Genomic DNA, 230,686 nt, shown 5'->3' with positions numbered 1-230,686 from the left:
CGCGCGGGTCTTGACGAAGTTGAACTCCCCCGGCGCGAACTGCAGGTTCGTGCCGTAGGCGTGGAAGATGTAGCTGGCGACTTCCTCGCCCTGGTAGGCCTGGCTCTGCTCGACGAGCCGGAAGGCCTCCTTGGCGATCACCACGCCGTCGGCCGGCATCTTGGCGGTCTTCTGCGCCCAGTAGCGCGCGCGCGCCGCCACCTTCTCCGGCGCGCAGGTCTCGGTGAAGATGCCCAGCTGTTCGATCTCGCCGGCCTCGATGATGTCGCCGGTCAACAACAGGCGCCGGGCCAGCACCGGCCCCAACCGGTGGAAGAACATGTGCAGGCTGCCCAGCGCCGGGCCCAGGAACCGGGTGGCGGGCATACCGATTCGGGTGTCGCGCCCGATCACCGAGATGTCCATCATCAGGGCCATCTCGAAGCCGCCGCCCAGGGCGAAGCCGTTGATCTCCCCGACCGTCACCTTCGGGAAGCCCATCAGATTGTGGTAGAAGCCAAAAGACTTGCGGTCCACGGTGAGTCGACGACGCTGGCTGGGCCGTGACTTGGCCGGCGGGGCGTCGTTCTTGCCTTTCTCCCCGTACCAGCCGTACGCGTTGTTCATGTCGGCGCCGGTGCTGAAGACGTTCTCGGCGCCGCGCAGCAGCACCACGGTCAGGTCGTCGTCCTCGGCGACCACGTCGAGGTGGCGCGCCAGGGCGTCCCGCATGCCGGCGTCATACGAGTTGCGCTGCGCCGGATTGTTCAGCGTGATGGTGGCAATGCGCTGGTCGCGATCAACCTCGAAGAGCACGCGGTCATCTGCGGTCGTCATGTCGGAGCGTCCTTTCGCGCCGTCGCCACCCGCATGTTCCGTCGGCGACGCATCCTTGCTAGCTTGTACGAAGAGTAATCGTAGCGCCTACTGTAGGGGTATCTATATGGTCCGCACACAGCGGGTGTACCGATGACGGATCGCGACGAGTCCACCGCCGCCGAGGGTGCCGTCACCGCCACCCGCGACGGTGGCATCCTGCGGCTCACCATCGACCGCCCGGATCGGCGTAACTCCCTGAGCCACACGATGATCCGCGACATGGTGACCATCCTCACCGACGCCGCGACCGACGATTCGCTACGCGCCGTGGGCATCACCGGGGCCGGCGGCAACTTCTGCACCGGTGCCGACTGGGTGGCCACCAACACCTCCGGGCAGCGGCCGCGGACCGGCGACCTGGTGCGGCGCATCCCGCACGGTGCGCACCGGCTCATCGAACTGGTCACCACGCTGCACCTGCCGGTGGTGTGTACGGTCCGCGGCTGGGCCGTCGGCCTGGGCTGCAACCTGGCACTGGCCGCCGACTTCACCGTGGCCTCCGCCGAGGCGACGTTCTGGGAACCGTTCATCGCCCGCGGCTTCACCCCCGACTCCGGGGCCAGCTGGCTGCTGCCGCGCCTGGCCGGGGTGGCCCGCGCCAAGCGGATGGTGCTGTTGGGCGAGCAGGTCAGCGGGACCGACGCGGCGGCATGGGGATTGATCGACAGCGCGGTGGCCGAGGTCGATCTGGACAGCGCCGCCGACGCCCTGTTGCACCGGTTGGCCGCCGGCCCCACCATCGCGATCGGCCTGGCCAAGCAGTCCCTCGCCCGCGCGGCGAACCAGACGCTGACCGAAGCCATGGACGCGGAGTTGGCCAGCCTCGAACTCGCCTGCCGCACCGCCGATTTCAAGGAAGGTCTGGCAGCATTCCGGGAACGGCGCACACCGGACTTCCAGGGCCGTTGAGCCGCCCCGCCATCACCGAAGGGATCCCCATGTCGGCAACCGCCGAGTTCGACACCATCAAGTACGAGGTCGACGGCCACAAGGCCACCATCACGCTGAATCGGCCCGAGGCGCTCAACGCGCTCTCGCCGCACATGATCACCGAGTTGCGGGCGGCCTACGACGAGGCCGAGAACGACGACAACATCTGGCTGACGATCGTCACCGGGACCGGCCGGGCGTTCTGCACCGGTGCCGACGTCAAGGAGATTCCCGACGACGGCAAGGTCATCTACGAGCGTCCCTACCTGTCCACCTACGACCAGTGGGAGGCCCCGCAGGAGGGCACCCCGCCGTTCCGCCAGATGGCCAAGCCCGTGCTGGCCGCCATCAACGGCATCTGCTGCGGGGCCGGACTCGACTGGGTTACCACCGGCGACATCGTGATCGCCTCGGACAGGGCCAGCTTCTTCGACCCGCACGTCAGCATCGGCCTGGTCGCCGCCCGCGAGATGGTCCGGCTGGCGCGGGTGCTGCCCCGCTCGGCGGCACTGCGGATGGCGCTGATGGGCAAGCACGAGCGGATGACGCCCGAACGAGCCTATGAGCTCGGCATGATCACCGAGATCGTCGAGCACGACCGGTTACTGGAACGCGCCCACGAGATCGCCGACATCGTGAACTCGAATGCCCCGCTGGCCGTGCGCGGCACCCGGTTGGCCATTCACAAGACCCTGGACCTGCCGCTGCACGAGGGCGAGATCTTGGCCGAGACCTTCCGGGAACGGGTGGTCCGCACCGAAGACGCCCAGGAAGGTCCGCTGGCCTTCGTCGAAAAGCGCGCCCCGAAATGGACCTGCCGATGAGCGAGCAACATTTTTCCGCGAGCGAACGAGGCAGTGAGGACAAAAGCCGATGAGCACCCAGCCTTTCGAGACCATCCTGCTGGAGTTCGACCGCGACGCCAAGGTCGCGACCATCACGTTGAACCGGCCGGACCAGTTGAACACGTTCAACCGCACCATGTGCGAGGAGATGCAGGCGGTGTGGCGCATCGTCAAGAACGACGAGTCCACCAACGCCGTCGTGCTGCGCGCCGCCGGCACCCGCGCCTTCAGCGCCGGTCTGGACATCAAGTCCGACTACGGCCAACCGGACAACGTCTGGAACCACGAGGATCCCGGCGAACTGCTCAGCCCGAAGTGGCAGAAGATGTGGAAGCCCGTGGTGTGCGCCGTGCAGGGCATGTGCACCGCGGGGGCGCTGTACTTCGTCAACGAGGCCGACGTGGTCATCTGCTCGCAGGAGGCGACCTTCTTCGACTCCCACGTGACGGCCGGGCTGGTCTCCGCGCTCGAACCCGTCGGCCTCATGCGCCGGGTCGGGCTCGGCGACACGCTGCGAATGGCGTTGATGGGCAACGATGAACGCGTCGGCTCCGAGACCGCGCTGCGCATCGGACTGGTCACCGAGGTGGTCAGCGCCGACGAACTCTGGAGCCGCGCCCACGAGATCGCGGCCACCATCGCGGCCAAACCCCCGTCGGCCACCCAGGGCACGGTGAAGGCCATCTGGGAGTCGCTGGACAAGCCCTACCGCGCCGCACTCGATCACGGCCTGATCTACACCCGGCTCGGAAACCCCTTGGGCAAGGCCGAACTCGCCGCCCAGCAGCGCTCCGATGCACCCAAGGCCGCACCGCGGATCCGGTGATGACTCATCCACTGAGCCGACGCATCGACGACGTCCTGTCCCTGGACCCCGGCGCCGGGGCCATCGAGTACGACGGCCGCTGGTCGACGTGGGGGCAACTCGCCGCCCTGACCCGGCGGATCGCCGCGCTGACCGGGGGCCCGTCCCGGGTCGGGATCATGCTGCGCAACCAGCCCGCCCACGTCGCGGCGCTGCTCGGGGTGCTCAGCGCCGGCGGCACCGTCGTCGTCATCAACCCGGCGCGCGGTGACGAACGGATCCGGGCCGATCTCGCGACGCTGAACCTGCCCATGCTGATCGGGACCGCCGAGGATCTCGCGGCCCACAGCGTCGACTCGCCGGGCACCGCGGTGGTGACCATCGCCGGTCTCGACGACGAGCCCGCCGTCGTGCCGGCCCGGACGCCGGCCGCCGATACCGGTCGCCCGGGTGTCGCGGTGTGGATGTTGACCAGCGGGACCACCGGGCCGCCCAAGCGGGTCGATCTCACCTATGACATGTTGGCGCACAGCGTCATCGGCAAGGATCCGGCACACGCCCCGGCACCGACCGAACTGCGCCGCGGGGTCGCGATCGTCAACTCGCCGCTGGTCCACGTCGGCGGGGTGTTCCGGGTCCTGCTGTGCATCGCCGAGGCGCGCTCGTTCGTCCTGCTGCCCAAGTTCGACCTGCAGCGCTGGGCGGCGGCGGTACGCGAACACCGCCCGCGGGCCGCCTCCCTGGTGCCCGCGGCGCTGCGGATGGTGCTGCACTCGGACCTGACCCGCGAGGACCTGTCGAGCCTGCGCGTCGTCACCTCCGGCACCGCGCCGCTGTCGGCCGACGACGCCGACGCCTTCACCGAGAAGTTCGGCATCCCGGTGCTGACGTCCTATGCCGCCACCGAATTCGGCGGGGGCGTGGCCGGCTGGACGCTCGCCGATCATCAGCGGTACTGGAAGACCAAGCGCGGCAGCGTCGGCCGCATCAATCCCGGCGCCCAACTCCGAGTCATCGACGACACCGGCAACCCGCTGCCCGCCGGCCAAGAGGGCATCCTCGAGGTCAAGCCCGCCCAGCTGGGTCCGGCGGCGGACTGGATGCGCACCACGGATCTGGCCCGAATCGACACCGACGGCTTCGTGTGGATCCTGGGCCGCGCCGATCAGGCCATCATCCGCGGCGGGTTCAAGATCATGCCCGACGATGTCCGCGCCGCCCTGGAAACTCATCCGGCGGTGCGCGGGGCCGCGGTGGTGGGGCGCCCCGACCACCGGCTCGGCGAGGTGCCGGTGGCGTTGGTCGAGCTGCGGGCCGATGCCGAGCCCGCGCAGCTGCTCGAGTTCCTCACCGCGCGGCTGGCCCGCTACGAGCTGCCCGCCGACATCGCGGTGGTCGCCGAGATCCCGCGCACCCCTTCGGGTAAACCGGATCTGGGGGCCGTCCGCGAACACTTCATCCAGGCGACGCATGGGCGCTGAGCAGTGGACCGTCGCGGCCCGGCTCGACCGTAACCGGGGCCGCGGCACTGCACCGCTGCTGGTCTGCGACGACGACCGGCTCACCTACGCCGAGGCCGACGAACGGTCGGCCGCGGTGGCGCGCGGCCTGCTCGCGCTGGGTGTCGCGAAGGGCACCCACGTCGGTGTGCTGTATCCCAACGGCTCGCAGTTCGTGATCGCGACGCTGGCCGCGGCCCGCATCGGCGCGGTGGTGGTGCCGTTCTCCACCTTCATGACGGCCGCCGAGCTGCGTGATCAGTTGCTGCGCAGCGACGTCGGGGTCCTGCTGGCGGCGGACGGTTACCGCAATCACGACTATCGGCAGCGGCTGACCGAGGTTCTCGGCGTTGCCACCGAGGGCTTCGACTCGGAAGATCCCCTGTACCTGCCGGCGGCACCGGCGTTGCGGCACATCATCTTCGACACGGCCACCCTGGCGCAGCGGGGCACCGCGGTCGCTCCGGCGCGGCTAAGTGGCATGGAGACCGATGTGGTGCCCGCCGACGTGCTCGCGATCGTCTACACCTCCGGGTCGACCGGCCTACCCAAGGGTGCGGTGCACACCCAGGGCGCGCTGCTGGAGCATCAGGCGAACCTCAACGCGATCCGAGGACTGACCGCCACGGACAAGCTGTTCTCCAATTCGCCGTTCTGCTGGATCGGCGGATTCGCCTTCAGCCTATTGGCCACCGTCGTGGCGGGCTCCACGCTGGTGTGCTCGAATGCCACCGACGCGGCGGTCACGCTGGACCTGTTGGAAGCCGAACGCCCCACCCTCACCAACGGTTTCGCGGCCGGCGTCGCTCATCTGGCGCGTCATCCGAGCTTCGCGCAGCGCGACCTGTCGTTCCTGCGGCGCGGCAACCTGTACCCGCTGATGCCCGCCGACGCACGCCCCGCCGATCCTGAGTTGCGGCACAACATGCTGGGCATGACCGAGACCGGCAGCGTGGTCCTGATCGACGCCGACGACACCGATCAACCCGAGTCGCGGCGCGGTTCGTTCGGCCGGTTGGCACCGGGCTTCGAGGCGAAGATCGTCGACGCCGAAACCCGTGAGCCGGTCCCCGACGGCGCGGCGGGCGTGCTGTGCTTGCGCGGCAAGTACCTCATGCAGCACTACTACGGCCTGGCCAGGGAGGACTGCTTCGACGCCGACGGCTGGTTCCACACCGGCGACGTGGTGCGCAGGGACGTCGACGGCTACTTCTACTTCATCGGCCGCGCGACGTCGATGATCAAGACCGCCGGCGCCAACGTCGCCCCCGCGGAGGTGGAAGCGGCCGTGCTGGAATCTCTTCCCGGACTCGGCGTCGACGCGACGGCGGCGTACGTCGTCGGCCTGCCGGATTCCGAACGGGGCCAGGTGGTCGCCGCGGTGATCGTCGCCGAGGATCCGACCGTCTGGGATGCGGGCGCCCTGGCCGAACTTGCCGCCGCCCTGCGCGCGCGGCTGTCCGCCTACAAGGTTCCCAAGCGGTTCGTGGTCCGTCGCCCCGCCGAGATTCCGGTGCTCTCCAGCGGCAAGGTCGACCTCCCCGCTCTGGCAGGGCTTTTCGATGACTGAGTCGCCGCGCACCATCGACGCCGTGCTGCGTCGGCACAGCGCCGCCACGCCGGACCAGACCGCCGTCGTCGACCCCGAGACCCGGTTGAGCTACCGCGATCTCGACTCCACCAGCGCACGCCTGGCCGCGCGCCTGGTCGCCGCGGGGATCCGCAAGGGCACCCGGGTCGGTGTGTTGCTGCCGAACAGCGCCACCTGGGTCCAGCTGGCCTGCGCCCTGACCCGGATCGGGGCGGTCCTGGTCCCGCTGAGCACCCTGCTGCGCGGAGGCGAACTCAGTGCGCAGTTGCGCGTCGCGGCGGTGCAGCACGTGCTCACCACCGCCGAGTTCCGCGGGCGACGCTTCCTCGACGAGTTCGCCGCTCTGGACCGCGCCGAACTACCTGCGCTGCAGCAGGTTTGGGAGGATGGTGCGATCCTGAGCGCTGGTGCCGAGGAGGTGCCCGGCGGCTTCGTCGCGGCGCTGGCGGACACGGTGCGCCCGGCCGACCCGTTGGCCGTGATCTTCACCTCGGGCAGCAGCGGGGCGCCGAAGGGGGTGCGGCACAGCCACGGCAACGCGCTCGCGGCGGTGCGGTCCGGGCTGGCGGCGCGCTGCGTCACCGCCGACAGCACGCTCTACCTGCCCATGCCGTTCTTCTGGGTGGGCGGCTTCAGCGGCGGGATCATGACCGCGCTGGCGGCTGGGGCCACCCTGGTCACCGAAGCGATCCCGGCGCCGGAGACCACCCTGCCGCTGCTGGCCCGCGAGCGCGTCACCCTGTTTCGGGGCTGGCCCGATCAAGCCGAGGCGTTGGCCCGCCACCCCGACGCGGCCGGCACGGATCTGTCCAGCCTGCGGCCCGGAAGCCTGGAAGCGCTGCTCCCGCCGCAACTCCGCGGTGCCCCGGGCGCGCGGGCGAAGTTGTTCGGCATGACCGAATCGTTCGGGCCGTACTGCGGCTACCCCGCCGACACCGACATGCCGACTGCGGCCTGGGGTAGCTGCGGAAAGCCGTTCCCCGGCATGGACGTTCGCATCGTCGACCCGGAGACCGGGGTTCCCGTCGCGACCGGCACGGTCGGCGTGATCCAGATCCGCGGGCCGCACGTCATGCGCGGCCTGTGTCGACGCGGGCACCACGAGGTGTTCACCGCGGACGGCTACTACCCCACCGGCGACCTGGGCCACCTGGACGCGCAGGGGTTCCTGTTTTATCACGGCCGCGCCGATGACATGTTCAAGGTCAGCGGCGCCACGGTGTATCCCAGCGAGGTGGAGGCCGTCCTGCGGCGGCTACCGGGGGTCCGCGCCACATTCGTCACGAATACCCCGGGACCACAGGGGGACACGGTGGCCGCGCTGGTGGTCGGCGACGTCGGCGTGCTGTCGGAAGACGCGCTGACCTCCGCGGCCCGCGCCGAACTGAGTGCATTCAAGGTCCCCACCCGGTGGCTGCTGACCGACGACGAGGACCTGGTGCCGCGCGGCGCCACCGGAAAACTCGACGCCCGCCGGCTGCGCGCCCAGTTCAGCGAGTCCGAACCACGCGCCGAGGGCTGACTTGTTGTACGCATCGCACGAGTGGCCGCGCGAACAACCCAACTCTCGGCGTCAGACCCGTCAGACGATCTCCCGTGCGCGCAGCTCCTCGATCTCGCCGCGCCCGTAGCCGATCTCGGCCAACACCTCGTCGGTGTGCTCGCCCAGTAGCGGTGCGCGGGTGCGGATCTCGCCGGGTGTCGCCGACATCCGGAACGGGGTCTCGATGAGCGGCACATCCTTGGCCGTACCCGGGAAGGGCACCCGCTGCAGGAAACCCATGGCCTCGACGTGCGGATCCTCGAGCACATCCTGAGTGGTGAGCATCGGCGCCGCGGGCAGTTTCGCGGCCTCGAGCGCCGCCATGATCTCGGCCTTGGTCTTGTCGGCGCACCACTGCCCCATGATGCCGTTGAGTTCCTCGCTGCGCTGCCAGCGCAGGTCGTCGTCTGCGTAGCGGGGATCGTCGAAGAGGTCCTCGCGGCCCACCAACCGGCACCAGCGTTTGAACATGGGCTGGCCGGCGATCTGCAGCAATACCCAGCCGTCGTCCTTGGTCCGGTACAGGTCGCACGGCGCCACCGAGCCGCCCTGGTTCGTCATCCGCGGCTTGTCGATGCCGAGCAGATCCCGCTCGATCAGGAACGCGTTCGACAACATCAGCGCGGTGGGCAGCAGCGCGCCCTCGACGTGCTGCCCCTCCCCGGTGCGGTCGCGGTGGTACAGCGCCATCATCACCCCGATGGTCAGGGTCAGCGCGGTGCCGAAGTCCGCGTAGGGCACCACGGTGCGGATGGGTTGTTCGGGCAAGCCTTGGCGCGCAACCGCTCCCGACATCACCTGGCCGGCGCCGTCGAATCCGATGCGGTCGCTGTAGGGACCACCCTCCCCGTAGGCCGTGGCGCTGGCCAGGATGATGTCCGGCTTGACCGCGCGCAGGGTGTCGTAGTCCAGGCCGCTGGCCCGCATGCCGGCCGCGGGCATGTTCGCGATCACGATGTCCGCGCCGGCCACCAGCCGACGGGTGATCTCGGCACCCTCGGGGGTGGTGGAGTCCAGCGTCAGCGACCGCTTGTTGCGGTTGCACTGCAGGAAGGTGCCGCCCTCGCCGGTTTCGGTGACCGACTGCACCCAGCGGTCCTCACCGCCGGTGCGCTTCTCCACCCGCAGCACGTCGGCGCCCATGTCGGCCAGCACGGCGCTGCACCAGGGGGCCGCGATGAACCGGCCGTAGTCGAGTACGCGGATGCCGTCAAGAACGCCCATTGTCTCCCCTATCTCGCGGCCGGGTTCTCACTCCGCGATGACTCCGCGGTCGATCAGATGCTCGATCAGCGGTTCGGCGCCCTCACACAGATGCTCCGACATCGCTTTTCGGGCCTGTTTCTCGTCTCCCTTGGCCAATGCGGCCAGCACCCGGCGATGGTCCCGGATGGACTTGGCCGGCCAGCCCGCCACCGTCGGGAACACCGCCTCGGGGGCGTAGCGGGTGATCTGGGACATCAACTGCGCCAGCTTCGGCGAATCCGCGGCGACGTTGATGGCCCGGTGGAAGTCGTGATTCAGGCGCACCACCAGATCGTCGTCGTCGCCGTCGTAGGCGGCCTCCAGCCGGGTCTGGATGGCCTTGACCTCGGCGAGTTGCTCCGCGGTGATGCTCGCCGCGGCCCGCGCGGCCAGTTCACCGCCGATGTGCGCCTGCACATCCGAGACGTCGGCGATGTCGCGGCGGGTCACCGGCAGCACCACGAACCCGCGCCGCGGCTGCTGGGCGAGTAGCCCCTCGGCGCGCAGGTCGAACAGCGCCTCGCGCACCGGGGTGACGCTGATGCCCAACTCCGCGGCCAACTGCTCGAGCCGGATGTAACCGCCCGCGGCGTAGCTGCCGTCGAAGATGCGACGGCGCACCAGCCGCGCGACGTCCTCCGACAGCTGCGGCCGGGTGGCGAAATCTCCGACGGTCACGGCCTTTTCAGATCTGGTACTCGGAGAGCAACCGCTTGGAGATGATCTGCTTCTGGATCTCGCTGGTGCCCTCGCCGATCAGCAGGAACGGCGCGTCGCGCATCAGCCGCTCGATCTCGTACTCCTTGGAGTAGCCGTAGCCGCCGTGGATCCGGAAGCTCTGCTGGGTGACCTCCGAGCAGAACTCGCTGGCCAGGTACTTCGCCATGCCCGCGGCGACGTCGTTGCGTTCGCCGGAGTCCTTGAGCCGAGCCGCGTTGACCATCATCAGGTGTGCGGCTTCGACCTTGGTGGCCATCTCGGCGAGCTGGAAGGCAATCGCCTGGTGCTCGGCGATCGGCTTGCCGAAGGTGGAGCGCTGCTGCGCGTAGCGCACCGCGAGTTCGAAGGCCCGGATGCCGACGCCGCAGGCGCGCGCGGACACGTTGACCCGCCCCACCTCCACGCCGTCCATCATCTGGACGAAGCCGTGGCCGGGCTTGGCGCCCAACACGTCGTCGGCGCTCGCGCGGTAGCCGTCGAAGACCAGTTCGGTGGTGTCGATGCCCTTGTATCCGAGCTTGTCGATCTTGCCCGGGATCGTCAGGCCCGGAACGACTTCGCCGAACCCGGACGGCTTCTCGATGAGGAACGCCGTCAGGTTCCGGTGCGGCTTCTCGGCGCCCTCGTCGGTGCGCACCAGGGCGGCCACCAGTGTGGAACTGCCGCCGTTGGTCAGCCACATCTTCTGGCCGTCGATGATGTAGTCGCCGTCGGCCACGCGCCGCGCGCGGGTGCGGATGGCCGCCACATCGGAGCCCAGTTCCGGCTCGGACATGCTGAACGCGCCGCGGGATTCACCGGTGGCCATCTTGGTCAGGTGATACTGCTTCTGCGCATCGGTGCCGTGCTGGCGGATCATGTAGGCGACGATGAAGTGGGTGTTGATCACCCCGGAGATGCTCATCCAGCCGCGGGCGAGTTCCTCGACGCACAGCGCGTAGGTCAGCAGCGACTCACCGAGACCGCCGTACTCCTCGGGGATCATCAGTCCGAACAGGCCCATCTCCCGCATCTGGTCGACGATCGCCTGCGGGTAGGTGTCGGAGTGCTCCAGATCCTGGGCGACCGGGATGATCTCCTTGTCGACGAATTGCCGCACCGTGGAGACGATCTCGGTTTGGAACTCGGTCAGTCCCAGCGTCTGCGCCAATCGCGTCACGCCGCCACCCTTTCGAACACCGCGGCCAGGCCCTGCCCGCCGCCGATACACATGGTTTCCAGGCCGTAGCGCGCACCCCGCCGGTTGAGCTCGCGAGCCAACGTCGCCAACATCCGGCCGCCGGTGGCGCCCACCGGGTGCCCCAGCGAGATGCCCGACCCGTGCACGTTGGTGCGCTCGAGGTCGGCGGGGGTGAACTTCCACTCCCGCATCACCGCCAGCGCCTGGGCGGCGAAGGCCTCGTTGAGTTCGATCAGATCGATGTCGGCCAGCTTCAGCCCCGCGTTGGCCAGCGCGGCCTCGGTGGCCGGCACCGGCCCGATGCCCATCACGTTGGGCGCGACCCCGGCCACCGCCCAGGACACCAGCCGCACCAGCGGCGTCAGCCCCAACTCGGCGGCGCGCTCCGGAGTGGTGACCACACACATCGAGGCCGCGTCGTTCTGCCCGCTGGAGTTGCCGGCGGTGACGGTCGCGTCCGGATCCTGCTTCAGCAGAATGGGTTTGAGCTTCGACAGGCTCTCCATCGAGGTGTCGGGCCGGGGGTGCTCGTCGGTGTCGATCACCTGATCGCCGTCGCGGGTGGACACCGTCACGCCGATGATCTCCTCGGCGAGGATCCCGTTGGCCTGGGCGGCCACCGCCCGCTGATGCGAGGCCACGGCCAGCTCGTCCTGCTCGGCGCGCGGGATCGAATACTGCCGGCGCAGGTTCTCCGCGGTCTCCAACATGCCGCCGGGCACCGGGTAGTTCTTGCCGCCGGCCGTCGTGCGACCGCGCGCCAGCGCGTCGTGCACCTTGACGCCGCCGCGGGCCCCGCCCCAGCGCATGTCGGTGGAGTGGAACACGACGTTGCTCATCGAGTCGGCGCCACCGGCGATCACCAGATCGTTGTTGCCGCTGCCCACCTGCAGGGCGGCCTGGACGACGGCCTGCAGCCCGGACCCGCAGCGGCGGTCGAGTTGCATGCCGGGGACGGTGACGGGCAATCCGGCGTCGAGTGCCACGACCCGACCGATCGCCGGGGCTTCCATGCTCGGATAGCAGTGCCCGAGGATCACGTCCTGCACCGCCGCGGGATCGATGCCGGTGCGCTCCAGCAGCCCGCGCAGCGCGGCCACGCCGAGGTCGACGGCGGTCAGCGACTTGAACATCCCGTTGTAGCGGCCGATCGGCGTGCGGATCGGCTCACAGATGACGACCTCGCGCATCACAGGTGCCGACCGCCGGTGACCTCCAGGACCGTGCCGGTCATGTACGACGACAGGTCCGAGGCCAGGAACAGGGCCACCTTGGCGACCTCGTCGGGCTCCCCGGCACGGCCCAGCGGGACCTCGGCGACCTTGGAGTCCCAAATGCGTTGCGGCATGGCCTCGGTCATGGCGGAACGGATGAGGCCGGGCTGAATCGCGTTGACCCGCACCCCGAGGTAGGCGAGTTCCTTGGAGGCGGCCTTGGTCATGCCGACGATGCCGGCCTTGGCCGCCGAGTAGTTGGTCTGGCCGACCATGCCGACCTTGCCGGAGATCGACGACATGTTGACGATGGCGCCGCGCTTGTTCTCCCGCATGACCGCGGCCGCGGCGCGCAGCCCGTTCCAGGTGCCCTTCAGGTGCACGGCGATGACCTGATCGAACTGATCCTCGGTCATCTTGCGCATGGTGGCGTCGCGGGTGATCCCGGCGTTGTTGATCATGACGTCTAGGCCGCCGCCCCATTCGACGGCCGCGGCGATCAGCGCGTCGACCTCTTCGGAGCTGGTCACGTCGCAGCGCACCGCCGTGGCCACATCGGGCCCACCGAGTTCGCGGGCCGCGGCCTCGGTGGCCTCGAGGTTGATGTCGGCGAGCACCACCTTGGCGCCCTCGGCCACGAACCGTTTCGCGATGGCCAGGCCGAGCCCCTGCGCACCGCCCGTCACGACCGCCGTTTGATCCGCCAGCAGGCTCACCCGTACTCCTTCGCGTCCAGCCCTCACCGCGGGCGAGGGTCCCCGTTTTCCAACATCATATTTCATATATGATTCGGCGGAAGTGTGCGAGCCCGGTCCGATTCTTCTCGAGGAGCCCCGCCGATGAGCGACGTCAGCGACGACGATTTCCAGCAGATCCTCGCCCAGACGCGTCAGTTCGTACACACCGCCGTGGTGCCCCGCGAGCAGGAGATCCTGGCCGAGGACAAGGTGCCCGACGACATCCGCGACCAGGCCAAGCAGATGGGCCTGTTCGGCTACGCCATCCCGCAGGAGTGGGGCGGCCTCGGATTGAACCTGGCTCAAGATGTCGAGCTGGCAATGGAATTCGGCTACACCTCGCTGGCGCTGCGGTCGATGTTCGGCACCAACAACGGCATCGCCGGGCAGGTGCTCGTCGGCTTCGGCACCGACGAACAGAAGGCACGCTGGCTCGAGGGCATCGCCTCGGGCGAGGTCGTCGCGTCGTTCGCGCTGACCGAGCCCGGCGCCGGTTCCAACCCGTCGGGACTGCGCACCAAGGCGGTCCGCGACGGCGAGCACTGGGTGATCTCCGGGCAGAAGCAGTTCATCACCAACGCCCCCACCGCCACCCTGTTCGTGGTGTTTGCCCGCACCCGCCCGGCCGACGAGCAGGGCGCCGGCATCGCCGTTTTCCTGGTGCCGGCCGATGCCGCCGGGGTCGAGATCGGCGCCAAGGACGCCAAGATGGGCCAGGAGGGCGCGTGGACCTCCGACGTGACCTTCAACGACGTGCGCGTGCCCGACTCGGCGCTGGTCGGCGGTGCCGAGGACATCGGTTACCGGGCGGCCATGACGTCGCTGGCCCGCGGTCGGGTGCACATCGCGGCGCTGGCCGTCGGTGCGGCCCAACGCGCGCTCGACGAGTCGGTGTCGTACGCCGCCACCGCGACCCAGGGCGGCACACCGATCGGCAATTTCCAACTGGTGCAGGCGATGATCGCCGACCAGCAGACCCAGGTGATGGCCGGCCGGGCCCTGGTGCGCGACGCCGCACGCAAGTGGGTCGAGGGCGAGGACCGCCGGATCGCGCCGTCGGTGGCGAAGTTGTTCTGCACCGAAATGGCCGGCACCGTGGCGGATCTGGCGGTGCAGGTGCACGGCGGCTCCGGCTATATGCGCGGGGTGACGGTCGAGCGCATCTACCGCGACGTGCGGCTGCTGCGCCTGTACGAGGGCACCAGCGAGATTCAACGCCTGATCATCGGCGGCGGCCTGGTCAAGGCCGCGCAGCGCCGGCACTGACGTCAAACCAGAGGAGCAACGCATGAGCCCACGGCTCACGGACAAGGTCGTCTTCATCACCGGGGCGGCGCGCGGCCAGGGCCGCGCCCACGCCGTCCGGATGGCGAAGGAGGGCGCGAACATCATCGCCGTCGACCTCGCCGCGCCGCTGCCGCCGAGCGTCCCGTACGACTCGGCCACCCCCGACGATCTGGCCGAGACCGTGCGCCTGGTCGAGGAGACCGGCCGCGGCATCGTGTACGCCGCGGCGGACACCCGCGACCTGGACGCGATGCGCGACATCGTCGGCAAGGGCGTCGCGGAGTTCGGCCGGCTCGACGTGATCGTCGCCAACGCCGGGATCACGGTGCCGCAGCCGTGGAACGAGATCACCCCGGAGTCCTTCAAGGACGTGATGGACACCAACGTCACGGGCACCTGGAACGCCGTGATGGCCGGGGCGCAGACCATCATCGACGGCGGCCGCGGCGGCTCGATCATCCTGGTGAGCTCGGCGGCCGGGATCAAGATGCAGCCGTTCATGGTGCACTACACCGCCAGCAAGCACGCCGTCACCGGCATGGCCCGCGCGTTCGCCGCCGAACTCGGCAAGCATTCCATCCGGGTCAACAGCCTGCACCCGGGTGCGGTGAACACCCCGATGGGCACCGGCGACATGATGGCCGCGCTGAACCGGGCCAACGAGACCAACCCCGGCCTGATGCAGATGGTGACGCCGTTCCTGCCGGATTGGATCGCCGAACCGGAGGACATCTCCGACGCGGTGTGCTGGCTGGCCAGCGACGAATCCCGGCTGGTCACCGCCGCACAGATCGCCGTGGACCTCGGTTCGACGGTGTTCTGAGCCGCGTTCTCGGGTCGAGTCAGACACCAGGCAGGCAAATTGCGAGTAACCGCCTGCGTCAGGTCTGACTCGGCTACAGCGCTCGCTGCAGGAACGCGATCTGGTCGTCGGCCGCGCGCTCGAACCAGGCGTGGCCCGGCCACACGTCGAAGTGGTCGCACGGATAGTGGTGGACCTGCGCGCGGCCGGCCACCGCGATCTTTTGCGCCGCATCGGCGGGCACGTAGCTGTCGAAGTCGGCGATCTGCACCAGCAGCGGAATCCGTAACTGCTTGGCGTGGCGGCGGACTCGGATCTTGGCCAGTTCCATACCCACCGCGGAATCGATCTCGTTGCGCCAGGACGGCCCGGCCAGCGCCAGATAGTTCTCGTAGGCGCCCTCCAGGGTGAGCGCGCCGGGCTGTCCCGGTCGCGCCACCAGCGGCATCATCAGCGTGTCGCGGCCCAGCGCGCCGGCCGCGCGGCTGAGCACCCCGGAGGCCGCCGAGCGCGCCAACACCGCGGGGCGATACTGCTTTCCGACGGAGACCGCGGTGGCCACCGGATCGGCCATCGGGGTCAGCGAGATCACCGCCGCCACATCGTCACCGCCGGCGCCCACCCGGATGACGTGGCCGCCCGACAGCGAGGCGCCCCACAACACCACCTGTCCCGGATCGATCTGCGGCAGGGTCTTGGCCAGCGCGATCGCCGCCCGGTAGTCGTCGACCTGGGCGTCGATGGACACCGTCTGTCGCGGTTCTCCGCCCGAGTGCCCGAAGCCGCGGTAGTCGAAGGTCAGCACGTCCAAGCCGGCGGCGGCGAAGCGCTCGGCGAACGGTGCCAGTCCGGAGTCCATGGTGCCGCCGATGCCGTGCCCCATCACCACCACCGGCCGCCCGTCGCCGCCGTCGGCTGCGAAATGACGTGCGCTGCAGGTGGTTCCGCCAGACATGAAGGACAGTTCCCGATACGTCATCTCCAGATCCGACATCGGTCCCTATCCCACCGTCTGGTGCACCCGCGCGCGGCGCAGGCCGGCGGGCAACTCCCGGGCGCGGATGTCGTGTTCGTAGTAGAAGTAGTCGACCTGCTGGGTGTGCCGCGGGCGGTCCGTGCAGTGTCCGGCGTGCAACTGTTGGTCGGTGTCGATCACGCGCTCCATCTCGCCGACCGACGGCAGCGCGTAGCGACCCACCGCGTAGGCCGCCAGCAACCGCGACTGGCACTCGACGAACGGGAACAGCGTGGGGATGGACTGCGCGAATCCGATGAACACCAGGTTGTCGATGCCCGGCTTGAACATCCGCTTGTAGAGCCGGATCTGGTTATCCGGTGCGCTGATGAACTCCGGATCGAAGAACGGGAAGGTGATGTTGTAGCCGGTGGCGTAGACGATCACGTCGAACTCGTCGCGGGTGCCGTCCTCGAAGTGCACAGTCCGACCGTCCAGCAGGGTCACGTTGGGTTTCGGGGTCACATCTCCGGAGCCCAGCCGCAGCGGCAGTTCCACCGACTGGGTGGGGTGTGCTTCGAAGAGTTTGTGGTTGGCCGGCGGCAGCCCGTACTTGGTCGGGTCGGCGCCGACGACGGGGGCGAACCACTGCGCGGCCTTGCGCTGCCAGGACAGCGGCAGGTAAGGCGTGGTGCGGAAGAACTTGTCGCCCGGTTGTCCGGCAAGGTATTTCGGCACGATCCAGGCGCTGGAACGGGTGGACAGGGTCACCGAGTTCTGCAGCGCCTTCGACGAGAGTTCGACGGTGATGTCCGCGGCGCTGTTGCCGATCCCCACCACCAGGATCCGCTTGCCGGTCAGCGGCAGCGGGGTGTCCGGGTCGATGTAATGGTGGGAGTGGATCGACTCGCCGGTGAACTCGCCGGGGAAGTCCGGGAACCGCGCGTCCCAGTGGTGGCCGTTGCCGACCACGAGCAGGTCGAACTCGCGAACCGCGCCGGCTTGGTCCTCGATCTCCCAGCGGTCATCGGCCAGTCGCGCGTGCACCACGCCGTTGCCGAATTCGATGTTGTCGAGTAGACCGAACGCGTCGGCGTAGTCGTCGAGATAGCGCTTGATGTCCGAGTGGTGCGGGAAGGACGGGTAGTGCTCGGGGATCGGAAAGTCCTTGAACGACAGGCGATGTTTCGAGGTGTCGATGTGCAGCGATCGGTAGGCGCTGCTGCGTCCATTGGGATTGCCGAACGCCCAGTTCCCGCCGATCCGGTCGGAGGTCTCGAACGTGGTGTACGGGACCCCGTAGTCCTTCAGCATCTTGCCCGCGGTCAGACCGCTGATGCCCGCACCGATGATGGCGGTGCGGGGTGACGAGTTCTGCACGGCGACTCCTTTGTCCCTGTCCCCCGGTGGTGGGTGCTCAGAGCCCGGCGGTCTGCTTGATCAGCGCGATGGTGTCCAACTCGCGGATCGCCGCGCAGCCGCGCCGCAGCATGGTGGCCACCATGTCGTCGCCGCGGTCGGTGCCGACGGCGAAGGCGAAACCCAGCGCCGAGATCAGCAACACCTGCAGAGCCCCGTAACGGTAGTCCTGCCAGCAGGTCTCGAGGTCGTAGCCGACGACCCCCTCCTCCACCAGCGCCGCATGGTAGGCACCGACCAGGTCGCGTTCGATCTCGGCGCGCGTGGCCGGCTCCAGGCTGGTGCCGGTGAAGTAGGCCAGGTCGCGGGACGGCAGCCCGACCCCGAGCGTCTGCCAGTCGACCACCCACACCGCGCTCCCGTCGGGATGGAACAGCAGGTTGTCCAGCCGGTAGTCGCCGTGGATGAGGGTGAAGCGGCCGAAGTCGTTCTGCAGCCAGGGCGTCACCAGGCCCATCGCCTCGAGGAAGGTAGCCCGGTCCTGCTCGCTGAGCTTGTCACCCAGCTTCTCGACCGTGATGTCGGCGCTCATCACCGCGATGTCGCCCAGGCCCTTCTTGGACGCGTCGTCGTTCAGGGTCATGGCCAGACCGGGGAAGGTCAGCCACTCCTGCTCGGCCCACGTCGGCGCGTGTAACCCGGCGATGGCGGTCGCGGCCAGCCGGGCCTCCTCGACGGAACATCCGGCGATCTGATCGCCCTGCACGGCGGGGGCCTGATCGGTGAGCAGCAACGCGTAATCGGCGGCATCCTCGGAGATCTCGCAGTGGAAGCACTGCGGGATCGGGACGCTGACCCGGTCGGCCACCGACTGATAGAACGCGCATTCGCTGCGGTAGCCCAGCGCCACCCGGTCCCGGACGGTGTCGTCGGTGGTGGGCAGTTTGATGACGAACGTCTCCGGCAGCCCGGCCGGGTTGGCGGTGTAGTTCACCTCCACCCGGTAGGTGGCCCCGGTCTGCCCGGTCCCGATGGCGCTGACCTGCGCGCCACCGACCTGCGTGCCGGCCGCCGACGACAGCACCCCGGTCAGCCATTGCGGCGTGACCTCGTCGGGAAAGCGGGGAATCGCCACTGGCACGGTCATTGTCGTCACCCTTCTGCACTGATGGACGTGGCCTGCGCCGCACGTTGGCGGGCCACAAAGCGAATCGACATGCGCTGCATGACCCCCGGCGCGAGGCGGGCCAACAACCAGCCCGCATACGCCTTGCGGGGAGCGACCAGCACGGCGCGGTTGCGTTCGATGGCGCGCAGCGTGTCGCGGGCCAGCCGGTCGGGATCGTAGAAGTCCTTGCTGCGCTGACCCATTCGGTAGAACTCGCGGCCGTTGATGCCGGTGATCAAGCCCTTGTCCAGGATCGGTGTCTCCACCGCGGCCGGGCAGATCGCCAACACCCCGATGTGGTGCGCGGCCGCCTCCGAGCGCAACGCCAGGGACAGCCCGACCACCGCGTGTTTGCTCATCACGTAGCTGGTGATCTGACCGGCGGCCGCCAGGCCCGCCATCGAGGCGGTGTTGACAATGAATCCGCTGCCTTGTCGGACCATCTGCGGGTAGGCCGCCGCGACCCCGTGCACGACGCCGCGGATGTTGACGTCGATGATCGAGTCCCAGTGCTCGAGGGTGAGCAGTTCGGTGTCGGCCGCCCAGGTGATGCCGGCGTTGTTGAACATCAGATCCAGTCGACCCGCCCGCGCCACGACGTCGTCGACAGCGGCCTGTACCGCGGCCGCATCGGTGACATCGACCTGCGCCGAGCGCGCCTGCGATCCCAGCGCGGTCGCGGTGCGCTCGGCGGCCGCGCCGTCCACGTCAGTGCACAGGACGTGCGCCCCGCGCGCGACCAGGGCCCGGCACAGCGCGGCACCGATCCCCGAACCGGCGCCGGTGACGATCGCGTGCTTACCGGCAAACCGCGCGGCGGTGGTTGCAGCCACGTTGACTCCCTACGGTGGCGCCGATCACACATCAATGGATGGCTCAACTGTAAGCCATACCGCACCGCGGACATCAGTGGGTCGAGTGATTCGGTGCGCTGGGTTGCGCCGACCGCAACCTAGCGCACCGAAATCGCTCGTCAGACCGAGATTTCGCCCCGCTCGGCGCGCAGGCCGATGTCGGAACGAAAGTGACTGCCCGGCAACCGGACCGCCCCGGCGGTGGCGTAGGCCGATGCGCGCGCCGCCGTCAGATCGGGGCCGGTGCCGACAACGGCGAGCACCCGGCCCCCGGAGGACACCACCGCGCCGTCGTCGCGGCGTGCGGTACCGGCGTGCAGGACCCCGTCGGCGTCGGCGCCGGTGATGACGTCACCCACCCGGGGCCGCCCCGGGTAGTTCTCGGCGGCGACGACGACGGTCACCGCCGAACCGGGACGCCACCGCAGCGGCTCGACCCGGTCGAGAGTGCCGGTGGCCGCGGCGTGCAGCAGCTCGCCGAGCGGGGATTCGAGCAGTGCGAGCACCGACTGGGTCTCCGGGTCGCCGAACCGGCAGTTGAACTCCACCACCGCCGGGCCCGCCGAGGTGATCGCCAATCCCGCGTACAGCAGGCCGGAGAACGGGCAGCCGCGCCGGACCATCTCGGCGGCAACGGGTTTGACCACGTCGTCGACGATCTGCCGGGTGATTTCGTCGGGCAGCCAGGGCAGCGGGGCGTAGGCGCCCATCCCGCCGGTGTTGGGGCCGGTATCGCCGTCGCCGACGCGCTTGAAGTCCTGGGCGGGGAGCAGGGGAATCACGGTCTCGCCGTCGACCACGCAGAACAGCGACACCTCCGGACCGTCGAGGAACGACTCGAGCAGCACCGGGTGGCCGTCGTCGAGCAGACCCGCGGCGTGCGCGCGCGCCGCGGCCCGGTCGTCGGTGACCACGACGCCCTTGCCGGCGGCCAGCCCGTCGTCCTTGACCACCCAGGCGCGCTGGCCGACGGCCGGCCCGAACCGGCCCAGGGCCGCGTCCAGGTGGCCCGGGTTGTCGACGATCTCGCTGGTCGCGGTCCGCACGCCCGCCGCCGTCATGACGTCCTTGGCGAAGGCCTTGGAGCCCTCGATGCGGGCCGCGTCCTTGCCGGGGCCGAAGCAGGCGATGCCCGCGGCGCGCACGGCGTCGGCGACCCCGAGCACCAGCGGCACCTCGGGCCCGATGACCACCAGATCGGCGCCGACCTTGCGGGCCAGCGCGACGACGGCGTCGGCGGAACTGACGTCCACATCGTGCTGATCGGCGATGCGCGCCGTGCCGGCGTTGCCGGGGGCTACCGAAAGGCCGCTGACCTGGGGATCACGCTTGAGCGCCAGCAGCAGCGCGTGTTCGCGGGCACCGGAACCAATGACGAGGACGTGCACAGGGCATCACCCTATCTGCCCGCTCGCCCGCTCACCGCACCGCGCGGGTCACTGCTCGTCGAGGGTGCGTCCGCTGCTCATCTTGACCGCGGCGTTGACGTTGGCCCGCTTGTCCTCGCCCTCGCCGCGCTCGGCGGCCTTGCGCCGATTGTTGGCCACCTTGTCCACGGTGCCGTTGAGGCCCGAGCCCAGCGGGAAGCCGAGGTACTGGGTCAGGAAGACCGCGATCTCCTTGAGTTCGGTGTGGTCGAGTTCGCCGTTGAGCATCGCGGCGTTGACCTGGATCTCGGCGAGGTCCTGGCGGCCGACGGCCGTGACGGCGGTCAGCGTCATGATGCGCTTCTCGCGCATCGTCAGGCCGGGGCGGTTCCAGATGTCGCCGAACAGGTGGTCGACGGTCAGGTCGAAGTAGGGGTCGCCCTCGATGTCGGGCATCTCCCAGCCGTAGACCTCGTTCATCTTCGCCAGCCCGCGGCTGCGGATGTCGTCGGTGCTCATCAGTCCTTCACTCCTTCGCTTGCGCGTCGTGTGGGACGCCGAGTCCGGCGGCCAGGTTCTTGTACGCCACCTCGGCCAGCGGCAGGTCGACGTCGAGCGTCTCACCGAGCCCCAGCGCCAGGCTCAGGTCCTTCTCCCCCAGCCCGCGGGTGTGGGTGAACGCTTCGTAGAGCCAGTGATCCGGGCCCAGGTCGGACATGTTCTCGCGCACCATGATCGCCCCCGGTCCGCCGGTGAGCGCATCGGTGTGGCGGACCACCCGGCCCAGCGCCTGGACGTCCAGCCCGGCCTGTTCGGCGAGCTTCATCGCCTCGCAGGCCGCCGCGTACGAGGTGAAGGTCAACATGTTGCGCGCCAGCTTCATTCGGGTGCCCGCCCCCGGCGTGCCGGCATGGATGACCATCGAGGCCCACTGCTTGAAGGCCGGCTTGATCCGCTCGTACACCGAGCGTTCGGCACCCACCATGGTCGCCATCTCGCCCTTCTCCGCCGCCCCCGCGCCGCCGCTGACCGGGGCATCGATGACGTGGATCTCGGTGTATTGCTCGGCGAGTTCGGCGGCGGTGGTGTCGCTGATCGTGGAGTGGATCGCGATCACGGTGCCCGGCTTGGCCCGGTCGGCCAACTGCCCCACCACGTCCCGGACCTGCTCGTCGTTGAGGACCACGACGCTGATCAGATCGGCGTCGGCGACGTCGGTCACGGCCGCGGCCGCGGTGGCGCCGGCCTCGACGAACGGCTCCATGGCCTCGGCGCGCAGGTCGAACACGGTCAGGCCGCCCGGCCAGTCCAGCAACCGCTTGGCGATCGGCGCCCCCATGTTGCCGAGGCCGATGAACCCCAGTTTCAGTTCGCTGCTCATGACCGGATGATCTGTCCGCCGTCGACGTTGAAGATCTGCCCGGTGATCCACGACGCCTCCTCGGAGAGCAGGAACAGGCACATGCCGACCAGGTCCTCCGGAGTGCCCATGCGCGACAACGGGAGTCCCTTGACGATGTCGGCGACGATCTCCTGCGGCGTGGTGGTCCGGTTGGCCTCGGTGTCGATGGGCCCGGGCGCAATCGCGTTGATCCGGATGTTCTGACCGCCCAGTTCCCGCGACAGCTGCTGGGTCAGCCCGTTGATGCCGGTCTTGGCCAGGCCGTAGAAGTTGGAGTACAACCAGGCCGCCGTGGAGGACTGGTTGACGATCGCGCCGCCGCCGCGCTTGGCCATCTTCTTGTAGACCGCCCGCGTGCACCACAGCGCCCCGTCGAGGTTGACGCTCATGAACTTGCGGTAGTACTCCGGGTCGACGGTGACCAGGAAGTCCAGTTTCATGCCGCCGAAGATCGCGGCGTTGTTGACCAGGTAGTCGATGCCGCCGAACTCGGCCAGTGTGCGGTCGGCCATCTCCTTGGCCGAGGCGGGGTCGGAGACGTCGACGGGCAGGGCCAGCGCCGTGCCGCCCTCCCCCTTGATCCCGTCGGCCACCTTCTGGGCGCCCTCGAGATTGATGTCGGCGACCACCACCGCCGCACCCTCGCGGGCCAGCGCCTCGGCGTAGGCCTGCCCGATGCCGCCGCCGGCGCCGGTGACGATGCCGACCTTGTTGTCGAATCTGCTCACGGTTCTCCTCGAATATGAATGTCTGGTAAGGCTTCTGACGTCTAAGCCATCGTGGCGATCACCTTGATCTCGGTGTATTCCTCGAATCCGGCCACACCCATCTCGCGGCCGACCCCGGACTGCTTGTACCCGCCGAACGGGGCGTCCGCTGCGTACCAGACCCCGCCGTTGACGTTGACGGTGCCCACCCGCAGCCGGGCGGCCACCGCGGCAGCGCGCTCCGGATCGCCCGAGAACACCGTGCCGGACAGGCCGTAGGGCGAGTCGTTGGCAATCCGCACGGCGTCGTCGTCGCCGTCGTGGGCGATCACGGTCAGGACCGGGCCGAAGATCTCCTCGCGCGCCACCCGGGCGTCGTTGTCCAGGCCGGCGATGACGGTCGGTTCGATGAAGAAGCCCTTGGGCTGATCGGCGGGACGTCCACCGCCGCAGGCGAACCGGCCGCCCTCCTCGATCGCGAGGTCCAGGTAGGACTGCACCCGGTCGCGCTGCCGCGCGGAGATCACCGGCCCGCAGATGGTGCGTTTGCTGGTGGGATCGCCGGGCTTGAGCCCCGCCATGGTCGCCGCCGCGGCCTCGACGGCCTCGTCGTAGCTCGCCCGCGGCACCACCAGCCGGGTGGTGATGGCGCAGCCCTGCCCGGCATGCATCGCGGCGGTGAACGCCGCCATCGAGCACGCGCCGGCCAGGTCGGCGTCGTCGAGCACCAGGAAGGCCGATTTGCCGCCGAGTTCGAGGAAGACCTTCTTGATGGTGGCAGCGGCGTCGGTCATCACCGACCGGCCCGTTGCCGTCGACCCGGTGAACGAAACCATGTCCACCCGAGGGTCTTTCGACAGCAGCGCGCCCACCGCGTGGTCGCTGGAGGTCACGATGTTGATCACCCCGGCCGGGAAGTCGGTGTGTTCGGTGATCAGCTCGCCGAGCACCGCCGCGCACCAGGGGGTGTCGGGTGCGGGCTTGAGCACCAGGGTGTTGCCCGCGGCCAGCGCCGGACCGATCTTGGCGAGGTTGATCTGATGCGGGAAGTTCCACGGCGTGATGGCCCCGACCACCCCGACGGCTTCGCGTGCGATCGTGCGGTTGGTCGGAATGCCCTGCGGCGTCGCGTGTCCGAGATCGGTGTTCCAGGCGTAGGACTCGGCGGTGTCGGCGCAGAAACTCAGGTCGTCGACCGGCCCTTCGAGCTGGCCGCCGGAGGTCAGCATCTTCGGCGCGCCGACCTCGGCGATGGTCAGCTCGCGCAGGTCCTCGATGTGTTCTTGCATGGCCTGACGCAACTGTCGCAGGCAGCGCACCCGCAGCTCGGTGTTGCGGGACCAGTCGGTGTCGTCGAAGGCGCGCCTGGCGGCCTCGATGGCGGCGCCCATGTCCGCCGCGTCGGCGTCGGCCGCGGTGCCGAGCACCTCCTCGGTGGCCGGGTTGACGGTGGTGAACGTCCCGGCGCTGCCGGCGACCAGCTTGCCGTCGACGAGTAGCTGGCTGTTGCGGTCGGCGAGTAACGCCATCACACCTCCGAGATCGTTTCCGCGCGGACCGGCCCACATCTGGACAAGTGTCCGACGACTGTCCGTCCGAACATAGCCCTCGGACGTCGAAACAGGCAAGGGTCAGATCCTGCGGCCGCCGTGAATCCCAGCTGAGGTGGCCCTAACTAGCGGAAACAACATCCGGCCCTTGCCACCGACCGCCCCGTCATCTAACTTGGACATGTGTCCAGCGAGTCCGTGTTAGACGCATCCGCGCGGTCGGGTGAGAACACCCGCAACCGTCGGCAGGAGGAGACCTTCCGCAAGGTCCTCGCCGCGGGCCGGGAGATGCTGCAGGAGACCTCGTACGCGGACCTGACCGTGCGCGCCGTCGCCAAGCGCGCCAAGGTCGCGCCGGCCACCGCCTACACCTACTTCTCCTCCAAGAACCACCTGATCGCCGAGGTCTACCTGGACCTGGTCCAGCAGGTGCCCTACTTCACCGACGTCAACGACACCCTGTTCACCCGGGTCGACAAGGCCCTGCGCGCCCTGGCACTGGTGGTCGCCGACGACCCGGCGGTCGCCGCGGCGTGCACCACGGCCCTGATGTCCGGGGGCGACCCGGCCGTGCTGACCGTGCGCGATCGCATCGGCGCCGAGATCCACCGCCGGATCGTCTCGGCCATGGGGCCGGGCGCCGACCCGCGCGCGGTCTCCGCGCTGCAGATGACGTTCTTCGGGGCGCTCGTCCAGGCCGGCAGCGGGGCCTTCACCTACCAGCAGACCGCCGATCGGCTCACCTACGTCGTGCGCCTGATCCTGCCAGCCCAAGGAGACCGATGACCGTCCAGATCGACAAGCCGATCCTCGACCCGTACGACTACGACTTCCACGAGGATCCGTACCCGTACTACAAGCGGTTGCGGGACGAGGCACCGCTGTACCGCAACGAGGAACTCGGCTTCTGGGCGCTGTCCCGTCACCAGGACGTGGTCCAGGGCTTCCGCAACAGCACCGCGCTGTCGAATGCGTTCGGCGTCTCGCTGGACCCGGCCTCGCGCGGGCCGCACGCGTCGAAGACCATGTCGTTTCTGGCCATGGACGACCCCGACCATCTGCGGCTGCGGACCCTGGTGTCGAAGGGGTTCACCCCCAGGCGAATCCGCGAGCTCGAACCGCGGGTCACCGAGCTGACGGTCGGACACCTGGAGACCATGCTGGAGCGCGCCGACTCCGGCACCGTGGACTACGTCGCCGAGTTCGCCGGCAAGCTGCCGATGGACGTCATCTCCGAACTGATGGGCGTGCCGCAGCCGGACCGGGATCAGGTCCGCGCGTGGGCCGACGCGGTGATGCACCGCGACGACGGCGTCACCGATGTGCCCCCCGCCGCCATCGAGGCCTCGCTCAACCTGATCGTCTACTACCAGGAGATGGTCGCGCAGCGGCGCAAGAAGCCGACCGAGGATCTGACCTCCGCGTTGCTGGGCGCCGAGATCGACGGGGACAAGCTCACCGACGACGAGGTGCTGGGCTTCATGTTCCTGATGGTGATCGCCGGCAACGAGACCACCACCAAACTGCTTGCCAACGCGGCATTCTGGGGCCACCGCAACCCGGACCAGCTGACGCCGGTCTACGCGGACCTGGAACGCGTCCCGCTGTGGGTCGAGGAGACGCTGCGCTACGACACGTCGAGCCAGATCCTGGCCCGCACCGTCGCCGTCGAGTTCACCATCTATGACACCACGATCCCAGACGGCGAGATCGTGCTGCTGCTGCCCGGCTCCGCGCACCGCGACGAGCGGGTCTTCGAGAACCCCGACGACTTCGTCATCGGCCGCGAAATCGGCTCCAAACTCCTGAGTTTCGGGAGTGGCGCACACTTCTGCCTCGGCGCGCACCTGGCCCGGATGGAGGCCCGGGTGGCGCTGACCGAATTGTTCCGACGAATCCGCGGCTACGAGGTCGACGAGGCCAACGCCGTCCGCGTCCACTCCAGCAACGTTCGCGGATTCGCCCACCTTCCGATCACAGTGGAGACACGCTAAATGGCCCGTTTCGAACCCCACCCCGACCGCAGACCCGCCCTGGTCGCCGGCGCGTCCTCCGGCATCGGCGCTGCCACCGCGACCCAGCTTGCCGCGCACGGGTTTCCGGTCGCGTTGGGTGCTCGCCGAGTGGAAAAGTGCCAGGAACTGGTCGACGAGATCAGAGCGGGCGGCGGCGAGGCCATCGCGTTGCCGCTCGACGTCACCGACGCCGATTCGGTGAAGTCCTTCGTGCACGGCGCCACCGAGGCCCTCGGCGAGATCGAACTCCTCGTCGCCGGCGCCGGCGACACCGACTTCGGTCGGATCCACGAGACCAGCACCACCGAGTTCGAACAACAGATCCAGATCCACCTGATCGGCGCCAACCGACTGGCCACGGCGGTGCTGCCCGGGATGGTCGAGCGCCGTCGCGGCGACGTGATCTTCGTCGGCTCCGACGTCGCGTTGCGCCAGCGACCGCACATGGGCGCCTACGGGGCGGCCAAGTCCGCTCTGGTCGCCATGGTGACCAACCTGCAGATGGAACTGGAGGGCACCGGGGTGCGGGCCTCGATCGTGCATCCCGGACCGACGAAGACCTCGATGGGCTGGAGCCTGTCGGCCGAGAAGATCGGTCCGGCGCTGGAGGATTGGGCCAAGTGGGGCCAGGCCCGGCACGACTACTTCCTACGCGCGGCCGACCTGGCCCGCGCCATCACCTTCGTCGCCGAGACACCGCGCGGCGGCTTCATCGCCAATTTGGAGATCCAGCCCGAGGCCCCGCTGGCCGACGTCAAGGACCGGCAGAAACTCGCACTCGGTGAAGAAGGGATGCCAGGACAATGACCGCTCTGACAGACGTGCCGCGGGTTTCCGGCGGCGAGGAGGAACACGGCCACCTCGAGGAGTTCCGCACCGATCCGATCGCCCTGATGCAGCGCATTCGGGATGAGTGCGGTGACGTCGGCTGGTTCCAGCTCGCCGACAAGCAGGTGGTGTTGCTCTCCGGCGCCGAGGCCAACGAGTTCTTCTTCCGTTCCAGCGACAGCGAACTCAACCAGGCCGAGGCCTACCCGTTCATGACGCCGATCTTCGGCGAGGGGGTGGTGTTCGACGCCGATCCCGAGCGGCGCGCGGAGATGCTGCACAACACCGCGCTGCGCGGCGAACAGATGAAGGGCCACGCCACGACCATCGAGAACGAGGTCAAGAAGATCATCGCCGACTGGGGCGACGAAGGCGAGATCGAGCTGCTGGACTTCTTCTCCGAGCTGACCATCTACACCTCGACGGCGTGCCTGATCGGGCTGAAGTTCCGCGAGCAACTCGACAGCCGGTTCGCCCACTACTACCACCAACTGGAGCGCGGGACCGACCCGCTCTGCTACGTCGACCCCTACCTCGACATCGAGAGCTTCCGTATCCGTGACGAGTCGCGCGTCAAACTCGTTGCGCTGGTGCAGGAGATCATGAACGGCCGCATCGCCAATCCACCTAAGGGCAAGGAGGATCGCGACCTGCTGGACGTGCTGGTCTCGATCAAGGACGAGGACGGCAATCCCCGGTTCTCGGCCAACGAGGTCACCGGCATGTTCATCTCGCTGATGTTCGCCGGCCACCACACCAGTTCAGGCACGTCCTCGTGGACAATGATCGAGTTGCTGCGCCACCCTGACTTCTACGCCAAGGTGCAGCAGGAACTCGACGACCTGTACGCCGACGGCCAGGAGGTCAGTTTCCATGCGCTGCGCCAGATCCCGAATCTGGACAACGCGCTCAAGGAGACGCTGCGGCTGCACCCGCCGCTGATCATCTTGATGCGGGTCGCCCAGGACGAGTTCGAGGTGGTCGGACACCCGATCCACAAGGGCCAGATGGTGGCGGCCTCCCCGGCGATCTCCAATCGGATCCCCGAGGACTTCCCGGACCCGGACGCGTTCGACCCGGACCGCTACGAGAAGCCACGGCAGGAGGACCTGATCAACCGGTGGACCTGGATCCCGTTCGGGGCCGGCAAGCACCGCTGCGTCGGGGCCGCGTTCGCGCAGATGCAGATCAAGGCGATCTTCTCGGTGCTGTTGCGCGAGTATGAGTTCGAGATGGCGCAGCCACCCGAGAGCTATCGCAACGACCACTCCAAGATGGTCGTCCAGCTGCAGCAGCCGGCCAAGGTTCGCTACCGCAAGCGAGTCAAGAGCTAGTCGGTATGGGTTGCTACCGCATCGAACTCGACGACGATCTGTGCCAGGGCCACGCCATGTGCGAACTGGAGGCCCCGGACGTGTTCCGGGTGCCCAAGCGCGGCGTCGTCGAGATCCTCGACCACGAGCCCCCTGACGAACTCCGCGATGCCGTGGAGATGGCCGTCGAGATGTGTCCTACCCGAGCACTGTCAATCACAGAGAAGGATTAACAATGGCGTCACGTGAACAGCTGGAAGATTGGGTCGAGCGCTGGCTGAAGGCCAACCAGGACGCCGAGGCGGCCGGCGACTGGAAACCGTTGGCGGAGTTCTTCACCGAGGACGCCACCTACGGCTGGAACATCGGCCCCAAGGAAGACGTCATGTGCGTGGGTCGCGACGAGATCCGCGACGTCGCCTTGGGTTTGGAGATGGAAGGCCTGGAGAACTGGGTCTACGAGTACCAGAAGACGCTGATCGACGAGAAGCAGAACGAGATCGTCGGGTTCTGGAAGCAGATCGCCAACAAGAGCGACGGCAGCCGCGACGAGATCTACGGCATCGGCGGCAGCTGGTTCCGGCTCACCGACAAGGACGGGGACCTGCTGATCGAGTGGCAGCGCGACTTCTTCGACTTCGGCCACGTGCAGAAGGCGTTCATGAAGTTGATCGAATCCGGCGACCTGACGCCCACCATGCAGAAGCGCATCGAGCGGTCGCTGTCCGGCGAGAAACTGCCCGGCTACTACCCGCTCGGGCAGGCGCCGGCCAAGCTATTCTGACACCTGTCCAGGACGACCGACCAAGCAGTTGCTTTGTGAGGCTGGCTCGCTATGCTGGCCCCACGGGAGTGGCCCTGGTCACTCGTGAAACCGCTGTCGGCCGATCCGGGTCCGGGCAGTTCTGAGCATGAGAGATCGAAGCGAGGTCAGGGAGCGATGAAGACTAAAGGCGCCATCATCCGGGAGTTCAATCAGCCCTGGTCAATCGAGGAGATCGAGATCGGCGACCCCGTCAAAGACGAGGTCAAGATCCAGATGGAAGCCTCGGGCATGTGCCACTCCGATCACCACCTGGTGACCGGGGACATCCCGATGTTCGGCTTCCCCGTCCTCGGCGGCCACGAGGGCGCCGGCGTCGTCACCGAGGTGGGCCCGGGCGTCGAGCACATCGCCCCCGGCGACCACGTCGTGCTGTCGTTCATCCCGTCCTGCGGCGAATGCCCGTCGTGTCAGGCCGGCCTGCGCAACCTGTGCGATCTGGGCGCGGGCCTGCTCGCCGGCGTCGCGGTCTCCGACGGCACGCACCGCATCCACACCGCCGCGGGCGACCCGGTGTTCCCCATGACACTGCTGGGCACCTTCAGCCCGTACATGGTGGTGCACAAGAGTTCTGTGGTGAAGATCGATCCGTCCATCCCGTTCGAGGTCGCCTGCCTCGTCGGTTGCGGCGTGACGACCGGATACGGCTCGGCGGTGCGCAGCGGCGACATCCGCCCCGGCGACGACGTAGCGATCATCGGCGTCGGCGGGGTCGGCATGGGCGCCCTGCAGGGTGCCGTCAACGCCGGTGCGCGCCACATCTTCGCGATCGACCCGGTCGAGTGGAAGCGCGATCAGGCGCTGAAGTTCGGTGCCACGCACGCCTATCCGGATGTCGACAGCGCCATGGCGGGTATCGCCGAGGTCACCGCCGGGGCGATGGCCAAGAAGACGATCATCACCGTCGGCGAGCTCAAGGGTCAGGACATCGACAGCTACCTGAACCTGACGTCGAAGGGCGGCACCTGCGTGGTGACCGCCGTCGGCAGCATGCTCGACACCAACGTGACGCTGAACCTGTCGATGCTGACCCTGCTGCAGAAGAACCTGCAGGGCACCATCTTCGGCGGCGGCAACCCGCACCACGACATCCCGCTGCTGCTGTCGATGTACAAGTCGGGCCGGCTCAACCTGGACGACATGGTCACCCGCCAGTACAAGCTCGAGCAGATCAACGACGGCTACAAGGACATGCTGGAGGGCCGCAACATCCGCGGCGTCATCCGCTACACCGACGCCGACCGCTAGACCGCGCGCACCGCAAGAATCGCCCCATTCCCGGCGGGAACGGGGCGATTCTGCTTCTGCTCACCGGTTCGGCGGCGGGCCTATGCTGGGGAGCCATGGCCACTGTCTTCACCAAGATCATCAACCGCGAACTGCCGGGTCGATTCGTCTACGAGGACGACGACGTCGTCGCCTTCCTGACCATCGAGCCCATGACCCAGGGCCACACCCTGGTGGTGCCGCGGGCCGAGATCGACCAATGGCAGGACATCGACACCGATACCTACGCCCGGATCATGGCGGTGTCCCAGCGCATCGGCCAGGCCGTGGTGCGGGCCTTCGATGCGCCGCGGGCGGGGCTGATCATCGCCGGCCTCGAGGTGCCGCACCTGCACGTCCACGTCTTCCCCGCGCGCGAGCTCACCGATTTCGGCTTCGCCCATGTCGACCGCAATCCCTCCGCGGAATCGCTGGACGAGGCTCAGGCCAAGATCAAGGCGGCGCTGGCCGAGTTGGGCTGACCGCCGGCGCCCGCGGCGCGCGAAATAGCGCTTCGCGGTCTTTGGTGCCGGATCGGCGAGGCATACTTGCTCCGGATGACGTTTCGCACTTTGCCGAGGAAGCACATGACGATCGACTCACCCATCTCTGGCCCGCCCCTGGGTCAGATTGCTTCCTACGACCAGCTGCCGCCGATCTCGAATCGGCCAGGCACAATGGCCGACCAGGTGCAGGCGGTGCTGCTCGAAGCAATCCTCGACGGGACCCTGCCGCCCGGAACCCACCTCAAGGCAGAGGGCCTGACCCGGCGCTACGGGATCAGCATCATCCCCGTCCGGGAAGCGTTGCGCACTCTGCAAGCCGGTGGGTGGGTGGATATCCGGCCGCACCACGGCGCCTTCGTACGCTCCTTGGGGGCCGAGGAGCTCGAAGAGATCAACGAGTTTCGTGGCATCGTCGAAGTTGCTGCCGCGAGATTGGCTGCGCAACGACGTTCCGCCGTGGCGCTCGCCGAGCTCGAGGCACTGTGCGACGAGGGGTTTGCGCTGATCGAATCCGATGAGTTCGGTCGGTTTGCCGAACTCAACAGCCGGTTCCACGACGCCGTCGCCGCGGCCGCCGGGAACCAAGTCATGCGAGAGAGCCAACGAATACTGAATCAGCGGATTCGCTTGTACACCTCGAGTCTCGACACCCAACGAATCATCGAGTCGACCCACGAGCATGCCGCCATCGTGGCAGCGATCGGAGAACAGGACGCCGCAGCCGCCGGAGCATTGGCGGCCAAACATCTGAACCTGTCGCTACGCCGGGTCCGAGGCATCCAGGGCTGACGGGAGCTCAATCCTCGGCGGCGGCGGCCGTCGGCAACTGGACCGAGACCTCGGCCTTGGACTTTCCGATGTGCTCCAACGCAATCGCCTCGGCGGCCACGGCATCCTGGCGTTTGATCGCCTCGACGAGCGCCGCATGTTCTTCCACCGATCGCTGGACCCGGTCCATCGGCAGCACCGACGAATAGAAGCGCAATCGCTGGCTCAGCCTCCGCTGCACGTCCATGAGCGTGCCGTTGTGCGTGGCTTCGGCGATGAGCTCGTGGAACTCGCTGTTGAGCTTGGCGAACCTCGACGGGGTTTCCAGCCGCACCAGTTCGTTCCCCTGCTCGACCGCGGCCTCGAGCTTGCTGAGATCGTCAGCACTGCGGCGCTGGGCGGCGAGCCTGCTGGCCGCGGTCTCCAATACCGTGCGCGCTTCGTAAAGGTCACCGAGTTCGTCGACGGTACCTCGCACCACATAGGACCCGTGGTGCGGCTTGGCCACCGCCCAGCCGTTGGCCTGCAAGGTGCGGATGGCTTCGCGGACCGGAATCATGCTGACGCCATACCGGCGGCACAGCGTTTCGGCCTTGAGGTGGGTGCCCGGCGCAAGACGACGATCGATGATCGCCTCTTCCAAAATGGTGTACAGCCGGTCAGCGATGGTGCCGGCCCCACCCGGGATATCCGGCAGTGACAGGGGGTCCTGCTGCTGGATCGAGAAGGCCGCAGGCTTCGCCGTCGACGTCATTGTTGACCCCTGGAAGTAATGTCGCGTGGCCCGGGTCGGTGCCCGGACCACGCGAACCGTGGATTACTGCGCCAGATACTGATTGGTCCAGGCCACGCCCTCGCTGACATCGCGGTCAGCAGCCACCACCCCGGCCGCCGCACCGGCGGCCCGCAGGTTGTCCCAACCCTTCTGAGTCATCCGGCCGCTCTCCGGAATGGCCGGGAAGATCGATTCCATTCCGGCCCGAACCACCTCGGGGCTCAACTCCGGGTACGCCTCGCCGACGATGGTGATGGTCTCTTCGTGGTTGTCCCGCATGAAGTTGGCCGCCTTCGAAAGTGCCCGCCCCACCGCCTCGACGACCTTGGGATTGCGTTCGGCGTACTCCCTGGTCACGTGCACGCCGGAATACGGTATTCCGTCCAGGGCCTCGATCTCCTCCGCGATCGGCGTCAGCATCCGCTGGCCCACACCGCGGTCCTGCGCCAACTCGGCCGCAGGGATCGATGACATGTAGGCCGCGATCTCGCCGGCCTGCATCGCGGTGATCCGGTCCGGCGTACCACCGATGTAGGCGAACGTCACGTCCTCATCCGAGTCCAGCCCCGCCTCACTGAGGAAGTACCGGAAGAACACCTCGTCATCGCCCAGCGGAGCGGTCAGGCCGATCGTCTGCCCCCGCAGCGCCTCCATCCGCTCATCGAGCGGTGTCTCCGGGGTGAGGCCGAACTCCTCCACGATGCGATTGGAGAACGCGGCGTTCATGCCCAGACCCTCCATGGTGGCGAAGATCGTGATCACGTCGATGCCGCTGTCGACGGCTTGAAGCACAGCGAGGGTGCCCCCGATCGCGAACTCTGCACTATTGGACGCGAGTGCCTGCATCTCGTTCTCGGTGTGGATGACGGTCGGCTCGATGCCTTCCTCGGCGAAGTAGCCCTCTTCGGTGGCCACGGTCACCACTTCATAGGGGAAGACGTCCAGTCCCTCGACGAACGACACCGCCACCGGGTTGTCGACCGTTGGATCGGCCGAATCCGTCACTCCCCCGCATGCGCTGAGAACCAGCCCCATTGCCGCCACCGCGGCTGTCAATCCGGCGCGACGACGCGCCTTGTCAACGAACGACATCTCAGTTGCCTTCCTTTTGTGGACGCCACACCAACACCCGACGCTCGATGACGGCGAGGACGGAGTTGGCGGCGAGGACCAGGAGCATCAGGACCAGGGCCCCGACTATCAGTGTTGGGGTGTCGAACACTCCGGCTGCCCGCCGGATCATGTAGCCGAGACCTTCCGAGGCGGCGATGAACTCGCCCACCGTTGCCGCAATCACCGACTGCGGCAACGCGATGGACAAGCCGGCGAAGATTGCCGGGGTGACCGTGGGCAGCACCACCTTGAGGATCACCGTCCGTCGATCGGCCCCCATCAGACGGGCCAGATCGATGAACTGACGGTCCATGTTCTTCAGGCCCGAGTAGGTGTTGAAGAACGTGAGGAAGAAGACCAACAGGGCCACGATGCCGACCTTCGAGGCATAGCCGATGCCCAACCACACCACGATCAAGGGCGCCAACGCGATGATCGGGATCCCGAACAGAGCGGTCACGATCGGTTGAAATGCGCGCGCCAACAAGGGCGACGAACCCAGCAGGAATCCGGTCGCGATACCGACGATTGCTCCGATGGGATAACCGACGGCGATCTCGCCGAGCGTCACCATGGTGTTGTGGAGCAAGTCGCCGTCGGTCAGGCCCGTGACGAAAGCTCGCGCCACCTCGCCGGGACTGCTGATCAAATAGGATTCCATCAGCCGGCCCGAGGCCAACTCCCACAAGACCAGTACGAGCGCGATGGCGCCGTAGCGCAGCAACCAGGTGTACAGCGTATTGCGGGTCTTGAGTGAAATGCCGGTTGTTTCAGCAGGTTTGGACTGCGCTACCGTATCGACCGGCTTCTCGAGGGTTTTACTCATAGCGCATCTCCTTCTTCACCAGACGCAACAAGTGGTCGTAGATCTCGTCGAAACCGGCCTGCTCGTAGATCGCGTAGACATCGCGGGGTCGGGACAGCGGAATATCGACGATCTCGGCTATCCGACTCGGTCGGCGCGTCATCACCACGACGCGGTCGGCCAGGGTGATGGCTTCGACCAGATCGTGAGTGATGAACAGCGTTGTGCACTTCTCCTGCTCCCAGAGCTGCAGGAGCTCCTCGTGCATCACCATTTTCGTCTGGGAGTCCAGCGCACTGAAGGGTTCGTCCATCAACAGAAGGGAGGGCCGGTAGACCAGGGTGCGGGCCAGCGAGGTCCGCTTCTGCATGCCGCCCGACAGTTGGTGCGGGTAGGCGTTCTCGAAGCCCTTCAGTCCGACCTTGGCCAGGTAGGCGCTGACGAGCTGCTTGCGTTCGGTGCCGGGGACATTGCGGGCACGCAGCGGGAACTCGATGTTCTTCTCGGCCGTGAGCCACGGAAACAGCTTGCTTTCCTGTGGCATGTAACCGACCTTGGTGTTGACGCCTTTGACCTCGGCGCCCTCGAACAGGACGCGTCCCTTCGACGGCGCATCCAGTCCGGCAACCATGTTCAGCAGTGTCGACTTTCCGCAGCCGCTGGGGCCGAGGACGCACACGAACTCGCCGGGGGCGATCTTCAGATCGGCGTGGTCGACGGCGACGACCTCGCCGAGTCCGGTCCGGCCACCGCCGTATGTCCTTCCGACGCCTTGGAAGTCGACTGCCGGGACTGCGTGCCGGGGTTCTCTCATCGTGGGGGCACTCATCGCGTCAGCCGGGCAATCGCGTCGATCTCGACCGAGGCGCCGCGGGGCAGCGCCGCCACACCGATCATGGTGCGGGCCGGGCGCGGCTCCTCCCAGGTGCGGACGTACTGGTCGTTGGCCGCTGGACGGTCGGCAATGTCGGTGACGAAGTAGGTCAGCTTCACCACGTCCGGCAGGCCCAGCCCGACGCTGCCCAGCCGGCGCTCGACCATACCCAAGGCGGCGTCGAGTGCGTCAGGCCCCTTGATCAGGTTCTCGTCCTCGTCCACGGGCAGACACCCGGACACAAAGACCAGATCACCCACTGCTACGGCATCGGAGTAGGGATGGTCGAAATCGGGGTTGGTCATCAGTGATCTCTCCTTCGTTGGTGGTGCGGGTGCAGCATTCGGTCAAACGGCGGCTACGCCACCGACGCAGCGAATATCGGTAACGACATGGCACACTCCGGCGCCGTCGGGCGTCTGGACCATTTGGATCCCAGACTCCATGCTGAGCGCCGGTAGCGCAACGACTCCGTCGTCAGCGACTGGGGAACCTTCTGTTTCACAACGTAATTCGCCATCCGAGGGGGACAGGGACCACAGCGGTCCGAGCACCGCGCCGGCGGGATCACTGTCGGCGAGGAAGCGCTCGACCACCTGGACGTTCCACGGCATCTGATGGACACCGCCGGACGTCGCCCCCGCGGTGAACGGGGCGTCCCCGTGGGCTCCGAGCGCCCAGGCGTGCAGCGTGGTGATCGGCCGCCGGCCCGCCGCGGGTGCGTTCGGGTGGCCCGGGTCGACGGTGAAACCGCGGCCGGCGCGGTTGCTCAGGACGATGTCGAGTTCGGGTACCACCAGTCCACTGCCGAAGGTCGGGTGGGACAACGAGTGCACGAGCACCACCGCGTTCCCGTCGGCGTCGGCCGCTGTCACGATGGAGGTGCCGCCGTCGACCGGCTGATCGCCGAGACTGTCCCGCTGCCGTTGTCGAGCCTTGCTGACTCGTTCGATTTGACTACTGCGACAACCAAGTTCGGCCTCGAACGCAGTCAGCGCCTCGAGTAGCGCCGGCCCATGGGTGGGGGTCGGGGTGACCCACAGGTCGCGGCCGCGCAGTTCGGTGTGCACCGCCGGCGCCCATTGCGCCCGCGCTGCGGTGAGGTCGGCCGCCGTGACGACGCCCCCGCGGGCGGCCACCGTGTCGACCAGCACCGCGCCCAGGTCCCCGTGGAACAGCGCGCCCCCGACTTCCGCGAACGCCCGCAACACCCCGGCGTGACCCGGAAGCGTGACCCACGTCCCCGGAGAAATGGGTTGGTCGTCGGGCAGGAACACGACCCCACCGGGGTTCTCGGCCCGGAGCGCGGCCAGGGACCGAACCGTGTAGTCGTAGTTGATGGGTGACCACGACATGCCCGTCGTCGCAATGTCGATTGCCGGGGACACCAGATCGGCCAACGGAAGCTGTCCCAGACCGGCCAACTCGGCGTAGCCCAGTGGTGCTGCCGGGACGCCGACTGCCAGGCCGCCGGTCAGTGGGAGACCGCGCGCCGCGACGGCGCCGGCCAGCTGAGCCGGGGCGGGGCCAATGGCGGTGAGGGCACGGACCGTGCCGTCCGCGTGCCGAACGAGTGCGACCAGATCGCCGGCCAGACCGCACTTGGAGGGCAGCAGCACTGTTTCGGCCAGCGCCGCGGCCACCGCCGCGTCGAACGCGTTACCGCCCGCGCGCAGGATGTCTCGGCCGACCCAGGCGGCCTCCGGCGCACTGGTGCCGACGACACCGCGCCGTCCCGATGCACGGCACCGGAAGCCGATGAGGTTCCCGCCACGGTGGGGGCCGATCACGACGGCGCCAATCCGACGTATTTGGTCTGCGAGAAGGCTTCCAGGGCATACGGAATGCCTTCGCGTCCCAAGCCGCTGGTGCCGGTGCCGCCGAACGGGTAGATGTCGAGGCGGAACCGGGTCGCCTCGTTGATCCACACGGTGCCCGCCCATAGCTCCCGGGCCGCCGTCATCGCCTGGTTCAGATCGGCGGTGAAGCACGACGCCTGCAGCAGGCCGGGTACCGCATTGGCCAACTCGACCGCTTCGGACAAATCGGTGACCGAGGTGATGGCAGCGACAGGACCGAACGCCTCCTCGCAGAGCACGGCCGCCTCTTTCGGCGGATCTACGATCACCGTGGGTCCGATCAGACGTTCGTTGTCGGCGCTGTGCTGACGACCGTCGAGTTGCACCCGTGCGCCACGGCGCTCGGCGTCGGCGATCATCGCCGCGATGCGGTGCGCGCTACGGCTGTGCACGACCGGGCCGACGTCGGTCTTCTCGTCGGCGGGATCACCGACCACCATGGCCTCGGCCGCGGCGGTGAACGCCGTACTGAACTGGCCCATCACTTCCTCGGCGACGAGGATCCGCTGCGCCGAGATGCACTGCTGTCCACCGGCCTCGAACGCGGCGCGGGCAATCTGACGGGCCGCGGACTCGACATCGGCATCCGCCAGCACGATGTTCGGTGAGTTGGAGCCCAGCTCGAGGTGCACAGGTTTGATGCCCGCGGCCTGCAGTACCGCCGCCCCCGCGGCGGTTCCGCCGGTGAGGCTGACCACCCGCACATGTTCTTCGGCGACCAGCGCCAGGACCTGTTCTGGCCCTCCATGCACGAGTTGCACGGCGTCGTCCGCGAAATACGGCGCGATGGTCGCCAGCAGCAGTTCGGTGACCGCGGCGCCTTCCACCGAGGGCTTGACCACAACGGTGTTCCCGCACGCCAGCGCCGGACCCAACTTCTGGGCGAGCAGGTTCAGCGGCGCGTTGAACGGAGTGATCAGCGCCGCGACCCCGTACGGCTCCCGAAACGTCAAGCCCCACTTGTGGTGTCCGCCCGCCACGGCGTCCAACGGAAGCGTTTCGCCGCCCGCGCGGGCGATCTCCTCTGCGCTGAGTTGCAGCACCTCGACGGTGCGGTTCACCTCCACCCGCGCCGCGCGCCGGGGCTTTCCGATCGTGCGCACCAGCAGGTCGCTCAGCTCGTCGCGGGCGTCAGCGACCGCGGTCGCGGCGTCACGCAACCGGCGGGCACGGACCAAACCGGGCTCGGCGCGACCGGACCGGAACGCTGCGTGGGCCCGCGCGACGACGACGGCGATGTCCGCCGGTGCAGTCGGGACCCGGGACCACACCTGGTCCCCGCTCCACGGATCGATACATACATCAGGGGTCATCGCCGTGCTCCATCGCTCGCGACCGCAGCGTTTCGTGCCGATTCGCGGCGGGCCAGATCCACATTCAGCCGTGCCAAGAAACCCAGGAGCGGATGCACACCCGCGTCGCGGATAGCCTCCTCGTCCAGCGCCATGAAGGCTTCCCGCCACCCGTCTTCCAGGTCGTATCGGTCGGCTACCGACGCCGGGTCGGCCAGCCATGCACGACACGCCTCCGGATCGCTGCGCAGCTCGTAAAGCGCTTCGTAGAACGGCAACTGGTCGGCCCGGGGCACGGGGTAGTGCAGGGGCTCCTGTTCCGGTTGCGGCTTCGAGGAATCCCAGCACACCATCGCGTAGTTGTGGTGCCAGGACGGTTCCATCGCCACCTCGGTCGGCACCCGTTCACCGAGCGCGCCGGCCAGCATCAGCCAGGACCGCGCCTCCACGTTTCCGGTTTGATCGAGAGCGCGCTCATCGAAGCTCAGCAAGGAGCGCAGGTTGCCCTGCTCCATGCGAGCCAGGATGGCGCGGTCGGTTTCGAGGTCGGGGTCGCTGTACCGATCCGTTCCCGGGTAGTGCGACAGTCCGCCGCTGGCGACCACCACCAGCCGCAGGCCCAACGCCGCCGCGCTGCGGTGCAGCGCCTTACCGAATTCGTAGCAACGGTCCGGCGAAGGCTGGGGCGGTACGTAGCTGTTGACGAAGATGGGGATCACGGGGGTGTCGGCGGGCAACCCGAGAAACGTCAACGGGATACCGAATTCGTAGCCGATCGGCGCGTTGAGGGACACCGCGGGGTCAAAGCCCGCACCTTGCAGTTCCATGACCAGCCGTGTCGCCGCATCACTGTGGACGGGCCAGGCGAATTCCCGTCCGGCGAAACTGCCCTTGGCGACTGGGCCCCGAAGCACGGTGAACGACGGCACGACCTGCAGCACGAAGTTTTCCAGGTGGTCGTTGGCGATCACGACCACCGCATCCGGCCGCAACTCGAGCAGTCGTCGCCCCATCGCCCGCATCGTCTGCTCGATCCGGGCCACCTGATCGGCGTCCTCGGTTTCCGGCAGCGTGAAGAACTGCGGCGCGTGCGGAACTGCGGCACCGCCGACAACTCCCACTTCAGGGTGAGTCACCTAACAACCTCCTCGAGTTCGTGATGGTGACCATATCTTATAATATAAGTTAGTGGAAGCGGCTACGCGAGATTTCCCTAAGGCCGCACGAGAAAGGACCTGACCAGGTGGATGCAGGCACTGGAGCACCAGCGTGACCGCCATGGAGGTGCTGCTGCTGGCACTGGCCGGCCTCGGGGCCGGCGCGGCGAACATGGTCGCCGGCGGTGGGACGTTCGTCTCGTACCCGACGTTGCTGGCCCTGGGATATCCGCCGATCACGGCCAATGTGACCTCGGCTGTGGGCCTTCTGGCCGGTTACCTCGGCGGCTCGGTCTCCTATCGCAGAGAACTTGCGGGACAAGGCACCCGGCTGCGCCAGCTGATTCCCGCCATCGTGGTCGGTGCGGTCACCGGCGCCACGCTGCTGTTGCTCACCCCCGGCGAGACATTCAGCACGATCGTGCCGTATCTGGTCTTGAGCGCTTGCTTCCTGCTGATAGTGCAGCCCTGGATGAAGGGCTACGTGCAGCGGCACCGGGAGCGCAACGGTCGCCCCGAGTCCGACCGCCTCAGTCCCGCCGTTCATATCGGGGTGGCCGCTGCAGCGGTGTACGGCACCTACTTCGGGGCCGGGCTGGGCGTGCTGCTGCTCGCTGTCTTCGGCGTTCTGGTCGCTGACCACCTGCAGCGTTTGAATGGCCTGCGATCACTGATCTCACTGTTGATCAAGGTGATCGGAGTGGCGGTTTTCGCATTTTCCAGCCAGGTGGCCTGGCTTCCGGTGCTGGTCTTGGCCCCCACCGCCTACCTGGGCGGTGCCCTGGGCGCCGTTGTCTCGCGCCGGTTGTCGGAGAAGGTTCTGCGTTACACGGTGATCGCCTGCGGGCTGGTCGTCGCGGCCCTATTGTTCATGCAGTAGTCCCAGGTACCCCAAACATACGGGGCCAATCGGGAGTCAGCCGTGGGCTAGCCCGGTCGGATTCCGCGATGGGCCTTGCAGTTCCACGCCCGCCAACCGCGGCAACCGGACCTCGAACCGGCAGCCCTGACCGGGGGCCGTCGTGACGTTCACCGAACCCCCGTGGGCGAACACCAGGGAGTCGACGATGGACAGCCCCAGTCCGGTGCCGCCGCTGGCTCGGGTGCGGGACGCGTCGGTGCGATAGAACCGCTCGAACACCTGCCGTGCGTCGTCAGCCGTCATTCCGGGGCCCTCGTCGACAACCTCGACGACGGCATCATCGGCGCGGGTTCCGACGCGGACCGTGATCCGGGCGGACTCCGGGGTGTGCTGCAGTGCGTTGGCGACGAGGTTGCCGAGCACCTGCCGCAACCGCGACTCGTCGCCGATGACCTCGGGGGTGCCCGGGCCGTCGAAGACCTCCATGGTGATCGCGCGCTGCGGGGCGATCGACTGGGCGTCGTGCACGGCATCAGTGGCCAGTGCCAGCAGGTCGACCCGATGCTGCTCGAAGGGGCGCTCGGCATCCAGACGCGCCAGCAGCAGCAGGTCCTCCACCAGCACACCCATCCGGGCCGATTCGCTCTCGATGCGCGACATCAGCATCTCGACGTCGGTGGCCGCGCCCTGCCGGTACAGCTCGGCGAACCCGCGAATGGTGGTCAGCGGCGTGCGCAGTTCGTGGCTGGCGTCGGTGATGAAGCGGCGCATCTTCTCCTCGGAGTTGCGCGCCTTCGCCGCGGAGGCCTCGGTGGCCGCGACCGCGCGCTGGATCTGCGCCAGCATGCCGTTGAGCGCCAGCGTCAGCCGGCCCACCTCGGTACGCGGGTCTCGCTGCGGGACACGGCGATCCAACTTTCCGGACGCGATGGCCGCGGCGGTCTCCTCGACCTCGGCCAGCGGCCGCAGGCTGCGGTGCACCACGGCGTACCCGGCGATGCCGAGGATCACCAGCACCGCCACGCCGATCCCCACCTGCGCATAGGCCAGCGAACGCACGGTGGACCGCACATCGGCGAGTTCGATTGCCACGGTGGTCAACTCGCCGCGCTCGCCGCGCACCGACACCGCGCGCCAGTTCCCGCCCGAGGGATCCAGTGATCCGACGGTGGTGGGTATCGGGCCGACGTCGTTGTCGGGCGGCAGGGCGGGTTCGGAGTCGCGGTCGGCCGCCCCGATCCACACCTCACCGTCCGTGCCGACCCCGCGCACGTAGAAGTTCGTCGGCGGCCGACCGGGATTCGGGCCCTCGTTGACCCGCGGCGCGCCGCGGGGCGCCAGCGCCCACCCGGTCGACGCATCGATCAGGGTGCGGTCCACCCGTTGCACCAGGCTGTGGCGCAGGATCGTGGTCACGGCGATGCCCGAGGCCAGCAGGCCGCCGGCCACCAGCAGCAGGGTCGCCGCCACCAGGGCGACCCGCAGCGGGATCCCGCGGTGCAGCATCGCCATCTCTACTCAGCGCGGCTCGCGCAGCACGTACCCCACGCCACGCAGCGTGTGCAGCAGCCGCTTCTCCCCGGTGTCGATCTTGCGACGCAGGTAGGACACGTAGGACTCGACGACGTTGACGTCCCCGCCGAAGTCGTAGCGCCACACGTGGTCGAGGATCTTGGGCTTGCTCAGCACGGTGCCCGCGTTGATGACGAAGTAGCGCAACAGGGTGAACTCGGTGGGCGACAGCGACACCGGTTCGCCGGCCTTCCACACCTCGTGGGTTTCCTCGTCGAGTTCGATGTCGGCGAACCGCAGCCGGGGCGCCGGCGCCACCTCGACGTCGCGCTGGGTACGACGCAGGATGACGCGCAGCCGCGCCACCACCTCCTCGAGGCTGAACGGCTTGGTGACGTAGTCGTCGCCCCCGAGGGTCAGGCCGGTGATCTTGTCCTGCAGGGTGTCGCGGGCCGTCAGGAACAACGCCGGAGCGTCGATGCCGTCGGCGCGCAACCGGCGCAGCACACCGAACCCGTCCATGCCCGGCATCATCACGTCGAGGATCACCGCGTCCGGCTTGACCTCGCGGGCCTTGTCGAGGGCGGACGGGCCGTTGGCCGCGGTGTGCACCTCGAAGCCCTGGTACTTCAGGCTCACCGAGAGCAATTCGACAATGTTGACCTCGTCATCGACCACCAGCACCCGGGCCTCGGGCTTGGTGTCGGCATCCACTGGAGCTGCCATGGTTCCAATGTCCTCGGAAATGCCGAACATGGGGTCGACGGGTGGCTGTGCAGTTGCTGTGAATTCACTGTCAGCGCAGAGCGCCGATGGCCGCGGCCCGGCGCCCATACACTGGCGGTCATGAACCTCGGCAAAGCGCTCGTCGACCTCGCCACGGCGCCGGTCCGGGTGGGCCTGGTGGCCACCGAGGCCGGCCTCGAGGTCGCCGGCGGCGCCCTGAGCCTGGCCAAGCGCTCGCTGGGCGACGGCGGGGATCCGGACGCCCCCTCGACCCGGGCCTACATGATGGGCTTCAACGACACCGTGGCCCGGGCAAACCGGATGGCCCGGGTCGCCGACGACCTGCTGGCCGACGACGCGCCACTGACCAGGGCGTTGGCCCCGGGCGGCGCCCTCGACCGGCTGCTGCGTCCCGGCGGTCTGGTGGACCGGCTCACCGCGCCGGACGGGCTGCTGGACAAGCTGACCGCCGAGGGCGGCGGGCTCGAGCGAGCCCTGGCCCCGGGCGGTCTGGTCGACCAGTTGCTCGACGAGGACGGCCTGGTGGAGCGGTTGCTGGCCGAGGACGGCGTGGTGGAACGCCTGCTGGCCGACGACGGGGTGGCCGACCGGCTGCTAGCCGAGGGCGGGGTGATCGACAAGCTGACCGCGCGCAACGGGCCGCTGGAGCAGTTGGCCGACGTCGCCGACACGCTGAACCGGCTGGCCCCGGGCCTCGAGGCGCTGGCCCCGACGATCGAGACGCTGCGCGAGGCCGTCATCACGCTCAGTCAGGTGGTCAACCCGCTGAGCAACATCGCCGACCGGATCCCGCTGCCGGGTCGCCCGCGCGGGCGGCGTCCCTCGGCGCGGCCGGTGAGCTCGCAGCGGATCATCGAGCACGAGGACTAGCAGCCTGGTTCGCGCGAGATTGCGTCCACGGTCGTTCGCGCCTCGTCGGCCGCGACCCTGGCGGCATTTTCGTCAGCGGACGCCGACCGGATAGTCTGGTCCGCGGTTTCGACCCGCCTCCGTAGCTCAGTGGTAGAGCACTCGCCTTGTAAGCGAAAGGTCGTCAGTTCAATCCTGACCGGGGGCTCCACTGTCGGGCAGGTCCATGGTGGCCAGCCGAGCCGGATCGAGCAACGCGACGACGTCGACGATCTTGCCGTCGCGCACCGTGCATGACATGAGGCCGAGCGGCTTTCCGCTGCGACTCCAGCTCAGGATCCCCGGATTGCCGTTGACCAGAACCCGCCGCGCGATGCCGGCCGCTCGCACGCCCCGTTCGGCGGCCGCGACCACTTCGGTCGCACCGAGTTTCACCACCACGCCCCGCGGCGTGTAGGTACGCCAGGTGATCTGCGGGTCGAGCACCTGCAGCAGCGCCTCGAAGTCACCGCTGCGGGCCGCTGCGAGGAAGGCGTCGACCACCTCGCGCTGCTGACTTCGATCCACGTTCGATTCGGGGATGCCGCGAACCTTGCGGCGAGCCCGGCTGGCGAGCATCTTCGTCGCGTCGGTGGACTTGCCGAGGATCTGGGCGATCTCGGCGAACGGGACACCGAACGTGTCGTGCAGCACGAAGGCCAATCGTTCGTCCGGCGCCAACGACTCGAGCACCACCAGCAGCGCCAGGCCCACGGAATCCGCCAGTGCGGCACGCTCTTCGGGCCCGTCCTCGTCCTCGGTGACGACCGCGTCGGGCAGGTGCTCGCCGTAGTGGGTCTCCGGCCGGGAACGACGGGTGCGGAGCACGTCGATACACACCCGGCCGACGACGGTGGTCAGCCACCCGGGGAGGCTGTCGATCGTCCCGGGTTTCTGTCGGGCCAGGCGCAGCCACGCCTCCTGGACCGCGTCTTCGGCGTCGGTGGGCGATCCGAGCATTCGGTGGGCGAGCGCGACCAGGCGGTGGCGCTGCGCATCGAACGCCGCGGCCAGATCGGTTTCGGTGGTCATGCTGGTTACCTTTCCGGGCTCGTTGCCGTCATAGGTATGACGAGCCCGTTGGGGCAGACGTAACCGCGGAAGGAGTTTCTCGTGAACACCGCATTGTGGATCCTCACCGTCTTCCTGGCTGTCGCCTTCCTGATCGGCGGAGCGGCCCAGGCGTTCATGCCGAAGGAGAAGTACCGATCGCTCGCGTCCAGTCAGCACTGGGTCGACGACTTCAGCGCCGGGCACCTCAAGGCTATCGGCGGGATCAAGATGACCGGTGCCCTCGGACTGGTGCTCCCCGCGTGGACCGGCGTCGCGCCCGTGCTGGTCCCGCTGGCCGCCTGCGGGATGGCGCTGTTCATGGCCGGCGCGGCGACGACCCGGTTCCGGCGCAGCGAATGGGGGTCGATGGTCGGCGATGTCGTGTTCATCGGCCTGTTCGCCTTCGTGGCCTGGGGCCGTTTCACGCTCGAGCCGTTCTGGTGAGGGACCGCGTCCTGGAACAATGGCCCGCATGGTCGAACAAAGCATCTGGATGCAGAAGGTCGCGGCCGATCCCGGGCATTCGCAGTGGTACATCGAACGGTTCCGATCCATGGCGCGCGCCGGCGAGGACCTGGTCGGCGAGGCCCGCATGGTCGACGCGATGGTGCCGCGGGGTTCTCGCATCCTCGACGCGGGGTGCGGGCCCGGCCGGCTCAGCGGATATCTGTCGGGCGTGGGCCACGACGTCGTCGGCGTCGACGTGGACCCGGCGCTGATCGCGGCGGCCGAGGAAGACCACCCCGGACCCCGCTACGTCGTCGCCGACCTGGCCGAACTCGACCTGCCCGCGCACGGCGTCGCCGATCCGTTCGACGTCATCGTGATGGCCGGCAACGTCATGGCCTTCCTGGCGCCGAGCACGCGCGCCACGGTATTGGCCCGGCTGCGCGCGCACCTGGCCCCCGACGGTCGCGCCGTCATCGGCTTCGGCGCCGGCCGCGAGTACGACTTCGGTCAGTTCCTCGACGACGCGGCCGCCAGCGGGCTGGCTCAGGACCTGCTGCTGTCCACCTGGGATCTGCGGCCGTTCGCCGAGGAATCGGAGTTTCTGGTCGCCCTCCTGCGGCCGGCCTGATGGGAACCGATCACGGGCGGTCTCCGGGCGGCCCCTCGATCAAATGCCGTCACCTCCGGGTGACGGTCATCCACAGGGTGACCGGCGAGCACGCCCCAGGCTGTGCGTAACTGTCACCCGGAGGTGACGAGTTTCAATCGAAGAGCCGCGTGGACAGCGGCGACCTCAACCGCGCGGCATGAGGTCTAACTCTCCAGCGCCTTGGCGCAACCCGCCAGTACCGCGCGGAAGTTCCACGGCAGCAAGCGGGAACTGACGGCTTCCATCGCCGCGCCACCGCCGCGCAGCGGATGGGTGTAGCTGCTCGACCAGTCGACGTGCGTGCCGGTTCCCGACGGCGTGAACGTCAGGGTGCCGCCGTCGTGGTCGAACGTCGGGAAGGACCGCACGATCAGATAGGTGTAGCTGTGCGGCGGGTCGTAGGCGGTGATCTCCTCCTGGAACCACATGCCCGTGCCCAACACTGTGCGCAGCGCACCGACCCCCGGCCGGACGTCCCCGGTAGCCCACCCCGCGCGCAGCACCAGCGGGGCAGCGGTCAGGGCGGCCGGATCGGCCAACCAGTCGAACACTCGCTGCGGTGCGGCGCCGATCGTCCGTTGCACGTGTACGTCCACCATGAGAACCTCCCGCAAGAATGCTAGACCTCGAGCGCCCCATAAACTCGACACCTGTCAAATGAGACCGCCCCTGGGGAGCATCGCCGCGCCGGTAATTGACACCACCGAAGCCAGGTCAGGCTAACCTCATAAGCCACGGCAGGGTTCAGCAGCAAAGAAATGGGGGAGCATGCAACCCGACCTACGGTCACCGGAGGGGGCGCGGGGATCCCGCCCGCCGGTGATCGCGGACTCCGGGTTCCAGCCGTGGCGGTGACCACCGGACCGCGGCCCGCCGCACCAAGCCCCTGGGACCGCACCCGCGGCACCGCGCTGCGCGGCGTGTCCCGTGCCAGCAAAATTCCGGGCCGCAGCGTCCGGACGATCGGCCGCGGCGTGCTGCTCGCGCTGGCCGTCCTCAAGTACGCCATCCGGGACATCGTGACGCTGCGCCTGCCTGTCGGGGAGCTGCTGGTGCAGGCCTGGACGTTGTTGCGGGTGACCGCAACCCCGGCACTGCTGATGGCCATCCCGATCGGCGCGCTGGTCTCGGTGCAGGTGGGCGGCCTGGTCAACCAGCTCGGCGCGACGTCGATGGTCGGCGCGGCCAGCGGCTTCGGGGTGATCCGACAGGGTGCGCCGATGGCCGCCGGATTCCTGATGGGCGGGGTGGCCGCCGCGGCCATCGCCTCCGACCTGGGGGCCCGCCAGATCCGCGAGGAACTCGACGCGCTGCGCGCCATGGGCATCGACCCCGTGCAGCGACTCGTGGTCCCGCGGTTTCTGGCCCTGGTCCTCATCGCCCCGCTGCTGTGCTTCGTGATCATCGCCTCCGCGGTCTCGGCGGCCTACCTGATCGCCGTCGGGATCAACGGGATCACCCCGGGCAGCTTCTGGATGTCCTTCGGTTCCTTCGCCCGCGTCCTCGACGTCTGGAGCGCGCTGACCAAGACGGTCGTGTTCGCCGCGATCGTGGGCATCATCTCGTCGCTGCGCGGCATCGAGGCCCGCCGCGGGCCGCGCGGCGTCGCCGACGCGGTGAGTTCGGCCGTCGTGCTCAATGTCGTGTGCATCGTGATCGCCAACGTCTCGATCACCCAGCTGCTCACCATGTTCTTCCCCATGGAGGTCTCGTAGTGACCTCGACGCTGCCCCGGCCGCTGACCGCGCCGGCCCGCCTGCTGCGCTCGGTCGGGCAGTGGGGGCTGTTCATCGGCCAGACGCTCTGGTACCTGCCGCTGACCGTGCTGCGCTACCGTCGCCAGACCTGGCAGGCGATGAACGGCCTGGTGTGGGGGCGCGGTTCGGTCATCGTCGACGGCGGTGTGCTGTCCGTGCTGCTGATCATGGGCGCGGCCATGGGCGCCTCGGTCGCCATCGAGGCGTTCTCCGTCCTGAACATGATGGGCTTCGGCGCGCTGTCGGGCATCGTCGGCGGCGTGGCCAACGTGCGCGAGATGGCCCCGCTGGTCACCGGGATCGCGTTCGCCATCCAGGCCGGCTGCCGGATGACCGCCGAGATCGGCTCCATGCGGATCTCCGGCGAGATCGACACCACCGAGGCGATGGGGCTGCGGCCCATCCCGTTCGTGGTGGGGACCCGCCTGGCCGGCGGCATGCTCTGCATGATCCCCGGCTACTTCGTGGTGCTGATCACCAGTTTCGTCGCCGCCAACACCGTCATCGAGGTCTTCCGCGACCAACCCGGCGGCACCTACCACCACTACTTCACCCAGTTCCTGTCCCCCGTCGACATCGGCTACTCGCTGACCAAGGCCGTCATCTTCTGCGTGATCGTGACGCTGATCCATTGCTACTACGGCTATTTCGCCACCGGCGGACCGGTGGGAGTGGGCGAGGCCTCCGGCCGCGCGGTCCGCGCCAGCCTGGTGACCATCGTCGTCGTGAACTTCTGCCTGACGGTCGCCATGTGGGGACTGCAACCCGAATTCGTGTTCAAGGGTTAGGGCGCATGCTGATTCGAACCTCCCCCGAACACGAAGCCCGGATTCTGCTCCGGTTGGGCCTGGCGATCGTCGCCGTGATCGCCCTGATCGGCACGCTGATCGTGGTCGACCCGTTCGGCCGCCAGGCCGACGAGCGCAGTTCGCTGATCGTCACCACCCCCTACGTCGGGCAGGGCGTCGCCGGCGGCACCCCGGTCCTGCTGCACGGCGCGCGGGTCGGCGAGGTCACCGCGGTGGCCAGCCGACCCGAGGGCGGCGTTCGGCTGCAACTGCGGCTACAGCCCACGCCCACCCGGGGATTGACCGACACCGTGGCCATCGACTTCCGCCCCGCCAACTACTTCGGGATCACCGGGATCAACCTGATGCCGGGCCCGGCCGGCGGAGCGCCGCTGCGGGACGGGGCACACCTGGACGTCGTACCGCGCGGCAACTTCACCATGCAGGCCTTCCTGTCCCGGGTCGGGGAACTGACCAACGGCGTGATCACCCCGGAGTTGGTCTCGGTGATCGACCGGGCCACCCGCTACGTCGACGGCCTCAACCCGATGCTGGAGACGCTGCTCCTGGTCACCGGCACAGTCACCAAAGTGCAGACCGTCAGCGCCGCACAGATGGTGCGCAACCTGGCCGGGATCGGCGTCGCCGCACCGTCGTTCGTGGATGCGGCGACCAACCTGGCCGATCGGCTCAACAACACCGGCCTCGACGTCGACGAGCAGTTCTTCCAGGACCGCTTCCTGGCGACCATCCAGTTGGCCTCCACCGGGCTGTTCGGCACGGTCGGCAAGCTGCTGTCGTCGAACATGCGCAACATGCTGCCGGCCACCGAGGTGGTGCAGACCCTGACTCGCCCGGTACCCGGCATCGCCCAGGCGGACAACATCTCGGAGACGTTGGTGGAGTTGCGGACTCGCTTCGAGCGGATGTACGAGGGCTCCGGTGATCAGCGCGCCCTGCAGGTCCACATCGTCCTCGACAATCTGCCCGGGGTCGCCGGACCGCTGCAGGCCATGGGGGCCGCACCATGACCACCCACGGCGGGACCAACCGACCGAAGATCATCTCGCCGCGCGCGGCACTGTGGCGGCTGGCGCTCAGCGCCGTCCTGGCCATCGCGCTGGGCATCGTCGTCATCAACGTCCTGCGCCAACCGGTGGACGGTGAAACTCGCTCCTACGCTGCCGAATTCACCGACGCGTCCGGCGTCCAGCCCGACACCGACGTGCGGGTGCGCGGGGTGCGGGTCGGCAAGGTCGACGGGGTGACGCTGGTCCGACGGGCCGGCCAGAGCCTGGCCGAGGTCGCGTTCACCATGGAGGACCGGTTCGCCGTCGTGCCCGCCTCCCGGCTGGCGATCAAGTTCCAGGCCCTGACCGGGCTGCGCTATCTCGAGGTCATCGACCCCGCCGAGATCCCCGCCGGCGACAGCCATCCCGAGATCGTGACGTCCATCCCGACCACCATGACCCGGCCGTCGCTGGACATCACCACGCTGTTCAACGGGCTGCAACCGGTGCTGGCCACGTTGAGCCCCGAGCAAATCAACACCTTCACCGACAACGTCACCGCATTCCTGGCCGGCGACGGCCAGGGGGTGGGTCCCATGCTCGGCAGCATCCGGCAGCTCACCGAGTTCGTCACCGACCGGCAGTCGGTGATCTCCACCCTGCTGCACAACCTCAGCGCCCTGTCGGACTCGGTGGGCGGGCACTCGAAAGAGCTGATTCAGCTGCTGGATTGGGCCAACCGGCCGGTCACCGCGGCGCTGGACGTGCTCGACGAGTTCCGCAAGTCCGACCTCTACGGGCCGCAGTTCACCAGCGCGGTGTCCCGTCTCCTACACAACATGGGCTTCCAGCGCGGGGAGGACGTCAGCGACGCGCTCGACCGCGCGCTGACCAATTTCAACGACGCGATCGACGGCTTCAAGATGGTGCCGGTGGTGTGGGAGAACATCGGCCCGCCCAGCCAGACCGGCGAGATCGTGCCGTGTTCGCGCGGGCCCGCCCAGTTGCCGGCCACCATGGACGTGCTGCTCAACGGACAGCGGGTGGTGCTGTGCAACCCCTGAGGAGAAGACTGGGCAGCCCGCTGCTGCTGGGGATCGTCGCGCTGATCATGGTGGCCGTGGTGGCGGTGGGCGCCGTCGTCATGTACGTCAACCCGCCCGGCCGGCAGACGGTGGTGTTCCACACCGACGACGCCGCGGCCGTGCGCCCCGGGGACGCCGTCCGGATCGCCGGGGTCAACGTCGGCAAGATCAAGGACCTGACGATCGAGCCCGAACGGGTCCGAGTGCGCGCCACCGTCGACAAGGACGCCTTCGTCGGCGACCAGTCCCAGATCCAGGTCCGGATGCGCACCGTGGTCGGCGGCTACTACACCGCGATCGTCTCCCTCGGCGATGAACCGCTGGGCGACAACGTGATTCCGCTGGAACGCGTCTCCATGCCCTACAACCTGGTCCGCACCGTCACCGACGCCACCCGGGTCGCCGACGACGTCGCGGCCGGCACCGTGCGCGATGCGCTGGACAACGTGCAGCGCGGCCTGTCCGGCGAGGGCAACGTGGAGACGCTGGCGGCCATCATGGATGCCGGCAACAGCCTGACCGCCGCCATCGACCAGCAGCGCGGCCAGATCTCGTCGATCCTGAACCTGTCCGACGAATACATCCACTCGTTGAGCAACTACACCGACGAACTGAAGGAACTGATCCGCAAGGTCTCGATCATCGAGCAGACGCTGGTGCTGTACTCCGACGGCTTCGGTCAGGCGCTCGCGGGCATGGGCGACGTGCTCGACGCCCTCAACCCGATCGGGCAGTTCTTCGCCGAGCACCGCGACAAGTTCATCGAGAAGGTCCGCAACTGGCAGGAGATCGTGCAGACCTGGGCCGACCGCAGCGGACTGGTGGTGCGCGGGCTGCGCCGGGTCCGCGACAAGCTGGACCGGGTGCTGGACGCGCAGAACGCCCGACCGGACCTGCTGGCCACCGATCTGTGCATCCCGATCCCGGGGAAGGCCTGCTGATGGGCGCCGCGGTGCAACGTGTCCTGGCCGGCGCCGTGGCGCTGATCGCGGTCGCCGCGCTGACCTCCTGCGGTTCGCGCACGGCGACCGCCGAGAGCTACTGCGCGATCATGGCCGACGGGATCGGCCTCTACGCCGGTAATCCGGTCACCCAGATGGGTTACCGGATCGGTACCGTGACCGCCGTGGAGCCCGACTTCGAGGACGTCCGGGTCAGCTTCACCCTCAGCGCGCCGCGGCCGATCCCCGCCGACGTCAAGGCCGTCATCCGGTCGATGTCGATCCTGGCCGACCGGTCCCTGGAGTTGGTGGGCAACTACCGCGACGGACCCGAACTGGTGGCCGGGCAATGCATCCCGCCCGACCGCACCGCCACCCCGAAGAGCCTGTCCGAACTCGTCGGCTCGATCGCCACCTTCGCCGAGGCGATCAGCCCCGACGGGTCCACCAACGTCGCCGACACCGTGCGCGGCCTCGAGCAGGCGCTGCACCAGCAGGGCACGCGCACCGGCGAGTTCCTGGCGCGGCTCTCGAGCCTGCTCGACAGCCCCGACCGGGCGATCAGCGACACCGGCTCCATCGTCACGAACCTGGCCCACCTGACCGGCGAACTGAGCTCGGTGCGCGGCACGCTGAAGCAGGTGCTGCTGGACGCCGAGGCGACCACCGGCGACCTGGTGGTCGCCACCGACGGGGTGATGCGGATGACGCAGACCCTGCCGCTGATGGTCACCATGCTCGCCGAGTTGGAACGCGAACTCGGCGAGCAGACCCAGCGGGTGCTCGACACCGTCTCGGTGCCGCTGCGCAAGGCCAGTCCGCACGCCACGGCGCTGTCAGATCTCCTCAACCCCGTCCCGGGCTGGATCACCACGGTCTCGGATCGCTTCAACGACCAAGGCCTGCAACTCAAGTGGCGCCCGCCGATGTTCCGGATCCGAACCCAGGACGGGCTACTGCTGTGCGGCATCATGAACTCGCGGGTGCCGGGCAGTTGCGCCGACATCGCGGGGACCCCGTACGCGGTGGACGTGGCGCTGCTGCAGTACGCCCTGACGGAGGCGAGCCGATGATGCGGAAGATACTGCGGCGCCGCGGCGTCCTCGCTGGCGTGGTAACCACGGCGGCGATCCTGTCGTCGTGCGCGTCGCTGTCCCCGGACTCGCTGCCCCAAGACAACGGCGACCGCCACGGCTACGACGTGGTGCTGGAGTTCGACAGCGTGCTCAACCTGCCCGACCGCGCCCGCGTGGTGATGGACGGCGTCAGCGTCGGCGTGGTCACCGACGTCGACCTGGTCGACGGCCGGGTCGACGTGACCTCGCGGATCGATTCCGGGGTGGTCATCCCGTCGGACATCCACGGGATCCTGCAGCAACCGACCGTGCTCGGCGACATCTTCGTCGCCCTGCAACGCGACCCCGAGGCCGATCCGGCCGCACCCCCGCTACGGCCCGGCGACACCGTTCCGCTTGCGCGCACCACCTCGCCCCCGCAGATCGAGGACACCATCGCCAGCCTGGCCAACTTCGTGGCCAGCGGTTCGATCCAGCGCGCCCAGAACACCATGATCGGGCTGAACCGGGTCGCCGACACCAGCGACGTCGAACTGAGCCGGATCGCCGCGCAGGTCAGCACCAACCTGGGTGAGTTGGCCGCCAACCTCGACTCCGCCGAGCTGGTGTTGGCCGGATTGTCCGACACCGCGGCGATATTGAGCAGCAAGCGCGGCGCGTTCGAGCACTGGTTCTCCCCGGCGGGCATGCTCGGCTTCGACCGGGCCACCCAGGTGACCTCCCGGCTCAGCGTGATGATCCCGTCGATCGGCAGCGTCTACAGCGGCGGCTTCTGGCTGGTCCCGATGCTCACCACCGTCGGCGACGCGATGGGCGCGGTGCAGGGCACCAAATGGGCGGTGGAAGAAGAGATCCCGCGGTGGCGCAAGCTGTTCACCGGATACTTCCTGCCGCAGGACAAGTACCCGGCGATCAACATCACCTCGATCCGCGGCCCGGACGGCCGGGAGTTGTCCGGCGATGTGCACGACGTGCTCAGGATCCTGGGGGCCACCCCATGAAACTGCGCAACCTGCTGACCCTGACCGCGTTGGCCGCCATCGTGGTGTTCGCGCTGGGCTATCTCGGCGCGTTGGGCGTGCGCCTGTCTCCACCCGAGCAGCGCACCACGCTGGCGATGGACATCGACAACATCAACGGCCTGGTGGTCGGTTCCAACGTGCTGCTGCGCGGCATCCCGGTGGGCAAGGTGACCGCGATCGAACCGACGGTCGAGGCCGCCACGATCCGCTTCTACATCGACGGCGCGCATCAGGTGCCGGTGGACAGCGGGGTGCGCGTCGACAACCTGTCCGCCCTCGGCGAGACCTACATCGGCCTGTTCCCGCGCAGCGGCGCCGGCCCCATGCTCGCCGACGGGGACCGGATCGCCGCCGAGGCCATCAGCACGCCGCCGACGATCTCCGATCTGGCCGTGAGCATGGGGCACCTGCTGCAGCAGTCCGATCCGGAGCAACTCCAACGCATCGTCGCCGAGGCCGATACCGCCCTGGGTGATCCGGAGACCGTGCTGCCCAACCTGGCCCGCGCCGCCACCCTGCTGCGCAACGAGGCACGCAGCATGGACGGCCGCGGCCAGGAACTGCTGATCAACGCGCAGACGCTGCTGCGCAACGCCGGCTTCGTCGGCCCCGCCCTGGCCAATCTGGCCCCCAGCCTCGACCAACTGGGACCGAACGTGCAGGGCATCTTCGCCGGCGCGATGAACCTCGTGCTGGCCGGCTCCCCGGAGGCCCTGGAAAGATTCCAGGCGTATCTGACCCGGATCCAGTCCTTCCTGGACACCCGTTCCCCGGACATCAAGGTGCTGGCCGAGACGCTGCTGCCCAACGTCCGGTCCATCGGTTCGGCGCTGACCAACTTCGACACCGGGCGGCTACTCGACAACATGCTGCGCGGGGTCCCCGAGGACGGCGCGATAGACCTGCACGTCACGCTGCTCCCGCCCGAGTAGCCCAGCATGATGAGAAACGTTCGACGAGAAAGGCACCCAGATGGCCGACGAGAACACTGACGACGCCGACGCGACCGAGGACGCGACCGAGACAGAGACCGCCGGGGACACCCCCAAGGATCCCGCGGGGCCCCGGCAGGTCTCGCTGTCGGTGCGCACCCTGCTGGTCGGCGCGCTGGTGGCCGTGCTCGCGGTCGCCGTGGGCGTGCTGGCCTGGCTGTACATCGACGCGCGCGGCGAACTCGACGCCCAGGCCCGCCAGGCCGCCAACAATGAGCGCGCCCAACAGGTCGCGCTGGACTACGCCGTCGCCGCGGCCGAGATGGACTACCGCGACCTGCCCGCCTGGAAGGGCCGGCTGGTGGCCGGCACGTCACCGGAGTTGAGCGCCAAGCTCGGCGACGCGGCCGACTCGATGGAGCAGATCCTCGCCCCGCTGCAGTGGCAGTCGACGGCCAAACCGGTCGCCGCCATCGTCCGGTCCAACGCCGGTGACGTGTACGTGGTGGATTCGTTCGTCAGCGTGCTGACCAAGACCACCCAGGCCCCGCAGGGTCTGCAGTCCACCGCGACCTACAGCATCACCATCGACGGCAACAACGACTGGCAGATCACCGATGTCGGCGGCATCGACGCCGTCCTGGGCCGACGGTAGGAGTCGACCGTGTCAACAGATCCGAGGTGGCGGCACCCCGTCGCGGCGCTGCTGGCGGGCGTCGGGATCGCGGTGGGCGCCGCGCTGGGCACCGCGGTGCCCGCCCTCGGCGATCCCGCCCCCGACCCCGTCGGTCACGAGCCACCGCCGCCGCGACTGCCGGTGATCGTGCCGACCGCCTCGGACTGGCAGCCCAAGTTCCCGTTCCCGTACGACGAATCGCGCCGGCACGTCACCGAGGCCGACATCACCGCGCAGCGCGAGATGTGCCAGTGGTTCACCGCCCAGTACGACGAGTTGCTGCAGCAGATCGACCGGTTCAACATCAAACTGATCAGCCGGCACGGGAACTGGGCCGCCGACGACGTCGTGGCGCACGCCGAGGCCGTCACCGCCAACATCGACCAGTCGGTGGCGTTCCTGACGCCGCGCGCCCGGGCGCTGACGCAGACCCGAACGTTCGCCGGTGACAACTACTTCCCGCTGTATCAGGGCGAGAGCTTCTACCTGATGTGGCAGCACCTGTCGGACGTGAGCGGCGGGATCAGGGCGCACCAGCCGGCCTGGTTCACCGGTCCCTCGGTGCAGCGGTTCAAGTACTGGGGCAGCAGGATCAACAGGTCCCATGTCTGTCAATGAAGCGGGGACACCCAGGCGTGTGGGCGTCGTGCTGGCCGGCTTGCTCGGCGCCGGATCATTTTGGGCCACACCGGCGGCCGCCGAGGCGCGGGCCCAGTTCGACGCCGGCATTGCCGCGGTGCGCGCCGCGAGCACCTGCCCCGCGTTGGCCCACGACCCGCTGGCGCAGCGCGCCGCCGAGCTGTCCAACCGCTCCACCGAGGACTACCTGAACCACACCGCCGAGCACGTCCCGGTCGCCGACCCGCTGTTCGTGCTGCACGACCTCGGCAGCGACGCGCAGCGCGCGGTTCAGCTGCAGGGCCAGGGGCCCACCCTCGCCGAGGCCCTCAAAGGAGCGTTGCTGCAGGGCAATTCGACCATCCCGGACTGCGCGTACACCGGGTTCGGCACCAGCGTCATCGAGCACGCCGCCAGCGGCCACACGCTCGTCGTGGCCGTGCTGACCGGCTGATCAGCGCCGGCTCAGGTCCATCCACGGCGGGGTGAGCCACGTTCCGGCGGCGCCGATGAGGAACTTCAACGGCCCACGCTCGCAATAGGTCTGCGCGTCGTCGGTCACCGCGCAGGTGGTGCCCTGATGTTCGACGAGGGTCCGCGGCGGCAGCGGGGCGTGCGCCCGGGTCGGGGGCATCCGGAACGGCACCGTCCAGTCGTAGTGCATCGCCCGGTCGCCGGTGACCCAGCCAACCGCCTGCGTGCCGGGCGGGGCCCCGGGGATGTGGCCGCTGCAGGCGAAGCTGCCGCGGCCCCAGATGCCGCAGTTCTGCCCGGTCGGCGCCAGGAACCACACCCCGTCGACGCCCGGGAACGTCAACGGCGCGACGTCGGCCGGATCGAAGAACCGGATCGTCGGCCAGGGTTCGGGATCCGGTTGGGCCAAGGCGGCCGGGGCGCAGGCCAGCGCGGCGACCACCGCGGCGGCTCCCGCGAACAACCGGCGCGCACGCTGTGACATCACGACCCCTGTGTGTGTTGCGGAGTCGTCAGCCTACCGCTGCGCGGGCACCGTTTCCTCGGGTACGTCGATGATTTCCTGCGCGAAGCGCCGACTGGCCCACAGGTAGCAGACGATGGCCAACCCCTGGACGGCCGGAACCACGAACAGCGCGCGCTCGAGGGCCAGGTTGCCGAGGCTGTCCAGCAGCGCATCGCTGATGATCCCGGTCAGGAACGGCCCGGCCGAGCCGACGATGGCGCTGAAGAACAGGAAGATCGCCGAGGCGGTGGCCCGTTGCTCGGGGCGCACCAGGCGTTGGATCGCCGCGATCGAGGGCGCCATGTAGGCGGTGCCGATCACGTAGGCCAGCGCGATGAACCACACCGTGGTCGCGGCGCCGTCGACCAGCAACGCGGCCACCGAGAACGGCACCATGGCGGCGGTCATGGCGGCCACCAGCCACAGCAGCCAGCGCGGGTCGCGTCCGGAGAGCCGGTCGGCCAACCGGCCCACGAACAGCAGGCCCAGGATCCCGGTCAGCCCGCTGGCCACCCCGTACTGCCAGGCCACCTCGCCCAGTGACATGCCGCGGCTGCGCATCAGGAACGCCGGCGCGAACGTCGTCAGGGAGTAGCCGGCGAACGAGATGCACGCGGCCCCAGCCACAATCGCGCGGTAGCTCGGCTTGGCCAGCAGATCCCACCACCGTGTCGCGTCGCCGTCGCCGTCGGCGACGGGCACCGGGTCGGCGGGCAGCGACTGCCGCGGCCCCAGGAGCACCAGCACCAGCGGGGCCACCAGGATGCTGATCGCGCCCATCACGATGAAAGCGCTTCGCCAGCCCAGCGATTCGGCCAGCAGTCCGCCGCCGATCAGGCTGGCGGCGCTGGCCAATGGGATCGACAGGGTGATGACGGCCAGCGGCGCCGCGCGTCGGTGCGGGGCGAAGTTGCGGGCGACGTAGGCGTGGGCGGCCGGGGTGCTGCCGGCCTCGCCGACCGCGACGCCGACCCGGGTGAGGACCAGTTGGAAGCCGGACTGCACCCAGCCGCCCAGCACCGTCATGGCGCCCCACAACGTCAGGCACGCGGAAACCACCAAGCCGAAGGCGCCGCGGTCGGCGATCCGGGCGATGAAGATGCCCAGCACCGCGTAGACCACCAGGAACCCGAAGCCGTTGATGATGCCGATCTCGGTGTCCGACAGGTCCAGATCGGCCTTGATGGGCTCGGCCAGCACGGCCGGCAGGAAGCGATCGGCGTAGTTCAGCGTCCCGACCACGGCCAGCAGGACGACGGCGGCCCAGGCGCGCCGCGGCGGGTGGGCGCCGGCCGGTGCCGGAGGCGTCATCGGCGGTTAGACGACGCCGCGCAGCCCGTCGGCGCCGAACGCCGGCTCCAGCAGGCCCGAGATGTCCGGGCCGCGGCGCAGGCCATGCCCGCCGTCGACGTTGATCACCTGCCCGGTGACGTACTCGGCGGCGTCCGACAGCAGGAACATCGCGACGTTCGCGATGTCGTCGACCTCGCCGACCCGCGGCAGCGGGGTGCACTGGCGGTAGTCCTCCAGCGTGGCGGGCAACTCCATGATGGGCCCCACCATGTCGGTGCGGGTCAGGCCCGGGCGAATTCCGTTGACCCGCACCCAGGACGGTCCCAGCTCGTCGGCGGCCAGCTTCAGCAGGGCGTCCAGCGCAGACTTCGCGGGGCCGTACGCGCCGAACCAACGGTGGGTGTTGCTCGCCGCGATCGAGGAGATACCGACGAACGATCCGCCGCCGGCGCGGACCATCTCGCGCGCCGCGTGCTTGAGCACGTACATGGTGCCGTTGACGTTGAGGTCGACGGTGCTGCGCCACAGCTCGGAGTCGATCTGGGTGATGGGGCCGATGGTGTGGCTGCCACCGGCGCTGTGCACGACCCCGTGCAGCCGGCCGTGCCACGCGGTGGCCGCCGCGACCGCGCGGGCAACCTCGTCCTCGTTGGTGACGTCGGCGGGCTCGTAGGCGATGTCGCCCGGACCGGCGGCGCCCTTGATCTCGTCGGTGGCGGCGGCGAGCCGATCCGCGTTGCGGCCGAGGATCATCACGTTGGCGCCCGCGGCGACCAACGCCGCGGCCACGCCCTTGCCGATCCCGCTACCACCACCGGTGACCAGGTAGGTCCGGTCCTCGAACGACAGCTGCACGCCAGACCCCTTCAGCCGAATTGGAACAGGTTCTAGTAAAGCTATACGGCGCGCGCCGTCGGCGTCAGGGAATGTCCTTGCGGGCCGGTTGGGTGGGCTTGGCGGTCCGCCAATCCTCGACGTCGGGCGCCTGCGCCACCGGGAAGCGGTTCTCGTTGTGGGCGGCCCAGTGGGCGTGGCCGAGTTCGTGGATGTGGAACGCATGCCGCAGCGCCTCGCTGAACCCCATCGCGTCGGAGGCCGCGTTCACCGAATCCTTGACCAGCAGCGCCGCCATCGTCGGCCGCTCGGCGATGCGCCGGGCGAACTCCAGCGTCTTGTCCTCGAGCTCGTCGACCGGGAACACCTTCGAGACCATGCCCAGGCGGTAGCCCTCCTCGGCGTCGATCGAGTCGCCGGTGAGCAGCAGCTCCTTGGCCTTGCGCGGGCCGAACTCCCACGGGTGGCCGAAGTACTCGACGCCGGGCATGCCCAGCCGGGTGGCCACGACGTCGCTGAACTTGGCGTTGTCGGCGGCGACGATCAAATCGCAGGCCCACATCAGCATCAGGCCCGCGGAGATCGCGTTGCCCTGCACCGAGGCGATGGTGATCTTGCGCAGGTCCCGCCAGCGGCAGGTGTTCTCGAAGTAGTAGTGCCATTCCTGCAGGTAGAGCTTCTCCACCATGCCCGGCCGGGTGGCACCGTCGGACGCGTAGCTCGGATGCATGCCGGGCCCGGGGGTGCGTTCGGCCAGGGCCGCCTCGGAGCCCAGGTCGTGCCCGGCGGAGAAGTTCTTGCCGCGCGCGGCCAGGATGATCACCCGGACCTCGTCGTCGGCCTCGGCCCGGCGGAAGGCCTCGTCGAGCTGGACCAACAGGGTCCGGTTCTGGGCGTTGTGCTCGGCCGGGCGGTTGAGCCAGACCCGCGCGATCCGGCCGGAATCGAGGGTCTCGTAGGTTACGAACTCCGGGGTACCGCCGGCCGGAGGAGTGCTGTCGGTCTGCTGGGGCGTCGCCATGAATGCACTTTACGACTTCCACCCAGACCGTAAACCGCCGGGCGGCTCGAAACGGGCGTCGGCGATGTTCAGCTTTAGGACGCGGGGGCGTGTCGTCGCTAGAGTTATGTCATGGCAGCGAAAACAGACCCCGCAGAGATCGTCGACGTCGAACCGTTGGCCGACGACACGGCCAGCCAGGCGCGACGTGTGGTGGCGGCCTACGCCACCGACGCCGACGAGTGCCGGGTGTTCCTTTCCATGCTCGGCATTGGACCGTCGAAGCTCGAGGCCTAGGTGACTCCCGGGGAGGGACAGCCCGCCCCCTCCGGGGACTCCGACTTCGTGGTGGTCGCCAATCGGTTGCCGATCGACATGGAACGGCATCCCGACGGCAGCGTCACGTGGAAGCGCAGCCCCGGCGGGTTGGTCACCGCACTGGAACCGCTGCTGCGTAAGCGCCGCGGCGCCTGGATCGGCTGGGCCGGCCTGGCCGAGGACGACGTCGACACCATCGACGAGCCGATCGTCGAGGAGGACCTGCGCCTGCAGCGGGTCCGGCTCAGCGCCGAGGACATCGCCCAGTACTACGAGGGCTTCTCCAACGCCACCCTGTGGCCGCTGTACCACGACGTCATCGTCAAGCCCGAATACCGCCGCGAATGGTGGGACCGCTACGTGGTGGTCAACCGCCGCTTCGCCGAGGCCACCGCGCGCACGGCCGCGCCCGGGGCCACCGTGTGGATCCAGGACTACCAGTTGCAGCTGGTGCCCAAGATGCTGCGCATGCTGCGGCCCGATCTGGTCATCGGCTTCTTCCTGCACATCCCCTTCCCGCCGGTCGAACTGTTCATGCAGATGCCGTGGCGCACGGAGATCACCGAGGGCCTCCTCGGCGCCGACCTGGTGGGCTTCCATCTGGCCGGCGGGGCGCAGAACTTCCTGGTGCTGGCCCGCCGGTTGATCGGGGCCAACACCTCCCGCGCGTCGATCGGCGTGCGGTCCCGGTTCGGCGAGGTGCATTACGGCTTTCGCACCGTCAAGGTCGGCGCCTTCCCCATCTCGATCGATTCGGCCGCGCTGGATCAGCGCGCCAAGAACCGCGACATCCGCCGCCGGGCCCGCGAGATCCGGGCCGAGCTCGGCAATCCGCGCAAGATCCTGCTCGGCGTCGACCGGTTGGACTACACCAAGGGCATCGACGTCCGCCTCGAGGCGTTCACCGAGCTGCTCGAGGAGGGCCGCGCCGACCGCAACGACACCGTGCTGGTGCAGCTGGCCACGCCCAGCCGCGAGCGGGTGGAGAGCTACCGCATGCTGCGCGATGACATCGAACGCCAGGTGGGCCACATCAACGGCGAGTTCGGCGAGGTCGGTCAGCCGGTGGTGCAGTACCTGCATCGACCGGTGCCGCGCGACGAGCTGATCGCGTTCTTCGTCGCGGCCGACGTGATGCTGGTGACGCCGCTGCGCGACGGGATGAACCTGGTGGCCAAGGAGTACGTGGCCTGCCGCAGCGACCTCGGCGGCGCGCTGGTGCTGTCCGAATTCACCGGCGCCGCAGCCGAACTCCGGCGCGCCTACCTCGTCAACCCGCACGACCTGGACGGCGTCAAGGATGCGATCGAGGCCGCCCTGAACCAGACCGCCGAGGAGGGGCGGCAGCGGATGCGCACGCTACGGCGCCAGGTGCTGACCCACGACGTGGATCAGTGGGCGCGCTCGTTCCTCGACGCGCTGGCCGGCACCCGCGACAACTCCTGAAACCCGTTGTGCCTCAGATGGGTGTGATGTAGTTGATCAGCCACTTGCCGTCGACCTTCTGGTAGTCGACGCGCAGGCGGCTGCCGTCGTAGACGGGCTGCTTGGACTCGTCGGTGACGGTGCGGTTCATGAACACCAGCACCGAACCGGACGTCCGCCCGGCCTCGAGCACCCCGGCGCCCACGACGTTGGCCTGGCTGACCACCTGACGCTCGCGGGCCTGCGGGATGATGTCGTTGGCGGAGCGGTCCCGGAATTCGCGGCGATACTCCGGCGTGAGCAGGTCATAGGCCTCGGTGAGGCTGCGTTCCACAGTCTGGTAGTCGTAGCCGAAGATCTGCGGAACCTGTTCGGCGGCAAGGCGAGCCAGCTCGGCACGGGCGCTCTGCGCCGCGTTGGTCTCGACCCGGTCCCAGTACAGTCCGCCGAACCAGCCACCCAGCGCGATGATCGCCGCGGTGACGATCACCGACAGCGCGGTCAGCAGTCCGCGGGTTGCCCGCCCCATCAGTTGCCTCCGTCGGGATAGCGCAGATCCCAGCCGGTCATCCGGCCGGCGTCGTCCTCGTGCACGATGACGCGCAGCCGGTAGGCCTGCGACGGTTTGTTGACCCCGTCGATGTCGGTCACCGTGACCCGCACCGCGACCAACACCGACGCGTTGTCGCGATCCTCGTCGATGTCCTCGAGCGCGGCGCCGTTCACCACGGCCTCGGAGGTGGCGTTGGTGTCGCGGAAGAGCGCCTTCAGGTTCTCGACGTTGCCGGGCTGGCTCATCATGTCGCGCAGCGGCCCGCTGGTGCCGTCGACGAAGCGGTTCACGCTGTCGTCGATGGTGTCCGGGGTGTAGGAGAACATGTTCACCACGGTCTGCTCACCGGTGGCGACGAAGCGCTGCTCGCGCTCCGCCGTGGCGTCCGCGGCGTTCTTCTGCGTCAACAGCACTCCGGTCGCGGTCCCCAACACCGCCAGCAGGACCACGCCGACGGCCGCAGCGATCCCGGCGACCGCGCGGCGGTGGGGTTGCCGCCGGGCGGGCGGACCGGCACCGATGGCCGGCGATGATGCCTTGCCGCTGCCGGGGGCCTCGATGCGGCTCGTCACGGTGGTGGCCGCGGCCGGTTCGGAGGTGGGCCCCGCGGCCCGGGACGCACGCCGTCGAACCGGCTTCGGCGCCGGGTCGGGCGTCGAAGTCGGTTGTTCCGTCATTACACCTGCCTCGGATCCAGCATCAGTTCGACCCAGTTCTCGGCGGGCCGATGGTTCACATCGGCCGCGGCCAGCACCCCGGTGCCCCCGTCGGTCGGGTCGACGAATTTTCCGTTCTGATCATACGTAGCGTAGGCGGGTCCGGCGGCCTGCGGCGTCGGGACCTCGGCGGGCAGCGGTGCCTCTCCCGGCGGCGGCGGGGACTGCCCCGGCGGCGGCACGGGCTGGCGCGCATACGGCGGCACCTGGTGATCCGGCGGCGCGAAGAACGGCCACGGCGCGGGTTGCACGCCGGGGTCGCTGGGCGGCACCGGCAGCGGGAACGGTGCGTGCGGGGCCGGGCCCGGGCCGGGGGGCACACCGGGGGGCAACTGCACCGAGGGCGGCCCCGGATCGTAGTCCGCCTGCGGCGGGATGTTCGGGAACTTGTTGGGCGGCAGGATATTCCGGCCGTCCCCGATCGGGGTGTCGTACGGGATCGGCGGACCGCGCCACGGGTTGCTGCCGATCGGCACGTAGCCCTGCGGGTCGCGGCACAGCTGCACGGTGGGCGCGCGCTTGCCGGGGAACTCCATGCACGGGTAGTTGCGGGCGCCGCGGACCACCATCGGGTCGTTCTGGGCGACCTTGCAGTACATGTCTTTCGGCAGGTCGCGCACGGTCTCGTCGGCCGGGGACCGGATGGTGGTGGCCGGCAGGAAGCCCACGGAGCACGGCGGCGGGTCACCGAGGTCGATCTTGAAGTCCAGCTTGCCGCCCTCGTCCATCGGGACGCCGCCGGCGACGGTGATCAGCGCCGCGATCAGCGCCGGGAAGATGACCAGCGCCTGCTCGATCGACTTGTTGTAGATCACCCCGACCCGGCCGAAGTTGGCCAGGTTGGCGGCCAGCATCGGGAAGTTGGGCCGGATGCCGGAGAACGCGGTGTTGACCGTATCGGCCGCGCCCGGCGCGGTCGCGAGCACCTCGCGCAGTTGCGGGTCGGCATTGTTGAGTTCGGTGGTGAACCGGGCCAAGCCGTCGGCGATCGACTTGATGTCGTCGCCGCTGCGGATCTGCGCGTCCAGGAACGGTCCGACCTCGTCGATGAGCGCGGCCGTCTGGCCGTAGTTGGCGTTGGCCTCGTCGACCAGGCCGCGCGCCGACTCTATCACCCGGGCCAGCTCAGGCCCGGATCCGTTGAACGCCTTGAAGGTTTCGGCCAGCACGTCCTGCAGCCGACTGTTGCTGATGCTGCTGACCAGGGCGTCGGCCTCGGTGAGCAGGCCGGCGATGTCCTGGCCGATGGCGGTGCGGTCCTGGCCGATGCTCGACCCGTTGCGCAGCATCTCCGCCGAGGCATCCTCGGGCGGCACCAGGTCGATGTACTGCTCACCGACCGCCGAGACGCTCTTGACCGTGGCCGTGACGTTCTCGGGCACCGGGGTGTTGCTGTTGAGCCGCATGTGGGCCACCACGCCGTTGTCGGTCAGCCCGACGGAGTCGACCCGACCCACGGTCACCCCGCGGTAGGTCACGTTGGCGTTGCCGTAGATGCCGCCGCCCGCAACGAAGTTCGCGTCCACCTTGTAGGAGCCGATGCCGACCTTGGCGGGCAACTGCAGATAGAAGATGACGATGGCGCCGACGGTGAGCACGGTGATGACCGAGAAGATCATCAGCTGGATTCGGGATAGCCGGTCGAGCATCAGCGCGGCGCCTCCTCGTCCTCGTCCGGGACGCCCGGCGGGATCTCGAACGGGTCGGCGGCCTGCCCGGACAGGTTGGCCAGCTGACCGGTCAGGAACTCCGGCGGATTGATCACCTCGGACATGTGCTTCATATTCGGGTCCAGTCCGGACGTCGTGAAGACCGACTCACCGAACCGGCGCAGCGTCAGATCGAAGGTGACGTACACGTTCAGGTAGTCACCGCGCACCGCGTTGCGCAGGTACTTGCTGTGGAACGGGAACGTCGTGATGAACGGCATCGCCGAGACCAGGTTGTCGGCGTTCTCCGCGAAGGCCTTGACCACGGGGTACAACTCCTTGAACGACGCCGCGAAATCCACCTTGGTCCGGGCGAGTACGTCCGCGGCCACCGTGCCGACGCGCCCCAGCGCGGTGAACGCCTCGACGATGTTGGCGCGGTTGCGGTTGAGCACCTCCAACGCCACCGGCAGGGTGTCCAGCGTGCGGCCCAGGCTGTCCTTGCTGTTGGCCAGGGTCGCGGCGAATCGGTTCAGTCCGTCGACGGCGGCCAGGATGTCGTCGGTCTGATCCCGCAGCGACGCGGTGAGCTCGGCCAGCCGCGGCACCAGGCCGGCGAAGGTGCCGGTGCGACCGGCCACGGCGGCGTACACCTCGTCGGTGATGTCCTGCAGGGCACCGAGATTGCCCTTGTTGACGACCACACCGAGGGAGGACAGCACCTCCTCGGTGGTCGGGTACCGACCGGTCCGGCTCTGCGGGATGTGACCGCCCTCGGTGAGCCGGGCGTCGGCGGGGTCGGTGAGCGGCGGGGCCAGTTCGATGTGTTGCGAACCGAGCAGCGAGGTCTGGGCCACCCGCGCGGTGGCGTTGGCCGGCAGGTCGACCTCCGGTTCCAGCGACAGCTGCACGGCCGCATAGAAGGTTCCGTCCGGGCGCTGCACGGCGTCGATCCCGGAGACGCTGCCCACGGTCACGTCGTCGACCATGACCGGGGAGTTCTGCGGCAACGTCGCGACATCCGGTAGTTCGACGGTGATCGTGTACGCCCCCGAACCGTGCCCCTTGGTGCCGGGCATGTTCACCGAGTTGAGCCCGCCGAACGAACAGCCGGCCAGCAAGGTGACGCCGGAAGCCAGCGCGACCGCTCGGAAACCGTTGCCGCGCAACCCTGTTCTCCTCGTTCGAGTGGTCATCAGCCGCCACCCTCCGTCGGGCCCGGCGCGGGGCCGGGGGCGCCGGGTGCGGTCCCCGGGGCGTGACCGGGTCCGGGTGAAATCTGCCCCGGCACGGCCGGCGGCGGCAGCACCAGATCACCGAGGTTGGTGCCGGGCGGGATCGACGGCGGGGTCACCCCGGGTGCGGGCTCCCACTGCAGGTACGGCACGGGCGTGCGGGCCTTGGCCTCGGTGGCCGGGGTGTCGTAGATGATCTGGCCCTTGTAGGCGGTGATGCTGTTGATCGGATGGAACATCACCGGCGGGAAGTTCATCGTGATACGTCGCAACACCGGACCCATCCGCTGCTTACAGATCTCGGAGCGCTTGATGTTGTCGGCGCCGGCCGTCTCACTGACGTCGAAGGTGCCACCGCAGATGAACTGGACCGGGTTGGCGAAGTTGGGCAGCGACAACAGCCCCGCGAGGGTGCCCTGCGCCGGGTTGTAGATGTTGTAGAAGTTCACCAACCCGTTCGGCGTGATGTGCAGCACTTGCTCGATGTCCTCGCTCTGGTTGGACAGCAGCGTGGTGAACTCCGTCAGCTTGTCCACCGTGCCGATCAACGTCTCGTTGTTCTCGTCGAGGAAGCCCCGCACATCTCCGAGCGCCGTATTGAGGGTTCCCAGCGTGTCGTCGAGGCCCGCTGAACTCTCGGCCAGCACCTGGGAGACCGACGCGACGTGGCTGGAGAACTGGACGATCTGCTCGTTGCTCTGCGACAGCGCGTTGACCAGAACCTGGAGGTTACGGACGGTGCCGAACAGGTCGGTGCGCGAATCGCCGAGGCGGCCGGCAGTCTGGGAGAGTTCGCGCAATGCGTCGCGGAACGAATCGCCATTGCCGTCGAAAGTCGTCGCGGCCTGATCGACGAATTCGCTCAGCGGGCCCTGTAAACCGTCCTCGCCCGGGCCGAGAGTCTGCGACAGCTTGGTCAGTTCGTCCTTGACCTCGTCCCATTCGACGGGAACACCGGTGGAGTCCAGTCCGATGGTCGCGCCGTCGGCCAGCACCGGCCCGCCACCGTCGGGGCCGCCGGCGTCGTAGGCCGGCGTGAGCTGAACGAATCTGGCCGCCACCAGGTTTGGCGACACGATGATTGCGTGCGCATCGGCGGGAAGCTTCACGTCGTCGTCCACCGACATCGTGATCTTGACATCGCCGGCGCGCGGCTCGATCGAGTCGATGGTTCCGACCGGCACCCCGACGACACGCACGTCGTCGCCCGGATACAGCCCAACCGCGGTGGAGAACAACCCGATCACCTTGTAGGTGCCGCGGCCCGGCCACAATGCGTACAGGCCGACGGCCAGCACCGCCACCAGGGCGACCACCAAGCCGATGAGGAGTCCGCGGTTGCCGAAACGGCGCGTAGTTGAGGTATCGGTCATGGTGACTTCGGCCTAATGATCAGGCGCTCGGCAACGAGGCCCTTCAGGTAGTCCGACAGGCTGTCGGGCAGCTTTCCGGGCTGGAAGTAGGCGTCGAGCAGCATCTCCGAAATTGCCGCGGGCGGCAGTCCGTAGAGGTTGATCTGGAACCCCGGTCCCGAGCCCACGACCTCGCCGAGTGTGGTGGCGTACGGCGGCAGCCGCTTGAGCGCCTCGCTGATGTGCTCCTTGCGTTCGTTGAGGTTGTCGACCACCAGGTTCAGCTTGCTCAGCGTGGGGCCGAACTGTTCGCGGTTGTCGGCGACGAAACCCGAGATCTGCACGGAGACATCGTCGATGCCGGCGATGAGGTTGGACAGCGCGGCGCGACGCTCATCGAGCGCGGCGAACAGCTGGTTGCCGTCGACGATCAAGCTGTTGACCTGCTCGGCGCGCTGCCCCAGCGTCTGGGACACCGACCGGGCGTGCGCAAGCAACTCGCCGAGCGCCTCGTCCCGGGTGTTGATGGCGCGCGAGAGATCGGTGACGCCATCCAGTGTCGACCGCAGTTGCGGCGTGGCGTCGGCCAGGGTGTCGGTGAGCGTCTGCAGCGCTTCCTGGAACTTGGGTTTGTCCAGGGCCGCCGTGTTCGCGCCGAGGTCCTGCAATGCGGCGTTCAGTGTGTACGGCGTGGTGGTGCGTCCCAGCGGGATGCTGCTGACCGACCCGCCGCCGGCAGGCGTGACGTCCAGCGACTTCTGGCCCAGCACCGTGTCGGTCTTGATGGCGACCAGGGTCTGGTCCCCGACCTGGATGTTGCGATCGACGGTGAAGGTCGCCTTCGCGGCGTTGCCCGCCAGGCCGACCGAATTGACTTGGCCCACCTTGATACCCGAGACGTTGACATCGTCGCCCGGGGCGATGCCGCCGGCGTCGGTGAAGAATGCTTCGTAAGTCTTACCCTGCGGCCAGAACGGCAACTTGGTGTAGCCGAAGGACACCAGGACCAGGCACACCACCACGGCGATGCCGAAGATGCCGGTCCGGAGCGGATTGGAGTCGTCAGTTCTCCTCAAGTGGAGCGCACCTCCCCTTGGACGGGTCCGGCGGTCCGCCGAATGGAACCAAGATGTCGCTGCCGGCCGGGCCGTTGAACTTCAACCGGACCGAGCAGTAGAAGATGTTGAAGAACGAGCCGTAGGCGCCGAGGGCGTTGAGCCGCAGGTAATTCTCGGCGAGCGGTTCGATGACGTCGTTGAGGTCCTGCTTGCGCTCGTCGAACTTGGTCGCCAGCGGCCGCAGATTCTCCAGCACGCCCTGTACCGGCCTGCGGCTCTTCTGCAGCATGTCGGTGAGGTCGGCCTCCGCGGCCGCCAACGGCGGGATCGCCCCGGCGATGGTGTCGGAATTCTGCGCCAGCCCACTGATCAACTGCTGCAAATGGTCGACGCTCGTGTCGAACTGGGCGCCCTTCTCGTCCACGGTTGCGAGCACGGTGTTCAGGTTGGCGATGACGTCGCCGATCAGCTGATCACGCGCGGCCAGATCGGTGGTGAACGAGCTGGTGCTGGACAGCATTTCCGACAGCGCGCCGCCCTGCCCCTGCAGCAACTCGATGACGGCGTTGCTCACCTCGTTCACCTTGTTGCCGTCGAGCCCCTTGAGCACCGGACGCAGGCCGCCGAGTAGTGCGTCGAGGTCGAGCGCCGGGTCGGTCTGCTCCCGGATGATGGTGCCGCCCGGGGGGAGCTTGCGCAATTCGCCGGGGCCCGAGGTGATCTCGAGGTAGCGGTCCCCGACGAGGTTCTCGTACCGGATCAGCGCGCGCGTCGAGGTGTAGAGCTGATAGCGCTTGTTGACGTCGAACGTGACGTCGACGCTGTTGTCGTCGGCCAGCTTCACCGACTTGACCGTGCCCACCGGGACGCCGGCGATGCGGACGTCCTGACCGGACTCGAGCCGCGAGGCGTTGTCGAAGTTGGCGTGGTATGTGTGTCCGGAGGCGAAGCGGAACTCGCCGAAGACGACCACCAGCCCCGCGGCGACCAACAGCATCACCACGGTGAACACACTGACCTTGGCCAGCACTCCGCGCTGCCCCATCAGAAGTCGTCCCGTTCCGCATAGGCCCCGTTGAACAGGAACTGCAGGGTCGACGGCGCGTCGAACTGCAACTCGGTGTTCGGCTGGTACGGGACGTAGGCGTTGTCGGTCACCAGGAACGGCGAGCGGAACCAGGATCCGCCGAACTGCTTGCTCGGGATGTCCGGCAGGCCACGGCAGTTCGGACCGCCGGAGGCGTTGACCACCGGCAGGCTCTCCGGGTACGTGTAGGCCGGCGAGCCCGGCAGGAAGTTCGACGACACGAACAGACCCGGCCGCGTGCCGCCGATGATCGGACCGAAGCGATCGGCGGCGGTCACCATGGCCGACAACAGGCAGCCGATCATCGGCGAGTACTCGCCGAGCAGCTTGGCCGGGGCGCGCAGGCGCTGGATCGCGGCGACGTAGTCCTCGGCGGCCGGGGCCAGGGTCTCGTAGGCGTTGTTGGCCAACCCGGTGGCCGCCAACAGGGTGGCGTTGAGGTTGCCCTCCTGGTCGATGATCGTCGCGCTGAGCGCCGGCGCGTTGTCGAACACGCGGGTCAGGTCCGGCGCCGCGTCGGCGTAGATGTTGGCGACGGTGGCCGCCTGGGCGATGTCGGCCTGCAGGGTGGGCAGCTTGGGATTGAGCTGTCCCAGATAGCTGTTCAGGCCCGCCAGCATGGCGCCGAGGTCGTCACCGTTGCCGCGCAGGCCCTCGCCGAGCGCCGAGAGGGTGGCGTTGAGGTTGACCGGATCGATCTTGTGCAGCACCTCGGTCAGCTTCTGGAACAGCGTGTTGACCTCGAGTTGCACCGCGGAGGCCCGCACCGTCGTACCGGGCTGCATCGGGCCCTCGGGGGACTCCGGCGGGGTGAACTCCACGGACTTGGCGCCGAAGATGGTGTTGCCGGCGATCTGCACGTGCGCATTCGACGGCACGTAACGCAGTTGACTGCGGTCCACGGCCAGCGTCAGCTTCGCCTGTTCGCCCGCGTACTCGATCTTCTTGACCTTGCCGATCTGGATGCCGCGGTACTTGACCTTGGCGTCCTGCTCCATCACCAGACCGGCGCGCGGCGACATCACGGTGATGTCGTCGGTCGCGGTGAACGCGGCGCTGTACCCCAGGTAGGTGATGACGGCGGCCGCCACCAGGATCGCGGCCATGATCGCAGCCGCCACCCGCACGTGGGTCCGATTCGCTGTGCCGTCCGCCATGCCTTACCCGGAGAGGTTGAAGTTGCCGGACCCGCCGTAGACGGCGAGCGAGATGAACAGGGTGATCACGACGACGACGATCAGCGAGGTCCGCACCGCCTGGCCGACGGCGATGCCGACGCCGACCGGCCCGCCGGAGGCGTTGTAGCCGTAATAGGTGTGCACCAGCATCACCGCGACCGACATGACGATGGCCTGCAGGAAGGACCACATCAAGTCGGTGGGCACCAGGAAGGTGTTGAAGTAGTGGTCATACAGGCCGGCGGACTGACCGTTGATGAAGACCGTCGTGAACCGCGCGGCGAAGAACGACGCCAGCACCGCCAGCGAGTACAGCGGGATGATCGTGATCAGCCCCGCGATGAGCCGGGTGGAGACCAGGTAGGACACCGAGTGCACCGCCATCGATTCGACGGCGTCGATCTCCTCGGCGACCCGCATGGCCCCGAGTTGGGCCGTGGTGCCCGCACCGATGGTGGCGGCCAGCGCGATCCCCGCGACGATCGGCGCCACCACGCGCACGTTGAGGAACGCCGAGAGGAATCCGGTCAGCGCCTCGATGCCGATGTTGCCCAGCGACGAGTAGCCCTGCACCGCGATGACGCCGCCGGAGGCCAAGGTCAGGAAGGCCGCGACGCCCACGGTGCCGCCGATGATCGCCAGGGCCCCGGTGCCCATCGTCATCTCGGCGATCAGCCGGACGGTTTCGCGCCGATAGCGGTTGAGCGCATTGGGGATGTAGCGCAACGATTCCCCGAAGAACAGCGCCTGCTCACCGAAGCTGTCGAAGGTTTTCGGCAGGCCGGAGACGAGGCGCCGGAAGCGCAGCGTGGCGTCGAAGCTCATGGCCAGTCTCCCGCCGCGCGCTCCGGTCCTCGCTTCGCTGCGATCCTCACGCGCGTCATGATTCGAGCACCCGCACCCCGATCGCGGTCATCAACACGTTGATGACGAACAGACAGATGAAGGCGTAGACGACGGTCTCGTTGACCGCCGTGCCGACCCCCTTGGGACCGCCCTTGACGGTCAGCCCGCGGTAGCAGCCGACCAGGCCCGCGACGACGCCGAACAGCAGCGCTTTGACCTCGGCCAGCAGCAGCTCGGGCAGCCCGGTCAGCACCGTCAGTCCGTTGATGAACGCCCCCGGGTTGACCCCCTGCAGGAACACCGAGAAGGCGTAGCCGCCGGAGATGCCGATGGCGCATACCAGGCCGTTGAGCAGCAGCGCCACCACGGTCGAGGCGAGCACCCGCGGAACGACGAGGCGGTGGATCGGGTCGATGCCCAGTACCCGCATCGCGTCGATCTCCTCGCGGATGGTGCGCGCGCCCAGGTCGGCACAGATCGCGGTGGCGCCGGCGCCGGCGACCACCAGCACGGTCACTACCGGGCCCAGCTGGGTCACGGTGCCGAACGCCGTGCCGGCGCCGGACAGGTCGGCGGCACCGATCTCCCGGAGCAGGATGTTGAGCGTGAACGCGACGAGGACGGTGAACGGGATGGACACCAGCAGCGTGGGGACCAGCGAGACGCGGGCGATCATCCACGTCTGATCGAGAAATTCGCGGAACTGGAACGGGCGGCGGAACATCGCCCGGAACGTGTCGATCGACATCTCGAAGAAGCCGCCCACGGCCCGAGCCGGAACCGCGAGCTGTTCGATCAACCTTGGTTCCCTTCTCGCTCGAGACGGCTTGTCCGACATCCGTCCACAGCCTTGGCGAAGCCCCCGAAACCTCGATCCCGACGACCGCATCCGGTGTCAATCCGGACGCCCGCCAGGTGAGACGGATCATAGTAACTAGAACGTGTTCGCAGTGTCAAAGCTCCGATATTGAGACAAAAGCCCCGGATTTGTCCAGGTCACAGCGATTGTGACGCAGGCCATTCTAGAACGTGTTCTAGTCGCGAATCTACCCTCCCCGCCATTGCCGGAGGCGTCAATTGTCGAGCAGGCCCACGGACGAGAACATCCGCTCGGGGTCCCGATCGGCAAAGTATTGCCCCAGTGCCCCGCTCAGCGCCCCGGGATCCCACGCGTCTCCCGTCGCGCTGAAAGTCTGTTCCAGCACGGGCGCCGCCACCAGCGCCACAGATGGACCATAAACGATGAAGACCTGCCCGTTGACCGCTTCGGAGGCCGGAGCCGCCAGGTATCGAACCAGCGTGACGACATGCTCGGGCGCCAGCGCGTCCACCTCGCCCTCGGCCAGTTCGGGTGCCGCCCCGAAGGTCTCCGCGGTCATCGGCGTGCGGGCCCGCGGGCAGATGACGTTGGCGCGCACGCCGTAGCGGCTCAGACCGCGCGCCGCCGAGACGGTCAGCGCGGTGATGCCGGCCTTCGCGGCGCCGTAGTTGGCCTGCCCGGGCGGGCCGCCGAGACCCGCCTCCGAGGAGGTGTTCACCAGTCGGCCGTAGACCTTGCCGTCGTCGGCCTGCTTGGCCTTGTCGCGCCAGTACGCGGCCGCGTTGCGGGTGAGCAGGAAATGCCCGCGCAGGTGCACCGCGATGACGGCGTCGAAGTCCTCGTCGGACATGTTGAACAGCATCCGGTCCCGGGTGATGCCCGCGTTGTTGACGACGACGCTCAGCCCGCCGAGACCGTCCGCGGTGGACACCAGTTCGTCCGCGGTGGCACGGGCGCTGATGTCACCGGCCACGGCGACACCCTTGCCGCCGGCCGCGGCGATCTCGTCGAGCACATCGGACTCGTCGAGCGCCTTGGCGATGTCGTTCACCACGACTGTCGCGCCGGAACGGGCCAACCCGATGGCCTCCGCGCGGCCCAGTCCGGCGGCCGCGCCGGTGACCACCGCGACCTTCCCGGACAGGTCCAACGCGGCCGGATCCTGCGTCACATTCGATGTCACTTACGAATACCTCTAGTCTTCCCGGCTCAGCGCGGCGCGCGGGCACTCGGCGACGGCGCGCAGCGCCAGTTCTTCTTGGTCAGGCGGGATCACGTCGACCTTCATCACGGCGTACTCGTCATCGTCGAGGTCGAACAGGTCCGGGGCAATTCCCACGCAAATCGCGTTACCTTCACATCGATCGCGGTCAACTTTCACGCGCATCGCAATCTCCTCCCACTCCTGTTCCGGGGCTGTTCGGACAGGTTCGCAATCAGAATAGGTCCCCGGGGCCGCGGGGCCAGTCTTGCACCATTGTGGACCCCAAGACTAGAACGTGTTACAACCGATGCGGTAAACGGGTCGCGCGCAACCAGCGGGCCGCCCGAGACGCGAGGGAGCGCGCATGCGGATCGGCTTCACCCCGGAGCAGGAGGAACTACGCCGCGAGTTGCGGACGTACTTCACCAAGTTGATGACGCCCGAGCGCGCCGAAGCGCTGGCCTCGAACGACGGCGAGATGGGCCGCGGCAACGTGTACCGCGAAACGGTCGCGCAGATGGGCAAGGACGGCTGGCTCACGCTGTCCTGGCCCACCGAGTTCGGCGGTCAGGCCCGGCCCCCGATGGACGGGCTGATCTTCAACGACGAGGCCGCCGTCGCCGGAGTCCCGGTCCCGTTCCTGACGATCAATAGCGTGGCGCCGACGATCATGGCGTTCGGCACCGAGGAGCAGAAGAAGTTCTTCCTGCCCCGCATCGCCTCCGGCGATCTGCACTTCTCCATCGGCTACTCCGAACCCGGCGCGGGCACGGACCTCGCCGCGCTGCGCACCACCGCCGTGCGGGACGGCGATGACTACGTGATCAACGGTCAGAAGATGTGGACCAGCCTGATCGCCTACGCCGACTACGTCTGGCTGGCCGCGCGGACCAATCCGGACGCCAAGAAGCACCGCGGCATATCGATGCTGATCGTGCCCACGACCGCCGAGGGCTTCTCCTGGACCCCGGTGCACACCATGTCCGGCGTGGACACCAGCGCGACCTATTACCAGGATGTGCGGGTCCCGGTCGGCAACCTCGTGGGCGAGGAGAATGCCGGCTGGAAGCTGGTGACCAACCAGCTCAACCACGAACGCGTCGCCCTGGTGTCGGCGCAACCGATCTTCGTGGCCCTCGACGGCGTCCGGGAGTGGGCGCAGAACACCAAAGATCCCCACGGCAACCGGCTGATCGACTCGCAGTGGGTGCAGCTGAACCTGGCCCGCGTGCACGCCAAGGCCGAGGTGCTGAAGCTGATCAACTGGGAACTCGCCTCGGCTTCCGAGGCGGCGCCGTCGCCGGCAGATGCGTCGGCGGCCAAGGTTTACGGCACCGAGCTGGCCACCGAGGCCTACCGTCTGCTGATGGAGGTCCTGGGCACCTCCGCGACGCTGCGCACCGACACCCCGGGGGCGCTGCTGCGCGGCCGGATCGAGCGGATGCACCGGTCCTGTTTGATCCTCACCTTCGGCGGCGGCACCAACGAGATCCAGCGCGACATCATCGGCATGGTCGCGCTCGGCCTGCCCCGGGTCAACCGCTAACGGAAAGCAGGGATTTCACATGGACTTCACCTGGCCCGAAGCCGCCGACGACCTCGGCGGGCTGGTCCGCACCATCACCGAGTCCGTCTGCACGCCCGAGCACCAGCGCGCGCTCGACGGGCTCGACGAACGCTTCGACAAGGACCTGTGGTCCAAGCTGATCGACGCCGACGTCCTGTCGACGGCCGCGCCGGAGTCCCTCGGCGGCGGCGGTTACGGGGTGCTCGAACAGACCGCGGTGCTCGAGGCCCTGGGCCGGCAGCTGGCCGCGGTTCCCTACCTGGACTCGGTGCTGCTGGCGGCCGGGGCGCTCGCCGAGTTCGGCTCGCCCGAATTGCAGGACCGGTGGGCCAAGCCGGCCGTCGCCGGCGCGGTGGTGCTCACCGTCGCCCTGGCCGGCGAGATGGGCCAGGGCCCCGTCCTCGCGCGCTCCGACGGCGAGGGCCACCAACTCACCGGCAGCCGCACCCAGGTCGGCTTCGCCGCGTCCGCCACGGCGTTCCTGGTCCCGGCCGAAACCGATTCGGGGACCGCGGTTTTCCTGGTCGACGCCAAGGATCCCGGGGTCACCGTCACCGCCTTGAACACCACCGGCCACGGCAGCGTCGGACACCTGCAGCTGCAGGGCGTGCCGGTGGGCTCCGACCGGCTGGTGGGCGGCGCGGAGGTCCTAGACTGGCTGACCGCCCGACAACTTCTGGGCCTGACCGCATTCCAGCTCGGTGTTCTGGACCGCGCCCTCGAGCAGACCGCGCAGTACGCCCGCGAGCGCGAGCAGTTCGACCGTCCGATCGGCAGCTTCCAGGCGGTGTCCTCGCGGCTGGCCGACGGGTACATCGACGTCAAGGGGCTGCGCCTGACCCTGACCCAGGCCGCCTGGCGGCTCGCCGAGAATCTGCCGGCCGCGGTGGATCTGCGCAGCGCCGCGTTCTGGGCCGCCGAGGCCGGCCACCGCGTCGCGCACACCGCCGTCCATGTGCACGGCGGCGTCGGCATCGACATCGACCACCCGGTGCACCGGTACTTCCTGGCCGCCAAGCAGACCGAGTTCACCCTCGGCAGCGCTACCGGTCAGCTATTGGCCATCGGCGCCGAGCTGGCCGCCACCCCGGTCTGACCCGTGTCCCCCGGTGATTTCGGCGTGATCCCCCACGGTCAGCATGGGAAATCACGCCAAGATCGCACGACCGTGGCCGGGTTGTTGGCCGCGCTGGCCGAGGTCGACGACCGCGGGGTGTACTCGGGCGACGATTCGACCGTCACCTTCGTGAGCTGGCGCGAGCACATCCAGGCCGGCGCCGAGCTGGCCGCGGCCCTGCGGGCCCGGCTGCGCCCGGACGCCCCGCCGCACGTGGGCGTGCTGCTGGGCAATACGCCGTTCTTCAGCACGGTGCTGGTCGCGGCGGCGCTGACCGGCATCGTGCCGGTGGGGCTGAATCCCACCCGGCGCGGGGCGGCGCTGCAGCGCGATATCGACACGGCGGATTGCCAACTGGTGCTCGCCGATTCCGGCGGCCGCGACGCCGCGGCGGGGATCGACGTGGTCGACGTCGAATCCGCCGACTTCGCCGCCGAACTGGCGGCCCACCGCGGCGCGCGGGTCGAGTTCCGGGCGGCCGACCCCGACGATCTGTTCATGCTGATCTTCACCTCCGGCACCAGCGGCGACCCGAAGGCGGTGCGCTGCACACACGAGAAGGTCGCGGTGCCCGGGGTGATGCTCGCCGAGCGGTTCGGCCTGGGCCCCACCGACACGTGCTACCTGTCGATGCCGCTGTTCCATTCCAACGCGGTGCTGGCGGGCTGGGCCCCGGCGGTGGCCGCCGGGGCGTCGATTGCGTTGCGCCGCAAGTTCTCCGCCTCGCAGTTCATCCCGGACACCCGACGCTTCGGTGCGACCTACGCCAATTACGTCGGGAAGCCGCTGTCCTACATCCTGGCCACGTCCGAACGCGACGACGACGCCGACAATCCGCTGCGCGTGGCCTACGGCAACGAGGCCGCACCGCGCGACATCAGACGCTTCGCCGACCGGTTCGCCGTGCAGGTGGTCGACGGCTTCGGGTCCAGCGAGGGCGGGGTGTCGATCGCCCGCACGCCCGACACCCCGGACGGTGCGCTGGGGCCGCTGGTCGGCGGCATCGACATCCTCGACGTCGAGACCGGCGAGTCCTGCCCGCCCGGCGTGATCGGGGAGATGGTGAACACCGCGGGCCCCGGGCAGTTCCGCGGCTACTACAACGATCCGGACGCCGAGGCCCAGCGGATGACCGGCGGGGTGTACCGCAGCGGCGACCTGGCCTACCGCGACGAGGCGGGCTTCGCGTATTTCGCCGGGCGCCTGGGCGATTGGATGCGCGTCGACGGCGAGAACCTGGGCACCGCGCCCATCGAGCGGATCCTGATGCGCCACCCCGAGGTCACCGAGGCCGCGGTGTACCCGATCCCGGATCCCGCGGTCGGGGATCAGGTGATGGCCGCGCTGGTGGTGGCGGACGTCGACGCGTTCGATGTGGAGAAGTTCGTCGAGTTCCTCAGCGCCCAGGGCGATCTGGGCCCGAAACAGTGGCCATCGTACCTACGGTTGAGCACCGCGCTGCCGCGCACCGAGACCTTCAAGGTGCTCAAGCGTCAACTGACCGCCGAGGCCACCGACTGCGCGGACCCCGTCTTCCCGGTCACCCGACCAGCGACGGGATGACCGCCTCGATCAGGTGCGGCCCCGGCTCGCCGAACGCCTCTTCGAGCGCCGCGGCGAACTCTTCGCCGGTATGCACGCGTTGCGCGGGCACCCCCATCCCCTGCGCGATCTGCACGAAATCGAGTGTGGGCCGGCCGATGTCGAGCAGATCGCGCGCCTTGGGGCCGGGTGACTCGGCGCCTTCGGCTCCGACGCGTTGCAGTTCGATCCGCAGGATGTCGTAGGCGCCGTTGTTGAGGATGACGGTGGTGATGTCGAGCTGCTCGCGCGCCTGGGTCCACAGCGCGGACACCGTGTACATCGCCGAGCCGTCGGCCTGCAGCGACAGCACGGGACGGTCCGGTGCCGCGATCGCCGCGCCAACGGCCGTGGGCATCCCGTAGCCGATGGCCCCGCCGGTCAGCGTCAACACGTCGTGCGCGGGCGCCCCGGCCGTGCTGGCCGCCAGCGTCACACCGGCGGTGTTGGACTCGTCGACGATGATCGCGTCCTGCGGCAAAAGCGCGCCGACGACGGCCGCGACCGACACCGCGGTCAACGGGCCACTGGGCAGGTCGGGGCGCGCCGCCGCTGCCACCGCGGCCTCGGCGCCAGGCGCGAGGTCATCGGCGAGCTGTTCCAGCGCCACTGCGGCACTGTCGTATTCGGCGAGGGTGTGCACCTGACAGCCGTCGGGGACCAAGTCGCTGCGCTTGCCCGGGTAGGCGAAGAACGAGACCGGCGACACGGCACCGGCCAGGATCAGGTGCTGCGCGCCGGCCAGTTGCGCCTCGGCGGCCTCGGCGAAGTAGGCCAGCCGCTCGACCGCGGGCACTCCGGCGCCGCGCCGCAGGCGGGTGGGAAAGGTCTCGCACAGCACGCGGGCGCCGGTGGCGGCGGCGATCCGGGTGGCGGCCGACAGCCCGCCGACCCGGGTGGCGTCGCCGCCGATCAGGACGACCGTGTCCGCCCCGGAGCGCAGCACCTCGGCCGCACCGCGCAGCGCGCCCCGATCGACTTCCCCGGGGCTTTCCGGTTTCGGCTGCGCCGCATCGGTTTCCGGGGCCGGCCCCCACGAGATGTCGGCGGGCAGGATGAGCGTGGACACCACCCCGGAGCGGCTGGCCGACACCGCGTCGACGGCATCGGCGGCCAGGTCCGCGGTGCGCTCGGTCCGGTGCACCCAACCCGAGACGCTGCCGGCCAACGCCTCGATATCGGATTCCAACGGTGCGTCGAATTGCTTGTGGTAGGTGGCGTGATCCCCGACGACCACCACCATCGGGACGTGCGCGCGACGGGCGTTGTGCAGGTTGGCCAGGCCGTTGGCCAGCCCCGGCCCCAGATGCAGGAGCACGGCGGCCGGCTTGTCGGCGATGCGCGCATAGCCGTCGGCCGCCCCGGTGGCCACGCCCTCGAACAGGGCCAGCACACTGCGCATTTCGGGTACGTCGTCGAGTGCGGCCACGAAGTGCATCTCGGAGGTGCCCGGGTTGGCGAAGCAGACCTCGACGCCGTTGTCCACCAGCGTGGCGAGCAAGGCGCGTGCACCGTTCACGGTCGGCCCCCTTCGAGGTTGGTGAACACCCGGCGGGCGTTGCCGTGCAGATAGTCGTCACGGGCCTGCGCCGACAAACCGAGATCCTCGAGCCCGTCGAGGGCGTGGGTGTGCCCGATCATCGGATAGTTGCTGCCGAACAACACCTTTCGCTGCCCGGTAGAGGTCTTCATAAAGGCGACGAGTTCGGCCGGCAGTCGCTTGGTGGTGTATGCCGAGGTGTCGATGTAGACGTTGGGGTGCTTGCGCGCCACCGCCACCATCTCCTCGGTCCACGGGTAGCCAACATGACCGCACACCATGACCAGTTCGGGGAAGTCGAGGGCGACCTCGTCGATATAGGGGATTGGGCGCCCGGTTTCCGACGGACGCAGCGGGCCGGTGTGCCCCACCTGGGTGCAGAACGGCACGCCGAGGTCCACGCACGCGGCGAACAGCGGGTAGTAGCGGCGATCTGTCGGCGGCAACCGCCACAGCCACGGCACGACCCGCAGCGCGACGAATCCCTCGTCGACCCGGCGGCGCAGTTCCCGCACGGCCTCCATCGGACGGTCGAGATCGACGGTCGCAACCCCGGCGAACCGATTCGGATGCGCGGCCACCCAGCCGGCCACCTCGTCGTTGGAGACCAGGTCCAGCCCGTTGGGACCGCGCCACGCGCTCAGCAGCCCCACCTCCACGTCGGCGGCGTCCATCGAGGCGAGCGTGACGTCGATCGGGATGTCGTCGACGGGCATGGCCCCGCCCGTCCAGCGTCGCAGTGAGGCCAGCATGTCGTTGGCCAGGAAGCGAGGAGTCGGATGCTGCATCCACACGTCGACCGTCATCCCGGTCGACTCTAGCGGTGGAAGACGAAGTCCCTGGTTCAGCCTTCGCGGATGGTGTTCAATCGCTGCGAGGCGCTCTCGAAGCCCTCGACCAACTCGGCGACGATGTCGGCGACCGGGCGGATCTCGTTCATCCGGCCGACGATCTGCCCGACCGGCATCGCGACGGTGCTCGGATCGCTGGATTCGCTCATCCGCTGATGCGCCCCGCTGACCAGGATGTTCTGCAGCGGCATCGGCAGCGGCTCGGGCGCGCCCTCGGCATCCCACGCATCGGTCCAGCGGCTCTTGAGCAGCCGCGCGGGCTTACCGGTGTAGATCCGGCGGCGCACGGTGTCCGCGGAGGTCGCCTTGAGCATGGCTTCCTGCACCACTGAGCGGCCGGACTCCAGGCGCACGCCCAGGTCGTACTCGGCGGCGGTGAGGAACGCCGACCCCATCCACACGCCCTGGGCGCCCAGGGCCAGCGCCGCGGCGACCTGCCGACCGGTGCCGATGCCGCCGGCGGCCAGCACCGGGGCCTTGCCGTCGAGGGCGTCGACGATCTCGGGCCACAGCACCATCGAGCCGATCTCGCCGGTGTGCCCGCCGGCCTCGTGGCCCTGTGCGACGACGATATCGACGCCGTTCTCCACGTGCCGCAGCGCGTGCTTGGCCGAACCGGCCAGTGCCGCAACGGGAACGCCGGCGGCGTGCACCTGGTCGATGACGTCCTTCGGCGGCGATCCGAGCGCGTTGGCGATGAGCTTGATCGGGTGCTTGAGCGCGACGTCGACGTGGCTGCGCGCCACGGAGTGCAGCCAGCCCAGCACGCCCTCGTTGCGGTCGCCGTCGTCGGACAGCGGCGGGACGCCGAGGTCGGCCAGCGTCTTGTCGACGAAGTCGCGGTGGGTCTGCGGGATCAGCTTGTCGATGTCGACGGCGCTGCCCTCGGTGGGCACCTTGGCCGGCATGACGACGTCGACACCGTAGGGCTTGCCGTCGGTGTTCTCGTCCATCCAGCACAGGACGTTCTCGAGGTCCTCGGCGTCGTTGAAGCGCACGCAGCCGAGTACGCCGAGTCCGCCCGCGCGACTCACCGCGGCCGCGACCTTCTCCGACGGGGTGAAGACGAAGATCGGATATTCGATGCCGAACCGATCGCAGAGTTCTGTACGCATTTAGGCTTTCGCTCCCTGTGTGGCCGCATGGTTGGCGTGCACCTCGTCGGCGGGTCGGGCTTCGGTTTGATCCTTGGCCCACCGGTAGTCGGGCTTGCCCGCCGGGGACCGCATGACCTCGTCGACCAGCCAAAGGCTGCGGGGCACTTTGTATCCCGCGATCTGCGTGCGCACGAAGGCGTCCAGGTCCGCCAGTGCGGGGCGGGCGCCCTCGCGGGGCTGCACCACCGCGGCGACGTGTTGGCCGAAGCGCGGATCGGGCACGCCGACCACCAGCGCGTCGAACACATCCGGGTGGCCCTTGAGCGCGGCCTCGACCTCTTCGGGGTAGATCTTCTCGCCGCCGCTGTTGATCGACACCGAGCCGCGGCCCAGCATGGTGACGCTGCCGTCGGCCTCGACCTCGGCGTAGTCGCCCGGGATGGCGTAGCGCACGCCGTGGAAGGTCTTGAACGTCTCGGCGGTCTTCTTCTCGTCCTTGTAATAGCCGACGGGAATGTGGCCCCGCTTGGCGATCACGCCGCGGACGCCGGAGCCGGGCTGGACCTCGTTGCCGTCGTCGTCGAGCACCACGGTGCTCTTGTCGATGGTCACCCGCGGCCCGCCGGTGTGCGACTGCCCCTTGGCGACGATGCTGGTGCCGCCGAACCCGGTCTCCGAGGAGCCGATCGAATCGGTGATGATGCGGTTGGGCAGCAGTTCGACGAACTTCTCCTTGAGGCTCGTCGAGAACAGCGCCGCGGTGCTGGCCAGCAGGAACAGCGAGGACAGGTCGTACTCCTCGCCGGCGTCCTGGGCCGCGAGCAGCGCGTCGAGCAGCGGCCGGGCCATCGCATCACCGGTGAAGAACAGCAGGTTGACCTTGTGCTCGTGGATCATTCGCCAGATCTGGTCGGCGTCGAATTCCGGCGTCAGCACCACGGTGTGGCCGGTGAACAGCGCCATCCAGGTCGCCGACTGCGTGGCGCCGTGGATCATCGGCGGGATGGGCAGCCGGATCATCGGCGGATTGTCCTTGGCCTGCCGGGCCAGGCCGTACTCGTCGGCGACGGGTTCGCCGGTGGCAAAGTCGGTGCCGCCGAACAACACTCGGTAAATGTCCTCGTGGCGCCACATCACACCCTTGGGGAACCCGGTGGTCCCGCCGGTGTAGAGCAGGTAGATGTCGTCCTCGCTGCGCGGACCGAAGTCCCGCTCGGGTGAGCCCTGCGCCAGCGCGGTCTCGAACTCCACGCCGCCGTAGCGCTGATAATCCAGATCGGAGCCGTCCTCGACGACCAGCACCGTGTTGATGCGCGGGGTGTCCGGCAGCACGTTGGCCACCCGGTCGGAGTATTGCCGTTCGTGGATCAGCGCTACCATGTCGGAGTTGTCGAACAGGTAGCGCAGTTCGCCCTCGACGTACCGGAAGTTGACGTTGACCAGGATGGCGCCGGCCTTGACGATGCCGAGCATCCCGATCACGATCTCGATCCGGTTGCGGCAGTACAGCCCGACCTTGTCGTCCTTCTTGACGCCCTGATCGATGAGGTAGTGCGCGAGCCGGTTGGCCCGCTCCTCGAGTTGGGCGTAGGTCAGCTGTTCGTCACCACAAATCAGGGCGACGCGGTCGGGCACGGCGTCGATGGCATGCTCGGCGAGATCGGCGATGTTGAGGGCCATGGCTCCTAAACTAGAACGTGTTACATTTCGAGACAAGTTTCTGACAAAGATGCAGGAAGGCGGGTCCATCGTGAGCGATGCTGAGAGTGCTGCCGAACAGCCGCATGCCCTGGTAGAGCAGCGCGGACACACGCTGATCGTCACGATGAACCGGCCGGAGCGCAAGAACGCCCTCACCGGTGAGATGCTCTCGATAATGGTCGACGCCTGGGACCGCGTCGACAACGATCCGGAGATCCGGAGTTGCGTCCTGACCGGGGCCGGCGGCGCGTTCTGCGCGGGCATGGACCTGAAGAACGCCAACAAGCAGGCCCCGGGCGACACCTTCAAGGCCGGCTACGACCCCACCCGCATCGACGGCCTGCTCAAGGGCCGCCGGTTGACCAAGCCGCTGATCGCCGCCGTCGAGGGCGCCGCGATCGCCGGGGGCACCGAGATCCTGCAGGGCACCGACATCCGGGTGGCCGGCGAGAGCGCCAAGTTCGGGGTGTCCGAGGCCAAGTGGAGCCTGTACCCGATGGGCGGGTCCGCGGTGCGCCTGGTCCGGCAGATCCCGTACACGATCGCCTGCGACATCCTGCTGACCGGACGGCACATCACCGCCGCCGAGGCCCGCGAGTTCGGCCTGATCGGCCATGTCGTGCCGGACGGTTCGGCGCTGGACAAGGCGCTCGAGATCGCCGAGGTCATCAACAACAACGGCCCCTTGGCAGTACAGGCCATCCTGAAGACCATCCGGGAGACCGAGGGCATGCACGAGAACGACGCCTTCGTCCCCGACACCAAGAACGGCATCCCGGTGTTCCTCTCCGAGGACTCCAAGGAGGGCCCGCGCGCGTTCGCCGAGAAGCGCAAGCCGAACTTCCAGATGAAGTAGCGGGGACCGCAAGCCCGACGTCGGCCGTCACTCGGTCGGCCCCGTCGACTGTGCGTATTCGTCCGCTTTTTGCCAATTTTGCGTACGAAATCGCACAGTCACCACGTTCTTGGGCAGCCGCGACTCATCAGCGCTGCGCCCACTCGGTCGAAGAAGGCGCTGCGTCGGTTATGCAGCATTCCGGCAGTCACCCGGATGTCGATCCAGCCGAGTTCGGGCAATCGCGCGTACCGCTCGACATCCCAGCTGCGCCGGCGCGGATCCGTCCAGTGCTGAGCGCCGTCGAAATCGACGCCGACGCCATACTCGCACCAACCCATATCCAGGCGCGCAAAGAGCGCGCCGCATTCCTCGAACACCTCGAGCTGTGTCTCAGGTCGCGGAAACCCGGCCTGCACCAACAGCAGTCGGGTCAGCGATTCGTAGGGAGACTCCGCACCGGAGTCGACGAGCGTCAGCGTCCGCCGCAATTGTCGAACCCCGCGGGCCCCGGGATGCGCGGCAATGATGTCCTCGATATCACCAATTTTGATACCGGTGGCGTTGAGCAACGCATCGATGCGCTGGACGCCCTCTGTCAGCGGCAGGCGACGACCTAGATCGAACGCTGTTCGCGCAGGCGTTGTGATCGACATACCCGAGGCCAATTGGGTTTCACCTGAGCTCAAGGCGTCCGTGTGGACGATGATGCCGCTGGGCGGACGCCGATTGGTGTGGATCAACTCGACAGGCTTGTTCGCATCGATCCATTTCGAACCCAGCACCGCCGCCGCGGACAACCCCGCGGGTATGCCGCTGCGCCGGGACCATAACCAGGCTGCGCGGGCGTAGCTACGGTGCGACAACTCGACATCGCGGGGAACCCAGACCCCCGGGTAAACGGGCACACAGGTTCGCCGCAGCTCTCGAGAGGTGATCCGGCCGGCGTCCAACGCCTCAGACGCCCGAAATGGCCAATTGAGCTGCACCAGGGCAGATTGACAGCTTCGGCGCAGCGGCGCCGACCGTCATCCACAGGCGGTTCGACTGTGCAATTCTCGACGCAAAACCGGACTGGCGCGGAGGAATCCGCACAGTCGACGAGGAACCAGCACACCTAGCCGAGCCGCTGGCCCGGGGTGAACAACACCGGCATCTCCTCGAGGCCGGACACGAAGTTCGCCGGCCGCAGCGGCAGCCGGCTCTCGTCGGCCAACCGGAGATCGGGCATCCGCGCGATGACCCGCGAGAGCATCAGCTTCAGCTCCAGGCGGGCCAGCTGATTGCCCATGCAGAAGTGCGTGCCGAAGCCAAAGGCCACGTGGCTGTTGGGGTTTCGGTCGATGCGGAAGCTGTCCGGATCCTCGAACACGGTCTCGTCGAAGTTCGCCGATTCGAACATCAGCATGATCTTCTCGCCGGCCTTGAGCTCGGTGCCGTGGAAGTCGATGTCCTGGGTCAGCGTGCGACACATGTTCTTCACCGGCGAGGTCCAGCGCAGCATCTCCTCGATCGCGTCGGTCAGCAGGTCGGGGTTGGCCACCACCTGCTCCCACTGATCGCGGTGCCGCAGCAGCGCCTCGGTGCCGCCGGACAGCGTGTGCCGGGTGGTCTCGTCGCCGCCGATGAGGATCAGCAGGGTCTCCATGACGATCTCGTCGTCGGAGAGCTGCTGGCCCTCGACCTCGGCGTTGACCAGTACCGAGAACAGGTCCTCGGTGGGCTCGGCGCGGCGCTGCTTGATGACCTCCATGGTGAAGGCGGTGTAGGCGGCGAAGGTCTCCATCAGCTTGGTGACGGCCGACTCGTCCAGGTGCGAGCTCAACCCGCAGACCAGGTCGTCGGACCAGGTCAGCAGCATCTCCCGCTCCTCGGGCAGCACCCCGAGCATGTCGCCGATGACGGCCATCGGCAGCGGCGCGGCGATGCTGCGGACGTAGTCGCATTCGCCGCGTTCGATCACCCCATCGATCAGGGTGTCGCACAACCGCTCGATGGACGGCACCTTGTCCATCACCCGCTTGCGGGTGAAGCCGGCGTTGACGAGCTTGCGGCGCAACAGGTGTGCGGGGTCGTCCATGTCGATCATGTACGGCATGCCGGGCTGATCCGGCCGGATCCCGCCGGTGCTGGAGAACACCTCGGGGTTGCGCTCGGCATCCAGGACCGCCTGATAGGTGGTCGCGGCGGCCAGGCCGTTGCGGTCACGGAACACCGGTTGGTGGGCGCGCATCCACTTGTACGCCTCCCGGGCCCCGCCGTCTGCGTAGAAGTTGCCGTCGGTCAGGTCGACGTCGAGGATCGTGGCAGTCATCGGTCTCCGTGCTCCCTTGCGCAGTTATCGAATCTCGGTGGCGTCGCCGAACGTCATCTCGACATTGGCAGAAGATTGGGTGGCGAACGGTCGTTTCGGCAGACCGAGCGTGCGTAGTTCGTCGGCGTAGGGGTGCGCGCCCAGGCGCAGCCGCGCCCCGCCCAGCCGGGCCCGCATCCCGGAATTCTTCATCTCCCAGGGGATTTCGCGGGTGATGCCGCCGGTGTGGCTGTAGGTGGTCAGCACCTGGGCTTTCGACGTGAACGCCGACGGCACCGACAGCCCGGGCCGGAACTCGAGGCCGGCGATGAGGTTGCCGTCCTCGGACACGTCGAAGTCGAAGGTGCGCCCATCCCGAACGGTGAAGTCCGCCATGATCTTCGGGAAGCCCCAGATCTTCTGGCCGGCTTCCAGCGTGAAGCCCTGGTCGACCGGTAGGTGATGGATGAAGGCCGCCGCCGACGCCAGCGCCTTGGGCCCCTTCGCCGCGGATCCCGGCGGGTTGACCATGACCGCGGTGCCGAACTCGTGGTACTTGCCGAGATCGCCGTCGATGTAGCGGACCAGCATCAGCATGGTGACCGCGCGGCCGGGCAGGTGCTCGCAGACCCGCAGCCCGCTGTAGTCGATCATCCGCTGGGCGGCGTCCGCCGGCACCGAGAACATCGCGACGTGGGTGTCAGCCCGGCGGATGCGCACGGGCATCGTCAGCACGGTTCCCTGGATCGTGTGCGTGGAGCGGAGTGTGTCGGCCATCACCCCCAATCTAGAACGCGTTCTAGAAAGAGGCAACCACCCCCGGCGCGGGCGCTACACCAGCTCGGTCAGGTCCCTTATCTGCTCCGTTGTCCGCGCGCCGACGACCATCATGGTCACGCCGGCGGCTTCCCAGGCCGCGATTTGCTTACGCACGTAGTCGATATCGCCGACAATCGCGGCGTCGTCGACCAGCTCGTCGGGGATGACCTTCGCGGCTTGATCCTTGCGGTCCGAGCGGAACAGCGCCGTCACCTCGTCGACGACGTCGCTGTAGCCCATCCGGCGGTAGACGTCGGCGTGGAAGTTGGTGTCCTCGGCGCCCATGCCGCCCATGTAGAGGGCCAGGTGCGGCTTGATCAGCTCCAATACCGCCGGCCGGTCGTCGGTCACCACCACCTGGGCGGTCGCGCAGATCTCGAAGTCCTCCCGGGAACGACGGGCGCCCGGGCGGGCGAAGCCCTCGTCGAGCCACTCGTTGTACATCGGCGCCAACCGCGGGCTGTAGAAGATGGGCAGCCAGCCGTCGCAGATCTCGGCCGCCAGCGCCACGTTCTTGGGCCCCTCGGCGCCCAGCATGATCGGGATATCGGCGCGGCGCGGATGCGTGATGGGCTTGAGTGCCTTGCCCAGCCCGGTGGTGCCCTCCCCCGACAGCGGCAACGGGTAGTGCGGTCCCGGGCTGGTCACGGGCGCCTCGCGCGCCCACACCTGCCGGATGATGTCGATGTATTCGCGGGTACGGGCCAACGGCTTGGGGAAGCGCTGGCCGTACCAGCCCTCCACCACCTGCGGACCGGAGACGCCCAGCCCCAGGATGTGCCGTCCCCCCGAGAGGTGGTCGAGCGTCAGCGCCGCCATGGCGCAGGCCGTGGGGGTGCGTGCGGACAGCTGGATCACCGAGGTGCCCAGTCGCATCCGGGTGGTCTCGCGGCCCCACCAGGCCAGCGGCGTGTAGGCGTCCGAACCCCACGCCTCGGCGGTGAACACGGTGTCGAAGCCCGCGTCCTCGGCGGCCGCGACGAGTTCGGCGTGGTTGGTGGGCGGCTGCGCGCCCCAATACCCGAGTTGCAATCCCAGCTTCATCGGATCCGACCCCAACTTTCCCTAGTCCGTCCCGGGCGTTGCCGACCCGTTCTTGCCACGATTCTTAGAACCTGTTCTACTCGATGCCGTGAACGCCAGTCAGAGCAGCCCGTCGCTGATCGATGACCATGAGCCGCCGCTGTCCGCACCGCTGAAGCTGTCCTTTGACTACACCCGTTCGGTCGGGCCGGTCCTCAGTCAGTTCTTCACCGCACTTCGCGAACGCCGCATCGTCGGCAACCGCGGATCCGACGGCCGGGTACACGTGCCACCTGCCGAATACGACCCCGTCACCTATGAGCGGTTGAGCGAGATCGTACCGGTGGCATCCGTCGGCACCGTGGTGTCGTGGACGTGGGTTCCCGAGCCGGTGGACGGCCAACCGCTGGACCGCCCCTTCGCCTGGGCGCTGATCAAACTCGACGGCGCCGACACCCCGCTGCTGCACGCCCTCGACGTCGCGAGCCCCGACGACATCGCCACCGGGGCGCGGGTCCACGCGCACTGGGTCGACGAGCCCGTCGGCGCGATCACCGACATCGCCTACTTCGCGCTGGGCGAGCAGCCGGAGCCTGCGGCCGCGCCGGCCGTCGACCTGGAACCGGTGACCATGCTGGTCACGCCGATCGAGGTGGAGATCCAGCACAGTGCCTCCCGTCCGGAGAGCGCCTACCTGCGGGCACTGCAGGAGGGCCGGCTGGTCGGCGCGCGGCGGGGTGCCGACGGGCCGGTGTACTTCCCGGCCCGTGAGGCCGACCCCAAGACCGGGCAGACCCTCGACGAGCTGGTCGAGCTGCCGGACAAGGGCATCGTCACCACCTTCGCGGTGATCAACATCCCGTTCGCCGGGCAGCGCATCAAACCGCCCTACGTCGCGGCCTACGTGCTGCTCGACGGGGCCGACATTCCGTTCCTGCACCTGGTCACCGACATCGATCCGGCCGACGTGCGGATGGGCATGCGGGTCGAGGCGGTGTGGAAGCCCCGCGAGGAGTGGGGCCACGGCATCGACAACATCGACTACTTCCGGCCCACCGGCGAACCCGACGCCGACTACGACTCGTTCAAGCACCACCTCTAGAGAGGCGCACCGTGACAGACATCGCAGTGGTCGGTTTCGCGCATGCCCCACATGTGCGCCGCACCGACGGCACCACCAACGGCGTCGAGATGTTGATGCCGTGTTTCGCCGCGCTCTACGAGGAGCTGGGCATCACCAAGGCCGACATCGGGTTCTGGTGCTCCGGGTCGTCGGACTACCTTGCCGGACGCGCCTTCTCGTTCATCTCGGCGATCGACTCGATCGGCGCGGTGCCGCCGATCAACGAATCGCACGTGGAGATGGACGCCGCGTGGGCGCTCTACGAGGCCTACATCAAGCTGCTGACCGGTGAGGTCGAGACCGCGTTGGTCTACGGGTTCGGCAAGTCCTCGGCCGGCAACCTGCGCCGGGTGCTGGCGCTGCAGACCGACCCCTACACCGTGGCGCCGCTGTGGCCGGATTCCATCTCGATGGCCGGCCTGCAGGCCCGGCTGGGGTTGGACGCCGGCAAGTGGACCGTCGAGCAGATGGCGCAGGTCGCACTGGACGCGATGACCGCCGCCGGCCGCACCGACTCGGTGGAGAGCGCCGCCAGCGTCGACGAACTGCTGGCCCGCCCGCTCTACGCCGATCCGCTGCGCCGTCACGACATCGCGCCCATCACCGACGGCGCGGCCGCGATCGTGCTGGCCGCCGGCGACCGGGCCCGCGAACTGCGGGAGAATCCGGCCTGGATCACGGGCCTCGAGCACCGCATCGAGACACCCATCCTGGGTGCCCGCGACCTGGCGAGTTCCCCGTCGACCGCGGCGTCGGCCCGGTCGGCTCTGGGCGGCGACGCGGGCGCGGTCGAGGTGGCCGAACTGCACGCCCCGTTCAGCCATCAGCAGCTGATCCTCGCCGAGGCGATCGGGCTGGGCGAGGCCACGAAGATCAACCCGTCCGGCGGCGCGCTCGCCGGCAACCCCATGTTCGCGGCCGGCCTGGAACGCATCGGCTTTGCCGCCCAACACATCTGGAACGGGACGGCGCAACGGACCCTGGCGCACGCCACCAGCGGACCGGCGCTGCAGCAAAACCTGGTCGCCGTTCTCGACGGAAAGGTCAACTGAACATGGCCAAGCAGCTAGCAGCGGTCCTGGGCACCGGGCAGACCAAGTACGTCGCCAAGCGCAAGGACGTCTCGATGAACGGGCTGGTCCGCGAGGCCATCGACCGTGCGCTCGAGGACTCCGGATCCACCATGGACGACATCGACGCCGTCGTCGTCGGCAAGGCACCCGACCTCTTCGAGGGCGTGATGATGCCGGAGCTGTTCATGGCCGACGCCACCGGCGCCACCGGCAAACCACTGATCCGCGTGCACACCGCGGGTTCGGTGGGCGGTTCCACCGCGATCGTGGCGGCCAGCCTGGTGCAGTCGGGCAAGTACCGCCGGGTGTTGACGATGGCCTGGGAGAAGCAGTCCGAGTCGAACGCCATGTGGGCGCTGAGCATCCCGGTGCCGTTCATCAAGCCGGTCGGCGCCGGCGCGGGCGGGTACTTCGCACCGCATGTGCGCGCCTACATCAACCGCTCGGGCGCGCCCAAGCACATCGGCGCCATGGTGGCCGTCAAGGACCGGCTCAACGGCGCGAAGAACCCGCTGGCCCATCTGCATCAGCCCGACATCACCGTCGAGAAGGTGATGGAGTCGCCGATGCTGTGGGACCCCATCCGGTACGACGAGACCTGCCCGTCGTCGGACGGCGCGTGCGCAATGGTGATCGGCAACGAGCAGATCGCCGACGCCCGCGTCGCCGAGGGGCATCCGGTGGCGTGGGTGCACGCGACCGCGCTGCGGACCGAGCCGCTGGCCTATGCGGGCCGCGATCAGGTGAGCCCGCAGGCCGGCCGCGACGCCGCGGCCGCGCTGTGGAAGGCCGCGGGGATCACCAGCCCGATCGACGAGATCGACGTGGCCGAGATCTACGTGCCGTTCTCCTGGTTCGAGCCGATGTGGTTGGAGAACCTGGGTTTTGCCGCCGAGGGCGAGGGATGGAAGCTCACCGAGGCCGGCGAGACCGCGATCGGCGGCAAGATCCCGCTGAACGCGTCCGGCGGCGTGCTGTCGTCGAACCCGATCGGCGCCTCCGGGATGATCCGGTTCGCCGAGTCGGCGATCCAGGTGATGGGCAAGGCCGGTGACCACCAGGTCGAGGGCGCCCGCAAGGCGCTCGGCCATGCCTACGGCGGGGGTTCGCAGTACTACTCCATGTGGGTGGTCGCCAGCGACAAGCCGGTGTGAGTCCAACCACTCGAGGCCCCCGGGGGCGCTCGTCTCAGCTCGTTTACAGCTCTGCCACGTAGGGTAGGAACGTCGGACAGGTCAGTTCGACACCCACCCCGCAACGTTAGAGCCGAGTTTTGTCACGCCCCAAATACCTCAGCACACCGACCGGCCGCCTCGCCGCTGCCGCGATCGCGGCAGCGGTCGCCCTCGGCGCCACCGCCTGCGGCGGAGTGAGCTCCGACCCCGCGGGCCTCGGCCAGACCAGCACGACGTCCCCGACGGCGGCCTCCTCGGGTCCGTCCGCGTCGCCGGCGTCGCCGACCTCGACGACCTCGGCGGACAAGGAGGCCGACCTCGCCGCCGACTACCGGCACCTGCTGCTGCAGCCCGAGCACCTCAGCGACCAGGAGGACACCTTCACGGCCCGCTCGGTGGACACCAACCCCAGCGGCATGCCCGGCGCCAGCGCGTTCTTCGTCAACGCCGATGACGACCGCGCCATCTCGGACACGATCGTGCTGTACCCCGACGCGACCACCGCGAAGAAAACGCTGAAGGCCGCGACCGAGGCCCTGCCTACCAAGGTCATCGGCGGGACCCCCGAGCCGGTGGCCGTCGGCACCGACGGCGTCGTGATCTCCGGGACCTCTCCGGCCGGCGACAAGTCCGTGACGCAGCTGCTCTTCACCCAGGGCCGCGCGCTGGTCCGGCTGGACTTCGAGAGCGCCGTCGGCGACAGCACCTCCGACCAGTTCGTCACCAACGTCGCCAAGATGCAGTTGATCGCGCTGCAGACCGGGCTGCCGGACACGGAGTAATCGTCGCCGGGTTCGGGTATGCCGCAGGTCACGCCCCCGTCGTTGCGGGAATCGGGGTCAAAACTGTAACGTGTTCTAGTTAGAGAGACTGGAGGCGCGAAGTGACGACTGAAACAGCCCACAGCGGCATTCGCGAGATCGATACCGGCACGCTGCCCGACCGCTACGCCCGCGGCTGGCACTGCCTGGGACCCGTAAAGAGCTTCTTGGACGGCAAGCCGCACAGCGTCGAGATCTTCGGCACCAAGCTCGTGGTGTTCGCGGACTCCGCGGGCGAGCTCAACGTCCTGGACGGCTACTGCCGCCACATGGGTGGTGACCTGTCGCAGGGCACCATCAAGGGCGACGAGGTGGCCTGCCCGTTCCACGACTGGCGGTGGGGCGGCGACGGCAAGTGCAAGCTGGTCCCCTACGCCAAGCGCACGCCGCGGCTGGCCCGCACCCGCGCCTGGCACACCGACACCCGCGGCGGCCTGCTGTTCGTCTGGCACGACCACGAGGGCAACCCGCCGCAGCCCGAGGTGCGGATCCCCGAGATCCCCGAGTGGGCCAGCGGCGACTGGACCGACTGGAAGTGGAACTCGCTGCTGATCGAGGGCTCCAACTGCCGCGAGATCATCGACAACGTCACCGACATGGCGCACTTCTTCTACATCCACTTCGGCCTGCCGACGTACTTCAAGAACGTCTTCGAGGGCCACGTCGCGTCGCAGTACCTGCACAACGTGGGCCGCCCCGACATCAACGACATGGGCACCGCCTACGGCGACGCGAAGCTGGACTCGGAGGCGTCGTACTTCGGCCCGTCGTTCATGATCAACTGGCTGCACAACACCTACGGCGACTTCAAGGCCGAGTCGATCCTGATCAACTGCCACTACCCGGTGACCCAGGACTCGTTCGTGCTGCAGTGGGGCGTCATCGTCGAGAAGCCCAAGGGCCTCGACGACGCCACCTCCGAGAAGCTGGCCGACGCCTTCACCGAAGGCGTCAGCAAGGGCTTCCTGCAGGATGTGGAGATCTGGAAGCACAAGACCCGCATCGACAACCCACTGCTGGTCGAGGAGGACGGCGCCGTCTATCAGATGCGACGTTGGTATCAGCAGTTCTACGTCGACGTCGCCGACGTCACCGCGGAGATGACGGACCGTTTCGAACTCGAGGTGGACACCACCGCCGCCAACGAGAAGTGGCACGTGGAGGTCGAGGAGAACCTGCGGCGGCAGGCCGAGGCCAAGGAACAGCAGACCTCCGAGGTCTCTGGATGAGTTCGGGCAAGGGGACCCCTGACGTCGACGGCCTCGCGCGGTCGATGGTCCTCTTGCACGGCGGTCACGACGACGACGAGCACGATCACCACCACGGCCACGGCCCCGATGACGGTGACGCCCCGGCCGGGTCTTGGAGCAAGGCACCGAGTTTCGCCTCCGACCCGGCCCGCGCCGCGGCGGTGCGCGCCGCCACCGCCGCCGACCGCGACCGGTACCTGACCTCGGGATTGGCGCCGGTGGACTGCCGGTTCTGTCACGCCACCGTCGAGGTCAAGAAGCTGGGGCCGGAATACACTGCCGTGCAATGGAACTCCGAGGCAGTACAGCGGTGCGCGGTGTTCGCCGAGGCCCGCGCCGACGGTCAGCGCGCCCCGATGCGCGCGTGCCCGCGGCTGAGCGACAGCATCAAGCACGCGATCGCCGAGGGCTGCCTCGAGGCCGTCTCCAGCGCCCCGTCGCCGGGCGACGGCTGAGACGTTTCCGCCGGGAGCATCGGTGACCGACCGTCAGCGCTTCGGCCAGCTGGAGATCCTGCGCTTCGAGACCGGCTGGGTACGGACCAACTGCTACTTGGTCTTTCACCATGCGGACCGGGAGGCGTTGATCATCGACCCCGGCGACGGGGCGGCCGGCAAGGTGCGCGACCTGGTCCGCCGAAACCGCCTGGCGCCGCGGGCCGTCCTGCTGACCCACGGCCACCTCGACCACGTCTGGAACGCGCAGCGGTTGTCGGACCACTACGCCATCCCGACGTGCGTCCACGTGGCGGATCGACCGATGCTGGTCAATCCGATCCGGGGCGTGGCACCGCGGCTGGTGCAGAAGATGGTGGGCGCGTTCTGCTCCGAACCCGAGCAGGTGGTGGGACTCTCCGACGGCAGCAGCCTGACCCTCGGCGGGATCCATGTGACGGTGGATCACACGCCCGGGCACACGCCGGGATCGGTGACGTTCCGGGTGACCGATCCGCAGCATCCCGACCTGTTGTTCACCGGGGACACCCTGTTCAACGGCAGCGTGGGCCGCACCGACTTCGAGGGCGGCAGCGGCAATCACCTGCTCAGTTCGATCATTGGAAAGCTGCTGGTGCGCGACGACCGCGCGCAGGTGCTGCCCGGGCACGGCCCGCAGAGCACCATCGGCGTCGAGCGCCGCGCCAACCCGTTCCTGCAGCCGTGACTCAGAGCCCGGCGAAACGCTCCCGGACCTGCTCGGCCGTCAGCCCGTAATCCGCCAGCGAGTAGGTGTGCTTCGGTGAGCGCGGACCCCGCTGACTCTCGTCGTGCATATCGCGCATCGCCTGCCGCGCGGCGTCGGAGAGTTCGATGCCGAAGTGCGTATAGATCCCGGCGACGGTCCCGAGAGGGTCCTTGACGAAGTCGGCGTAGTCGATGTCGCAGAACTGCGCTGGATCATGCTTGGCGCGTTCGGCGTTGAACAATTCCAGCCCGCGCGACCAGGTCTCCAGGTTGTCCGCGCCGATCTGTTCGCCGACAAAGACATTCGACCAGCCCGCGGTGGTGTGCGCGGACAGCGAACACATCGAGGCCATGATGGTCTCGGCCGGTCGGTGGCACTGCACCACGAGCGCATCGGGGTAGGTGGCCAGCAGCGCGTCGAGGGCGAACAGGTGGCTGGGATTCTTGAGCACCCAACGCTTTTCGATGTCGTTGAGCCCGATCAGCTGCAGGTTCTTACGGTGCCGCTGATACGGCTTGGTCCAGTCCTGGCGGGACAGCCACTGCGCGTAGCTGGGCACGTGCGCCAGGGTTTCGTAGGACACCGAGTGCAGCGACTGCCGCAGCAGCTGCCAGCACTCCTCGACCTCGTCCGCGGTCATGTAGTGCAGGCCGAGGTATTCCGGATCCTCGTTGTGCGCCTTGGCGAACTGGGCGTCGAGCTGCTGGAACACCGGGTTGTCCGCCCAGGTCTCCCGGGGCGGGCGGGGCTGCGGGAACTCCGCCAGCCACAGCTCGAGGCCCTGGTGGGCGGGGTCGGCGGTGAGCAGCCGATGCAGGGCGGTGGTGCCGGTGCGGGGCAGTCCGGTGACGAAGATCGGGCGTTCGATCGCGACGTCGGCGTGCTGGGGATGCTGCTTCCACGCCGCCTCGGACATCAGCCGGGCCACCAGCGCGTTGCGCAGGAAGAACCGGCACATCTTGCTGCCGAACTCGGTGAGGTTCTCGTCGCGCTGATAGGACTCCAGCAGCACGGCCAGGCCCTCGCGGTAGTTGTCGTCGTCGTTGCCGAAGTCGTCGAGTCCGACGGCCTTGATGGCCGAGGCGTGCAGGTCCTCGACCGTGCCGACGTTGGTGCGCGGCGTCATGCCTTGAACTCCCCGCAGTTGACGTCCAGGGCCTGGCCGGTGATGCCGCTGGCCAGATCGCTGGCCATGAACAGGATCGCCGAGGCCACCTCGTCCTCGGTCGGGAGTCGCTTGAGGTCGGAGGCCGCGGCCGCCGCGCGGTAGATGTCGTCGACGGTGGTGCCGTACTTGCCGGCCTGGTGGTTGAAGTAGCCCTCCAGCGTGCCGCCCCAGATATAGCCGGGCAGAATGGAATTCACCCGGATGCCCTGCTCCCCCAGCTCGGTGGCCAGCGACTGTGACATGGCCAGCAGCGCGGACTTCGCCATCTTGTAGGCCCCGTACTTGGCCTGTGAGTGGCGCACGACCATCGAATTGACGTTGACCACCGACCCCTTGGCCTCGGCCAGGGCCGGGGTGAAGCCCTGGATCAGCCGCAGCGCGCCGAACACCGTGAGCTCGATGGCCTCGCGCATGTGCTCGAAGGTGGTGTCGGCCAACGGTTTCATCGAGGGCACCCGAAACGCGTTGTTGATCACCACATCCACCCGGCCGTAGGTCTGCATGGCGGTCTCGACCAGGTTCTGCACCTGCGCATCGTCGGTGATGTCGGTGCCCACGGCCAGCGCCCGGCGGCCGGTGTCGGCGACCTGCTTGGCGACGTCGTCGAGTCGCTCGACCGTGCGGGCGGCCAGCACCAGGTCGGCGCCGGCCTCCGCGCAGCGCCGCGCCAGCGTCGTCCCCAGCGCGGGGCCGACACCGCTGATCACCACTACCTTGTCTGCAAGCAATCCGGTCATCTGCTACCCCAGCATCCTGTTGGCGATCTGCTGCTGACGCAGGGCGATTCGCGCGCGCCAGCCATCCTCGGTGATCTTGTTCGATTCGTAATGCGGCAGGGCCTTCGAGACGTCGGCTACGTCCAGCAGTTCGACCGTCGGGCCGTCGGCCTCGGTGAGCTCTCGGGACAGCCGTTGCCAGCGGAACTGGAGGTAGCCGCGCCGGTGGCCCAGCGTCTCGCACCAGTTGGTCACCCCCGGGTTGGCGTCGGAGACGACGATCCTGATCTTGCCGTCCGGATCGACTTGCGCCTGAGTGCCGTTCAGCGAGGTCTGGTGGTTGATGTAGTCCAGCGAGATGTACCAGAGGCTGCCGAGCTGGAAACCCATGTAGGGGGCGTCGGAGGCCGGCACGGTGATGACCAGTGCCTGCTCGGGATTCAGTTCGAAGTGCCCGGCCGACGAGTACTGCGTGGCGAGCCCGCCGGGGGTGAGCCGCGGGGCCACCATGGTGTTCACCGGGATGTTGAGGTAGAACCACTGCGGAAACTGCAGCCAGGTCTTGACCCGCTGCACCAGTTGCTTTCCGGCGACGGCGTAGCGCTTCTCGATGAGTTGTCGACTCAGCGGCGGAGGTGCGGTGCCGGCGGTGTCGGTGCGCGCCACGGTGACGGTGCCGCGGCGCGCGGACCAGTCGTTGTACACCTCGCGGATCAGCAGTTGCGACGGGGCGCTCGGCGTCACCCGCCACTCGAAGCTGCCGTCGTCGGCGATGTCGAGTTCGCGGTCGTCGAAGGCGGCCTCACTGGGCGGCACGTTGTTGTCGGTGTACTCGCCGCCGAGCATCTGGAAGCTGAGATCCGTTGTGGTGCCGCGGACCCCGGTGACCACGTACTCCCGACCCGGTTGCACCCGGGTGCCGAAGTACAGCGTGTCCGGGTTGTCCAGGCCCATCTTCGTGTAGGGCCCGGTGCCCGACTGCAGGACGGGATGGTCGCGGTCGTAGTCGAAGCCGAGGTGGATGCAGGCCGAGATGCAGCCGGCCAGGTACTGCAGGCCCTCGAACAGGTCCGCCTCGGATTCGATATGCGGCGCCTCGGTGACCAGGCGCTCCGCCTCGGCGATCGCGTCGACCAGTGGCTGGGAATACATCGGCGCCCCGTTTCGGTCCATTATTGGAACATGCTGGTAGAGTTTCCGACCTGACCCTAGAACGTGTTCCAGTGTGCGTCAATGTTGGGAGAGCCGTCGTGGCATCCGCCGACCGTGCCTCGCCGCCCACCGCACGGGTGGTCGCCGTCCTGGAGTTCCTGGCCCGGCACCCCCACGATCGGTTCGGCCTGTCCGAACTGGCCCGGCGGGTGGAGCTGAGCAAGCCGACCTGTCTCGGCATCCTCACCACCCTGACCGAGTCCGGTTATCTGGTGCGCGACGTCGGCGACAACGGTCGGGACAAGACGTATCGGCTGGGGCCCGCGCTGATCGCGCTCGGCCACACCGCCCAGGAGTCGCTGCGGGTCAGCCCCGCCGCCCGCGACGAACTGCGCCGGCTATCCGAGGCCTACCAGACCACCGCGGGGCTGTCGGCCGTCGTCGACGACCGCATCACGCTGCTCGAACTGGTGGGCCCCGCCGGCGTCGACGTCGGTGTGCGGGTGGGGCAGAGCTATCCGTTTGCGCCGCCGGTGGGGCTGATGTTCGTGCTGTGGGACGACGAGGCGCTGCGGGCCTGGCTGGCCAAGGCGCCGACGATCCCGCTGCGCACCGACTCCGCCCGGTTGGACGCGGTGATCGCGGAGTGCCGGACATCCGGGTACCTGGTGGAACGCATGACCCCGGGCGGCCGACGGCTGTACGCCCTGATGGCGGGCATGTCGAATTCGATGCCCGATGAATTACGTGCCCTGCTCGGTGAACTGGTCTCCGACATCGGCGAGCGGGTGTATCTACGCGGCGAGGCGCAGGCCGCCGGCCGCAAGCGCGAGGACATCAGCGTCATCTCGGCACCGGTCTTCGACCATCACCAGCGGCAGGTGATGGTCGTCTCGTTGCAGATCGGGCGGGCACTCACCGACGCCGAGATCACCAAGCGCGCAAGGGATCTGATGATCTCAGCCGCGGCGATCACCGCGCAACTGGGCGGTGCGGCGCCGGCGGTCAGCTGACCGTCGCCAGCGCGAACGGCAACACCTCCGGCGCCCCGGCCTCGCGGAGCGCCCGGGTCGCCATGGTCATCGTCCACCCGGTGTCGACCACGTCATCGACCAGCAGCACCGGTCCGCCGACGTCAAGGGGAGGCACCTCCCACGCCCCGTCGAGGGCCGCCACCCGATACGCCGAGTTCGCCGCGGTGACCCGGCGCCGCTGCGGCGCGTAGTGCAGGGTCCCGAGGTCGGTGAGCCGGCCGACCTCGGCCAGTCGTCGCGCGGTCGAGGAGATCAGCTTCGGATGCGTCTCCGAGTCCAGCGCGAGGACGGCCACTGGGCGGGTGGTCCATCCCCAGGCTTTGAGCACCTCGATGGCGGCCTGGATCACCTCGTCGGGCGCCTCGTCGTCGGGTTCGGCCAGCAGCCGGCGCAGGCGGGCGCCCCAACCGAGGTCGGTGAGGCGGCCGATGGCGCGTCCCGGCTCCGCGCCGTCGGCGATGCGGCCCTTGAGGTCGAGGCCCAGGGTGGCCAGGCCGGTGGGCCATTGCTTGCGCGGCGCGATCTCGACCCCGGGGCGGCGCAACCGTTCCCGGGTGGCGGTCAGGGTTGCGTCATCCACCCCGGGCTCGTACCGGGTGCCGGTGCAGTTGTCGCAGCGCCCGCAGCGCTCGTCGGCGGCGAGCTCGGGATCGTCGAGTTGACTGCGCAGGAACGCCATTCGGCATTGGTCGGTGCTCTGGTAGTCGAGCATGGCCTGCTGCTCGCGCTTGCGCGCCTCCTCGAGGGCGCGGTACCGGTCCTCGTCGTACTCCCACGGCTGGCCGGTGCCGATCCACCCGCCCTTGACGCGGCGGACCGCGCCGTCGACGTCGAGCACCTTGAGCACCATCTCCAGGCGCGAGCGATTCAGATCGACCAGCGGCTCCAGCGCCGCGGTGGACTGGGCGCGGTCGGTGTCGAGCGCGGCGATCACGTTGCGCACCATGGCTTCCGACGGGAACGCGACCGAGGAGAAGTACCGCCACACATCCTGGTCTTCGACGCCGGGCAGCAGGACGACCTCGGCGCTCTCGGTGGCGCGCCCGGCGCGACCGACCTGCTGGTAGTAGGCGATCGGCGACGACGGCGCCCCCAGGTGGACGACGAAGCCCAGGTCGGGCTTGTCGAACCCCATGCCCAGCGCCGACGTCGCCACCAGTGCCTTGACCCGGTTCTCGAGCAGGTCCGCCTCGAGCTGTTCCCGTTCGGTGGTGTCGGTGGCACCGGTGTAGGCCTCGACCCGGTGCCCGCGATCCCGCAGCAGGCCCGCGACGTCGCGGGCCTGCGCGACGGTCAGCGTGTAGATGATGCCGGAGCCCGGCAACGAATCCAGCTGCGCGGCAATCCATGCCGCGCGTTGCGCGGGACCGCCGGCGCGCACCACCGCCAGCCGCAGGGACTCCCGGTCCAGGCCGCCGCGCAGCACCAGGGTGTCGCGTCCGCCCACGCCGAGCTGGGTGGCGACGTCGTTGACGACGCGGTCGTTGGCGGTGGCCGTGGTGGCCAGCACGGGGATGTCCGTGCCGAGTTCGGCGATCAGCGTGCGGATGCGGCGGTAGTCGGGTCGGAAGTCGTGGCCCCAGTCGGAGACACAGTGTGCCTCGTCGACCACCACCAGCCCCGCATCGGCGGCCAACGCGGGCAGCACATTGTCCCGGAAGTCGGGATTGTTGAGCCGCTCCGGGCTGACGAGCAGGACGTCGAGGGCGCCATCGGAGACCTGCTGGTGGATGCCGTCCCATTCGGTGACGTTGCCGGAGTTGATGGTCGCCGCCCGGACCCCGGCGCGCTCGGCGGCGGCCACCTGGTTGCGCATCAGGGCCAGCAGCGGCGACACGATGACGGTCGGTCCGTGCCCGGCGGCGCGCAGCAGCTTGGCGGCGATGAAGTAGACCGCCGACTTGCCCCAGCCGGTGCGCTGCACCACCAACGCCCTGCGCCGTTGCACCACCAGCGCCTCGATGGCCGTCCACTGGTCGTCGCGCAGCGAGGCGCCGGGGCCGGCGAGTTGTTCGAGGATCGACTGGGCCTGCTCGCGGGTAGCCATGGCCCCATCCTGCCGGGTGCCGCAGACAAGTGTGCCCGCCCACTACCAACAGCGGGCGGGCACTACCTGGTGTCGAGTTAGATCGCCTCGAGCGCCTCGATGGACTGCGACGGGGTGACCTGGATGCCGCACTCGTCATTGAGGGCGCGCACGGGCTGCTGGATGGTCCGCAGCTCATCGGCCACATCGGGGTTCTCGGCGAAGTAGGTCTGGTACGAGGCCTGCGCCTGGGCAGCCGGCTGCTTGGCGATGTCGCTGAGGGCGTCATTGACCTCGGTGTTCGATGCCAGGTAGCCGCTCACCGATTGCTGCACCGAGCTCACGGTGCTCGCCACGTCGCTGGCGCTGCAGTTCTCCGGGGCGGCGCTGGCCGTGGGCAGCGCGATCGTAGCGCTGGCGGCGGCACCGAGCAGTCCTCCGGCGAGCATGCCACCGAGTCCGCGGTACACAGTCGTCTTGCTAGCTTTCATGCGTTGCTCCTAACGGTTTCGTGGCTGTCGTTGACGCAGCCACTCCCCAACCCGAAGGTGCAACTACCCGAGGCACGCGGCCGCAAAACACCGCAGCGGGTGATACTGCCGGTTCTCGCCGCTCGAAACTAGGTGTGACCAGCGATTGTTACGCACCAAAGTTTTTCGGACCAATTCGCATCCCCCGCGTGGTGCGCGGTCAACGCTCAGAACTGGTTACAAGTATTGAAGGCCTGCTCGATGGGTCCGAGATACGGCTGATTCGCGGGATGACCTGCCAGCAGATTCGCCATTTGTCGCCGCTGCCCCGGTGGCATACCGAGGAACTGCTGCAGCATCGACATCGCGTCCGCGGAGCCGCTGAGATCCGACGCAGGCCCCGGCCCCTGCGCATTCAAGGCCGCCGTAACCTGCTGATAGCTGCAGGTCGTATTGACCATGGAATCCAGATTCGGAGCGGCGGACGCAATCCCGGTCCCTGCGGTGAGCAACAAACCCAAACCGGCAACCCCCGCCAGTTTGGTCAACGACATTTTGATCATGTGTAGACCTTCCTCCCCTAGGGCGTGTCTGACAAAGGTTTCGGGTGTTATGCCGGAGGCTTGAGGTATGTCGCGGTTTCAGCTGCTTACCGATGTTCAGTGGTCGTTGATCGAGGATCTGCTTCCTGCACGTACGGGTAAGCGGGGCAGACCCTTTCAGGATGCGCGTTCGATGGTGGAAGGCATCATCTATCGGTATCGGTGCGGGATCGCCTGGCGCGACGTGCCGGAGGTGTTCGGGCCGTGGCAGTCGATCTGGACCTGGCATCGACGAATGAGTGCCGACGGCACCTGGGACATGGTGCTGGCTCGGTTGCTGGCCGCCGCCGACGAGGCCGGGATCATCGACTGGGCGGTGTCGGTGGATTCCACGATCGCCCGCGCTCACCAACATGCCACGAACATCACCCGTGACACAGGGGGCTGGGTCGAATTACACAAATCTGGCGAGCGAGCCGCCTGACCACGGCATTGGTCGCTCGCGCGGCGGGCTGACCAGCAAGATCCATCACCTCGTCGACGGCCACGGACGACCGTTGGTGGTGCTCGTGAGCGCCGGCCAGGCAGGCGACGGACCAGTCCTGGAGCATTTGCTCGCCCACCTCAAAGTTGAGCGCTGCGGGCCTGGCCGGCCCCGCACCCGGCCCGATCGCCTGCGCGGAGATAAGGCCTATTCCAGCCGAGCGACCCGGCAGCGGCTGCGCCGACGAGGGATCGTCGCCGTCATTCCCGAACCGTCCGATCAGATCGGCCACCGAAAACGTCGAGGCACCCACGGCGGCCGACCGCCAGCATTCGACGCCGAGGACTACAAGGGCCGCAACGTTGTTGAACGAGGATTCAGCGTCACCAAGCAGTGGCGTGGTCTGGCCACCCGCTACGACAAACTCGCCATCGTCTACCGGGGCGCAGCAGTCCTACGGGCCATCACACTCTGGCTACCGCATTTATCAGACACGGCCTAAGCGCGGGACTCTACTCGCAGTGATCGGAGTTGCCGTCGTTTTCGCAACTGTCCACAGGCAATTCACCGGACCGGAAGACGGCCGGTGATCAAGGCTCTTCGCGCAGAAGTAGCGCACGCGTCACCGACCGCGGCGCCGTCGCCCGCAGCATCGAGCTAGCCGGTCGCTGACGGACCCGTTGCGGCCACCAGAACCAGCGGCCGAGCAGGGCCGCGATCGACGGCGTCATGAGTGCCCGCACCACCAGCGTGTCGAGCAGCAGACCGATACCGATGGTAGATCCCACCTGACCGATGATGCGGAGATCACTGACGACCATCGACATCATGGTGAACGCGAACACCAACCCCGCGGCGGTCACCACCTTGCCGCTGCCCCCCATCGCCCTGATGATGCCGGTGTTGATCCCCGCGCCCATCTCCTCTCTCATGCGGGACACAAGAAGCAGGTTGTAGTCAGACCCCACTGCCAAAAGAACGATCACCGACATTGCGAGCACCAACCAGTGCAGCTCAATCCCGAGGATGTGTTGCCAAACCAGTACTGACAGGCCAAAGGCCGCGCCCAGCGAAATCGCCACAGTGCCAACGATCACCAGGGCGGCGATCAAACTCCGGGTGATGATCAACATGATGCTCAGGATCAGACCCAGCGCGGCGACCCCCGCGATAAGTAGGTCATAGTTGGAGCCATCACGCATATCCTTGAAAGTTGACGCAGTCCCGGCGAGGTAGATCTGGGCGTTCTCCAGCGGAGTCACCTTCAACGCTTCCTCCGCGGCGTCGGAGATGGCCTCCACACGTGCAATCCCCTCCGGTGTTGCCGGGTCGCCGCGGTGCTCGATGAACATACGCATGGTCTTCCCGTCCGGAGAGAAGAACAAGCTCATCGCGCGCTGAAAGTCCTTGTTGTCGAAGATCTCCGGTGGCAGATAGAAGGAGTCGTCATTCTGGGCGGCATCGAAGACCTTTCCCATGGCGGTGGAGTCCGCGCTCACGTCGTCCATCAGCTCGTACATGCCCGACATGGTGCTGTGCATCGTCAACACCATCGTCCGCATACTCTGCATCGAGGCGATGACGCCGGGCAACTCATCGAGCAGCCCGGGCATCAGCTTATTGAGACGATCGAAGTCGGCGACCAGCTCGCGCATCTTCGCGCTGACCTGATCGATACCGTCAATGGAATCGAACAGGGACCTGGTGGACCAGCACAGTGGGATGTTGAAGCAGTGCGGTTCCCAGTAGAGGTAATTGCGGATCGGCCGAAAGAAGTCATCGAAGTTGGCGATGTTGTCGCGCAACTCGTTGGTGAAGTACTCCAGCTCGTGTGTGTCCTTCACCATGGCTTCGGTGGTAGCCGCGAACTTCTGCATCACGCCGTACATGCGCGCCATGATGCCGATCATGACGTCCAAGTCGTCGGCCTGGGTCAGCAGATCGCCCACCCGGTCGCGCTGAAACGGTAGGAGATGAACCTGGCTGGCGCTTTGCAGACTCAGCTGAAACGGTATGGACGTACGAGCGATTGGAGCCCCTTCGGGCCTGGTGACGCTCTGTACGCGGGCGACCCCCGGAACCCCGAAAACACTCTTGGCCAACTTGTTCAAGGTCAGAAAGTCCGCCGGATTACGCATGTCGTGGTCGGCGTCGATCAAGAGAATATCGGGCATCAACCGAGCCGACGGGAAATGGCGTTCGGCGGCGGCTTGGCCGATATTGGCCGGGATGTCCGGAGGCACATACAAGCGGTCGTTGTAACTGGTTGTGTAGGCGGGCAGGGCCAGCAAGCCGATGAGAGCCACGACGCAGGCGGTGGTGAGCACCGGCACGGGCCACCGGACGGTTGCGGTCCCTACCCTGCGCCATCGCCGGACCCTGACCTTCCGTTTGGGGTCAAGTAGTCCGAATCGGCCGCCGACCGCGATGACCGCAGGAATCAAGGTGAGCGCCACGCCCACCGCCGCGAGCATTCCCACGGCGCACGGAACACCCATGGTCTGAAAGTAGGGCAGTCGGGCAAAACTCAGGCAGAAGATCGCCCCGGCGATGGTCAGGCCGGATGCCAGAACGACCTTGGCGACGCTGGCATAGGTGGTGTAGAAAGCCGACTCTCGGTCCTCGCCCGCCTGGCGCGCCTCCTGATAACGGCCGGTGAAGAAGATGCCGTAGTCGGTGCCAACCGCTATCGCCAGGGAGACAAGGAGATTGACAGCGAAGGTGGAGAGACCGATCACCGTGTGATCGCCCAGGACCGCGACCAGACCCCGCGCCACCTGCACCTGTATGCCCACCATGACGAGGATCAGGACGGCGGTGGTGATCGACCGGTAGAACAGCAACAGCATCGTCAAGATGACCACAAGGGTCACCAGGGTGATGCGGATGATGGACTGATCCCCGGCATGGTTCATGTCGGTCACCAATGGGGCCGGCCCCGCCACGTACGCCGCTACCCCCGGCGGGGGGTCCATCGCCTCCACGATGTCGCGCACTGCCTGCACGGATTCGTTGGCCAAGGCTTCGCCCTGGTTCCCAGCGAGATTCAGTTGGACATACACGGCCATGCCATCGGCGCTCTCCACGCCGGACGCCGTCAGGGGATCCCCCCAAAAATCCTGCACATGCTGCACATGCGCCGCGTCGGCCCGCAACTGCCGTACGAGTTCGTCGTAGTAGCGGTGCGCTTCGTCGGCAAGTGGCTGCTGTCCCTCCACAACGATCATCGCGACGCTGTCGGAACTCGACTCCTGGAAGCGATCGCCCATGCGTTGCATCGCTTTCAGTGACGGCGCATCGGTGGGGACCAGCGACACCGAATATTCTCGACCAACTTGTTCCAGCGATGGCACGGCAAAGGTCACGAGACCCACGATCAACAACCACCCCACGATGATGGGGACCGCAAGCCGGTGGACCGTGCGGGCGACGACAGAACGCCGACTGTTCATTGATCGGTCGCGCATGCGGTCCTCGAACTCTCCGAAGTCGCCTTGGTCATCGCCGCGCGGATTCCTCGGGATTCAGCAGGAGTGCTCGGACGAGTGGCCGGGGCCCGGTTGACCGCAGTAATGCGCTTGCCGGCCGCGGGCGGACTCGTAGTGGCCACCAGAACCAGCGTCCAAGCAACGCGGCAATCGATGGGGTCATGAACGCACGGACCACCAGGGTGTCGAACAGCAAACCGATTCCGATGGTAGATCCCACCTGACCGATCGTTCGAACGTCGCTGACCAACATCACCAGCATGGTGGCGGCGAAAACGAGGCCCGCTGACGTCACTACCCGACCCGTCCCGCCCATCGCCCGGATGATGCCGGTGTTGATCCCCGCGCCGACTTCCTCCTTCATCCGAGAGACGAGCAGTAGGTTGTAGTCCGAACCGACCGCCAAGAGGATGATGAGAGCGATCGGGAGGACAATCCAATTCAGTTGGATGCCAAGGATGTGCTGCCAAACCAACACCGATAGCCCGAAGGCTGCCCCCAACGAAAGCGCCACCGTACCGACGATCACCAAGGCGGCGACGAAGCTCCGCATCATGATCAACATGATGCTGAAGATCAGACACAACGCGGCCACACCCGCGATCAGAAGGTCGTACTTGGACCCATCCACCTGATCTTTGGCCATCGCGGCGCTGCCAGTGACGTATACGCTGGCGTTCTCCAAGGGCGTCGCCTTGAGCGCCTCCTCCGCGGCCGTTCGGATCGGCACAACGCGATCGATACCTTCTGGCGTCGCTGGATCTCCTCGCTGCGAGATGAACATCCGAGCCGACTTGCCGTCGGGCGAGATGAACACGTCCATGACTCGTTGGAAGTCGCTGTTCTCAAAGACCTCTGGCGGGAGGTAGAACGAATCGTCGTTCTGGGCCGCATCGAAATCTTTCCCCATCGCGGTGGCGTTATCGCTCATCTCTGCCATCTGGGAAAGTACTCCGGACATCGTGCTGTGCATCGTCAGCATCATCGTGCGCGTACTCTGCATCGTTGCGATCATGGCCGGGAACTGGGCGGCCATCTGCGGCATCAGTGTGTTGAGTTGGTCCAGATTCACCACGAGGTCATGCATTTTCGCGCTGATCTGGTCTACCCCATCGAGCGCTTGAAAGAAGGAGCTCAGCGACCAGCAGATCGGAATGTTGTAACAGTGCGGTTCCCAGTGGAAGTAGTTTCGTAGAGGTCGCCAAAAATCATCGAAGTCGGCGATGTTGTCGCGCAACTCGTTGGTGATGTCCTCGAGTTCGTGCGTATGGCCGACCATGTCGTCGGTTGTTGACACCACCTGCTGCATGGTGGCGTACATGCGCTGCATGATCTCGATGGTCTCGGCCAAGTCGTCGGCCTGTACGAGCAAGTCGTCCATGCGCTCCTGTTGAAACGGCAGAAGCTGGAGCTGACTGGCGCTCGAGGCGCTGAGCATGAACGGTATCGTGGTGTGCTGCAGCGGGGTTCCCTCGGGTCGCGTCGCCGCCTGGACCCGCGAAATGCCCGGCACCGCCAGCACCCCGCGCGCCAACTTGTTCAAGATCAGGAAGTCCACGGGGTTACGCAAGTCGTGGTCCGCTTCGATCATCAGAACCTCGGGTGCCACCATGAGCGACTCCGGGAAATGCCGGTCGGCGGCCGCGTACCCCTCGTTGGCCGGTATGTCATCGGGGAGATACGCCCTGTCGTTGTATCCGGGTACATACGCCGGTAAGGCGAGCAGTCCGATGAGTGAGACCGCCGCGGTCGCAACGAGGATCGGTCCGGGCCATCGCACGATCGCTGTCCCGATACGCCGCCATCGTTGGACCACGACTTTGCGCTTCGGTTCGAACAACCCGAATCTTCCCCCGACCGCGAGCACGGCGGGGATCAGTGTCAACGCCACAGCGACAGCGACCGTCATACCCAAAGCACAAGGAATACCCAGGGTTTGGAAGTAGGGCAGCCGCGTGAAGCTCAAGCACAGAACCGCCCCCGCAATCGTCAGACCGGAGGCCAGGACCACCTTGGCCACACTGCGATAGGTGGTATAGAACGCCGTTTCTCGGTCCTCACCCGCCAGGCGCGCCTCCTGGTATCGCCCGACGAAGAAGATGCCGTAGTCCGTCCCGGCGGCGATCCCGAGTGTCACCAGCAGGTTCACCGCATACGTCGATAGCGCCAGAATCTCCTGATCGCCGAGGAATGCGACCACTCCGCGGGCCACCTGCAACTGGAGCCCCACCATGATCAGCAACAGAATGGCGGTGAAGATCGATCTGTAGAAGAACAGCAACATCGTGAAGATCACCGCGAGGCTGAGGCCCGTGATCAAGATCAGCGTCCGGTTGCCACTCTCACTCAAGTCAGCGATCAGCGCGGTGGGACCGGTGACGTAGACATCGATGCCGGGGGGAGGCGGCGTTTGTTCGACGATGCCTCGGACGGCCTCCAGGGAATTGTTCGCGACCCCCTGTCCGATGTCGCCGGTGAGACTCATTTGCACATACACGGCCTTGCCATCCGCGCTTTGTGCCGCGCCGGCGGTCAACGGGTCGCCCCAGAAGTCCTGAACGTGCTTCACATTGGCGGTATCGGCCCGGAGTTGGCGAATCAGTTCGTCGTAGTAGCGGTGTGCCTCATCGCCGAGGGGCTGCTGTCCCTCCAACACGATCATCGCCGCGCTGTTGGAGTTGGATTCTTCGAAGTTGGCGCCCATCTGTTGCATGGCCCGGAAAGACGGGGCATCTGTGGGAATCATCGAGACGGAGTGCTCCTTCTCGACCTGTTCCAGGGGCGGGACCATCGCACTCAGGAGATAGGCGATGACAAGCCAAGCCAGGATGATCGGTACCGCCAACCGACGAATCCACCGTGCGGCCAGGGGCGGTGCGGTGGCCCGCGAAGGATTGCTCATGCAGCCCTCAGCAAGCAATAGGTAAACGCACTTACCCCCTGCGCGACTCGCTCCTCCTTGACCTCGTCATCCACCGTGATCCGACAACCGATGCTCGCCGCGTCACCCTGGGCGATGATGTTGGCCATCGCAGAGGCCTCGGTGAGGGCGAACGACAACGACCACGGCAAGTCCGCGCCTCGAATGAACTGTGGCTCGGCTTCGACGTCGAAGTAGCTGATGTTGGCGACGGCTCCCGGCGGACCGAAGACCTCGTAAACGATACGTTTAGGGTCATACGCTGGCCGTTCTTCGGTTTCGGTGCCGGCGTAGGTGTCGTTCTTCTCCGCGCCGAAAATGCCGTGAAGTCGTGACACCGTGTAGCCCCCGGCGCCAACAACCGCCAGGATCAGCAGCGGAATCCAGAGCCGCTTCAACACCCCCAAGATTGCGAACCCCCTCGCAGGCGACCTCCCTATCGCCGATTGGGAGCGTAATGCATCGGTGGTGTCCACTCCCCCGAAACGGGATTACGTTTTCACCACGGGCGGCGTCGGTCGCGGTCGATCGACACAGAGTCGCGTCAGTGTTCCCTACATCCATGAGCAAAGAACTCCAGGATGGCCGCGTTGACCGCCCGTGGCCGCTCGAGGAAGCCCAGATGGCCGGTGTCGGCAATCTCTAGGTATTGGCCGTTCGGCAGCGCGTCGGCCACCTCGGCACCGAGGTGCGGGGGCAGCACGAGGTCATCCGCGAACCCGATCACCAAGACCGGTGTGGTGATCGTCCGGTAGGCGTGCAGGCGGTTGGTCTCCGGAACGACGGCGTACTGCGCGCGAACCCCGGGGCCGGCCGTCGCGGGCCACATGGTGAAGGTGTCGATCCAGTCTTGGACGGCCCGGTCATTGTTCAACGTCTTGGGCGAAAAACTGTCCAACAAGCGCAGTTTCGCTGCGTAGGCGTTCGGAAGCTCGATCCCCGCATCGAGCAACTCGCACTCGGCCTTCTGGAAGAAGCGACGCGCCCTGTCGTCGCGCCCCCTGGTGGCCATTACCGCGGCCTGGCTAACGAGATCAGGCCGAACAAGCATCAGTTCCTGAGCGATGTAGGAGCCCATCGAGACGGCCACGATCCGAACGGGGGCGACGTCGAGCTGTTCGATCAGCGCGGCGGTATCGGCCACCATCGTCGCCGTCGTGAAACCGCAGATCCCAGCCGTAGCTCCGACGCCCCTGTTGTCGAAGGTGATGACGCGGTAGCCGGCAGAGCGAAAAGCGGGCCCCTGGTGGACCTCCCAGGTCCGGCCCAACCCACCCTGACCGGCGATGAACAGCACCGGTTCACCATCACCGCTGTCTTCGTATTCAAGGTTCATGCGTCCAGGCGGGCGAACTGGGCACGCCGGTACTGCTCCACGCACTCTGCGCGTCGAACCTTTCCGCTGGTGGTGACGGGGATCGACCCCGGTGGCACGAGGACCAGATCCGCGACGCCGACGCTGTGCGAACTGAATACAGCAGAATTCACGTCGCGCTTGACCATCAAAAGCTTGTCCATGGCTTCCTGGTGTGAATCCCCCCGCTTCTTGACTTCGGCGATCACAACCAGCTTCTCTGCCGTGCCGTCCGGAACCGCGATGGCCGCGCACCGGCCAAAGGTAATTTCCTGGATTGTCGCCTCGATGTCGTCCGGGGAGTGGTTGCGCCCGTACACAATCAACAAGTCCTTGATGCGTCCGACGATGAACAACCCGTCATCGGAGATGAATCCCAGATCCCCGGTCCGCAACCAGGGGCCCTCGGGTGTCCCGTTGTTGTACGCGGCCAGAGTCGCGCCGAACGTCGTTGCCGTCTCCGTCGGCTTCTGCCAATAACCGGCCGCAACGTTGTCACCGTGCACCCAGATCTCGCCGACAGTTCCTGCCGGACATTCCGCCCGCGTTTCCGGATCCACAATGCGAATCACCGGCGCGCTCGGAATCCCATAGCTGACCAGCGGCGTACCGGACCCGTTCTCAGACCGCTGGGCCCGCCCCGTTGTCAATGGCTCGGAATCGAATCGCACGATGTCCGGTGGTTGCTCGGCGGGTGCGGTCGCCACGTACACCGTGGCCTCCGCGAGCCCATACGACGGGCGAAGCACCTCTTCGCGCAAGTTGAACGAGGCAAATCGCTGAGTGAAACGTCGCAGCGTCGCCGGATGGACCCGCTCGGCGCCGGTGATGATGACAAGCACGTCCGCAAGATCCAACCCGGCCATGTCGTCGTCCGAGGTCTTTCGCACAGCCAGTTCGAACGCGAAGTTCGGCGCAGCGGTGTAGGTGCGGCCGTGACACGCCAACAGCTGCATCCACCGGGCCGGGCGCTGTAGGAACGCCAGCGGGCTCATGAGCACCGCCGGGACACCGGCCAGCACCGGCCCACAGACTCCGAGGTAGAGCCCCATGTCGTGATAGAACGGCAGCCAGGACACGATGGTGCCTCCGGGAGGGATGACGTTCCCGTAATGGGCGAAGTAGCCCGCCATCAACTGCTCGAAGTTGGCCATCAGGTTTCGATGCGACATCATCACACCGGCAGGCCGGCGGGTCGATCCGGAGGTGTACTGCAAATAGGCAGTGTCGGTGGGTGTTCCAGCGGTGACCACACGCCCCGCCGGGCCATCGAGATCGACTGAGTCCAACACCACGATCGAGGCACCGGACCCCGGGGGGACGTACTCGGCGACCGTGTCCGCCACCGCGGTCGTTGTCAAGATCACGGACGGCAACGCGTCGCTCAAGACCGAACTGACCCTCTCATCACTGACACCACCCAGCGGGGCTGACAACGGGACGGCTATTCGGCCTGCTTGAAGGGCGCCGAAGAAGCCCACGATGTAATCCAGCCCTTGCGGCGCCAAGATCACGGCGCGGTCCCCCGCAGATCCGAGATCCTGAAGGTGTCGAGCAAGGTTCAGCACACGCCGATACAGCTGCGCATACGTCAGAGTCTCCGCGACTCCGGCCCAGTCATGGTCGTAGTCGACGAACGTGACCGCTGGATCGTCCCCCTGCAGCCCGGCGCGTTCGCACAGCAAAGTCAGAATAGTTGTCTCCCCCACGAGCACCAGTATCGCGCGCGCTGCGTTCGTAGGGGCGGAAAGTGGAGCAACTGATTGCCCGGTTTTCAAGACAACGAGGCCAGCGTGAACCTACGGTAGAAGTCTGTGACTGCCCGCAATCTGCGCTGAAGTCGGGGGAAGCACGTAAATGACTTCAGCGTAGCTATTCGGCTCACACCAGGGGGAAGCGCACCACGCACGGCCAAGCCGCCTCGTGGTGCGCTGTGAGGAGGGCTCATGACTCTGTCCGGCACTTCGCATGTCTTGCGAAAGGCACGCGCCACACCGGTGACCCCGGTCGCTGTCATCGGCATGGCCTGTCGATTGCCCGGCGGTATCGACACTCCCGAGCGAATGTGGGAAGCCCTGCTGGCGGGGAAGGACCTGGTCACGGAGGTTCCGCGCGATCGCTGGGACCCGGAGGAGTTCTACGACCCGGAACCCGGGGTTCCCGGCAGGTCGGTCTCCAAATGGGGAGCCTTCCTCGATGATGTGGCCGGATTCGATCCAGATTTCTTCGGGATCAACGAACGGGAAGCCACAGCGAGTGACCCGCAGCATCGGTTGCTTCTGGAAACCTCCTGGGAGGCAATGGAACACGCCGGCATCCCACCGCACGCCGTATCGGAATCGCTGACCGGCGTTTTCATGGGTTTGACGCACGCCGATTACCAGTTGTTGGCCGCCGACGCACATGCGATCGAAGGTCCGTATGGCTTCTCCGGCAACAACTTCAGCATGGCTTCGGGTCGAATCGCGTACGCACTCGGCGTGCATGGCCCCGCGCTTACCGTGGATACCGCCTGCTCTTCGGGCTTGAGCGCGATCCATCTGGCTTGTCGAAGCCTGCACGAGAGCGAGAGCGACCTGGCCCTCGCCGGCGGAGTCGCACTTGCCTTGGATCCTCGCAAATGGGCCGCGGGTTCCGCCGAGGGGATGTTGTCGGCCACGGGACGCTGCCGCACATTTGACGTAGCGGCAGACGGTTTCGTACCCGGTGAAGGGTGCGTCGTGGTGCTGCTCAAGCGCTTGCCGGACGCATTGCACGACGGAGATCGGATTTTGGCGATCATACGTGGCACGGCGACCAACCAAGACGGCCACACCGTCAACATCGCCACGCCCTCGGTCGACGCGCAAACCTCCGCCTACCGAGGAGCACTCGCGGTGGCCGGGGTGGACGCCGGCAGCATCGGCATGGTGGAGACCCATGGCACCGGTACCGCCACCGGAGATCCGATCGAATATTCCAGTCTTGCTGCGGTATACGGGATCAATCGCCCTTGCGGGTTGGCTGCCTCGAAGACCAACTTCGGCCATACCCAATCGGCCGCGGGGGCGCTGGGCCTGATGAAGGCGGTGCTCGCACTTCAACACGGCGTTATTCCACGAAATCTGCACTTCAACCGGTTGCCCGATGCGATGGCACAGATCGAGACGAATCTGTTCGTACCGCTCGATAACACGCCGTGGCCGCAGTCTCACCACGGGCCACGACGCGCGGCGGTGTCGTCGTATGGCGTGTCAGGGACGAACGTGCATGCGATCGTGGAGCAAGCGCCAGACGAGGCGAACAGGGGTACCCGCCGTAACGGCACCCCGCCGACTGCCGCAGCCCTGGTGTTCCCGCTGTCCTCGACATCAGCCGACGGACTGCGCAGTACCGCAGGCCGATTGGCCGACTGGGCAGACAATCACGATGAAGTGGAATTGTCTGATCTCGGCTACACGCTGGCACGTCGGCGCGCGCACCGACCAGTACGAACCGCCGTGCTCGCTAGGAATCGGGACGAGCTGACTGCAGCGCTGCTGCGGGTGGCTACCGAAGACACGCCCTACCAGCCCGCCGTCGGTTATGACGACCGAGACCCCGTGTGGGTGTTCTCTGGACAGGGATCGCAATGGGCGTCGATGGGCAGCGAATTGCTCTCCACCGAAGCGGTATTCGCCGACACCGTCGCGCAGATCGAACCGCTGATTGTCAGCGAGTCCGGGTTCTCGGTGACCGAAGCACTGTCCGCACCGCACGTCGTGACCGGCCAAGACCTCATCCAACCGGCACTGTTCACAATGCAGGTCGCCCTCGCCGCGTCCCTCAGAACTTGCGGCGTCCGCCCCGGCGCGGTCATCGGTCACTCACTCGGCGAGGCCGCCGCCGCTGTCGTAGCCGGGGCGCTCTCGCTCGAGGACGGCGTGGCGTTGGTCTGCCGACGATCGCGGCTGATGTCCGGCATCGCGGGCCAGGGTGCCACGGCGACAGTGGAACTGCCGGCGAAAGAGGTTCTCTCGGAGCTGACGGCCCGCGGCATCGACGACGTAGTGGTGGCAGTCGTGGCAGCACCCCGGTCCACCGTGATCGCCGGTGGTGCACAAACGGTTCGAGAGATGGTTGCGGGCTGGGAGCAACGCGGGATCATTGCCCGGTTGATCCCCGTGGACGTCGCGTTTCATTCCCCGCAGGTCGAGCCGGTCGTCGACGAGCTGGCGACAGCCCTCTCCGGCCTCACGCCCATGACCCCCGAGGTGCCGTTCTATTCGGCGACTCTGTTCGATCCGCGCGAGGAACCGGTGTGCGATGCCTCGTACTGGGTTACGAACATGCGACGCATGGTGCGATTCGCAACGGCAGTTCAGGCCGCGTTGGAGGACGGGCATCGCGTCTTCGCCGAACTCGCCCCCCATCCGCTTCTCACCTATGCGATCAAGCAAACCGCTCAAAGCCGCGACGTTCCTGTTGCGGCTCTGGCCCCGATGCGCCGCGACCAATCACTGCCATATGGACTCCACGGCTTCGTCGCGGATCTGCACAGTGCCGGTGCGCATGTCGATTTCTCGGTGCTCTACCCGGACGGTCAGCTCGTCGACGCACCGTTACCCACGTGGACACACCGTCGCCTCTGGTTGAGTAGCGACCGTCAGGAAGCGCCTACGCATGGCGGTTCCAGCGTCGCGGTCCACCCGTTGCTCGGTCAGCATGTGCACCTACAGGAAGAGCCAGAACGCCACGTTTGGCAGGCCGACATCGGCCTCGCTAGCCAGCCCTGGCTCGTCGACCACCAAATCCGCGATGTAGCGGTACTTCCTGGGGCCGCCTTCTGCGAGATGGCGCTCGCGGCCGGCACCGCAGTAACCGGTCAGCGTGCGGAGGTGCGAGACATGTGCTTCGAGGAAGCACTGTTGCTGGACGCGCACACCACGGTTGGTTGCAGCGCGACGTTGCCGGAGCCGGGAGTCATTCAGTTCACCGTCGACACCCAATCGGAGGGCGCGCCCCGTCGACATGCAAAAGCCACACTGCACATGACCGACGACCTTCCGCCGGAATATGACATGGCCGCGTTGCGCGCAGCACATCCCGATCGGGAAGACGGCAATGCGGTCCGTGAGCGAGTAGGCCGACGCGGCCTTCAGTACGGACCGGCGTTCACAGGATTGAGCGCGGTCTACACCGGCGATGGGTCATCGGTGCTCGCCGAAGTCGCGCTGCCGCGTTCCATCCGTTCCCAACAGGACGCTTACGGTGTCCATCCAGCATTGTTGGACGCCTGCTTCCAATCCGTCGAGGCCCATCCCTCCGTCCAGGCGGCAGGTGACACACTGGGTTTGCCATTGGGTGTGGGACGAGTTTGCGCATACGGAACGGCACGCAACGCGCACTACTGCCACACCCGGATCACCCGCCTCGATGCCACCGGGATCGAGGCCGATATCGACGTGCTCGATGAACACGGAACGGTGCTGCTCGCAGTGCACGGACTGCGGCTGGGCGCAGGATCCGAACAGGCGCGACGCGACCGGGTGCTGGGCGAAAGGCTGCTCACAGTCCAATGGCAGCACCGCGAGTTACCGGAGGTGGAGTATGACGAGCCCGGAAGCTGGCTGGCCATCAGCGCCACCGCGGAACCGATGTCGGCGAAGCTGGCCAAGACCCTTGAAGAACACGGCGCCGAATGCGAGCTCATTCATTGGCCTTTGGACGCCGACCACACCCACAACGCCGAGCAGCTGAGACACCGTCTCCGCGCCGGGGGGCTCACCGGCGTGGTGATCCTGGCAGGGATCAAGAACGGCCATCCCGAGGACCAGACCCCGCAGCTGGGGTGCGAATACGTGCGGCATCTGGTCCATGTCACCCGCGAGTTGCCCGAGGTCCAGGGAGAGCCGCCTCGCTTGTATGTCGTCACCCGCAACGCCGAGACCGTGGTGGCCGGAGACGCGGTGAACCTGGAACAGGCCGAGTTACGGGGCTTGATCCGGGTGATCGGCACCGAACACCCGCATCTGACCGCTACCCAGATCGATCTGGATGAGGCTACCGACGCCGACGCTGTCGTCCGGCAGCTGCTCAGCGGTTCCAACGAGGACGAGACCGCCTGGCGCAATAGCCGTTGGTACACCGCACGGCTGTGTCCCGCACCGCTACTCCCCGAAGATCGCCGTACCAGAATTGCCGACCATCAGCGCGATCGGATGCGCTTGCAGATCCGTACTCCCGGGGACCTCGGGTCCATGGAACTCGTCTACTGCGACCGTCGGCCGCCTAGCCAAGGACAGATCGAGGTTGCCGTCAACGCTTCGAGCGTGAACTTCGCCGATGTTCTGGTTGCATTTGGCCGCTACCCTGCCTTCGACGGCCGTCTACCCCAACTGGGCATCGATTTCGCCGGTGTGGTCACCGCCGTCGGACCGGATGTGACAGACCACAAGGTGGGCGATCGGGTGGCAGGCCTGTCGGCCGACGGCACTTGGGGAACGTTCCTCACCTGCGATGCAGGGCTGGCCGTCACCATCCCCTCCGGTCTCAGCGATGCGCAGGCCGCTGCGTTGACCATCGCCACTGCCACAGCCCATTACGGCCTGACAGAGATGGCCGGCATCAGCGCGGGTGACAAGGTTCTGATCCACTCGGCGACAGGAGGTGTCGGCCAGGCCGCGGTGGGTATCGCCCGGAATGCCGGCGCCGAGATCTACGCCACCGCCGGCAGCGAACAGCGCCGGCAACTCCTGCGAGACATGGGGATCGAGCATGTCTACGACTCGCGCAGCCTGGACTTCGCCAGCCAGATTCGTCGTGACACCGAGGGGTACGGCCTGGACATAGTGCTCAATTCGGTGACCGGCGCAGCCCAGCGCGCCGGCCTCGAACTGCTCGCGTTCGGGGGGCGGTTCGTCGAAATCGGGAAGCGCGATATCTACGGCGACACCAAGCTGGGACTGTTCCCGTTCCGCCGCAACCTGTCGTTCTACGCTGTCGACCTCGCCCTGATGTCCTACAGCCATCCGCATCGGCTTCAAAGGTTGCTGTCCACGGTCTACCGGTTGGCTGCAGACGGAACTCTGCCGATGCCCGAGTTCACCACCCACCCACTTGCCGACGCGGCCAACGCGATTCGAATGATGGGAGGTGCACAGCACACCGGCAAGCTCGTGCTCGACATCCCACATACCGGCTCCAGCCGCCTGGTCGTCCCGCCTGCGGGAGTCCAGGTGTTTCGTGACGACGGCGCCTACATCGTCACGGGTGGTCTCGGAGGCCTGGGACTCTTCGTGGCAGAAAAGATGGCAGCCGGCGGTTGTGGACGTATCGTGTTGTCCTCGCGCTCGCTGCCCAACTCGCAGACATTGGCAACAATCGAGCGTATCCGTGCGACCGGCGCCGACGTCGTCGTGGAATGTGGGGATATCGCCGACGCCGCCACCGCGCACCGACTGGTGGCGGTCGCGACTGCCGGTGGTCTCCCGGTTCGCGGCGTGTTGCATGCAGCGGGAGTGATCGAGGATGCCGCACTGACCAACATCACCGACGGCCTGATCGAGCGCGATTGGGCACCAAAGGTGTACGGGGCATGGAATCTGCACAGCGCCACCGTCGATCAGCCGTTGGACTGGTTCTGTGCGTTCTCGTCGGCGGCCGCGCTGGTGGGCTCTCCTGGGCAGGGCGCGTATGCCGCTGCCAACAGCTGGCTGGACGCCTTCAGCTCGTGGCGACGGTCCCACGGCCTACCCGCCACCACGATCGCATGGGGAGCCTGGAACCAAATCGGTCGAGGTACCGAACTGGCCGAAAGTACCGGCACGGGCATCGTTCCCGACGACGGGGCCTACGCCTTCGAGACGCTGCTGCGGCACGACCGCACCTATGCCGGATACGCGCCCATCACGGACGCTCCCTGGTTGTCCGCGTTCGCCGAGCGCAGTCCGTTCGCCGAGGCGTTCCGCTCGACCGGCCAACATTCGAACGGAACCAGCAAGTTGCGGGCTGAGCTCAGCGAACTTCCCACCGAGGAGTGGCCGGTACGGCTGCAACATGTGATCGCCGAACAGGTCGGTTTGATACTTCGACGCAGCGTTGATCCCAACCGGCCGCTGTCTGAGTACGGGATCGATTCGTTGAGCGCGCTGGAACTGCGTACTCGGATCGAAGCCGAGACCGGCGTGCGGCTTTCGGCCAACGGAATGACCACCGTCCACGATCTAGCCGGGCTGCTGTGCGAAAAGCTGGCGCCTGCGGAAGCTAGCTGAGCTCGTCATGTGGGGCCCGCTCCTGGCGCTCGCGCTGCTGCTGACGATCAACCCGTTGCGCATCGGCATCATCCTTTTGGTGCTTTCTCGGCCACGGCCGATGCAGAATCTGCTCGCCTATTGGGTAGGAACCCTGCTCGCCGGACTCTTTTATCTGATCGTGCCGCTGATCGTGCTGCACTCCACCCCGGCCTCAGCCGCCTTCACGCAGGGTTTCATCGATGCCGAACCTAATCCCCTCGTGCAACGCGTGGTGGTCGCGGTCGGCGTGGTCCTGTTGGTGTTGGCCGCCCTGATGGTCGCCCGTTCCCGTGCACGAGTGCCGAGCGGCTCGAATGGTGGACGGTCCAGCGGCGCCGCGACATCGACGGCCACCCTCGACCCGACCTCCATGCCGATCATTTCGCGACTGGTCCGTCCCGCAGACGGCGAAGCGACCGAAACAAGTTCGTGGTTGCACCGACTTCTCGGCCGCGCACGCGAAGCGTGGCGGACCGGCTCCCCGTGGATCGCTCTGGTGATCGGCCTGATGGTGATGCCGGCTGACGGCGTCGTACTAGCGCTTGCCCTGATTGTCGCCTCCGGTGCCACCGTGGGTATGCAGATCAGTGCCGCAATCGCTTTCGTCATTCTGGTCTTGGCTGTCGAAGAGACCATCCTGGTCAGCAACTTGCTGGTGCCGCAGAGAACCCAAGCGGCACTACGGCGACTGCATGAGTGGGCAGTGGCTCACCATCTGAAGTTCATGGCCGCGATTCTTGCCTTGGTCGGTGTCTCGCTGATAGTCCAGGGATTCAGCGTTTTGTGAAAGTAGCGCGCCATCCTGGTGCGATGCACCTCTCGCCTGCTATCGCTTGACGGGAACTGTGCAGCGGTGGCGCTGACACAAGTCCAACCGTTGGGGGTTGCCAAACCTAGATCAGTTCGAGCAACCTTAGGTCGGCGACATACTTGGCGAGTATGGGTGCCGAGACGTGCGGAATATCCTGGTCGGCACCGATTCTGGCCTGTCTAACCGCACTTCGGAATCGATCAGTGGGCCCAAAGGAACCATGGATCGGTTCGGCGGCTCGTCGCTCTGCGGGTTCGGTCGACTGAAGTTGAAACCGAAGAACTTCTAGGACAGTGTGTTGACGTAGCTGCTTCGGCAGCGCGGACAGCGCAGCCTCGAATTGCACCAGCCATTCCCCGAAATCCTCAACTCTTCGTATCTCGCAGCCGGCATCGATGAGCCAGTCGACACATTCATCGAATCCGATGCCGTCGTCGTGGGGGTTCATTACGTGGTAAGTCTCGAAGCCATCGTCGAGCTGGGAGCCGAGAGTGGTAATCGCCTCGGCGACGAATTCTACTGGCAGTCCGTCAAAATGAGACCGCTGGCGATTGCCCTCGGGATCCAGTTTGAAGAATGAGCGAGGTGCGATCCCGGTGGCCACAACGCTCAGAACCATGCGGGTGAACATGTCAGTGACGTTCAGTTGCCCTGCATAAGTGGTATCGGCGAGGATCATGCCGCAGCGGAAGACACTGACCGGAACCCCGCACAGGTCATTGGCTTCGCGTAGCAGCACTTCACCGGCCCACTTGCTGTTTCCGTAGCCATTGACGTACCCACCATCGTTCTTTCGGCTGGGACTGATCACGCGTATGTCGGCGTCCTCGACGAATTCCGACGGCTCGATCTCATCGCCCACACTGCCTGTCGACACGTAGGTGAACAGCTTCAGTTTCGTCGTGATCGCCAACTTGATCAGTTCTGCAGTACCCACGACATTAGGACCAAACAGCTCACGGTAGGGCAGGACCCCGCTCACTACGGCTGCCGAATCAACGATGAGATCCACGGATTCAGCCAGCCGCTGCCAGGTTTTCGCATCGAGACCCAGACCGGCCTCACCCTTGTCACCAGCGATCACCTCCAGATGGTCGTTGGCCAGTTTCTGGAAGCGGTTCAGAAGTATGGGGTCACCGCTATCGAAGGTCGAGTACATGCGCGCACGTGCAGCATTGTCGGATTCGGCACGCACCAGACAGATGAGCTTGCCGCCCACCTTCTCCATCCGCTCCAGCCAGTCCAGCACCAGGTAACGCCCCAGGAATCCTGTTGCGCCGGTCAACAACACCGTTCGAACCGCGGAGGTTGTACGAGGCAGTTCTGTGGCCGCGTTCAGGATCGCACTGTCGATGAACTTGTCCAGCGTGAGATCTTTGGCATGTACTTCCGTAGCACCGCGGCCGTGGACAGAAGCACAAGTGGGACCGGCGGTAGCTTTGCTCAGTCGCTGGCCCAACAGTCGTATCGCCGGCGCATCGAACAGAGTCCGGACCGCTAGATCGATGTCGAGGTGGGTGTTGATTTTGGCGATGGCGCGCATGGCCGAGAGGGAGTCGCCGCCGAGGTCGAAGAAGGAGTCGTCGATCCCGACTCGGTCCAGACCGAGGATCTGGGCGTAGATACCGGCCAGGATTTCTTCGGTCGGCGTCGTCGGAGCCCGATACGTGGTGGTGTCGACGTAGTCCGGTGCCGGTAAAGCCCGCCGGTCGAGTTTGCCGTTGACCGTCAACGGCACACTGTCGAGCACCACGATCGCGGTCGGCACCATATAGGCCGGCAACCTCTCAGCGAGCCGACCGCGCAAATCAGCCGGATCAGCAGCACCCACGATATAGCCGACCAGCCGCAGATCACCCGGAGTATCTTCACGGACGATCACGACCGCCTGCTCAACACCATCCAAATCAGCGAGCACAGTCTGGATTTCACCGAGCTCGATACGATAACCACGAATCTTGACCTGCTCATCGGAACGCCCCAGATACTGCAACTGACCATCAGCACCCCACCGCACCAAATCTCCGGTCCGATACATCCGAGCACCCACACCACCGAACGGACACGCCACAAACCTCGACGCGGTCAACCCCGCCCGACGCACATACCCCACCCCGACACCACGACCGGCCACATACAACTCACCAACTACACCCACCGCCACAGCCCGCAACTGCGCATCGAGCACGAACAACGCCGCACCCGGCACCGGAGACCCAATCGGTACCACCCCGGTCCCCGGCTGCAGCGGCGCACTGATCGACGCGTACACCGTCGTCTCGGTCGGACCATAGGCATTGATCATCAACCGATCAGCACCCCACCGATCCACCAACCCCGCCGAACAAGCCTCACCGGCAACCACCGCCACCGTCGACTCCAACCCCTGCGCCGGCACCATCGCCAACGCCGACGGCGTCTGACTCAACACACTGACCTGCTCACCGACAAGCAAAGCGTGAAACTCCTCCGGAGAGACCGCCACCTCCTCGGGCACCACCACCAAACGACCCCCGTGCAACAACGCACCGAAGATGTCCCACACCGAAACATCGAAAACATAAGAATGCCACTGCGTCCACACCCGACCCGGCCCCGCCAAACACCGATCCACCGACCCCATCAACTGCGTCACATTCCCATGAGTGATCGCCACCCCCTTGGGCACACCAGTAGTCCCCGACGTGTACATCACATACGCAAGATCCTCAGCACACGGACCCACCACCGACACCGTCGATGCCACATCGCCGACACACGCATCGGCCACATCCACCACGTCCACCCCGCACCCAGCCAGCCGACCCACCAACCCCGAAGTCGTCACCACCACCACCGGCTCGGCATCACCCACCATGAACTCGATCCGCGCATCCGGCAACGCCGGATCCATCGGCAAATACGCCGCCCCCGACTTCAACACCCCCAAAATCGACACCACGGCCTCAACACACCGCGAAAACAACAACCCCACACACCGACCAGGACCCGCACCACGAGCAACCAACCACCGCGCCAACCGATCCGACGCCTCATCCAACTCCCCATACGTCATGCACCCGCCAACGAAGCTGACGGCCTCCACCCCCGGCGCCCGGACCACCTGCGCAGCAAACAACTCCGGAATCGACACCCCAACCACAGACTGGGTCATGACCGGATAATTTCCGAACGCGGCCAACCGTGCGTGCTCGGCCTCATCGAGCACATCAATCGCTGATACCGGTCGCACGGGATCTGCCACCAGAGCAGCCAGCACTCGCTCCAGCCGGCGAACCAACAATTCGATACCGTCTGCGTCGAACACGTCGGTGCGGAACTCGACCGAGCCGTCGATCCCAGCAGGCTCACCGTCGGTGGTGAAGCGTTCGGCCAGTGAGAACACCAAATCCATTCGCGCGGTCAGGGTTTCCGACGTGAGCGGCGTAACCTGCACATCGCCCATCGGCAGTTGCTCTGCGGATGTATCCACGGATTGTCCGGGAAGATTTCTCCAGGTAAGCATCGTTTGGACGAGGGGATGATGGGTGAGGCTGCGGGTGGGGTTGACCCGCTCCACCAACGCCTCAAAGGGCACGTCCTGGTGTTCGAAGGCGGCCAGGCTGCGTTGCCGGACCTGACCAAGGAGCTCACCGACGGTGGGATCACCGCCCAGATCGACCCGCAGCACCAACGTGTTCACAAAGAACCCAACAAGATCGTCGAGCGCAGGATCGGTGCGACCGGCCGTGGCGATACCAATGGCCACATCGTTGGTGGCACTCAAGTTGCCCAGCAGCACCGCCAGCGCTGCCTGCATCACCATGAAGCTGGTCGCATTATGCTCGCGGGCCAGTTGAACGACGTTTCGTTGCAACTGCGGCGGCCACTGCACCGTCACACTGTCACCGCGGTAGTCGGCCACCGGCGGATAGGGCCGATCCGTCGGCAGCTCCAACCGCTCCGGCAGGCCCGCCAACGCCTGCTCCCAGTACGCCAACTGGCCGGATACCACACTGTCCGGATCCTTCTCGTCACCCAGCCAATCCCGCTGCCACAGCGTGTAATCCGCATACTGCACGGGCAACGGACCCCATTGTGGACCCAGCCCTTGCGACCTGGCCGCATAAGCAGCAGCCAGATCCGACACCAGCGGCGTCACCGACCACCCATCACCGGCGATGTGATGCACCACCACCACCAACGCATGCTCGTACTCGTTGGTCCGGAGAAGGGCCGCCCGTATCGGGATATCCCGAGTCAAATCGAACGTGTACTGGACCATCGCGCCGAGGGCCTCGTATACCCGATCTGCCGACCAGGATTCGGCGTCGATTACCTCCCAGCCGAAGTCTGTCTGTTCGGCCGGGATGATCACTTGGTGAGGAGTTCCGTCGGTGGCGAGAAACACTGTGCGCAGACTCTCGTGCCGGCTCACCACATCGCCGAGGGCGTGGCCGAGGGCCGCGGCGTCCAGGTTCCCGCTCAGTCGGAGCGCCACCGCCATGTTGTAGATCGGCGAGGGGCCCTGCAACTGATCGAGGAACCACAACCGCTGCTGGGCGAACGACAACGGGATGCGGTCGGGCCGTGGCATGGGCTGCAGCGGCGGCCGCGTGGCGTCATTGCGATGATTATCGAGGTAGTCGGCGAGCCCGCCCACCGTTGGCGCGTCGAACAGATAGCGCACCGGTACGTCCATGTCGAGCGCGGATTGCAGGCGTCCGGTCACCCGGATGGCGATCAATGAGTCGCCGCCGAGCGCGAAGAAGTCGTCGTCCAGGCCCACCTGGTCAAGACCGAGCACCTCGGCGAACACCTTAGCGACGACCTTCTCGGTCGGAGTCTGCGGCGCCCGAAACAGTCGGGCGGCGAATACCGGTTCCGGCAGGGCTTTACGGTCGATCTTGCCCGATGAGGTCAATGGGAACTCATCGAGCACCACGATATGAGTCGGCACCATGTACTCCGGCAACCGCTCGCCCAACCGCTGACGCACCGCGGTGACCTTGGTGTTGGTATCAGGATCATTAGCACAACTGCCCAAATCGCGGGCCCCGGCCGCGGGCAGATACACGTCGGTCAGTGCACCATCATCGGCATCGGCCATGAAGATCGCGTCCACCGTGCCGGGTTCGGCACCCCAGGTGACCGCGACCCGGTAGCCGATCTCCTCACCGAGACGGTGCAGTTGCTCGGCGGTCACGCCCCCGGGATCGGCGCCGGTCTTGGCCCGCGCCAACGCATCTGCGATGTTCGCCCCCGCAACCATCGCGTGTTCCAGGTCAACGTCGGCGATGACGCCGGCCTGCGGGATCGAACCGACCCGTAGCGTCTCCGGACGTTGCGATGTCAGTTCGGCATGCAAACCGCTGAGTCCGGCGCACGTACCCCAGTCCCGTTGCGGCACCGCGGCCAGGGAGCAGGCCGACACCGGTCCCTTGCGGATCGCGACGTCGTAGCGATACCGAGTCAACTCGTTGTCGGCATCGCCGCGCTTGACCTGGATGTCAAGCGCCCCCACCGCCTCATTGCCAGCCGCCCAGGTGGTGAAGAACTCCGGGGCCAACAGCAGTTCGGGTTCACCGACCACCGCACGCTGCACCCGCTGCCGAATCTCGTCGGTATCGCTGGTCTCGGTACGCGCCAATGCGACACCGGTCTGGAACGCCCCCTGCAGAGTGTGATTGCGGATGTCGCCGATGAAGACCGCCCCGCCCGGTGCCAACAACTCGACAGCGTTGTCAAGGACCTCAGCGAGATACGCCGCGTTGGGGAAGTACTGGACGACCGAGTTGATGATGATGGTGTCGAAGTACGCCCGCGGCAGCTCGCCGGTGACATGCGCGGGCTGGGTCCACAACCGCACCCGCTCACCCCATGGCTGCGCCGCGACAGCCCGCCGCAGCGACTGAATGGTGGGGGCGGAAAAGTCAGTGCCCCAGTACTGCTCACACTGCGGGGCAAGATGAGCCAGCAAGAGCCCGGAACCGACACCGATCTCCAACACCCGCCGCGGGGCCAGAGCCCGAATCCGCTCCAGTGTGGCGTTCTGCCATTCCCGCATGTCTGTCATCGGGATCGGCGCACCGGTGTAGCTGCTGTTCCAACCCCGGAAGTCACCGCCGAACTCCGATGCGCTCTCAGCGTCGTACAACTCGTCGTAGATCTGCTGCCACTGATCAACGACCTCGGCGTCTCGGTCGGCGGTGCTGCTGTGCTCGAGCGCGACGTAACCGATGAGATGATCGGTTCCGGTCTCACTGTGGTGGACGGTCACGGCGGCCCGGGCCACCTGCGGGCAGGACAGCAGGGTGTTCTCGATCTCACCCAATTCGATACGCTGCCCACGCAACTTGATCTGCGCATCAGCGCGCCCCAGATACTCCAGAGTCCCCAGCGGAGTCCACCGCACCAGATCACCGCTGCGATACAACCGCTCACCCGCAACCCCGAACGGGTTGGCGACAAACCGTTCCGCGGTCAAACCGGGCCTGCCCACATAACCACGGGCCACCGCCGGACCACCCAGATACAGCTCCCCGACCACCCCGACCGGCGCCGGATGCAAACGCGCGTCCAGCACCAACGCCGTCACCCCAGGAAGAGGAGCACCGATGCGCACCGGTTGCCCGGGCGACAACTCGGCGCAGGTCACCCAGATGGTCGTCTCACTGGGACCGTAACCGTTGAACATCGACCGACCCGGCGCCCACGCATCCACCAAAGCTGTCGGCACCGCCTCCCCAACAGCGACCACCGTGCCCAAGTGGTCCAGTTGACTGCGATCCAACGTCCCTAACACCGTGGGAGTCAGCACCGCCGCATCCACGCGATGCTCACGCAGCAGCCCGGTCAGTGCCTCCCCGGCATAGCAATCCGGCGGCGCCACCACCAAGGCCGCACCCGAAGCCGTCGCCATCAACCATTCACCCACCGACGCATCAAAAGTCGGCGCCGACACCATCAACACCCGCGACTGCGGACCCAGCCCGAAGGTGTCGCGCTGCGCCTCAGCCCAACCCAGCAACCCACAATGGCTGACCACAACACCTTTCGGCGTCCCCGTCGAACCCGACGTGAAAATGACATAGGCACCGTCATCAACACCCACCGGCGCCAACCGATCCGCATCGGAGACCGCCGCCGCACTCCACCCCTCCAGACCCAGATCATCCAGACGTACCACCGGACGCTCACCGGCCCCACCCACACAGTCGGCGCCCATGGTCAGGACACAAATCGCCCCAACCCCATCCAGCAGCGCCGCGATCCGGGCATCCGGGTGGCTGCGGTCAACCGGCACATAGACCCCACCGGCCTTGAGCACCGCCCACCACGCGACCACCGACTCCAGGCACCGGCCCATCGCCACACCGACCGCCCGTTCCGGACCGACCCCCGCCCCAATCAACACCCGCGCCAACCGATTCGAAACCTCATCCAACTCGCGATAGGACAACTCGCGAACACCATCGATAACCGCCACAGTGCCTGGGTGCTCACGCACAGCTGCGGTCAACACTTCAGATCCGTGCCCGACAAAGGACCGGTTGTTGGTGCCGGACCAACCTTCGAGCACCATTTCACGCTCGCCGTTGGAGAGAAGATCGACTTCACCGACGATGATCGAAGAATCAGCCGACACGGCTTCGAGCATTCGTCCTAACCAGGTGACCAGTCGTTCGATGCTCGATCGGTCGAACAGGTCCGTGGCATAGGACACGGTCCCCACGGCCACCGGTGAATCCGGAGCATCACCGGGCATCTCACTCAGCTGGATATCCAGATCAAACTTGGCGGTCCCGGTGTCGGCCGCCAAGGGTTCAACAGTGATTCCCTCCATCTCCATACCGGCAGGCCGCACATTGTTCTGGAACACCATCAGTACCTGGAACAGTGGATGGTGCGACGCCGAGCGTGTCGGATTGAGTCGCTCCACCAGCAGCTCAAACGGCACGTCCTGGTTCGCGTAGGCCTCCAGTGCCTTATGCCGCACCTGCTCGAGTACCTCGCTGAACCGCAGCCCGGAACCTACCCCCACCCGCAGCACCCAGGTGTTGACGAAGAACCCCACCAGATCATCGAGCGCCGGATCGGTCCTGCCCGCGATCGGCGCACCCAGAGCGACATCCTCACCGGCACCGGCGCGCTGCAGCACGACAGCCGTCACGGCCTGCAGCACCATGGACACCGTCGCGTTGTGTGCGGCCGCCAGGGCCTTCACCGACGCCCACGTCGCCGGTTCGATACGCAGTTCGACCAAGTCACCCTGGTAACTGGGCACCGGTGGCCGGGGACGATCCGCCGGCAGCGACACCACCTCCGGCAGATCGGCGAGCTCTTGCCGCCAGTACCCCAACTGCGCAGCAATCACGCTGTCGGGATCAGCTTCGTCTCCCAGCCAATCCTGCTGCCACAACGTGTAATCGGCGTACTGCACCGGCAACGGAGCCCAAGCCGGAGATTCCCCACCGCACTGGGCGGCATAGGCCGTCCCCACATCGCGCACTATGGGCGCAATGGACCACCCATCAAAAGCAATGTGATGGACGACAATGCCCAGGATGTACCGACGATGGCCGACCGCAAGAAGTCGTGCGCGGATCGGAATCTCCAGGGCGAGATCGAATCGGTAACCAGCGAGCGCGATCAGTTCAGCGACCGCTTCCGATTCCGCAACCGTCTCAACCGCCGGTCCGCCACGCCGCCACATCCCAAGCCGGGACTCCGCGATCTCCTGCACCGGGACCCCGTCGACATCGGGGAACATCGTCCGCAACGATTCATGACGAGCGATCACGTCGTCGAGCGCCGCATCCAGCGCATCGACATTCAATGCTCCCCTGATCTCCAGCGCGATCGGAATGTTGTAGGTTGCCGCGCCGCCCTCGAACCGATTCAGGAACCACAACCGACTTTGTGCAAACGACAGCGGAATACGCTGGGGGCGTAGCTGAACCGTCAACGGAGGACGACTCCCCGAACCCACCCCGATCCGCGGAGCCAGTTGCGCCACCGTCGGCGCATCGAACAATGTACGCACGGCCATGTCGGCGGCCAAGCTGCTGTTCACCGCAGCGACCACCCGCATCGCCGACAGCGAATCACCGCCCAAGTCGAAGAACGAGTCGTCCACCCCAACCCGGTCAAGACCCAACACCTGTGCATAGACGCCGGCCAGGATCTCCTCGGTCGGAGTTGAAGGAGCGCGGTACCGGTGGGTGTCGGTGTAGCCAGGAACAGGAAGCGCGCGCTTGTCGAGCTTGCCGTTGGGCGTCACCGGTAGCGCACCGAGGACCAGCACCGCCGCGGGCACCATATAGGCCGGAAGTCGGGTGGCCAGCGCGGCGCGGGCCCGGGCGGGATCCGCGGTACCCGTTATGTAGCCAACCAGCCGCTTATCCCCCGGGCGGTCCTCACGAGCGATCACTGCCGCCTGCTCAACGCCATCCAGATCCATCAGAGCCGACTGGATCTCGCCGAGCTCGATGCGGTAACCGCGGATCTTCACTTGCTCGTCGGCCCGGCCCAGATACTGCAACTGCCCGTCCGGCGCCCACCGCACCAGATCCCCGGTCCGATACATCCGCTGTCCGCCGGGTGCCTCATCCCCGCCGAATGGGCACGCCACGAACCGCGACGCCGTCAACCCCGACCGCCGCACATACCCCACCCCGACACCGCGCCCGGCCACATACAACTCCCCGACCACCCCAACGGGCACCGGGCGCAACCATTGGTCCAGAACGAAGAAGGACGCCCACGTTATTGGGGAGCCGATCGGAGGTGCGCCCGAACCGGCCGCCAACGGGCTGCTCTTGGACGCCCACATGGTGGTCTCGGTGGGGCCATAGACATTGACCATGAGGCGACCCGGCGCCCACCGGTCCACCAGTTCGGGCGGACACGGTTCGGCCCCGATCACCAACGCCGCAGCGTCCAGTCCGTCGGTGGAAAGGACCCCCGCGGCGGACGGCGTTTGCGTCAGCACGGTGACCCCTTCGCTGACGATCAAGCGGTGGAAATTCTGCGGCGACACTGAAATATCCTCGGGTACCACGACGAGTCGTCCGCCGTGCATCAGTGCGCCCCAGATCTCCCACACGGAGAAGTCGAACGCATACGAATGAAACTGCGTCCATACCTGGCGGGGATCCAACTCCAGACCAATGTCCAATCCGTCGAAGAGTTGCACGACGTTGTAGTGCGAGACGGTCACGCCTTTGGGCACACCGGTGGTACCCGACGTATAGATGATGTGGACGAGGTCGTCAGGAGACGGAGCCGGCAGCCTAGTGGCCGGGTATCGGTCCAACTCGGGATCCTCGATATTGACCACCGGCACGCCATAGTGGTCCACCCGCGGTCGGAACTCCGCCGTGGTCACCACGGCCGACGGCGTCGCGTCGGACACCACGAAGTCGATGCGGGAGTCGGGGTGAATCGGATCGACAGGCAGGTAGGCCGCCCCGGTTTTCATCACGCCCAGGATGGCCACGATGGCCTCCGCGCATCGCGGGAACAGCAGGACGACAGATTGCCCAGGTCCCGCTCCCCAAGCTATCAACCTGTGCGCCAATCGATTCGACGCGTCATCCAACTCGCGATATGTCAGCCGGCGGCTTCCGCAGCTGATCGCGACTGCCTCCGGCGCGCGAACCACTTGTTCAACGAACAAATCCGGCACCGACTTCGGTGCGAGCACCGGTTGGACCAGGCGGGCGCGGTTACCCATCTTGTCCAATTGCTCTTGCTCGACGCAGTCGATCAGGTCGATCGAAGACAACAATCGAGCGGGATCCTCGGTGATGGCTTCCAACACTCGTTGAAGTCGCGCAATCAGGTTCTCGATGCTGACGGTGTCGTAGACGTCCGTGCGGAACTCCACCATGCCGCCAATCCCGGCCGGCTCGCCGGCGGCGGTATACCGCTCTTCGAGGAGGAATGCCAAATCCATTCGAGCGGTGTGAGTCTCGGCTGACAGCGGAGTCACCTGCACATCGCCCATGACGGTCTCGGTCGCGGGATCGCCGGCGAAGTTCTGCCAGGCCAACATGACTTGAATCAGCGGGTGATGAGTCAGGCTCCGTGCCGGATTGAGCCGTTCCACCAGAACTTCGAATGGAACGTCCTGACGGTCGAAGGCGGACAGACTGCGCTGGCGAACCTGCGCCACGAGTTCTGCTGCAGTGGGATTGCCGCCCAGGTCGACACGCAGCACCAAAGTGTTGACGAAGAACCCGACCAGATCGTCGAGAGCGGGATCGTTGCGGCCGGCGATGGCGAAACCGACTGCCACATCATTGCAGGCGCTGAGCCCACCCAGCAGCGCCGCCAGCGCGGCCTGCACCACCATGAAACTTGTTGCATTGTGCTCCCGAGCAACCTGGGCCACCTGCTGCTGCAGTTGCGCGGGCCAATGCACCGTCACACTCGCACCTCGGTAGTCGGCCACCGGGGGATAGGGTCGATCCGTCGGCAGTTCCAACCGCTCCGGCAGACCGGCCAGCGCCTGTTCCCAGTATGACAACTGACCGGAGATCACACTGTCGGAGTCGTCCTCGGTACCCAGCCATTGGCGCTGCCACAACGTGTAATCCGCGTACTGCACAGGCAGCGGCATCCAGTCCGGGGGGTGTCCTTCCAGCCGAGCAGCGTAAGCTTCGGTCAGATCGGCCACCAGCGGAGCAATAGACGCACCATCTGCGGCAATGTGATGTACCACCGCGACCAACACGTACTCGTCCTCGGCAGTTTGCAGAAGCGTTGCGCGCATGGGAATCTCGCGAGATAGATCGAAGCGGTGCTGCACCACAGCCGCGATCGCCGCACTGAGTCGTTGGGTCGACCAACCCTGTGCATCGACGACCCGCCAACCGAAGTCGGCGCGCTCCGGTGGAAGTACTACCTGTCGCGGTATCCCGTCCGCCGCGGCGAACACGGTCCGTAGGCTCTCGTGGCGGTCCAGCACGTCGTTCAAAGCCCGACCGAGGGCATCGGTATCGAGCGTTCCGCTGATCCGATAGGCGATGGGCATACTGTGGATCGACGAGGGTCCCTGTAGCTGGTCCAGGAACCACAATCGTTGTTGAGCAAACGACAACGGTAGGTGCGGCGGACGTTCCTGAGCAGCCAGCGGTGCGCGTCCGGCGAATCCCTCCCCGACGCGCAGCGCCAGATGGGCGACGCTCGGGGTATCGAAGATGGCGCGTACCGGCATTCCAGCGTCGAGGTGGGTGTTGATTTTGGCGATGGCGCGCATGGCCGAGAGGGAGTCGCCGCCGAGGTCGAAGAAGGAGTCGTCGATCCCGACTCGGTCCAGACCGAGGATCTGGGCGTAGATACCGGCCAGGATTTCTTCGGTCGGCGTCGTCGGAGCCCGATACGTGGTGGTGTCGACGTAGTCCGGTGCCGGTAAAGCCCGCCGGTCGAGTTTGCCGTTGACCGTCAACGGCACACTGTCGAGCACCACGATCGCGGTCGGCACCATATAGGCCGGCAACCTCTCAGCGAGCCGACCGCGCAAATCAGCCGGATCAGCAGCACCCACGATATAGCCGACCAGCCGCAGATCACCCGGAGTATCTTCACGGACGATCACGACCGCCTGCTCAACACCATCCAAATCAGCGAGCACAGTCTGGATTTCACCGAGCTCGATACGATAACCACGAATCTTGACCTGCTCATCGGAACGCCCCAGATACTGCAACTGACCATCAGCACCCCACCGCACCAAATCTCCGGTCCGATACATCCGAGCACCCACACCACCGAACGGACACGCCACAAACCTCGACGCGGTCAACCCCGCCCGACGCACATACCCCACCCCGACACCACGACCGGCCACATACAACTCACCAACTACACCCACCGCCACAGCCCGCAACTGCGCATCGAGCACGAACAACGCCGCACCCGGCACCGGAGACCCAATCGGTACCACCCCGGTCCCCGGCTGCAGCGGCGCACTGATCGACGCGTACACCGTCGTCTCGGTCGGACCATAGGCATTGATCATCAACCGATCAGCACCCCACCGATCCACCAACCCCGCCGAACAAGCCTCACCGGCAACCACCGCCACCGTCGACTCCAACCCCTGCGCCGGCACCATCGCCAACGCCGACGGCGTCTGACTCAACACACTGACCTGCTCACCGACAAGCAAAGCGTGAAACTCCTCCGGAGAGACCGCCACCTCCTCGGGCACCACCACCAAACGACCCCCGTGCAACAACGCACCGAAGATGTCCCACACCGAAACATCGAAAACATAAGAATGCCACTGCGTCCACACCCGACCCGGCCCCGCCAAACACCGATCCACCGACCCCATCAACTGCGTCACATTCCCATGAGTGATCGCCACCCCCTTGGGCACACCAGTAGTCCCCGACGTGTACATCACATACGCAAGATCCTCAGCACACGGACCCACCACCGACACCGTCGATGCCACATCGCCGACACACGCATCGGCCACATCCACCACGTCCACCCCGCACCCAGCCAGCCGACCCACCAACCCCGAAGTCGTCACCACCACCACCGGCTCGGCATCACCCACCATGAACTCGATCCGCGCATCCGGCAACGCCGGATCCATCGGCAAATACGCCGCCCCCGACTTCAACACCCCCAAAATCGACACCACGGCCTCAACACACCGCGAAAACAACAACCCCACACACCGACCAGGACCCGCACCACGAGCAACCAACCACCGCGCCAACCGATCCGACGCCTCATCCAACTCCAAGTAGGACATCGAGCGGCCATCGCACGACACTGCAACCGCGTCCGGCGTACGAGCAAGCTGTTGTGCAAACAACTCCGGAATCGACCCCTCGACCACGGCCTGGGTGAGCACACGGGAGTTGCTGAACTCGTCGAGGTCGCCCCGGTCTTCGTCGTCCAAGAAGTCGATCGACGACAGCCGCCGAACTTGTTCAGTGGTCATCCTCAGCCCCCATCTCAGCGGTCAGTGCAACGAGGACCCGTCGCAATCGCTCGGCCAGCCGTTCGATGCTCCTCGCGTCGAATACGTCGGTGCGAAACTCCACGGTCCCCCCAATCCCGGCGGGCTCGCCGGTTTCGTCGAAGCGTTCGGCCAGTGAGAACACCAAATCCATTCGCGCGGTGTGGGTGTCGGCCGGAAGTGGACTGATCTGCACATCCCCCAGACTCAGCCCGCCCGCCGAGCCACCGCCGTGCTGCCACGGCAGGTTCTGCCAGGCCAGGATCACTTGGATCAGCGGGTGATGCGTCAGGCTACGCGGCGGATTCAGCCGCTCGACCAGCATCTCAAAGGGCACGTCCTGGTGTTCGAAGGCGGCCAGGCTGCGTTGCCGGACCTGACCAAGGAGCTCACCGACGGTGGGATCACCGGTCAGGTCGACCCGCAACACCAACGTGTTCACGAAGAAGCCGACCAACTCATCGAGGGCAGGGTCGCCTCGACCGGCGGTGGCGATGCCTACCGCTACGTCGTTGGTGGCACCCAGTTTGGACAGCAGCACCGCCAGCGCTGCCTGCATGACCATGAAGCTGGTGGCGTTGTGTTCTCGGGCCAACCGCCCCACCCGCTGCTGCAACTCCGCCGGCCAGTCGACGGCCACACTGTCACCGCGGTAGTCGGCCACCGGCGGATAGGGCCGATCCGTCGGCAGCTCCAACCGCTCCGGCAGGCCCGCCAACGCCTGCTCCCAGTACGCCAACTGGCCGGATATCACACTGTCCGGATCCTTCTCGTCACCCAGCCAATCCCGCTGCCACAGCGTGTAATCCGCATACTGCACGGGCAACGGACCCCATTGTGGACCCAGCCCTTGCGACCTGGCCGCATAAGCAGCAGCCAGATCCGACACCAGCGGCGTCACCGACCACCCATCACCGGCGATGTGATGCACCACCGCTACCAAGAGATGCTCGTCGGTGGCGGTTCGGAACAGGGTGGCCCGCATGGGAATGTCGGATGCGAGGTCGAAGGAGTGGCATGCGGCTGCGGCGATCGCCGCTTCCATCTGCGACTCCAACCAGCCGTCGGCATGCACCACCTGCCAGCCAAAGTCAGCTTCCTCGACCGGAATCACCACCTGATGTGGCACCCCGTCGGACGCGACGAACACCGTGCGCAGACTCTCGTGCCGGCCCACCACATCGCCGAGGGCGTGGCCGAGGGCCGCGGCGTCCAGGTTCCCGCTCAGTCGGAGCGCCACCGCCATGTTGTAGATCGGCGAGGGGCCCTGCAGCTGTTCGAAGAACCACAACCGCTGCTGGGCGAACGACAGCGGCACGTGTTCGGGCCGCGGCATCACCTGCAGCGGCGGTCGGGTCGCCTCCGCACGGTGAGCATCGAGGTAGTCGGCGAGGCCGCCCACCGTTGGCGCGTCGAACAGATAGCGCACCGGTACGTCCATGCCCAGCGCCGCCTGCAGTCGGGCGGTCACCCGGATGGCGATCAATGAGTCGCCGCCGAGCGCGAAGAAGTCGTCGTCCAGGCCCACCTGGTCGAGACCGAGCACTTCGGCGAAGACGTCGGCGACGGTCTTACCGGTGGGCGACTGGGCGGCCCGGAACGTCTTGGCGGCGAATACCGGTTCCGGCAGGGCTTTACGGTCGATCTTGCCGGAGGTTGTCAACGGGAATTCGTTGAGGACCATGATGTGGGTCGGCACCATGTAATCCGGTAGCAGCTCGCCCAACTGCTGGCGTACGGCGCTGATCTTGGTGTTGGTGTCCGGATCGTTGGCGTAGCCGGCCGGTCGGCGTGCTCCGGTGGGAACCGAGTAGACGTCGGTCAGAATCGATCCGTGTCCAGAAATGGTCGCATCGATGAAGACGGCGTCCACCGTACCGGGATGTGCGCCCCAGGTGACCGCGACCCGGTAGCCGATCTCCTCGCCGAGCCGGTGCAGTTGCTCGGCGGTGAAGGCCCCGGGACCGGCGCACGCGCGCACGTCGGCCAGGGGCGCGCCGGACGCCAACGCCTGTTCCTGGGCCACGTTCGTGATCACCCCGGCCCGGGGGATCGCCGTCACTCTGACCGCGCGGGGGCGTTGTGCCGTCAACTCGGTGTGCAGTCCGGACAGCCCGGCGCACGTAGCCCAGTCCCGTTGCGGCACCGCGGCCAGGGAGCAGGCCGACACCGGTCCCTTGCGGATCGCGACGTCGTAGCGATACCGAGTCAACTCGTTGTCGGCATCGCCGCGCTTGACCTGGATGTCAAGCGCCCCCACCGCCTCATTGCCAGCCGCCCAGGTGGTGAAGAACTCCGGGGCCAACAGCAGTTCGGGTTCACCGACCACCGCACGCTGCACCCGCTGCCGAATCTCGTCGGTATCGCTGGTCTCGGTACGCGCCAATGCGACACCGGTCTGGAACGCCCCCTGCAGAGTGTGATTGCGGATGTCGCCGATGAAGACCGCCCCGCCCGGTGCCAACAACTCGACAGCGTTGTCAAGGACCTCAGCGAGATACGCCGCGTTGGGGAAGTACTGGACGACCGAGTTGATGATGATGGTGTCGAAGTACGCCCGCGGCAGCTCGCCGGTGACATGCGCGGGCTGGGTCCACAACCGCACCCGCTCACCCCATGGCTGCGCCGCGACAGCCCGCCGCAGCGACTGAATGGTGGGGGCGGAAAAGTCAGTGCCCCAGTACTGCTCACACTGCGGGGCAAGATGAGCCAGCAAGAGCCCGGAACCGACACCGATCTCCAACACCCGCCGCGGGGCCAGAGCCCGAATCCGCTCCAGTGTGGCGTTCTGCCATTCCCGCATGTCTGTCATCGGGATCGGCGCACCGGTGTAGCTGCTGTTCCAACCCCGGAAGTCACCGCCGAACTCCGATGCGCTCTCAGCGTCGTACAACTCGTCGTAGATCTGCTGCCACTGATCAACGACCTCGGCGTCTCGGTCGGCGGTGCTGCTGTGCTCGAGCGCGACGTAACCGATGAGATGATCGGTTCCGGTCTCACTGTGGTGGACGGTCACGGCGGCCCGGGCCACCTGCGGGCAGGACAGCAGGGTGTTCTCGATCTCACCCAATTCGATACGCTGCCCACGCAACTTGATCTGCGCATCAGCGCGCCCCAGATACTCCAGAGTCCCCAGCGGAGTCCACCGCACCAGATCACCGCTGCGATACAACCGCTCACCCGCAACCCCGAACGGGTTGGCGACAAACCGTTCCGCGGTCAAACCGGGCCTGCCCACATAACCACGGGCCACCGCCGGACCACCCAGATACAGCTCCCCGACCACCCCGACCGGCGCCGGATGCAAACGCGCGTCCAGCACCAACGCCGTCACCCCAGGAAGAGGAGCACCGATGCGCACCGGTTGCCCGGGCGACAACTCGGCGCAGGTCACCCAGATGGTCGTCTCACTGGGACCGTAACCGTTGAACATCGACCGACCCGGCGCCCACGCATCCACCAAAGCTGTCGGCACCGCCTCCCCAACAGCGACCACCGTGCCCAAGTGGTCCAGTTGACTGCGATCCAACGTCCCTAACACCGTGGGAGTCAGCACCGCCGCATCCACGCGATGCTCACGCAGCAGCCCGGTCAGTGCCTCCCCGGCATAGCAATCCGGCGGCGCCACCACCAAGGCCGCACCCGAAGCCGTCGCCATCAACCATTCACCCACCGACGCATCAAAAGTCGGCGCCGACACCATCAACACCCGCGACTGCGGACCCAGCCCGAAGGTGTCGCGCTGCGCCTCAGCCCAACCCAGCAACCCACAATGGCTGACCACAACACCTTTCGGCGTCCCCGTCGAACCCGACGTGAAAATGACATAGGCACCGTCATCAACACCCACCGGCGCCAACCGATCCGCATCGGAGACCGCCGCCGCACTCCACCCCTCCAGACCCAGATCATCCAGACGTACCACCGGACGCTCACCGGCCCCACCCACACAGTCGGCGCCCATGGTCAGGACACAAATCGCCCCAACCCCATCCAGCAGCGCCGCGATCCGGGCATCCGGGTGGCTGCGGTCAACCGGCACATAGACCCCACCGGCCTTGAGCACCGCCCACCACGCGACCACCGACTCCAGGCACCGGCCCATCGCCACACCGACCGCCCGTTCCGGACCGACCCCCGCCCCAATCAACACCCGCGCCAACCGATTCGAAACCTCATCCAACTCGCGATAGGACAACTCGCGAACACCATCGATAACCGCCACAGTGCCTGGGTGCTCACGCACAGCTGCGGTCAACACTTCAGATCCGTGCCCGACAAAGGACCGGTTGTTGGTGCCGGACCAACCTTCGAGCACCATTTCACGCTCGCCGTTGGAGAGAAGATCGACTTCACCGACGATGATCGAAGAATCAGCCGACACGGCTTCGAGCATTCGTCCTAACCAGGTGACCAGTCGTTCGATGCTCGATCGGTCGAACAGGTCCGTGGCATAGGACACGGTCCCCACGGCCACCGGTGAATCCGGAGCATCACCGGGCATCTCACTCAGCTGGATATCCAGATCAAACTTGGCGGTCCCGGTGTCGGCCGCCAAGGGTTCAACAGTGATTCCCTCCATCTCCATACCGGCAGGCCGCACATTGTTCTGGAACACCATCAGTACCTGGAACAGTGGATGGTGCGACGCCGAGCGTGTCGGATTGAGTCGCTCCACCAGCAGCTCAAACGGCACGTCCTGGTTCGCGTAGGCCTCCAGTGCCTTATGCCGCACCTGCTCGAGTACCTCGCTGAACCGCAGCCCGGAACCTACCCCCACCCGCAGCACCCAGGTGTTGACGAAGAACCCCACCAGATCATCGAGCGCCGGATCGGTCCTGCCCGCGATCGGCGCACCCAGAGCGACATCCTCACCGGCACCGGCGCGCTGCAGCACGACAGCCGTCACGGCCTGCAGCACCATGGACACCGTCGCGTTGTGTGCGGCCGCCAGGGCCTTCACCGACGCCCACGTCGCCGGTTCGATACGCAGTTCGACCAAGTCACCCTGGTAACTGGGCACCGGTGGCCGGGGACGATCCGCCGGCAGCGACACCACCTCCGGCAGATCGGCGAGCTCTTGCCGCCAGTACCCCAACTGCGCAGCAATCACGCTGTCGGGATCAGCTTCGTCTCCCAGCCAATCCTGCTGCCACAACGTGTAATCGGCGTACTGCACCGGCAACGGAGCCCACTGGGGCGCCTGTCCGCGGCATCGTGCGGCGTAGGCGGCACCGATATCACGCACCATCGGCGCCACCGACCAGCCATCAAAGGCGATGTGGTGCACCACGATCGCGACCAGGTGCCGATCGGGCGTCTCCTGGAAAATGCGCATCCGGATCGGTATCTCGGTCGAGAGGTCAAACCGGTAGCCCGCCATGGCAACCAACTCGACGGCCACGTCGATGTCAGTTGTCGACTCCACGACTGTTCCGCTGCGCCGCCACATGCCCGGCAGCGCGGGAAGCACATCCTGCGACGGCGCGCCGTCGACGTCCGGGAAGACGGTGCGCAGGGACTCGTGGCGTGTGATCACGTCGTCGAGGGCCGCATCCAGAGCCTCGACATCTAGCGATCCGTTGATGCGCAAGGCAATCGGAACGTTGTAGGTGGCCACGCCGCCCTCGAAGCGGTTGAGGAACCAGAGTCGGCTTTGGGCGTAGGACAGTGGGATGTGTGCAGGGCGTGGTTGGACGGTCAGGGGTGGGTGGGTGGTGGCGCCTTGGTCGATGCGGGGTGCGAGTTGGGCGATGGTGGGGGCGTCAAAGAGGGTGCGTACGGCCAGGTCGGTGTCGAAGGCCTTGTTGATCGCGGCGATCAGACGCATCGCCGACAGCGAATCACCGCCCAAGTCGAAGAACGAAGCATCGACCCCGACACGGTCCAACCCCAGGATGCGGGCGTAGATCTCGGCCAGGATCTCCTCGGCCGGACTCGACGGCGCCCGATAACGATCCAGGTCGGTGTACTCCGGTGCCGGCAGAGCACGCTTGTCGAGTTTTCCGCTGACCATCAACGGCAACCCGTCGAGCACCACGACCGCCGCCGGCACCATATAGCCCGGCAACCGATCAGCCAATCGTGCCCGCACCACGACAGGATCGACTGAGCCAGCGACGGTTTCGGTGACATAACCGACCAACCGCTGCTGACCGGGCGAATCCTCACGCACCATCACCGCAGCTTGATCCACCCCGTCAACACTGGCCAACGCCGCCTGGATGTCGCCGAGTTCGATCCGGTACCCACGGATCTTGACCTGATCATCAGCACGACCCAGATACTGCAACTGCCCATCGCCGCCCCAGCGCACCAGATCCCCGGTCCGATACATCCGGGCACCGTGGCCCCCGAACGGGCACGCCACGAACCGCGAGGCCGTCAACCCCGACCGCCGCACATACCCCACCCCGACACCGCGCCCGGCCACATACAACTCCCCGACCACCCCGGCCGGCACCGGACGCAACCACCGATCCAACACCAACAACGCCGCCGTCGACACCGGCGCCCCGATCGGCACCACAGTCGCACCCGCCGTCAAAGGCGCCGAGATCGCGGCGTACACCGTGGCCTCCGTCGGACCATAAGCATTGAGCAACACCCGCCCCGGCGCCCAGCGATCCACCACGTCGGTCGGACACGCCTCACCACCGAGCAACACCGCCACCGACTCCAACCCCGCCGGATCCAACGCCGCCACCGCCGACGGAGTCTGGGTCAACACCGTCACACCCTGCTCGACGATCAAATCCTGGAACTGCCGCGGCGCCGCAGCCACCTCCTCGGGCACCACCACCAACGACCCACCACCGAGCAACGCCGCCCAGATCTCCCACACCGAGAAATCGAACGCATACGAATGACACTGCGTCCACACCCGGTTCGCAGGCAGATCCGGCGGCATCGACTCCACCAGATGCACCAGATTGCGGTGACTGACCGCCACCCCCTTCGGCACCCCCGTCGTCCCCGAGGTATAGATCAAATACGCAAGATCTTCCGCATCAGGTGCCGGCAACACACTCACCGACTGCTCGCCAACCCGCGGATCGTCGTACTCGAACACCGGTAACCCCGACCCCGCCAACAGATGACCCAACGCCGGCGAACTCAGCGCCGCAACCGGAGCGGCATCGGCCAGCATGAACTCGACCCGCGAAGCCGGATGCCCCGGATCAACCGCCAAATACACCGCCCCGGCCTTGAGCACCGCCAACATCGACACAATCGCCTCAGCACACCGCCCGAACGCCAACACCACACAGTCACCGGCACCGACACCCTGGCTGATCAGAAAGTGTGCCAACCGATTCGACGACTCGTCTACTTCGCGATAGCTCATCGGCAGGCCGCCGGATGAGATCGCCACCGCATCGTCTAGCCGCGCCGCCTGCGCAGTGAACAACGCCGGGACCGACTCCTCCGCCTGCGGCTGAAGCAAGACCGTGCAGTTACCCATCGTGCACAGACTCGCGATTTCGACCTCGTCGGCGATGCCGACCGAGGACAACGGCCGACCAGGATCGGCGGTCAGCGTCCGCAGCGTCTGCTCGAGTCTTTCAACCAGAACCTCGACACTGGAGATGTCGAACACATCGGTGCGGAACTCCACCATGCCCCCGATTCCCGCGGGCTCACCAGTCTCGGTGTAGCGCTCCTCGAGGGAAAACGCCAAATCCATCCGCGCAGTGTGGGTATCGACCGGCAGCGGGCTGATGATCGCATCGCCGAGCCTCGGCGCGAAGCGGCTTTGAGCACGCTGCCACGTGAGCATCACCTGAACCAGCGGGTGGTGAGTCAGGCTGCGTGCCGGATTGAGCCGCTCCACCACTGCCTCGAACGGCACGTCCTGATGGTCGAAAGCAGCGAGGCAGGTCTGTCGCACCCGGCCGAACAATTCTGCGCCGGTGGGATTACCGCCGAGATCAACCCGCAGCACCAACGTGTTGACGAAGAATCCGACCAACTCATCGAGAGCAGGATCGTTGCGGCCGGCGATGGCGAATCCGACCGCAACGTCGTCGCTGCCACTCACGCTACCCAGCAGCACCGCCAACGCGGTCTGCACCACCATGAAACTGGTCGCACTGTGCTCCCGAGCGACCCGCGCGATCTGTTGTTGCAAGTCCGCCGACCACGCCACCGATACACTGCCACCGCGGTAATCAGCCACCGCCGGATACGGCCGATCCGTCGGCAACTCCAACCGCTCCGGCAACCCCGCCAACGCCTGCTGCCAATAGGCCAACTGTTCCGCGATCACGCTGTCGGCGTCGGAGTCACTGCCCAACCAATCCCGCTGCCACAACGTGTAATCCGCATACTGCACCGGCAACGGCAACCAATCGGGCGCTTGCCCACCACACCGAGCCGCATACGCCACCGCCAAATCAGCCACCAGGGGAGCGATAGAAGCGCCATCGGCGGCGATATGGTGTGCCACCGCCACCAGAACATGGTCCTCGGTGCCAGTCCGAAAAAGCGTTGCTTTGAACGGAATCTCGACCGACAAGTCGAAGCTATGGCCTGCGGCCGTAGCGATGGCCGTCTCCAACTGCCGGCTGGGCCAGGCTTCGGCGTCGATGATCTGCCAACCGAAGTCGGCGTGCTCAGCATCGATGACAATCTGCCGAGGCACCCCGTCCACGGCCGTGAACACCGTGCGCAATGCCTCCTGCCGGGCAACGACATCCGCCCATGCTCGGCCCAGGGCATCGGAGTTCAGAGGGCCTTCCACACGCAAGGCCACCGCCATGTTGTAGATGGGCGAGGGCCCCTGCAGCTGATCGAGGAACCACAACCTCTGCTGTGCAAAGGACAGCGGAACAACCTCAGGCCGCTCGGTAGAAGCCAGCGGGACACGCCGCTGGTTGTTCCCTCCGATGAGAGGCGCGAGTTCGGCGACCGTGGACGTATCGAAAATGCTCCGCACGGTAAGTCCGGCGTCGAGACCGGAATTGATGGCGGCGACCAAACGCATGGCCGACAGCGAATCGCCGCCGAGGTCGAAGAACGAGTCATCGACCCCGACTCGGTCCATGCCGAGTACCTCGGCGTAGATCCCGACGAGGATCTCCTCGGTGAGGTTGCTCGGAGCACGGTAGGCACCGGTAGCGTCAGAGTATTCCGGCGCTGGCAGGGCACGTCTGTCGAGCTTGCCGTTCACCGTCAACGGTATTGCGTCGAGCGCCACGATCGCCGCGGGCACCATGTAGGTCGGCAGTCGGTCGGCAAGCCGGGCGCGTGCCACCCCAAGGTCGACTGCTCCCGGACTTGTCGCGGTCACGTAGCCGACCAATCGGGGATCGCCGGCCCGGTCCTCTCGGAGAACCACCGCTGCCTGCGCCACTCCTTCGAGGTCGGCCAGGGCGCACTGGACTTCGCCGAGTTCGATGCGGTAGCCGCGGATCTTGACCTGTTCGTCAGCTCTACCCAGGTAGTGCAGCTGGCCGTCCTTGCCCCAGCTCACCAGATCGCCGGTCCGATACATCCGATGTCCGGGCACTTCCGTGCCGCCGAACGGGCAGGCCACGAACCTGGACGCGGTCAGCCCCGCTCGATGCAGGTAGCCGACGCCGACCCCGCTGCCGGCGACGTACAGTTCGCCGACCACGCCCATGGGTACCGGACGCAACCACCTGTCCAGGACGAACAGCGCTGATCCCGGCACGGGGAACCCGATGGGCACGGCTCCCGAATCCGGTTGCAGGGGTGCGCTGATGGTGGCGTACACCGTGGTTTCGGTGGGTCCGTAGGCGTTGATCATCGGCCGCCCTGAGCCCCACCTGCCCACCAGTTCTTCCGGACACGCCTCACCGGCGACCACGGCCATCGTCGAGTCGAGTCCATCGGGGGGCAGCATGGCGAGTGCCGACGGGGTCTGACTCAGCACGTCGACCCTTTCTGCCTGCAGCAGCGCGTTGAACTCCGCCGGCGAGACAGCAACCTCCTCAGGCACGATCACCAGTCGTGAGCCATGAAGAAGGGCACCGAAGATGTCCCAGACCGAGACATCGAAAACGTAGGAGTGCCATTGTGTCCACACTCGCCCGGGGCCGGATAACGCAGCATCCATTGATCCGACAAGCTGGGTCACGTTGCGGTGCGTGATGGCCACGCCTTTCGGGACGCCCGTCGTCCCCGAGGTGTAGATCAGGTAGGCGATGTCGTCGGGACCCGGCCCCGCCGCCGGCACGACAGCGGGCTGGTGATCGATGCGGGGATCGCCCGCATCGACCACCAGAACCCCGTAACCGGCCAGCCGATCGGCCAACGCGGAAGTGGTGACTACGGCGATCGGCGCCGCATCGCCAAGCATGAACTCGATCCGCGCATCGGGCAACGCCGGATCGATCGGCAGGTAGGCAGCTCCCGACTTCAATACCGCGAGGATCGCCACGACCGCTTCGATACCGCGGCCGAACAGCAAGCCCACACTCTGCCCAGGTCGCGCGCCCAGGTGGGTCAACCAGTGCGCCAGGCGATTCGATGCCTCATCGAGTTCGCGGTAAGTCAGCTCGTCGCCACGACACCGGAGGGCTACCGCGCCGGGAGTGCGAGCCGCTTGCTGGCCGAACAGCGAGACGATGGACACCTCGGGGACAGTGCTGGTCAACGCCGTACGGTTGGCGATCTGGTCCAACTGCGCGTACTCGCTGCGGTCCAGCAGATCCATCGTGGACAACGACCGCAGCGGGTCGCCCGTCATCGTCTCCAGCACGCGTTCGAGCCGTCGGACCAAGAGCTCGACGCTCTCGGCGTCGAACACATCGGTACGAAACTCGACCGTGCCACCGATTCCCGTGGCGGTGCCCGCATCGTCGAAACGTTCGGTCAGTGAGAAGACCAAGTCCATCCGCGCGGTCAGGGTTTCGGCCGGCATCGGGACGACGTCCACGTCGCCGAGTTTCAAACCCGCGACGGGATCGCCGCTACGCCACGGAAGGTTCTGCCAGGTCAGCATCACCTGGATCAGCGGGTGATGGGTCAGGCTCCGCGTCGGGTTGAGTCGCTCCACCAAGACCTCGAACGGGACCTCCTGATGCTCGAACGCTGTGAGCCCACGGCGCCGCACCTGTCCCAGGACCTCCGTCATGGAGGGGTCCCCGGTCATATCGACCCGGAGGACCAAGGTGTTGACGAAGAATCCCACCATGTCGTCCAGGGCCGGATCACTTCGACCGGCAGTCGCAATGCCGATTGCGACATCGGTGTTGGCGCTGAGCTTCGACAACAGCACCGCCAACGCCGACTGCACGACCATGGAGCTTGTTGCGTTGTGCTCGCGAGCCAATCGCGCCACCCGCTGCTGCAAACCCAACGGCCAATCGACCACCACGCTGGCGCCTCGGTAATCCGCGACCTTCGGATAGGGACGATCCGTCGGCAACTCCAGGCGCGGCGGTAGACCGGCCAAGGCCTGCTCCCAGTAGTCGAGCTGCCCTGAGATCACGCTGTTCGGGTCCGATTGGTCGCCCAGCCAATCCTGCTGCCACAGGGTGTAATCGACATACTGCACCGGGAGGTCTGCCCAGTCGGGCGCTCGACCCATGGATCGCGCGGCGTACGCGCCACTCAGATCACCGACCAACGGTGCAACCGACCAGCCGTCGGCGGCGATATGGTGCACCACCGCAACGAGCACGTGTTCGTCCTGCCCGGTCCGGTACAGCGTTGCTCTCAGCGGAACCTCTCGGGCGATATCAAAGCTGTGGCGGGACACTGCAGAGATCTCTTCATCGAGACGCTCCTTCGACCAACCCCGGGTATCGACTGTTTGCCAACCCGGATCCGCCCGCTCGACCGGTAACACCCGCTGTCGGGGCTGTCCGGCGACCGTGGTGAAGACGGTACGCAGACTCTCGTGGCGTCCGACCACGTCTCGGAGAGCCTCTTCGAGCGCGGCTGCATTCAGGGAACCTGTCAACCGCAACGCCACCGCCATGTTGTAGATCGGCGACGGTCCCTGCAACTGATCCAAGAACCACAACCGCTGCTGGGCGAACGAGAGCGGGATCGCGTCAGGACGCGACACCTCGCGCAACGGCGGACGGGCCGTCACAGCGTGATTGGTCTCCAAACACGCCGCAAGCCCACCGACCGTCGGAGTGTCGAACAGATACCGCACGGGCACCTCCACGCCCAACGCGGCCTGCAATCGAGCGCTGACACGGATGGCGATCAACGAATCTCCACCCGAGTCGAAGAAGTTGTCGTCGAGCCCAACTCGGTCCATCGCGAGGATCTCCGCGAACACTTCGGCGACAGTTTTTTCCGTGGGGGTCTGGGGTGCCCGGAATGCCTTGGCGGCCAGTATCGGTTTCGGCAGCGCCTTCCGGTCGATCTTGCCCGAGGAGGTCAGCGGGAACTCCTCCACGACGACGATGTGGGTAGGCACCATGTAGTCCGGCAACCGCTCGGTCAAGTGCTGGCGTACAGCACTGATCTTGGTGTTGGCGTGCGGGTCATTGGCGGAGGTGCTCTGTGCACGAACGTCGTTCGGAGGCAGGTAGAGGTCGGTCAGGGGCTCGAAGCAGTCGCGGGCCGCGCCGAGGAGGAAGACGGCGTCCAATGTGCCGAGGCCGGAACCCCAGGTGACCGCGACACGGTAGCCGAGTTCGGTCCCGAGCCGATACAACTGTTCCGGAGTCACCGACCCATCAGCCTGATCGCAGCACTCTGCTTCCGCCAGCGCCTCCGAGAGGTCGGCACCCGCCGCGAGAGCCTGTTCGACGATGACGTCGCCGAGTACCCCGCGGCGCGGGATATCGCAAACCCGAAGCACTTCAGAGCCCTGTGCGACGAGTTCTTCGGAGAGCGCGCTCAACCCCGCATACTCGGTCCATGACCGGCGGGGCGCATTTGCCAGCGAGCGCGACGGCGTCGGGGAACGGCGGACCGAGACGTCGTATCGGTAACGCGTCAGCTCATTGTCGGACTCACCACGCTTGGTTTCGATGGCGATCCCGCCGGCCAGTGGGTTGGCGGACGCCCAGCAGGTGAAGAATTCTGGCGCCAGGAGCAGCTCTGCCTCACCGAGTATGGCGCGCTGCACGCGCTGCCGGATCTCGTCGGCGTCGGCAACAGCCCCCGTGGCTTGATTGCGCGCCACTGCGACACCGGTCTGGAAGGCACCCTGCAGACTGTGGTTGCGGATGTCGCCGACGAACAGAGTCCCCGCCGGCGCCAGCAGTTCCATGACGGTGTCGAGAACCTCGGCGAGGTATCCGGCGCTCGGAAAGTACTGCACCACCGAATTGATGACAATGGTGTCGAAGTAGCTCGACGGCAGTCCTTCGGGGTCATCCGCCGGCTGAGCCGACAGTTTGACCCGTTCGCCCCACGGGCGGGCGGCTACTGCGGTCCGTAAAGCGTGGATGGTGGGTGCGGAAAAGTCGGTGCCCCAGTATTCTTCGGCTTCCGGCGCGATCTGGGAAAGTACCAGGCCCGAGCCCACGCCGATCTCCAAGACCCGCCGCGGCCGCAGGGCCAGGATGCGCTCCACTGCCGACGACCGCCACTCGTGCATTTGCGACAACGGAATTGGCTGCCCGGTGTAGCTACTGTTCCAACCACGGAAGTCACTGCCGAACTCGGCCTCGGCGATGTCGGCGTCATAGAGTTCGTCATAGATGTGTTGCCACTGATCGACCACCTCGGTGTCATGGTCGTCGGTGCTTTCCTGGGTCAGGGCGATGTACCCGATCAGGTGGTCTGCTCCGGTATCACTGTGATGCACGGCCGCTGCGGCCCGCGCAACGTGGGGGCAAGCCAACAGCGTGTTCTCGATCTCGCCCAGTTCCAGCCGCTGACCTCGCAGCTTGACCTGCGCATCCGCACGACCCAGATACTCCAGCGCACCAGCCGCGGTCCAGCGAACCAGATCCCCGCTGCGATACATCCGGTCGCCCTCGCGGCCAAAGGGGTTGGCCACGAACCGATCCGCCGTCAGATCCGGCCGACCCACATAGCCGCGCGCCAAACCCGCCCCGGCCAGATACAACTCACCGACCACCCCGACGGCCACCGGCCCCAACCGCGCGTCCAACACCAGCGCGGTGACCCCGGCGATCGGAGCACCGATGCCCACCGACTCCCCGGCCCGCAACACACTCCAGGTCACCCAGATCGACGCCTCGGTCGGACCGTAGGCGTTGAACATCCGCCGCCCCGGCGCCCACGAAGCCACCAACTCCGCCGCACACGCCTCACCACCGGTGACCAACGTGGCCAACCGCCCCTCGACCCGCTCCCGGTCCAGCGTGGCCAGCACCGTCGGCGTCAACAACGCCGCATCCACACGGTGGTCGACCACCACCGCGCTCAGCGCCTCACCGGCATAGCTGTCCGGACCGGCCACCACCAGCGCCGCCCCCGACGACACCGCCCACAACCACTCGAACACCGAGGCATCGAAGGTCGGTGCCGCGACCATCAGCAATCGCTCACCGGCGGCGACCCCGAACAGATCCCGGTGTGCGCCGGCCACACCCAACAGCCCGGCATGGCTGACCGCCACGCCCTTCGGCGTCCCGGTCGAACCCGACGTGAAGATCACATACGCCAAGTTGTCCACCGTCAGCGGCGCCCACCGATCGTCGTCAGTAATCGGCGCCGCGCTCCGCGAGGCCAGATCCAACTCATCGACCCGCAGCACCGGGCGCTCTCCAGCCCCGGCCACCACATCGGCACCGCAGGTCAGCACACACACCGCCCCCGCGGCATCGAGCACCGTGGCGATCCGCGAGTCCGGATGCGTCGGATCCACCGGCACATACACCCCGCCGGCCTTGAGCACCGCCCACCAACCCAGCACCAGCTCCGCGCACCGATCCATCACCACACCCACGGCACGTTCCGGGCCAACCCCGGTCTCGATCAGCCACCGCGCCAACCGATTCGAAGCCTCGTCCAACTCTCGATAGGACCACACCCGCGCACCATCGATGACCGCGGCACCACCGGGATCAGCCTTCACCGCCGCGGCCAGCAACTCCGGCACCAAGTCGACCGGCGCCGTCATCCCGGCACCCGACCAGCCCGACACCACCTGCTCACGCTCAATCGCGTCCTGCAGCTCGACCTCCCCGACCAGCACCGCCGGATCCGCCACGACCGCCTCGACCACCCGACCGAACCAACCCACCAGCCGCTCAACAGTCGAACGATCGAACAAATCGGTGGCATAGGTGACCACGCCGGCGCACATCGGCAAGCCGGCGCCTTCCCCGGGCATTTCACGCAGCGCGAAGGGTGCGGTCGATTCCTCCACGGGTACTTCGCGCAGCTGGATGTCCAGGTCGAACTTGGCAGTCTGGGTCCCGACCGCGACCGACTCGACGCTCGCTCCGTCGAGTAGCACCTGCGGGCGGACGTTGTTCTGGTAGACCATCGCCACCTGGAACAGCGGATGATGCGACGCCGACCGCGACGGGTTGAGCCGCTCGACCAGCAACTCGAATGGCACATCCTGATTGGCGTAGGCCTCCAGGGCTTTGGACCGCACTTGCTCGAGGACCTCACAGAACCGCAGTCCGGGATTCACCGTGGCGCGGAGCACCCAGGTGTTCACGAAGAACCCGACGAGCTCGTCGAGCGCGGCGTCCATTCGGCCCGCGATCGGCGCACCCAATGCGACGTCCTCACCCACCCCGGCGCGATGCATCAACACCGCCATCACGGCCTGCAACACCATCGACGCGGTCGCGTTGTGGGCCGCAGCGACCGCCTTGAGTCCGGCCCACGTCTGCGGGTCGATGCGCAGACTCACCTCGTCTCCGTGGTAGCTGGCCATTGCCGGCCGCGGACGATCGGTCGCCAGGGACACCACCTCGGGCAGATCCGACAGCTCCCGCCGCCAGTAACCCAACTGTGACGTCAGCACGCTGTTCGGATCGGACTCCTCACCGAGCCAGTTCTGCTGCCAGAGCGTGTAGTCGACGTACTGCACCGGCAGCGGTGTCCAGTCGGGTGCCTGACCCTGGCAGCGCGCCGCGTACGCCAACCCGACGTCACGCACCATCGGCGCCAGCGACCAGCCGTCAAAAGCAATGTGGTGCAGCACGATCCCGAGTACATGACGGTCAGGTCCCAGCGCCAGGACCTTCGCCCGAATCGGGACCTCGTTCGACAGCTCGAATCGATGCTCCGCCAACTCCAGTAGTTCGGTGTCCACCTCGTCTTCCTGCGTCGCCGTAACTACTGCTCCGCCGCGGCGCCACAGCCCAGGTTCGGCCGGCAGGATCCGCTGCGTCGGCACACCGTCGAGGTCGGGGAAGGTGGTCCGCAGAGCCTCATGACGGGCGATCACGTCATCGAGGGCCGCCGCAAGCGCATTCACGTCCAACTGCCCGTCGATCCGGAAAGCGGTGGGCATGTTGTAGGTGGCGACGCCGCCTTCGAACCGATTGAGGAACCAGAGCCGACTTTGCGCGTAGGACAGCGGGATCACCGCGGGGCGGGATGCGGGGACCAACGGGTCACGGGTGTCGGCCCCTTCGCCGACGCGTGCGGCCAACTCCGCCACCGTGGGGGTGTCGAAGAGGGTGCGGACGGTCAGGGCTGCGTCGAGGGTGGTGTTGATGGTGGAGATCAGTCGCATGGCTGACAGGGAGTCGCCGCCGAGGTCGAAGAATGAGTCGTCGACACCGACGCGCTGCAGGCCCAGGACCTGGGCGTAGATTCCGGCCAGGATCTCCTCGGTAGGTGTCGTCGGCGCCCGATATCCGGAGCCGATGTACTCCGGTGCGGGCAAGGCCCGCTTGTCGAGTTTGCCGTTGACCGTGACCGGCAGCGCGTCGAGCACCACGATGGCCGCCGGGACCATATAGGCCGGGAGCCGGTCGGCCATCGTGGCTCGCACCTGGGCCGCATCCGCACTACCGGTGATGTAGCCGACCAATCGTTTGTCTCCGGGCTGGTCCTCGCGGGCGATCACCGCCGCCTGCGCAACCCCGTCCGCCGCGGCCAACACGGCGTGGATCTCGCCGAGTTCGATGCGATACCCGCGGATCTTGACCTGCTCATCGGCGCGGCCCAGGTACTGCAGTTGCCCATCGGGGGCCCAGCGCACCAGGTCCCCGGTCCGGTACATCCGCAGCCCCGACGGCCCAAAGGGACACGCCACAAACCGTGACGCCGTCAACCCCGGGCGACGTACATACCCCACCCCGACACCACGTCCGGCCACATACAACTCACCGACCACCCCGACCGGCACTGGACGCAACCACGCATCCAGCACCACCAGCGCCGCACCCGGCACCGGCAGTCCGATCGGCACCACGCCCGGCCCCGCCACCAAGGGTGCAGAAATCGTGGCGTACACCGTGGTCTCGGTCGGACCGTAACCGTTGACCATCACCCGCCCCGGTGCCCACCGATCCACCACCTCGGCCGGACACGGCTCGGCGGCGACCATCAATGCCGCCGGCTCCAGCCCCTCATCCGCGAGCACGCCCACCGCCGACGGGGTCTGGCTCAACACCGTGACTCCCTCGGCGACGAGCAACGCATGCAACTCATCTGGAGCGCGCGTCACCGATTCGGGCACCACCACCAACCGGCCGCCGTGCAGCAGCGCACCCCAGATCTCCCAAACCGAATAGTCGAAGGCCAGCGACGAACACTGCGACCACACCTGATCCGGACTCAGCTCGATCCCCACATCCAGTCCGTCGAACAACCGCGTCACGTTGCCGTGCGTGACCGCCACCCCCTTCGGGGTGCCGGTGGTGCCCGAGGTGTAGATGATGTGTGCGATGTCATCAGGCTTCGGCCCGCCCGGCACCGCGGTGCACGGCTGACAGTCGATGCGGGGATCACCCACATCGACTGTCAGCACGCCACACCCGGCCAGCCGATCAGCCAGCCCGGACGAACTCACCGCCGCCACCGGCGCCGCATCGGAAACCATGAACTCGACCCGCGCCAGCGGATGCGCCGGATCGATGGGCAGATACCCCGCCCCGGTCTTGAGGACCCCGAGAATCGTGACGACCGCCGCCGCCGAGCGCTCCAGCAGCACCGCCACACACTCGCCCGGCCCGGCACCGCACTCGATCAGTAGGTGCGCCAACATATTCGACGCCTCATCCAGCTCCCGGTACGTCCAACCGCGCCCCTCAGCGGTGACGGCCACCGCCTCCGGCGCACGCGTGACCTGCCGGGCGAACAACTCCGGAACCGATGCCGCTCGGATCGGACGTCCCAACACCTCCAGATGACCAAACCCGCCGAGGCGATCCCAGTCGACCGGATCCAACACCTGCACCGACGACAACAACCGCGACGAATCGCCCACCATCGCGACCAGCACCCGCTCCAATCGGCGCGCCAGATCCGCGGTCTCCAGATGCGGAAACTCGATTCCGCCGCCCATGGTGCTGAGCAGGAGCTGGTCGCCGCGACTGGAGAACACCAGACCGAAGCCGCCGACGACGCCCACGTTGACCAAAGATGCGGTCGCGGCCAATCCACCGAAGTCCAGCGAGAAGCTGGCCGGCAGGAAGTTCACGCTGACCCGGTTCGTGAGTCCGCCGACGTCACGGGACCGCGCCTCACGCTCGAGGTCATGTACGGGGAACCTCTGATGTTGCAATGCTTCCCGGATCCGGAGGTCGACGTGTTCGCAGAAGCTGCCAACCGTCGCGTCGGCCCGCACCCGCAGCACCAGCGGGACAATCCCGGACAGCATCCCGGGCAGGGTCTTCGATTCGGGACGTACGCGGCGAGTGACCGGAAGTTCGAGAACAACATCGGAACCCTCGGAATCCCAACCGCGGACCAGTAGCGCACATGCCGCGGTGATGACCGACGATCTCGGAAGGCCCCGCGCCTTGCACCAGTCCTCCACGCCGTCGAGCACACCCGGATCCAGTTGCACCGAGGCGCTCGGCTCGTGCGAGGCATCGTCGGCCGGCTCGCCACCCCACCGGGACTCCGGACCACCTTGTTGCGCAAGCTGTTCCCGCCAGTAGGCCGCGTCCTCGAGGTAATCCGCGGACGCTTCGTAGTCCCGCTCCTGATGGATCAGATCCGCCAGCGAGCCGAACAACGACGGCGGGATGGATGCACCCGACACGGCCGCCGAGTACAACGAGGCAAGGCGCTGGCCGACCAGGGCGATCCCCGTGCCGTCCAGAACAATGTGATGACACGCACCGAAGAAGAAGCACTCGTCGCGACGCGTCTGGAACAGGGCGAACCGGAACAGCGGACCGTCGAATGCCATCGGCGATCGCTGAATTGCCGACGCCATCTCGCGGGCTTCCCGTTCCGGATCGTCGCAGCGGGTGAGATTGTGGTACTCGAGCTCGAAACCTGGGTACTCGAGCGGCTTTTGGAAGACCTGCCCGTCGCGTTCAACAAAGGCTGCCCTAACCGGCTCCGTCTCCTTCAATAACCGACGGATCGCCCATTCGAGGGCATCGCGTTCGACGGCCCCTTCGATCTTCACGAACAGGCCGAGTTGCCATTCGGTACCGGTATGCACCGCATGCTCCGCCAACCAGATGTCCAGCTGTGCGCGAGTCGCGGGCAAAAAGCCATCGTCAGGCTGCATTGGTTCCCCCACCGCAGAATTCAGCGCCCTAGACCCCAGGGCAGCTAACGGCCGGACTGGCGGCCGCTCCGAGAGCTAGCTCTTGGCCAGCCTGTCGCGCAGACTCTTCGGCCGGATGTCGGCCCAATGTTGTTCGATGTACTCCAGGCACTCGGCGCGATCGGCCTCGCCGTGCACCACCCGCCACCCAGCGGGCACATCGGCGAATGTCGGCCAAAGGCTGTGCTGTTCTTCATCATTGATCAGGACGAAGAACGTGCCGTTTTCATCGTCGAACGGATTCACACTCACTAGGGCCTCCCCACCCTCAAACCCGCGCAGGCCTGCGAATATCGATCAACCGGATGCAAGACAATACCCCCACAGCTTGCGTCCGTGCTTATCGTGTGGCCCACTCCGAGCTACTTGTGTGTTGCAGTGGGTCAGCTTAGCGACTTCTCCGGCGAAAAGAAGCAAAAATGGGCGATCCGGGCATAACCTGAGGCCATGCCGCGGTCGTGCGACTTCTCGGTGGACTCCTCGGCCAGTGTTGAGCAAATCCACTGGGCGTTTGCCGAACGTGCCTACTGGTTGGCGCGGCTGGCCAATTTCGGCGGTACGGCCAGCCTCGAGGAGTTCGATGTCGACGCCGACGGTGTCGTGACCACGATCGTGGCCAACAGCCTTCGTCCCGACGGACTGCCCGGACCGATCGCCAAGGTGTTTCCGCGCCAGTGGCGCGTCGAACAGAAGGAAATTTGGAGCCCCGCCGGCGACGGGAAGGTCCGCGGCAAGATCGCGTCGAGGTCGCATGGCGCGCCGGGATCCGGGTCTGCCACCGCCTGGCTGACCCCGACCCCGGCCGGCTCACGCCTGAAAGGGCGGGCCACCCTCGAGTTCAAGGTCCCGCTGGTCGGCGGCAAGATCGAGACCCTCATGGGCAAGTCCCTGGTCCAGAGCATCGAAGTGCTCCAGGACTTCACCACCGACTGGATCAAACAAAACGCCTGATCCGGCGCGGCAGAGTCAGCCTGCGGACGCGGCCTCCTGCTCGCGCTTGACCTCGAGTGCGATGTCGATCAACTGGTCCTCCTGGCCACCGATCAGCTTGCGCTTGCCGGCCCGGTGCAGCAGTTCGTGGGCCGGGACGCCGTAGCGCTCGGACTGCCGGATGGCGTGCTTGAGGAAGCTGGAGTACACCCCGGCGTAGCCCATGATCAGGGCATTGCGGTCCAGCAGGCATTCGGTGGGCATCGCCGGGGCGACCACCTCTTCGGCGGCATCGGCGATATCGAAGAAGTCGATCCCGGTCTTGACGCCGATCTTGTCGAAGACCCCGATCAGCGCCTCCACCGGCGCGTTCCCCGCCCCGGCGCCGAACCGGCGGCAGCTGCCGTCGATCTGCTTGGCCCCGGCGCGCACGGCCTCCACCGAGTTGGCCACGCCGAGCCCGAGGTTCTCGTGCCCGTGGAAACCCACCTGCGCGTCGTCGCCGAGTTCGGCCACCAGCGCCGCCACCCGATCGGACACACCCTCGAGCACCAACGCGCCGGCCGAGTCGACGACGTAGACGCACTGACAACCCGCGTCGGCCATGATCCGGGCCTGCTGGGCGAGCTTCTCCGGAGAGATGGTGTGGCTCATCATCAAGAACCCGACGGTCTCCAGCCCCAGTTCGCGGGCCAGTCCGAAGTGCTGGATGGAGACGTCGGCCTCGGTGCAGTGCGTGGCGATCCGGCAGATCGACCCGCCGTTGTTCTGGGCCTCTTTGATGTCCTCCTTGGTGCCCACCCCCGGCAGCATCAGGAAGGCGATCTTGGCTTCCTTGGCCGTCTCGGCCGCGAGCTTGATCAGTTCCTGTTCGGGAGTCTTGGAGAACCCGTAGTTGAAGCTGGAACCGCCCAGGCCGTCGCCGTGGGTGACCTCGATGACCGGAACGCCGGCGGCGTCCAGCGCCGCGACGATGCCGCCCACCTCGTCCTTGGTGAACTGATGGCGCTTGTGGTGCGACCCGTCACGCAGGGAGGTGTCGGTCATCCGGACATCCCAGACGGGGTTGAAGAAGATATCGCTCATCGTGCTGCTTCTTTCTGCGTCGAGATCAGCTCTTGGGCGATCTCCTCGCCGACCTTGGTGGCCGCGGCGGTCATGATGTCCAGATTCCCGGCGTACGGCGGCAGGTAATCCCCGGCGCCCTCGACCTCGACGAAGGTCGTGACGGTGGCGTAGCCGCCGGAAGTCACCGACGGCGGGTCGAACTGCGGTTCGTTGAGCAGGCGGTAACCGGGCACGTAGGTCTGCACCTCGGCCACCACATCCTTGATCGACTTTGTGATCGCGGCCTGATCGGCATCCTCGGGAATGGCGCAGAAGATGGTGTCGCGCATGATCATTGGCGGATCCGCCGGGTTGAGGATGATGATCGCCTTGCCGCGCCGCGCCCCGCCGATGGTCTCCACACCCTTGCTGGTGGTCTTGGTGAACTCGTCGATGTTGGCGCGGGTGCCGGGCCCCGCCGAGGCGGACGCGACGGATGCGACGATCTCGGCGTAGGGCACGTCCACAACGCGCGAGACCGCGTACACGATCGGGATGGTGGCCTGCCCACCGCAGGTGATCATGTTGACGTTCGGCGCCTTGACGTGTTCGTGCAGGTTGGCCGGCGGGATGACCGCGGGGCCGACCGCGGCCGGGGTCAGGTCGATTGCCCGGATGCCGGCCGCCTCGTAGCGCGGCGCCGCCTCTCGGTGGACGTAGGCGCTGGTCGCCTCGAAGATCAGGTCCGGCTTCTCGTCGAGGCCGAGCAGCCACTCCGCGCCCTCGTGGCTGGTCTCCAGGCCGAGCTTGCGGGCCCGGGCCAGGCCCTCGCTCTCGGGGTCGATACCGACCATCCAGCGCGGCTCGAGCAACTCCGAGCGCAGCAGCTTGTACAGCAGGTCGGTACTGATGTTTCCCGACCCGACTATCGCAACCGAGGCTTTCATGTGTGGACTCCTGCCCGTTTCAGAAATTTGAAGCTCATTCGAAAGTCAGTCGCACTGAACCTAACCCAGCGAAGTCCGCGACGAAATTGTCGCCCGGACGTGCATCTATCGCACGGGTGCACGACCCCGGCAACACCACGTCACCGGCCTTCAGCCGGACACCGAAGCTGTCCACCTTGCGGGCCAACCACGCGACCGCGGTCACGGGATTTCCCAGCACGGCGTCGCTGCGGCCCTCGGCCACCACCTCGCCGTTGCAGGTCAGCACCGCGTCGATGGTGCGGATGTCGATGTCCTTGGGCGACACCCGTTCCTTGCCCAGCACCCAGCCCGCCGAGGACGCGTTGTCGGCGATCGTGTCGCACAGCTTGATCTGCCAGTTCTTGATCCGGGTGTCGATCAGCTCGATGGACGGGACGAACGCCGCCGTCGCGGCCAGCACATCGTCTTCGGTGCAGCCGGCCCCGGGCAGGTCGTCGGCGAGGATGAAGCCCACCTCGACCTCCACCCGCGGATACAGGAACGCCGAGGTCTTGACGGGGACGTCCTCGAAGACCTCCATCTCGTCGAGCAGGTGCCCGTAGTCCGGCTCGTCGACGTTCATCATCTTCTGCATGGCCTCGCTGGACAGCCCCACCTTGTGGCCGACGACCCTGGCCCCCTCCGCGACGCGCTGGCGGATGTTGAGCAGCTGGATCTCATAGGCGTCGACGACGTCGATGTCGGGATGGCCCGCGGTCAACGGGTCGATCGCAGTTCTGCTGCGCTCTGCCTCGGCCAGGTCGGCTGCCAACTCGGCTCGGGTCTTGGCGTCGAGCATTTTGTGAATTCCCCTCGCTGCTGTGACCGGGGCAGTTGTCCGATGACCCGGCAATTCTATAACGTGTTCTACATGACTGGTCAGGAGTATGACGTCGTCGTGGTCGGCAGCGGCGGGGCCGGCATGGTTGCCGCCCTCACAGCTGCCCACCAGGGCCTCTCAACGGTAGTCGTTGAGAAGGCCCCGCACTACGGGGGTTCCACTGCGCGGTCAGGTGGTGGCGTGTGGATCCCGAACAACCGGGTGCTGCAGCGCGACGGCGTCACCGACACCAAGGACGCCGCCCGCACCTACCTGCACACGATCATCGGGGACGTGGTGCCGGCCGAGAAGATCGACACCTACCTGGAGCGCGGTCCGGAGATGCTCGACTTCGTGCTGGAACACTCGCCGCTGAAGCTGTGCTGGGTGCCGAACTACTCCGACTACTACCCGGAAACCGCGGGCGGCCGCGCCGGGGGTCGCTCGGTGGAACCCAAACCGTTCGATGCCAAGAAGCTCGGCCCCGACCTCGACGGCCTCGAGCCGCCGTACGGCAAGGTGCCGATGAACATGGTGGTGCTCCAGCAGGACTACGTCCGCCTCAACCAGCTCAAGCGTCACCCGCGCGGCCTGCTACGCAGCCTCAAGGTCGGCGTCCGCACCATGTGGGCCAACGCCACCGGCAAGAACCTGGTGGGCATGGGCCGCGCCTTGATCGCACCGCTGCGCATCGGGTTGCGCGACGCCGGCGTGCCGGTCCGACTCAGCACCGCCCTGACCGACCTCTACATCGAGGACGGCGTCGTCCGCGGCATCTACGTCCGGGACGCACAGGCAACAGAATCCGAAGAGCCCCAGCTGATCCGGGCTCGGCGAGGGGTGATTCTGTGCAGCGGCGGGTTCGAGCACAACGAGCAGATGCGGGTGAAGTACCAGCGTGCCCCCATCAGCACCGAGTGGACCGTGGGCGCCAAGGCCAACACCGGTGACGGCATCCTGGCCGCCGAAAAGCTCGGCGCCGCGCTGGAAATCATGGAGGACTCGTGGTGGGGGCCGACCGTCCCGCTGGTCGATGCCCCCTGGTTCGCGCTGTCCGAACGCAACTCGCCGGGCTCGATCATCGTCAACATGTCCGGCAACCGATTCATGAACGAGTCCATGCCCTACGTCGAGGCCTGCCACCACATGTACGGCGGCCAGTACGGCCAGGGCCCCGGACCGGGCGAGAACATCCCGGCCTGGCTGGTCTTCGATCAGCGCTACCGCGACCGCTATATCTTCGCGGGTCTGCAGCCGGGGCAACGGATCCCGAAGAAGTGGCTGGAGTCCGGCGTCATCGTCTCGGCGCCGACGCTCGATGAACTGGCCACCAAGGCCGGACTGCCCGCCGGGGCGTTCAAGGCCACCGTGGACCGCTTCAACGGCTTCGCCCGCTCCGGGGTGGACGAGGACTTCCATCGCGGCGAGAGCGCCTACGACCGCTACTACGGCGACCCCACCAACAAGCCGAATCCCAACCTGGGCGAGATCAACCAGGGGCCGTTCTACGCCGCCAAGCTCGTGCCCGGCGACCTCGGCACCAAGGGCGGCGTCCGCACCGATGTGGACGGCCGGGCGTTGCGCGACGACAACTCGGTGATCGAGGGCCTCTACGCCGCCGGTAATGTCAGCTCGCCGGTCATGGGACACACCTATCCCGGCCCCGGCGGCACCATCGGACCCGCGATGACGTTCGGCTACCTCGCCGCACTGCACATCGCGAGCCAAGCGCACGGCGGAAAGGCCTGACATGCCCATCAATCTCGACGAAGCACTCGGCGCCGAACTCGAACCCGTCGAGTTCTCCTGGACCAGCAACGACATCCAGCTCTACCACCTGGGCCTGGGCGCCGGCGCCGCGCCGCTGGACCCCCGGGAGCTGCGCTACCTGGTCGACAACACCCCGCAGGTGTTGCCGACGTTCGGCAACGTCGCGCAGAGCTTCCATCTGACCGATCCGCCGGAGGTGCAGTTCCCCGGGATCGACATCGAGCTGAACAAGGTGCTGCACGCCAGCGAGGGCATTTCCGCGCCGGGCCCCATCCCGCCGACGGGTACCGCCACGGCGGTCACCCGCTTCACCGACATCTGGGACAAGGGCAAGGCGGCCGTCATCTGGTCGGAGACCACCGCCACCGCCCCCGACGGCACGGTGCTGTGGACCCAGAAGCGGTCGATCTTCGCCCGCGGCGAGGGTGGCTTCGGCGGCGAGCGTGGCCCGTCCACCTCCGAGGAGCTGCCCGACCGGGCGCCCGATCTGGAACTCGACATCGTCACCCTCCCGCAGCAGGCGCTGCTGTACCGGCTCTGCGGGGACCGCAATCCGCTGCACTCCGACCCGGAATTCGCTGCGGCCATGGGCTTTCCGCGGCCCATCCTGCACGGGCTGTGCACCTACGGCATGACCTGCAAGGCGCTCGTCGACAACATCGTGGACGCCGACGCGGCCGCGGTGAAGTCCTATAGCGCCCGGATGGCCGGCGTGGTATTCCCCGGCGAGACGCTGCGCGCCAACCTGTGGAAGGACAACGATCGGTTCGTCGGCGCGGTCACGGTGCCCGAGCGAGACAATGCCGTCGCCTTGGCCGGCGTGGAGTTCGTGCCGGCCTGAGTTCCGCCGGCACAAACCCTGGCACCTCAGCCCAGGATCAAGCCCGACGTCGGCACCCCGGTGCCCGCGGTGACGAGCACGTGCTCGACGTTGTCCACCTGGTTCACCGACGTCCCGCGCAGCTGTCGAACCCCCTCGGCGATGCCGTTCATGCCGTGGATGTAGGCCTCGCCGAGTTGTCCGCCGTGAGTGTTGATGGGCAGCCGCCCGCCGATCTCGATGGCGCCGCCCGCGATGAAGTCCTTGGCCTCACCTTTGCCGCAGAATCCGAGTTCCTCGAGTTGCAGCAGCGTGTACGGGGTGAAGTGGTCGTAGAGGACCGCGGTCTGGATGTCGGCCGGGGACAGCCCACTCTGCTGCCAGAGCTGTCGGCCCACCAGTCCCATCTCGGGCAGGCCGAGTTCGTCGCGGTAGTACGAGTACATGGTGAACTGATCGGCACCGGCGCCCTGGGCCGCGGCCTCGATGATGGCCGGGCGGTGCTTGAGGTCCTTGGCACGCTCCGGCGTGGTGACCACGATAGCGACGCCGCCGTCGGTCTCCTGACAGCAGTCCAACAGCCGCAGCGGCTCGGCGATCCACCTAGAGTTCTGATGGTCCTCGATGGTGATCGGCTTGCCGTAGAAGTGCGCCTTGGGGTTGTTGGCCGCGTGCTTGCGGTCGGCCACCGACACGGCACCGAAATCGGCGCTGGTGGCGCCGTATTCGTGCATGTAGCGCTGCGCGATCATCGCCACCGAGGCCGCCGGCGTGCTCAGCCCGTGCGGGTAGGACCAGCTGTACTCCACCCCGCGGGAATCCGCGTTCACCGTCAGCCCGGGCATCACCTGACCGAAGCGGAACTCGGAACGCTCGTTGAAGGCCCGGTACGCGACCACCACCTCGGCCACCCCGGTCGCCACCGCGAGCGCGGCCTGCTGGACGGTCGCGGCGGCCGCACCGCCGCCGTAGCCGATCTGGCTGAAGAACTTCAGATCCCCGATCCCGGTCGAGCGGGCCACGGCAGTCTCCAGGTTGGAGTCCATCGTGAACGTCACCAGACCGTCGACGTCCGAGGGCGCCAGACCCGCGTCGTCGAGCGCGTCGAGCACCGCCTCGGCGGCCAGTCGCAGCTCGCTGCGTCCGGAGTTCTTGGAGAAGTCGGTGGCACCGATACCGGCGATGGCCGCCTTACCGGAGAGCATCAGCTGTCCCCCAATGTCAGAGTGGCGGTGGCTATCACGTGGTTGCCCAGGCTGTTGGAACCGGTCACCTTGACCGTCACCAGTTCGCCGTCCACCTCGGTCACCGCACCGGAGAAGGTCACGGTGTCATAGGCGTACCACGGCACGCCGAGGCGCAGCCCGATCGACTTGATCCGCGCCGAGGGCCCGGCCCAGTCGGTCAGGTAGCGCTGCACCAGTCCGGTGTCGGTGAGGATGTTGACGAAGATGTCCTTGGACCCCTTGGCTTGGGCCTTGTCCCGGTCGTGGTGCACGTCCTGGTAGTCGCGGGTGGCGATGGCCGTGGAGACGATGAACGTCGGGTCGCCGTAGATCGCGAGCTCGGGCAGCGCGGTGCCGACTTCGATGCTGGTCATGCCTCGGGCTCCCATGCGTACAGCGTCCACGCGGGACTGACGTCACTGTCTGGGAAGTCGATGAAGGTGGCACGCACCGGCATTCCGATCTTCACCTTGTCGGCCTCCACGTTGCGCAGCTCGCCGAGCATGCGCACGCCCTCGGTCAGTTCGACCAGCGCGATCACGAAGGGCAGGCTGCGCCCCGGCACCTTCGGCGCGTGGTGCACGACGTAGCTGAACACCGTGCCCGTGCCGGCGGCGACGACGTAGTCGATTTGCGCATCCTTGTCCTGCCACACCGCGGGCACCGGCGGATGTTGCAGCGAACCGTCGGGACGCCGCTGGATCCGCAGTTCGTGGGCGTTGATCCCGTCCCAGAAGAACTGGGTGTCCCGCGACGACGCCGGGCGCATCAGCTTGTCCGGGTCGAGATCGGCCGGGATCTCCGGCTGGTCGGCCTCGCGCGGCTTGAACTTCATGATGCGCCAGTCCATCTCGGCGACTTCCTCATCGCCGACCGTCCAGGTGATCTTCTGGTTGACGAAGAAGCCCTCACCCAGCGCGGTCTGCTTGGGGCCGACCACGTCGGTGACCTCGGCGCTGATCGCCACCTGCTCGCCCGGCTCGAGATACCGGTGATAGGTCTGCTCGCAGTTGGTGGCCACCACTCCGACATAGCCGGCGTTGTCGAACAGGTCCATGATGGCGCCCAGCGGATCATCATCGGGACGAATGCCGCTGAGCCCCAGCATGGTCCACACCTGGATCATGGCGGGCGGAGCGACGATCCCCGGATGCCCGGCGGCCTTGGCCGCGGACTCGTCGACATAGATCGGGTTCTTGTCCCCGATGGCGTCGACCCAGTGGTGGATCATCGGCTGGTTCACCGGATCCCGGCCCAGCCGCGGCGCGCTGCGTCCCAACGACGTCAACCGGTCGATGCCGGCCTGCAGATCAGTCATCAGCGCGGCACCCGGGGAACCCTGAGGCCCGACGCGGCGATCATCTCGCGCATCACCTCGTTGACGCCGCCGCCGAAGGTGATGACCAGATTGCGTTTGGTCATCTTGTCCAGCCAGTCCAGCAACGCGGCGGTGTGCGGATCGGCCGGATTGCCGTACCTGCCGACGACCTCCTCGGCCAACCGGCCGACTTCCTGAATGCGTTCGGTGGAAAAGACTTTGGTGGCGGCGGCATCGGCCACGGCGATGGTCTCCCCCGACGCGGCGACCTGCCAGTTGAGTAGCTCGTTGATCCGCCAGATCGCCTTGATCTGCCCGAGCAGCCGGCGGGCGCCCTCCTGCTCGAGCGGTACGACCCCGTCGGATCCGGGCTTGGCCGCCCATTCGGAGACCTGGTCGTAGATTCCGGCGACGCGTCCGGCCGGCCCGAGACCCACGCGCTCGTGGTTGAGCTGGGTGGTGATCAGCTTCCAGCCGCCGTTCTCCTCGCCGACGAGCATGTCGGCGGGCACCCGCACATCGTTGTAGTACGACGCGTTGGTGTGGTGCGCCCCGTCGGACAGGATGATCGGCGTCCAGGAGTAGCCGGGATCCTTGGTGTCGACGATGAGGATCGAAATCCCCTTGTGCTTGGCGGCATCCGGGTCGGTCCGGCAGGCCAGCCAGATGTAGTCGGCGTCGTGCGCGCCGGTGGTCCACATCTTCTGCCCGTTCACGATGTATTCGTCGCCATGGCGCACGGCGGTGGTCCGCAGCGACGCCAGGTCGGTGCCGGCCTCGGGCTCGGAGTAGCCGATCGCGAAATGCACGTCGCCGGTGAGGATTCCGGGCAGGAACTTCTTCTTCTGTTCCTCGGTGCCGTGCACCTGCAGCGTCGGGCCGACCGTCTGCAACGTGACCATCGGCAGCGGAACATCGGCGCGGTTGGCCTCGTTGACGAAGATCTGCTGCTCGATGGGGCCGAACCCGAGACCGCCGTACTCCTTGGGCCAGCCCACCCCGAGCTTGCCGTCCGAACCCATCCGCTTGATCACGGCCCGGTAGGCCTCGTTGTGCCGGTCGGATTCCATCGCCGCGGCCTCTTCGGGCGTGATGAGAGTCGAAAAGTATTCCCGCAGTTCGGCTTGCAGGGCGCGCTGCTCGGGCGTCAACTCAATGAACATTTACGCTCCCACCAGGTCGAGGCGATGCGAGGGCCCGCCCAACAGCCGGGTCAGGTCCTTGATCGAGGAGTAGTAGCGGTCCATCGGGTAGGTGATGTCCATCCCCATCCCGCCGTGCAGGTGATGGCAGATCCGCATGGCCGACGGCGCCTGCGAGGTCAGCCAGTAGCCCAGCACCGCCAGATCCTCCTCGGCGTCGAGGCCCTCGGCCAGCCGCCAGGTCACCGAGTTCGACACCAACGAGATGGTGCGCGAGGCGATGTAGACCTCCGACAGTTGCGCGGCCACCGTCTGGAACGTCGACAGCGGTCGTCCGAACTGCTCGCGGGTGGCCACGTAGTCGGCGGTCAACCGCAGCGCCCCGGCGACCAGGCCCGCGGCGAACGCACCGATCGCCGCCAACGCCAATTGGTTGACGCGGCCCACGGCCGCCCCGTCGAGGACGTCGGCCTCGGCGTCGGAGAACACCAGGACGAACTCGTCGGATCCGTTGGCCGCCGGCGTCCGGGTCACCGACACGCCCGCGGCATCCCCCGCGACGACGGCCACCCCGGTGTCCGCGGTGACGACGATCCATTGCGCCTGATCCGCATACGCCACACCGATTTTGGTACCGGTGAGCCGTCCGCCGGTCAGCCGGACGGCGGGGTGCTGCGGCAGCGCGGCACCGGGTTCGTTGAGTGCCGCGGCCAACACCCCACCCTTACCCACCTCGGCCAGATAACGGTCCTGCTGGGTTTCGGAGGCCAGGTCGAGCAGCGGCAGCAGCCCCAGGCCCAGGGTCGCCAGCGCGGGACTCACGGTGCCGTGGCGGCCGATCTCGGTGAGCGCGGTGGCGATCTCCGCCAGGCCGAGGCCGTCGCCGCCCAGCCGCTCGGGCAGACCGAGCGCGGTGACCCCGCCGTCCACGAGGGCCTGCCAGCTGTTGTCCCGGCCCAGGACGGAGGTGACAACGTCGGCGACAGCCTGCTGGCCTTCGTCCGGACTGAAATCCACCCGAATACTCCTTGATTCGACTTGGGTTCGCGTTACGCGGCCGAGGACTTCCCGGTGAAGTTCACCGGCCAATGCTTGATGCCATTGAGCCATCCCGACTTTAGGCGCTCGGGCTCGCCGGCCGAAGTGAGATCCGGCATGTGGTCGGCGATCGCGTTGAAGATCAGGTCGATGGTCATGCGGGCCAGGTTGGCGCCGATGCAGTAGTGCGCCCCGGTGCCGCCGAAGCCGACGTGCGGGTTGGGGTCGCGCAGGATGTTGAAGGTGTACGGGTCCTCGAAGACCTCTTCGTCGAAGTTGGCCGACCGGTAGGACATCACCACCCGCTCGCCCTCCGCGATCTTGACCCCGGCCAGTTCGGTGTCCTCGCTGGCGGTGCGCTGGAAGGCCGACACCGGGGTGGCCCACCGGATGATCTCGTCGACGGCCGTGGCCGGGCGCTCCCGCTTGTAGAGCTCCCACTGATCCGGGTTCTGGGTGAACGCGATCATGCCGTGGGTGATCGAGTTCCGGGAGGTCTCGTTGCCGGCCACCGCGAGCATGATGACGAAGAAGCCGAACTCGTCGTCGGTGAGCTTCTCGCCGTCGATGTCGGCCTGGACCAACTGGGTGACGATGTCGTCGCCCGGGTTCTTGGTGCGCTCCTCAGCCATCTTCATGGCGTAGGTGATGACCTCGAAGGAGGACATGGCCGGGTCGACGTCGGCGTATTCGGGATCGTCACCGGCGGTCATCTCGTTGGACCACCGGAACAACTTGTCGCGGTCGTCCTGCGGGACCCCGAGCAGGTCGGCGATGGCCTGCAGCGGGAGTTCACACGACACCTGCTCGACGAAGTCGCCGCTGCCCTCGGCCGCCGCGGTGGTGACGATGTTCTGGGCCCGCCGGTTGAGTTCGTCCTTGAGTCGCCCGATGGCACGCGGGGTGAAGCCGCGGGAGATGATCCGCCGCAGCCGGGTGTGGTGCGGCGCATCCATGTTCAGCAGGACGTTGCGCTGCAGGTCGATGGCCTCGCGCGTCATCCCCTCCGGCCAGACGGGGATGGCGCCGTCCATCGAGCTGCTGAACACGTCGCTGCGCCGGGACACCTCGCGCACGTCGGCGTGCTTGGTGACCAGCCAGTAGCCCTTGTCGCCGAAGCCGGCGGTGCCGCCGGGCACGTTGACCCAGTGCACCGGATCCGACTTGCGGAGTTCGGCGAGCTCCTTGACCGGCAGGCCGGCCAGGTTCACCTCGGCGTCGAGGAAATCGAAGTCGCTGGAGATATTCGGGGCGGCCATGTGTTTACTCCTGATGGTGGTCGCAGGTGTTCGGGTTGCGCAGCGGCTGTGCCGGACGACCTGAAACAACGTGGTCTAGTTCCGATTGCCACCATTGAAACACGGCCTGACCGCAGATCAAAGGTGGTATGGCATCGTCGCTTGTCAGAGTAATGAAACGTGTTCTAGCCTGACCTCATGGGTAATCCTGTCATCGTCGAAGCCACCCGCAGCCCGATCGGCAAGCGCAATGGCTGGTTGTCCGGTCTGCACGCCACCGAACTGCTGGGGGCGGTGCAGAAGGCCGTCGTCGAGAAGGCCGGGATCGACGCGGGCGACGTCGAGCAGATCATCGGGGGCTGCGTCACCCAGTACGGCGAGCAGTCCAACAACATCTCCCGGGTGGCGTGGCTGACCGCGGGGCTACCCGAGCACGTCGGCGCCACCACCATCGACTGTCAGTGCGGCAGCGCGCAGCAGGCCAACCATCTGGTGGCCGGCCTGATCGCCACGGGTGCCATCGACATCGGCATCGCCTGCGGCATCGAGGCCATGAGCCGGGTCGGGTTGGGCGCCAACGCCGGGCCGGATCGGTCGATCATCCGCGCGTCCTCCTGGGACATCGACATGCCCAACCAGTTCGAGGCCGCCGAGCGGATCGCCAAGCGCCGCGGCATCACCCGCGCCGACCTCGACGCCTTCGGCCTGGCCTCGCAGCAGAAGGCCAAGCAGGCGTGGGCCGAGGGCCGGTTCGACCGGGAGATCTCCCCGATCGAGGCGCCGGTGCTCGACGAGAACAAGCAGCCCACCGCCGAGCGCGGGACCGTCAGTCGCGACCAAGGATTGCGGGACACCACCGCCGAGGGGTTGGCCGCGCTGAAGCCGGTGGCCGAAGGTGGGTTGCACACCGCGGGCACGTCATCGCAGATCTCCGACGGCGCCGCCGCGGTGCTGTGGATGGACGAGGAGAAGGCGAAGGCGTTGGGGCTGAAGCCGCGCGCCCGGATCGTCGCCCAGGCCAATGTCGGCGCGGAGACCTACTACCACCTGGACGGCCCCGTGCAGTCGACGGCCAAGGTGCTGGAGAAGGCCGGGATGAAGATCGGCGACATCGACCTCGTCGAGATCAACGAGGCGTTCGCCTCCGTCGTGCTGTCCTGGGCCCGCGTGCACGAACCGGACATGGACCGCGTCAACGTCAACGGCGGCGCCATCGCGCTGGGCCATCCCGTCGGCTCCACCGGCGCCCGCCTGATCACAACCGCGCTGCACGAACTCGAGCGCACCGACAAGAGCACGGCGCTGATCACCATGTGCGCCGGCGGTGCACTGTCCACCGGAACGATCATCGAGCGAATCTAGTGGCCCCGGTTTCGGACGCGGACCGCATCGCCGCGGCCCGGGCGTACATCGAGGCGCTGGCCACCCACCGGGCCGACGCGGTGCCGTTCGCGCCGGGCTGCACCCGCACCGAGGTCGGCATCAAGACCGGATTCTCCGGAAATCACCTGCGCCGCAGCCTCAATGGCGGCCTGCAGTACCGGGTGATCGAGTCGGTCAGCGACCCGGAGTTCACCGTGCTCGGTGATACGGTCCGCGCGCAGTTCGAGCTGTCGACCAAGCCGACGCTGTTCGGCCGCAAGGTCGGCGCGCGGGTCGACGAGACCTTCCTGATCCCCGCCGAAAGCCCTTCGGGCCAGGCGCAAATCCAACACATCCGGGCCGGCATCAGGCCATTCCTCACGCGATAGGGTGCCGCCATGGCCAATCCGCCCAAGGGGCTGAACTCCAAGCAGACCGGCGTGATCATCAAGTGGATGTCCCGCTTGAACACCTTGGCGTACAAGACCACCGGCGGACGACTCGGCGGCAAGTGGCGTGTGGGCTCCAACCGGTTCTCGGCCCCACCACCGATCGGGATCCTGACCACCATCGGCCGCAAGTCCGGTGCGGAGCGGGACAGCCCGCTGCTGTTCCTGCGGGAGGGTGACCGCGTGGTGCTGGTGGCCTCCCAGGGCGGGCGGGCGAGCAACCCGATGTGGTATCTCAACCTGAAGGCCAATCCCGCGGTGACGTTCCAGATCAAGAACGAGAAGCTGACGCTCACCGCGCGCGACGCGACCGACGCCGAACGCGAGCAGTACTGGCCGAAGCTGGATGCGATCTATCCGGACTTCGACAACTACCGCTCCTGGACCGACCGCAAGATCCCCATCGTCATCTGCGACCCGCGCTAACTTCCCGACGCCCGACCCCGCGCCGACCCAGTGCACACATTTGTTAATGTGTGCACGCTCACATGTCATCGGGAGATGTGAGCCAGCCCATACGAGTCAGGGGAACGGAGCGGGATGCACGATAATTCGGTACGGCCGCCGGCGGCGCTGCGCGTGCTGGTGGCGACGTTGTCGGCACTGGTGCTCGTCGTACTGGCCGCCATCCCCGCCGGGGCGATGACCATCACCTTCATCCGGCACGCGGAATCGGAAGGCAACGCCTCGGGCTACATCGACACCCAGGTCCCCGGCCCGGAGCTGACTGAAAAGGGCTGGGGCGAGGCGGACACGCTGCCCGCCAAGCTGGCTCTGGCCGGCATCGACGCCGCCGACTTCGACGGCTTCTACGCCTCGACGATGATCCGCACCCAGCAGACCGCCCAGCCGCTGCTGGCATCGCTGGGGCGCGACGAGAACGACCTGGTGGTCATCGGCACGTACGACCGGGACAAGCCCCGCTCGGTGGCCGGCATCCAGGAGATCAGCGCCGGAATCTTCGAGGGCTCCTCGCAGGAGGACGGCCTGGGCCGGCTCGGCTACGGGCTGGCGCCGATCGCCTGGGTGCTGGGCGCGCGGTTCGTGCGGATCCCCGGTTCGGAGGACGGCAACGAGTTCGCCGCCCGGATGGCGGAGGCCATCGCCCAGATGGAGGCCGCCGGTGACGCCAACGAGGACGGCGAGGTCAACGTCGTGGCGTTCTCGCACGGCGCGACGATGATGTTCTGGACGATGATGACCGTCGACAATCCCGATCTGCTGCTGATGTTGCAGCATCCGTTGGAGAACACCGACGTGGTGGTGGTCGACAAGAACGACGACGGCAGCTACACGCTGAAGAGTTGGGCCGGCCAGGACGTGGCCCCGGCGACGTACCCGGTGCAGATGCTGGTCAACGTTCGTGATCTGGTCGTGGCCCCGCAGACCGCGCTGTACAACCTGCGTCAGCCGGTGTTCGACGCCGACCTCGAGGCCGTCGGCCAGACCGCGGTGCAGGGGGTGCGCGACGTCGGCGACGCCACCGTCAAGTTCGTCAGCGATTCGGTCACCGATACTGTCGACGCGATCCGGGACCTGGTGCGGCCCCGGGCAATTCGGAGCGAGGAAGCCGAGAAGACCGCGCCCGCGGAGACGGCCGATCTCGAGGCCACCGCTGTTGAGGTCCCCGCTGTCGAGGTCACGGCCGAGGCCGAACCGGAGAGCGACCGCGCCCTGATCCGCCAGCTGAAAGATGCCCGCGCGGAACGCGCCGCACGGGCCGAGGCCGCCGGCACCACGGTGCGCGACGTTGCTCGAAGCACCCGCTCCGAGCTGACCAAGGCCCGCGGCGAGCTGCGCGAGCGGGTCCGCGGCACGGTCAGCGACGCGGCCAACACCGTCCGTAAGGCGGTGTCGGGCAAGAACAAGAAGGACACGACAACGAAGGACACGGCGAAGAAGTCCGATTCGGGCACCGATTCGTCGGACAAGTCGGCCGCGTGACCGCATAAGCCATCACGAAGAGCATCGGCCCCCTCGGATTCGAGGGGGCCGATTGCCCGGTCGAACAGTACCTGTCAGACGGCCACCGCCCGCGCGTCGGGCCCCGGCGCGGCATCGGACCCCGCGGCTATCCGGGTCACGTCGAACACCGACACCTTTCCGGCCCCGTCGTCGTCGACGTGGGTGACGTAGAGGTTCCCCGCCCGATCCACCGTCACCCCGATGCCCTGACCGGTAATCGAGATGGTTCCCAGCACATCGCGCGCCGTCTCGTTACTCGGCCCGATCACCGACACCACGTCGTGGCCGGGATTGTCCGGATCAGCGTGCAGGACATAGGCCCAACCAACCCGATCCACGGCGATATCGCGCGCCACCGCCGGTACGTCGAATTCGCCGCTGTGCCCGTGGCCACCTCTGGCCCGGTACATCTGCACCCGAGCTTCCTCCGAGTCGGCGATGTACACCAGGTCCGACGGGCCGCCGGCCATTGCCGAGGGCTGCAGACCGCCAAGATCGAACTCGCTCAAGAGCGTCCCGTCGGAGCCCACCATCCGCACGCGAGACCCTACGAGGACATACAGCTCGCCACGCTCAGAGACGGTCGCCAGATCCGTTATCGGGAGGGCACCGGCCTCCGCCTCGATGATCACGGTCGGGGTCCCCTCGGGGGCAGTCGTCATCCACACGCGATGTCCGTCGGAGACATACAGGTGGCTCCAGCGGGCGTCGACTGCGACGTGGAACTGCTGCCCCTCGGCGTCGTCGATCTCGACCTGGGCGGTCCGACCGTCCTTGGTATTGATTCTGGTCAGCACGGCTCGGCCGTCGACGGAGCGGGTGACGTAGATCCAATCGCCCCAGGCTGCCACCCCGGTCGCGTCGCCGGAAACCTCGACGGTGTCGATCAACGTGTCCTCGACCGGGGTGCCGTCGGCAGGGGCGATGACAACCTGAAGTGTGTCCCCGACCAACTGTCCATCGTCACCGATGGCAACAATCTGGACGTAGTCGAAGGTCGGGAACGGGGCCTCGACCAGCGCCAACTCCCGCGCCTCCGGAGTCGGGACATACCTGTAGCCGATCTCCCAGGTGCCCTCCTCGACCGCGTCGAATCCGATCTGCCGCAGCTCGCCGTACCTCATCCCGCTGGGAATGAGATGGGGCAGGGAGACGCCGGTGACGACGACGGTGAAGTCGACCGACCCATCCTCGTTGGGCGTCAACGAGTCCGGGTTCGGCATCTCCAACGTCAATTCCTGATCGACTGCCTCGGCCGGTGGGACGGCGATTTCGAGGACGCGTGAACCACCGTGGATATCCGAGACCGTGAGGTGGATCGACTCGCTCACCTCGCCCGAATCAGGATCCGGCATATACAGGTAGCGGAGTTGCGTGACCTCGCCGATCTCGCTCCGGTCCATCAGGTACACCGTGCCGTGTTCGGCATCGGTCACAACGATGTGGACGTCGTCGCCGTCGGCATCGGTGAATTCGATGTAGCCGTGATATCCCGTCTCGCCGTCCGCATTCGGCCGCCATTCCCCACCCTGCACCCCGGTGAACTCCGGGTCGATGTTCTCCGCCTCGATGGGGATCGCGACGTCGACCTTCACCTCCGGCCCGCCGACCAGCGAGATCACGATGTGCTCCGTCACCGTCGAGGGACCCTCGCGGTACTCGTAGGCCAGGCTGTGGGCGAACTCCGCATCCCGGACGTGGGTGTAATCCACCTGCCACGTGGTCTCCGATGTCCGGACCACGTCGACCTTGAAACTGCCGCCGTGCTCGAGCTGATTGAACTCGAACTCCGGTTCCCGCCCCGCCGCGTCGGTGTACACGAAACTGCCTGTCACCACGCCGTTCTCATCACGTTCGCTCGGCCCGGTGTGCTCACCGATCGCTGGAACGGGTGCCACGGCATCGAGGTCGACCGTGACGGTGGCGACGGTGGACGCCCGACCGTTCAGACCGTGCGAGTGCCAACCGGTGTTGCGCGCGGTCACGGTGAACGTGTCGGTGCCGGTGAAACCCGCGGGGTCGGTCACCGTGTAAGTGAAGGTGCCGTCCTCGTGCACCGTCACCGTCCCGTATTCGCCGTCGGTGCTGGTGTACGCCAACGGATTACCCGTGGGATCTTCGAAGCCGACGTTCCCGGTCACTTCGACCAGGCCGTCCGCGGTGCGGGTCACCTCGACCTGCGGCAGGGCGCCGCCGGCCGCGGTCGGCGGATCGCGGTAGATCACCGCCTCCAGCCGCCGATACAGACCCCAGATCCCTTCCAGGATCGGATTCTGCGGGGTCGGCGAGTTCGGGTTGAAGCCGAACACCCCCAAGACACCGATCACCAACGACCTGATCAACGGGGGCGGCGGCGGTGGTTCCACGCTGACCTCGACCTGCGCGGCGGGCACGGTCGGCGCCTCCGGGTCCGCGGGGTCCGCCGGATCCGCAGGTTCCTCCGGGTCCGGCTCGGGCAGTTCAGTTTCGGCGTCTTCGGGCTCGGACTCTTCAGGCGCACCGGGCACCTCAGACTCTCCGGGATCCGTCGGCTCGGGCGCCTCGGTCGCGGGCGCTTCGGGCTCGGCGGGATCAGTGGACTCGTCGGGATCGGCGCTGCCACCGGAGTCGGACGCGTCATCCTCGACGATCTCGGAACCGGTGTCGCTGTCCGGGTCTTCCGCGCCGACGGCCTCCTCGGTCTCCTCGATGACTTCCTCGACGACCTCGGCGTCCGTGTCTTCGATGACCTCGATGACTCCGGTGACAGAGTCCTCGGTGGCTACGGTGGCGGCTTCTGGGGCGATCTCGGTGGCGATCTCGCCGGCGGTGTACTTGCCTGCCGGCACGGTGGCGACCGCATCCTCAGGCACCGAACCGTTGTCAGGCGCCGAATCCTTCTGCGCCGCAGCGGTGGTGCCGCTGTCGAGCGGGCTCGTTGCCTCCGACCGGGCTTTCGAATGCAGCCGATCCAGGCCGCCGGAGCGTGCGGACGGCTCGGCCGTGGACTCCCGTGCGATCCGCTCGGCACGTCGTAGGTCGCGATCACTGATCCTGCGGGAGTCGCCGTCGTCGGCATCACGGACCGACGCCGACCCCGAGGTGGACCGCGACCCGCGCTCGGTGCGGTCCGCGCGGGTCGAACGCTGTGTGGTCGATTCCTGCTCACCGCCGCGGTCTGCCGAGCGCGCCACCCCGGGCCCAGTGCGTTTGGTGTCCGAGGATCCGCCGCTCGAAGAATCCGACTCCGACGACGACCCCGACGACGATCCCGACGACGACTCGTCGGCCCAGGCCACCGGCACCGGTGCGCCGATCGCGGTACCGATGCCCAGCGCCACCGCCAAGGCCCCGACCCGGCCGACATATCGCGAATTGCCCACGGCATTCTCTCTTCGTCCAGTAACGCCCGAATGAGGCCAACCGCATCGAAGCTGCCGCACATCGCTCAACCGAACGGCAAGACCAACCGCGCTCCGTCACCTACCCAGCAAACGATGCCGGCACCGAACAACCGACGTCTCAGCAATCGTCAGCCGGGCAAGAACGCCCCGATACAGCTCGGAGGCTATCAAGATCGATCGGAACGTCGCAGGAATACAGCAAAATACCCACAAACGTTAAAAAGATGCCCACCCAGGATTCACCCGTAGGTCGGCCGAGATCTCGAGCGCGGCTACGCGCCGTAGACAGGCACCGCCGGCCGCGCCTTGGCCAGCAGATCGGTGACCACCGGCCCGAGCTCGGCCGGATCCCAGCGCGCGCCCTTGTCGACCTCCGGGCCGTGCGCCCACCCCTCGGCCACCCGGATCTTGCCGCCCTCGACCTCGAACACCTGACCGGTGACATCGCGCGACTGCGCGCTGCCCAGCCAGACCAGCAGCGGGGACACGTTTTCCGGCGCCATGGCGTCGAAGTCCTGCCCCTGGGTGGCCATCATGTCGGCGAACACGGTCTCGGTCATCCGAGTACGCGCCGACGGTGCGATGGCATTCACGGTGACGCCGTAGCGGCCCATCTCGGCGGCGGCGACCAACGTCAGCGCGGCGATACCGGCCTTGGACGCGCTGTAATTCGCCTGTCCCACACTGCCTTGCAGGCCCGCACCGGAGCTGGTGTTGATGATCCGGGCATCCACGGCGTGACCGGCCTTGGACTGCGCACGCCAGTAGGCCGCGGCATGCTTCATGGTGGCGAAGTGCCCCTTGAGGTGCACCGCGGTGACCGCGTCGAACTCCTCTTCGGAGGTGTTGGCGAACATCCGGTCGCGCACAATGCCGGCGTTGTTGACCAAAATGTCGAAGGAGCCAAAACTGTCCAAGGCGGTCTGGATCAGCGCTTCGGCCTGAGCCCAGTCGGCCACGTTGGAGCCGTTGGCCACGGCTTCGCCTCCGGCGGCGACGATTTCGTCCACAACGCCCTGTGCGGCGCTACCCCCGCCGGCGGGCGAGCCGTCCAGGCCCACCCCGATGTCGTTGACCACAACGCGCGCGCCCTCGGCGGCGAAGGCCAGCGCGTGTGCGCGTCCGAGTCCACCGCCGGCACCGGTAACGATGACCACCCGGCCGTCCAGAAGTCCCATGTGCGTGTCTCTCCTTCTACTTGATGTCTGCGGTAGTGGTCGACAGGTAGTGCGGTGGCTCCCCGCCGCCGTGCACCTCGAGCGAGGCGCCGCTGATGTAGGAGGCGGCCTCCGAGGCCAAAAACGCGGTGGCCCAACCGACGTCGTGCGGCTTGGCCAATCTGCCCAGCGGGACGTTCTTCGAGATCGCGGCGATCGAGTCGGCGTCGCCGTAGAACAGTTCGGACTGCTCGGTCTCGACCATCCCGACCACCACCGAGTTCACCCGGACCTTCGGCGCCCACTCCACGGCCAGGGTCTTGGTCAGGTTGTCGATCCCGGCCTTGGCCGCACCGTAGGCCGCGGTACCCGGCGTCGGCCGGTATCCGCTCACGCTGGAAATGTTGACGATCGAGCCGCCGGCGCCCTGCTTCTGCATGACCGTGTTGGCATGCTGGGCGACCGAGAGCGGGCCGAGCAGGTTCAGTTCGACGATCTTGGCGCTGAACTTGGCCGAGGCGTCGGCCGCCGGGACGTAGGGCGAGCCGCCGGCGTTGTTGACCACCACGTCGAGCCGGCCGTGGCGTTCGACGATGGCGGCGATGAGGGCGGCCACCGACTCGTCGTCGCGCACGTCGCAGGGATGGAATTCGTACGGTGATCCCTCCACCGGGCGGCGCGCGCAGGTCACCACCGTGGCGCCCTGACCGGCGAAGACGGCGCTGATGCCGGCCCCGACGCCGCGAACGCCGCCGGTGACCAGAACCACCCGACCGTCCAGTTGCAGATTGATTCCAGCCCCGTCAGTCACTGTGCTAGCGTACCAAGCAAGTGCTTGCTTAGGTAGCGACCCCTTCAGGAAGTGACTCGATGACGATCACCACCCAGACAGTCGAACCGGGCATCGTCTCGGTCACCGTCAACTACCCGCCGGTCAACGCCATCCCGTCGGCCGGCTGGTTCGAACTCGCCGACGCCATCACTGCGGCCGGGCGGGACCGCAGCACCCACGTGGTGATCCTGCGGGCGGAGGGCCGCGGCTTCAACGCCGGCGTGGACATCAAGGAGATGCAGAACACCGAGGGCTTCACCGCGCTGATCGACGCCAACCGCGGCTGCTACGCGGCCTTCAAGGCGGTCTACGAATGCGAGGTCCCGGTGATCGCCGCGGTCAACGGCTTCTGCGTCGGCGGCGGCATCGGCCTGGTCGGCAACGCCGACGTCATCGTCGCCTCCGACGACGCCAAGTTCGGCCTCCCCGAGGTGGAACGCGGCGCGCTCGGCGCGGCCACCCACCTGTCCCGGCTGGTGCCCCAGCATCTGATGCGTCGGCTGTTCTTCACCGCGGCCACCGTGGACGCGGAGACCCTGCACCACTTCGGGTCGGTGCACGAGGTGGTGCCCCGCGCTGAACTCGACGAGTCCGCGCTGCGCGTCGCCCGCGATATCGCGAGCAAGGACACCCGGGTGATCCGGGCCGCCAAGGAGGCGCTGAACTTCATCGACGTACAGCCCGTCAACGCGAGATACCGCATGGAGCAGGGCTTCACCTTCGAACTCAACCTGTCCGGTGTCTCCGACGAGCACCGCGACGCCTTCGCCGGCACTGACAAGGGATCCAAGTGAGCGATAAGAGAACAACTCTGGATGACGCCGTCGCGTCGATCGAGAGCGGCATGACGATCGGCATCGGCGGCTGGGGTTCCCGGCGCAAGCCGATGGCGTTCGTCCGCGCCCTGCTTCGCACCGACGTCACCGACCTGACCGTCGTCACCTACGGCGGCCCCGATCTCGGCCTGCTCTGCGCGGCCGGCAAGGTCAAGCGGGTCTACTACGGCTTCGTGTCCCTGGACTCGCCGCCGTTCTACGACCCGTGGTTCGCCAAGGCCCGCACCTCCGGCGCCATCGAGGCCCGCGAGATGGACGAGGGCATGGTGCGCTGCGGGCTGCAGGCCGCCGCCCAGCGGCTGCCGTTCCTGCCGATTCGCGCGGGGTTGGGCAGCGACGTGCGGCGGTTCTGGGGCGACGAGCTCAAGACCGTCCGCTCGCCCTACCCCACCGGCGACGGCCACGAGGAACTGATCGCCATGCCCGCGCTGAACCTCGACGCGGCGTTCGTGCACCTGAATCTCGGTGACGCCCAGGGCAACGCGGCCTACACCGGGATCGACCCGTACTTCGACGACCTGTTCCTGATGGCCGCCGAGCGGCGCCTGCTGTCGGTCGAGAAGGTGGTCTCGACCGAGGAACTGGTAAAAGCCGTTCCGCCGCAGGCACTCCTGGTCAACCGGATGATGGTCGACGCCGTGGTGGAGGCCCCGGGCGGCGCCCACTTCACCACCGCCGAACCGGACTACCGCCGCGACGAGAAGTTCCAGCGGCACTACGCCGAGGCCGCCGGGTCCGACGAGACCTGGCAGCAGTTCGTCGCCACCTACCTGTCCGGCAGCGAGGCCGACTACCAGGCCGCCGTGCAGAAGTTCACCGAGGGAGTCCAGGCATGATCAGCGTGAGTCGCGCCGAAGTCTGCGCGGTGGCGTGCGCCGAACTGTTCCGCGATGCGGGCGAGATCATGGTCAGCCCCATGACGACGGTCGTGTCAATCGGCGCCCGGTTGGCCCGGCTTTCCTTCGCGCCGGACATCCTGCTGACCGACGGTGAGGCCCGGCTGATCGCCGACACCCCGGCCATCGGTGCCCCCGCCGAGGTCGAGGGCTGGATGCCGTTTGGGCGGGTTTTCGAGACCCTCGCGTGGGGCCGACGGCACGTGGTGATGGGCGCCAATCAGATTGACCGGTACGGCAATCAGAACCTGTCGGCGTTCGGGCCGATCCAGCACCCCACCCGGCAGATGTTCGGGGTGCGCGGGGCCCCCGGCAACACCATCAACCACGCCACCAGCTACTGGGTGGGTAACCACTCGCGGCGCGTGTTCTGCGAGTCCGTGGACATCGTGTCCGGAATCGGCTGGGACAAGATCGATCCCGACAATCCTGCCTATCGGTTCGCCAACATCTACCGGGTGGTCACCAACCTCGGCGTGTTCGACTTCGGCGGTCCGGAGCGCACCATGCGGGCGCTGTCGCTGCACCCCGGGGTGGAGGCCGATCAGGTCGCCGAGAACACCTCGTTCGAGGTGCACGGCCTCGATACCGCCGAGGTCACTCGGCTGCCCGAGGTGGAGGAGCTCGAGCTGCTGCGCGAGGTGATCGATCCGAAGTCGCTGCGGGACAAGGAAGTCAAGGCCTAGATCATGGGCAAGCTCACGACACCGCTGACCGAGCTGGTCGGCATCGAACACCCCGTCGTCCAGACCGGCATGGGCTGGGTGGCCGGGGCCCGGCTAGTGGCCGCCACCTCCAACGCCGGTGGCCTCGGCATCCTGGCCTCGGCGACCATGACCCTCGCGGAACTCGAGACCGCGGTGACCAAGGTCAAGGCGGCCACCGACAAGCCGTTCGGCATCAACATCCGCGCCGACGCCGGGGACGCCAACGACCGGGTGGACCTGCTCATCCACGAGGGCGTCAAGGTCGCCTCGTTCGCGTTGGCCCCCAAACCCGACCTGATCGCCAAGCTCAAGGACGCCGGCGTCGTGGTGATCCCGTCCGTCGGGGCGGCCAAGCACGCCAAGAAGGTCGCCGGGTGGGGCGCCGACGCGGTGATCGTGCAGGGCGGCGAGGGTGGCGGGCACACCGGGCCGGTGGCGACCACGCTGCTGCTGCCGTCGGTGCTCGACGCCGTGGCCGACACCGGGATGCCGGTGGTGGCCGCCGGCGGCTTCTTCGACGGCCGCGGCCTGGCGGCGGCGCTGTCCTACGGCGCGGCCGGCGTCGCGATGGGCACCCGGTTCCTGCTCACGTCGGACTCGACGGTGCCCGACGAGGTCAAGCAGCGCTACCTGCAGGCAGGCCTCGACGGCACCGTGGTGTCGACGCGGGTCGACGGGATGCCGCACCGCGTGCTGCGGACCGGGCTGGTCGAGAAGCTCGAGAGTGGTTCCCCGGTGCGGGGCTTCACCGCGGCGGTGGGCAACGCCCAGAAGTTCAAGAAGATGACCGGCATGACCTGGGCCTCGATCGTCAAGGACGGGCTGGCCATGCGGCGCGGCAAGGATCTGACCTGGTCGCAGGTGGTGATGGCGGCCAACACCCCGATGCTGCTCAAGGCCGGTCTGGTCGAGGGCAACACCGGCGCGGGTGTGCTGGCCTCCGGGCAGGTCGCCGGCATTCTCGAGGATCTGCCGTCGTGCGCGGAGCTCATCGACTCGATCGTCGATCAGGCCGTCGAGCACCTCCGCGGTGCCGCCACCCTGATTACAGATTGAAGCAATTAGCTTCATTTTTTGATTATGAAGCTATGATCTTCACATGTCGGCTGCGAAGCGCAGGGCTTCATCCGTCGTCGCCACACTGATCGGCGACGTGGTGGGATCGCGGGCGTTCCCGGATCGCCGCGCCCTGCACAACCGGCTGACCTCCGCGTTACGCACGCTCGGCGACGACGCGACGGACCCGCCCGCACTCACCGTCGGCGACGAGTTCCAAGGCACCTTCGGCACCGTCGGCCACGCGATCGACGCCGCGTTCACGCTGCGCCTGCTGCTGACCCCGGACATCGACATCCGGTTCGGTATCGGGTGGGGGGCGATCACCTTGCTCGACGCGGATTCGGGCATCCAGGACGGCCCGGGCTGGTGGGCCGCCCGCGAGGCCATCGAATGGGTGTCGGCCCAGCAGGAGCAGCCGGGATTCACGCAGCTACGCACGGCCTTCCGCGCCGGCACCGACGACGGCGCCGATCCACACGCCGTCAACGCCGCCCTGATGTGTCGGGACCATCTGCTTGGATCGCTGGACGAACGATCACTGCGGCTACTCGCGGGCCTGCGTGCGGGGCGGTCGAAGAAGGAGTTGGCCATGGTGGAGCGGATCAGCGCCTCGGCGGTGTCGCAGCGCGCCGGCCGGGCGGGCCTGGACCTCATCGTCGCGGCCGCCGACGAACTGCGACAACTCCGGTGAGCGCGCTCGCGGTCTTCCTGTCGGCGGTCGGGCTCGCCGACATCTGCCGCAAGCTCGCCGGACGCCAGTGGGCGGCGCTGGTCGCGGGGCCCGTCTTGGTCCTCGCCGGCGCCCTGCTGGCCGGGCTCTGGCGCTTCGGCGACATCGTGCTGCTGATCCTCGCCGCGGTGGCCGCGGTGCTGTGGGTACACCTGAGCGCCGTCGCCGAGCGGACCGGTACCCGCGAGGGCCGGGCGCTGACGGTGTTCGGCGGCACCGTCGCGCTGCTGCTGGTGCTGGCCGGCTGGACGTCCCCGGTCGGCGGCCCGGTCGCGGACTGGCTGCACTGGGTCGGCCTCGGCGACCTCGGACCGGACCGCGCGGTGATGATCTTCGCCGTGGTGCTGCTGCAGCTGGTGACCGCAAATCAGTTGGTGCGGTTGATTCTTGGCGCCGTGGGCGCGGTCCGCCCGGCCGGGGAACCGCAGCCCTCCGATCGGCTGAAGGGCGGCCGGCTGCTGGGCCCCATGGAACGGCTGCTCATCGTCGGGTTGGGATTGGGCGGCCAGATCGGCGCCGCCTCGGCGGTGGTCGCGGCCAAGGGCATCATCCGCTTCCCCGAACTCAACGCCCAGCGCAAGGAGAACAACGGCGCCGGGATCGACGAGGTCACCGAGTACTTCCTGGTGGGCAGCTTCGCCAGTTGGCTGATCGCGATGGCCGGTCTGGTGCTGGCACTGAACTGAGCCCGTCGAAACCCCGCAAAGCGATCGTCGGGCTTCCTAGACTCGGGCCAACACACTCCCGACGGCTCTCGGAGGCAACATGAAAACGAACGCGGCGATTCTCTGGGAGTACGGCGGCGACTGGACCGTCGAGGAGATCGATCTCGATCCCCCGAAGGACGGGGAAGTGCTGGTCTCGTGGGAGGCCACCGGCCTGTGCCACTCCGACGAGCACATCCGCACCGGCGATCTGCCCGCGCCGCTCCCGCTGATCGGCGGGCACGAGGGTGCGGGCATCGTGCGGGAGGTCGGTCCCGGGGTCATCGGCCTGCAGCCCGGCGACCACGTGGTGGCCTCGTTCCTGCCGGCGTGCGGCCGCTGCCGGTTCTGTTCGACGGGTCACCAGAACCTGTGCGATCTCGGCGCGATGATCATGGCCGGCACCCAACTCGACGGCACCTACCGCCGCCACGTCGACGGCAAGGACATCGGCGTGATGGCGCTGGTGGGCACCTTCTCCCAGTACGGCACCGTGCCGGAGGCCTCGATCGTCAAGATCGACGACGACATCCCGCTGTCCCGGGCCTGCCTGCTGGGCTGCGGCGTCACCACCGGTTGGGGTTCGGCGGTCAACACCGCCAACGTCCGGCCCGGTGACACCGTCGTGGTGATCGGCTTCGGCGGGATCGGCAGCGGCGCGGTCCAGGGCGCCCGGCTCGCCGGCGCCGAGAAGATCGTCGTTGTCGAACCCGTCGAGACCAAGCGCGAGCAGGCCCTGCAGTTCGGCGCCACGCACTTCGTCACGTCGATGACGGAGGCCACCGCGCTGGTCGCCGAGCTGACCCGCGGGGTCATGGCCGACTCGGCCATTCTCACGATGGGTCTGCTCGAGGGCGCTCAGGTCGAGGAGGCCGCCAACATCATCCGCAAGGGCGGCGCGGTGGTGATGACCGCCCTCGCGACCATGGCCGACACGGCGCCGACCCTGTCGATGATGATGTTCACCCTGTTCCAGAAGCGGCTGCTGGGCAGCCTCTACGGCGAGGCCAACCCGCGCGCCGACATCCCGCGGCTGCTCAACCTTTATCGACAGGGTCAGCTGCTGCTCGACGAGACCGTCACCCACGAGTACAAACTCGCCGAGGTCAACGAGGGCTACGAGGACATGCGGCAGGGCCGCAACGTCCGCGGCGTGGTGCTACACGATCACTGAGTGCTACACGACCACTGATCAGAGGCGCTCGATGATGGTGACGTTGGCGGTGCCGCCGCCCTCGCACATCGTCTGCAGTCCGTAGCGACCGCCGGTGCGCTCCAAGGTGTTCAGCATGGTGGCGAACAGCTTGGCACCGGTGGCGCCCAGCGGGTGGCCCAGCGCGATCGCGCCGCCGTTGGGGTTGACCTTCGCCGGGTCGGCGTTGGTCTCCTTGAGCCAGGCCATCACCACGGGCGCGAACGCCTCGTTGATCTCGACGGTGTCGATGTCGTCGATCGACAGCCCGGTCTTCTCCAGCGCGTAGCGCGTGGCCGGGATGGGCCCGGTGAGCATGAACACCGGATCGGCGCCGCGGGTGCTGATGTGGTGGATCCGCGCGCGCGGCTTCAGCCCGTGGTCCTTGACGGCCTGCTCGGAGGCCAGCAGCACCGCGCTGGCACCGTCGGAGATCTGGCTGGCCATGGCCGCCGTCAGCCGTCCACCGTCGACGAGGGTCTTCAGGCCCGCCATCTTCTCCAGCGAGGATTCGCGCGGTCCCTCGTCGACCCGGAACGGACCGCTCTCGGTGTCCACGGTGAGGATCTCGTTGTCGAAGTTGCCGCCGCGGATCGCCTCGAACGCCTTCTGGTGGCTGTTCAGCGAGAACTTCTCCATGTCCTCGCGCGACAGGTCCCACTTCTCGGCGATCAGTTCCGAACCGCGGAACTGCGAGATCTCCTGGTCGCCGTAGCGGTGCAGCCAGGACTTCGATTCGTTGGTGGGCGAGGTGAAGCCGAACTGCTCACCGACGGCCATCGCCGAGCTGATCGGGATCTGGCTCATGTTCTGCATGCCGCCGGCCACGATCAGGTCGGCGGTGCCGGACATGATCGCTTGTGCGCCAAAGGAAATGGCCTGCTGGCTGGAACCGCACTGGCGGTCCACGGTGACGCCGGGGACCTCCTCGGGGTAGCCCGCCGCCAGCCAGGACAGCCGGGCGATGTTGCCGGCCTGCCCGCCGATGGCGTCCACGCAGCCGGCGATCACGTCGTCCACCGCGGCGGGGTCGACGTCGACCCGGTCGAGCAGACCGCGCCAGGCCAGCGCGCCGAGATCGACCGGGTGCACCCCGGCCAGGGCTCCGCCGCGCTTTCCGACCGCGGTGCGCACCGCGTCGACAACGTACGCCTCAGCCATTTCGTCTCCTTACGAGTTCTTCTCTTCGACAGCGTCTTTGGTGATGCCACCGAGCACGATGGCCAGGTACTGGAAGCCCACCTGCTCGGCGGTCAGTTCGCCGCCCGGCTGATACCACCGCACCGACACCCAGGTGGTGTCGCGGATGAACCGATACACCAGGTCGACGTCGAGGTCGGGCCGGAAGTAGCCCTCCTTGACCCCCTGGTTGAGGACGTCGAGCCACATCTTGCGTTGCTCGCGGTTGCGTTCCTCGACATAGGAGAAGCGCGGCTGCGACGACAACCGCTTGGCCTCGTCCTGGTAGATGACCACTTGGGCGTGGCGGTGTTCGATCGCCTCGAACGACGCGAGGAACAGTCCCTTGAGCCGCTCCAACGGGTTGGGCTCGGTGTCGATGATCTCCTGGTAGCGGCCGAACAGCCAGTCCAGGAAGCTGCGCAACACCTCGTCGACCATCTCCTCTTTCGAGGCGAAGTGGTGGTAGAGGCTGCCGGACAGGATGCCCGCCGCGTCGGCGATGTCGCGCACGGTCGTGGCCCGCAGGCCGCGCTCGGCCATCATCGAGGCAGCCAGCGCGAGTAACTCCTCGCGCCGGCTGGCGGGCTGACTGGGCGGATCGGACGCCATGGCGGCCATCCTATCAACCAAGCGCTTGCTAGGTGGCGGCAGGCCGCGCGGATCGCCAGCCCACTACCGCAAAACGGGACGAGGGTCAGGCGGCGGTGCCGCTGCTGCCCTCACGCGCACGGCGCGCGGCGATGAACGACCGCACCCCGGCGACGACGTAGATCACCAGCAGCACGAACATGATGGTGCTGACGATGATGGCGGCCGGAACCTCGGACGTGCCGTCGAACACCTCGCCCAGCTTGACCACCCGCGACAGCGAACCCAGCGCGCCCAGCAGCGCGATGACCAGCGCAGCGTGGATCGCGTGCCGGTGCAGGTCGGGTTTGCGCGCGATCAAACCGGCCACCACCAGGAGGATCCCGACGAAGGCGGGAATGAGCGCGGTGACGCTGGCCGCGGCAGTCACGATGTAGGCGATCACGCCGGTGGCGACCAGCAGGCCGCCGATCCACAGGGTCAACTTCGTCACCGAATCGGTCCTCTCAGAACTGTTGCGAACGCTGACGACCCGGGCGGTTCGAGCTCCCGTGAGCCCCCACCGACCAGGCCATCTGTGCCTGATCGACCTCAAACCTACCCGAGTTCGACCCTCGTCCCGAAGTCGCGAAGCGGGGCCGCCCCGGCGCGCACCTTCAGCGCGGCCGCCAACACCACGGCCCCGGCCACGAAGCACAGCGCGGCGTAGGCGAGGCTGCCGGTCGGCGTGCCATCGGCGGTGATCCCGTTCTGGGCGCCGAAGTAGGCCGGCAGCGCCACCAGCCACAGCGCCCCCAGGGTCAGCAGATAGACCGGGCCGAAGATCCGCAGGAACGCGTTGGGCTCGGCGTCGTCGACCGGCTGCCCGCGCCGGTACTGGGTGACCAGCGCGGGCACCGCGATCGCCGCCAGCACCACCAATTCGGCGGTCAGGACGACGGCCTGGGCCCTGACGTTGTCCGGACCGAGGGCCGACAACGCCGAGAACGGCGCGCCCAGAACCGCCAGACCGACCGGCACCAGGGCCCCGATCAGCACGGTCCACCCCCACAGCGCGGCCCCGCCGAGCGGCCGGTCGGCCACGCGCCGGGCGACCAGAAACTGGGTGAGCAGGGTGACGACGAACGGCCCCAGCGCCGCGAAGATCACCACGCTGGTCAACGGCACCGAGGCGAACATCGGCCGGTTCATCGGGTTCTCGGTGTCCCAGGCCCACCAGCGCAGCTGCGGGCCGAGCTGGTCGAAGATCTCGTAGAAGACGTGATGGACCACGCCGACGCAGGCCGCGCCGACCACGGCGCCGTGTCGGCGCCGGAACACCCCCAGGACGCGGACGATCTCGTAGGACAGCGTGATCAGCGCGGGATAGAGCGCCACGATGTACAGCGGCAGCCGGTCGAAGAGGAACTGCACGGTGAAGGCGTTGTGCACGAACACGACACCGAGAAAGTCCTGGATCCCGAAGACGTTCGGGAAGTACAGCGGGATCTCGATGACGAACAGGTAGACCACCGTCGCGCACCACAGGACGAGGTTGACGGGATCGCCGTCACGGCGCAGCCGACGGATCGACCACCACAGGGCCAGCACCGCGCCGAAGACCATCATCAGCTCGATGATCGGCAGCGTCGGGCCGGCCAGGCCCAGCGGGTCGCGCAGGTGCAGCACCGCCGGCGCGTCCCGGCAGCTGAACTCCCCCAACGGAATCGCGATGCGATCGAACGCCTCGGTACATTGCGTCACGCCGGCGCCCTACCCCGCCCGCTCGGCGGCATACCAGCGCGTCACGTCGGCCCCCTCGTCGTAGCGCCGGAACCAACGATCGGCGAACCGCGGTAGCGGCTGATGATTCGGGTCGTGAAATGGGGTCTGGCTCAGCAGAACTCGCCCGACCGAGGTCAGCTTCTCCCGCCAGGGCACGCTGTGGAACGCCGGCACCGACTTCACCATGTGTTCCGAATCCGGGGAGAAGCGCTGCCGCAACGCCAGCCGCACCCGGTCCGCCGGGACGAAGGTGCGGGCATCGATCCGTCGATCCTGCAGCGGCACATGCTGGTTCACTCCGTCAGCGAGGATCCGGCTGACCTGCACCAGATGACGCAGCGTGGCGGGCAGCGCCCGCATGCGGTACCAGCGGTCGCCCACCACCGCGTCGTAGATGACCAACGCCGAACTGCGGTGCTCCACCTCCTCGACGAAGTGCCACAGGAACAACGAGGCCACCCGGTCGTCGCCGGGGCGGAACAGCGTGCGCTCGTTGTCCAGCATGAGCTTGAACGCAGGCGTGAAGGTGGCCTCGAGATCGGCGATGTAGGCGAGGCGGAAGTTCAGCGGGGTGGTCGCGGTGACCTCGTCGAACGCGGCGTTGACCGCGTCGAAGGTCTCCTGCAGACCGGGGTAGTGGTCGATCAGCGCCGCGACGTGCTTGCGGTGCGAACTCGAATGCTGGGCCTCCTGCCGCAGGAACGCGGCGGCCTCCGCGAGCACCTCGGGGTCGGTGATCAGCGGCCTGGCTTCCTGCACCGCGGCGACGATCATCTGCTCGAAGCCGATCGCGATCATCGAGGTCGCGTTCATGAAGAACGAGAACTGCGGGTTCTCCGGGTTCCAGGCGAAGGGCACGTCGGCGTCGCCGAAGTTGAACCGGGGCCGCCGCACTTGCAGTTCAGTCACGGCCGCGACTCATTTCACACTGTGACATCAGGTGTATCATGTGTCATTGTTGACCGGGACCGGAAAAGAGTCAATGACATGGGCCGAAAGGGCTGGGCCGGCGCACCGCCGAGCGACGATGCGGAGGCCCGTCAGCGGATCATCGGCGCGGCCCGGCACTGCCTGCAGCGCGGCGGCGGCCAAGCCCAACCCACGCTCTCGGAGGTCGCCGAGACTCTCGGGATCACCCGCCGGACCGTGTATCGCTACTTCGCGAGCACCGAGGAACTGCTGTCCGAGGTGGCCGACGTGGCGCTGCGCGGCTTCGTCGACGAGATCGCCAGTCGGATCGCCCATCTCGCCGCCACCGACCAACTCGTCGAGGTGGTGGCCCACATCATCGAGCGACTTCCACACCAGAGCGAACTCACCCTGCTGGTGGCCAACGACCACTCCCACCAGTTCAGCCGTCGCATGCTGGACCCGGACGTGATCCAACGTTGCCGGGAGATCCTGCTGCGCACCGACATCGACTGGGCTGCACTGGGATACGACGACCATCTGATCGACGATCTGATCGAATTCCTGCTGCGGATCATCCAGTCGATGATCATCGCACCGCGCAATCCGCCCCGCACGCCCACCGAGTTGCGCGCGTTCTTGCGGCGCTGGGTCACCCCGGCCTTGTCGACGGTGCCACGATAGGCGGGCTCACGGTTGCAGGATGACCTTCACCGCGCCGTCCTGCTTCTTCTGGAAGATCTGGTAGGCGTGCGGGGCCTCGTCCAGCGGCAGCACGTGGGTGGCGAAGGTGTCGACACCGAGCGGATCGTCATCGGTGAGCAGCGGCATGATGTCGTCGACCCAGCGTTTGACGTTGGCCTGGCCCATCCGCAGGGTGATCTGCTTGTCGAACAGCGACAGCATCGGGATCGGGTCGGCCATCCCGCCGTAGACCCCGATCAGGGACACGGTGCCGCCGCGCCGCACGATGTCGATCGCGGAGTACAGCGCATCGAGGCGGTCCACCCCGGCCTTCTGCATCAGCGGCTTGGCCAACGCGTCCGGCAGCAGGCCGGTGAGTTGTTGGGCCGCGTGGGCCACCGGCGAGCCGTGCGCCTCCATGCCGACCGCATCGATCACCGAATCGGGACCGCGACCGTCGGTCAGGGCGCGGATCGCGTCCCCCAGTGTCCCGTCGGGCTCGTTCAGGCCCACGGTTTCGATGCCGCGGGCCTCGAGGCGCGCCAGCCGCTCCGGCACCAGGTCCACACCGATCACCCGGTACCCGAGATGGTGAGCGATACGGGCGGCCATGTCGCCGATCGCGCCGAGCCCCAGCACCGCCACCGAGCCGCCGTCGGGAATCTCGGCGTAGGCCACGGCCTGCCACGCGGTGGGCAGCACGTCCGACAGGTAGACAAACCGGGAGTCCGCCGGCCCGTCGGGCACCTTGATGTGGGTGAACTGCGCCTGCGGGACGCGCAGGTACTCGGCCTGCCCGCCCGGCACGCTGCCGTAGAGCTCGGAGTAGCCGAACAGCGCCGCACCCATCCCCTGCTGCCGCACCTGGGTGGTTTCGCACTGCGTGTAGAGCTGCTGATCGCACATGAAGCAGTGCCCGCAGGAGATCTGGAACGGGATGACCACCCGGTCCCCCGGCGCCAGGTTCGTCACGGCGCTGCCGACCTCCCGGACGACGCCCATGGGCTCGTGACCGAGGACGTCCCCCGGGTTCATGAAGGCCCCGAGCACCTCGTAGAGATGCAGGTCGGAGCCGCAGATGTTGGTGGAGCTCACCTCGATGATGGCGTCGGTGGGCTCCTCGATCTTGGGGTCCGGCACGGTGTCCACCTGCACCTTGCGCTTCCCCTGCCAGGTCACGGCTCGCATGGCAATTCCTTCCGCTGGGCTGCCCTGCTGAGCCGACTACCCGGGAAGGTCGGGGTGAAACCTGCTGCGGCCGAGCGCCGCGAAAATGTCAGGGATGCTGGCTGGAGACCGAGATGACCTCGCCGGTCAGGTAGCTCGAGTAGTCGCTGGCCAGGAACGCGATGGTGGCCGCGACCTCCCACGGTTCGGCCGCGCGCCCGAATGCCTCGTCCGACGACAGCCGGTCCAGCAGGTCGGCCGAGCTGGTCTTCTCCAGGAACTTGTGCCGGGCGATGCTCGGGGAGACGGCGTTGATCCGCACCCCGTATTCGACCGCCTCGATGGCGCTGCAGCGGGTGAGCGCCATGACGCCGGCCTTGGCCGCCGCGTAGTGGGATTGGGAATGCTGTGCGCGCCAACCCAATACGCTGGCGTTGTTGACGATGACGCCGCCGTGCTCGGCCTCCCGGAAGTACCGCAGCGCGGCGCGGGTGGCCCGCAGCACCGACGTGAGCGTGACGTTGAGGACCCGGTCCCATTCCTCGTCGGTCATGTCGACGACGGGGGTCTGACCGCCGAGTCCCGCGTTGTTGACCAGGACGTCGAGCCGGCCCAGGCGCGCGGTGGTCGACGCGATCAGGGCGTCCACCTGCGCGGTGGAGGTGACGTCGCAGACCACGCTCTCCACCCGGCCCAGCCCCAGGGCTTCCAGCTGCTCCTTGGTCTCGCCGAGGCGGCGCTCGTGATGGTCGGAGACCACCACATCCGCCCCCTCGGCCAGGGCACGGCGGGCGGTGGCCGCACCGATCCCGGTGCCGGCCGCCGCGGTGACCACCACCACCTTGCCGGTCAGAAGTCCATGTCCGGCAATCTCTTCCGGGACGTTGGCGAGACTCATCAACCCTTCACCTCTCGGGGCAGGCCGAGGACGCGCTCGGCGATGATGTTGCGCTGGATTTCGTTGGAGCCACCGTAGATGGTGTCGGAGCGGGAGAACAGGAACAGCCGCTGCCACTCGTCGAAGTCCGGGGTGCCGTCCTGATCGGCGAGCACCAACCCGGCCTTACCGGCGATGTCCATCGCCAGCTCACCCAGGCCGCGATGCCAGTTGGCCCACAACAACTTCGACACGTTATCTTGGCCCGGCCGTTCGACATCCATGGTGGCCAGCGCATACGAGCGCATCGCCTTCAGCCCGACCCACGCCCGGGTCAGCCGTTCCCGGATCAGCGGGTCGTCGATGGTGCCGTTACTCCGCGCCAGGGCCACGATGCCGGAAAGCTCACGCGCGTAACGGATCTGCTGCCCCAGGGTGGACACCCCACGCTCGAAGGTGAGCGTGCCCATCGCGATGCGCCAGCCGTCGCCGGGCTCCCCGACCACCAGCGAGGCGTCGGTGCGGGCGTCGTCGAAGAACACCTCGTTGAACTCCGAGTCGCCCGTCAGCTGGACGATCGGGCGGATCTGCACCCCGGGCTGGTCCAGCGGCACCAGCAGATAGGACAGGCCGGCGTGCCGCTTGGATCCCTTCTCGCTGCGGGCCACCACGAAGCACCACTGCGCCCAGTGCGCCAGCGAGGTCCACACCTTCTGGCCGTTGATCACCCACTGGTCGCCGTCGAGGACCGCGGTGGTCGACACATTGGCCAGGTCACTGCCCGCGCCGGGTTCGGAATACCCCTGCGACCACAGCTCGGTGACGTCGAGAATGCGCGGCAGGAAGCGCTGCTGCTGTTCGGGGGTGCCGAACGCGATCAGCGTGGGGCCCAGCAGTTCCTCGCCGAAGTGGTTGACCTTGTCCGGGGCGTTCGCGCGGGCGTACTCCTCGTAGAACGCCACCCGGTGCGCGACCGACAGCCCGCGGCCGCCGTGCTCGGTCGGCCACCCCAGACACGTCAGCCCGGCCGCCGCCAGATGCTGGTTCCAGGCGCGCCGTTCCTCGAACGCCTCGTGCTCACGGCCGGGACCACCGAGGCCTTTGAGCGCTGCAAATTCGCCGACGAGGTTGTCGGCCAGCCACTCGCGGACCTCCGCCCGGAACTTCTGGACCTCCGCCATCCCTGTAGGCTAACCTACCAAGCACTTGCTTTGGTGACCGGTCGACGATGTACGCAGCGCAGATGCGCGATGCGAGCCGGGCAATCAATCCCAGAGGAGCATCATGGCGCGATCCGGCGGGCCGGACGGCGGCGACGCGGGGACCACCGTGCCGCGGACCACCCCTGCGGTGCTGGACCACATCTCGCGCGCCCTGCCCGACCACCAGGCCGTCGTCACCGCCGAGCGCACACTCACCTACTCCGAGCTTCGCCAGGAGGTCCGCCGGGCCGCCGCGGCGCTGGTCGACCTCGGCGTCGAACCGGGCGACCGGGTCGCGCTCTGGTCGCCGAACACCTGGCACTGGGTGGTGGCCTGCCTGGCCACACACTGGGCCGGTGCCGTCGTCGTCCCGCTGAACACCCGCTACACCGCCCCGGAGGCCGCCGACATCCTCGCGCGCACCGCCGCCCCGGTACTCATCGCGATGGGCGAGTTCCTCGGCGCCGACCGCGTCGCTGAACTCGACACCGCCGCACTGCCCGCGCTGCGCCACATCGTGCGGGTGCCGGTCGACGCCGCCGATGGCACCTGGGACGAGTTCATGGCCCGCGGCGAGGATCCGGCACTGGTCGAGACCGCCGACGCGCGGGCCGCCGCGGTGCGCCCCGACGACGTCGCCGACGTCCTGTTCACCTCCGGCACCACCGGCCGCAGCAAAGGTGTGCTGTGCGCGCACCGGCAGTCGCTGGCCGGGCCGGCGGCGTGGGCCGCGTGCGGCGAGATCACCAGCACCGACCGCTATCTGTGCATCAACCCGTTCTTCCACAACTTCGGCTACAAGGCCGGCATCCTGGCCTGCCTGCAGACCGGCGCGACGCTGATCCCGCAGCTGACCTTCGACCCCGAAGAAACCATACGCGCCGTCGCCGAACACCGCGCCACGGTGCTGCCCGGCCCGCCGACCATCTACCAGACGCTGCTCGATCACCCCCGCCGCGACGACTACGACCTGAGTTCGCTGCGGTTCGCCGTGACCGGCGCGGCCGTGGTCCCGGTCGTGCTGATCGAACGGATGCAGACCGAACTCGACATCGACATCGTGCTGACGGCCTACGGGCTGACCGAGGCCGCCGGGTTCGGCACCATGTGCCGCGCGACCGACGACGCCGTCACGGTCGCCACCACGTGCGGGCGGCCGATCGCCGACTTCGAACTGCGCATCGACGCCGCGGACGGGGACGACGCCGGGGAGGTGCTGTTGCGCGGACCGAACGTGATGCTCGGCTACCTGGACGACCCGGACGCCACCGCCGCGGCCATCGACGCCGACGGCTGGTTGCACACCGGCGACGTCGGAACCGTCGATGCCGCAGGCAATCTGCGCATCACCGACCGGCTGAAGGACATGTACATCTGCGGCGGGTTCAACGTCTACCCGGCCGAGATCGAACAGGTGCTGGCCCGGCTGCCCGGGGTCGCCGAAGCCGCCGTCATCGGGGTGCCCGACCAACGTCTCGGCGAGGTGGGCAAGGCGTTCGTCGTCCGACTGCCCGACGCCGAACTCGACGAACAAGCGGTGATCGCCCACACCCGGGCGCACCTCGCCAACTTCAAGGTGCCCCGATCGGTGGAATTCCTTGCCGCCCTGCCGCGCAACCCGGGGGGCAAGGTGGTCAAACCGCAGTTGAGGGAAAGGGTCTGATGGATCTCCACTTCACCGAGGAGGCCGATGCGCTGCGCGCCGAGGTCCGCGACTTCCTGGCCGCCCACCGCGACGACTTCCCGACCAAGTCCTACGACACCGCCGAGGGCTTCGAGCAGCACCGGCGCTGGGACAAGATCCTGTACGACGCCGGGCTTTCGGTGATCACCTGGCCGCAGCGCTACGGCGGCCGCGACGCGTCGCTGCTGGAGTGGGTGGCCTACGAGGAGGAGTACTTCCACGCCGGGGCGCCGGGGCGAGCGAGCGCCAACGGCACCTCGATGCTGGCGCCGACGCTGTTCGGGCACGGCACCGAGGAACAACTCGAGCGCATCCTGCCGAAGATGGCCAGCGGTGAGCAGATCTGGGCCCAAGCCTGGTCGGAACCCGAGTCGGGCAGCGACCTGGCCTCGCTGCGGGCCACCGCCACCAAGACCGACGGCGGCTGGAAACTCAACGGCCAGAAGATCTGGAGCTCGCGAGCGCCGTTCGGCGACATGGCCTTCGGCCTGTTCCGATCCGATCCCGAGGCCCAACGCCACCACGGCCTGACGTACTTCATGTTCGACCTGAAGGCCGACGGCATCACGGTGCGGCCCATCGCGCAGCTCGGCGGGGACACCGGTTTCGGCGAGATCTTCCTCGATGACGTGTTCGTGCCCGACCAGGACGTCATCGGCGCGCCGAACGAGGGCTGGCGGGCCGCGATGAGCACCTCGAGCAACGAGCGAGGCATGTCGCTGCGCAGCCCGGCCCGCTTCACCGCAGCGGCCGATCGCCTTGTGCAACTGTGGAAATCGCAGTCCGACGACGCCACCCGGGTGGAGTTCGGCGGCCGCGTCGCCGACGCCTGGATCAAGGCGCAGGCCTACCGCCTGCAGACCTTCGGCACCGTGACCCGGCTGGCCGGCGGCGGCGAACTGGGGGCGGAGTCCTCGGTGACCAAGGTGTTCTGGTCCGAACTCGACGTCGACCTGCACCAGACCGCCCTGGATTTGCGCGGCGCCGACGGGGAGCTCGCCGACAGCTGGGCCGAGGGCTATCTGTTTGCCCTCGGCGGCCCGATCTACGCCGGTACCAACGAGATTCAGCGCAACATCATCGCCGAGCGGCTGCTGGGGTTGCCCCGGGAGGCCAAAGCCAAATGAACTTCGAACTCGACGAACAGCAGCGCGACTTCGGCGCGAGCATCGACGCGGCGCTGGGATCCGCCGACCTGCCGGCCGCGGTGCGCGCCTGGTCGGCCGGGGACACCGCCCCGGCCCGCAAGGTGTGGTCCACGCTGGCCGACCTCGGCGTCACCGCGCTGAATGTGGCCGAGGAACACGACGGCATCGGCGCGCATCCGGTGGACCTGGTGGTCGCCGGCGAGCGGCTGGGCTACTGGTGTGTCCCCGGGCCGGTCACCGAATCGGTCGCGGTGGCGCCGGTGCTCTTGGCCGGCAGCGAGGCCGCGGCGCAGCGCAGCGCCGCGCTGGCCGCCGGCGAGCTGATCGCCACGGTGGCCGCACCGCTGCAGCCGCGCGCCGTCAGCGCCGACTTCGCCGGCCTGACGCTGGTCGCCGATCAACAGGTACACGAGGGCTCCGCCGGTGACGGCCACGACTCGGTGGACCCGAGCCGGCGACTCTTCGACGTCACCGCCGAGGGCGCCGGCTGGGACGCCGACATCGAGCGGGCCGCGCAGTTCGGCTCGCTGCTCACCGCGGCGCAACTGATCGGCGCGGGCCAGGCCATGCTGGATGCCTCGGTCGACTACGCCAAGCAGCGCACCCAGTTCGGCCGGGTGATCGGCTCGTATCAGGCGATCAAGCACAAGCTCGCCGATGTGCACATCGCCCTGGAGTTGGCCCGGCCGTTGGTGTTCGGCGCCGCGCTGTCGCTGGGTGAGCAGAGCCCGGACGCAGCCCGCGACATCAGCGCGGCCAAGGTGGCGGCCGCCGAGGCCGGCCTGCTGGCCGCGCGTTCGGCCCTGCAGACCCACGGCGCGATCGGCTTCACCCAGGAACACGACCTGGGCCTGCTGCTCCTGCGCGCCCAGGCGCTGCGCTCTGCCTGGGGCGATCCGACCTATCACCGGCGACGCGTATTGGAGGCGTTGTGACCAGCACCGAGGAACGCACGCTCCTGGTCCAGACCGTCCGGGATCTGGTCACCAAACACGCTGGGCCCGAACAGGTTCGCGCCGCGATGGAATCCGAATCCGGCTACGACCGGAAGCTGTGGACGCTGCTGTGCGAGCAGGTGGGCGTCGCCGCGCTGGTGGTGCCCGAGGAGTTCGGCGGGGCCGGCGGAGAGCTCGCCGACGCCGCGGCCGTCGTCACCGAACTGGGCCGGGCGCTGGTGCCCTCGCCGCTGCTGGGCACGACGCTGACCGAGCTGGCGCTGCTGACCGCCGAAACCCCGGACGCCGAGACGCTCGAGCAGTTGGCCGCCGGGGCGCTGGTTGGTGCGGCGGCCCTGGACCCCGACTACGTGATGCACGGCGATGTGGCCGATGTGGTGGTGGGCGTCGCCGACGGCACGCTGAGCCGCTGGACCGAGTTCACCGCGTCGGCGCATCCGACGATGGACCTGACCCGTCGGTTGGCGAGGGTGCAGCCGTCGGCGACCGAAGCCTTGGGCGCCGACCCGGGCCTGGCGGAGGTCGCCGCCATCCTGCTGGCCGCCGAGTCGGTGGGTGCGGCCGCGCGGTGCCTGGATCTCACGGTCGAGTACACCAAGGAGCGGGTACAGTTCGGTCGGCCGATCGGCAGCTTCCAGGCGCTCAAGCACCGCATGGCGGATCTGTACGTGAAGGTGCAGACCGCCGGGGCCGTGGTCGAGGAGGCTGTCGCCGGCCCGTCGTCGACCACGGCCGCGTTGGCCCACGTCACCGCCACCGAGGCGTTCCGCGATGTGGCCGCCGAGGCGGTGCAGATGCACGGCGGCATCGCGATCACCTGGGAGCACGACATCCAGCTGTACTTCAAGCGCGCGCACGCCAACGCCCAGCTGCTGGGCCAGCCGGTCGAGTTCCTGCGCGGCCTGGAAGCCGAGGCACTGGGGTCCCCCGTAACCTCGTAGGGGTGAAGACCGCGCTGAGAGCGGGTATCCCGCCGTTCTATGTCATGGACGTCTGGCTGGCCGCGGCCGAGCGGCAGCGCAGCCACGGCGACCTGGTGAATCTGTCGGCCGGGCAGCCGAGTGTGGGCGCCCCGGGGCCGGTCCGCGAGGCGGCGGCCGCCGCGTTGGAGGGCAACCAGCTCGGATACACCGTGGCGCTGGGGATCCCGGAACTGCGCGAGGCGATAGCGCAGTCCTACGACACCAAGCACGGCGTGGCGGTCGACCCCGCCGACGTGGTGATCACCACCGGATCCTCGGGCGGGTTCCTGCTGGCGTTCCTGGCCTGCTTCGACGTCGGTGATCGGGTGGTGGTGACCAGCCCCGGCTATCCCTGTTACCGCAACATCCTGTCGGCGCTGGGTTGCGAGGTCGTCGACATCGCCTGCGGCCCGGACACCAGGTTCCAGCCCACGGTGGCGATGCTGGCCGCGGCGCACGCCGAACGGCCGCTGGCCGGGGTGATGGTGGCCAGCCCCGCCAATCCGACCGGGACCGTCATCCCGCCCGCCGAGTTGGCCGCGATCGCCGTCTGGTGCGAGGAGACCGGGGTCCGGCTGATCAGCGACGAGGTTTACCACGGCCTGGTGTACCCCGGGGCCCCGGAGACCAGCTGCGCGTGGAGCACCTCGCGAAATGCCGTGGTGGTCAACAGCTTTTCGAAGTACTTCGCGATGACGGGCTGGCGGCTGGGCTGGCTGCTGGTGCCGCAGTCGCTGCAGCGGGCGGTGGACCGTCTGACCGGCAACTTCACCATCTGCCCGCCCGTGCTGTCCCAGCTTGCGGCCGTCGCGGCGTTCGAGGCGGATTCGATCGCGGAGTCCGAGGGCCATCTGGTGCACTACGGCGCCAACCGAATTGGGCTACTGGAAGGGCTGCGCGCCATCGGCATCGACCGGCTGGCGCCGACCGACGGCGCGTTCTACGTGTACGCCGACGTCTCCGAATTCACCACGGATTCCCTGGGATTCTGCGAGAAGCTGCTGGCCGACACCGGGGTGGCGATCGCCCCGGGCATCGATTTCGACCCCGTCCGCGGTGGGTCCTATGTCCGGCTGTCCTTCGCCGGTCCGACCTCCGACATCGACGAGGCGGTGCGCCGGATCGGGGACTGGCTACGCTGACCCCTTGTCGCGGGTCACATCCATCACATCAGCACCGTCTCCGGGCCGCCCTCCGATTAAAACGCGTCATCAAGTGCTGACAGTCGCGGATTCTGCCGGGCTTGCCGTCGATTCAGGACCGGGGATCGGGGCGGCGCCGAATCTTCGAGCTCATCGATCTTTCCTGATCAGCAGTAGCCAGATTTTGCCGTGAAATCCAGGAAAACGTGGGGGACCCGACAAAATGGAAAGTCAGCCCCTTCGAGTCGAACTTTGGCACCGACCGCAATATTGTCCACGCAGTTCTCGTGCCATGGCGCGGCTCTTGCGTCCAGCAAAAATTAATGACGTCGGGAACGACAAACAGAGGGTAAGTCCCCTGGGGTGGTGGGGTTTCGGAGCTGAGGACGACCCGGGCCCGGGTGTGTCGGTGAAGGCTTTCGGGCGGGCCATCGCGTAGTGGTCAGTGAGTTACCTACCAAGTGACTCAAGCAAAGGACGCACCACGCGATGACCCAGGACCATTCTGCCTTGCTCGCCCAGCTCGATGCACTCAAGTCCGCTGATGCTGGGGCGGTGTTCGCCGAGCTGATCCGCGCCGGGCTGCAGGCGTTGATCGAGGCCGAGGCCACCGAGACCATCGGGGCCGGACGCTACCAACGCAGCGGCGAACGCAGCACGCACCGCAATGATCGCGCTCATCGAACGTCCCCAGGTGTGCTCGCCGAAATTCCTCACCTGTGAGCACCGGTCAGTGTAGGGGTTGACGGGTTCCGGTGGCGGCTCGGCGGAGGCTTTCGGCGGCGGCGTGGTGGTCGCGTAGCCGGTAGGACTCGCCGTCGAGATTGATGACCACCGACCGGTGTAGGAGGCGGTCGAGCATGGCGGCGGCGACGGTGGTGTCACCGAGTACTTCGCCCCATGCGCCGACCCCGCGGTTGGTGGTGATGACGATGCTGGTCTTCAAATAGCGTTGGGATACGACTTGAAACAGCGCCGAGGCTGCCTCAGCTGGTAGTGGCAGGTAGCCCAGTTCGTCGATCACCAGCAGTGTTGGGCCGGCGTAGAACCGCATGGTGGTGGCCCAGCGTCCCTCGATGGCGGCGCGGTGGCAGCGTGCGGCCAGGTCGGCGGCGGTAGTGAAGTAGGTGCGGTATCCGGCATGTGCTGCGGCCCTTGCTAATCCAACTGATAAGTGCGTTTTTCCTGTGCCCGGCGGGCCGATCAGTAGGACGTTGGTTGCCGATTCGAGGTAGCGGCAGGTGCCCAGTTCGTCGATCAGTGCGCGGTCGATGCCGGCGGCGGCGTCGACATCGAAATCGGCGAGGGTGGCGGGGGTGGGCAGGTTGGCGAACCGCAATCTTCCAGCGAGGCGGCGGGCGGTGCTGGCATCGACTTCGGCGGCCAGCAGCCGCTCCAGGGCCACCGTGATCGACAGGCCCTCGGCGGTGGCCTGGTCGAGCACCGAGGGCAGGGCCTCGGCGGCAGCGGTGAGTTTAAGCTCGGCCAGGTGCGACCGCAGTTGCTGATAGCGGCTTGCCGCGGCCGCCGGTGTCTCGGTGGTGGTTTTCGGGGTGCGTGGGGTGGGGGTCATTGCAGGGTCCTTTTCTGGGCGGCCCGCTCGTAGACGGACAGGTCGATGACAGTGGAATCGGTTGATGGCGTGGTTGATTCGGCAGAATTGGCGGTGGTATCGCGGAGCGCACGCAGTTGTGCGGCAGCGGTTTTGGCGGCCGGGCCGGGTGGGATGCGTTCCTTGCGGCGGTGCGGTCGCCCGGGGTTGGCGGTGGCCATCGCCGCGGTGTCCAGGGCGATGATGTGGCCGCTGTCGCGGACCATCACACCGAGCCCGTCGGCAGCCATGCGGTGTCGCGCGATCACGATCCCACTCGTGGTGGCGATGTCGCAGAACTGGCCACCGATTGGATGGCTGATCGTCACCTGCGCGGCAGCCAGCTCCGGTGGCACCGAGTACCGGTTGCCGCGGTAGGACACCAACGCTTGGCGCGAGGCGGTCCGGGACTGCGACACGATCACCGGATACGGCGCCGCCGGCACCGGCGCCAGCGGTTCGGCCTTGGCGACCACGGCCACCGAGGATCGCCCGCCGACGGTGGCCCGAATGCGGGTGTCCCCGCGCACACGGGAGAAACGATCCACACTGGCTTGGGCCTGTTCGACGGTCATGTCGTCAGCCAGGGTGCGCCACCAGCGTTGCGCGGCAGTGTGATTGACCTTCTCGACCACACCTTTGCGGTTACCGCGGCGCGGCGGGCAGATCGCCACCGACACCCCGTAATGTTTGGCCACCCCGGAAAACGATGCAGTGACTCGACCTGAGCCGGGATCACACACGGTGGCCATCCGGTCGAACCGCCACACCCTGCTCAGTCCACCCAGGCCGCGGCAAATCTTGTCGATCGCGGCGACCAGATGCGGTTGATCCATCGACGGTGAGAGCACTGCCCGCCATTTCCCAGAATGTGCCAGCGATCCGACCAACAGGAACGCCTTCTTGCCCCAACCCCACGACTCGGGAGGATCGGGCAATTCCAGCCAGTCCCACTGGGTTTCCTCACCCGGCGGATGCGCGATGATGGCGTTGGGCCGATCGGTGGCGGTGCGGCAAGCCTGGCAATCCGGCCGCAAACCTCGGGTGCGGATGTTGCGGGTCAGGCTCTGATACGACAGCCCGAAACCTAGGTCTTCGAGCTCGTCGTAAAGGGTGCGGGCCCACAAGTGCGGGTCCTCGACCAGCCGGGCCGACACGTAGTCGACGAACGGGTCGAACGGATCCGGACCCGACCTGGCCCGCACTCCGGGCTTGCCATCGCCGGCCAGATACTTGCGGACTGTTTTGCGGTCGAATCCGGTGTGACGGGCAATCGCAGAGATCGACCAACCACGTTTTCGTAGGGCGTGTACTTCCATGTCGTCCTCCCATGTGAGCATGAGAAAGCGGGCCTCCTTCGACTGGAGCTACTGGCGTCAGACACCAGCAGCATCGAGGGAGGCCCGCCCTTCTCGGCGGAGCCACACGGGTGGGGAATTTCGATGAGCGTCAGTGGGGAATTTCAGTGAGCGCGGTCAGCAACGGGCATCGGCCCAAGACGGTATCGACGACCTCCGGCGATATCGAGGTCAAGATCCCCAAACTGCGGGCCGGCTCCTTCTTCCCCTCGCTGCTGGAACGGCGCCGTCGCATCGACAAGGCCCTGCATGCGGTGATCATGGAGGCCTACGTCCATGGCGTGTCGACCCGCAGCGTCGATGACCTGGTCGCCGCACTCGGGGTTGGATCCGGGGTCTCCAAATCGGAGGTCTCGCGCGTCTGCGCCGGCCTCGACCGCGAGATCGAGGCTTTCCGTACCCGCAGCCTGACCCACACCACGTTCCCGTACGTCTTCTGCGACGCCACCTTCTGCAAAGTCCGCGTCGGCGCCCACGTGGTCTCTCACGCGTTGGTGGTGGCCACCGGAGTCTCGATCGACGGGACCCGTGAGGTGCTGGGCACCGCGGTCGGTGACAGCGAGTCTTTCGAGTTCTGGCGGGAGTTTCTGGCCTCGCTCAAGGCCCGCGGCCTTTCCGGGGTGCACCTGGTGATCTCTGATGCCCACGCCGGGTTGAAAGCCGCCGTGGCCCAGCAGTTCACCGGGTCGTCCTGGCAGCGCTGCCGGGTCCATTTCATGCGCAACCTGCATGGCGCGGTGGCCGCCAAACACGCCCCGGCGGTCACCGCGGCGGTCAAGACGATCTTCGCCCACACCGACCCCGCTGATGTGGCTGCGCAGTGGGATCAGGTCGCTGACACGCTCTCGGGCAGTTTTCCGAAGGTGGCCGCGATGATGGATGAGGCGAAAGCCGACGTGCTGGCCTTTACCGCGTTCCCGCGCACCCACTGGCAGAAGATCTGGTCGAACAATCCCATCGAGCGGCTCAACAAGGAGATCAAACGCCGTGCCGATGTCGTGGAGATCTTCCCCAACCCCGCCGCGTTCCTACGGCTGGCCACCGCGGTGGTCATCGAGGCCCACGACGAATGGCAGGTCACCCGCCGCTACCTGTCCGAGGTGTCCATGGCTGAGCTGCGCAAAGTCATCGACGCAAAACACGCCGCCGCCCACCCAGTGACCGAACCGGTTTCCTCACAACGCCAAATCGCCTAGCATTCACCACGACTCGTTGATCACCACGCGTGAACCCACGCCGATCCGAAGTCCACCACCCCAAGGGGCACTATCCAAACAGACCGGCAATCCCCGGCCAGTCATATTCAGCTAACGGCATCTCCAGGGGCACCGCCAGCACCGATTGAATACCGTCGTACCGCACCTCATCAGTGAGCTGCGCCGCCCTCGATTGCGGCCGCGTGCCCGCGAAGCCGATCGGCGACTAGCCCAAGCCATTCCTTGTAGGTGATGGGCCGGGGATTGTAGGCGGCGTGTGCGCGACGAGGCATCAGCACCTTCAGTTCGTCCTCACCGTGCATCTGACGCAGATCATCGATGTCTTGAGCTAAAGCGTGGAGTCGTGACGGGCCTTTGCCAACCGCATAGTTATCTATGACACTCTGCCAGTTTTCCGCTTCCAGATCCCAGTCCTGGTGGAAGTTCCCACCAAAGAATTGCTGAATTGCGTACGAAACCGAATCCTCGCTCATGGTTCCAAATATCCCGTCAGTACGTACCAGTTACCTTCACCATCACCCTTCAGTACCACTAGAGCAGACGAACCAGGGACGGTTTCAGCCGCGCCTCTTGTCAACACAGCCCCTCCGTCGAACCCGGCCGTAAGGACGAGTGTGTCTGCGGCTCCATCTGCGACCCAGGTTTCAATCGCTGATTGGTTTTGTCGAAGCGTGGCGCCAACTGCAGCGACTGCTTCATCCTTTGTCGCGAATGTCGAAACCGCGTCGAGGCTAGGGCGTGCCTCCATCCGCGCGGCGAGGTCCGCGGGCGTCTGAGCGACGTGGCGTTCGATGAGGTGACCGCCCGCGGATTCGCTGGCCTCGAGGAGTGCCGCGGTGTCTTCGACCCCGAGTCGTGCAAGGTAATCGGGGTCGGGTGCCTGTGGTGTCGGTGCGTCGACGGCGGGTCCGTCAGGACTATCGAGGCTGTGGTGGGCACCGCTCGGGATGTCATCGACGTGGCGGCCGCCGGTCGAGAGAGCGTCAAGTCCCTGTTGCAGTGCTTCGCTGACGGCTTTGCCGCCCGGCAACGGCACCATGCCCGCGAGATCCAGGAGGACCCCAGCCTGGTCAGCACCGGAGTGCTCGCCCCAGTTCCGAAACACCTCGATGTCATGTGCGACGTCGGGGATCAGCCCGAAGCTGCCTTCGCTCAGTGCGCGGCTGCCCTCGGCAAAGGCCGACGGCGCGGGTGGGAACGCTTGCACGTCGGCGTTCGGGGGTAGGGCCGGGATGCTGACGGGCTGGCCGCCGAGGTCGGTGCGGGCCTGGCCGAGTTCCTCGAGGATCCTGGTCTGTTCGGCCAGGTTATGCCGGGCGTCGAACAGCGCCTGCGATAGAGAGTCGGTGGTGTCCCGGCCGGGTCCACCGCCGGGCCCCCGCACATAGCCCTGCACCGCGGCGGAATCGAGTTCGGCCTGCGCGGCGGCAACCGCCTGCCGCGCGGCATCGACGCGTGCCGCCTGATCCTCGACCATCGAGGGGTCCGCCGCGACGATCGGTGCCGCCAGCGGGGATTCGGTGTAGGTCGCAGCGTCCTGCGACGGGTCGCCCTTGCCCGCGCCTTTCATCTGATCCTTGAGGCGCTCCACCACACTCTGCGGTGCGCCGACGGGCGCGCCGGCGATGCTGGTCAGCGCGTCGTCGAGATCCTCGGGTTGCGCTGGGTCGGCGACGTCGGACTCGTCGGCAGGCGCGTCGCCGGCAGCGCCGGGAACCAGCAGGTCCTCCAGCGACTGCGGGATCTCTGGTCTGTTCTCCCCGGTGGTCGGTTCGGTCTCGTCACCCTCCGCGGGCTTCGGCTCGTCCTTGGGGATCTCGTTGTTGACCGGACGTACCGCGGGGTCGCCAGGCGGCGACGGTTCGGGGAAGCTGACCTCGGCGAAGGAGGCCACGGCAGTGGTCACCGCCGCAGCGACACCCGCGTCGGCCTGGACCAGGCCGGCCGCGGCGGTGCGTATCTCGGCGGCCAGCCGCTGAGCTTCGGCAAGCTTGGCGTCGAACTCGGCTTCGGTGAACTCCCGCCGGCTGGTGAGCGACAGATCCTCACCGACATCGAAACCCGCGTCTTCGGCCCGGGCAATCGCCGCCACGGCCGCGGTCTTGGCCACGGCCACCGAATCGGCGCCGGTCCTGGCCGCGGCGGCCGCGGCCACCAGGTCTTCGGCGATGCGGATGACGGTGAGCTTGTCCGACAGGGTCCGCTGCCGGGTGGCGGCCGCGGTCGCGCCGTCGAACTGGGTGCCGCCCGGGGCCAGCGCTTCCTGATGGAGCGCTTCGAAGGTCCGGTCCCATGACTCGGCCGTCGAGGTCCAGCGGCGTGCGGCCGCGCTCAGGTGCGCGGTCTCCCAGGCCTCGATCTGGGATCGGGTCGGCAACGCGGTGGCGGTGCTGGCCATCTACCGATAGGTCGTGGGGCGGGTCGCGGCGATCCGCGCCGCCGAATCACGTTCCTGCTCACCGAAGCTCGTGGCCGCATCGTCGACCTTGACCGCCGACGCGGCGGCACGTGTGGACAACCGCCCGGCCATCGCCTCGACCGCGGCCTGCACCGCCGAGACCGCCGCGCCGCTCGGCTGGTGGGCAGGGCAGTCGTCCCGGGGACCCACACCGCCGGCCAACGTTTCGGCGGCAGCATCGGAGCGCCCCGCGAGCGCACGCAGCCCGCCGAGCTGCACCTCAAGGTCGGTCATTCACAAATGGTATGGGCCACAACGCAGCCCGCAATTCACCTTTTCCGCGGCAACCGCGCGGCTTCTATACCATCGCGGCCATGCCCGTCTTCGACACCGACCGCGGTCCCGTCTACTATCGGCACTGGCCGGCGGCCAACCCCCGAGCCGCGGTGATCCTGCTGCACGGCTTCGGCGAACATACTGGCCTCTACCACCGCTACGGCTTCGCGTTGAACGCCGCCGACATCGACCTGTGGGCGGTCGATCAGTACGGCCACGGCCTGACCGGCGGCGAACGCGGCGACTTCGGCTCGATGGCGCTGAGTTCCGGGCTCGCCGACACCCTCACCGAACTCGCCGCGGAGCACCGGCCGGGCATCCCGCTGATCGCGCAAGGCCACTCGTTCGGCTCGTTGGTGACGCTGTTCCGATTGCTGGCCGACCCGCGGCGCTACCGCGCCGGCATCATCTCCGGGGCCCCGCTGGTGCCCATCCGCGCGATGCTGGACCCGGACACCTCGCTGAGCCTGGACCCGTCGTGGCTGTCCAGCGATCCGTTCTACCTCGACGCGCTCGCGCACGACCCGCTGGCTTTCGTCGACGCCGACGGCGCGGCCCTGGCCCGCGAACTCGACGCGGCCTGGGACCGGATGGGCGCCGAACTCGGGGCGCTGACGGTACCGACGCTGGCCCTGCACGGCGGCGCGGATCCCATCGCCGCGCCCGGCGCCGTCCAGGCCTACGCCGAGCAGATCGACGCCCTGCAGTATCGCGAATTTCCGGGCGCCCGCCACGACGTCCTCAACGAGTCCGTGCACCGCGAGGTCGCGGCCGCTGTCGTCGACTTCATCGGATGAACTGCACCGATGTCAGTTATCCACAGGAGTTGTACACAGTGGGGATAAAATCACACGCGTGTGATTAGCAGCTTGCAGCCTAGAAGGGATTGGCGATTGCGTATCGTCAACCTCATGCGCCCCGTCGGCAAAATCATCGCTTTGGGAGCCGTCGCCGCGGCCGGCGCTCTCTTCCTCAGTTCCCCCGCCACCGCGGACCCAAACGGTCCGCCACCCTGCGAGGGACCATTGGGATTCGTGTGCAGCATGGTGCCGATGATGCCGGAGCTCGAACACGATCTCGACCTGACCCAGCAGCAACCGGACGGCGCCCTGGACCTCGAACACGCCCCACCGGCCGACGTGTGCACGCTGGGCTGCGTCTGAGCCTGTACCCCGCGCGTCACTCGTCGCGCAGGTGCGGCTCCAGCATCTCGTACCAGGCCCTCGACATCCGGTCGAACTCGCCCTCGCAGGAATCCGCGCGCTCGTCGGGCACGAAACCGTCGTCGACCATGAATGCGTTGTTCTCGGGATCCGACCCGTAGATCCAGCACTGGAAGTTGTACATCCGGGCCAGGTCGTACTCGTGGACATCCCAGAACGGGAACTCCTCGGCGCCGCCGCCGTCCTGCTCGCTGTACCCTTGGAACATCAGCGCGTAGGCCTGCGCGGCCTCGACGTTCTCCGGGTCCGCCGTCCCGTCGTCACCGGCCCCCAGCAACAACACGGCGGCCAGCTGATCGGCGACGTCCTCCTCACGGCCGGTGAAGGGCAGGTCGTACAGGTCGATCACCGCGTGCCCCAGCTCGTGATAGAAAGTCGCGCGCTCGGCACCGAGGGTCGCCGCCAGCGGGTCCTCCTCCCCTGCCTCCTCGAAGATGCGCTCGCTGAGTTCGGCATCCTCGTAACAAATGGTCATCGCCTGCTCGCTGGGGCTCCAGTACGCATTCGCCTCATCGCACTGCCGACCGTTCACCGGCACGTCCACCGGCAGCAACAACATGGCGTTGACGTCGTCGGCCAACTCCTCGAGCAGGTTCGCCTCGGTGAGCAATTCCCGGCCCCGCACCGCCTCGGGTGACTCAGCGTCCTCGTAGACGACGAACATCTCGCCGGTTTCGGTCGGCACGTTCGGCACCACCACCCGCTCGGTGCGCTCCGGTTCGGGATCGGGCAGGCCGACCGACTCGGCCTGGCCACCCCCGCATCCGACGACGGCAACGAGGGCAGCGACGAGGGCAGCGAGCGCGACCGAGCAGCGTGCGGAGAACACGTGCCCAGAATGCCATGAAAGGCCGTGCTGGGAAGCTGATTACAGCCAGGTGTCGGCGGTGGTGGCGGTGATGAACGCCTCTAGGTCGTTGCGCCAATCCGCCGGGGTGTTCTTGTCCGGTTCGATGCCGGTGTACTGCCCCCGGTAGAACAGCAGCGGCCGCGCCTTCTTCTTCGACTCCTCGGCCAGCGACTGCACCGCGCCGAACACCACGAAGTGATCGCCGCCGTCGTGCACCGTGGCGACCGTGCAGTCGAGGTGCGCCAGGCAGCCGTCGATCATCGGGGAGCCCAATGGCGATGGGCTCCAGTCGATGCCGGCGAACTTGTCGGGCTCCCGCGACCCGAACCGGGCCGAGACGTGTTGCTGCTTCTCGTGCAGGATGTTGACGCAGAACCGGCCGCTGGCCTCGATGGCCGCCCACGACCGGGACAGCTTGGTGGGGCAGAACAGCACCAGCGGCGGGTCCAGCGACAGCGCTGCGAACGACTGGCAGGCGAACCCGACCGGGGCGTCGTCGTGCACGGTGGTGATGATGGTGATGCCGGTGCAGAACTGTCCGAGCGCATTACGGAATGCGCGCGGATCGATCTCGGCGCCGGCCATCGGCTACTTGAACCCGATGCTGAAGTCGTGACCCCACAGGCTGACCGCGGTGCTCTCCCGGGCCACCCAATCGTCGTCGTCGACTTCGAGTCCCTCACAACCGAATTCGACGTCGAAGCCACCGGGGGTCTTCATGTAGAAGGACAGCATCTTGTCGTTGACGTGCCGGCCCAGCGTCGCCGACATGGGCACCTTGCGGCGCAGCGCCCGGTCCAGGCACAGCCCGACGTCGTCGCTGTTCTCCACCTCCATCATGAGATGGACGATGCCGCTGGGGGTCTCGCCCGGCATGAACGCCAGGCTGTGATGGCGCGGGTTGACGCCGAAGAAGCGCAGCCACGCCGGTTCGCCGTCGGCCGGCCGGCCCACCAGTTGCGGCGGCAGGCGCATCGAGTCACGCAGCTTGAAGCCCAACACATCCCGGTAGAAGTGCAGCGACTCCATGTCGTCGCGGGTGGTCAGCACGACGTGCCCCAGGCCCTGCTCCTCGGTGACGAACTTGTGGCCGTAGGGGCTGACGACGCGACGGTGCTCGAGCGCGACGCCGTGGAACACCTCGAGGGTGTTACCGGACGGGTCGTCGAAGGTGATCATCTCGTAGACGCGACGGTCGGCGAGTTCGGCGGCGGTGGCCTCCTTGTACGGGGTGCCCTCGACGTCGAGGCGCCGCCGGATCTCCTGCAGCCCCGCGGCGTTGGCGGCCTCCCAGCCGGACTGCAGCAACCGGTCGTGCTCGCCCGGCACGATCACCAGCCGCGCGGGGAACTCGTCCATGCGCAGGTACAGCGCACCCTCGGTGCTGCCGGAGCCCTCGACCATGCCGAGCACCTTGAGCCCGTATTCCCGCCAAGCCGCCATGTCGGTGGCCTCGATCCGCAGATACCCCAGTGAACGAATGCTCATCTAGGCACCTCCAAGGAAATCTACTGTCAGCTTGTTGAACTCGTCGAACTTCTCCAACTGCGCCCAGTGTCCACATTGCCCGAAAACGTGCAGTTGCATCCGCGGAATCTGCTTGATGGCCACCAGCGCGCCGTCGAGCGGGTTCACCCGGTCCTCGCGGCCCCAGATCAGCAGCACCGGTTGGCGCAGCTTGTAGATGTCGCGCCACATCATCCCGAGCTCGAAGTCCGCACCGGCGAACGACTTCCCCATCGCCTTGGCCGCGGCCAGGGATTCGGGCGTGCTGGCGATGGCGAACCGCTCGTCGATGAGTTCCGGGGTGATCAGCTTCTGGTCGAAGACCATGATCCGCAGGAACTTCTCGAGGTTCTCGCGGGTGGGCTCCATGGTGAACCTGCCCAGCAGCTTCACGCCCTCGGTGGGGTCGGGGGCGAACAGGTTGGTGGACAGCCCACCGGGCCCCATCAGCACCAGCCGACCGGCCCGCTTGGGGTTGTCCAGCGCGAACCGCACCGCGGTCCCGCCGCCCAGCGAGTTGCCCACCAGCGGCGCCCGCTCGATACCGAGGTGGTCGAACAGATTCAGCAGCGCGGTGGCGCTGTAGCGGTTGTACTGCTCGTGCTCGGTGTGCTTGTCCGAATGCCCGTAGCCCGGCTGATCGACCGCAAGCACCCGGAAGTGCTGCGCCAGCACCGCGATGTTGCGACTGAAGTTCGACCAGCTCGACGCGCCGGGCCCGCCACCGTGCAGCAGCACCACCGGTGGGGCCGACGGATCGCCGGCCTCGTGATAGTGCAGCCGCATGTCGTCGCGCACCTGGGCGAAGCGGGAGGTGGACTCGAAGGTGATCTCTTGCTGCTGGGCAGCTTCGACGGCGAAGTCAGTCATCAGACCATGGTGTCGGCCGGCGGCAGGCCGAACTCGTTGTTGCCGAAGATCAGGTAGGCGCGCTCGGGGTCGTTGGCCGCATGCACCCGACCCGCGTGGGCGTCCCGCCAGAAGCGTTGCACCGGAGCGTCATTGGACAGCGCGGTGGCGCCGGAGGCCTCGAAGAGGCGGTCGATCGAGGCGATCGAGCGGCCGGTGGCCCGGACCTGATCGCGCCGCGCGCGGGCGCGCAGTTCGAACGGGATCTCCTTGCCCTCGACCAGCAGGGCGTACTCGTCGCCGACGTTGCCGATCAGCTGGCGCCAGGCGGCGTCGATGTCGCTGGCCGCCTCGGCGATGCGGATCTTGGCGAACGGGTCGTCCTTGGCTTTCTCCCCCGCGAACGCCGCGCGCACCCGCTTGCCCTGATGCTCGACGTGGGCGTCGTAGGCGCCGTAGGCCATGCCAACGATGGGCGTCGAGATGGTGGTGGGATGCACTGTGCCCCAGGGCATCTTGTACACCGGAGCGGTATTGGTCCGATAACCCCCGGCGGTGCCGTCGTTCATCGCCTTGTAGGACAGGAACCGGTGCCGCGGCACGAAGACATCCTTGACGATGACGGTGTTGCTGCCGGTGCCCCGCAGGCCCACCACATGCCACACGTCGTCGATCTCGTAGTCGGTGCGCGGGATCAGGAAGCTGCCGAAGTCCACCGGGCGGCCGTCCTTGATGACCGGCCCGCCGAGGAAGGCCCACGTCGCGTGATCGCAGCCCGAGGACCAGTTCCAGGCGCCGTTGACCAGGTAGCCGTCGCCGGTCTCGGTGACCACGCCGGCACCCATCGGGGCGTACGACGAGGAGATCCGTACGTTGGTGTCCTGGCCCCAGACGTCCTCCTGGGCCTGCTGGTCGAACAACGCCAGGTGCCAGTTGTGCACGCCGATGATCCCGGCACACCAACCGGTGGACCCGCAGGCGCTGGCCAGCCGGCGCACCGCCTCGTAGAAGAGCGTGGGGTCGCACTGCAGGCCGCCCCACTGCTCGGGCTGCAGCAGCCGGAAGAAGCCGACGCCCTCGAGCGCCTTGACGTTCTCGTCGGGCAGCTTGCGCAGATCCTCGGTTTCCTGGGCGCGCGCACGCAGGGCGGGCAGCAGCTCATCGATGCCGGCCAGGACCGACTGCGCGTCACGCTGTTGAATGGTCGTCACTGGATTGCCTCCCAGGAGGGCTGAATCGGAGAACATTGCTCGACGACTAGCCGAGACGAGTCAAGACTAGAACACGTTACGATTCGTGTCGAGTAGCCCATGCCTGCAGGGGCTGGACCTGCACAGCTGCATTTCTGTAACCTGTTCTAGTTAGTCCCGACGGAAGGGGTGTGCCGGTGATCGACGAGCCGCTCGGCAGCCACGTGCTCGAACTGCAGGTGGCAGACGTCATCGCCGAAACCGAGGACGCCCGCTCCCTGGTCTTTCGCGTCCCCGAGGGACCGGACGCACCCGAGATCCCCGCCGACCGGCTGAGCTACTCGCCGGGGCAGTTCCTCACCCTGCGGGTACCCAGCGACCGCACCGGATCGGTGGCCCGCTGCTATTCGCTGTGCAGTTCGCCGCACACCGATGAGGCGCTCACGGTCACGGTCAAGCGCACCGCCGACGGGTACGCCTCCAACTGGCTGTGCGACAACGCCCACGCCGGCATGCGAATCCACGTGCTGGCCCCGTCGGGAACCTTCGTGCCGAAGTCGCTCGACGGCGATTTCCTGCTGCTGGCCGCCGGCAGCGGCATCACGCCGATGATGGCGATCGCCAAGTCGGTCCTCTCGCAGGGCTCCGGCCAGGTCACGCTGCTCTACGCCAACCGCGACGAGAACTCGGTGATCTTCGCCGCCGCGCTGCGCGAGCTGGCGGCCAAGTACCCCGACCGGCTGTCGGTGGTGCACTGGCTCGAATCCGTGCAGGGGCTGCCCAGTTCCGCGGCGCTGGCCCGGCTGGCCGCCCCGTACACCGCGCGCCAGGTGTTCATCTGCGGGCCGGGACCGTTCATGGCCGCCGCCCAGGATGCGTTGAACACCCTCGAGGTACCGGCCGATCAGGTGCACCTGGAGGTCTTCAAGTCGCTCGACAGCGATCCGTTCGCCAAGGTCGTGGTCGACACCAGCGCCGACGCCGACCAACCCCCGGCGACGGCGATAGTGACCCTCGACGGCGTGACCCACGAGCTGAGCTGGCCCCGGTCGGCCAAGCTGCTCGACGTCCTGCTGGACAAGGACCTCGACGCCCCGTTCTCCTGCCGGGAGGGCCACTGCGGCGCGTGCGCAGTGCTGATGAAGGACGGCGCGGTCGACATGGAAATCAACGACGTCCTGGAGCAGTCCGACCTCGACGAGGGACTGATCCTGGGCTGTCAGGCTCGCCCGAAGTCCGATTCGGTCGAAGTCACCTACGACGAATAGCGGACAGGACTACGTTCAGTGACCATGCGACTGACCTCCGCCCTGGCGGGCACGCTGCTGCTGGCCGGGCTGGGCCTCTCGGCACCGGCTTCGGCGGGCAGCGACGGCGCGGTGAGTTCGATCCCCGTCGACGGCGCCACCCAACTCGAGATGCACCTCAACGCCGACTGCGTGGCCGCCGAGGGCAAGTGCTTCTTCAACACCCGGGCCAACCTGCTGACCCCGAACGGGCCCGTCGCACTGCCGGGCGACACCTGGGCGCGGCAGACGATCACGCTGCGGTCGATGGACCGAAACGTCTGGCAGGAGGCCGAATACAGCGCTCCGGCCGGCACCCCGCGCACCACCAAGGGCGCCAATCACGACAACGTGCTCTCCAAGATGTACCGGTCGCTGAACAACGTCGAGATCTCCATCACCTACTTCGGCGGCGGCTCGCTCGAACGGTTCAGCGTCGACGGCCATTCGGTACCCACCGACTGGAACACCGGCCGACCGGCCACCGGGGCCGACTTCATCGCGTGCTCGACCATCCACGTGGTCTACGGCGGGGTGAACCTCACCTCGCCGAATGCCTGCGCGCACACCGGCTTCTAGTCCGGACAGGTGGGCCGAGACTGCGAAATCATTCGCCGCAGCGGCGCGTCGCGGATGAAACTGCACCTTCGGGGTCGGACAAGGGGCGCGGGCTAGCGGGGTAGCCCCAACAACCGCTCGCCGGCCAGGTTCAGCAGGATCTGCTCCGAGCCGCCGGCGATGGTCAGGCAGCGGGCGTTGAGGAATTCGTGCACCCGCAGGGAGAACACCACCCCGGCCCCCTCGGAGAGGTCCATCCGGAACTCGGAGAGCGCCTGTCGGTAGCGCACCCCGATCAGCTTGCGGGCGCTGGCCTGCGGACCGGGATCACCGCCGCCGACGGCCAACTGCGCGATCCGCTGATCCAGCAGCGAACCGACCTGCGCCGAGGTGATCAACTCCGCCAGTCGGTCCAGATCCGCCGGGTCGGCCTCGCGTTCGGCGAAGGTGCGCAGCAGTTCCTCCATCGGGTTGCCCAGCGCGGTGCCCTGCGCCATCGCGACGCGCTCGTTGGCCAGCGTGGTGCGCGCCAGGCGCCAGCCGTCGTCGACCGTGCCGACCACCATCTCGTCGGGCACGAAGACGTCGTCGAAGAACACCTCGTTGAACAGGTCGTCGCCGGTGATCTCGCGCAGCGGCCGGATGTCGATGCCCGGTGTGGTCATGTCGATCAGGAAGTAGGTGATGCCCTTGTGCTTCGGCACGTCGGGATTGGTGCGGGCCAGGCAGACCCCCCAGTGCGCCTTCTGCGCGGCCGACGTCCAGACCTTCTGCCCGGTCAGGCGCCAACCGCCTTCGGCCCGAACGGCTTTCATACGCAGCGCGGCCAGATCCGATCCGGCACCCGGCTCGCTGAACAGCTGACACCACTGAACGTCGCCACGCAGCGTGGCCGGCACGAACCGGTCGACCTGCTCGGGGCTGCCGTGCTCGAGGATCGTCGGAACCGCCCACCAACCGATCACCAGATCCGGGCGGTCCACTCCGGCTTCGGCCATCACCTGGTCGATCAGCAGCTGCTCGGCCGGCGAGGAGTCGCGGCCGTAGGGCTTGGGCCAGTGCGGCGCCTGCAGACCGGCCTCGGCCAGCGCGCGCTGCCGTTGTTCGGCCGGCAGCGCCGCGATCTCGGCGACGGCCGCGGTGATCTCCGGGCGCACCGACTCGACCGAACTCAGGTCGATGTCCAGGTCGCGACGCACCCCGTCGAGGGTCAAGTCGGCCGCGCGGCGCAGCCACCGGCGCCGCCCACCCAGGGCGGCGGCAATCCCGTAGGCCCGACGCAGGTACAGGTGCGCGTCGTGCTCCCAGGTGATGCCGATGCCGCCGAGCACCTGGATGCAGTCCTTGGCGTTGGCCTCCGCGGCCGCCACCCCCGCGGCGACGGCAACCGCCGCCGCGATGGACAGTTGCCGATCCTCGGTGTCGGTGGCCGCGGCCTCCGCAGCATCGGCCGCGGCGACCGAGGCCTGCTCGGAACGCAGCAGCATCTCGGCGCACAGATGCTTGATGGCCTGGAAACTGCCGATCGGCTTGCCGAACTGCTCACGCACCTTGGCGTATTCGGCGGCGGTGTGCAGGGCCCAGCGGGCCACACCGGCGGCCTCGGCGGCCAGGACCGTGGCGATCAGGTCCTCGATCCGACGTGCGGGCACCGCCAGCGCGGTGGCCGGCGCCCCGTCGCATTCGACCCGGGCCAACGGGCGGGAGAAGTCCGTTGCGGCAAGCGCTTCCACGGTGACCCCGTCGGCGCCAGCGTCCACCAGGACCCACCGCTCGCCGGCCGGCAGCAGCAACAAGCCGTCCGGCGTCGCGCCGAGGACATAGGGGGCCACCCCGCTGACCCGGTCACCGGCGAGATCCAGCTGCGCGTCCAGCGCGAACCCAGCACTGCGCTGCCCGGAGATGAGGACCTCGAGCAAAGCCGGGTCGTCGAGCACCAGGGTCGCGACCGCGGTGCCGGCCACCGGTCCGGGCGCCAGGCCGTGCGCGGCCTCGTCGAGCATGGCGCACAGGTCCACGACGCTCGCGCCGGCGCCGCCGGCCTCCTCCGGCACCGCTACGCCGAATAGTCCCAGCTCCGCCAGTCCCGCGTAGACCGGGCGCCACGCCTCGGGGCTGCCCTGTTCCACGGCCCGGGCCGCCTCGATCCCGCCGGACCCGGCCGCCCAGCTGCGCACCAGGTCACGCGCGGCAAACTGCTCGGAGACACTCGTCTTGGAAGCCACAGAGACCCCTGAATCCTCGTTCGGCGGGTATCGGGCCGTGTGGCCCACTAGAACGTGTTCTAATATTGCCAGTGTCCGCGAGTCAAGTCGAATGCCGGGCGGCAAAAGCCGCCGGTCGATGCGTCCCGCAGACACCTCGGGGAGCGGGGAGGTGGGAAATCAGCGTTTCACATGAGTATCGTTTTTCCCAGGTACGCCCAAGTAAGGAGCACGCGGCAGCATGGCAGCCAATTCACAGTCGGCACCCACGGGTTCACAACCGCGTGAGGTCATGACGGTGGCCGTCCTCGCCGAATCCGAACTCGGCTCCGACGCGCAGCGGGAGCGCCGCAAGCGCATCCTGGATGCCACCATGGCGATCGCCTCCAAGGGCGGTTACGAGGCGGTGCAGATGCGCGCGGTCGCCGACCGCGCCGACGTGGCGGTGGGCACGCTGTACCGCTACTTTCCGTCCAAGGTCCACCTGCTGGTCTCCGCGCTGGCCCGCGAGTTCGAGCGCATCGACGCCAAGACCGACCGCACCACGGTGTCCGGCGGTACGCCCTATCAGCGGCTGAACTTCATGGTCAGCAAGCTCAACCGGGCGATGCAGCGCAACCCGCTGCTCACCGAGGCCATGACTCGCGCCTACGTCTTCGCCGACGCCTCGGCCGCGGGCGAGGTGGACCACGTCGAGAAGATCATCGACTCGATGTTCGCCCGCGCGATGGCCGACGGCGACCCGACCGAGGATCAGTACCACATTGCCCGGGTGATCTCGGATGTGTGGCTGTCCAACCTGCTGGCCTGGCTGACTCGCCGGGCCAGCGCCACCGACGTCAGCAAGCGGCTGGATCTGGCCGTGCGACTGCTCATCGGTGACGACCAAGCCGACGCCCAACCGGCCGTCTGAAAAGGTGAGCCCGCTGCCTGACGAGGTGTCGACCGCGCTGCGAGCCGCGGCCGCGGTCCCGGACCTGCTGGTGGCCTGCGACTTCGACGGGACGATGGCGCCCATCGTCAACCATCCGCCCGACGCGCGCCCCCTGCCGGCGGCCGCGGCGGCCCTGCCCGCGCTGGCCGGACTGCCCGGCACCACCGCCGCCCTGATCTCCGGGCGGGCGCTGGCCGACCTCGCGCGGCTGTCCGGGATGCCACCGACGGTGCACCTGGTCGGCAGCCATGGCGCCGAATTCAGCACGGGCTTTACCCGCGACATCGACGAGCAGGCGCTGGCCACCATCAAGACGGAACTGACGGCGATCGCCTCGCGCTACCCCGGGGTGACGGTCGAACCCAAGCTCGCCAGCGTGGCCCTGCACGTGCGCAACGCCAGCGCTGAAGACGGCGCGGCCGCGCTGGCCGACGCCGAGGCCGCCGCGCAGTCCTGGGACGCCGAGGCCACGGCGGGCAAGGCCGTCCTGGAGTTCGCGGTGATCACCACCGACAAGGGCGAGGCCATCGACATCCTGCGCGAGCGCACCGGGTCGACGACGGTCATCTACTTCGGCGACGACGTCACCGACGAGAAGGCGTTCCGCCGCATGCGCGACACCGACGTCGCGGTGAAGGTGGGCCCGGGTGACACGCTGGCGGGCTTCCGGGTGGCGGCACCCGAGGACGTCGCGGCGGCCTTGGGTCTGCTGCTCGACGAGCGCCGCGCGCGTAGCTAACCGACAGCTAACCGGGCGGGCCCGCGGTGCGGCCGCGCACCAACTCGGTGGGCAGGATGTCGAGCACCGGCAGCCCGGAGCCCGGCGGGTTGAGCAGCAGATTCCCTGCGCGCCTACCCTTTTCGAAACTCGGCTGCACGACGGTGGTCAGGCCCCGCTTCAGTGCCTCGGGCACCCCGTCGAATCCGGTGACGGTGATCTGGCCGGGCACGTAGATGCCCCGGGCCCGTAGGTAGTCCATGGCCGACAGCGCCAGCACGTCGGCCGTGCACATCAGCGCGGTGATCCTCGGATCGGTGGTCAGGGCCAACTCGGCCGCGGTACCGCCCGAAATGGAGTCGTGCTCAAAGCTTTCCACGATGGTCAGCTTCTCGGGGTCCAGCCCGGCCGCGGCCATGGCCTCGTGCACCCCGGCGATGCGTTCGCGTTGCGCCCGGAAGTGCGTGTCGCGCAGTCGGTCCGGTCCCACCAGCGCCGCTTGGCGCTCCGCCTCGGAGAGGCGCTCGCGCCCCAAACGCATGGTCAGCAGGCCGATGTCGCGGTGTCCGAGGCCGATCACATACTCGGCCAGCTCGCGCATGGCGGCCCGGTCGTCGATGCCGACCCGGGAGGCCCCGGGTACCTCCGGCGGCTGATCGACGATGACCACCGGCAGTTGCCGGTCCAGCACCAACTCGAGGAACGGATCGTCGTCGGCCGCGGCGTAGACGACGAAGCCGTCGACACCGGCGGACAGCACCGCCGCCGAGCCCTCCTCGACGGTGCGGCTGGGGCCCACGGCCACCAGCAGCAGCCCCTGCCCGGTCTCCTCGCACGTCTCGGCCAGGCCGGCCACGAAGTTCAGCGCGGCGGGGTCGCTGAACGAGTACGTCAGCGGTTCGGTGATCACCAGGCCCACGGCCCCGGCCTTGCGGGTGCGCAGCGAGCGGGCCACCGGGTCGGGTCCGGCGTAGCCGAGCCGCTTGGCCGCGGTCAGGATCCGGTCCCGCAGTTCGGCCGAGAGCTGATCCGGCCGGTTGTAGGCGTTGGAGATGGTGGTGCGCGAGACCTTGAGTTCGGCGGCCAGCGAAGCCAGCGTGGCCCGACGCTTCGGCGTGGGACTTCTGGACATGTTCGGTGACGTTAGCCGATGGGCGCCTCGTCGTGCGCCGAGACGACGCCCTGCGCGGCGCCGGGAGCCCGGCGCCCGCCGTCGGTGCGTTCCACGACGGCCCAGATCAGCAGCCAGACCACCGCCACGATGGTGACGATGACGAAGCTCGGCGGCAGATTGAACATCGCCGAGAGCGTCAGGCCCACCCACACCGAGAACACCGACAGCGCCGTCGACAGCGCCATCGCCACCCCGGGACGGGCGGTGAGCATGATCGCGGTGGCGGCCGGGGTGACCACGAGCGCGAAGAGCAGCAGCGTGCCCACCGCCTGCACCGCCATCGTGATCGCCAGGCCCAGCATCACCATGAAGATCACCGAGAGCAGCCGCACCGGAACGCCCTTGGCCTCGGCCACCTCGGGGTTGATCGAGGCGAACAACAGCGGGCGGTAGACGAAGGCCGTCACCGCGGCCAGCACTACGACGGCGCCCGCGAACACCAACAGCTGTTGCTGCGTCACCGCCAGCAGGTTGCCGAACAACACGTTGGTGACGATGTTGCTGCCCTTGGTGGCCAGGGAACTAAAGAACAGGCCCAACCCGGTCGCCGCGGCGAGCACGGTGCCGGTGGCGACCTCGCGGTCGTCGGCGCGTTTCCCGAGCGCACCGATGATCAGGGCACCGCCGATGCAGAAGACGGCCAACCCCAGCGTGACCGGCAGCCCGAGCAGCACCGCGCCGGTGGCGCCGGGGAAACCGATGTGCGCCAGGGCATGTGCGGCGAACGCACTGTTGCGCACTACGGTGAAGTACCCGATCAGCCCGGCGGCCAGCGCCACCAGGGTGCCGCCGATCAGGGCGTTGCGCATGAACGCCGAGGTGAGGATGTCCCACCAATGTTCCTGGTAGCCAAGTGCGATCACGGTGGTATGCATCAGATGCTCCGCATGTACAGCTCGCCCTGGGGCGTGTGGACCACCTGGATGGAGGTGCCGTAGAGGTGGCTCAGGAGATGCTCGTCGACCACCTCGTCCATGGTGTTGAAGTGCGCGTGCCCGTCGAGCAGGTAGATGGCGCTGTCGAGGATGCCCAGCAGCGGATTGAGATCGTGGGCCACCACCAGGATGGTGACGCCGAACTGCTCGCGGATCCGGGCCAGCAATCCGACGATGTCACGCTGGTTACGGACGTCCAGTGAGGTCAGCGGCTCGTCGAGGATCAGCAGCGGCGGTGCGGTGACCAGCGCTTCGGCGATCGCGATGCGCTGGCGCTGACCGCCGGAGAGCTGGCACAGCCGGCGCTGGGCGAAGGATTCGGCGTCCAGCGCCGCGAGCACCTCGTCCACTCGGTCGCGTTCGGCGGCGCTGGCGCGACCGAATCCCCAGCGGTGGCCGGTCAGGCCGAGCAGCACCGCATCGCAGGCCCGGATCGCGTTGCCGGCCGCGCGGGCATAGCGCTGCGGGACGTACCCGATGGAGCGGGTCGCCTGCCCGGCCGGCTTGCCGAGCACCTCGATGGATCCCGACGCCACCGGCAGCAGGCCGAGCGCGGCCTGCAGCAGCGTGGTCTTGCCGGATCCGCTGGGGCCGATGATGGCGGTGATGCTGCCGACCGGGACGTCGAAGGTGCCCTCCGACCAGATCAGTCGACCCCCGCGGACCACGCTGACGTCGTCGAACGACAGCGCCCACGGGCCCTGCGGCGCCTCGGCGTCAGGCGCTGACACCGAGCGCCTCGGCCAGGGTCCTCAGCTGATCCACCTGCCAAGCCTGGAACGAATCGGCGCCCGGCGCCACCGTTTCGGTGACTTCGACCAGCGGGACGCCGGCGGCTTCGGCGGCGCCGCGCAACTGCGCGGGCATCGACCCTTCGGTCTGGGTGTTGACGATCAGCACGTCGACGCCGCGGTCCTCGAGCAGCGTCAGGAACGCCGCGAGATCACCCGGCGACGGGTCGGTCTCGTTGCTCGCGGACACCTGATATCCGGGCGGGGTCCGGTCTTGTAGGCCGACGGCGGCGGCCATGTCGTCGAACACGCTCTCGGTGGCGGCGTAGGTCTTGCCGGTGACCTCGGTGCGGAGCCGCTCGATCAGGGAGTCGTATTCGGCCGTGCGATCGGCGAATTCGGCCCGGCGCGCCTCGAAGTACTCCCGGGCGTCGGGGGCGAGGTTGCCGAGTTCGGCGGTGACGGCGTCGGCCAGCGCGTGCACCGTCGCGGGCCGGTACCACGCGTGCGGATTGGTGCCGCCGTGATCGTGGCCCTCGTGATCATGATCGTGGCCCTCGTGATCGTCGCCGTGGTCGTGGCCCTCATGATCGTGGTCGTGATCGCCGTGGTCGTGCCCGCCGGCCAGGTCCACCGCGCTGATCAGCGGGGCGTCGGGCGCGGAGGTGGCGGCCAGCTTGGCCGCCCACTCGTCGTAGTGGCCGCCGTTGATGACGACCAGCTGGGCGTCCTCGAACGCGACCGCGTCCGACGGCGCGGGTTCGTAGTCGTGCGGGTCCACCGAGGAGCCCGCGATCACGGTGCGGACCTGCGCGCAGTCACCGCCGAGCTGCGAGACGATGTCGCCCCACTGGTCGACGCTCACCACCACCTCGACGGGGGCCGCCGGGCACGCACCCGATGGGGCCGGGGTCGCGGCGGTGTCCTCGGAGCCGCAGGCCGCCAGGGCCCACGGGGTCAGCAGCGCCAGCGCCGCTGCCGCGCCCAGCTTCGAGGGGTTCACCATCCGCATGGCGATAACGATAACCGTTTGCAATAAGGATCGCGACTCGGGGGATACGCCGACCCGCCTAGGCTTGCCCTATGGCCTCGGTTGATCTGAACGCCGACCTCGGCGAGGGTTTCGGCATCTGGGAACTCGGTGATGATGCCGCAATGCTGGACGTCGTGTCCAGCGCAAACCTGGCGTGCGGCTTCCACGCCGGCAACCCGGCCCGGCTGGCGCACGCGTGCGCCGCGGCGGCGCACCGCCGGGTATCCATCGGCGCGCAGGTCAGCTATCAGGACCTGTCCGGTTTCGGTCGGCGGTTCATCGACGTGGAACCCGACGAGTTGATCGCCGATGTCATCTATCAGATCGGCGCCCTGCAGGCGTTGGCGCACACCGCCGGAACGTCGGTCCGCTACGTCAAACCCCATGGTGCGCTGTACAACTCGATCGTCACCCACGAGGCGCAGGCGCGGGCGGTGGCCCGCGCCGTGCACGCGGTGGATCCGCATCTGCCGGTGCTCGGGATGGCCGGGTCGGCCTTCTTCGCCGAGGCCGACAAGCTGGGCCTGCGCACCGTCTCGGAGGTGTTCGCCGACCGGGCCTATCGCCCCGACGGCCAACTGGTGTCGCGCCGCGAACCGGGCGCGGTGCTGCACGACAGCGATCAGATCGCCGAGCGCATCATCTCGATGGTGCGCACCGGCCGGGTGATCGCCACCGACGGGTCCGCGGTCCCCGCCGCGGTCGAATCCATTTGCGTACACGGTGATTCGCCCAGCGCGGTGGACATCGCCCGGGCGGTGCGGCAACGCCTGCTCGGCGAGGGCATCTCCGTCACGGCGTTCGTCTGATGCGGCTCAAGCCGGGCCGCCCCGATCTCGCCCGCTACGCCGACCTGTTCGCCGTGCCGGCCGCCACCGCCGACACGGCGGTGTCGTTCACGTGGCTCGGGGTCTCCACGCTGCTGATCGACGACGGCACCACCGCGATCATGACCGACGGCTTCTTCTCCCGGCCGAGCCTGGCCCGGATCGGACTGGGCCGGATCGCGCCATCGAAGGCCCGTGTCGACGGCTGTCTGGCCCGGGTCGGTGTGCACCGACTGGCGGCCGTGTTGCCGGTGCACAGCCACTTCGACCACGCGATGGACTCGGCGCTGGTCGCCGAGCGCACCGGCGCCCTACTCGTCGGCGGATCGTCGGCCGCGCAGGTGGGTCGGGGTCACGGGCTGCCCGCCGAGCGGATCCTCGAGGTCACCCCCGCGCAGCCGTTCACCCTGGGTAACTTCGAGATCACCCTGGTCGAGTCGGAACACTGCCCGCCGGACCGGTTTCCGGGCGAAATCGACGCCCCGGTGCGGCCACCGGTGCGGGTGTCGGCCTATCGCTGCGGCCAGACCTGGTCGACGCTGGTGCGGCACCGTCCCAGCGGACGGTGCGGCCTCATCCAGGGCAGCGCCGGATTCCGCAGCGGTGCGCTGGCCGGACACCGCGCCGAGGTCGCCTACCTCGGGCTTGGCCAGCTGGGCCTGCAGCCCGAGTCCTACCTGGTCGACTACTGGCAGGAGACCGTGCGCACCGTCGGGGCCCGCACGGTGATCGGGATCCACTGGGACGACTTCTTCCGTCCGCTGTCAAAACCGCTGCGCCCCTTGCCCTATGCCGGCGACGACCTCGACGTGTCGCTGCACGTGCTGGGCGAGTTGGCCCGCGCCGACGGTGTCGCGCTGCGCTTGCCGAGGCTGTGGCGCCGCGAGGACCCCTGGCCCGAGAACCGCTAGGCGCGCCGCCGCTGCCGGGCGATCTCGGCGAGCACCACGCCGGCGGCGACCGAGGCGTTCAGGGATTCGGTGGGGCCGGCCATCGGGATCGACACGATGGCGTCGCAGTTCTGCCGGACCAACCGCGACAGGCCCTTGCCCTCGGACCCGACGACCACCACGATGGGGCCGGTGGCCTCGAGTTCGTCGAGCGTGGTGTCGCCCTCGGCATCCAGACCGACCACCTGCAGGCCCTCGTTCGCCCAATCCTTCAGCGTGCGATTGAGATTCGTCGCCCGCGCCACGGGCGTGCGCGCCGCCGCGCCGGCGCTGGTGCGCCAGGCCACCGCGGTCACCGAGGCGGAGCGGCGCTGCGGGATCAGCACGCCCTGCCCGCCGAAGGCCGACACCGAACGCACGATCGCGCCAAGGTTGCGCGGATCGGAGATGTTGTCGAGCGCCACCAACAGCGCGGGTTGGATGTCCTCGGCGGCCGTGCGCAGCAGGTCGTCGGGGTGCGCGTAATCGTAGGGCGGCACCTGCAGGGCGATGCCCTGATGCAGCCCGTTGGTGCTCATCCGGTCCAGATCGACGCGGGCGACCTCGAGGATCGCGATACCCGAATCCGCCGCCCGGGCCACCGATTCGGTGAGCCGCTCGTCGTTCTCGGTACCGAGGGCGACGTAGAGGGCGGTGGCCGGGACCCCGGCCCGCAGGCACTCCAGCACCGGGTTGCGCCCCAGCACGATCTCGGTGTCATCGGTCTTCTTGGGGCGGCCCTGCTGCTGACGGGCGGTGCGTTTGGCCTTCTTGGCCGCGGGATGGTTCGGCCGCATGTGCGCCGGCGGGGTGGCGCCCCGGCCCTCGAGCCCGCGGCGGCGCACGCCGCCCGAGCCGACGGTGGGGCCCTTCTTGGTGCCGGCCTTGCGGACGGCGCCACGGCGTTGGGAGTTGCCGGCCATTACGCGTCGTTCCTGTCCGCCAGCGACCACTGGGGACCGTCAGCTGTGTCGGTCACCTCGATGCCGGCCTCCTTGAGCCGGTCCCGGATCCGGTCGGCCTGCTCCCAATCCCGTTGTGCGCGGGCCTCGGTGCGGTTCTCCAGCGCCCAGTGCACCAGGGTGTCGACGGCGGCCAGGGCCGCCGACGTCTCGTCGCGGGACTCCCAGCGCTCGTGCAGCGGGTCGCAGCCCAGGATCTCCATCATCGCCCGGATCGCCGCGGCCGCCGCCATGGCGGCCTCGTGGTCGCCGGCGTCGAGGGCGCGATTGCCGTCGGCGCGGGCCGCGTGGATCTCGGCCAGCGCGATCGGGACCGCCAGGTCGTCGTCGAGCGCGGCGGCGAAGCGGTCGGTCCAGGTGCTCGGCGTCACCGCACCGACCCGGCTGCGCACGCGGTGCAGGAAGTCCTCCACGCCCGTATAGGCCTTGACCGCGTCCTGCAGGGCGGTCTCGGAGAACTCCAGCATCGATCGGTAGTGCGCGCTACCCAGGTAGTAGCGCAGCTCCGCGGGCCGGACCCGTTGCAGCACAGCCGGAATGGACAGCACGTTGCCCAGCGACTTGCTCATCTTCTCGCCGCCCATGGTGACCCAGCCGTTGTGCAGCCAGTACTGGGCGAAGCCGTCGCCGGCGGCGCAGGCCTGCGCGATCTCGTTCTCGTGGTGCGGGAACACCAGATCCATGCCGCCGCAGTGGATGTCGAAGGTCGCACCCAGATACTCGTGGGCCATCGCGACGCATTCGGAGTGCCAGCCGGGCCGGCCGCGCCCCCACGGCGTCGGCCAGGACGGCTCACCGGGTTTGGCGCCCTTCCACAGCGTGAAGTCGCGCTGGTCGCGCTTGCCCTCGGCGACGCCCTCGCCCTGGTGCACGTCGTCGATGCGGTGACCGGACAGCGCGCCGTACTCCGGGAAGCTCAGCACGTCGAAGTACACGTCACCGGCGCCGGTGTAGGCGTGGCCGGTGTCGATGAGCCGCTCGATGAGCTCGACGATCTGGGTGATGTGGCCGGTGGCGCGGGGCTCGGCCGACGGCGGCAGCACCCCCAGCGCGTCGTAGGCGGCCGAGAACGCGCGCTCGTGGGTGGCGGCCCACTCCCACCAGGGGCGGCCCGCGGCGGCGGCCTTGTTGAGGATCTTGTCGTCGATGTCGGTGACGTTGCGGATGAACGCCACGTCGTAGCCCTTGGCCAGCAGCCAGCGGCGCAGCACGTCGAACGCCACGCCGCTGCGGACGTGGCCGATGTGTGGCAGCCCCTGCACGGTGGCTCCGCACAGGTAGATCGAGGCGTGGCCGGGGCGCACCGGGACGAAGTCGCGCACGGCACCGGTCATGGTGTCGTGCAGTCTCAGCCCACCGAGTGGGCCGGCGTGGGCGGTCACGACGGGCCAGCTTACCGGCCTGAGCGGGCGAAACCGACTCAGGCCCGGTCAGCGACCACCAATGCGGTGGCAATCGCCGCCAGACCCTCGCCCCGCCCGGTCAGGCCCAGCCCGTCGGTGGTGGTCGCCGAGACCGATACCGGCGCGCCCAGCAGGCCGGAAAGCCGCTCCTGGGCCTCGGCCCGGCGGGGTCCGATCTTCGGCCGGTTGGCGATCACCTGGACCGCGGCGTTGCCGATCCGGAAGCCGGCCTCGGCGAGCAGGCCCCGCACGTGGGTGAGCATGTCCGCGCCGGTCACTCCCGCCCAGCGGGGGTCATCGACCCCGAAGACCCCGCCGATGTCGCCCAGGCCGGCCGCGGACAGCAGCGCATCGCACAACGCGTGCGCGGCGACGTCACCGTCGGAATGCCCCGCGCAGCCGTCGGCGTCGTCGAACCGCAGCGTCAGCAGGTTGCACGGGCGGCCCGGTTCGATCGGGTGCACATCGGAGGCCAGCCCGACCCGCGGCAGTGCGGTCACGCGGAATCGGCCAGCAGCGTCTCGGCCAGCTTCAGGTCGAGCGGGGTGGTGATCTTGAAGGCCAGCGGGTCGCCGTCGACCGTCTGCACCTGGGCGCCGATGTTCTCCACCATCGACGAATCGTCGGTGAAGACGCCCGGCTGCGCGCGTTCGAAGGCGCGCAGCAGGACATCGGTGCGGAAGCCCTGCGGGGTCTGTACCGCGCGCAGGCCGGACCGTTCGGGAGTGGCGATCACGGCGCCGTTGGCGTCGACGACCTTGATGGTGTCGGCGACCTCGCAGGCCGGGACGACGGCGCCGTACCCCTCGCCCAGAGCCGCGACCACCCGCGCGATGAGCGCGGGTGGTGTGAGCGGCCGGGCGGCGTCGTGGACCAGCACGAATTCGGGTTCGCCGGCCGCCGCGAGGGCCAGCCGGACCGACTCGGCCCGATCGGACCCGCCGGCGACGACAGTCACCGCGGAGCCGAGGATCAACCGGGCCTCGTCGGTGCGGTCCGGCGGGACCGCCACCACGATCTGGTCGACGGCCTCGGAGTCCGCGAGCGCCTCGATGGCGTGTTCGACGATCGGTTTACCGGCCAGCTTTGCGAATGCCTTGGGTATCCCGGCGCCGAGGCGCTGGCCCGAACCGGCCGCCGGAACGATGGCGACAGTGCTCATGGCCGACTAGGAGGCTGCTGCCAGAACCTCGTCGAGAATGGTCTCCGCCTTGGCATCGTCGGTGTTCTCCGCCAACGCCAGTTCTCCGACGAGAATCTGCCGCGCCTTGGCCAGCATCCGCTTCTCGCCCGCGGACAAGCCCCGTTCCTGATCGCGTCGCCACAGGTCGCGAACCACCTCGGCGACCTTGTTCACGTCACCGGAGGCCAACTTCTCGAGGTTGGCCTTGTAGCGCCGGGACCAGTTGGTCGGCTCCTCGGTGTGCGGCGCGCGCAACACCTGGAAAACCTTGTCGAGGCCCTCCTGGCCGACGACGTCGCGGACGCCGACATACTCAGCATTGTCTGCGGGAACTCGAACGGTGAGATCACCCTGGGCAACCTTCAAGACGAGATATTCTTTCTGCTCGCCTTTGATGGTTCGGGTTTCGATCGCCTCAATCAACGCAGCACCGTGGTGTGGATAGACAACGGTGTCTCCGACTTTGAAAATCATCAGATTCGAGCCCCTTTCACCCCTCCACAATAGCACGGTGTTGCCGAGCACACAGATCAACGGTGCAGGTCAGGGGCACAACAGGTGAACCATGGGGGTTGACACAGCTAAGAATACGTGCAACGGGCAGGCCCCAAAGTGACACGGCCGGAGGGCCTTTCCGCGACCTCGGCTACCGCCCAAACCCACCACCTACTACTGTGCATAGTCGAACTTGTGCCGGTCGCGAGCAGGAGGCTTTCCGTGATCTCTTTTGATGCCAGCCGGGCTTTCCGTGCGCGGGCCGGGCGACGGATCGGCGTCGCAACCTGCGCGGCGCTGGGCGCCCTGGCAATCGCCGGGTGCGGGGCCGGTCAGATCACCGACACCGCCACCCAGGAACCGGCCGTCAACGGCACGCTGGTCACCCTCGACAACATCGCGGTGCGCAACATCCACATCCAGGCCGTGGAAACCGGCGACGCGCTGCAGCCCGGCGAGGACGTCGACCTGATCTTCACCGCCAGCAACCAGTCCCCCGAGCACGGCGACCGGCTGGTCAACATCACCTCCGAGATCGGCGAGGTCACCTTCACCGGCGACGGCGAGCTGCCCGCGGGCGGCGTGCTGGTCGTCGGCACCCCCGACGGCGTGGAGGCCCTCGAGCAGATCGAGCCCGCCGACACCGCCGAGGCCACGGTCGCGCTGACCCAGCCGATCCGCAACGGGCTGACCTACGCGTTCACCTTCGAGTTCGAGCGGGCCGGCGAAGCCACCGTGTCCGTGCCGATCTCGGCGGGCCTTGCGCCGCGCCGCGAAGCCCACTAGGTCGCCCGACCAGCGGGCTGTCACTGCCTGCCGCTACCGTCACGGTGTGAGCAGGTCTTCGTCGAAAACTCGGGTGCAGTACCGCTGCACCGAGTGCGATCACGTCACCGCCAAGTGGGTCGGTCGCTGCCCGGAATGCGGGACCTGGGGCACCGTCGAGCAGGCACCGGTCCTGACCGCGGCGGGCGGCCGCAGCCACCGCGCGGTGGCGCCGGCGTCGGCCGCGGTCTCCATCAGCGCCGTGGCGGCCGACAACACGCGGCACTTCCCCACCGGTGTCAGCGAACTCGACCGGGTGCTCGGCGGCGGCATCGTGCCCGGTTCGGTCACGCTGCTGGCCGGTGAGCCCGGGGTCGGAAAATCGACCCTGCTGCTCGAGGTCGTGCATCGCTGGGCGGAGACCGGGCGTCGCGCGCTCTACATCTCCGGCGAGGAATCCGCCGGCCAGATCCGGATGCGCGCCGAACGCACGGGGTGTACGCATTCCGACGTCTTCCTGGCGGCCGAGTCCGATCTGGACACCGTGTTCGCGCATCTGGAGGCGGTCAAACCCACGCTCGTCGTCGTCGACTCGGTGCAGACGCTGTCCACCACCGACACCGACGGCGTCACCGGCGGGGTCACCCAGGTGCGGGCCATCACCACCGCGTTGACCAGCTACGCCAAGGCCGCCAGCAACCCCGCGGTCGCGATGGTGCTGGTCGGTCACGTCACCAAGGACGGGGCCATCGCCGGACCCCGTTCGCTCGAGCATCTGGTGGACGTGGTGCTGCATTTCGAAGGTGACCGCAACACCGCGCTGCGGATGGTCCGCGGCGTCAAGAACCGCTTCGGCGCCTCCGACGAGGTCGGCTGTTTCATGTTGCACGACAACGGGATCGAGTGCGTCGCCGACCCGTCGGGGCTGTTCATGGACCAGCGCCCGGAGCCGGTGCCAGGCACCGCCGTCACGGTCACCATGGACGGCAAGCGGCCGCTCATCGGCGAGATCCAGGCCCTGGTCGGGACGGCCACCGCGCCCTCGCCGCGACGGGCGGTCAGCGGCCTGGACCAGTCCCGCGCGGCGATGACGGCCGCGGTGCTGGAGAACCGGGCCGGCCTCCCGCTCGGTCAGCGCGACATCTACCTGTCCACCGTCGGCGGGATGCGGTTGACCGACCCGTCGTCGGACCTGGCGGTCGCGCTGGCCATCGCGTCCTCGTTCGCCGACCTCTGCCTGCCCGCCTCGACCGTGGTCATCGGCGAGGTCGGCCTGGCCGGGGATCTGCGCCGGGTCACCGGGATCGAACGGCGGCTGGCCGAGGCCGCTCGGCTCGGGTTCACCACGGCGCTGATCCCGCCCGGCGCCAAGACGACCCCGCCCGGGCTGCGCACCTTGGAGGTGGCCACCGTGGGCGAGGCGCTCAAGGCGCTGCTGCGCATCGCGCACCAGCCCACCAGCAAACCGCCCGAGGTCAAGCCCGCGGCGCGGCCCGGTCTCAAACTGGTGGACGGCGCACCGGGACGGTCCCCGGCAGGGGACAATGGTCAGCCGTGACACCAGCCAGGAGGAACTCCGCCAGCGCCGTGCGGACCCGGCCCACGCTGCGCGAGACCATCGGGCGGCTGGCGCCGGGTACGGCCCTGCGCGACGGGTTGGAGCGGATCCTGCGGGGACGCACCGGCGCGCTGATCGTGCTCGGGTACGACGAGCGGGTCGAGGCCATCTGCGACGGCGGTTTCTCACTCGACGTCCGCTACGCCCCGACCCGGCTGCGTGAACTGTCGAAGATGGACGGCGCGGTGGTGCTGTCCAGCGACGGCAGCCGGATCGTGCGGGCCAACGTGCAGCTGGTCCCGGATCCGTCGATCCCCACCGACGAATCCGGCACCCGGCACCGGTCGGCCGAACGCACCGCGATCCAGACCGGCTACCCGGTGATCTCGGTCAGCCATTCGATGAGCATCGTCACGGTCTACGTGGCCGGGGAGCGGCACGTGGTGGCCGATTCGGCCACCATCCTGTCCCGGGCCAACCAGGCGATCGCCACCCTGGAGCGGTACAAGGCGCGGTTGGTCGAGGTCAGCCGGCAGCTCTCGGCGGCCGAGATCGAGGATTTCGTCACGCTGCGCGACGTCATGACCGTCGTGCAGCGGCTGGAGATGGTCCGCCGGATTGGCCTCGAAATCGATTCCGACACAGTGGAACTCGGAACCGATGGCCGTCAGCTACGGCTTCAGCTCGAGGAACTGCTGGGTGGCAACGAGACGTCGCGGGAGCTGATCGTGCGCGACTATCACGCCAACCCGGACGCCCCCAACAAGGCCCAGGTGGCCGAGACCCTCGAGGAACTCGACAGCCTCTCGGACACCGAACTGCTGGACTTCACGACGTTGGCGCGGGTTTTCGGCTATCCCTCGACCGCGGACGCCCAGGACTCCGCGTTGAGTGCGCGCGGGTACCGGGCAATGGCCGAGATACCGCGCCTGCAGTTCGCCCACGTCGATCTGCTGGTCCGCACCTTCGGGTCGCTGCAGGGCCTGCTGGCCGCCAGCGCGACCGATCTGCAATCGGTGGAGGGGATCGGCGCCATGTGGGCCCGCCACGTCCGCGAGGGACTCTCGCAGCTGGCCGAGTCGACGATCGCCGACCGGCTGGCCTGAGTCCGACCGTCAGCCGGCGGGCGGCGGTCCGTCACCGGGCGGCGGCTCCGCCGGCGCGGGCTGCGGGGCCTCACCGGCCTCGGCGAGGATGAACGGCACGGACGCCGATCTGAGGTTGCCCAGCTGAACCACCAGGTTGTAGGTGCCGGGCCCGATCGGTTCCCGCGGCAGCGGGCACTGCGGCTCGGAGCCCATGCCCGTCCAAGTGACCTCGGTGGTGACCTGCTCGCCCGGGGTGAAGGTCTTCACCAGCGTCTCGTTGGACGGTGCGCAGTCCAGGTTGGACCACAGCCGCTTGTTGTCCAGCGAGTACACGTACGCCGAGAGCACCGCGGCGCCGACATCGCGCTGGCAGCCGACCAGGCCGATGTTGGTGACCACCATGGTGAAGGTCGGCTGATCGCCGATGGTGTAGCGCGGTTCGTTGGTGATGCCCTTGACCGCCAGCGTGGAGTCCGGGCAGTCGTCGCCCTCCTGCAGCACCGGCGGGGGCTCGACGGCGGCGGTGGGCGTGGGCGTCGGCGGCGGGGCCTCCTCGGCGGGCGGGACCACCGGGGTCTTCACCTCGGGGTCCGGCGCCTGGGCCAGCGGTCCCTCGGAGGTATTCGCATCGCCGGTGCCGGCCTCGTCGGTCGCTTCGCCGCCGCCACGGGTCACCGCGATCAGGATTGCGACGATGATCACCAGGACCAGAGCCGCAACGCCGAACGCCAATGCCCGACGGCGCCGGTAGATCTCCGGCGGAAGGGGGCCATGCGGGTCTGAATCCAACACGGTCTAACGGTAAGGGCAGGTCACCACAACGTGTTCGACCTGGGACGGCGTGTCGCCGCCGGACCCGGCAAGCCAGGGGGTATTGGCCCGCGCGTGGGACTAGATGCTCTCGGGAGCCTCGTCGCCGATCTCGCCCACCCGGGCGCGCAGCGCCGCCCGCCCGTCGGACAGGTGATAGGTCACGCCGACGATCGCCAGCCGGCCCTCCTCGATCCGCTCCTTGATCTCGGTGGACCGGGCCACCAGTTGCACGCCGGTCTCGATGACGTGGCGGGCCTCGAACTCGTCGACCGTCGTCAGCCCGTCGCGGCGGCCCAGCAGGACCGAGGAGGTGACCCGCTCGACCACGTCGCGGACGTAGCCCGGCGGGATCTCGCCCTCGTCGAGGGCCGACAGCGCGGCCTTGACCGCACCGCAGCTGTCGTGGCCGAGCACCACGATCAGCGGCACGTCCAGGATGGCCACCGCGTACTCGACCGAGCCCAGCACGGCCGAGTCGAGGACGTGGCCGGCGGTGCGAACCACGAACATGTCGCCGAGGCCCTGATCGAAGATGATCTCGGCGGCCACCCGGCTGTCGCCGCAGCCGAAGACGACCGCGGTCGGTGTCTGGTTGTTCTCCAGGCTGGTGCGGTGCTCGATGCTCTGGCTCGGGTGCAGGGGCTTACCCGCGACGAAGCGCTCGTTACCCTCCTTGAGTGCCTTCCAAGCGGTCACGGGACTGGTATTCGGCATACCCGACATTGTGCACCCACCCCCGATTCGGGCGGCGATGAGCATCGACGCCGCCGGGCTCCTGGCTTGGTACGAGCGCGAACGGCGGGATCTGCCGTGGCGCGACCCGGCGGTGAGCGCCTGGCAGATCCTGGTCAGCGAGTTCATGCTGCAGCAGACGCCGGTGGTGCGGGTGCTGCCGATCTGGCTGGACTGGGTGGCGCGCTGGCCCACCCCGTCGGCGACGGCGGCCGCCGGTTCCGCCGAGGTGTTGCGGGCCTGGGGCAAGCTGGGCTATCCGCGCCGGGCCATGCGGCTGCATCAATGCGCCGAGGTGATCGCCGAACATCACGGTGACGTGGTGCCCGCCGACGTCGAGACCCTGCTGACGCTGCCCGGGGTCGGCAGCTACACCGCGCGCGCGATCGCCTGCTTCGCCTACGGACAGTGGGTTCCGGTGGTGGACACCAACGTTCGCCGGGTGGTGGCCCGCGCCGTGCACGGCCTGGCCGACGCCGCGTCGCCGTCCCCCAAGCGCGACGAGGAAGAGGTCGCCGCACTGCTGCCCAACGATGCCTCGACGCCGATGTTCTCGGCGGCCCTGATGGAACTGGGCGCGCTGGTGTGCACCGCGCGGGCGCCGCGCTGCGGGGTATGCCCGCTGAGTTCGTGCGCGTGGCGGGAGGCCGGCTATCCGGCCGGGACCGCGAAGCCCAAGCGGGTGCAGAAGTACGCCGGGACCGATCGGCAGGTTCGGGGCCGCCTGCTGGATGTGTTGCGCGACAGCACTTCTCCGGTGACCCGGGCCCAGCTGGACGTGGTCTGGCTCAGCGACACCGCGCAGCGGGACCGGGCGCTGGACTCCCTACTGGTCGACGGGCTGGTGGAACAGACCCGCGACGGGCGGTTCGCGCTGTGCGGCGAGGGCGAGGGCTGATCAGGCGCTCTCGGGACACTCGGCCGCACAGGCGAAGGTGCGCCGGTAATCCGAGGGGGTCACCCCGATGATCCGCCGAAAGTGGTGGCGCAGCAGGGTTGCCGTGCGGAACCCGGCACGGTCGGCGATCCGGTCGATGTCCAGATCGGACTCCTCGAGCAGTCGGCGCGCATACAACACCCGCTGATCGGTGACCCACTGCATGGGCGTGGTGCCGGTCTCGTCGACGAAGCGCCGCGCGTAGGTCCGGGCCGACATGTTGGAGCGGCGGGCCAGCGAGGACACCGTGTGGCGCTCCTGCAGATTGGCCAGGATCCAATCCAGTTGGGGCGCAAAGCTGTCGGAGCAGTGCACCGGGATGGGCTGGTCGATGTACTGACGCTGACCGCCGTCGCGCTGCGGCGCCACCACCATCCGGCGGGCGATCACGTTGGTGACCGCGCTGCCCAGCTCGCGGCGCACCAGGTGCAGACACGCGTCGATGCCGGCGGCGGTGCCCGCGCTGGTGATCAGGTTGCCGTCGTCGACAAAGAGGACGTTGCGGTCCACCTTGGCCGTCGGATAGCGCCGCGCCAGTTCGTCGGCGTGCATCCAGTGCGTGGTGCAGGACCGACCGTCGAGCAGTCCGGCCGCGCCCGCGACGAACGCCCCCGAACACACGGTCAGGATGATGGACCCGGAATCCGCGGCGGCACGCAGCGCGGCCAGCGCCTCCGGCGGATAGTCCTGGTTGATGATCGCGGGCACGGCCACCAGGTCGGCACCGACGAGCTCGCCGAGGTCGTGGTCGGGGGTCAGCGAGGCGCCCACCGAGGTGCGCAGGGGCCGGCCGACCTCCGGACCGCACACCTTGAAGTCGAAGTTGGGCACGCCGTCGTTGCTGCGGTCGATACCGAAGACCTCGCAGATCACCCCGAACTCGAAAACCGCCAGGCCGTCGAGGACCAGCGTGGACACGGTTCGGATCATGGCAGTATTTTAGCGGAGATCGACTCTCCTGCCACTGTTGGCTGGATATCTACGGACGAATACTTTCTGCCATGAGTACCGCGTTGACCTTCCTGATCGTGATCTTCGTCCTGCTGACGCCGTTCGGCCTGGTGGCCGCGCTGGCGGCGGGGTCTCACCGCGCGGGCCACCTGCGCCTGCACCGCGATCAGTTCCGGGTGGCGGCGCCGCTGGTCGGACCGCTGGACCGGCGCGACCGAGAGGCCCGGGAGCGGTTCGCGCGGCGGCCGTCCTGGCCGGGGTCCGGCCCACGGGGCGAACGCCGCTAGGCGAACCCGTCAGCCGATGACCGTGGCCAAGAACGCCTCCACCGCTTCGCGGTACACCGTCGGGGCGTCGTCGTGGATGAGATGCCCGGCGTCGGGCACCGACCGGTAGGTGACCCGGTGACCGATCTCGGCCATCTTCGTCATCTGCCCCGGCGGCGCGACCGAGTCGCCGGCCTCGAGCAGCAGGGCCGGGGCGCGCACCTCCTGCCACTGCGTCCAGTAGTCGCGGGTGCCCCATTCGGCGGCGATCTCCACCCAGCGCTCCGGGCGCCCGTGCAGCCGCCAACCGGTCGGGGCGCGGTCGAACGCGTCCAGGAAGTATTGGCCCGCAACGGGTCCGAACGCGTCGAAGACCGACTGCTCGGTGGGGAACTCGACCGGCAGGGCGTGCACCCACGGCTCCCACGGCCCGGTGGTGCGCCCGCGGAAGTCCGGGGCCATGTCCTCGATCACCAGCGCGGCGACCAGTTCGGGTCGCCGCGCGGCCAGACACCACGAGTGCAGACCCCCCATCGAGTGGCCGATGAGCACCGGCGCGTCGAGCCGCTCCACGGCCGCGCCGAGGTCGTCGACGAAGCGTTCGGTGCTGATCGGGTGCGGGTCCACGACATCGCGGCCGCGATGCCAGGGCGCGTCATAGGTGTAGACCGAGCCCAGTCGAAGCAGCCACGGCAGCTGGCGCCCCCAGGTGCTCCCGCGGCCCATCAGGCCGTGCACCAGCACCAGCGGACGGCCCTGACCGCCGCGGTACGTCAAAGAATCGATTGCCATGCGAAGCGGTAGCCTAGCGCCATGTCCGTGGTGAAGATCAATGCAATCGAAGTTCCCGCCGACGCCGGCCCGGAGCTGGAGAAGCGGTTCGCGAACCGCGCCCATGCCGTCGACAACCAGCCCGGTTTCCTGGGCTTCCAGCTGCTGCGCCCGGTCAAGGGCGAGGATCGCTACTTCGTGGTGACCCAGTGGGAGTCCGAGGAGGCCTTCCAGGCGTGGGCCACCGGCCCCGCGATCGAGGCGCACCAGGGGCAGCAGAAGAATCCGGTGGCCACCGGTGCCTCGCTGCTCGAGTTCGAGGTTGTGCTGGACGTTGCCGGTCCTGCCGCACAGAGTTAGGACGGCCGCGGCGCTCGCCCTGGGCGCCGCACTGGTAGT

192 protein-coding genes, 1 tRNA gene and 2 pseudogenes (2 of these 195 running past the window's edge) are annotated in these 230,686 nt (G+C 67.6%); 86 read left to right on the top strand and 109 right to left on the bottom strand.

Features of this window, described 5'->3' with window-relative positions; translation table 11 throughout:
• Positions 1–816 carry the 5' portion of an enoyl-CoA hydratase/isomerase family protein gene (locus tag EL338_RS02920; protein ID WP_163791991.1) on the bottom strand. 66 nt of this gene lie to the left of the window's left edge, so 816 of the gene's 882 nt are visible here — the first part of the coding sequence; its start codon is at positions 814–816; the stop codon falls past the left edge of the window.
• A 132-nt stretch (positions 817–948) separates the two neighbouring features.
• On the opposite strand from EL338_RS02920, the gene EL338_RS02915 reads away from it, so the two are divergent.
• The 6 genes from EL338_RS02915 to EL338_RS02890 are packed head-to-tail and all read left to right on the top strand — an operon-like array spanning position 949 to position 8,050.
• Positions 949–1,767 carry an enoyl-CoA hydratase/isomerase family protein gene (locus EL338_RS02915; protein ID WP_126332364.1) on the top strand — a complete coding sequence of 273 codons (819 nt, stop codon included), beginning with the start codon at positions 949–951 and terminating at the stop codon, positions 1,765–1,767.
• 29 nt (positions 1,768–1,796) lie between these two features.
• Positions 1,797–2,612: an enoyl-CoA hydratase/isomerase family protein gene (locus EL338_RS02910; protein ID WP_126332363.1), complete on the top strand. Its 816-nt coding sequence runs from the start codon at positions 1,797–1,799 to the stop codon at positions 2,610–2,612.
• A gap of 49 nt (positions 2,613–2,661) precedes the next feature.
• Positions 2,662–3,459, top strand: coding sequence for an enoyl-CoA hydratase/isomerase family protein (locus EL338_RS02905; RefSeq protein ID WP_126332362.1), 798 nt, complete (start codon positions 2,662–2,664; stop codon positions 3,457–3,459).
• Positions 3,459–4,919, top strand: a complete 1,461-nt coding sequence (locus EL338_RS02900; protein ID WP_126332361.1) for a class I adenylate-forming enzyme family protein — start codon at positions 3,459–3,461, stop codon at positions 4,917–4,919. The genes EL338_RS02905 and EL338_RS02900 overlap by 1 nt, the downstream gene beginning before the upstream one ends.
• A complete protein-coding gene (locus tag EL338_RS02895; protein ID WP_126332360.1) occupies positions 4,909–6,507 on the top strand; it encodes a class I adenylate-forming enzyme family protein in 1,599 nt (532 codons plus the stop codon). Before EL338_RS02900 ends, EL338_RS02895 begins: the two co-directional genes overlap by 11 nt.
• On the top strand, positions 6,500–8,050 hold the full coding sequence (locus tag EL338_RS02890) for a class I adenylate-forming enzyme family protein (RefSeq protein WP_126332359.1): 1,551 nt from the start codon (positions 6,500–6,502) through the stop codon (positions 8,048–8,050). The genes EL338_RS02895 and EL338_RS02890 overlap by 8 nt, the downstream gene beginning before the upstream one ends.
• A gap of 60 nt (positions 8,051–8,110) precedes the next feature.
• Here the strand turns inward: EL338_RS02890 and EL338_RS02885 are convergent, their stop codons facing one another.
• The 5 genes from EL338_RS02885 to fabG are packed head-to-tail and all read right to left on the bottom strand — an operon-like array spanning position 8,111 to position 13,146.
• A complete protein-coding gene (locus tag EL338_RS02885; RefSeq protein WP_126332358.1) occupies positions 8,111–9,295 on the bottom strand; it encodes a CaiB/BaiF CoA transferase family protein in 1,185 nt (394 codons plus the stop codon).
• Between the two features lie 27 nt (positions 9,296–9,322).
• Complete coding sequence (locus tag EL338_RS02880; protein ID WP_126332357.1) at positions 9,323–9,994, bottom strand: GntR family transcriptional regulator; 672 nt, start codon at positions 9,992–9,994, stop codon at positions 9,323–9,325.
• 7 nt (positions 9,995–10,001) lie between these two features.
• Positions 10,002–11,195 (bottom strand): acyl-CoA dehydrogenase family protein, encoded by a 1,194-nt coding sequence (locus tag EL338_RS02875; RefSeq protein ID WP_126332356.1) that lies wholly within the window; start codon positions 11,193–11,195, stop codon positions 10,002–10,004.
• Positions 11,192–12,406, bottom strand: coding sequence for an acetyl-CoA C-acetyltransferase (locus EL338_RS02870; RefSeq protein WP_126332355.1), 1,215 nt, complete (start codon positions 12,404–12,406; stop codon positions 11,192–11,194). The genes EL338_RS02875 and EL338_RS02870 overlap by 4 nt, the downstream gene beginning before the upstream one ends.
• The gene (gene fabG / locus EL338_RS02865) at positions 12,406–13,146 is read right to left on the bottom strand and encodes a 3-oxoacyl-ACP reductase FabG (RefSeq protein ID WP_235666353.1); all 741 of its coding nucleotides are present in this window, start codon (positions 13,144–13,146) and stop codon (positions 12,406–12,408) included. Before fabG ends, EL338_RS02870 begins: the two co-directional genes overlap by 1 nt.
• 123 nt (positions 13,147–13,269) lie before the next feature.
• Here fabG and EL338_RS02860 point away from each other — a divergent pair, with 123 nt between their 5' ends.
• A complete protein-coding gene (locus EL338_RS02860) occupies positions 13,270–14,433 on the top strand; it encodes an acyl-CoA dehydrogenase family protein (RefSeq protein WP_126332354.1) in 1,164 nt (387 codons plus the stop codon).
• 22 nt (positions 14,434–14,455) lie between these two features.
• Complete coding sequence (locus EL338_RS02855) at positions 14,456–15,277, top strand: mycofactocin-coupled SDR family oxidoreductase (RefSeq protein ID WP_126332353.1); 822 nt, start codon at positions 14,456–14,458, stop codon at positions 15,275–15,277.
• A 73-nt stretch (positions 15,278–15,350) separates the two neighbouring features.
• Here the strand turns inward: EL338_RS02855 and EL338_RS02850 are convergent, their stop codons facing one another.
• From EL338_RS02850 to EL338_RS02810, 9 genes are all read right to left on the bottom strand, one after another.
• Positions 15,351–16,235 (bottom strand): alpha/beta hydrolase, encoded by an 885-nt coding sequence (locus EL338_RS02850; RefSeq protein WP_126336641.1) that lies wholly within the window; start codon positions 16,233–16,235, stop codon positions 15,351–15,353.
• A gap of 21 nt (positions 16,236–16,256) precedes the next feature.
• Positions 16,257–17,591 (bottom strand): flavin-containing monooxygenase, encoded by a 1,335-nt coding sequence (locus EL338_RS02845; RefSeq protein WP_126332352.1) that lies wholly within the window; start codon positions 17,589–17,591, stop codon positions 16,257–16,259.
• 37 nt (positions 17,592–17,628) lie between these two features.
• The gene (locus tag EL338_RS02840; RefSeq protein WP_126332351.1) at positions 17,629–18,717 is read right to left on the bottom strand and encodes a phosphotransferase family protein; all 1,089 of its coding nucleotides are present in this window, start codon (positions 18,715–18,717) and stop codon (positions 17,629–17,631) included.
• Between the two features lie 5 nt (positions 18,718–18,722).
• The gene (locus EL338_RS02835) at positions 18,723–19,571 is read right to left on the bottom strand and encodes an SDR family NAD(P)-dependent oxidoreductase (RefSeq protein ID WP_126332350.1); all 849 of its coding nucleotides are present in this window, start codon (positions 19,569–19,571) and stop codon (positions 18,723–18,725) included.
• Between the two features lie 140 nt (positions 19,572–19,711).
• A complete protein-coding gene (purD, locus tag EL338_RS02830; RefSeq protein ID WP_126332349.1) occupies positions 19,712–20,980 on the bottom strand; it encodes a phosphoribosylamine--glycine ligase in 1,269 nt (422 codons plus the stop codon).
• Positions 20,981–21,028: 48 nt separating this feature from the next.
• Positions 21,029–21,478: a carboxymuconolactone decarboxylase family protein gene (locus tag EL338_RS02825; protein ID WP_126332348.1), complete on the bottom strand. Its 450-nt coding sequence runs from the start codon at positions 21,476–21,478 to the stop codon at positions 21,029–21,031.
• A gap of 7 nt (positions 21,479–21,485) precedes the next feature.
• Positions 21,486–22,340 (bottom strand): NAD(P)-dependent oxidoreductase, encoded by an 855-nt coding sequence (locus EL338_RS02820; RefSeq protein WP_126332347.1) that lies wholly within the window; start codon positions 22,338–22,340, stop codon positions 21,486–21,488.
• Complete coding sequence (locus tag EL338_RS02815; RefSeq protein WP_126332346.1) at positions 22,337–23,089, bottom strand: SDR family oxidoreductase; 753 nt, start codon at positions 23,087–23,089, stop codon at positions 22,337–22,339. Before EL338_RS02815 ends, EL338_RS02820 begins: the two co-directional genes overlap by 4 nt.
• Positions 23,090–23,130: 41 nt before the next feature.
• Positions 23,131–24,597, bottom strand: a complete 1,467-nt coding sequence (locus EL338_RS02810; RefSeq protein WP_126332345.1) for an aldehyde dehydrogenase — start codon at positions 24,595–24,597, stop codon at positions 23,131–23,133.
• Between the two features lie 219 nt (positions 24,598–24,816).
• On the opposite strand from EL338_RS02810, the gene EL338_RS02805 reads away from it, so the two are divergent.
• The 9 genes from EL338_RS02805 to EL338_RS02765 all read left to right on the top strand — a co-directional run bounded on the left by EL338_RS02805 (position 24,817) and on the right by EL338_RS02765 (position 32,158).
• Entirely contained in the window at positions 24,817–25,404 is a 588-nt protein-coding gene (locus EL338_RS02805; protein WP_372938999.1) for a TetR/AcrR family transcriptional regulator, read from the top strand.
• Positions 25,401–26,612, top strand: coding sequence for a cytochrome P450 (locus tag EL338_RS02800; protein ID WP_126332343.1), 1,212 nt, complete (start codon positions 25,401–25,403; stop codon positions 26,610–26,612). The genes EL338_RS02805 and EL338_RS02800 overlap by 4 nt, the downstream gene beginning before the upstream one ends.
• Positions 26,613–27,440 carry an SDR family oxidoreductase gene (locus EL338_RS02795; protein ID WP_126332342.1) on the top strand — a complete coding sequence of 276 codons (828 nt, stop codon included), beginning with the start codon at positions 26,613–26,615 and terminating at the stop codon, positions 27,438–27,440.
• Positions 27,437–28,795 carry a lanosterol 14-alpha demethylase gene (locus EL338_RS02790; protein ID WP_126332341.1) on the top strand — a complete coding sequence of 453 codons (1,359 nt, stop codon included), beginning with the start codon at positions 27,437–27,439 and terminating at the stop codon, positions 28,793–28,795. The genes EL338_RS02795 and EL338_RS02790 overlap by 4 nt, the downstream gene beginning before the upstream one ends.
• A 5-nt stretch (positions 28,796–28,800) precedes the next feature.
• Positions 28,801–29,007: a ferredoxin Fdx gene (locus EL338_RS02785; protein ID WP_126332340.1), complete on the top strand. Its 207-nt coding sequence runs from the start codon at positions 28,801–28,803 to the stop codon at positions 29,005–29,007.
• Positions 29,008–29,009: 2 nt separating this feature from the next.
• Entirely contained in the window at positions 29,010–29,558 is a 549-nt protein-coding gene (locus EL338_RS02780; RefSeq protein WP_126332339.1) for a nuclear transport factor 2 family protein, read from the top strand.
• A 156-nt stretch (positions 29,559–29,714) separates the two neighbouring features.
• Positions 29,715–30,845: an NDMA-dependent alcohol dehydrogenase gene (locus EL338_RS02775; protein ID WP_126332338.1), complete on the top strand. Its 1,131-nt coding sequence runs from the start codon at positions 29,715–29,717 to the stop codon at positions 30,843–30,845.
• Positions 30,846–30,940: 95 nt separating this feature from the next.
• On the top strand, positions 30,941–31,345 hold the full coding sequence (locus EL338_RS02770; protein ID WP_126332337.1) for an HIT family protein: 405 nt from the start codon (positions 30,941–30,943) through the stop codon (positions 31,343–31,345).
• A gap of 105 nt (positions 31,346–31,450) precedes the next feature.
• Complete coding sequence (locus EL338_RS02765) at positions 31,451–32,158, top strand: GntR family transcriptional regulator (RefSeq protein ID WP_163791987.1); 708 nt, start codon at positions 31,451–31,453, stop codon at positions 32,156–32,158.
• 7 nt (positions 32,159–32,165) lie between these two features.
• Here the strand turns inward: EL338_RS02765 and EL338_RS02760 are convergent, their stop codons facing one another.
• From EL338_RS02760 to EL338_RS02725, 8 genes are all read right to left on the bottom strand, one after another.
• Complete coding sequence (locus tag EL338_RS02760) at positions 32,166–32,891, bottom strand: GntR family transcriptional regulator (protein WP_126332335.1); 726 nt, start codon at positions 32,889–32,891, stop codon at positions 32,166–32,168.
• A gap of 63 nt (positions 32,892–32,954) precedes the next feature.
• Entirely contained in the window at positions 32,955–34,004 is a 1,050-nt protein-coding gene (locus tag EL338_RS02755) for an ABC transporter substrate-binding protein (RefSeq protein WP_126332334.1), read from the bottom strand.
• 1 nt (position 34,005) lies between these two features.
• Entirely contained in the window at positions 34,006–34,851 is an 846-nt protein-coding gene (locus EL338_RS02750) for an ABC transporter permease (protein WP_126332333.1), read from the bottom strand.
• Complete coding sequence (locus EL338_RS02745) at positions 34,844–35,644, bottom strand: ABC transporter ATP-binding protein (protein ID WP_163791985.1); 801 nt, start codon at positions 35,642–35,644, stop codon at positions 34,844–34,846. The genes EL338_RS02750 and EL338_RS02745 overlap by 8 nt, the downstream gene beginning before the upstream one ends.
• 11 nt (positions 35,645–35,655) lie before the next feature.
• Positions 35,656–36,009 (bottom strand): RidA family protein, encoded by a 354-nt coding sequence (locus EL338_RS02740; protein WP_126332331.1) that lies wholly within the window; start codon positions 36,007–36,009, stop codon positions 35,656–35,658.
• Positions 36,010–36,051: 42 nt separating this feature from the next.
• Entirely contained in the window at positions 36,052–37,494 is a 1,443-nt protein-coding gene (locus EL338_RS02735) for a gamma-glutamyltransferase (protein WP_163791983.1), read from the bottom strand.
• Positions 37,491–38,876, bottom strand: coding sequence for an aldehyde dehydrogenase family protein (locus tag EL338_RS02730; protein ID WP_163791981.1), 1,386 nt, complete (start codon positions 38,874–38,876; stop codon positions 37,491–37,493). Before EL338_RS02730 ends, EL338_RS02735 begins: the two co-directional genes overlap by 4 nt.
• A complete protein-coding gene (locus EL338_RS02725) occupies positions 38,873–39,898 on the bottom strand; it encodes a DODA-type extradiol aromatic ring-opening family dioxygenase (protein ID WP_235666352.1) in 1,026 nt (341 codons plus the stop codon). The genes EL338_RS02730 and EL338_RS02725 overlap by 4 nt, the downstream gene beginning before the upstream one ends.
• 235 nt (positions 39,899–40,133) lie before the next feature.
• Between EL338_RS02725 and EL338_RS02720 the strand changes: the two genes are divergently transcribed.
• Positions 40,134–40,892, top strand: a complete 759-nt coding sequence (locus tag EL338_RS02720) for a sulfite exporter TauE/SafE family protein (protein ID WP_126332327.1) — start codon at positions 40,134–40,136, stop codon at positions 40,890–40,892.
• Positions 40,893–40,928: 36 nt separating this feature from the next.
• On the opposite strand, the gene EL338_RS02715 is transcribed toward EL338_RS02720, so the two are convergent.
• Both EL338_RS02715 and EL338_RS02710 read right to left on the bottom strand, forming a co-directional pair.
• Complete coding sequence (locus EL338_RS02715) at positions 40,929–42,386, bottom strand: sensor histidine kinase (protein WP_126332326.1); 1,458 nt, start codon at positions 42,384–42,386, stop codon at positions 40,929–40,931.
• A gap of 6 nt (positions 42,387–42,392) precedes the next feature.
• Positions 42,393–43,112 carry a response regulator transcription factor gene (locus EL338_RS02710; protein WP_126332325.1) on the bottom strand — a complete coding sequence of 240 codons (720 nt, stop codon included), beginning with the start codon at positions 43,110–43,112 and terminating at the stop codon, positions 42,393–42,395.
• Between the two features lie 120 nt (positions 43,113–43,232).
• Between EL338_RS02710 and EL338_RS02705 the strand changes: the two genes are divergently transcribed.
• Positions 43,233–44,003 carry a hypothetical protein gene (locus EL338_RS02705; protein WP_126332324.1) on the top strand — a complete coding sequence of 257 codons (771 nt, stop codon included), beginning with the start codon at positions 43,233–43,235 and terminating at the stop codon, positions 44,001–44,003.
• Between the two features lie 115 nt (positions 44,004–44,118).
• Positions 44,119–44,193, top strand: a tRNA-Thr gene (locus EL338_RS02700).
• On the opposite strand, the gene EL338_RS02695 is transcribed toward EL338_RS02700, so the two are convergent.
• A complete protein-coding gene (locus tag EL338_RS02695; protein WP_126332323.1) occupies positions 44,172–45,053 on the bottom strand; it encodes a sigma-70 family RNA polymerase sigma factor in 882 nt (293 codons plus the stop codon). The genes EL338_RS02700 and EL338_RS02695 overlap by 22 nt on opposite strands.
• An 81-nt stretch (positions 45,054–45,134) precedes the next feature.
• Here EL338_RS02695 and EL338_RS02690 point away from each other — a divergent pair, with 81 nt between their 5' ends.
• Positions 45,135–45,518, top strand: coding sequence for a DoxX family protein (locus EL338_RS02690; RefSeq protein WP_126332322.1), 384 nt, complete (start codon positions 45,135–45,137; stop codon positions 45,516–45,518).
• Positions 45,519–45,546: 28 nt separating this feature from the next.
• Positions 45,547–46,152 carry a class I SAM-dependent methyltransferase gene (locus tag EL338_RS02685; RefSeq protein WP_126332321.1) on the top strand — a complete coding sequence of 202 codons (606 nt, stop codon included), beginning with the start codon at positions 45,547–45,549 and terminating at the stop codon, positions 46,150–46,152.
• A 185-nt stretch (positions 46,153–46,337) separates the two neighbouring features.
• Here the strand turns inward: EL338_RS02685 and EL338_RS02680 are convergent, their stop codons facing one another.
• Entirely contained in the window at positions 46,338–46,772 is a 435-nt protein-coding gene (locus tag EL338_RS02680) for an SRPBCC family protein (protein WP_126332320.1), read from the bottom strand.
• 159 nt (positions 46,773–46,931) lie between these two features.
• Here EL338_RS02680 and EL338_RS02675 point away from each other — a divergent pair, with 159 nt between their 5' ends.
• The 11 genes from EL338_RS02675 to EL338_RS02625 are packed head-to-tail and all read left to right on the top strand — an operon-like array spanning position 46,932 to position 56,532.
• On the top strand, positions 46,932–47,888 hold the full coding sequence (locus EL338_RS02675; RefSeq protein ID WP_126332319.1) for an MlaE family ABC transporter permease: 957 nt from the start codon (positions 46,932–46,934) through the stop codon (positions 47,886–47,888).
• Complete coding sequence (locus EL338_RS02670; protein ID WP_126332318.1) at positions 47,888–48,718, top strand: MlaE family ABC transporter permease; 831 nt, start codon at positions 47,888–47,890, stop codon at positions 48,716–48,718. Before EL338_RS02675 ends, EL338_RS02670 begins: the two co-directional genes overlap by 1 nt.
• A gap of 5 nt (positions 48,719–48,723) precedes the next feature.
• Positions 48,724–49,749 (top strand): MlaD family protein, encoded by a 1,026-nt coding sequence (locus EL338_RS02665; protein WP_179967154.1) that lies wholly within the window; start codon positions 48,724–48,726, stop codon positions 49,747–49,749.
• Between the two features lie 29 nt (positions 49,750–49,778).
• Positions 49,779–50,792, top strand: coding sequence for an MlaD family protein (locus tag EL338_RS02660; RefSeq protein ID WP_126336638.1), 1,014 nt, complete (start codon positions 49,779–49,781; stop codon positions 50,790–50,792).
• Between the two features lie 47 nt (positions 50,793–50,839).
• A complete protein-coding gene (locus EL338_RS02655) occupies positions 50,840–51,754 on the top strand; it encodes an MlaD family protein (RefSeq protein ID WP_126336639.1) in 915 nt (304 codons plus the stop codon).
• Positions 51,724–52,827 carry an MlaD family protein gene (locus tag EL338_RS02650; RefSeq protein WP_235666351.1) on the top strand — a complete coding sequence of 368 codons (1,104 nt, stop codon included), beginning with the start codon at positions 51,724–51,726 and terminating at the stop codon, positions 52,825–52,827. The genes EL338_RS02655 and EL338_RS02650 overlap by 31 nt, the downstream gene beginning before the upstream one ends.
• The gene (locus tag EL338_RS02645) at positions 52,827–53,831 is read left to right on the top strand and encodes an MlaD family protein (protein WP_235666468.1); all 1,005 of its coding nucleotides are present in this window, start codon (positions 52,827–52,829) and stop codon (positions 53,829–53,831) included. The genes EL338_RS02650 and EL338_RS02645 overlap by 1 nt, the downstream gene beginning before the upstream one ends.
• The gene (locus tag EL338_RS02640; protein WP_126332317.1) at positions 53,828–54,784 is read left to right on the top strand and encodes an MlaD family protein; all 957 of its coding nucleotides are present in this window, start codon (positions 53,828–53,830) and stop codon (positions 54,782–54,784) included. The genes EL338_RS02645 and EL338_RS02640 overlap by 4 nt, the downstream gene beginning before the upstream one ends.
• Positions 54,785–54,824: 40 nt before the next feature.
• Positions 54,825–55,439 (top strand): hypothetical protein, encoded by a 615-nt coding sequence (locus tag EL338_RS02635; RefSeq protein WP_126332316.1) that lies wholly within the window; start codon positions 54,825–54,827, stop codon positions 55,437–55,439.
• Positions 55,440–55,490: 51 nt separating this feature from the next.
• A complete protein-coding gene (locus EL338_RS02630; RefSeq protein ID WP_372939023.1) occupies positions 55,491–56,078 on the top strand; it encodes a hypothetical protein in 588 nt (195 codons plus the stop codon).
• Complete coding sequence (locus EL338_RS02625; protein ID WP_126332315.1) at positions 56,065–56,532, top strand: hypothetical protein; 468 nt, start codon at positions 56,065–56,067, stop codon at positions 56,530–56,532. The genes EL338_RS02630 and EL338_RS02625 overlap by 14 nt, the downstream gene beginning before the upstream one ends.
• On the opposite strand, the gene EL338_RS02620 is transcribed toward EL338_RS02625, so the two are convergent.
• The 4 genes from EL338_RS02620 to EL338_RS02605 form a co-directional block, all read right to left on the bottom strand.
• Positions 56,533–57,036, bottom strand: a complete 504-nt coding sequence (locus EL338_RS02620; RefSeq protein WP_126332314.1) for a hypothetical protein — start codon at positions 57,034–57,036, stop codon at positions 56,533–56,535.
• Positions 57,037–57,069: 33 nt separating this feature from the next.
• Positions 57,070–58,368 carry a spinster family MFS transporter gene (locus tag EL338_RS02615; protein ID WP_126332313.1) on the bottom strand — a complete coding sequence of 433 codons (1,299 nt, stop codon included), beginning with the start codon at positions 58,366–58,368 and terminating at the stop codon, positions 57,070–57,072.
• Positions 58,369–58,374: 6 nt separating this feature from the next.
• Positions 58,375–59,205, bottom strand: a complete 831-nt coding sequence (locus tag EL338_RS02610) for an SDR family oxidoreductase (RefSeq protein WP_126332312.1) — start codon at positions 59,203–59,205, stop codon at positions 58,375–58,377.
• 64 nt (positions 59,206–59,269) lie between these two features.
• Positions 59,270–60,205 carry an enoyl-CoA hydratase gene (locus tag EL338_RS02605; RefSeq protein WP_126332311.1) on the bottom strand — a complete coding sequence of 312 codons (936 nt, stop codon included), beginning with the start codon at positions 60,203–60,205 and terminating at the stop codon, positions 59,270–59,272.
• Positions 60,206–60,316: 111 nt separating this feature from the next.
• Between EL338_RS02605 and EL338_RS02600 the strand changes: the two genes are divergently transcribed.
• Together EL338_RS02600 and EL338_RS02595 are read left to right on the top strand one after the other, a co-directional pair.
• Positions 60,317–60,481 (top strand): hypothetical protein, encoded by a 165-nt coding sequence (locus tag EL338_RS02600; protein WP_126332310.1) that lies wholly within the window; start codon positions 60,317–60,319, stop codon positions 60,479–60,481.
• Positions 60,482–61,948, top strand: coding sequence for an alpha,alpha-trehalose-phosphate synthase (UDP-forming) (locus EL338_RS02595; protein ID WP_126332309.1), 1,467 nt, complete (start codon positions 60,482–60,484; stop codon positions 61,946–61,948).
• Between the two features lie 13 nt (positions 61,949–61,961).
• Here EL338_RS02595 and EL338_RS02590 read toward each other — a convergent pair whose 3' ends face one another.
• The 12 genes from EL338_RS02590 to EL338_RS02535 all read right to left on the bottom strand — a co-directional run bounded on the left by EL338_RS02590 (position 61,962) and on the right by EL338_RS02535 (position 73,808).
• Positions 61,962–62,456 (bottom strand): mammalian cell entry protein, encoded by a 495-nt coding sequence (locus tag EL338_RS02590; RefSeq protein WP_126332308.1) that lies wholly within the window; start codon positions 62,454–62,456, stop codon positions 61,962–61,964.
• Positions 62,456–63,157 (bottom strand): Rv1363c family protein, encoded by a 702-nt coding sequence (locus EL338_RS02585; protein ID WP_126332307.1) that lies wholly within the window; start codon positions 63,155–63,157, stop codon positions 62,456–62,458. The genes EL338_RS02590 and EL338_RS02585 overlap by 1 nt, the downstream gene beginning before the upstream one ends.
• A complete protein-coding gene (locus EL338_RS02580; protein WP_126332306.1) occupies positions 63,157–64,845 on the bottom strand; it encodes an MCE family protein in 1,689 nt (562 codons plus the stop codon). The genes EL338_RS02585 and EL338_RS02580 overlap by 1 nt, the downstream gene beginning before the upstream one ends.
• Positions 64,845–66,041 carry an MCE family protein gene (locus EL338_RS02575; protein WP_126332305.1) on the bottom strand — a complete coding sequence of 399 codons (1,197 nt, stop codon included), beginning with the start codon at positions 66,039–66,041 and terminating at the stop codon, positions 64,845–64,847. Before EL338_RS02575 ends, EL338_RS02580 begins: the two co-directional genes overlap by 1 nt.
• Positions 66,041–67,453 (bottom strand): MCE family protein, encoded by a 1,413-nt coding sequence (locus EL338_RS02570; RefSeq protein WP_126332304.1) that lies wholly within the window; start codon positions 67,451–67,453, stop codon positions 66,041–66,043. The genes EL338_RS02575 and EL338_RS02570 overlap by 1 nt, the downstream gene beginning before the upstream one ends.
• Positions 67,450–68,508: an MCE family protein gene (locus EL338_RS02565; RefSeq protein WP_126332303.1), complete on the bottom strand. Its 1,059-nt coding sequence runs from the start codon at positions 68,506–68,508 to the stop codon at positions 67,450–67,452. The genes EL338_RS02570 and EL338_RS02565 overlap by 4 nt, the downstream gene beginning before the upstream one ends.
• On the bottom strand, positions 68,495–69,535 hold the full coding sequence (locus EL338_RS02560; RefSeq protein WP_126332302.1) for an MCE family protein: 1,041 nt from the start codon (positions 69,533–69,535) through the stop codon (positions 68,495–68,497). Before EL338_RS02560 ends, EL338_RS02565 begins: the two co-directional genes overlap by 14 nt.
• Positions 69,535–70,734 carry an MCE family protein gene (locus EL338_RS02555; RefSeq protein WP_126332301.1) on the bottom strand — a complete coding sequence of 400 codons (1,200 nt, stop codon included), beginning with the start codon at positions 70,732–70,734 and terminating at the stop codon, positions 69,535–69,537. The genes EL338_RS02560 and EL338_RS02555 overlap by 1 nt, the downstream gene beginning before the upstream one ends.
• Before the next feature lie 3 nt (positions 70,735–70,737).
• Positions 70,738–71,580: an MlaE family ABC transporter permease gene (locus EL338_RS02550; RefSeq protein ID WP_126332300.1), complete on the bottom strand. Its 843-nt coding sequence runs from the start codon at positions 71,578–71,580 to the stop codon at positions 70,738–70,740.
• Between the two features lie 55 nt (positions 71,581–71,635).
• On the bottom strand, positions 71,636–72,400 hold the full coding sequence (locus EL338_RS02545) for an MlaE family ABC transporter permease (RefSeq protein WP_126332299.1): 765 nt from the start codon (positions 72,398–72,400) through the stop codon (positions 71,636–71,638).
• Positions 72,401–72,674: 274 nt separating this feature from the next.
• Positions 72,675–73,604 (bottom strand): 3-oxoacyl-ACP reductase, encoded by a 930-nt coding sequence (locus EL338_RS02540; protein ID WP_235666349.1) that lies wholly within the window; start codon positions 73,602–73,604, stop codon positions 72,675–72,677.
• 12 nt (positions 73,605–73,616) lie between these two features.
• Entirely contained in the window at positions 73,617–73,808 is a 192-nt protein-coding gene (locus EL338_RS02535; protein WP_126332298.1) for a ferredoxin, read from the bottom strand.
• Between the two features lie 181 nt (positions 73,809–73,989).
• Here EL338_RS02535 and EL338_RS02530 point away from each other — a divergent pair, with 181 nt between their 5' ends.
• The 3 genes from EL338_RS02530 to fadD17 all read left to right on the top strand — a co-directional run bounded on the left by EL338_RS02530 (position 73,990) and on the right by fadD17 (position 77,872).
• Complete coding sequence (locus EL338_RS02530) at positions 73,990–75,171, top strand: acyl-CoA dehydrogenase family protein (protein ID WP_126332297.1); 1,182 nt, start codon at positions 73,990–73,992, stop codon at positions 75,169–75,171.
• A 19-nt stretch (positions 75,172–75,190) separates the two neighbouring features.
• A complete protein-coding gene (locus EL338_RS02525; RefSeq protein ID WP_126332296.1) occupies positions 75,191–76,288 on the top strand; it encodes an acyl-CoA dehydrogenase family protein in 1,098 nt (365 codons plus the stop codon).
• A 72-nt stretch (positions 76,289–76,360) separates the two neighbouring features.
• Positions 76,361–77,872 carry a long-chain-fatty-acid--CoA ligase FadD17 gene (gene fadD17 / locus EL338_RS02520; protein WP_235666348.1) on the top strand — a complete coding sequence of 504 codons (1,512 nt, stop codon included), beginning with the start codon at positions 76,361–76,363 and terminating at the stop codon, positions 77,870–77,872.
• On the opposite strand, the gene EL338_RS02515 is transcribed toward fadD17, so the two are convergent.
• The 4 genes from EL338_RS02515 to EL338_RS02500 are packed head-to-tail and all read right to left on the bottom strand — an operon-like array spanning position 77,850 to position 83,058.
• Positions 77,850–79,409 carry an acetolactate synthase large subunit gene (locus tag EL338_RS02515; RefSeq protein ID WP_126332295.1) on the bottom strand — a complete coding sequence of 520 codons (1,560 nt, stop codon included), beginning with the start codon at positions 79,407–79,409 and terminating at the stop codon, positions 77,850–77,852. The two genes, fadD17 and EL338_RS02515, sit on opposite strands and share 23 nt — an antisense overlap.
• Entirely contained in the window at positions 79,406–80,236 is an 831-nt protein-coding gene (locus EL338_RS02510) for an amidohydrolase family protein (RefSeq protein WP_126332294.1), read from the bottom strand. Before EL338_RS02510 ends, EL338_RS02515 begins: the two co-directional genes overlap by 4 nt.
• 38 nt (positions 80,237–80,274) lie before the next feature.
• Complete coding sequence (locus tag EL338_RS02505; RefSeq protein ID WP_126332293.1) at positions 80,275–81,396, bottom strand: NAD(P)H-dependent flavin oxidoreductase; 1,122 nt, start codon at positions 81,394–81,396, stop codon at positions 80,275–80,277.
• Positions 81,397–83,058, bottom strand: a complete 1,662-nt coding sequence (locus tag EL338_RS02500; RefSeq protein ID WP_126332292.1) for a medium/long-chain-fatty-acid--CoA/3-oxocholest-4-en-26-oate--CoA ligase — start codon at positions 83,056–83,058, stop codon at positions 81,397–81,399.
• A 49-nt stretch (positions 83,059–83,107) separates the two neighbouring features.
• Here EL338_RS02500 and EL338_RS02495 point away from each other — a divergent pair, with 49 nt between their 5' ends.
• Complete coding sequence (locus tag EL338_RS02495; RefSeq protein WP_126332291.1) at positions 83,108–83,935, top strand: crotonase/enoyl-CoA hydratase family protein; 828 nt, start codon at positions 83,108–83,110, stop codon at positions 83,933–83,935.
• Between the two features lie 98 nt (positions 83,936–84,033).
• Here the strand turns inward: EL338_RS02495 and EL338_RS02490 are convergent, their stop codons facing one another.
• The 4 genes from EL338_RS02490 to EL338_RS02475 form a co-directional block, all read right to left on the bottom strand.
• A complete protein-coding gene (locus EL338_RS02490; RefSeq protein WP_126332290.1) occupies positions 84,034–84,906 on the bottom strand; it encodes a type IV toxin-antitoxin system AbiEi family antitoxin in 873 nt (290 codons plus the stop codon).
• Positions 84,907–85,031: 125 nt separating this feature from the next.
• The gene (locus EL338_RS02485; protein ID WP_126332289.1) at positions 85,032–86,228 is read right to left on the bottom strand and encodes a cytochrome P450; all 1,197 of its coding nucleotides are present in this window, start codon (positions 86,226–86,228) and stop codon (positions 85,032–85,034) included.
• Between the two features lie 24 nt (positions 86,229–86,252).
• Positions 86,253–86,984 (bottom strand): acetoacetate decarboxylase family protein, encoded by a 732-nt coding sequence (locus EL338_RS02480; RefSeq protein WP_126332288.1) that lies wholly within the window; start codon positions 86,982–86,984, stop codon positions 86,253–86,255.
• Between the two features lie 54 nt (positions 86,985–87,038).
• Complete coding sequence (locus EL338_RS02475; protein WP_126332287.1) at positions 87,039–88,070, bottom strand: LLM class F420-dependent oxidoreductase; 1,032 nt, start codon at positions 88,068–88,070, stop codon at positions 87,039–87,041.
• Between the two features lie 88 nt (positions 88,071–88,158).
• Here EL338_RS02475 and EL338_RS02470 point away from each other — a divergent pair, with 88 nt between their 5' ends.
• The 7 genes from EL338_RS02470 (at position 88,159) to EL338_RS02440 (ending at position 94,652) form a co-directional block, all read left to right on the top strand.
• Entirely contained in the window at positions 88,159–89,151 is a 993-nt protein-coding gene (locus EL338_RS02470) for a Zn-ribbon domain-containing OB-fold protein (protein ID WP_126332286.1), read from the top strand.
• An 11-nt stretch (positions 89,152–89,162) separates the two neighbouring features.
• Positions 89,163–90,224, top strand: a complete 1,062-nt coding sequence (locus tag EL338_RS02465) for a thiolase family protein (RefSeq protein WP_163791978.1) — start codon at positions 89,163–89,165, stop codon at positions 90,222–90,224.
• Between the two features lie 2 nt (positions 90,225–90,226).
• Positions 90,227–91,399 (top strand): thiolase family protein, encoded by a 1,173-nt coding sequence (locus tag EL338_RS02460; protein WP_126332285.1) that lies wholly within the window; start codon positions 90,227–90,229, stop codon positions 91,397–91,399.
• Positions 91,400–91,518: 119 nt separating this feature from the next.
• Positions 91,519–92,202: a hypothetical protein gene (locus EL338_RS02455; RefSeq protein WP_126332284.1), complete on the top strand. Its 684-nt coding sequence runs from the start codon at positions 91,519–91,521 to the stop codon at positions 92,200–92,202.
• A gap of 101 nt (positions 92,203–92,303) precedes the next feature.
• Positions 92,304–93,470: a 3-ketosteroid-9-alpha-monooxygenase, oxygenase component gene (locus EL338_RS02450; protein WP_126332283.1), complete on the top strand. Its 1,167-nt coding sequence runs from the start codon at positions 92,304–92,306 to the stop codon at positions 93,468–93,470.
• Positions 93,467–93,946 carry a hypothetical protein gene (locus tag EL338_RS02445; RefSeq protein ID WP_126332282.1) on the top strand — a complete coding sequence of 160 codons (480 nt, stop codon included), beginning with the start codon at positions 93,467–93,469 and terminating at the stop codon, positions 93,944–93,946. Before EL338_RS02450 ends, EL338_RS02445 begins: the two co-directional genes overlap by 4 nt.
• A gap of 22 nt (positions 93,947–93,968) precedes the next feature.
• Positions 93,969–94,652: an MBL fold metallo-hydrolase gene (locus EL338_RS02440; protein WP_235666346.1), complete on the top strand. Its 684-nt coding sequence runs from the start codon at positions 93,969–93,971 to the stop codon at positions 94,650–94,652.
• Between the two features lies 1 nt (position 94,653).
• On the opposite strand, the gene EL338_RS02435 is transcribed toward EL338_RS02440, so the two are convergent.
• Genes EL338_RS02435 through EL338_RS02425 form a run of 3 tightly spaced genes read right to left on the bottom strand, consistent with a single transcriptional unit; the run spans position 94,654 to position 97,709 of the window.
• Positions 94,654–95,799: a sulfotransferase family protein gene (locus EL338_RS02435; protein WP_126332281.1), complete on the bottom strand. Its 1,146-nt coding sequence runs from the start codon at positions 95,797–95,799 to the stop codon at positions 94,654–94,656.
• On the bottom strand, positions 95,796–96,578 hold the full coding sequence (locus tag EL338_RS02430; RefSeq protein ID WP_126332280.1) for an SDR family oxidoreductase: 783 nt from the start codon (positions 96,576–96,578) through the stop codon (positions 95,796–95,798). Before EL338_RS02430 ends, EL338_RS02435 begins: the two co-directional genes overlap by 4 nt.
• A gap of 3 nt (positions 96,579–96,581) precedes the next feature.
• Positions 96,582–97,709 carry a hypothetical protein gene (locus EL338_RS02425; protein WP_126332279.1) on the bottom strand — a complete coding sequence of 376 codons (1,128 nt, stop codon included), beginning with the start codon at positions 97,707–97,709 and terminating at the stop codon, positions 96,582–96,584.
• A gap of 98 nt (positions 97,710–97,807) precedes the next feature.
• Here EL338_RS02425 and EL338_RS02420 point away from each other — a divergent pair, with 98 nt between their 5' ends.
• Complete coding sequence (locus EL338_RS02420) at positions 97,808–98,722, top strand: IclR family transcriptional regulator (protein ID WP_235666345.1); 915 nt, start codon at positions 97,808–97,810, stop codon at positions 98,720–98,722.
• Here the strand turns inward: EL338_RS02420 and EL338_RS02415 are convergent.
• From EL338_RS02415 to EL338_RS02405, 3 genes are all read right to left on the bottom strand, one after another.
• Positions 98,715–100,790 carry a RecQ family ATP-dependent DNA helicase gene (locus EL338_RS02415; RefSeq protein WP_126332278.1) on the bottom strand — a complete coding sequence of 692 codons (2,076 nt, stop codon included), beginning with the start codon at positions 100,788–100,790 and terminating at the stop codon, positions 98,715–98,717. The genes EL338_RS02420 and EL338_RS02415 overlap by 8 nt on opposite strands.
• 77 nt (positions 100,791–100,867) lie before the next feature.
• Positions 100,868–101,260, bottom strand: a complete 393-nt coding sequence (locus EL338_RS02410; protein ID WP_126332277.1) for a hemophore-related protein — start codon at positions 101,258–101,260, stop codon at positions 100,868–100,870.
• A 206-nt stretch (positions 101,261–101,466) separates the two neighbouring features.
• Positions 101,467–101,802, bottom strand: coding sequence for a hemophore-related protein (locus tag EL338_RS02405; protein ID WP_126332276.1), 336 nt, complete (start codon positions 101,800–101,802; stop codon positions 101,467–101,469).
• A 67-nt stretch (positions 101,803–101,869) separates the two neighbouring features.
• Between EL338_RS02405 and EL338_RS02400 the strand changes: the two genes are divergently transcribed.
• Positions 101,870–102,767, top strand: a protein-coding gene (locus EL338_RS02400; RefSeq protein WP_410431126.1) for an IS5 family transposase whose coding sequence is annotated in 2 segments (ribosomal slippage) — positions 101,870–102,216 and positions 102,215–102,767 — 900 coding nt in all. Because the reading frame shifts where the segments join, the coding sequence is not laid out codon by codon here.
• A gap of 88 nt (positions 102,768–102,855) precedes the next feature.
• Here EL338_RS02400 and EL338_RS02395 read toward each other — a convergent pair.
• The 5 genes from EL338_RS02395 to EL338_RS02375 all read right to left on the bottom strand — a co-directional run bounded on the left by EL338_RS02395 (position 102,856) and on the right by EL338_RS02375 (position 111,736).
• A complete protein-coding gene (locus EL338_RS02395) occupies positions 102,856–105,732 on the bottom strand; it encodes an MMPL/RND family transporter (RefSeq protein ID WP_126332274.1) in 2,877 nt (958 codons plus the stop codon).
• 31 nt (positions 105,733–105,763) lie between these two features.
• Entirely contained in the window at positions 105,764–108,655 is a 2,892-nt protein-coding gene (locus tag EL338_RS02390) for an MMPL/RND family transporter (RefSeq protein WP_126332273.1), read from the bottom strand.
• Complete coding sequence (locus EL338_RS02385; RefSeq protein WP_126336629.1) at positions 108,652–109,071, bottom strand: MmpS family transport accessory protein; 420 nt, start codon at positions 109,069–109,071, stop codon at positions 108,652–108,654. Before EL338_RS02385 ends, EL338_RS02390 begins: the two co-directional genes overlap by 4 nt.
• Positions 109,072–109,217: 146 nt before the next feature.
• Entirely contained in the window at positions 109,218–110,009 is a 792-nt protein-coding gene (locus EL338_RS02380) for an alpha/beta fold hydrolase (protein WP_126336628.1), read from the bottom strand.
• A complete protein-coding gene (locus tag EL338_RS02375; RefSeq protein ID WP_126332272.1) occupies positions 110,006–111,736 on the bottom strand; it encodes an AMP-binding protein in 1,731 nt (576 codons plus the stop codon). The genes EL338_RS02380 and EL338_RS02375 overlap by 4 nt, the downstream gene beginning before the upstream one ends.
• Positions 111,737–111,973: 237 nt before the next feature.
• On the opposite strand from EL338_RS02375, the gene pks2 reads away from it, so the two are divergent.
• Together pks2 and EL338_RS02365 are read left to right on the top strand one after the other, a co-directional pair.
• Positions 111,974–118,258, top strand: a complete 6,285-nt coding sequence (gene pks2 / locus EL338_RS02370) for a sulfolipid-1 biosynthesis phthioceranic/hydroxyphthioceranic acid synthase (RefSeq protein ID WP_126332271.1) — start codon at positions 111,974–111,976, stop codon at positions 118,256–118,258.
• Positions 118,259–118,265: 7 nt separating this feature from the next.
• Positions 118,266–119,066 carry a GAP family protein gene (locus EL338_RS02365; RefSeq protein WP_126332270.1) on the top strand — a complete coding sequence of 267 codons (801 nt, stop codon included), beginning with the start codon at positions 118,266–118,268 and terminating at the stop codon, positions 119,064–119,066.
• A gap of 106 nt (positions 119,067–119,172) precedes the next feature.
• On the opposite strand, the gene EL338_RS26410 is transcribed toward EL338_RS02365, so the two are convergent.
• From EL338_RS26410 to EL338_RS02340, 3 genes are all read right to left on the bottom strand, one after another.
• Positions 119,173–132,846: a non-ribosomal peptide synthetase gene (locus EL338_RS26410; protein ID WP_435404969.1), complete on the bottom strand. Its 13,674-nt coding sequence runs from the start codon at positions 132,844–132,846 to the stop codon at positions 119,173–119,175.
• Between the two features lie 181 nt (positions 132,847–133,027).
• The gene (locus tag EL338_RS26800; RefSeq protein ID WP_435404884.1) at positions 133,028–152,623 is read right to left on the bottom strand and encodes a non-ribosomal peptide synthetase; all 19,596 of its coding nucleotides are present in this window, start codon (positions 152,621–152,623) and stop codon (positions 133,028–133,030) included.
• Between the two features lie 75 nt (positions 152,624–152,698).
• Positions 152,699–152,914 carry an MbtH family protein gene (locus tag EL338_RS02340; protein WP_126332269.1) on the bottom strand — a complete coding sequence of 72 codons (216 nt, stop codon included), beginning with the start codon at positions 152,912–152,914 and terminating at the stop codon, positions 152,699–152,701.
• Positions 152,915–153,109: 195 nt separating this feature from the next.
• On the opposite strand from EL338_RS02340, the gene EL338_RS02335 reads away from it, so the two are divergent.
• Entirely contained in the window at positions 153,110–153,613 is a 504-nt protein-coding gene (locus tag EL338_RS02335; RefSeq protein WP_126332268.1) for a DUF2505 domain-containing protein, read from the top strand.
• A 15-nt stretch (positions 153,614–153,628) separates the two neighbouring features.
• Here EL338_RS02335 and dmpG read toward each other — a convergent pair whose 3' ends face one another.
• The 3 genes from dmpG to EL338_RS02320 are packed head-to-tail and all read right to left on the bottom strand — an operon-like array spanning position 153,629 to position 156,406.
• Positions 153,629–154,678: a 4-hydroxy-2-oxovalerate aldolase gene (gene dmpG, locus EL338_RS02330; protein ID WP_126332267.1), complete on the bottom strand. Its 1,050-nt coding sequence runs from the start codon at positions 154,676–154,678 to the stop codon at positions 153,629–153,631.
• A complete protein-coding gene (locus EL338_RS02325) occupies positions 154,675–155,586 on the bottom strand; it encodes an acetaldehyde dehydrogenase (acetylating) (protein ID WP_126332266.1) in 912 nt (303 codons plus the stop codon). The genes dmpG and EL338_RS02325 overlap by 4 nt, the downstream gene beginning before the upstream one ends.
• A 34-nt stretch (positions 155,587–155,620) precedes the next feature.
• Positions 155,621–156,406, bottom strand: a complete 786-nt coding sequence (locus EL338_RS02320; protein WP_126332265.1) for a 2-keto-4-pentenoate hydratase — start codon at positions 156,404–156,406, stop codon at positions 155,621–155,623.
• Positions 156,407–156,478: 72 nt separating this feature from the next.
• On the opposite strand from EL338_RS02320, the gene kstD reads away from it, so the two are divergent.
• Both kstD and EL338_RS02310 read left to right on the top strand, forming a co-directional pair.
• Positions 156,479–158,176: a 3-oxosteroid 1-dehydrogenase gene (kstD, locus tag EL338_RS02315; RefSeq protein WP_126332264.1), complete on the top strand. Its 1,698-nt coding sequence runs from the start codon at positions 156,479–156,481 to the stop codon at positions 158,174–158,176.
• A gap of 1 nt (position 158,177) precedes the next feature.
• On the top strand, positions 158,178–159,038 hold the full coding sequence (locus EL338_RS02310) for an enoyl-CoA hydratase ChsH3 (RefSeq protein WP_126332263.1): 861 nt from the start codon (positions 158,178–158,180) through the stop codon (positions 159,036–159,038).
• A 26-nt stretch (positions 159,039–159,064) separates the two neighbouring features.
• On the opposite strand, the gene ltp2 is transcribed toward EL338_RS02310, so the two are convergent.
• The 6 genes from ltp2 to EL338_RS02280 are packed head-to-tail and all read right to left on the bottom strand — an operon-like array spanning position 159,065 to position 165,000.
• Positions 159,065–160,222: a 17-hydroxy-3-oxo-4-pregnene-20-carboxyl-CoA lyase gene (gene ltp2 / locus EL338_RS02305; RefSeq protein WP_126332262.1), complete on the bottom strand. Its 1,158-nt coding sequence runs from the start codon at positions 160,220–160,222 to the stop codon at positions 159,065–159,067.
• Positions 160,222–160,632, bottom strand: a complete 411-nt coding sequence (locus EL338_RS02300; RefSeq protein ID WP_126332261.1) for a MaoC family dehydratase — start codon at positions 160,630–160,632, stop codon at positions 160,222–160,224. The genes ltp2 and EL338_RS02300 overlap by 1 nt, the downstream gene beginning before the upstream one ends.
• Entirely contained in the window at positions 160,614–161,561 is a 948-nt protein-coding gene (locus EL338_RS02295; protein WP_126332260.1) for a bifunctional MaoC family dehydratase N-terminal/OB-fold nucleic acid binding domain-containing protein, read from the bottom strand. The genes EL338_RS02300 and EL338_RS02295 overlap by 19 nt, the downstream gene beginning before the upstream one ends.
• A complete protein-coding gene (fadE29, locus tag EL338_RS02290; RefSeq protein ID WP_126332259.1) occupies positions 161,561–162,724 on the bottom strand; it encodes an acyl-CoA dehydrogenase FadE29 in 1,164 nt (387 codons plus the stop codon). The genes EL338_RS02295 and fadE29 overlap by 1 nt, the downstream gene beginning before the upstream one ends.
• Positions 162,725–163,720, bottom strand: a complete 996-nt coding sequence (locus EL338_RS02285; protein ID WP_126332258.1) for an acyl-CoA dehydrogenase family protein — start codon at positions 163,718–163,720, stop codon at positions 162,725–162,727.
• A 32-nt stretch (positions 163,721–163,752) separates the two neighbouring features.
• Entirely contained in the window at positions 163,753–165,000 is a 1,248-nt protein-coding gene (locus tag EL338_RS02280; RefSeq protein ID WP_126332257.1) for a cytochrome P450, read from the bottom strand.
• Positions 165,001–165,177: 177 nt separating this feature from the next.
• Here EL338_RS02280 and EL338_RS02275 point away from each other — a divergent pair, with 177 nt between their 5' ends.
• The 4 genes from EL338_RS02275 (at position 165,178) to EL338_RS02260 (ending at position 168,734) form a co-directional block, all read left to right on the top strand.
• Positions 165,178–166,341 (top strand): steroid 3-ketoacyl-CoA thiolase, encoded by a 1,164-nt coding sequence (locus EL338_RS02275; protein ID WP_126332256.1) that lies wholly within the window; start codon positions 165,178–165,180, stop codon positions 166,339–166,341.
• Complete coding sequence (locus EL338_RS02270) at positions 166,341–166,730, top strand: DUF8021 domain-containing protein (RefSeq protein WP_126332255.1); 390 nt, start codon at positions 166,341–166,343, stop codon at positions 166,728–166,730. The genes EL338_RS02275 and EL338_RS02270 overlap by 1 nt, the downstream gene beginning before the upstream one ends.
• Positions 166,731–166,739: 9 nt before the next feature.
• Positions 166,740–167,216: a nitroreductase family deazaflavin-dependent oxidoreductase gene (locus EL338_RS02265; protein ID WP_126332254.1), complete on the top strand. Its 477-nt coding sequence runs from the start codon at positions 166,740–166,742 to the stop codon at positions 167,214–167,216.
• A 114-nt stretch (positions 167,217–167,330) separates the two neighbouring features.
• Complete coding sequence (locus EL338_RS02260) at positions 167,331–168,734, top strand: histidine phosphatase family protein (protein WP_126332253.1); 1,404 nt, start codon at positions 167,331–167,333, stop codon at positions 168,732–168,734.
• Between the two features lie 74 nt (positions 168,735–168,808).
• Here EL338_RS02260 and EL338_RS02255 read toward each other — a convergent pair whose 3' ends face one another.
• From EL338_RS02255 to EL338_RS02245, 3 genes are all read right to left on the bottom strand, one after another.
• Complete coding sequence (locus EL338_RS02255) at positions 168,809–172,117, bottom strand: Ig-like domain-containing protein (protein ID WP_126332252.1); 3,309 nt, start codon at positions 172,115–172,117, stop codon at positions 168,809–168,811.
• Positions 172,118–172,410: 293 nt separating this feature from the next.
• Positions 172,411–173,316 (bottom strand): SDR family oxidoreductase, encoded by a 906-nt coding sequence (locus EL338_RS02250; protein WP_126332251.1) that lies wholly within the window; start codon positions 173,314–173,316, stop codon positions 172,411–172,413.
• A gap of 16 nt (positions 173,317–173,332) precedes the next feature.
• Positions 173,333–174,106 (bottom strand): SDR family oxidoreductase, encoded by a 774-nt coding sequence (locus EL338_RS02245; RefSeq protein ID WP_126332250.1) that lies wholly within the window; start codon positions 174,104–174,106, stop codon positions 173,333–173,335.
• 59 nt (positions 174,107–174,165) lie between these two features.
• Here EL338_RS02245 and echA20 point away from each other — a divergent pair, with 59 nt between their 5' ends.
• The 7 genes from echA20 to EL338_RS02210 all read left to right on the top strand — a co-directional run bounded on the left by echA20 (position 174,166) and on the right by EL338_RS02210 (position 180,233).
• Positions 174,166–174,921: a (7aS)-7a-methyl-1,5-dioxo-2,3,5,6,7,7a-hexahydro-1H-indene-carboxyl-CoA hydrolase gene (echA20, locus tag EL338_RS02240; RefSeq protein WP_126332249.1), complete on the top strand. Its 756-nt coding sequence runs from the start codon at positions 174,166–174,168 to the stop codon at positions 174,919–174,921.
• Positions 174,918–175,799 carry a cholesterol ring-cleaving hydrolase subunit IpdA gene (gene ipdA, locus EL338_RS02235; RefSeq protein ID WP_126332248.1) on the top strand — a complete coding sequence of 294 codons (882 nt, stop codon included), beginning with the start codon at positions 174,918–174,920 and terminating at the stop codon, positions 175,797–175,799. Before echA20 ends, ipdA begins: the two co-directional genes overlap by 4 nt.
• The gene (gene ipdB / locus EL338_RS02230; protein ID WP_126332247.1) at positions 175,796–176,545 is read left to right on the top strand and encodes a cholesterol ring-cleaving hydrolase subunit IpdB; all 750 of its coding nucleotides are present in this window, start codon (positions 175,796–175,798) and stop codon (positions 176,543–176,545) included. Before ipdA ends, ipdB begins: the two co-directional genes overlap by 4 nt.
• Positions 176,546–176,548: 3 nt before the next feature.
• Positions 176,549–177,622, top strand: a complete 1,074-nt coding sequence (gene ipdC / locus EL338_RS02225) for a (3aS,4S,5R,7aS)-5-hydroxy-7a-methyl-1-oxo-octahydro-1H-indene-4-carboxyl-CoA dehydrogenase (RefSeq protein WP_126332246.1) — start codon at positions 176,549–176,551, stop codon at positions 177,620–177,622.
• 43 nt (positions 177,623–177,665) lie between these two features.
• Complete coding sequence (locus EL338_RS02220; protein ID WP_126332245.1) at positions 177,666–178,316, top strand: SatD family protein; 651 nt, start codon at positions 177,666–177,668, stop codon at positions 178,314–178,316.
• The gene (locus EL338_RS02215; RefSeq protein ID WP_126332244.1) at positions 178,313–179,041 is read left to right on the top strand and encodes a hypothetical protein; all 729 of its coding nucleotides are present in this window, start codon (positions 178,313–178,315) and stop codon (positions 179,039–179,041) included. The genes EL338_RS02220 and EL338_RS02215 overlap by 4 nt, the downstream gene beginning before the upstream one ends.
• 79 nt (positions 179,042–179,120) lie before the next feature.
• The gene (locus EL338_RS02210; RefSeq protein ID WP_126332243.1) at positions 179,121–180,233 is read left to right on the top strand and encodes an NDMA-dependent alcohol dehydrogenase; all 1,113 of its coding nucleotides are present in this window, start codon (positions 179,121–179,123) and stop codon (positions 180,231–180,233) included.
• Between the two features lie 18 nt (positions 180,234–180,251).
• Here the strand turns inward: EL338_RS02210 and fadA6 are convergent, their stop codons facing one another.
• The 5 genes from fadA6 to EL338_RS02185 all read right to left on the bottom strand — a co-directional run bounded on the left by fadA6 (position 180,252) and on the right by EL338_RS02185 (position 184,694).
• Positions 180,252–181,412 carry a steroid 3-ketoacyl-CoA thiolase FadA6 gene (gene fadA6 / locus EL338_RS02205; protein ID WP_126332242.1) on the bottom strand — a complete coding sequence of 387 codons (1,161 nt, stop codon included), beginning with the start codon at positions 181,410–181,412 and terminating at the stop codon, positions 180,252–180,254.
• A gap of 9 nt (positions 181,413–181,421) precedes the next feature.
• Entirely contained in the window at positions 181,422–182,042 is a 621-nt protein-coding gene (gene kstR2, locus EL338_RS02200) for a TetR family transcriptional regulator KstR2 (RefSeq protein WP_126332241.1), read from the bottom strand.
• An 85-nt stretch (positions 182,043–182,127) separates the two neighbouring features.
• The gene (locus EL338_RS02195; RefSeq protein ID WP_126332240.1) at positions 182,128–182,514 is read right to left on the bottom strand and encodes a hypothetical protein; all 387 of its coding nucleotides are present in this window, start codon (positions 182,512–182,514) and stop codon (positions 182,128–182,130) included.
• A 104-nt stretch (positions 182,515–182,618) separates the two neighbouring features.
• Complete coding sequence (locus EL338_RS02190; protein ID WP_126332239.1) at positions 182,619–183,764, bottom strand: DUF7802 domain-containing protein; 1,146 nt, start codon at positions 183,762–183,764, stop codon at positions 182,619–182,621.
• Positions 183,765–183,773: 9 nt separating this feature from the next.
• Positions 183,774–184,694: a metal-dependent hydrolase gene (locus EL338_RS02185; RefSeq protein WP_126332238.1), complete on the bottom strand. Its 921-nt coding sequence runs from the start codon at positions 184,692–184,694 to the stop codon at positions 183,774–183,776.
• 78 nt (positions 184,695–184,772) lie between these two features.
• Between EL338_RS02185 and EL338_RS02180 the strand changes: the two genes are divergently transcribed.
• The gene (locus EL338_RS02180) at positions 184,773–185,378 is read left to right on the top strand and encodes a TetR/AcrR family transcriptional regulator (protein ID WP_126332237.1); all 606 of its coding nucleotides are present in this window, start codon (positions 184,773–184,775) and stop codon (positions 185,376–185,378) included.
• Positions 185,379–185,384: 6 nt separating this feature from the next.
• Here the strand turns inward: EL338_RS02180 and EL338_RS02175 are convergent, their stop codons facing one another.
• The 3 genes from EL338_RS02175 to ipdE1 all read right to left on the bottom strand — a co-directional run bounded on the left by EL338_RS02175 (position 185,385) and on the right by ipdE1 (position 188,603).
• A complete protein-coding gene (locus EL338_RS02175; protein WP_126332236.1) occupies positions 185,385–186,566 on the bottom strand; it encodes a zinc-dependent alcohol dehydrogenase in 1,182 nt (393 codons plus the stop codon).
• Between the two features lie 88 nt (positions 186,567–186,654).
• A complete protein-coding gene (gene ipdF, locus EL338_RS02170) occupies positions 186,655–187,443 on the bottom strand; it encodes a (5R,7aS)-5-hydroxy-7a-methyl-1-oxo-2,3,5,6,7,7a-hexahydro-1H-indene-carboxyl-CoA reductase (protein ID WP_126332235.1) in 789 nt (262 codons plus the stop codon).
• On the bottom strand, positions 187,443–188,603 hold the full coding sequence (ipdE1, locus tag EL338_RS02165) for an acyl-CoA dehydrogenase IpdE1 (RefSeq protein ID WP_126332234.1): 1,161 nt from the start codon (positions 188,601–188,603) through the stop codon (positions 187,443–187,445). The genes ipdF and ipdE1 overlap by 1 nt, the downstream gene beginning before the upstream one ends.
• Positions 188,604–188,706: 103 nt before the next feature.
• Between ipdE1 and fadD3 the strand changes: the two genes are divergently transcribed.
• The 6 genes and pseudogenes from fadD3 to EL338_RS02135 form a co-directional block, all read left to right on the top strand.
• Positions 188,707–190,287, top strand: coding sequence for a 3-((3aS,4S,7aS)-7a-methyl-1,5-dioxo-octahydro-1H-inden-4-yl)propanoate--CoA ligase FadD3 (gene fadD3, locus EL338_RS02160; protein WP_126332233.1), 1,581 nt, complete (start codon positions 188,707–188,709; stop codon positions 190,285–190,287).
• Entirely contained in the window at positions 190,287–191,435 is a 1,149-nt protein-coding gene (locus tag EL338_RS02155) for an acyl-CoA dehydrogenase family protein (protein ID WP_126332232.1), read from the top strand. Before fadD3 ends, EL338_RS02155 begins: the two co-directional genes overlap by 1 nt.
• Positions 191,432–192,391, top strand: a complete 960-nt coding sequence (locus tag EL338_RS02150) for an acyl-CoA dehydrogenase family protein (protein WP_126332231.1) — start codon at positions 191,432–191,434, stop codon at positions 192,389–192,391. The genes EL338_RS02155 and EL338_RS02150 overlap by 4 nt, the downstream gene beginning before the upstream one ends.
• The gene (gene ipdE2, locus EL338_RS02145) at positions 192,388–193,353 is read left to right on the top strand and encodes an acyl-CoA dehydrogenase IpdE2 (RefSeq protein WP_126332230.1); all 966 of its coding nucleotides are present in this window, start codon (positions 192,388–192,390) and stop codon (positions 193,351–193,353) included. Before EL338_RS02150 ends, ipdE2 begins: the two co-directional genes overlap by 4 nt.
• Before the next feature lie 44 nt (positions 193,354–193,397).
• Entirely contained in the window at positions 193,398–194,516 is a 1,119-nt protein-coding gene (locus EL338_RS02140) for a pyridoxal phosphate-dependent aminotransferase (RefSeq protein WP_126336627.1), read from the top strand.
• A gap of 489 nt (positions 194,517–195,005) precedes the next feature.
• Positions 195,006–195,203 (top strand): annotated as a pseudogene (locus EL338_RS02135) (transposase); the annotation flags it as partial.
• Between the two features lie 43 nt (positions 195,204–195,246).
• On the opposite strand, the gene istB reads toward EL338_RS02135, so the two are convergent.
• Complete coding sequence (gene istB, locus EL338_RS02130) at positions 195,247–196,089, bottom strand: IS21-like element helper ATPase IstB (RefSeq protein WP_085130819.1); 843 nt, start codon at positions 196,087–196,089, stop codon at positions 195,247–195,249.
• Positions 196,086–197,447: a Mu transposase domain-containing protein gene (locus tag EL338_RS02125; protein ID WP_085130821.1), complete on the bottom strand. Its 1,362-nt coding sequence runs from the start codon at positions 197,445–197,447 to the stop codon at positions 196,086–196,088. Before EL338_RS02125 ends, istB begins: the two co-directional genes overlap by 4 nt.
• A gap of 140 nt (positions 197,448–197,587) precedes the next feature.
• On the opposite strand from EL338_RS02125, the pseudogene EL338_RS02120 reads away from it, so the two are divergent.
• A pseudogene (locus EL338_RS02120) lies at positions 197,588–198,661 on the top strand (IS256 family transposase); the annotation flags it as partial.
• Between the two features lie 170 nt (positions 198,662–198,831).
• On the opposite strand, the gene EL338_RS02115 reads toward EL338_RS02120, so the two are convergent.
• From EL338_RS02115 to EL338_RS02105, 3 genes are read right to left on the bottom strand one after another with little or no spacing between them, the layout of a single operon-like run.
• Entirely contained in the window at positions 198,832–199,155 is a 324-nt protein-coding gene (locus EL338_RS02115) for a contact-dependent growth inhibition system immunity protein (protein WP_126332229.1), read from the bottom strand.
• Positions 199,152–201,080 carry an RNase A-like domain-containing protein gene (locus tag EL338_RS02110; protein WP_126332228.1) on the bottom strand — a complete coding sequence of 643 codons (1,929 nt, stop codon included), beginning with the start codon at positions 201,078–201,080 and terminating at the stop codon, positions 199,152–199,154. Before EL338_RS02110 ends, EL338_RS02115 begins: the two co-directional genes overlap by 4 nt.
• A complete protein-coding gene (locus EL338_RS02105) occupies positions 201,081–201,374 on the bottom strand; it encodes a hypothetical protein (protein ID WP_126332227.1) in 294 nt (97 codons plus the stop codon).
• An 80-nt stretch (positions 201,375–201,454) separates the two neighbouring features.
• Here EL338_RS02105 and EL338_RS02100 point away from each other — a divergent pair, with 80 nt between their 5' ends.
• Positions 201,455–202,213 carry an alpha/beta fold hydrolase gene (locus EL338_RS02100; RefSeq protein WP_126332226.1) on the top strand — a complete coding sequence of 253 codons (759 nt, stop codon included), beginning with the start codon at positions 201,455–201,457 and terminating at the stop codon, positions 202,211–202,213.
• Between the two features lie 382 nt (positions 202,214–202,595).
• Here EL338_RS02100 and EL338_RS02095 read toward each other — a convergent pair whose 3' ends face one another.
• From EL338_RS02095 to hsaA, 5 genes are read right to left on the bottom strand one after another with little or no spacing between them, the layout of a single operon-like run.
• Entirely contained in the window at positions 202,596–203,468 is an 873-nt protein-coding gene (locus EL338_RS02095) for a DUF4344 domain-containing metallopeptidase (RefSeq protein WP_235666343.1), read from the bottom strand.
• 39 nt (positions 203,469–203,507) lie between these two features.
• Positions 203,508–204,074, bottom strand: a complete 567-nt coding sequence (hsaB, locus tag EL338_RS02090; protein WP_126332225.1) for a 3-hydroxy-9,10-secoandrosta-1,3,5(10)-triene-9,17-dione monooxygenase reductase subunit — start codon at positions 204,072–204,074, stop codon at positions 203,508–203,510.
• A 3-nt stretch (positions 204,075–204,077) separates the two neighbouring features.
• Positions 204,078–204,977 (bottom strand): iron-dependent extradiol dioxygenase HsaC, encoded by a 900-nt coding sequence (gene hsaC / locus EL338_RS02085; protein ID WP_126332224.1) that lies wholly within the window; start codon positions 204,975–204,977, stop codon positions 204,078–204,080.
• The gene (hsaD, locus tag EL338_RS02080; protein ID WP_126332223.1) at positions 204,978–205,865 is read right to left on the bottom strand and encodes a 4,5:9,10-diseco-3-hydroxy-5,9,17-trioxoandrosta-1(10),2-diene-4-oate hydrolase; all 888 of its coding nucleotides are present in this window, start codon (positions 205,863–205,865) and stop codon (positions 204,978–204,980) included.
• The gene (gene hsaA / locus EL338_RS02075; RefSeq protein WP_126332222.1) at positions 205,865–207,055 is read right to left on the bottom strand and encodes a 3-hydroxy-9,10-secoandrosta-1,3,5(10)-triene-9,17-dione monooxygenase oxygenase subunit; all 1,191 of its coding nucleotides are present in this window, start codon (positions 207,053–207,055) and stop codon (positions 205,865–205,867) included. The genes hsaD and hsaA overlap by 1 nt, the downstream gene beginning before the upstream one ends.
• Before the next feature lie 176 nt (positions 207,056–207,231).
• Here hsaA and EL338_RS02070 point away from each other — a divergent pair, with 176 nt between their 5' ends.
• Positions 207,232–208,302, top strand: a complete 1,071-nt coding sequence (locus EL338_RS02070) for a ferredoxin--NADP reductase (protein ID WP_126332221.1) — start codon at positions 207,232–207,234, stop codon at positions 208,300–208,302.
• Positions 208,303–208,326: 24 nt separating this feature from the next.
• A complete protein-coding gene (locus tag EL338_RS02065) occupies positions 208,327–208,899 on the top strand; it encodes a hypothetical protein (RefSeq protein WP_126332220.1) in 573 nt (190 codons plus the stop codon).
• A gap of 92 nt (positions 208,900–208,991) precedes the next feature.
• Here EL338_RS02065 and EL338_RS02060 read toward each other — a convergent pair whose 3' ends face one another.
• On the bottom strand, positions 208,992–211,103 hold the full coding sequence (locus EL338_RS02060) for an acyl-CoA dehydrogenase family protein (protein ID WP_126332219.1): 2,112 nt from the start codon (positions 211,101–211,103) through the stop codon (positions 208,992–208,994).
• A gap of 220 nt (positions 211,104–211,323) precedes the next feature.
• Here EL338_RS02060 and kstR point away from each other — a divergent pair, with 220 nt between their 5' ends.
• Both kstR and otsB read left to right on the top strand, forming a co-directional pair.
• Positions 211,324–211,995 carry a cholesterol catabolism transcriptional regulator KstR gene (gene kstR, locus EL338_RS02055; protein ID WP_126332218.1) on the top strand — a complete coding sequence of 224 codons (672 nt, stop codon included), beginning with the start codon at positions 211,324–211,326 and terminating at the stop codon, positions 211,993–211,995.
• Between the two features lie 4 nt (positions 211,996–211,999).
• The gene (otsB, locus tag EL338_RS02050) at positions 212,000–212,755 is read left to right on the top strand and encodes a trehalose-phosphatase (RefSeq protein ID WP_126332217.1); all 756 of its coding nucleotides are present in this window, start codon (positions 212,000–212,002) and stop codon (positions 212,753–212,755) included.
• 7 nt (positions 212,756–212,762) lie between these two features.
• On the opposite strand, the gene EL338_RS02045 is transcribed toward otsB, so the two are convergent.
• The 4 genes from EL338_RS02045 to EL338_RS02030 are packed head-to-tail and all read right to left on the bottom strand — an operon-like array spanning position 212,763 to position 216,580.
• Positions 212,763–213,866 carry an Rv3575c family transcriptional regulator gene (locus EL338_RS02045; protein ID WP_126332216.1) on the bottom strand — a complete coding sequence of 368 codons (1,104 nt, stop codon included), beginning with the start codon at positions 213,864–213,866 and terminating at the stop codon, positions 212,763–212,765.
• 11 nt (positions 213,867–213,877) lie between these two features.
• A complete protein-coding gene (locus EL338_RS02040; RefSeq protein WP_126332215.1) occupies positions 213,878–214,783 on the bottom strand; it encodes a metal ABC transporter permease in 906 nt (301 codons plus the stop codon).
• Positions 214,783–215,574, bottom strand: a complete 792-nt coding sequence (locus EL338_RS02035; RefSeq protein WP_126332214.1) for a metal ABC transporter ATP-binding protein — start codon at positions 215,572–215,574, stop codon at positions 214,783–214,785. The genes EL338_RS02040 and EL338_RS02035 overlap by 1 nt, the downstream gene beginning before the upstream one ends.
• Positions 215,561–216,580, bottom strand: coding sequence for a metal ABC transporter solute-binding protein, Zn/Mn family (locus EL338_RS02030; RefSeq protein ID WP_126336625.1), 1,020 nt, complete (start codon positions 216,578–216,580; stop codon positions 215,561–215,563). Before EL338_RS02030 ends, EL338_RS02035 begins: the two co-directional genes overlap by 14 nt.
• 77 nt (positions 216,581–216,657) lie before the next feature.
• On the opposite strand from EL338_RS02030, the gene EL338_RS02025 reads away from it, so the two are divergent.
• Together EL338_RS02025 and EL338_RS02020 are read left to right on the top strand one after the other, a co-directional pair.
• Positions 216,658–217,416: a LamB/YcsF family protein gene (locus EL338_RS02025; protein ID WP_126332213.1), complete on the top strand. Its 759-nt coding sequence runs from the start codon at positions 216,658–216,660 to the stop codon at positions 217,414–217,416.
• Entirely contained in the window at positions 217,416–218,345 is a 930-nt protein-coding gene (locus EL338_RS02020; RefSeq protein ID WP_126332212.1) for an MBL fold metallo-hydrolase, read from the top strand. The genes EL338_RS02025 and EL338_RS02020 overlap by 1 nt, the downstream gene beginning before the upstream one ends.
• Here EL338_RS02020 and rlmB read toward each other — a convergent pair.
• From rlmB to carD, 5 genes are all read right to left on the bottom strand, one after another.
• Entirely contained in the window at positions 218,342–219,286 is a 945-nt protein-coding gene (rlmB, locus tag EL338_RS02015) for a 23S rRNA (guanosine(2251)-2'-O)-methyltransferase RlmB (RefSeq protein ID WP_126332211.1), read from the bottom strand. The genes EL338_RS02020 and rlmB overlap by 4 nt on opposite strands.
• Positions 219,286–220,659, bottom strand: coding sequence for a cysteine--tRNA ligase (cysS, locus tag EL338_RS02010; RefSeq protein WP_235666467.1), 1,374 nt, complete (start codon positions 220,657–220,659; stop codon positions 219,286–219,288). The genes rlmB and cysS overlap by 1 nt, the downstream gene beginning before the upstream one ends.
• An 86-nt stretch (positions 220,660–220,745) precedes the next feature.
• Positions 220,746–221,228 (bottom strand): 2-C-methyl-D-erythritol 2,4-cyclodiphosphate synthase, encoded by a 483-nt coding sequence (gene ispF, locus EL338_RS02005; RefSeq protein ID WP_126332210.1) that lies wholly within the window; start codon positions 221,226–221,228, stop codon positions 220,746–220,748.
• Positions 221,225–221,890, bottom strand: a complete 666-nt coding sequence (gene ispD, locus EL338_RS02000) for a 2-C-methyl-D-erythritol 4-phosphate cytidylyltransferase (RefSeq protein ID WP_126332209.1) — start codon at positions 221,888–221,890, stop codon at positions 221,225–221,227. Before ispD ends, ispF begins: the two co-directional genes overlap by 4 nt.
• Positions 221,891–221,896: 6 nt before the next feature.
• The gene (gene carD, locus EL338_RS01995; RefSeq protein ID WP_011731020.1) at positions 221,897–222,385 is read right to left on the bottom strand and encodes an RNA polymerase-binding transcription factor CarD; all 489 of its coding nucleotides are present in this window, start codon (positions 222,383–222,385) and stop codon (positions 221,897–221,899) included.
• Between the two features lie 243 nt (positions 222,386–222,628).
• Here carD and EL338_RS01990 point away from each other — a divergent pair, with 243 nt between their 5' ends.
• The 3 genes from EL338_RS01990 to disA are packed head-to-tail and all read left to right on the top strand — an operon-like array spanning position 222,629 to position 225,835.
• The gene (locus EL338_RS01990; protein WP_372940068.1) at positions 222,629–223,192 is read left to right on the top strand and encodes a copper chaperone PCu(A)C domain-containing protein; all 564 of its coding nucleotides are present in this window, start codon (positions 222,629–222,631) and stop codon (positions 223,190–223,192) included.
• A 46-nt stretch (positions 223,193–223,238) separates the two neighbouring features.
• Entirely contained in the window at positions 223,239–224,729 is a 1,491-nt protein-coding gene (gene radA, locus EL338_RS01985; protein ID WP_126332208.1) for a DNA repair protein RadA, read from the top strand.
• The gene (gene disA, locus EL338_RS01980) at positions 224,726–225,835 is read left to right on the top strand and encodes a DNA integrity scanning diadenylate cyclase DisA (protein WP_126332207.1); all 1,110 of its coding nucleotides are present in this window, start codon (positions 224,726–224,728) and stop codon (positions 225,833–225,835) included. The genes radA and disA overlap by 4 nt, the downstream gene beginning before the upstream one ends.
• Positions 225,836–225,844: 9 nt before the next feature.
• On the opposite strand, the gene EL338_RS01975 is transcribed toward disA, so the two are convergent.
• Positions 225,845–226,609 (bottom strand): hypothetical protein, encoded by a 765-nt coding sequence (locus tag EL338_RS01975; RefSeq protein ID WP_126332206.1) that lies wholly within the window; start codon positions 226,607–226,609, stop codon positions 225,845–225,847.
• A gap of 99 nt (positions 226,610–226,708) precedes the next feature.
• Positions 226,709–227,344 carry a carbonic anhydrase gene (locus EL338_RS01970; protein WP_126332205.1) on the bottom strand — a complete coding sequence of 212 codons (636 nt, stop codon included), beginning with the start codon at positions 227,342–227,344 and terminating at the stop codon, positions 226,709–226,711.
• Between the two features lie 37 nt (positions 227,345–227,381).
• Between EL338_RS01970 and EL338_RS01965 the strand changes: the two genes are divergently transcribed.
• Positions 227,382–228,260 carry an iron-sulfur binding domain-containing protein gene (locus EL338_RS01965; protein WP_126332204.1) on the top strand — a complete coding sequence of 293 codons (879 nt, stop codon included), beginning with the start codon at positions 227,382–227,384 and terminating at the stop codon, positions 228,258–228,260.
• On the opposite strand, the gene EL338_RS01960 is transcribed toward EL338_RS01965, so the two are convergent.
• The gene (locus tag EL338_RS01960) at positions 228,261–229,229 is read right to left on the bottom strand and encodes a GlxA family transcriptional regulator (protein WP_126332203.1); all 969 of its coding nucleotides are present in this window, start codon (positions 229,227–229,229) and stop codon (positions 228,261–228,263) included.
• Positions 229,230–229,300: 71 nt separating this feature from the next.
• On the opposite strand from EL338_RS01960, the gene EL338_RS01955 reads away from it, so the two are divergent.
• Positions 229,301–229,537: a hypothetical protein gene (locus EL338_RS01955; protein WP_126332202.1), complete on the top strand. Its 237-nt coding sequence runs from the start codon at positions 229,301–229,303 to the stop codon at positions 229,535–229,537.
• Between the two features lie 9 nt (positions 229,538–229,546).
• Here the strand turns inward: EL338_RS01955 and EL338_RS01950 are convergent, their stop codons facing one another.
• A complete protein-coding gene (locus tag EL338_RS01950) occupies positions 229,547–230,308 on the bottom strand; it encodes an alpha/beta fold hydrolase (protein ID WP_126332201.1) in 762 nt (253 codons plus the stop codon).
• Between the two features lie 21 nt (positions 230,309–230,329).
• On the opposite strand from EL338_RS01950, the gene mhuD reads away from it, so the two are divergent.
• Positions 230,330–230,647, top strand: coding sequence for a mycobilin-forming heme oxygenase MhuD (gene mhuD, locus EL338_RS01945; RefSeq protein ID WP_126332200.1), 318 nt, complete (start codon positions 230,330–230,332; stop codon positions 230,645–230,647).
• Positions 230,610–230,686: the 5' portion of a serine hydrolase gene (locus EL338_RS01940; protein ID WP_126332199.1), read on the top strand. Its footprint extends 1,300 nt past the window's final position; only the first 77 of its 1,377 coding nucleotides appear in the window; it begins with the start codon at positions 230,610–230,612; its stop codon lies off the right edge, out of view. Before mhuD ends, EL338_RS01940 begins: the two co-directional genes overlap by 38 nt.

Origin of the sequence: Mycolicibacterium chitae, assembly GCF_900637205.1 — a bacterium.
GTDB classification, from domain to species: domain Bacteria; phylum Actinomycetota; class Actinomycetes; order Mycobacteriales; family Mycobacteriaceae; genus Mycobacterium; species Mycobacterium chitae.
The sequence above is the reverse complement of the archived record's forward strand: the minus strand, read 5'-3'. Positions and strand labels throughout refer to the sequence as shown.

What these genes read in the sequence shown, in the direction of transcription:
- EL338_RS02915 (WP_126332364.1), top strand. Translation starts at nt 949, where the DNA reads ATGACGGATCGCGACGAGTCCACCGCCGCCGAGGGTGCCGTCACCGCC.
- EL338_RS02910 (WP_126332363.1), top strand. Translation starts at nt 1,797, where the DNA reads ATGTCGGCAACCGCCGAGTTCGACACCATCAAGTACGAGGTCGACGGC.
- EL338_RS02905 (WP_126332362.1), top strand. Translation starts at nt 2,662, where the DNA reads ATGAGCACCCAGCCTTTCGAGACCATCCTGCTGGAGTTCGACCGCGAC.
- EL338_RS02900 (WP_126332361.1), top strand. Translation starts at nt 3,459, where the DNA reads ATGACTCATCCACTGAGCCGACGCATCGACGACGTCCTGTCCCTGGAC.
- EL338_RS02895 (WP_126332360.1), top strand. Translation starts at nt 4,909, where the DNA reads ATGGGCGCTGAGCAGTGGACCGTCGCGGCCCGGCTCGACCGTAACCGG.
- EL338_RS02890 (WP_126332359.1), top strand. Translation starts at nt 6,500, where the DNA reads ATGACTGAGTCGCCGCGCACCATCGACGCCGTGCTGCGTCGGCACAGC.
- EL338_RS02885 (WP_126332358.1), bottom strand. Translation starts at nt 9,295, where the DNA reads ATGGGCGTTCTTGACGGCATCCGCGTACTCGACTACGGCCGGTTCATC.
- EL338_RS02870 (WP_126332355.1), bottom strand. Translation starts at nt 12,406, where the DNA reads ATGCGCGAGGTCGTCATCTGTGAGCCGATCCGCACGCCGATCGGCCGC.
- EL338_RS02860 (WP_126332354.1), top strand. Translation starts at nt 13,270, where the DNA reads ATGAGCGACGTCAGCGACGACGATTTCCAGCAGATCCTCGCCCAGACG.
- EL338_RS02855 (WP_126332353.1), top strand. Translation starts at nt 14,456, where the DNA reads ATGAGCCCACGGCTCACGGACAAGGTCGTCTTCATCACCGGGGCGGCG.
- EL338_RS02850 (WP_126336641.1), bottom strand. Translation starts at nt 16,235, where the DNA reads ATGACGTATCGGGAACTGTCCTTCATGTCTGGCGGAACCACCTGCAGC.
- EL338_RS02840 (WP_126332351.1), bottom strand. Translation starts at nt 18,717, where the DNA reads ATGACCGTGCCAGTGGCGATTCCCCGCTTTCCCGACGAGGTCACGCCG.
- EL338_RS02825 (WP_126332348.1), bottom strand. Translation starts at nt 21,478, where the DNA reads ATGAGCACCGACGACATCCGCAGCCGCGGGCTGGCGAAGATGAACGAG.
- EL338_RS02820 (WP_126332347.1), bottom strand. Translation starts at nt 22,340, where the DNA reads ATGAGCAGCGAACTGAAACTGGGGTTCATCGGCCTCGGCAACATGGGG.
- EL338_RS02810 (WP_126332345.1), bottom strand. Translation starts at nt 24,597, where the DNA reads ATGGCGTTACTCGCCGACCGCAACAGCCAGCTACTCGTCGACGGCAAG.
- EL338_RS02800 (WP_126332343.1), top strand. Translation starts at nt 25,401, where the DNA reads ATGACCGTCCAGATCGACAAGCCGATCCTCGACCCGTACGACTACGAC.
- EL338_RS02795 (WP_126332342.1), top strand. Translation starts at nt 26,613, where the DNA reads ATGGCCCGTTTCGAACCCCACCCCGACCGCAGACCCGCCCTGGTCGCC.
- EL338_RS02790 (WP_126332341.1), top strand. Translation starts at nt 27,437, where the DNA reads ATGACCGCTCTGACAGACGTGCCGCGGGTTTCCGGCGGCGAGGAGGAA.
- EL338_RS02785 (WP_126332340.1), top strand. Translation starts at nt 28,801, where the DNA reads ATGGGTTGCTACCGCATCGAACTCGACGACGATCTGTGCCAGGGCCAC.
- EL338_RS02780 (WP_126332339.1), top strand. Translation starts at nt 29,010, where the DNA reads ATGGCGTCACGTGAACAGCTGGAAGATTGGGTCGAGCGCTGGCTGAAG.
- EL338_RS02775 (WP_126332338.1), top strand. Translation starts at nt 29,715, where the DNA reads ATGAAGACTAAAGGCGCCATCATCCGGGAGTTCAATCAGCCCTGGTCA.
- EL338_RS02770 (WP_126332337.1), top strand. Translation starts at nt 30,941, where the DNA reads ATGGCCACTGTCTTCACCAAGATCATCAACCGCGAACTGCCGGGTCGA.
- EL338_RS02765 (WP_163791987.1), top strand. Translation starts at nt 31,451, where the DNA reads ATGACGATCGACTCACCCATCTCTGGCCCGCCCCTGGGTCAGATTGCT.
- EL338_RS02760 (WP_126332335.1), bottom strand. Translation starts at nt 32,891, where the DNA reads ATGACGTCGACGGCGAAGCCTGCGGCCTTCTCGATCCAGCAGCAGGAC.
- EL338_RS02755 (WP_126332334.1), bottom strand. Translation starts at nt 34,004, where the DNA reads ATGTCGTTCGTTGACAAGGCGCGTCGTCGCGCCGGATTGACAGCCGCG.
- EL338_RS02750 (WP_126332333.1), bottom strand. Translation starts at nt 34,851, where the DNA reads ATGAGTAAAACCCTCGAGAAGCCGGTCGATACGGTAGCGCAGTCCAAA.
- EL338_RS02745 (WP_163791985.1), bottom strand. Translation starts at nt 35,644, where the DNA reads ATGAGAGAACCCCGGCACGCAGTCCCGGCAGTCGACTTCCAAGGCGTC.
- EL338_RS02740 (WP_126332331.1), bottom strand. Translation starts at nt 36,009, where the DNA reads ATGACCAACCCCGATTTCGACCATCCCTACTCCGATGCCGTAGCAGTG.
- EL338_RS02730 (WP_163791981.1), bottom strand. Translation starts at nt 38,876, where the DNA reads ATGACCCCTGATGTATGTATCGATCCGTGGAGCGGGGACCAGGTGTGG.
- EL338_RS02720 (WP_126332327.1), top strand. Translation starts at nt 40,134, where the DNA reads ATGGAGGTGCTGCTGCTGGCACTGGCCGGCCTCGGGGCCGGCGCGGCG.
- EL338_RS02715 (WP_126332326.1), bottom strand. Translation starts at nt 42,386, where the DNA reads ATGGCGATGCTGCACCGCGGGATCCCGCTGCGGGTCGCCCTGGTGGCG.
- EL338_RS02710 (WP_126332325.1), bottom strand. Translation starts at nt 43,112, where the DNA reads ATGGCAGCTCCAGTGGATGCCGACACCAAGCCCGAGGCCCGGGTGCTG.
- EL338_RS02705 (WP_126332324.1), top strand. Translation starts at nt 43,233, where the DNA reads ATGAACCTCGGCAAAGCGCTCGTCGACCTCGCCACGGCGCCGGTCCGG.
- EL338_RS02695 (WP_126332323.1), bottom strand. Translation starts at nt 45,053, where the DNA reads ATGACCACCGAAACCGATCTGGCCGCGGCGTTCGATGCGCAGCGCCAC.
- EL338_RS02685 (WP_126332321.1), top strand. Translation starts at nt 45,547, where the DNA reads ATGGTCGAACAAAGCATCTGGATGCAGAAGGTCGCGGCCGATCCCGGG.
- EL338_RS02680 (WP_126332320.1), bottom strand. Translation starts at nt 46,772, where the DNA reads ATGGTGGACGTACACGTGCAACGGACGATCGGCGCCGCACCGCAGCGA.
- EL338_RS02675 (WP_126332319.1), top strand. Translation starts at nt 46,932, where the DNA reads ATGGGGGAGCATGCAACCCGACCTACGGTCACCGGAGGGGGCGCGGGG.
- EL338_RS02665 (WP_179967154.1), top strand. Translation starts at nt 48,724, where the DNA reads ATGCTGATTCGAACCTCCCCCGAACACGAAGCCCGGATTCTGCTCCGG.
- EL338_RS02655 (WP_126336639.1), top strand. Translation starts at nt 50,840, where the DNA reads ATGGTGGCCGTGGTGGCGGTGGGCGCCGTCGTCATGTACGTCAACCCG.
- EL338_RS02645 (WP_235666468.1), top strand. Translation starts at nt 52,827, where the DNA reads ATGCGGAAGATACTGCGGCGCCGCGGCGTCCTCGCTGGCGTGGTAACC.
- EL338_RS02640 (WP_126332317.1), top strand. Translation starts at nt 53,828, where the DNA reads ATGAAACTGCGCAACCTGCTGACCCTGACCGCGTTGGCCGCCATCGTG.
- EL338_RS02635 (WP_126332316.1), top strand. Translation starts at nt 54,825, where the DNA reads ATGGCCGACGAGAACACTGACGACGCCGACGCGACCGAGGACGCGACC.
- EL338_RS02625 (WP_126332315.1), top strand. Translation starts at nt 56,065, where the DNA reads ATGTCTGTCAATGAAGCGGGGACACCCAGGCGTGTGGGCGTCGTGCTG.
- EL338_RS02620 (WP_126332314.1), bottom strand. Translation starts at nt 57,036, where the DNA reads ATGTCACAGCGTGCGCGCCGGTTGTTCGCGGGAGCCGCCGCGGTGGTC.
- EL338_RS02615 (WP_126332313.1), bottom strand. Translation starts at nt 58,368, where the DNA reads ATGACGCCTCCGGCACCGGCCGGCGCCCACCCGCCGCGGCGCGCCTGG.
- EL338_RS02605 (WP_126332311.1), bottom strand. Translation starts at nt 60,205, where the DNA reads ATGGCGACGCCCCAGCAGACCGACAGCACTCCTCCGGCCGGCGGTACC.
- EL338_RS02600 (WP_126332310.1), top strand. Translation starts at nt 60,317, where the DNA reads ATGGCAGCGAAAACAGACCCCGCAGAGATCGTCGACGTCGAACCGTTG.
- EL338_RS02590 (WP_126332308.1), bottom strand. Translation starts at nt 62,456, where the DNA reads ATGGGGCGGGCAACCCGCGGACTGCTGACCGCGCTGTCGGTGATCGTC.
- EL338_RS02585 (WP_126332307.1), bottom strand. Translation starts at nt 63,157, where the DNA reads ATGACGGAACAACCGACTTCGACGCCCGACCCGGCGCCGAAGCCGGTT.
- EL338_RS02580 (WP_126332306.1), bottom strand. Translation starts at nt 64,845, where the DNA reads ATGCTCGACCGGCTATCCCGAATCCAGCTGATGATCTTCTCGGTCATC.
- EL338_RS02575 (WP_126332305.1), bottom strand. Translation starts at nt 66,041, where the DNA reads ATGACCACTCGAACGAGGAGAACAGGGTTGCGCGGCAACGGTTTCCGA.
- EL338_RS02570 (WP_126332304.1), bottom strand. Translation starts at nt 67,453, where the DNA reads ATGACCGATACCTCAACTACGCGCCGTTTCGGCAACCGCGGACTCCTC.
- EL338_RS02560 (WP_126332302.1), bottom strand. Translation starts at nt 69,535, where the DNA reads ATGGGGCAGCGCGGAGTGCTGGCCAAGGTCAGTGTGTTCACCGTGGTG.
- EL338_RS02555 (WP_126332301.1), bottom strand. Translation starts at nt 70,734, where the DNA reads ATGGCGGACGGCACAGCGAATCGGACCCACGTGCGGGTGGCGGCTGCG.
- EL338_RS02550 (WP_126332300.1), bottom strand. Translation starts at nt 71,580, where the DNA reads ATGAGCTTCGACGCCACGCTGCGCTTCCGGCGCCTCGTCTCCGGCCTG.
- EL338_RS02535 (WP_126332298.1), bottom strand. Translation starts at nt 73,808, where the DNA reads ATGCGCGTGAAAGTTGACCGCGATCGATGTGAAGGTAACGCGATTTGC.
- EL338_RS02530 (WP_126332297.1), top strand. Translation starts at nt 73,990, where the DNA reads ATGCGGATCGGCTTCACCCCGGAGCAGGAGGAACTACGCCGCGAGTTG.
- EL338_RS02525 (WP_126332296.1), top strand. Translation starts at nt 75,191, where the DNA reads ATGGACTTCACCTGGCCCGAAGCCGCCGACGACCTCGGCGGGCTGGTC.
- EL338_RS02510 (WP_126332294.1), bottom strand. Translation starts at nt 80,236, where the DNA reads ATGACGGTCGACGTGTGGATGCAGCATCCGACTCCTCGCTTCCTGGCC.
- EL338_RS02505 (WP_126332293.1), bottom strand. Translation starts at nt 81,396, where the DNA reads ATGCGTACAGAACTCTGCGATCGGTTCGGCATCGAATATCCGATCTTC.
- EL338_RS02500 (WP_126332292.1), bottom strand. Translation starts at nt 83,058, where the DNA reads ATGGCCCTCAACATCGCCGATCTCGCCGAGCATGCCATCGACGCCGTG.
- EL338_RS02495 (WP_126332291.1), top strand. Translation starts at nt 83,108, where the DNA reads ATGCAGGAAGGCGGGTCCATCGTGAGCGATGCTGAGAGTGCTGCCGAA.
- EL338_RS02485 (WP_126332289.1), bottom strand. Translation starts at nt 86,228, where the DNA reads ATGACTGCCACGATCCTCGACGTCGACCTGACCGACGGCAACTTCTAC.
- EL338_RS02480 (WP_126332288.1), bottom strand. Translation starts at nt 86,984, where the DNA reads ATGGCCGACACACTCCGCTCCACGCACACGATCCAGGGAACCGTGCTG.
- EL338_RS02475 (WP_126332287.1), bottom strand. Translation starts at nt 88,070, where the DNA reads ATGAAGCTGGGATTGCAACTCGGGTATTGGGGCGCGCAGCCGCCCACC.
- EL338_RS02460 (WP_126332285.1), top strand. Translation starts at nt 90,227, where the DNA reads ATGGCCAAGCAGCTAGCAGCGGTCCTGGGCACCGGGCAGACCAAGTAC.
- EL338_RS02445 (WP_126332282.1), top strand. Translation starts at nt 93,467, where the DNA reads ATGAGTTCGGGCAAGGGGACCCCTGACGTCGACGGCCTCGCGCGGTCG.
- EL338_RS02435 (WP_126332281.1), bottom strand. Translation starts at nt 95,799, where the DNA reads ATGACGCCGCGCACCAACGTCGGCACGGTCGAGGACCTGCACGCCTCG.
- EL338_RS02430 (WP_126332280.1), bottom strand. Translation starts at nt 96,578, where the DNA reads ATGACCGGATTGCTTGCAGACAAGGTAGTGGTGATCAGCGGTGTCGGC.
- EL338_RS02425 (WP_126332279.1), bottom strand. Translation starts at nt 97,709, where the DNA reads ATGTATTCCCAGCCACTGGTCGACGCGATCGCCGAGGCGGAGCGCCTG.
- EL338_RS02415 (WP_126332278.1), bottom strand. Translation starts at nt 100,790, where the DNA reads ATGGCTACCCGCGAGCAGGCCCAGTCGATCCTCGAACAACTCGCCGGC.
- EL338_RS02410 (WP_126332277.1), bottom strand. Translation starts at nt 101,260, where the DNA reads ATGAAAGCTAGCAAGACGACTGTGTACCGCGGACTCGGTGGCATGCTC.
- EL338_RS02405 (WP_126332276.1), bottom strand. Translation starts at nt 101,802, where the DNA reads ATGATCAAAATGTCGTTGACCAAACTGGCGGGGGTTGCCGGTTTGGGT.
- EL338_RS02395 (WP_126332274.1), bottom strand. Translation starts at nt 105,732, where the DNA reads ATGCGCGACCGATCAATGAACAGTCGGCGTTCTGTCGTCGCCCGCACG.
- EL338_RS02390 (WP_126332273.1), bottom strand. Translation starts at nt 108,655, where the DNA reads ATGAGCAATCCTTCGCGGGCCACCGCACCGCCCCTGGCCGCACGGTGG.
- EL338_RS02380 (WP_126336628.1), bottom strand. Translation starts at nt 110,009, where the DNA reads ATGAACCTTGAATACGAAGACAGCGGTGATGGTGAACCGGTGCTGTTC.
- pks2 (WP_126332271.1), top strand. Translation starts at nt 111,974, where the DNA reads ATGACTCTGTCCGGCACTTCGCATGTCTTGCGAAAGGCACGCGCCACA.
- EL338_RS02365 (WP_126332270.1), top strand. Translation starts at nt 118,266, where the DNA reads ATGTGGGGCCCGCTCCTGGCGCTCGCGCTGCTGCTGACGATCAACCCG.
- EL338_RS26410 (WP_435404969.1), bottom strand. Translation starts at nt 132,846, where the DNA reads ATGTCCTACTTGGAGTTGGATGAGGCGTCGGATCGGTTGGCGCGGTGG.
- EL338_RS26800 (WP_435404884.1), bottom strand. Translation starts at nt 152,623, where the DNA reads ATGCAGCCTGACGATGGCTTTTTGCCCGCGACTCGCGCACAGCTGGAC.
- EL338_RS02335 (WP_126332268.1), top strand. Translation starts at nt 153,110, where the DNA reads ATGCCGCGGTCGTGCGACTTCTCGGTGGACTCCTCGGCCAGTGTTGAG.
- dmpG (WP_126332267.1), bottom strand. Translation starts at nt 154,678, where the DNA reads ATGAGCGATATCTTCTTCAACCCCGTCTGGGATGTCCGGATGACCGAC.
- EL338_RS02325 (WP_126332266.1), bottom strand. Translation starts at nt 155,586, where the DNA reads ATGAAAGCCTCGGTTGCGATAGTCGGGTCGGGAAACATCAGTACCGAC.
- EL338_RS02320 (WP_126332265.1), bottom strand. Translation starts at nt 156,406, where the DNA reads ATGCTCGACGCCAAGACCCGAGCCGAGTTGGCAGCCGACCTGGCCGAG.
- kstD (WP_126332264.1), top strand. Translation starts at nt 156,479, where the DNA reads ATGACTGGTCAGGAGTATGACGTCGTCGTGGTCGGCAGCGGCGGGGCC.
- EL338_RS02310 (WP_126332263.1), top strand. Translation starts at nt 158,178, where the DNA reads ATGCCCATCAATCTCGACGAAGCACTCGGCGCCGAACTCGAACCCGTC.
- ltp2 (WP_126332262.1), bottom strand. Translation starts at nt 160,222, where the DNA reads ATGCTCTCCGGTAAGGCGGCCATCGCCGGTATCGGTGCCACCGACTTC.
- EL338_RS02300 (WP_126332261.1), bottom strand. Translation starts at nt 160,632, where the DNA reads ATGGGAGCCCGAGGCATGACCAGCATCGAAGTCGGCACCGCGCTGCCC.
- EL338_RS02295 (WP_126332260.1), bottom strand. Translation starts at nt 161,561, where the DNA reads ATGACTGATCTGCAGGCCGGCATCGACCGGTTGACGTCGTTGGGACGC.
- fadE29 (WP_126332259.1), bottom strand. Translation starts at nt 162,724, where the DNA reads ATGTTCATTGAGTTGACGCCCGAGCAGCGCGCCCTGCAAGCCGAACTG.
- EL338_RS02280 (WP_126332257.1), bottom strand. Translation starts at nt 165,000, where the DNA reads ATGGCCGCCCCGAATATCTCCAGCGACTTCGATTTCCTCGACGCCGAG.
- EL338_RS02275 (WP_126332256.1), top strand. Translation starts at nt 165,178, where the DNA reads ATGGGTAATCCTGTCATCGTCGAAGCCACCCGCAGCCCGATCGGCAAG.
- EL338_RS02265 (WP_126332254.1), top strand. Translation starts at nt 166,740, where the DNA reads ATGGCCAATCCGCCCAAGGGGCTGAACTCCAAGCAGACCGGCGTGATC.
- EL338_RS02260 (WP_126332253.1), top strand. Translation starts at nt 167,331, where the DNA reads ATGCACGATAATTCGGTACGGCCGCCGGCGGCGCTGCGCGTGCTGGTG.
- EL338_RS02250 (WP_126332251.1), bottom strand. Translation starts at nt 173,316, where the DNA reads ATGGGACTTCTGGACGGCCGGGTGGTCATCGTTACCGGTGCCGGCGGT.
- echA20 (WP_126332249.1), top strand. Translation starts at nt 174,166, where the DNA reads ATGACGATCACCACCCAGACAGTCGAACCGGGCATCGTCTCGGTCACC.
- ipdB (WP_126332247.1), top strand. Translation starts at nt 175,796, where the DNA reads ATGATCAGCGTGAGTCGCGCCGAAGTCTGCGCGGTGGCGTGCGCCGAA.
- ipdC (WP_126332246.1), top strand. Translation starts at nt 176,549, where the DNA reads ATGGGCAAGCTCACGACACCGCTGACCGAGCTGGTCGGCATCGAACAC.
- EL338_RS02220 (WP_126332245.1), top strand. Translation starts at nt 177,666, where the DNA reads ATGTCGGCTGCGAAGCGCAGGGCTTCATCCGTCGTCGCCACACTGATC.
- EL338_RS02210 (WP_126332243.1), top strand. Translation starts at nt 179,121, where the DNA reads ATGAAAACGAACGCGGCGATTCTCTGGGAGTACGGCGGCGACTGGACC.
- fadA6 (WP_126332242.1), bottom strand. Translation starts at nt 181,412, where the DNA reads ATGGCTGAGGCGTACGTTGTCGACGCGGTGCGCACCGCGGTCGGAAAG.
- kstR2 (WP_126332241.1), bottom strand. Translation starts at nt 182,042, where the DNA reads ATGGCGTCCGATCCGCCCAGTCAGCCCGCCAGCCGGCGCGAGGAGTTA.
- EL338_RS02180 (WP_126332237.1), top strand. Translation starts at nt 184,773, where the DNA reads ATGGGCCGAAAGGGCTGGGCCGGCGCACCGCCGAGCGACGATGCGGAG.
- EL338_RS02175 (WP_126332236.1), bottom strand. Translation starts at nt 186,566, where the DNA reads ATGCGAGCCGTGACCTGGCAGGGGAAGCGCAAGGTGCAGGTGGACACC.
- ipdF (WP_126332235.1), bottom strand. Translation starts at nt 187,443, where the DNA reads ATGAGTCTCGCCAACGTCCCGGAAGAGATTGCCGGACATGGACTTCTG.
- ipdE1 (WP_126332234.1), bottom strand. Translation starts at nt 188,603, where the DNA reads ATGGCGGAGGTCCAGAAGTTCCGGGCGGAGGTCCGCGAGTGGCTGGCC.
- fadD3 (WP_126332233.1), top strand. Translation starts at nt 188,707, where the DNA reads ATGGCGCGATCCGGCGGGCCGGACGGCGGCGACGCGGGGACCACCGTG.
- EL338_RS02155 (WP_126332232.1), top strand. Translation starts at nt 190,287, where the DNA reads ATGGATCTCCACTTCACCGAGGAGGCCGATGCGCTGCGCGCCGAGGTC.
- EL338_RS02150 (WP_126332231.1), top strand. Translation starts at nt 191,432, where the DNA reads ATGAACTTCGAACTCGACGAACAGCAGCGCGACTTCGGCGCGAGCATC.
- EL338_RS02140 (WP_126336627.1), top strand. Translation starts at nt 193,398, where the DNA reads ATGGACGTCTGGCTGGCCGCGGCCGAGCGGCAGCGCAGCCACGGCGAC.
- istB (WP_085130819.1), bottom strand. Translation starts at nt 196,089, where the DNA reads ATGACCCCCACCCCACGCACCCCGAAAACCACCACCGAGACACCGGCG.
- EL338_RS02125 (WP_085130821.1), bottom strand. Translation starts at nt 197,447, where the DNA reads ATGCTCACATGGGAGGACGACATGGAAGTACACGCCCTACGAAAACGT.
- EL338_RS02115 (WP_126332229.1), bottom strand. Translation starts at nt 199,155, where the DNA reads ATGAGCGAGGATTCGGTTTCGTACGCAATTCAGCAATTCTTTGGTGGG.
- EL338_RS02110 (WP_126332228.1), bottom strand. Translation starts at nt 201,080, where the DNA reads ATGGCCAGCACCGCCACCGCGTTGCCGACCCGATCCCAGATCGAGGCC.
- EL338_RS02105 (WP_126332227.1), bottom strand. Translation starts at nt 201,374, where the DNA reads ATGACCGACCTTGAGGTGCAGCTCGGCGGGCTGCGTGCGCTCGCGGGG.
- EL338_RS02100 (WP_126332226.1), top strand. Translation starts at nt 201,455, where the DNA reads ATGCCCGTCTTCGACACCGACCGCGGTCCCGTCTACTATCGGCACTGG.
- hsaB (WP_126332225.1), bottom strand. Translation starts at nt 204,074, where the DNA reads ATGGCCGGCGCCGAGATCGATCCGCGCGCATTCCGTAATGCGCTCGGA.
- hsaC (WP_126332224.1), bottom strand. Translation starts at nt 204,977, where the DNA reads ATGAGCATTCGTTCACTGGGGTATCTGCGGATCGAGGCCACCGACATG.
- hsaD (WP_126332223.1), bottom strand. Translation starts at nt 205,865, where the DNA reads ATGACTGACTTCGCCGTCGAAGCTGCCCAGCAGCAAGAGATCACCTTC.
- EL338_RS02065 (WP_126332220.1), top strand. Translation starts at nt 208,327, where the DNA reads ATGCGACTGACCTCCGCCCTGGCGGGCACGCTGCTGCTGGCCGGGCTG.
- kstR (WP_126332218.1), top strand. Translation starts at nt 211,324, where the DNA reads ATGGCAGCCAATTCACAGTCGGCACCCACGGGTTCACAACCGCGTGAG.
- EL338_RS02045 (WP_126332216.1), bottom strand. Translation starts at nt 213,866, where the DNA reads ATGTCCAGAAGTCCCACGCCGAAGCGTCGGGCCACGCTGGCTTCGCTG.
- EL338_RS02040 (WP_126332215.1), bottom strand. Translation starts at nt 214,783, where the DNA reads ATGCATACCACCGTGATCGCACTTGGCTACCAGGAACATTGGTGGGAC.
- EL338_RS02030 (WP_126336625.1), bottom strand. Translation starts at nt 216,580, where the DNA reads ATGGTGAACCCCTCGAAGCTGGGCGCGGCAGCGGCGCTGGCGCTGCTG.
- EL338_RS02025 (WP_126332213.1), top strand. Translation starts at nt 216,658, where the DNA reads ATGGCCTCGGTTGATCTGAACGCCGACCTCGGCGAGGGTTTCGGCATC.
- EL338_RS02020 (WP_126332212.1), top strand. Translation starts at nt 217,416, where the DNA reads ATGCGGCTCAAGCCGGGCCGCCCCGATCTCGCCCGCTACGCCGACCTG.
- rlmB (WP_126332211.1), bottom strand. Translation starts at nt 219,286, where the DNA reads ATGGCCGGCAACTCCCAACGCCGTGGCGCCGTCCGCAAGGCCGGCACC.
- cysS (WP_235666467.1), bottom strand. Translation starts at nt 220,659, where the DNA reads ATGACCGGTGCCGTGCGCGACTTCGTCCCGGTGCGCCCCGGCCACGCC.
- ispD (WP_126332209.1), bottom strand. Translation starts at nt 221,890, where the DNA reads ATGAGCACTGTCGCCATCGTTCCGGCGGCCGGTTCGGGCCAGCGCCTC.
- carD (WP_011731020.1), bottom strand. Translation starts at nt 222,385, where the DNA reads ATGATTTTCAAAGTCGGAGACACCGTTGTCTATCCACACCACGGTGCT.
- EL338_RS01970 (WP_126332205.1), bottom strand. Translation starts at nt 227,344, where the DNA reads ATGCCGAATACCAGTCCCGTGACCGCTTGGAAGGCACTCAAGGAGGGT.
- EL338_RS01965 (WP_126332204.1), top strand. Translation starts at nt 227,382, where the DNA reads ATGAGCATCGACGCCGCCGGGCTCCTGGCTTGGTACGAGCGCGAACGG.
- EL338_RS01960 (WP_126332203.1), bottom strand. Translation starts at nt 229,229, where the DNA reads ATGATCCGAACCGTGTCCACGCTGGTCCTCGACGGCCTGGCGGTTTTC.
- EL338_RS01955 (WP_126332202.1), top strand. Translation starts at nt 229,301, where the DNA reads ATGAGTACCGCGTTGACCTTCCTGATCGTGATCTTCGTCCTGCTGACG.
- EL338_RS01950 (WP_126332201.1), bottom strand. Translation starts at nt 230,308, where the DNA reads ATGGCAATCGATTCTTTGACGTACCGCGGCGGTCAGGGCCGTCCGCTG.
- mhuD (WP_126332200.1), top strand. Translation starts at nt 230,330, where the DNA reads ATGTCCGTGGTGAAGATCAATGCAATCGAAGTTCCCGCCGACGCCGGC.